Origin of the sequence: Sphingobium aquiterrae (assembly GCF_037154135.1) — a bacterium.
Taxonomy (GTDB): domain Bacteria; phylum Pseudomonadota; class Alphaproteobacteria; order Sphingomonadales; family Sphingomonadaceae; genus Sphingobium; species Sphingobium aquiterrae.
The window spans coordinates 111,432-331,334 of sequence record NZ_JBANFL010000002.1; the positions used below are offsets into that span (position 1 = coordinate 111,432).

At 66.2% G+C, this 219,903-nt stretch carries 233 protein-coding genes and 1 riboswitch (2 of these 234 running past the window's edge); of the genes, 121 read left to right on the forward strand and 112 right to left on the reverse strand.

The window, feature by feature from the left end; all coding sequences use genetic code 11:
* From WFP78_RS02725 to tgt, 8 genes are all read left to right on the forward strand, one after another.
* Window positions 1-86: the 3' portion of an exodeoxyribonuclease VII small subunit gene (locus WFP78_RS02725; RefSeq protein WP_336958413.1), read on the forward strand. The gene continues 169 nt to the left of window position 1, outside the view; 86 of the gene's 255 nt are visible here — the last part of the coding sequence; the start codon falls outside the window, past its left edge; it ends in the stop codon at window positions 84-86.
* Window positions 87-133: 47 nt separating this feature from the next.
* Complete coding sequence (locus WFP78_RS02730; protein WP_336958874.1) at window positions 134-1,015, forward strand: polyprenyl synthetase family protein; 882 nt, start codon at window positions 134-136, stop codon at window positions 1,013-1,015.
* Window positions 1,016-1,017: 2 nt separating this feature from the next.
* On the forward strand, window positions 1,018-1,536 hold the full coding sequence (gene coaD, locus WFP78_RS02735; RefSeq protein ID WP_336958415.1) for a pantetheine-phosphate adenylyltransferase: 519 nt from the start codon (window positions 1,018-1,020) through the stop codon (window positions 1,534-1,536).
* Between the two features lie 83 nt (window positions 1,537-1,619).
* Window positions 1,620-2,363 carry a peptidylprolyl isomerase gene (locus WFP78_RS02740; RefSeq protein ID WP_336958417.1) on the forward strand — a complete coding sequence of 248 codons (744 nt, stop codon included), beginning with the start codon at window positions 1,620-1,622 and terminating at the stop codon, window positions 2,361-2,363.
* 62 nt (window positions 2,364-2,425) lie between these two features.
* Complete coding sequence (gene queA, locus WFP78_RS02745; RefSeq protein ID WP_336958419.1) at window positions 2,426-3,466, forward strand: tRNA preQ1(34) S-adenosylmethionine ribosyltransferase-isomerase QueA; 1,041 nt, start codon at window positions 2,426-2,428, stop codon at window positions 3,464-3,466.
* Between the two features lie 47 nt (window positions 3,467-3,513).
* The gene (locus WFP78_RS02750; RefSeq protein WP_336958421.1) at window positions 3,514-4,470 is read left to right on the forward strand and encodes a bifunctional helix-turn-helix transcriptional regulator/GNAT family N-acetyltransferase; all 957 of its coding nucleotides are present in this window, start codon (window positions 3,514-3,516) and stop codon (window positions 4,468-4,470) included.
* Between the two features lie 68 nt (window positions 4,471-4,538).
* Window positions 4,539-6,524: a putative bifunctional diguanylate cyclase/phosphodiesterase gene (locus WFP78_RS02755; RefSeq protein WP_336958424.1), complete on the forward strand. Its 1,986-nt coding sequence runs from the start codon at window positions 4,539-4,541 to the stop codon at window positions 6,522-6,524.
* Between the two features lie 70 nt (window positions 6,525-6,594).
* On the forward strand, window positions 6,595-7,737 hold the full coding sequence (gene tgt / locus WFP78_RS02760) for a tRNA guanosine(34) transglycosylase Tgt (RefSeq protein WP_336958425.1): 1,143 nt from the start codon (window positions 6,595-6,597) through the stop codon (window positions 7,735-7,737).
* 26 nt (window positions 7,738-7,763) lie between these two features.
* On the opposite strand, the gene WFP78_RS02765 is transcribed toward tgt, so the two are convergent.
* Window positions 7,764-9,293 carry a sensor histidine kinase gene (locus WFP78_RS02765; protein ID WP_336958876.1) on the reverse strand — a complete coding sequence of 510 codons (1,530 nt, stop codon included), beginning with the start codon at window positions 9,291-9,293 and terminating at the stop codon, window positions 7,764-7,766.
* A gap of 86 nt (window positions 9,294-9,379) precedes the next feature.
* On the reverse strand, window positions 9,380-9,613 hold the full coding sequence (locus WFP78_RS02770) for a NepR family anti-sigma factor (RefSeq protein WP_336958427.1): 234 nt from the start codon (window positions 9,611-9,613) through the stop codon (window positions 9,380-9,382).
* Between the two features lie 348 nt (window positions 9,614-9,961).
* Here WFP78_RS02770 and WFP78_RS02775 point away from each other — a divergent pair, with 348 nt between their 5' ends.
* Both WFP78_RS02775 and WFP78_RS02780 read left to right on the forward strand, forming a co-directional pair.
* Window positions 9,962-10,756, forward strand: coding sequence for a response regulator (locus WFP78_RS02775; RefSeq protein WP_336958429.1), 795 nt, complete (start codon window positions 9,962-9,964; stop codon window positions 10,754-10,756).
* 425 nt (window positions 10,757-11,181) lie between these two features.
* Window positions 11,182-11,841, forward strand: coding sequence for a sigma-70 family RNA polymerase sigma factor (locus tag WFP78_RS02780; protein ID WP_336958431.1), 660 nt, complete (start codon window positions 11,182-11,184; stop codon window positions 11,839-11,841).
* Window positions 11,842-11,877: 36 nt separating this feature from the next.
* Here the strand turns inward: WFP78_RS02780 and WFP78_RS02785 are convergent, their stop codons facing one another.
* Window positions 11,878-12,078 carry a hypothetical protein gene (locus WFP78_RS02785; protein WP_336958433.1) on the reverse strand — a complete coding sequence of 67 codons (201 nt, stop codon included), beginning with the start codon at window positions 12,076-12,078 and terminating at the stop codon, window positions 11,878-11,880.
* 80 nt (window positions 12,079-12,158) lie between these two features.
* Here WFP78_RS02785 and WFP78_RS02790 point away from each other — a divergent pair, with 80 nt between their 5' ends.
* From WFP78_RS02790 to WFP78_RS02820, 7 genes are all read left to right on the forward strand, one after another.
* Entirely contained in the window at window positions 12,159-14,876 is a 2,718-nt protein-coding gene (locus WFP78_RS02790) for a bifunctional [glutamine synthetase] adenylyltransferase/[glutamine synthetase]-adenylyl-L-tyrosine phosphorylase (protein ID WP_336958435.1), read from the forward strand.
* A 64-nt stretch (window positions 14,877-14,940) separates the two neighbouring features.
* The gene (gene bcp, locus WFP78_RS02795) at window positions 14,941-15,408 is read left to right on the forward strand and encodes a thioredoxin-dependent thiol peroxidase (RefSeq protein WP_336958437.1); all 468 of its coding nucleotides are present in this window, start codon (window positions 14,941-14,943) and stop codon (window positions 15,406-15,408) included.
* Entirely contained in the window at window positions 15,401-16,207 is an 807-nt protein-coding gene (locus WFP78_RS02800) for a ferritin-like domain-containing protein (protein WP_419722897.1), read from the forward strand. Before bcp ends, WFP78_RS02800 begins: the two co-directional genes overlap by 8 nt.
* 105 nt (window positions 16,208-16,312) lie before the next feature.
* Entirely contained in the window at window positions 16,313-17,044 is a 732-nt protein-coding gene (locus WFP78_RS02805; protein WP_419722898.1) for a M23 family metallopeptidase, read from the forward strand.
* 173 nt (window positions 17,045-17,217) lie between these two features.
* On the forward strand, window positions 17,218-17,544 hold the full coding sequence (erpA, locus tag WFP78_RS02810) for an iron-sulfur cluster insertion protein ErpA (protein WP_336958443.1): 327 nt from the start codon (window positions 17,218-17,220) through the stop codon (window positions 17,542-17,544).
* 66 nt (window positions 17,545-17,610) lie between these two features.
* Window positions 17,611-18,381: an exodeoxyribonuclease III gene (gene xth, locus WFP78_RS02815; RefSeq protein ID WP_336958446.1), complete on the forward strand. Its 771-nt coding sequence runs from the start codon at window positions 17,611-17,613 to the stop codon at window positions 18,379-18,381.
* Window positions 18,382-18,459: 78 nt separating this feature from the next.
* Window positions 18,460-19,056 carry a DUF2239 family protein gene (locus tag WFP78_RS02820; RefSeq protein WP_336958448.1) on the forward strand — a complete coding sequence of 199 codons (597 nt, stop codon included), beginning with the start codon at window positions 18,460-18,462 and terminating at the stop codon, window positions 19,054-19,056.
* 32 nt (window positions 19,057-19,088) lie between these two features.
* On the opposite strand, the gene clpS is transcribed toward WFP78_RS02820, so the two are convergent.
* From clpS to WFP78_RS02835, 3 genes are all read right to left on the reverse strand, one after another.
* On the reverse strand, window positions 19,089-19,457 hold the full coding sequence (clpS, locus tag WFP78_RS02825; protein ID WP_419722899.1) for an ATP-dependent Clp protease adapter ClpS: 369 nt from the start codon (window positions 19,455-19,457) through the stop codon (window positions 19,089-19,091).
* Window positions 19,458-19,721: 264 nt separating this feature from the next.
* Window positions 19,722-20,669 (reverse strand): phasin family protein, encoded by a 948-nt coding sequence (locus WFP78_RS02830; protein ID WP_336958450.1) that lies wholly within the window; start codon window positions 20,667-20,669, stop codon window positions 19,722-19,724.
* Between the two features lie 68 nt (window positions 20,670-20,737).
* On the reverse strand, window positions 20,738-22,579 hold the full coding sequence (locus tag WFP78_RS02835) for a PHA/PHB synthase family protein (RefSeq protein ID WP_336958451.1): 1,842 nt from the start codon (window positions 22,577-22,579) through the stop codon (window positions 20,738-20,740).
* A 160-nt stretch (window positions 22,580-22,739) separates the two neighbouring features.
* Here WFP78_RS02835 and WFP78_RS02840 point away from each other — a divergent pair, with 160 nt between their 5' ends.
* The 6 genes from WFP78_RS02840 to WFP78_RS02865 all read left to right on the forward strand — a co-directional run bounded on the left by WFP78_RS02840 (window position 22,740) and on the right by WFP78_RS02865 (window position 27,554).
* On the forward strand, window positions 22,740-23,948 hold the full coding sequence (locus tag WFP78_RS02840; RefSeq protein WP_336958453.1) for an LL-diaminopimelate aminotransferase: 1,209 nt from the start codon (window positions 22,740-22,742) through the stop codon (window positions 23,946-23,948).
* 39 nt (window positions 23,949-23,987) lie between these two features.
* The gene (locus WFP78_RS02845; protein WP_336958880.1) at window positions 23,988-24,470 is read left to right on the forward strand and encodes a DUF2721 domain-containing protein; all 483 of its coding nucleotides are present in this window, start codon (window positions 23,988-23,990) and stop codon (window positions 24,468-24,470) included.
* Window positions 24,454-24,861: a DUF4345 domain-containing protein gene (locus WFP78_RS02850; RefSeq protein WP_336958455.1), complete on the forward strand. Its 408-nt coding sequence runs from the start codon at window positions 24,454-24,456 to the stop codon at window positions 24,859-24,861. The genes WFP78_RS02845 and WFP78_RS02850 overlap by 17 nt, the downstream gene beginning before the upstream one ends.
* Window positions 24,862-25,186: 325 nt before the next feature.
* Window positions 25,187-25,963: a sulfite exporter TauE/SafE family protein gene (locus tag WFP78_RS02855; RefSeq protein WP_336958457.1), complete on the forward strand. Its 777-nt coding sequence runs from the start codon at window positions 25,187-25,189 to the stop codon at window positions 25,961-25,963.
* A 222-nt stretch (window positions 25,964-26,185) separates the two neighbouring features.
* Window positions 26,186-26,356: a hypothetical protein gene (locus tag WFP78_RS02860; RefSeq protein ID WP_336958459.1), complete on the forward strand. Its 171-nt coding sequence runs from the start codon at window positions 26,186-26,188 to the stop codon at window positions 26,354-26,356.
* Window positions 26,357-26,387: 31 nt separating this feature from the next.
* On the forward strand, window positions 26,388-27,554 hold the full coding sequence (locus tag WFP78_RS02865; RefSeq protein WP_336958461.1) for an aminotransferase: 1,167 nt from the start codon (window positions 26,388-26,390) through the stop codon (window positions 27,552-27,554).
* Between the two features lie 40 nt (window positions 27,555-27,594).
* Here WFP78_RS02865 and WFP78_RS02870 read toward each other — a convergent pair whose 3' ends face one another.
* On the reverse strand, window positions 27,595-27,798 hold the full coding sequence (locus WFP78_RS02870; RefSeq protein ID WP_336958462.1) for a hypothetical protein: 204 nt from the start codon (window positions 27,796-27,798) through the stop codon (window positions 27,595-27,597).
* 166 nt (window positions 27,799-27,964) lie between these two features.
* Here WFP78_RS02870 and WFP78_RS02875 point away from each other — a divergent pair, with 166 nt between their 5' ends.
* From WFP78_RS02875 to WFP78_RS02905, 7 genes are all read left to right on the forward strand, one after another.
* Window positions 27,965-30,028, forward strand: coding sequence for a carbon starvation CstA family protein (locus WFP78_RS02875; RefSeq protein ID WP_336958464.1), 2,064 nt, complete (start codon window positions 27,965-27,967; stop codon window positions 30,026-30,028).
* Window positions 30,025-30,210, forward strand: a complete 186-nt coding sequence (locus tag WFP78_RS02880; RefSeq protein ID WP_336958465.1) for a YbdD/YjiX family protein — start codon at window positions 30,025-30,027, stop codon at window positions 30,208-30,210. Before WFP78_RS02875 ends, WFP78_RS02880 begins: the two co-directional genes overlap by 4 nt.
* A gap of 104 nt (window positions 30,211-30,314) precedes the next feature.
* Window positions 30,315-30,884 carry a peptidase S14 gene (locus WFP78_RS02885; RefSeq protein ID WP_336958466.1) on the forward strand — a complete coding sequence of 190 codons (570 nt, stop codon included), beginning with the start codon at window positions 30,315-30,317 and terminating at the stop codon, window positions 30,882-30,884.
* 33 nt (window positions 30,885-30,917) lie between these two features.
* The gene (locus WFP78_RS02890) at window positions 30,918-31,622 is read left to right on the forward strand and encodes an HAD family hydrolase (protein ID WP_336958468.1); all 705 of its coding nucleotides are present in this window, start codon (window positions 30,918-30,920) and stop codon (window positions 31,620-31,622) included.
* A gap of 68 nt (window positions 31,623-31,690) precedes the next feature.
* Window positions 31,691-35,047 carry a transglutaminase family protein gene (locus WFP78_RS02895; RefSeq protein WP_336958470.1) on the forward strand — a complete coding sequence of 1,119 codons (3,357 nt, stop codon included), beginning with the start codon at window positions 31,691-31,693 and terminating at the stop codon, window positions 35,045-35,047.
* Window positions 35,044-37,557: a circularly permuted type 2 ATP-grasp protein gene (locus tag WFP78_RS02900; protein ID WP_419722900.1), complete on the forward strand. Its 2,514-nt coding sequence runs from the start codon at window positions 35,044-35,046 to the stop codon at window positions 37,555-37,557. Before WFP78_RS02895 ends, WFP78_RS02900 begins: the two co-directional genes overlap by 4 nt.
* Window positions 37,554-38,435 carry a transglutaminase family protein gene (locus WFP78_RS02905; protein WP_336958472.1) on the forward strand — a complete coding sequence of 294 codons (882 nt, stop codon included), beginning with the start codon at window positions 37,554-37,556 and terminating at the stop codon, window positions 38,433-38,435. Before WFP78_RS02900 ends, WFP78_RS02905 begins: the two co-directional genes overlap by 4 nt.
* 61 nt (window positions 38,436-38,496) lie before the next feature.
* Here the strand turns inward: WFP78_RS02905 and WFP78_RS02910 are convergent, their stop codons facing one another.
* The 8 genes from WFP78_RS02910 to WFP78_RS02945 all read right to left on the reverse strand — a co-directional run bounded on the left by WFP78_RS02910 (window position 38,497) and on the right by WFP78_RS02945 (window position 45,572).
* Window positions 38,497-38,862: a peroxiredoxin gene (locus tag WFP78_RS02910; RefSeq protein WP_336958474.1), complete on the reverse strand. Its 366-nt coding sequence runs from the start codon at window positions 38,860-38,862 to the stop codon at window positions 38,497-38,499.
* Window positions 38,850-39,644: a HesA/MoeB/ThiF family protein gene (locus WFP78_RS02915; protein WP_336958476.1), complete on the reverse strand. Its 795-nt coding sequence runs from the start codon at window positions 39,642-39,644 to the stop codon at window positions 38,850-38,852. Before WFP78_RS02915 ends, WFP78_RS02910 begins: the two co-directional genes overlap by 13 nt.
* On the reverse strand, window positions 39,641-40,117 hold the full coding sequence (gene dut / locus WFP78_RS02920; protein WP_336958478.1) for a dUTP diphosphatase: 477 nt from the start codon (window positions 40,115-40,117) through the stop codon (window positions 39,641-39,643). The genes WFP78_RS02915 and dut overlap by 4 nt, the downstream gene beginning before the upstream one ends.
* A complete protein-coding gene (locus WFP78_RS02925; protein ID WP_336958480.1) occupies window positions 40,092-41,393 on the reverse strand; it encodes a bifunctional phosphopantothenoylcysteine decarboxylase/phosphopantothenate synthase in 1,302 nt (433 codons plus the stop codon). The genes dut and WFP78_RS02925 overlap by 26 nt, the downstream gene beginning before the upstream one ends.
* Before the next feature lie 12 nt (window positions 41,394-41,405).
* Entirely contained in the window at window positions 41,406-42,560 is a 1,155-nt protein-coding gene (locus WFP78_RS02930; RefSeq protein WP_336958482.1) for a hypothetical protein, read from the reverse strand.
* A gap of 84 nt (window positions 42,561-42,644) precedes the next feature.
* Window positions 42,645-44,186: a 2-polyprenylphenol 6-hydroxylase gene (ubiB, locus tag WFP78_RS02935; RefSeq protein ID WP_336958484.1), complete on the reverse strand. Its 1,542-nt coding sequence runs from the start codon at window positions 44,184-44,186 to the stop codon at window positions 42,645-42,647.
* Between the two features lie 10 nt (window positions 44,187-44,196).
* Window positions 44,197-44,928 carry a class I SAM-dependent methyltransferase gene (locus tag WFP78_RS02940; RefSeq protein ID WP_336958486.1) on the reverse strand — a complete coding sequence of 244 codons (732 nt, stop codon included), beginning with the start codon at window positions 44,926-44,928 and terminating at the stop codon, window positions 44,197-44,199.
* Between the two features lie 74 nt (window positions 44,929-45,002).
* Entirely contained in the window at window positions 45,003-45,572 is a 570-nt protein-coding gene (locus WFP78_RS02945) for a septal ring lytic transglycosylase RlpA family protein (RefSeq protein ID WP_336958489.1), read from the reverse strand.
* 117 nt (window positions 45,573-45,689) lie between these two features.
* On the opposite strand from WFP78_RS02945, the gene mutM reads away from it, so the two are divergent.
* The 4 genes from mutM to WFP78_RS02965 all read left to right on the forward strand — a co-directional run bounded on the left by mutM (window position 45,690) and on the right by WFP78_RS02965 (window position 49,718).
* Window positions 45,690-46,502 (forward strand): bifunctional DNA-formamidopyrimidine glycosylase/DNA-(apurinic or apyrimidinic site) lyase, encoded by an 813-nt coding sequence (gene mutM / locus WFP78_RS02950; protein ID WP_336958491.1) that lies wholly within the window; start codon window positions 45,690-45,692, stop codon window positions 46,500-46,502.
* Between the two features lie 157 nt (window positions 46,503-46,659).
* Window positions 46,660-46,923 carry a 30S ribosomal protein S20 gene (gene rpsT / locus WFP78_RS02955; protein ID WP_336958493.1) on the forward strand — a complete coding sequence of 88 codons (264 nt, stop codon included), beginning with the start codon at window positions 46,660-46,662 and terminating at the stop codon, window positions 46,921-46,923.
* A gap of 558 nt (window positions 46,924-47,481) precedes the next feature.
* Window positions 47,482-48,903, forward strand: a complete 1,422-nt coding sequence (dnaA, locus tag WFP78_RS02960; RefSeq protein WP_336958884.1) for a chromosomal replication initiator protein DnaA — start codon at window positions 47,482-47,484, stop codon at window positions 48,901-48,903.
* A 188-nt stretch (window positions 48,904-49,091) separates the two neighbouring features.
* Window positions 49,092-49,718 (forward strand): peptidylprolyl isomerase, encoded by a 627-nt coding sequence (locus tag WFP78_RS02965; protein ID WP_336958496.1) that lies wholly within the window; start codon window positions 49,092-49,094, stop codon window positions 49,716-49,718.
* 124 nt (window positions 49,719-49,842) lie between these two features.
* Here the strand turns inward: WFP78_RS02965 and WFP78_RS02970 are convergent, their stop codons facing one another.
* From WFP78_RS02970 to secB, 6 genes are all read right to left on the reverse strand, one after another.
* The gene (locus WFP78_RS02970; protein WP_336958498.1) at window positions 49,843-50,082 is read right to left on the reverse strand and encodes a hypothetical protein; all 240 of its coding nucleotides are present in this window, start codon (window positions 50,080-50,082) and stop codon (window positions 49,843-49,845) included.
* A gap of 203 nt (window positions 50,083-50,285) precedes the next feature.
* Window positions 50,286-51,515 carry a dicarboxylate/amino acid:cation symporter gene (locus WFP78_RS02975; RefSeq protein ID WP_336958499.1) on the reverse strand — a complete coding sequence of 410 codons (1,230 nt, stop codon included), beginning with the start codon at window positions 51,513-51,515 and terminating at the stop codon, window positions 50,286-50,288.
* A 250-nt stretch (window positions 51,516-51,765) separates the two neighbouring features.
* The gene (locus tag WFP78_RS02980; RefSeq protein WP_336958501.1) at window positions 51,766-52,440 is read right to left on the reverse strand and encodes a DUF4136 domain-containing protein; all 675 of its coding nucleotides are present in this window, start codon (window positions 52,438-52,440) and stop codon (window positions 51,766-51,768) included.
* A gap of 168 nt (window positions 52,441-52,608) precedes the next feature.
* Window positions 52,609-53,613, reverse strand: coding sequence for a tryptophan--tRNA ligase (gene trpS / locus WFP78_RS02985; protein WP_336958503.1), 1,005 nt, complete (start codon window positions 53,611-53,613; stop codon window positions 52,609-52,611).
* A gap of 11 nt (window positions 53,614-53,624) precedes the next feature.
* On the reverse strand, window positions 53,625-55,211 hold the full coding sequence (murJ, locus tag WFP78_RS02990; RefSeq protein ID WP_336958505.1) for a murein biosynthesis integral membrane protein MurJ: 1,587 nt from the start codon (window positions 55,209-55,211) through the stop codon (window positions 53,625-53,627).
* An 82-nt stretch (window positions 55,212-55,293) separates the two neighbouring features.
* Entirely contained in the window at window positions 55,294-55,791 is a 498-nt protein-coding gene (secB, locus tag WFP78_RS02995) for a protein-export chaperone SecB (protein WP_336958507.1), read from the reverse strand.
* 223 nt (window positions 55,792-56,014) lie between these two features.
* Between secB and WFP78_RS03000 the strand changes: the two genes are divergently transcribed.
* From WFP78_RS03000 to WFP78_RS03015, 4 genes are all read left to right on the forward strand, one after another.
* Window positions 56,015-56,671 carry a Tim44/TimA family putative adaptor protein gene (locus WFP78_RS03000; protein ID WP_336958509.1) on the forward strand — a complete coding sequence of 219 codons (657 nt, stop codon included), beginning with the start codon at window positions 56,015-56,017 and terminating at the stop codon, window positions 56,669-56,671.
* Complete coding sequence (mltA, locus tag WFP78_RS03005; RefSeq protein WP_336958511.1) at window positions 56,668-57,966, forward strand: murein transglycosylase A; 1,299 nt, start codon at window positions 56,668-56,670, stop codon at window positions 57,964-57,966. The genes WFP78_RS03000 and mltA overlap by 4 nt, the downstream gene beginning before the upstream one ends.
* The gene (locus WFP78_RS03010) at window positions 57,941-58,504 is read left to right on the forward strand and encodes a Smr/MutS family protein (protein ID WP_336958513.1); all 564 of its coding nucleotides are present in this window, start codon (window positions 57,941-57,943) and stop codon (window positions 58,502-58,504) included. Before mltA ends, WFP78_RS03010 begins: the two co-directional genes overlap by 26 nt.
* Window positions 58,505-58,613: 109 nt before the next feature.
* Complete coding sequence (locus tag WFP78_RS03015) at window positions 58,614-60,308, forward strand: putative bifunctional diguanylate cyclase/phosphodiesterase (RefSeq protein ID WP_336958515.1); 1,695 nt, start codon at window positions 58,614-58,616, stop codon at window positions 60,306-60,308.
* Here the strand turns inward: WFP78_RS03015 and dapE are convergent.
* Window positions 60,298-61,452, reverse strand: coding sequence for a succinyl-diaminopimelate desuccinylase (gene dapE / locus WFP78_RS03020; protein WP_336958517.1), 1,155 nt, complete (start codon window positions 61,450-61,452; stop codon window positions 60,298-60,300). The two genes, WFP78_RS03015 and dapE, sit on opposite strands and share 11 nt — an antisense overlap.
* A 49-nt stretch (window positions 61,453-61,501) precedes the next feature.
* Between dapE and WFP78_RS03025 the strand changes: the two genes are divergently transcribed.
* Complete coding sequence (locus WFP78_RS03025; protein ID WP_336958519.1) at window positions 61,502-61,960, forward strand: cupin domain-containing protein; 459 nt, start codon at window positions 61,502-61,504, stop codon at window positions 61,958-61,960.
* On the opposite strand, the gene WFP78_RS03030 is transcribed toward WFP78_RS03025, so the two are convergent.
* The 13 genes from WFP78_RS03030 to WFP78_RS03090 form a co-directional block, all read right to left on the reverse strand.
* A complete protein-coding gene (locus tag WFP78_RS03030) occupies window positions 61,948-62,622 on the reverse strand; it encodes a glutathione S-transferase family protein (protein WP_336958521.1) in 675 nt (224 codons plus the stop codon). The genes WFP78_RS03025 and WFP78_RS03030 overlap by 13 nt on opposite strands.
* 246 nt (window positions 62,623-62,868) lie before the next feature.
* Window positions 62,869-63,504 (reverse strand): ribosome biogenesis GTP-binding protein YihA/YsxC, encoded by a 636-nt coding sequence (gene yihA, locus WFP78_RS03035; protein WP_336958886.1) that lies wholly within the window; start codon window positions 63,502-63,504, stop codon window positions 62,869-62,871.
* 113 nt (window positions 63,505-63,617) lie between these two features.
* On the reverse strand, window positions 63,618-65,327 hold the full coding sequence (yidC, locus tag WFP78_RS03040) for a membrane protein insertase YidC (protein WP_336958525.1): 1,710 nt from the start codon (window positions 65,325-65,327) through the stop codon (window positions 63,618-63,620).
* A gap of 38 nt (window positions 65,328-65,365) precedes the next feature.
* Window positions 65,366-65,578 (reverse strand): membrane protein insertion efficiency factor YidD, encoded by a 213-nt coding sequence (gene yidD, locus WFP78_RS03045; RefSeq protein ID WP_336958527.1) that lies wholly within the window; start codon window positions 65,576-65,578, stop codon window positions 65,366-65,368.
* Complete coding sequence (gene rnpA, locus WFP78_RS03050; RefSeq protein ID WP_336958888.1) at window positions 65,575-65,958, reverse strand: ribonuclease P protein component; 384 nt, start codon at window positions 65,956-65,958, stop codon at window positions 65,575-65,577. Before rnpA ends, yidD begins: the two co-directional genes overlap by 4 nt.
* A gap of 32 nt (window positions 65,959-65,990) precedes the next feature.
* Window positions 65,991-66,125 carry a 50S ribosomal protein L34 gene (gene rpmH, locus WFP78_RS03055; RefSeq protein ID WP_275486223.1) on the reverse strand — a complete coding sequence of 45 codons (135 nt, stop codon included), beginning with the start codon at window positions 66,123-66,125 and terminating at the stop codon, window positions 65,991-65,993.
* Window positions 66,126-66,260: 135 nt separating this feature from the next.
* Entirely contained in the window at window positions 66,261-66,680 is a 420-nt protein-coding gene (locus WFP78_RS03060) for a GFA family protein (protein WP_336958528.1), read from the reverse strand.
* Window positions 66,677-67,126: an SRPBCC family protein gene (locus tag WFP78_RS03065; RefSeq protein WP_419722910.1), complete on the reverse strand. Its 450-nt coding sequence runs from the start codon at window positions 67,124-67,126 to the stop codon at window positions 66,677-66,679. The genes WFP78_RS03060 and WFP78_RS03065 overlap by 4 nt, the downstream gene beginning before the upstream one ends.
* A 54-nt stretch (window positions 67,127-67,180) precedes the next feature.
* Window positions 67,181-67,837: a glutathione S-transferase family protein gene (locus WFP78_RS03070; protein ID WP_336958532.1), complete on the reverse strand. Its 657-nt coding sequence runs from the start codon at window positions 67,835-67,837 to the stop codon at window positions 67,181-67,183.
* Window positions 67,830-68,330 carry a VOC family protein gene (locus WFP78_RS03075; protein ID WP_336958534.1) on the reverse strand — a complete coding sequence of 167 codons (501 nt, stop codon included), beginning with the start codon at window positions 68,328-68,330 and terminating at the stop codon, window positions 67,830-67,832. Before WFP78_RS03075 ends, WFP78_RS03070 begins: the two co-directional genes overlap by 8 nt.
* A 236-nt stretch (window positions 68,331-68,566) precedes the next feature.
* Window positions 68,567-69,349, reverse strand: coding sequence for a VOC family protein (locus tag WFP78_RS03080; protein ID WP_336958536.1), 783 nt, complete (start codon window positions 69,347-69,349; stop codon window positions 68,567-68,569).
* A 26-nt stretch (window positions 69,350-69,375) separates the two neighbouring features.
* Window positions 69,376-69,732, reverse strand: a complete 357-nt coding sequence (locus WFP78_RS03085) for a DUF1428 domain-containing protein (RefSeq protein ID WP_336958538.1) — start codon at window positions 69,730-69,732, stop codon at window positions 69,376-69,378.
* Between the two features lie 35 nt (window positions 69,733-69,767).
* A complete protein-coding gene (locus WFP78_RS03090) occupies window positions 69,768-70,190 on the reverse strand; it encodes a VOC family protein (protein WP_336958892.1) in 423 nt (140 codons plus the stop codon).
* Between the two features lie 159 nt (window positions 70,191-70,349).
* On the opposite strand from WFP78_RS03090, the gene WFP78_RS03095 reads away from it, so the two are divergent.
* Together WFP78_RS03095 and WFP78_RS03100 are read left to right on the forward strand one after the other, a co-directional pair.
* A complete protein-coding gene (locus tag WFP78_RS03095) occupies window positions 70,350-71,003 on the forward strand; it encodes a winged helix-turn-helix transcriptional regulator (protein WP_336958540.1) in 654 nt (217 codons plus the stop codon).
* Between the two features lie 37 nt (window positions 71,004-71,040).
* Window positions 71,041-72,549, forward strand: a complete 1,509-nt coding sequence (locus WFP78_RS03100; RefSeq protein ID WP_336958542.1) for a YifB family Mg chelatase-like AAA ATPase — start codon at window positions 71,041-71,043, stop codon at window positions 72,547-72,549.
* Window positions 72,550-72,736: 187 nt separating this feature from the next.
* Here WFP78_RS03100 and WFP78_RS03105 read toward each other — a convergent pair whose 3' ends face one another.
* Window positions 72,737-73,120 (reverse strand): PilZ domain-containing protein, encoded by a 384-nt coding sequence (locus tag WFP78_RS03105; protein ID WP_336958544.1) that lies wholly within the window; start codon window positions 73,118-73,120, stop codon window positions 72,737-72,739.
* Window positions 73,121-73,153: 33 nt separating this feature from the next.
* Window positions 73,154-73,561 carry a PDZ domain-containing protein gene (locus WFP78_RS03110; RefSeq protein WP_336958546.1) on the reverse strand — a complete coding sequence of 136 codons (408 nt, stop codon included), beginning with the start codon at window positions 73,559-73,561 and terminating at the stop codon, window positions 73,154-73,156.
* 211 nt (window positions 73,562-73,772) lie between these two features.
* Between WFP78_RS03110 and WFP78_RS03115 the strand changes: the two genes are divergently transcribed.
* From WFP78_RS03115 to WFP78_RS03145, 7 genes are all read left to right on the forward strand, one after another.
* The gene (locus WFP78_RS03115; protein WP_336958548.1) at window positions 73,773-77,150 is read left to right on the forward strand and encodes a trifunctional glycoside hydrolase family 18/polysaccharide deacetylase/glycosyltransferase family 2 protein; all 3,378 of its coding nucleotides are present in this window, start codon (window positions 73,773-73,775) and stop codon (window positions 77,148-77,150) included.
* Window positions 77,147-77,875: an AcvB/VirJ family lysyl-phosphatidylglycerol hydrolase gene (locus WFP78_RS03120; protein WP_336958550.1), complete on the forward strand. Its 729-nt coding sequence runs from the start codon at window positions 77,147-77,149 to the stop codon at window positions 77,873-77,875. Before WFP78_RS03115 ends, WFP78_RS03120 begins: the two co-directional genes overlap by 4 nt.
* Before the next feature lie 117 nt (window positions 77,876-77,992).
* Window positions 77,993-78,433 carry a DUF2147 domain-containing protein gene (locus tag WFP78_RS03125; protein ID WP_336958552.1) on the forward strand — a complete coding sequence of 147 codons (441 nt, stop codon included), beginning with the start codon at window positions 77,993-77,995 and terminating at the stop codon, window positions 78,431-78,433.
* A 31-nt stretch (window positions 78,434-78,464) separates the two neighbouring features.
* Window positions 78,465-81,089 (forward strand): bifunctional lysylphosphatidylglycerol flippase/synthetase MprF, encoded by a 2,625-nt coding sequence (gene mprF, locus WFP78_RS03130; RefSeq protein WP_336958554.1) that lies wholly within the window; start codon window positions 78,465-78,467, stop codon window positions 81,087-81,089.
* 74 nt (window positions 81,090-81,163) lie between these two features.
* Window positions 81,164-81,850 (forward strand): response regulator transcription factor, encoded by a 687-nt coding sequence (locus WFP78_RS03135; protein ID WP_336958557.1) that lies wholly within the window; start codon window positions 81,164-81,166, stop codon window positions 81,848-81,850.
* Between the two features lie 26 nt (window positions 81,851-81,876).
* Window positions 81,877-83,238, forward strand: coding sequence for a sensor histidine kinase (locus WFP78_RS03140; protein ID WP_336958894.1), 1,362 nt, complete (start codon window positions 81,877-81,879; stop codon window positions 83,236-83,238).
* A gap of 339 nt (window positions 83,239-83,577) precedes the next feature.
* The gene (locus WFP78_RS03145) at window positions 83,578-85,035 is read left to right on the forward strand and encodes an AcvB/VirJ family lysyl-phosphatidylglycerol hydrolase (RefSeq protein ID WP_336958559.1); all 1,458 of its coding nucleotides are present in this window, start codon (window positions 83,578-83,580) and stop codon (window positions 85,033-85,035) included.
* A gap of 42 nt (window positions 85,036-85,077) precedes the next feature.
* Here the strand turns inward: WFP78_RS03145 and WFP78_RS03150 are convergent, their stop codons facing one another.
* The 4 genes from WFP78_RS03150 to WFP78_RS03165 all read right to left on the reverse strand — a co-directional run bounded on the left by WFP78_RS03150 (window position 85,078) and on the right by WFP78_RS03165 (window position 86,149).
* Complete coding sequence (locus WFP78_RS03150; RefSeq protein WP_336958561.1) at window positions 85,078-85,245, reverse strand: hypothetical protein; 168 nt, start codon at window positions 85,243-85,245, stop codon at window positions 85,078-85,080.
* A 116-nt stretch (window positions 85,246-85,361) separates the two neighbouring features.
* Window positions 85,362-85,568: a cold-shock protein gene (locus WFP78_RS03155; RefSeq protein WP_336958562.1), complete on the reverse strand. Its 207-nt coding sequence runs from the start codon at window positions 85,566-85,568 to the stop codon at window positions 85,362-85,364.
* 120 nt (window positions 85,569-85,688) lie between these two features.
* Window positions 85,689-85,925, reverse strand: coding sequence for a hypothetical protein (locus WFP78_RS03160; RefSeq protein ID WP_275486031.1), 237 nt, complete (start codon window positions 85,923-85,925; stop codon window positions 85,689-85,691).
* The gene (locus WFP78_RS03165; protein WP_336958567.1) at window positions 85,922-86,149 is read right to left on the reverse strand and encodes a hypothetical protein; all 228 of its coding nucleotides are present in this window, start codon (window positions 86,147-86,149) and stop codon (window positions 85,922-85,924) included. The genes WFP78_RS03160 and WFP78_RS03165 overlap by 4 nt, the downstream gene beginning before the upstream one ends.
* Before the next feature lie 274 nt (window positions 86,150-86,423).
* Here WFP78_RS03165 and WFP78_RS03170 point away from each other — a divergent pair, with 274 nt between their 5' ends.
* Window positions 86,424-87,245: a shikimate 5-dehydrogenase gene (locus WFP78_RS03170; RefSeq protein ID WP_336958569.1), complete on the forward strand. Its 822-nt coding sequence runs from the start codon at window positions 86,424-86,426 to the stop codon at window positions 87,243-87,245.
* Between the two features lie 19 nt (window positions 87,246-87,264).
* Here WFP78_RS03170 and WFP78_RS03175 read toward each other — a convergent pair whose 3' ends face one another.
* Together WFP78_RS03175 and radC are read right to left on the reverse strand one after the other, a co-directional pair.
* A complete protein-coding gene (locus tag WFP78_RS03175) occupies window positions 87,265-87,567 on the reverse strand; it encodes a hypothetical protein (protein WP_336958571.1) in 303 nt (100 codons plus the stop codon).
* A gap of 121 nt (window positions 87,568-87,688) precedes the next feature.
* Window positions 87,689-88,402 carry a RadC family protein gene (gene radC, locus WFP78_RS03180; RefSeq protein WP_336958573.1) on the reverse strand — a complete coding sequence of 238 codons (714 nt, stop codon included), beginning with the start codon at window positions 88,400-88,402 and terminating at the stop codon, window positions 87,689-87,691.
* A 118-nt stretch (window positions 88,403-88,520) separates the two neighbouring features.
* Between radC and WFP78_RS03185 the strand changes: the two genes are divergently transcribed.
* From WFP78_RS03185 to WFP78_RS03235, 11 genes are all read left to right on the forward strand, one after another.
* Window positions 88,521-91,754: an intermembrane phospholipid transport protein YdbH family protein gene (locus tag WFP78_RS03185; protein WP_336958896.1), complete on the forward strand. Its 3,234-nt coding sequence runs from the start codon at window positions 88,521-88,523 to the stop codon at window positions 91,752-91,754.
* Entirely contained in the window at window positions 91,751-91,939 is a 189-nt protein-coding gene (locus WFP78_RS03190; protein WP_336958575.1) for a YnbE family lipoprotein, read from the forward strand. The genes WFP78_RS03185 and WFP78_RS03190 overlap by 4 nt, the downstream gene beginning before the upstream one ends.
* Entirely contained in the window at window positions 91,936-92,352 is a 417-nt protein-coding gene (locus WFP78_RS03195; protein ID WP_336958577.1) for a YdbL family probable chaperone protein, read from the forward strand. The genes WFP78_RS03190 and WFP78_RS03195 overlap by 4 nt, the downstream gene beginning before the upstream one ends.
* 183 nt (window positions 92,353-92,535) lie before the next feature.
* A complete protein-coding gene (locus WFP78_RS03200) occupies window positions 92,536-92,859 on the forward strand; it encodes an AtpZ/AtpI family protein (protein ID WP_336958579.1) in 324 nt (107 codons plus the stop codon).
* Window positions 92,860-92,900: 41 nt separating this feature from the next.
* On the forward strand, window positions 92,901-93,686 hold the full coding sequence (locus WFP78_RS03205) for a F0F1 ATP synthase subunit A (protein WP_336958581.1): 786 nt from the start codon (window positions 92,901-92,903) through the stop codon (window positions 93,684-93,686).
* A gap of 45 nt (window positions 93,687-93,731) precedes the next feature.
* Window positions 93,732-93,959: a F0F1 ATP synthase subunit C gene (locus WFP78_RS03210; RefSeq protein ID WP_006961951.1), complete on the forward strand. Its 228-nt coding sequence runs from the start codon at window positions 93,732-93,734 to the stop codon at window positions 93,957-93,959.
* 64 nt (window positions 93,960-94,023) lie between these two features.
* Window positions 94,024-94,518 (forward strand): F0F1 ATP synthase subunit B family protein, encoded by a 495-nt coding sequence (locus tag WFP78_RS03215; protein ID WP_336958583.1) that lies wholly within the window; start codon window positions 94,024-94,026, stop codon window positions 94,516-94,518.
* On the forward strand, window positions 94,511-95,122 hold the full coding sequence (locus tag WFP78_RS03220) for a F0F1 ATP synthase subunit B family protein (RefSeq protein ID WP_336958585.1): 612 nt from the start codon (window positions 94,511-94,513) through the stop codon (window positions 95,120-95,122). Before WFP78_RS03215 ends, WFP78_RS03220 begins: the two co-directional genes overlap by 8 nt.
* 112 nt (window positions 95,123-95,234) lie before the next feature.
* Complete coding sequence (locus WFP78_RS03225; protein WP_336958587.1) at window positions 95,235-95,534, forward strand: hypothetical protein; 300 nt, start codon at window positions 95,235-95,237, stop codon at window positions 95,532-95,534.
* Window positions 95,535-95,822: 288 nt separating this feature from the next.
* Entirely contained in the window at window positions 95,823-96,581 is a 759-nt protein-coding gene (locus WFP78_RS03230; RefSeq protein ID WP_336958589.1) for a hypothetical protein, read from the forward strand.
* Complete coding sequence (locus tag WFP78_RS03235; protein ID WP_336958591.1) at window positions 96,578-98,062, forward strand: cobyric acid synthase; 1,485 nt, start codon at window positions 96,578-96,580, stop codon at window positions 98,060-98,062. The genes WFP78_RS03230 and WFP78_RS03235 overlap by 4 nt, the downstream gene beginning before the upstream one ends.
* A gap of 14 nt (window positions 98,063-98,076) precedes the next feature.
* Here WFP78_RS03235 and WFP78_RS03240 read toward each other — a convergent pair whose 3' ends face one another.
* Together WFP78_RS03240 and WFP78_RS03245 are read right to left on the reverse strand one after the other, a co-directional pair.
* Window positions 98,077-98,850, reverse strand: coding sequence for an ABC transporter ATP-binding protein (locus WFP78_RS03240; protein ID WP_336958593.1), 774 nt, complete (start codon window positions 98,848-98,850; stop codon window positions 98,077-98,079).
* Complete coding sequence (locus WFP78_RS03245; protein ID WP_419722901.1) at window positions 98,844-99,869, reverse strand: FecCD family ABC transporter permease; 1,026 nt, start codon at window positions 99,867-99,869, stop codon at window positions 98,844-98,846. Before WFP78_RS03245 ends, WFP78_RS03240 begins: the two co-directional genes overlap by 7 nt.
* Window positions 99,870-99,937: 68 nt before the next feature.
* Here WFP78_RS03245 and WFP78_RS03250 point away from each other — a divergent pair, with 68 nt between their 5' ends.
* On the forward strand, window positions 99,938-100,813 hold the full coding sequence (locus WFP78_RS03250; protein ID WP_419722902.1) for an ABC transporter substrate-binding protein: 876 nt from the start codon (window positions 99,938-99,940) through the stop codon (window positions 100,811-100,813).
* Window positions 100,814-100,884: 71 nt separating this feature from the next.
* On the opposite strand, the gene WFP78_RS03255 is transcribed toward WFP78_RS03250, so the two are convergent.
* From WFP78_RS03255 to WFP78_RS03265, 3 genes are all read right to left on the reverse strand, one after another.
* Window positions 100,885-102,831, reverse strand: a complete 1,947-nt coding sequence (locus tag WFP78_RS03255; RefSeq protein ID WP_336958595.1) for a TonB-dependent receptor plug domain-containing protein — start codon at window positions 102,829-102,831, stop codon at window positions 100,885-100,887.
* Window positions 102,832-103,016: 185 nt separating this feature from the next.
* A riboswitch (cobalamin riboswitch) is annotated at window positions 103,017-103,260 on the reverse strand.
* Between the two features lie 157 nt (window positions 103,261-103,417).
* Window positions 103,418-103,870, reverse strand: coding sequence for a pseudoazurin (locus WFP78_RS03260; RefSeq protein ID WP_336958597.1), 453 nt, complete (start codon window positions 103,868-103,870; stop codon window positions 103,418-103,420).
* A 167-nt stretch (window positions 103,871-104,037) separates the two neighbouring features.
* Entirely contained in the window at window positions 104,038-104,589 is a 552-nt protein-coding gene (locus tag WFP78_RS03265) for a rhodanese-like domain-containing protein (protein ID WP_336958599.1), read from the reverse strand.
* 145 nt (window positions 104,590-104,734) lie between these two features.
* Here WFP78_RS03265 and WFP78_RS03270 point away from each other — a divergent pair, with 145 nt between their 5' ends.
* Window positions 104,735-105,526 (forward strand): quinoprotein dehydrogenase-associated SoxYZ-like carrier, encoded by a 792-nt coding sequence (locus tag WFP78_RS03270; RefSeq protein ID WP_336958902.1) that lies wholly within the window; start codon window positions 104,735-104,737, stop codon window positions 105,524-105,526.
* A 95-nt stretch (window positions 105,527-105,621) separates the two neighbouring features.
* Window positions 105,622-106,521, forward strand: coding sequence for a quinoprotein relay system zinc metallohydrolase 1 (locus WFP78_RS03275; RefSeq protein WP_336958904.1), 900 nt, complete (start codon window positions 105,622-105,624; stop codon window positions 106,519-106,521).
* An 88-nt stretch (window positions 106,522-106,609) separates the two neighbouring features.
* Here the strand turns inward: WFP78_RS03275 and WFP78_RS03280 are convergent, their stop codons facing one another.
* The 5 genes from WFP78_RS03280 to WFP78_RS03300 form a co-directional block, all read right to left on the reverse strand.
* Window positions 106,610-108,904 carry a TonB-dependent receptor gene (locus WFP78_RS03280; RefSeq protein WP_336958906.1) on the reverse strand — a complete coding sequence of 765 codons (2,295 nt, stop codon included), beginning with the start codon at window positions 108,902-108,904 and terminating at the stop codon, window positions 106,610-106,612.
* A gap of 271 nt (window positions 108,905-109,175) precedes the next feature.
* On the reverse strand, window positions 109,176-109,697 hold the full coding sequence (locus WFP78_RS03285; RefSeq protein WP_336958601.1) for a cytochrome b: 522 nt from the start codon (window positions 109,695-109,697) through the stop codon (window positions 109,176-109,178).
* A 105-nt stretch (window positions 109,698-109,802) separates the two neighbouring features.
* Entirely contained in the window at window positions 109,803-111,770 is a 1,968-nt protein-coding gene (locus tag WFP78_RS03290; protein WP_336958908.1) for a TonB-dependent receptor, read from the reverse strand.
* A 287-nt stretch (window positions 111,771-112,057) separates the two neighbouring features.
* Window positions 112,058-113,446, reverse strand: a complete 1,389-nt coding sequence (locus WFP78_RS03295; RefSeq protein ID WP_336958603.1) for a porin — start codon at window positions 113,444-113,446, stop codon at window positions 112,058-112,060.
* Window positions 113,447-113,569: 123 nt separating this feature from the next.
* Window positions 113,570-114,541: a PQQ-dependent catabolism-associated beta-propeller protein gene (locus WFP78_RS03300; protein ID WP_336958605.1), complete on the reverse strand. Its 972-nt coding sequence runs from the start codon at window positions 114,539-114,541 to the stop codon at window positions 113,570-113,572.
* Window positions 114,542-114,701: 160 nt separating this feature from the next.
* On the opposite strand from WFP78_RS03300, the gene pedF reads away from it, so the two are divergent.
* From pedF to WFP78_RS03320, 4 genes are all read left to right on the forward strand, one after another.
* A complete protein-coding gene (gene pedF / locus WFP78_RS03305) occupies window positions 114,702-115,127 on the forward strand; it encodes a cytochrome c-550 PedF (RefSeq protein WP_336958607.1) in 426 nt (141 codons plus the stop codon).
* A 22-nt stretch (window positions 115,128-115,149) separates the two neighbouring features.
* Window positions 115,150-115,995: a substrate-binding periplasmic protein gene (locus WFP78_RS03310; protein WP_419722911.1), complete on the forward strand. Its 846-nt coding sequence runs from the start codon at window positions 115,150-115,152 to the stop codon at window positions 115,993-115,995.
* 119 nt (window positions 115,996-116,114) lie between these two features.
* Window positions 116,115-117,866 carry a methanol/ethanol family PQQ-dependent dehydrogenase gene (locus WFP78_RS03315; RefSeq protein WP_336958611.1) on the forward strand — a complete coding sequence of 584 codons (1,752 nt, stop codon included), beginning with the start codon at window positions 116,115-116,117 and terminating at the stop codon, window positions 117,864-117,866.
* A 43-nt stretch (window positions 117,867-117,909) separates the two neighbouring features.
* On the forward strand, window positions 117,910-118,668 hold the full coding sequence (locus WFP78_RS03320) for a response regulator transcription factor (RefSeq protein WP_336958613.1): 759 nt from the start codon (window positions 117,910-117,912) through the stop codon (window positions 118,666-118,668).
* Window positions 118,669-118,860: 192 nt separating this feature from the next.
* Here WFP78_RS03320 and WFP78_RS03325 read toward each other — a convergent pair whose 3' ends face one another.
* Together WFP78_RS03325 and WFP78_RS03330 are read right to left on the reverse strand one after the other, a co-directional pair.
* Window positions 118,861-120,024 carry a pyridoxal phosphate-dependent aminotransferase gene (locus WFP78_RS03325; RefSeq protein WP_336958615.1) on the reverse strand — a complete coding sequence of 388 codons (1,164 nt, stop codon included), beginning with the start codon at window positions 120,022-120,024 and terminating at the stop codon, window positions 118,861-118,863.
* Window positions 120,025-120,196: 172 nt separating this feature from the next.
* Window positions 120,197-121,354 (reverse strand): pyridoxal phosphate-dependent aminotransferase, encoded by a 1,158-nt coding sequence (locus tag WFP78_RS03330; protein ID WP_336958617.1) that lies wholly within the window; start codon window positions 121,352-121,354, stop codon window positions 120,197-120,199.
* A gap of 22 nt (window positions 121,355-121,376) precedes the next feature.
* Here WFP78_RS03330 and WFP78_RS03335 point away from each other — a divergent pair, with 22 nt between their 5' ends.
* From WFP78_RS03335 to ftsH, 6 genes are all read left to right on the forward strand, one after another.
* Window positions 121,377-121,508 (forward strand): hypothetical protein, encoded by a 132-nt coding sequence (locus tag WFP78_RS03335; RefSeq protein ID WP_336958619.1) that lies wholly within the window; start codon window positions 121,377-121,379, stop codon window positions 121,506-121,508.
* Window positions 121,505-123,784, forward strand: coding sequence for a phosphoenolpyruvate--protein phosphotransferase (gene ptsP, locus WFP78_RS03340; RefSeq protein WP_336958621.1), 2,280 nt, complete (start codon window positions 121,505-121,507; stop codon window positions 123,782-123,784). The genes WFP78_RS03335 and ptsP overlap by 4 nt, the downstream gene beginning before the upstream one ends.
* A gap of 161 nt (window positions 123,785-123,945) precedes the next feature.
* Entirely contained in the window at window positions 123,946-124,872 is a 927-nt protein-coding gene (locus tag WFP78_RS03345; RefSeq protein ID WP_336958624.1) for a helix-turn-helix domain-containing protein, read from the forward strand.
* A gap of 155 nt (window positions 124,873-125,027) precedes the next feature.
* Window positions 125,028-125,969, forward strand: coding sequence for a tetratricopeptide repeat protein (locus tag WFP78_RS03350; RefSeq protein WP_336958626.1), 942 nt, complete (start codon window positions 125,028-125,030; stop codon window positions 125,967-125,969).
* Window positions 125,950-126,906 carry a tRNA lysidine(34) synthetase TilS gene (tilS, locus tag WFP78_RS03355; protein WP_419722903.1) on the forward strand — a complete coding sequence of 319 codons (957 nt, stop codon included), beginning with the start codon at window positions 125,950-125,952 and terminating at the stop codon, window positions 126,904-126,906. The genes WFP78_RS03350 and tilS overlap by 20 nt, the downstream gene beginning before the upstream one ends.
* 119 nt (window positions 126,907-127,025) lie before the next feature.
* Window positions 127,026-128,972: an ATP-dependent zinc metalloprotease FtsH gene (ftsH, locus tag WFP78_RS03360; protein ID WP_336958628.1), complete on the forward strand. Its 1,947-nt coding sequence runs from the start codon at window positions 127,026-127,028 to the stop codon at window positions 128,970-128,972.
* A gap of 243 nt (window positions 128,973-129,215) precedes the next feature.
* Here ftsH and WFP78_RS03365 read toward each other — a convergent pair whose 3' ends face one another.
* Window positions 129,216-129,593 carry a hypothetical protein gene (locus tag WFP78_RS03365; protein WP_336958630.1) on the reverse strand — a complete coding sequence of 126 codons (378 nt, stop codon included), beginning with the start codon at window positions 129,591-129,593 and terminating at the stop codon, window positions 129,216-129,218.
* Window positions 129,594-129,837: 244 nt separating this feature from the next.
* A complete protein-coding gene (gene rpoZ / locus WFP78_RS03370; protein ID WP_336958912.1) occupies window positions 129,838-130,182 on the reverse strand; it encodes a DNA-directed RNA polymerase subunit omega in 345 nt (114 codons plus the stop codon).
* A 154-nt stretch (window positions 130,183-130,336) separates the two neighbouring features.
* On the opposite strand from rpoZ, the gene WFP78_RS03375 reads away from it, so the two are divergent.
* Complete coding sequence (locus WFP78_RS03375) at window positions 130,337-131,572, forward strand: phospholipase D-like domain-containing protein (RefSeq protein WP_336958632.1); 1,236 nt, start codon at window positions 130,337-130,339, stop codon at window positions 131,570-131,572.
* Between the two features lie 126 nt (window positions 131,573-131,698).
* Here the strand turns inward: WFP78_RS03375 and WFP78_RS03380 are convergent, their stop codons facing one another.
* Together WFP78_RS03380 and WFP78_RS03385 are read right to left on the reverse strand one after the other, a co-directional pair.
* Complete coding sequence (locus WFP78_RS03380) at window positions 131,699-132,328, reverse strand: class I SAM-dependent methyltransferase (RefSeq protein ID WP_336958634.1); 630 nt, start codon at window positions 132,326-132,328, stop codon at window positions 131,699-131,701.
* Between the two features lie 219 nt (window positions 132,329-132,547).
* Window positions 132,548-134,845, reverse strand: a complete 2,298-nt coding sequence (locus tag WFP78_RS03385) for a CDC48 family AAA ATPase (protein ID WP_336958915.1) — start codon at window positions 134,843-134,845, stop codon at window positions 132,548-132,550.
* Between the two features lie 392 nt (window positions 134,846-135,237).
* On the opposite strand from WFP78_RS03385, the gene WFP78_RS03390 reads away from it, so the two are divergent.
* Both WFP78_RS03390 and WFP78_RS03395 read left to right on the forward strand, forming a co-directional pair.
* Window positions 135,238-136,107: a LysR substrate-binding domain-containing protein gene (locus tag WFP78_RS03390; RefSeq protein ID WP_336958636.1), complete on the forward strand. Its 870-nt coding sequence runs from the start codon at window positions 135,238-135,240 to the stop codon at window positions 136,105-136,107.
* A 69-nt stretch (window positions 136,108-136,176) separates the two neighbouring features.
* Window positions 136,177-137,331 carry a GGDEF domain-containing protein gene (locus tag WFP78_RS03395; protein ID WP_336958638.1) on the forward strand — a complete coding sequence of 385 codons (1,155 nt, stop codon included), beginning with the start codon at window positions 136,177-136,179 and terminating at the stop codon, window positions 137,329-137,331.
* Between the two features lie 210 nt (window positions 137,332-137,541).
* Here WFP78_RS03395 and WFP78_RS03400 read toward each other — a convergent pair whose 3' ends face one another.
* The 4 genes from WFP78_RS03400 to WFP78_RS03415 form a co-directional block, all read right to left on the reverse strand.
* On the reverse strand, window positions 137,542-138,213 hold the full coding sequence (locus WFP78_RS03400) for a glutathione S-transferase family protein (protein WP_336958640.1): 672 nt from the start codon (window positions 138,211-138,213) through the stop codon (window positions 137,542-137,544).
* 235 nt (window positions 138,214-138,448) lie between these two features.
* Entirely contained in the window at window positions 138,449-139,423 is a 975-nt protein-coding gene (gene glpX / locus WFP78_RS03405) for a class II fructose-bisphosphatase (protein ID WP_336958642.1), read from the reverse strand.
* 306 nt (window positions 139,424-139,729) lie between these two features.
* Window positions 139,730-141,040: a homoserine dehydrogenase gene (locus tag WFP78_RS03410; protein WP_336958643.1), complete on the reverse strand. Its 1,311-nt coding sequence runs from the start codon at window positions 141,038-141,040 to the stop codon at window positions 139,730-139,732.
* A 119-nt stretch (window positions 141,041-141,159) separates the two neighbouring features.
* The gene (locus tag WFP78_RS03415) at window positions 141,160-141,927 is read right to left on the reverse strand and encodes a hypothetical protein (RefSeq protein WP_336958645.1); all 768 of its coding nucleotides are present in this window, start codon (window positions 141,925-141,927) and stop codon (window positions 141,160-141,162) included.
* Here WFP78_RS03415 and WFP78_RS03420 point away from each other — a divergent pair.
* From WFP78_RS03420 to WFP78_RS03450, 7 genes are all read left to right on the forward strand, one after another.
* The gene (locus WFP78_RS03420) at window positions 141,926-142,087 is read left to right on the forward strand and encodes a hypothetical protein (RefSeq protein ID WP_336958647.1); all 162 of its coding nucleotides are present in this window, start codon (window positions 141,926-141,928) and stop codon (window positions 142,085-142,087) included. The genes WFP78_RS03415 and WFP78_RS03420 overlap by 2 nt on opposite strands.
* Before the next feature lie 200 nt (window positions 142,088-142,287).
* The gene (locus WFP78_RS03425; protein WP_336958649.1) at window positions 142,288-142,944 is read left to right on the forward strand and encodes an energy transducer TonB; all 657 of its coding nucleotides are present in this window, start codon (window positions 142,288-142,290) and stop codon (window positions 142,942-142,944) included.
* A gap of 78 nt (window positions 142,945-143,022) precedes the next feature.
* Window positions 143,023-143,784 carry a MotA/TolQ/ExbB proton channel family protein gene (locus tag WFP78_RS03430; RefSeq protein WP_336958650.1) on the forward strand — a complete coding sequence of 254 codons (762 nt, stop codon included), beginning with the start codon at window positions 143,023-143,025 and terminating at the stop codon, window positions 143,782-143,784.
* Between the two features lie 104 nt (window positions 143,785-143,888).
* Window positions 143,889-144,377 (forward strand): ExbD/TolR family protein, encoded by a 489-nt coding sequence (locus tag WFP78_RS03435; protein WP_336958652.1) that lies wholly within the window; start codon window positions 143,889-143,891, stop codon window positions 144,375-144,377.
* A gap of 117 nt (window positions 144,378-144,494) precedes the next feature.
* A complete protein-coding gene (locus WFP78_RS03440; RefSeq protein WP_336958654.1) occupies window positions 144,495-144,917 on the forward strand; it encodes an ExbD/TolR family protein in 423 nt (140 codons plus the stop codon).
* Between the two features lie 94 nt (window positions 144,918-145,011).
* Window positions 145,012-145,434, forward strand: a complete 423-nt coding sequence (locus WFP78_RS03445; protein WP_336958656.1) for an ExbD/TolR family protein — start codon at window positions 145,012-145,014, stop codon at window positions 145,432-145,434.
* 653 nt (window positions 145,435-146,087) lie between these two features.
* Window positions 146,088-146,423, forward strand: coding sequence for a PilZ domain-containing protein (locus WFP78_RS03450; RefSeq protein WP_336958658.1), 336 nt, complete (start codon window positions 146,088-146,090; stop codon window positions 146,421-146,423).
* Between the two features lie 751 nt (window positions 146,424-147,174).
* Here WFP78_RS03450 and WFP78_RS03455 read toward each other — a convergent pair.
* Complete coding sequence (locus WFP78_RS03455) at window positions 147,175-148,932, reverse strand: ABC transporter transmembrane domain-containing protein (RefSeq protein WP_336958917.1); 1,758 nt, start codon at window positions 148,930-148,932, stop codon at window positions 147,175-147,177.
* Between the two features lie 267 nt (window positions 148,933-149,199).
* Between WFP78_RS03455 and WFP78_RS03460 the strand changes: the two genes are divergently transcribed.
* Entirely contained in the window at window positions 149,200-150,426 is a 1,227-nt protein-coding gene (locus tag WFP78_RS03460; RefSeq protein WP_336958660.1) for a polyhydroxyalkanoate depolymerase, read from the forward strand.
* A gap of 489 nt (window positions 150,427-150,915) precedes the next feature.
* On the opposite strand, the gene WFP78_RS03465 is transcribed toward WFP78_RS03460, so the two are convergent.
* The 3 genes from WFP78_RS03465 to WFP78_RS03475 all read right to left on the reverse strand — a co-directional run bounded on the left by WFP78_RS03465 (window position 150,916) and on the right by WFP78_RS03475 (window position 155,066).
* On the reverse strand, window positions 150,916-152,223 hold the full coding sequence (locus WFP78_RS03465) for a class I SAM-dependent methyltransferase (RefSeq protein WP_336958662.1): 1,308 nt from the start codon (window positions 152,221-152,223) through the stop codon (window positions 150,916-150,918).
* A gap of 80 nt (window positions 152,224-152,303) precedes the next feature.
* The gene (locus WFP78_RS03470) at window positions 152,304-153,485 is read right to left on the reverse strand and encodes a mechanosensitive ion channel family protein (RefSeq protein WP_336958664.1); all 1,182 of its coding nucleotides are present in this window, start codon (window positions 153,483-153,485) and stop codon (window positions 152,304-152,306) included.
* A 228-nt stretch (window positions 153,486-153,713) separates the two neighbouring features.
* Window positions 153,714-155,066, reverse strand: coding sequence for a putative O-glycosylation ligase, exosortase A system-associated (locus tag WFP78_RS03475; RefSeq protein ID WP_336958666.1), 1,353 nt, complete (start codon window positions 155,064-155,066; stop codon window positions 153,714-153,716).
* A 255-nt stretch (window positions 155,067-155,321) separates the two neighbouring features.
* Between WFP78_RS03475 and WFP78_RS03480 the strand changes: the two genes are divergently transcribed.
* A complete protein-coding gene (locus WFP78_RS03480; protein ID WP_336958668.1) occupies window positions 155,322-156,545 on the forward strand; it encodes a TIGR04063 family PEP-CTERM/XrtA system glycosyltransferase in 1,224 nt (407 codons plus the stop codon).
* Between the two features lie 11 nt (window positions 156,546-156,556).
* Window positions 156,557-157,468, forward strand: coding sequence for a hypothetical protein (locus tag WFP78_RS03485; RefSeq protein WP_336958669.1), 912 nt, complete (start codon window positions 156,557-156,559; stop codon window positions 157,466-157,468).
* Window positions 157,469-157,499: 31 nt separating this feature from the next.
* On the opposite strand, the gene WFP78_RS03490 is transcribed toward WFP78_RS03485, so the two are convergent.
* The 26 genes from WFP78_RS03490 to WFP78_RS03615 all read right to left on the reverse strand — a co-directional run bounded on the left by WFP78_RS03490 (window position 157,500) and on the right by WFP78_RS03615 (window position 174,527).
* A complete protein-coding gene (locus WFP78_RS03490; RefSeq protein WP_336958671.1) occupies window positions 157,500-157,835 on the reverse strand; it encodes a hypothetical protein in 336 nt (111 codons plus the stop codon).
* Window positions 157,832-157,975 (reverse strand): hypothetical protein, encoded by a 144-nt coding sequence (locus WFP78_RS03495; protein WP_336958673.1) that lies wholly within the window; start codon window positions 157,973-157,975, stop codon window positions 157,832-157,834. The genes WFP78_RS03490 and WFP78_RS03495 overlap by 4 nt, the downstream gene beginning before the upstream one ends.
* A 349-nt stretch (window positions 157,976-158,324) precedes the next feature.
* The gene (locus tag WFP78_RS03500; RefSeq protein WP_336958919.1) at window positions 158,325-159,137 is read right to left on the reverse strand and encodes a DNA adenine methylase; all 813 of its coding nucleotides are present in this window, start codon (window positions 159,135-159,137) and stop codon (window positions 158,325-158,327) included.
* Between the two features lie 331 nt (window positions 159,138-159,468).
* A complete protein-coding gene (locus WFP78_RS03505) occupies window positions 159,469-160,680 on the reverse strand; it encodes a phage head morphogenesis protein (protein WP_336958675.1) in 1,212 nt (403 codons plus the stop codon).
* Window positions 160,673-160,999 (reverse strand): hypothetical protein, encoded by a 327-nt coding sequence (locus WFP78_RS03510; protein ID WP_336958677.1) that lies wholly within the window; start codon window positions 160,997-160,999, stop codon window positions 160,673-160,675. The genes WFP78_RS03505 and WFP78_RS03510 overlap by 8 nt, the downstream gene beginning before the upstream one ends.
* Window positions 160,999-163,098, reverse strand: coding sequence for a phage portal protein family protein (locus WFP78_RS03515; RefSeq protein WP_336958678.1), 2,100 nt, complete (start codon window positions 163,096-163,098; stop codon window positions 160,999-161,001). The genes WFP78_RS03510 and WFP78_RS03515 overlap by 1 nt, the downstream gene beginning before the upstream one ends.
* Window position 163,099: 1 nt before the next feature.
* Window positions 163,100-163,813, reverse strand: a complete 714-nt coding sequence (locus WFP78_RS03520) for a hypothetical protein (RefSeq protein WP_336958680.1) — start codon at window positions 163,811-163,813, stop codon at window positions 163,100-163,102.
* Entirely contained in the window at window positions 163,813-165,357 is a 1,545-nt protein-coding gene (locus WFP78_RS03525) for a terminase large subunit domain-containing protein (protein WP_336958682.1), read from the reverse strand. Before WFP78_RS03525 ends, WFP78_RS03520 begins: the two co-directional genes overlap by 1 nt.
* Entirely contained in the window at window positions 165,354-165,746 is a 393-nt protein-coding gene (locus WFP78_RS03530) for a hypothetical protein (RefSeq protein ID WP_336958684.1), read from the reverse strand. The genes WFP78_RS03525 and WFP78_RS03530 overlap by 4 nt, the downstream gene beginning before the upstream one ends.
* A complete protein-coding gene (locus WFP78_RS03535; protein ID WP_336958686.1) occupies window positions 165,746-166,279 on the reverse strand; it encodes a phage protein Gp27 family protein in 534 nt (177 codons plus the stop codon). Before WFP78_RS03535 ends, WFP78_RS03530 begins: the two co-directional genes overlap by 1 nt.
* 3 nt (window positions 166,280-166,282) lie before the next feature.
* Window positions 166,283-166,573 (reverse strand): hypothetical protein, encoded by a 291-nt coding sequence (locus WFP78_RS03540; RefSeq protein ID WP_336958688.1) that lies wholly within the window; start codon window positions 166,571-166,573, stop codon window positions 166,283-166,285.
* Entirely contained in the window at window positions 166,570-166,929 is a 360-nt protein-coding gene (locus WFP78_RS03545) for a DUF2730 family protein (RefSeq protein WP_336958689.1), read from the reverse strand. Before WFP78_RS03545 ends, WFP78_RS03540 begins: the two co-directional genes overlap by 4 nt.
* A 107-nt stretch (window positions 166,930-167,036) precedes the next feature.
* Window positions 167,037-167,543 carry a hypothetical protein gene (locus WFP78_RS03550; RefSeq protein WP_336958691.1) on the reverse strand — a complete coding sequence of 169 codons (507 nt, stop codon included), beginning with the start codon at window positions 167,541-167,543 and terminating at the stop codon, window positions 167,037-167,039.
* Window positions 167,543-168,247 (reverse strand): regulatory protein GemA, encoded by a 705-nt coding sequence (locus WFP78_RS03555; protein ID WP_336958693.1) that lies wholly within the window; start codon window positions 168,245-168,247, stop codon window positions 167,543-167,545. The genes WFP78_RS03550 and WFP78_RS03555 overlap by 1 nt, the downstream gene beginning before the upstream one ends.
* Window positions 168,240-168,521, reverse strand: a complete 282-nt coding sequence (locus tag WFP78_RS03560) for a LexA family protein (RefSeq protein WP_336958695.1) — start codon at window positions 168,519-168,521, stop codon at window positions 168,240-168,242. The genes WFP78_RS03555 and WFP78_RS03560 overlap by 8 nt, the downstream gene beginning before the upstream one ends.
* Window positions 168,518-168,793, reverse strand: coding sequence for a hypothetical protein (locus WFP78_RS03565; RefSeq protein WP_336958697.1), 276 nt, complete (start codon window positions 168,791-168,793; stop codon window positions 168,518-168,520). The genes WFP78_RS03560 and WFP78_RS03565 overlap by 4 nt, the downstream gene beginning before the upstream one ends.
* Window positions 168,790-169,053, reverse strand: a complete 264-nt coding sequence (locus WFP78_RS03570) for a hypothetical protein (protein WP_336958698.1) — start codon at window positions 169,051-169,053, stop codon at window positions 168,790-168,792. The genes WFP78_RS03565 and WFP78_RS03570 overlap by 4 nt, the downstream gene beginning before the upstream one ends.
* A complete protein-coding gene (locus WFP78_RS03575; RefSeq protein WP_336958700.1) occupies window positions 169,050-169,484 on the reverse strand; it encodes a hypothetical protein in 435 nt (144 codons plus the stop codon). The genes WFP78_RS03570 and WFP78_RS03575 overlap by 4 nt, the downstream gene beginning before the upstream one ends.
* Window positions 169,481-170,047, reverse strand: a complete 567-nt coding sequence (locus tag WFP78_RS03580) for a host-nuclease inhibitor Gam family protein (protein ID WP_336958702.1) — start codon at window positions 170,045-170,047, stop codon at window positions 169,481-169,483. Before WFP78_RS03580 ends, WFP78_RS03575 begins: the two co-directional genes overlap by 4 nt.
* Before the next feature lie 4 nt (window positions 170,048-170,051).
* Window positions 170,052-170,258, reverse strand: a complete 207-nt coding sequence (locus WFP78_RS03585) for a hypothetical protein (RefSeq protein WP_336958704.1) — start codon at window positions 170,256-170,258, stop codon at window positions 170,052-170,054.
* Entirely contained in the window at window positions 170,255-170,425 is a 171-nt protein-coding gene (locus WFP78_RS03590) for a hypothetical protein (protein WP_336958705.1), read from the reverse strand. The genes WFP78_RS03585 and WFP78_RS03590 overlap by 4 nt, the downstream gene beginning before the upstream one ends.
* Window positions 170,422-170,814: a hypothetical protein gene (locus WFP78_RS03595; RefSeq protein ID WP_336958707.1), complete on the reverse strand. Its 393-nt coding sequence runs from the start codon at window positions 170,812-170,814 to the stop codon at window positions 170,422-170,424. Before WFP78_RS03595 ends, WFP78_RS03590 begins: the two co-directional genes overlap by 4 nt.
* Window positions 170,804-171,538, reverse strand: coding sequence for a hypothetical protein (locus tag WFP78_RS03600; protein WP_336958710.1), 735 nt, complete (start codon window positions 171,536-171,538; stop codon window positions 170,804-170,806). The genes WFP78_RS03595 and WFP78_RS03600 overlap by 11 nt, the downstream gene beginning before the upstream one ends.
* Window positions 171,535-172,311, reverse strand: a complete 777-nt coding sequence (locus tag WFP78_RS03605; RefSeq protein WP_336958712.1) for an ATP-binding protein — start codon at window positions 172,309-172,311, stop codon at window positions 171,535-171,537. Before WFP78_RS03605 ends, WFP78_RS03600 begins: the two co-directional genes overlap by 4 nt.
* Window positions 172,312-172,360: 49 nt before the next feature.
* Window positions 172,361-174,178, reverse strand: a complete 1,818-nt coding sequence (locus tag WFP78_RS03610) for a Mu transposase C-terminal domain-containing protein (protein ID WP_336958713.1) — start codon at window positions 174,176-174,178, stop codon at window positions 172,361-172,363.
* Between the two features lie 103 nt (window positions 174,179-174,281).
* Window positions 174,282-174,527, reverse strand: coding sequence for a helix-turn-helix domain-containing protein (locus WFP78_RS03615; protein ID WP_336958715.1), 246 nt, complete (start codon window positions 174,525-174,527; stop codon window positions 174,282-174,284).
* An 86-nt stretch (window positions 174,528-174,613) separates the two neighbouring features.
* On the opposite strand from WFP78_RS03615, the gene WFP78_RS03620 reads away from it, so the two are divergent.
* The 4 genes from WFP78_RS03620 to WFP78_RS03635 all read left to right on the forward strand — a co-directional run bounded on the left by WFP78_RS03620 (window position 174,614) and on the right by WFP78_RS03635 (window position 176,930).
* On the forward strand, window positions 174,614-175,336 hold the full coding sequence (locus tag WFP78_RS03620; protein ID WP_336958717.1) for an XRE family transcriptional regulator: 723 nt from the start codon (window positions 174,614-174,616) through the stop codon (window positions 175,334-175,336).
* Window positions 175,337-175,790: 454 nt separating this feature from the next.
* Window positions 175,791-176,030: a hypothetical protein gene (locus WFP78_RS03625; protein ID WP_336958719.1), complete on the forward strand. Its 240-nt coding sequence runs from the start codon at window positions 175,791-175,793 to the stop codon at window positions 176,028-176,030.
* Window positions 176,030-176,278, forward strand: a complete 249-nt coding sequence (locus tag WFP78_RS03630; RefSeq protein WP_336958721.1) for a hypothetical protein — start codon at window positions 176,030-176,032, stop codon at window positions 176,276-176,278. The genes WFP78_RS03625 and WFP78_RS03630 overlap by 1 nt, the downstream gene beginning before the upstream one ends.
* 190 nt (window positions 176,279-176,468) lie before the next feature.
* Window positions 176,469-176,930 (forward strand): hypothetical protein, encoded by a 462-nt coding sequence (locus WFP78_RS03635; RefSeq protein ID WP_336958723.1) that lies wholly within the window; start codon window positions 176,469-176,471, stop codon window positions 176,928-176,930.
* A gap of 272 nt (window positions 176,931-177,202) precedes the next feature.
* Here WFP78_RS03635 and WFP78_RS03640 read toward each other — a convergent pair whose 3' ends face one another.
* From WFP78_RS03640 to WFP78_RS03660, 5 genes are all read right to left on the reverse strand, one after another.
* A complete protein-coding gene (locus WFP78_RS03640; protein ID WP_336958725.1) occupies window positions 177,203-177,865 on the reverse strand; it encodes a DUF2786 domain-containing protein in 663 nt (220 codons plus the stop codon).
* A complete protein-coding gene (locus tag WFP78_RS03645; protein WP_336958727.1) occupies window positions 177,862-178,089 on the reverse strand; it encodes a hypothetical protein in 228 nt (75 codons plus the stop codon). Before WFP78_RS03645 ends, WFP78_RS03640 begins: the two co-directional genes overlap by 4 nt.
* Entirely contained in the window at window positions 178,082-178,519 is a 438-nt protein-coding gene (locus tag WFP78_RS03650; protein ID WP_336958729.1) for a hypothetical protein, read from the reverse strand. The genes WFP78_RS03645 and WFP78_RS03650 overlap by 8 nt, the downstream gene beginning before the upstream one ends.
* Before the next feature lie 298 nt (window positions 178,520-178,817).
* Window positions 178,818-180,707, reverse strand: coding sequence for a fimbrial protein (locus WFP78_RS03655; RefSeq protein ID WP_336958731.1), 1,890 nt, complete (start codon window positions 180,705-180,707; stop codon window positions 178,818-178,820).
* The gene (locus WFP78_RS03660) at window positions 180,707-181,060 is read right to left on the reverse strand and encodes a hypothetical protein (RefSeq protein WP_336958733.1); all 354 of its coding nucleotides are present in this window, start codon (window positions 181,058-181,060) and stop codon (window positions 180,707-180,709) included. The genes WFP78_RS03655 and WFP78_RS03660 overlap by 1 nt, the downstream gene beginning before the upstream one ends.
* A gap of 61 nt (window positions 181,061-181,121) precedes the next feature.
* Between WFP78_RS03660 and WFP78_RS03665 the strand changes: the two genes are divergently transcribed.
* The 21 genes from WFP78_RS03665 to WFP78_RS03765 all read left to right on the forward strand — a co-directional run bounded on the left by WFP78_RS03665 (window position 181,122) and on the right by WFP78_RS03765 (window position 200,029).
* Window positions 181,122-182,075 carry a hypothetical protein gene (locus WFP78_RS03665; protein WP_336958735.1) on the forward strand — a complete coding sequence of 318 codons (954 nt, stop codon included), beginning with the start codon at window positions 181,122-181,124 and terminating at the stop codon, window positions 182,073-182,075.
* A gap of 36 nt (window positions 182,076-182,111) precedes the next feature.
* Window positions 182,112-182,447: a hypothetical protein gene (locus WFP78_RS03670; RefSeq protein ID WP_336958737.1), complete on the forward strand. Its 336-nt coding sequence runs from the start codon at window positions 182,112-182,114 to the stop codon at window positions 182,445-182,447.
* A gap of 95 nt (window positions 182,448-182,542) precedes the next feature.
* Window positions 182,543-183,481, forward strand: coding sequence for a major capsid protein (locus WFP78_RS03675; protein ID WP_336958739.1), 939 nt, complete (start codon window positions 182,543-182,545; stop codon window positions 183,479-183,481).
* Window positions 183,482-183,557: 76 nt separating this feature from the next.
* The gene (locus tag WFP78_RS03680) at window positions 183,558-184,103 is read left to right on the forward strand and encodes a hypothetical protein (RefSeq protein ID WP_336958741.1); all 546 of its coding nucleotides are present in this window, start codon (window positions 183,558-183,560) and stop codon (window positions 184,101-184,103) included.
* Window positions 184,103-184,336: a hypothetical protein gene (locus tag WFP78_RS03685; RefSeq protein WP_336958743.1), complete on the forward strand. Its 234-nt coding sequence runs from the start codon at window positions 184,103-184,105 to the stop codon at window positions 184,334-184,336. Before WFP78_RS03680 ends, WFP78_RS03685 begins: the two co-directional genes overlap by 1 nt.
* On the forward strand, window positions 184,333-185,064 hold the full coding sequence (locus tag WFP78_RS03690) for a DUF1320 domain-containing protein (protein WP_336958745.1): 732 nt from the start codon (window positions 184,333-184,335) through the stop codon (window positions 185,062-185,064). The genes WFP78_RS03685 and WFP78_RS03690 overlap by 4 nt, the downstream gene beginning before the upstream one ends.
* A complete protein-coding gene (locus tag WFP78_RS03695; protein WP_336958746.1) occupies window positions 185,064-185,573 on the forward strand; it encodes a phage virion morphogenesis family protein in 510 nt (169 codons plus the stop codon). Before WFP78_RS03690 ends, WFP78_RS03695 begins: the two co-directional genes overlap by 1 nt.
* Window positions 185,570-185,986 carry a phage tail terminator protein gene (locus WFP78_RS03700; RefSeq protein ID WP_336958749.1) on the forward strand — a complete coding sequence of 139 codons (417 nt, stop codon included), beginning with the start codon at window positions 185,570-185,572 and terminating at the stop codon, window positions 185,984-185,986. The genes WFP78_RS03695 and WFP78_RS03700 overlap by 4 nt, the downstream gene beginning before the upstream one ends.
* Entirely contained in the window at window positions 185,983-186,246 is a 264-nt protein-coding gene (locus WFP78_RS03705) for a hypothetical protein (RefSeq protein WP_336958750.1), read from the forward strand. Before WFP78_RS03700 ends, WFP78_RS03705 begins: the two co-directional genes overlap by 4 nt.
* The gene (locus tag WFP78_RS03710; protein WP_336958752.1) at window positions 186,239-187,174 is read left to right on the forward strand and encodes a phage tail tube protein; all 936 of its coding nucleotides are present in this window, start codon (window positions 186,239-186,241) and stop codon (window positions 187,172-187,174) included. Before WFP78_RS03705 ends, WFP78_RS03710 begins: the two co-directional genes overlap by 8 nt.
* Window positions 187,175-187,278: 104 nt before the next feature.
* Entirely contained in the window at window positions 187,279-187,671 is a 393-nt protein-coding gene (locus WFP78_RS03715; RefSeq protein ID WP_336958754.1) for a hypothetical protein, read from the forward strand.
* 62 nt (window positions 187,672-187,733) lie between these two features.
* Window positions 187,734-188,030, forward strand: coding sequence for a DUF1799 domain-containing protein (locus WFP78_RS03720; RefSeq protein ID WP_336958756.1), 297 nt, complete (start codon window positions 187,734-187,736; stop codon window positions 188,028-188,030).
* Window positions 188,027-191,248 carry a hypothetical protein gene (locus WFP78_RS03725; RefSeq protein ID WP_336958758.1) on the forward strand — a complete coding sequence of 1,074 codons (3,222 nt, stop codon included), beginning with the start codon at window positions 188,027-188,029 and terminating at the stop codon, window positions 191,246-191,248. The genes WFP78_RS03720 and WFP78_RS03725 overlap by 4 nt, the downstream gene beginning before the upstream one ends.
* Window positions 191,245-193,404: a gp53-like domain-containing protein gene (locus tag WFP78_RS03730; RefSeq protein ID WP_336958760.1), complete on the forward strand. Its 2,160-nt coding sequence runs from the start codon at window positions 191,245-191,247 to the stop codon at window positions 193,402-193,404. Before WFP78_RS03725 ends, WFP78_RS03730 begins: the two co-directional genes overlap by 4 nt.
* A gap of 3 nt (window positions 193,405-193,407) precedes the next feature.
* Window positions 193,408-195,981 carry a glycoside hydrolase family 5 protein gene (locus WFP78_RS03735; RefSeq protein ID WP_336958762.1) on the forward strand — a complete coding sequence of 858 codons (2,574 nt, stop codon included), beginning with the start codon at window positions 193,408-193,410 and terminating at the stop codon, window positions 195,979-195,981.
* The gene (locus WFP78_RS03740; RefSeq protein WP_336958764.1) at window positions 195,981-196,337 is read left to right on the forward strand and encodes a hypothetical protein; all 357 of its coding nucleotides are present in this window, start codon (window positions 195,981-195,983) and stop codon (window positions 196,335-196,337) included. Before WFP78_RS03735 ends, WFP78_RS03740 begins: the two co-directional genes overlap by 1 nt.
* Window positions 196,334-197,083: a hypothetical protein gene (locus WFP78_RS03745; protein WP_336958766.1), complete on the forward strand. Its 750-nt coding sequence runs from the start codon at window positions 196,334-196,336 to the stop codon at window positions 197,081-197,083. Before WFP78_RS03740 ends, WFP78_RS03745 begins: the two co-directional genes overlap by 4 nt.
* A gap of 57 nt (window positions 197,084-197,140) precedes the next feature.
* Window positions 197,141-197,680 (forward strand): glycoside hydrolase family protein, encoded by a 540-nt coding sequence (locus tag WFP78_RS03750; RefSeq protein ID WP_336958768.1) that lies wholly within the window; start codon window positions 197,141-197,143, stop codon window positions 197,678-197,680.
* Window positions 197,677-198,324 carry a hypothetical protein gene (locus tag WFP78_RS03755; RefSeq protein WP_336958770.1) on the forward strand — a complete coding sequence of 216 codons (648 nt, stop codon included), beginning with the start codon at window positions 197,677-197,679 and terminating at the stop codon, window positions 198,322-198,324. Before WFP78_RS03750 ends, WFP78_RS03755 begins: the two co-directional genes overlap by 4 nt.
* 255 nt (window positions 198,325-198,579) lie before the next feature.
* A complete protein-coding gene (locus WFP78_RS03760; protein WP_336958772.1) occupies window positions 198,580-199,278 on the forward strand; it encodes a S24 family peptidase in 699 nt (232 codons plus the stop codon).
* 61 nt (window positions 199,279-199,339) lie between these two features.
* Window positions 199,340-200,029, forward strand: coding sequence for an MBL fold metallo-hydrolase (locus tag WFP78_RS03765; protein ID WP_336958774.1), 690 nt, complete (start codon window positions 199,340-199,342; stop codon window positions 200,027-200,029).
* 8 nt (window positions 200,030-200,037) lie between these two features.
* Here WFP78_RS03765 and WFP78_RS03770 read toward each other — a convergent pair whose 3' ends face one another.
* Window positions 200,038-200,469, reverse strand: coding sequence for an MAPEG family protein (locus WFP78_RS03770; protein ID WP_336958776.1), 432 nt, complete (start codon window positions 200,467-200,469; stop codon window positions 200,038-200,040).
* A gap of 242 nt (window positions 200,470-200,711) precedes the next feature.
* On the opposite strand from WFP78_RS03770, the gene rpmF reads away from it, so the two are divergent.
* The 5 genes from rpmF (at window position 200,712) to WFP78_RS03795 (ending at window position 203,886) form a co-directional block, all read left to right on the forward strand.
* Window positions 200,712-200,891: a 50S ribosomal protein L32 gene (gene rpmF / locus WFP78_RS03775; RefSeq protein ID WP_336958778.1), complete on the forward strand. Its 180-nt coding sequence runs from the start codon at window positions 200,712-200,714 to the stop codon at window positions 200,889-200,891.
* 32 nt (window positions 200,892-200,923) lie between these two features.
* Entirely contained in the window at window positions 200,924-201,988 is a 1,065-nt protein-coding gene (gene plsX, locus WFP78_RS03780) for a phosphate acyltransferase PlsX (protein ID WP_336958780.1), read from the forward strand.
* Entirely contained in the window at window positions 201,985-202,965 is a 981-nt protein-coding gene (locus WFP78_RS03785) for a beta-ketoacyl-ACP synthase III (RefSeq protein WP_336958782.1), read from the forward strand. The genes plsX and WFP78_RS03785 overlap by 4 nt, the downstream gene beginning before the upstream one ends.
* A gap of 133 nt (window positions 202,966-203,098) precedes the next feature.
* Complete coding sequence (locus tag WFP78_RS03790) at window positions 203,099-203,395, forward strand: integration host factor subunit alpha (protein ID WP_336958785.1); 297 nt, start codon at window positions 203,099-203,101, stop codon at window positions 203,393-203,395.
* Window positions 203,396-203,484: 89 nt separating this feature from the next.
* Window positions 203,485-203,886: a MerR family transcriptional regulator gene (locus WFP78_RS03795; RefSeq protein WP_336958787.1), complete on the forward strand. Its 402-nt coding sequence runs from the start codon at window positions 203,485-203,487 to the stop codon at window positions 203,884-203,886.
* A 59-nt stretch (window positions 203,887-203,945) separates the two neighbouring features.
* On the opposite strand, the gene WFP78_RS03800 is transcribed toward WFP78_RS03795, so the two are convergent.
* From WFP78_RS03800 to WFP78_RS03810, 3 genes are all read right to left on the reverse strand, one after another.
* The gene (locus WFP78_RS03800) at window positions 203,946-204,485 is read right to left on the reverse strand and encodes a SixA phosphatase family protein (RefSeq protein WP_336958789.1); all 540 of its coding nucleotides are present in this window, start codon (window positions 204,483-204,485) and stop codon (window positions 203,946-203,948) included.
* On the reverse strand, window positions 204,482-207,241 hold the full coding sequence (locus tag WFP78_RS03805) for an ATP-dependent DNA helicase (RefSeq protein WP_419722904.1): 2,760 nt from the start codon (window positions 207,239-207,241) through the stop codon (window positions 204,482-204,484). The genes WFP78_RS03800 and WFP78_RS03805 overlap by 4 nt, the downstream gene beginning before the upstream one ends.
* Window positions 207,242-207,331: 90 nt before the next feature.
* Complete coding sequence (locus tag WFP78_RS03810) at window positions 207,332-207,715, reverse strand: PilZ domain-containing protein (RefSeq protein WP_336958793.1); 384 nt, start codon at window positions 207,713-207,715, stop codon at window positions 207,332-207,334.
* Between the two features lie 172 nt (window positions 207,716-207,887).
* On the opposite strand from WFP78_RS03810, the gene WFP78_RS03815 reads away from it, so the two are divergent.
* Window positions 207,888-209,486, forward strand: coding sequence for a lysine--tRNA ligase (locus WFP78_RS03815; protein ID WP_336958795.1), 1,599 nt, complete (start codon window positions 207,888-207,890; stop codon window positions 209,484-209,486).
* A 304-nt stretch (window positions 209,487-209,790) separates the two neighbouring features.
* Here the strand turns inward: WFP78_RS03815 and WFP78_RS03820 are convergent, their stop codons facing one another.
* The 3 genes from WFP78_RS03820 to WFP78_RS03830 form a co-directional block, all read right to left on the reverse strand.
* Window positions 209,791-210,261, reverse strand: a complete 471-nt coding sequence (locus WFP78_RS03820) for an RcnB family protein (protein ID WP_336958796.1) — start codon at window positions 210,259-210,261, stop codon at window positions 209,791-209,793.
* 229 nt (window positions 210,262-210,490) lie between these two features.
* Window positions 210,491-211,171 (reverse strand): prolyl hydroxylase family protein, encoded by a 681-nt coding sequence (locus tag WFP78_RS03825; RefSeq protein WP_419722912.1) that lies wholly within the window; start codon window positions 211,169-211,171, stop codon window positions 210,491-210,493.
* Between the two features lie 182 nt (window positions 211,172-211,353).
* Window positions 211,354-212,271 (reverse strand): RcnB family protein, encoded by a 918-nt coding sequence (locus WFP78_RS03830; protein WP_336958801.1) that lies wholly within the window; start codon window positions 212,269-212,271, stop codon window positions 211,354-211,356.
* 365 nt (window positions 212,272-212,636) lie between these two features.
* Here WFP78_RS03830 and WFP78_RS03835 point away from each other — a divergent pair, with 365 nt between their 5' ends.
* Window positions 212,637-213,656, forward strand: a complete 1,020-nt coding sequence (locus tag WFP78_RS03835) for a DUF2279 domain-containing protein (RefSeq protein ID WP_336958803.1) — start codon at window positions 212,637-212,639, stop codon at window positions 213,654-213,656.
* 16 nt (window positions 213,657-213,672) lie between these two features.
* Here WFP78_RS03835 and WFP78_RS03840 read toward each other — a convergent pair whose 3' ends face one another.
* Window positions 213,673-214,224 (reverse strand): (2Fe-2S)-binding protein, encoded by a 552-nt coding sequence (locus WFP78_RS03840; protein ID WP_336958805.1) that lies wholly within the window; start codon window positions 214,222-214,224, stop codon window positions 213,673-213,675.
* A 65-nt stretch (window positions 214,225-214,289) separates the two neighbouring features.
* Between WFP78_RS03840 and WFP78_RS03845 the strand changes: the two genes are divergently transcribed.
* Complete coding sequence (locus WFP78_RS03845; RefSeq protein WP_419722905.1) at window positions 214,290-215,129, forward strand: DODA-type extradiol aromatic ring-opening family dioxygenase; 840 nt, start codon at window positions 214,290-214,292, stop codon at window positions 215,127-215,129.
* 15 nt (window positions 215,130-215,144) lie between these two features.
* Here WFP78_RS03845 and WFP78_RS03850 read toward each other — a convergent pair whose 3' ends face one another.
* On the reverse strand, window positions 215,145-215,903 hold the full coding sequence (locus tag WFP78_RS03850; RefSeq protein ID WP_336958807.1) for a class II aldolase/adducin family protein: 759 nt from the start codon (window positions 215,901-215,903) through the stop codon (window positions 215,145-215,147).
* A 236-nt stretch (window positions 215,904-216,139) separates the two neighbouring features.
* Here WFP78_RS03850 and rpsU point away from each other — a divergent pair, with 236 nt between their 5' ends.
* Window positions 216,140-216,346 (forward strand): 30S ribosomal protein S21, encoded by a 207-nt coding sequence (gene rpsU, locus WFP78_RS03855; RefSeq protein WP_184069128.1) that lies wholly within the window; start codon window positions 216,140-216,142, stop codon window positions 216,344-216,346.
* Window positions 216,347-216,422: 76 nt separating this feature from the next.
* Window positions 216,423-216,947, forward strand: a complete 525-nt coding sequence (locus WFP78_RS03860; RefSeq protein ID WP_336958812.1) for an FKBP-type peptidyl-prolyl cis-trans isomerase — start codon at window positions 216,423-216,425, stop codon at window positions 216,945-216,947.
* Window positions 216,948-217,129: 182 nt separating this feature from the next.
* Here the strand turns inward: WFP78_RS03860 and WFP78_RS03865 are convergent, their stop codons facing one another.
* The 5 genes in view from WFP78_RS03865 to WFP78_RS03885 are tightly spaced (at most 58 nt apart) and all read right to left on the reverse strand, a layout consistent with a single transcriptional unit that may run on beyond the window.
* Window positions 217,130-217,465: a YnfA family protein gene (locus WFP78_RS03865; RefSeq protein ID WP_336958814.1), complete on the reverse strand. Its 336-nt coding sequence runs from the start codon at window positions 217,463-217,465 to the stop codon at window positions 217,130-217,132.
* A gap of 4 nt (window positions 217,466-217,469) precedes the next feature.
* On the reverse strand, window positions 217,470-218,540 hold the full coding sequence (locus WFP78_RS03870; RefSeq protein ID WP_336958816.1) for an AI-2E family transporter: 1,071 nt from the start codon (window positions 218,538-218,540) through the stop codon (window positions 217,470-217,472).
* Window positions 218,537-219,400, reverse strand: coding sequence for a signal peptidase I (lepB, locus tag WFP78_RS03875; protein WP_336958923.1), 864 nt, complete (start codon window positions 219,398-219,400; stop codon window positions 218,537-218,539). The genes WFP78_RS03870 and lepB overlap by 4 nt, the downstream gene beginning before the upstream one ends.
* 58 nt (window positions 219,401-219,458) lie before the next feature.
* Window positions 219,459-219,860 carry a holo-ACP synthase gene (acpS, locus tag WFP78_RS03880; protein ID WP_336958818.1) on the reverse strand — a complete coding sequence of 134 codons (402 nt, stop codon included), beginning with the start codon at window positions 219,858-219,860 and terminating at the stop codon, window positions 219,459-219,461.
* Between the two features lie 25 nt (window positions 219,861-219,885).
* Window positions 219,886-219,903, reverse strand: partial view of a pyridoxine 5'-phosphate synthase gene (locus tag WFP78_RS03885; protein ID WP_336958821.1) — the final stretch only. The gene runs 711 nt beyond the window's last position; the window shows 18 of its 729 coding nt (coding positions 712-729); its start codon lies beyond the right edge, outside the window; the stop codon is at window positions 219,886-219,888.

Consider the following 219,903-nt stretch of genomic DNA (forward strand, 5'->3'; position numbering starts at 1 on the left):
TGGCCGATGCCGAAGCCAAGATCCAGAAGCTGACGGTCGACGCGGGCGGTGCCGTTTCCGGCGCCCAGCCCTTCGGCGGCGGCTGAGTCGGCCCGGGCGGAGCGGGGGCAGGGTGGACAGCATCGACGCGCCGATGATCGCGCAGGCCGCCGCCGAAACGGCGCAGGCCATCGACGCGGCGTTCGATTCGCTGTTGTCCGTGCCGGACGATCCGCGCCGTACCCTGTATGATGCGATGCGCCATGCGACGATCGGCGGCGGCAAGCGGTTGCGCCCCTTGCTGGTGCGCGCGACCTGCGACCTGTTCAACATCGCGAACGAATCGGCGGTGCGCGTCGGCCTCGCGGTCGAGTGCATTCATGTCTATTCGCTGGTGCATGACGATCTGCCGGCGATGGACGATGACGATCTGCGCCGGGGCAAGCCGACGGTCCATGTCGCCTATGACGAGGCGACAGCGATCCTTGCCGGCGATTGCCTGCATGACCTGGCCTTCGAAATCCTGGCCGATCCCGTGGCGCATGAAGATCCGTTCGTGCGCTGCGAGCTGATTCGCGCGCTGGCGATCTCCAGCGGCCCGGCCGGCATGGCGGGCGGGCAGATGATGGACCTGGAGGCCGAAAGGGCGAGTTTCGACCTGCCCACCGTCACCCGGCTGCAACAGCTCAAGACCGGCGCGTTGATCGGCTTCTGCGTGGAAGCGGGCGCGATCATGGCGCGGTTGCCGGTGGAAGGGCGGACGGGCCTGCACGGCTATGCCCGCGACATCGGCCTCGCCTTCCAGATCGTGGACGACCTGATGGACGTGGAGGGGGATGCTGCCCGTGCCGGCAAGGCGCTGGGCAAGGATGCCGCGGCGGGCAAGGAAACCTTCGTGTCGCTGCTGGGCGCCCCGCGTGCCCGCGAACAGGCGCTGATGCTGGTCGCACAGGCCAAGGCGCATCTGCACGGCTTCGGGCCGGAGGCCGACCTGCTGCGCGCCATTGCCGACTATGTCGTTGAAAGGGACCGTTGAGGATGAGCGAGACGTATCAGCCCCGTGTCGGCGTGTATCCGGGCACATTCGACCCGGTCACGCTGGGGCATATGGATATCATCCGCCGGGGGGCGAAGCTGGTCGACCGGCTCGTCATCGGCGTGACCACCAACCCCAGCAAGTCGCCGATGTTCAGCCTGGAGGAACGGCTGGACATGGTGCGGCGCGAATGCGCGGACATCGACACCGAAATCCATGTCGTGGCCTTCGACGCGCTGCTGATGACCTTTGCCGAGCGCGAGGGGGCCAGCGTGATCATCCGCGGCCTGCGCGCGGTTGCCGACTTCGAATATGAATATCAGATGGCGGGCATGAACCAGCAGATCAACCAGAGCATCGAGACGGTGTTCCTGATGGCGGACGTCTCGCTGCAGCCCATCGCGTCGCGGCTGGTGAAGGAGATCGCGCTGTTCGGCGGGCCGATCCGCAAATTCGTGAGTGCCAAGGTTTGCGAGGATGTGATCGAGCGGGTAGAGCAGCTGGGACGAAAGGGCTCCTGATCCGCTCAGGGACCATTCATCCGCGTTGCCATAAGCGCGCGGGAGCCGGTTGCCCCGGGCAGGGGCTGGAGAGAAGTGACACGATGGCGTTTCCCAAGGGTTTGAAAAGTCTGGCGCTGGCGGTGATGCTGGCTGTTGGCGTGAACGCCACGCCCGCACTGGCGCAGGGCAAGGTGGACGAAGCGCACAAGGCGCAGGTGCAGCAGGCGGCGGAAGACGCGGCGAAGGTACTGAACGAGGCCGAGAAGAGCAAGATCCCCGATGCGGTCGTGCCGCAGGACCCGCAGAATATCTGGGATCTCGACCTGTCGACCGGCGGCCGTGTGCGCATCCAGCTGCGCCCCGATGTCGCGCCCGGCCATGTCGCCCGGATCAAGGAGCTGACGCGCCAGGGCTTCTACAACGGCCTGAAATTCCATCGCGTCATCGAAGGCTTCATGGCGCAGGGCGGCGATCCCAAGGGCGACGGCACCGGCGGATCGACGCTGCCCGACCTGAAGGCCGAATTCAACATGCTGCCGCATCTGCGCGGCACCGTGTCGATGGCGCGCGCCGCGAGCGAGGACAGCGCGAACAGCCAGTTCTTCATCGTGCTGCTGCCGCGCATGCAGCTCGACAAGAAATACACCGTCTTCGGCCGCGTGATCGAAGGCATGCAATATGTCGACGCCATCCCGCGCGGCGAGCCGCCCGCCAATCCCGCGACGATCGTCCAGGCGTCGATCGAATCGGATGGCAAGGCGCCGCCCGCCATGCTCGCGCCGCCGCCCGCCGTGCCGCCGACGCTGCCGGCCACGCCGGCGACCCTGCCGCCGCGCAAGCGCTGACGCACCGCCTTCCGGTCGCGCCTTCGGCAAGAAGGGCGACCGGTTGCAGGATGCCCGACCCCATGCGCGTTGATCTGTTCGATTTCGACCTGCCACCCGAGCGCATCGCCCTGCGCCCGGCCTCGCCACGCGATTCGGCGCGGCTGTTGCTGGTGGAAGGGAAAGGCGATGGGCAGGCGCCGATGGCCGACAGGGTCGTGACCGACCTGCCCGGCCTGCTGCGCGCGGGCGATTGCCTCGTCTTCAACGACACGCGTGTCATCCCGGCCCAGCTGGAGGGCATGCGCGGCGAGGCGCGTATTGGCGCCACCTTGCACAAGCGCCTTGGCCCGCGCGCCTGGCAGGCGTTCCTGCGCAACGCCAAGCGGGTGAAGGCCGGCGACCGGATCGACTTCGGCGCGGGCGTCACCGCTATCGCAGGGCCGCGCGACGAGGATGGCGGCGTGACGCTGGATTTCGAGGGCGAGGCGCCGGTCGAACTGTTGCTGGAGCGGGCGGGGCGCATGCCGTTGCCGCCCTATATCGCCAGCAAGCGCCCCGTCGATGCGCGCGACCGCGAGGATTACCAGACGCTGTTCGCGAAGGAGGATGGCGCCGTGGCCGCGCCCACCGCCGCGCTGCATTTCACGCCCGCGCTGATGCAGGCCATCGCCGCGGCGGGCATCGGCGTGGAAACGCTGACGCTGCATGTGGGGGCGGGCACTTTCCTGCCGGTCAAGGCAGAGGATACCCAGGACCATCGCATGCACGCCGAATGGGGCCGGATCGACGCGGAGACGGCCGCGCGCCTTAATGCGGTACGCGCGACCGGCGGGCGATTGATCGCGGTGGGCACCACCAGCCTGCGCACGCTGGAAAGCGCCGCACGGGATGATGGGGTGATAGAGCCCTTCGCGGCGGAAACCCGCATCTTCATCACGCCGGGCTACCGCTTCCGCGCGGTCGACGGCCTCGTCACCAATTTCCACCTCCCCCGCTCGACCCTGTTCATGCTGGTCAGCGCGCTGATGGGCCGCGACGTCATGCAGGCAGCCTATGCCCATGCGATCGCTGACGCCTATCGTTTCTACAGTTACGGGGATGCGTCGCTGCTGTTGCCGTGACATCCGATTAGTTGACATTGTCAGGCAATTGTCGTTAGCAGGCAGGCATGACCGATGCCGTCCTTGCGCTGCGTGCCTTCAACCGCTTCCACACCCGCTTCGTGGGCGCGTTGCAGCCGCGTTACATGGGCAGCGACATGGGGCTGACGGCCGCGCGCCTGCTGTATGAAATCGCGCAGGGCGACGGGGTGCTGGCCAGTGCGCTGCAGGAGCGGCTTGGGCTCGATTCGGGTTATGTCAGCCGGATGCTGCGCGATTTCGAGAAGCGTGGCTGGATCATGCGCGGGCGGGGTGAGGATGCGCGGCAACGGCCGATCGGCCTGACCGATGCGGGGCGCGCGGCATTCGCGGCGCTGGACGCGCGGACCCGCGCCGATGTGGAAGATGCCCTCGCGCCGCTTGGAGCCGACCAGCGCAAATGCCTGATCGAAGCGCTGGCGACGATCCGCTCCCTGCTTGGCGATCCGCCCCGGACATGGTCGATCCGCCCGTTCGCGCCCGGCGATCTCGGCATGCTGGCCGCCCGGCAAAGCCGCATCTATGCGGAGGGGCATGGCTGGGGCCGGCCGCTGGAACAGCTTGAATATCAGGTCGTTGCCGACTTCCTGCGCGATTTCACGCCGGCGCGCGAACAGTGCTGGATCGCGCAGGGCGAGGGGCGGATGCTCGGCTCCGTGCTGCTGACGGAAGATCGGGGCGCGGATGCCCATGCCCATGCGGACACCGCCCGGCTGCGGCTGCTCTATGTCGAGGCGGATGCGCGCGGGCTGGGCATCGGCCGGGCGCTTGTCGCCCAATGCATCGCCTTTGCGCGGGCGACGGGCTATGCGCGAGTCCTGTTGTGGACGCACAGCGTGCTGGAAAGTGCGCGGCGGATCTATGCCGGGGCCGGCTTTGTGCGCATCAGCGTGGACGTCCACGATCATTTCGGCGCGCCGGTGGAGGGGGAGACATGGTCGCTCGACCTTGCGGGCGTGCCCGCGGCCCCCGCGCTTGCCGTCTGATTTGCTTCGACATTTACGAAAAAACAACACTGCCATGTGCATCAGCGTGATGGGCCAATGGAGACCCCATGCAACTGCGCGAACTCTTCACCTCCTGGCAGGCCCGCCGCGCGGGCGCATCGGACCCTGACGCCGATGTCGGGCGCAGCCTGATCGAAACGCTGTACGCGTCTCCCCGGTCGCTGCTTGTCGGGGCGCTGGCGGGGTGTGGCATCGGCCTTGCCATCGCCAGAATCGCCCATGATCCGGTGATCGACCTGCTGGTCGTGCTGGTCTGCGTGGTGGCGCTCGTCCGGACGGGCCTGTCGATGTTTTTCTCCTGGCGGCGACCCCAGCGTCGCGTGCGGCCATCGCGCCGCTGGGAACGGGCCTATGAGCTGGGGGCCTGGCTTTATGCCGCATTGCTGGGGCTTCTGGCCTTTGCCGCCCTGTACCGCTCCGACATCGCGGTCCTGCACCTGCTGACGGTGGCGCTGGCCGTGGGGCATGCCGGGGCCGCCGCGGGGCGCAATGCCGGCCGGCTTCAGATCGCCATCGGCCAGAGCTGCCTGTTGCTGTGGCCGACGATCATCGGCCTGTGGCTGCATGGCGGCGAAGGCTATCGCGTGCTGGCCGTGGGGCTGGTGCTGATGGTCCTTGGGCTGGCGGAAGTCAGCATGACCACCCATTCCATCGTGCTCAAGGCCTTTCGCGAACAGCGGGAAAAGGGGCTGATGGCCGATCAATATGGCGTGCTCGCCCGCTTCGACAGCCTGACCGGGGTCGAGAACCGGATGGCGATGCAGGCGCGGCTCAACGCGCTGTTGGAGCAAAACGACAAGGTGCATGACGCGCTGGCGATCCTGTGGATGGACCTGGACCGTTTCAAGGAGATCAACGATTCGCTCGGCCATATCGTGGGCGATCGGCTGTTGCTGGCCGCGGCCGAACGGCTGAGCGCGGTGCTGGGGGAGGACGGCCATGTCTCCCGCTTCGGCGGCGATGAATTCGTGATCATCTGTCCGGGCGCCGGGCGCAACCAGGCGCAGGCCCATGCCAACCGCATCCTATCCGCCTTTGCCGACGGCTTCGACGTGGATGGCCATGCGCTCGCCGCGACCGCGTCCATCGGCATCGCCGTCGCCCCGCAGGATGGGCGCGATGGCGATGAAGTGCTGCAGCATGCCGATGTCGCGCTGTATGAAGCGAAGCGGCGCGGGCGCAACCGCGCGGCGAGCTTCACCTGGTCGATGAAGGAACGCTTCAGCCGCGATCATGAGCTGGAAAACGGCCTGCGCCGCGCCATCGACAATGGCGAGATGAGCGTCGTCTTCCAGCCGATCGTCGGGCTGGAAAGCGGCGAGATCATCTCCTGCGAGGCGTTGCTGCGCTGGCACCATCCAGTCATGGGCCAGATTTCGCCGGCCGAATTCATCGCGGTGGCCGAGAGCATCGGCATGATCGAGCCGATCACCGCATGGGTGGTGCGGGAAGCCTGCACCGCCGCCATGCAATGGCCCGACAGCGTGCGCGTTGCGGTGAACGTCTCGGCGGTGTCGTTGAAGTCCGGCGATCTGCCGTCGACGGTCATCGGCACGCTGCTGGAAACCGGCCTGCCCGCCCGTCGGCTGGAACTGGAAGTGACCGAATCGGTCTTCCTGGACCAGAGCGGCTATAGCAGCCGGATGCTAGACGACCTGCGCCGCATCGGCCTGCGCCTGGCGCTCGACGATTTCGGCACCGGCTATTCCTCGCTCAGCTATTTGCGCGCCCACCGCTTCGACACGATCAAGGTCGACCAGAGCTTCATGGCGGGCATCCGCGACAGCCGCGAGGACCAGGCGATCGTGCGCGCCATCGGATCGCTCGCCCGCGCGCTGGAGATGGAAACGGTGGCCGAGGGCATCGAGACTGTGAACCAGCTGCATTATGCCCGCGCGGCGGGCTTCACCAATGCCCAGGGCTTCCTGTTATGCAAGCCCCAGTCCCGCGCGACGATACAGGCGATGATGGAGAATGGCGCCGTTCTGGCGGACATGCCGGGCGCGCGGCGGCAGAGCCGTTACAGCGCCTGAGCGCAGGCAGGCGCGGCGCTCCTCCGGCACGCCCTTGTCCCTTCAATGATTCGCTCGTAGATCGCGCGCCATGAGCGCCACCCAGAATCCACCCCGTTTCGCCTTTTCCATTGCCGCCACCGATGGCAAGGCGCGCACCGGCACGATCGCCATGCAGCGCGGCGACATCCGCACCCCCGCCTTCATGCCCGTGGGCACCGCCGCCACGGTGAAGGCGATGCGCCCGGCGGAGGTGCGCGCGGCCGGCGCGGACATCATCCTGGGCAACACCTATCATCTGATGCTGCGCCCCGGCGCGGAGCGCGTCGCGCGGCTGGGCGGGCTGCATGGCTTCATGGGCTGGGAGCGCCCGATCCTGACCGACAGCGGCGGCTATCAGGTGATGAGCCTGTCCGCGCTCACGAAGATGAGCGAGGAGGGGGTCGCCTTCGCCAGCCATATCGACGGATCGCGCCACATGCTGACGCCGGAGCGCTCGATGGAGATCCAGCGCCTGCTGGACAGCGATATCGTGATGGCATTCGACGAATGCACGAAAAACGGTTGCACCCGTGACGAGGCCGCCAGGTCCATGGAACGGTCGATGCGCTGGGCGAAGCGGTCGCGCGATGGCTTCGACGCGGGCGGCGATCATGCGGAGCGCGCGGCCCTGTTCGGTATCCAGCAGGGGTCGTTGAACGAAGACCTGCGCCGCGTTTCGGCGGAAAAGCTGATCGACATCGGCTTTGACGGCTATGCCGTGGGCGGGCTTGCCGTGGGCGAGGGGCAGGAGGCGATGTTCGCGACGCTCGATTTCGCCCCCGACATGCTGCCGGCGGACCGCCCCCGCTATCTGATGGGCGTGGGCAAGCCCGACGACATCGTGGGCGCGGTGGCGCGCGGCATCGACATGTTCGATTGCGTGCTGCCCACCCGCTCGGGCCGCAATGGACAGGCCTTCACCTGGGCCGGGCCGCTCAACATCCGCAATGCCCGCTTTGCGGAGGATCAGGCGCCGATCGACGAGGCATGCGGGTGCCCGGTCTGCGCGACATGGAGCCGCGCCTATCTGCACCATCTGGTGAAGGCGGGGGAGATGCTGGGCGCGATGCTGATGACCCAGCATAACATCCATTTCTACCAGGCGCTGATGGCGGCCATGCGCGATGCGATCGCACAAGGCCGCTTTGCCGCCTTCGCTGCCGATTTCCGCGCGCGCTATCGCAAGGTCTGAGGCTCCCGGTCCCGACGGCTTTCGCCTCAGTCGCTGACGGGAATCTCGATGGTGTAGACGCCCTCTTTCTCGTCATGGTCGAGCGGCGCGCGCAATTGCCGCGCCAGCCCGGTCAGGACGCGGCCGAAGCGGCGATCCAGATGATCCTGCATCGCATCCGAAGGGCAGAGCGCGCGCGAACAGACGCTGAGCGTGGCCCGGCCGGCTGTGTGCGTGGCGCGCACGGCGATCCTGATGATGGCCGTCGGATCGATCAGCATCGCCAGTTCGACCAGTTCCGTGATGAGGAAGGCGATGGGGACGGCGACGTCCTGGCTGACATGCAGGTCGTCGCTGTCCACCTGGATCACGAAGCCGCTGGCCTCGCGCGGGCTGGTGGCGCGCAGGCTGGCGGACAGTTCGCTCACCAGCGCGCGGATGCCCACCCCCCGGGTCTGCTCAAGCTCGGCATAATGGTTGCGGTGGACGACGGACAGGGCATCGACCCGGCGCTGGATGGAGGCATAGGCGTCGATTGCTTCTGGCGCATGCGCCGACCGGGCGTGCAGGCTGATGAGGCTGGCGATGATCTGCAGGTTGTTCTTGACGCGGTGATGCACCTCCCGCGTCAGGCGGCGCTGCCGTTCCAGGCTCTGCGCCATCTCCTCCTCATGGGTGGCGACGTCTTCGCTGATTTCGCGAAAGGTCTCGCCCAGCGCGGCGATCTCGCGCGCGGGGGTGCGCATCTTCTTGAGCGGTTCCATGACCTCGCCGGGGTGATAGCCGGCGACCGCCCGGCGCAGTTCCACCAGTGGGCGGATGAGCAGGCGGTGGACGAAAACCCACACGATGGCGGCGGCCGCGAACCACATGAACAGCGGCAGGAGCAGCGACAGCGCGCGCGCCAGCGTGACCGGAGGATCGTGGACCATCATGGTGAGGACGATGTCGGTGGGCTCGATGCGGGCCGACACCTGGTTGGAGATGCGGCGCGCGAAGCGGTCGCCGGCGGTCATGGATCGCCCCTGTCCGGGGTCGGAAACGTCGATGCGGGCCTTGCCCTGCTGCAGCCAGATGCGCCTGTTGGGCACGGCCGCCACCGGATCGGTCAGGCTGTCGAGATAGGCGCGACTGTAAAAGGTCAGCGCGACCAGCCGGCCGTCATTGCTGGGCATCCGCATCATCAGCGTCTGCCCGCCGGGCAGCAGTTCCGCCATGGGGCCGGAGAAGCGCTGCGCGGCAATGGTCCGCATGTCCTTCTGCGGCGATCCGCACCAGCGGCGCCCCATCCGGTCATAGACGGCGAAGCGGGTGTCGCTGTTGGATCGCGCATGGAGGAAGGTTTCGGCACGCTTGCACAGGCCGGTGTCGGTCCGTCCGCTGGCCAGCGTGTTGACGGTCAGGCGGAGCGCCGCCTGGTCCGACAGCAGTTCCGACGACAGCTTGCGCGCGCTCTGGGTCGCGGCAACGCGCAGCAGCGCCATCTTCTCCAGGTCGGCGGTGCGGATGGCCTGCAGCGAGGCGAGAAAGGCAAGCAGCCCGAGCGGGAACAGGGCCAGCGTCAGGATGAAGAACATCTTGACGCCTGTCGAACCGGTAATGGTGGGGACTAGCCCCCTGACAGGGGTGTCGGCCTGGGACATCCTGTCTTTGGCCTTCTCATTCAGTCGAGCTTGCTCAGCAGGTCGAGCATTTCCGGCGGTATCGCTTCCTCGACGGTCTGTTGATAGGCCGAACGCAACACATTGCCGACATCGCCGTCCAGCCCCAGCCCGCCCGATCCCGGCTTGCCCGCTGCCTGTTGACCCGATCTCCGTTGGCGACCTGACGGATCGCCAGCGTTGCCCTTGCCTGCCGCCCTGGCCTGTTTGCCTGATCGCGTGTCAGAAGAAGCCAAGATGCGCCCCTTTGCCCGTCCATTCATTCGCCATAGCGCGCCAAATCACCAGAACGTCACTTTCCAACCGCATCACAGCGGACAGCGAAGGCCAATCACGCGTTCCGTCCACCATAAGGGCCGTTTCGTCGCAAGGGAAAAAGCGCTGCGACAAGGGTTCATGGCAAAAAACCGAACGGCTGTGAAACAAATCGCGGGCTTGTTGGTTCCCTCCAGACACGCATTTTTTCCCGGTTGTCCGCCGGGGTGGACGCGGCGGGGCGTGGGGGCTTGCCAAGCTGGCATGTGCTCCCCATCCTTGCCCTCCAGCAGCAGGCCGCCGAACAGGGCAGGGAGTAATTACAGATCATGTCGCTTGGACAGCAGCTTCACCCCCATCTTCCTTTCCTGCGCCGCTATGCCCGGGCCCTGACCGGCACGCAGGCGCATGGCGATGCCTATGTCCGCGCGACGCTGGAGGCGATCGTCGCGGCGCCGGACCAGTTTCCGCGCGACGTCGATCCAAGGCTGGGCCTGTACCGTACCTTCCACGTCATCTGGTCGTCCTCGCACCAGGAAGATGCGTCGGACGCCGGCGACGACGGCGCCCGCGCGGCGATCGCCCGTGCGCGCCTGGCGCGGATCACGCCGCTGTCGCGCCAGGCATTGCTGCTGACCGCGATGGAAGGCTTCACGCCCGAGGACAGCGCCTATCTGATGGGCCTTTCCAAGGATGATGTGGACGCCCTGCTGGCCGAGGCGCTTGGCGAGATCGAGCAACAGACCCGCGCCCGCGTGCTCATCATCGAGGACGAGCCGATCATCGCCATGGATATCGAGACGATCGTCCGCGACCTTGGCCATGACGTGACGGCCATCGCCGTCACCCGCGACGAGGCCGTGCGCGAGGCGATGGCGCAGCGGCCCGGCCTTGTCCTGGCGGACATCCAGCTGGCGGACGATTCCAGCGGCATCGACGCGGTGAAGGATATCCTGAGCGAATTCTCGGTGCCGGTGATCTTCATCACCGCCTTTCCCGAACGCCTGCTCACGGGCGAGCGGCCGGAGCCGACCTTCCTCATCACCAAGCCGTTCCAGCGCTCGACGGTGAAGGCCGCGATCGCGCAGGCGCTGTTCTTCGATCAGGCGACGGCGCCCGCCTGACCGGGGCGGGCGTTCCGGGCCGGTCATTTCGGGTCGGTCGTTATGAGCCGGCCGGGCGAAAATCCGTGCCCGGCGGAACCAGCCTTTCCCGCGGGCGTTATTGTTGCGTAACGACAGGGAGAAGGCCCTTGCCGCAAGAAAGATATATTGGCGAGGAGGATGTGCGTGCAGGATCTATGCCGCATATCGCGCGCCATGTCCTTGCGATGTCCATCGCTCTGGCGGTCATTGCCATGTCGCTGGTATATCGGGTCTTCTGACATTTCCGGTTTGGCAGGCTCCGCGCGGCCGAGGGGCGCAGACTTCATCGCGATGACAGGTTCAACCATTTTGGCTCACTCCGCGTTTCTTCGACCGATCGGGACACTGATGATCGGGACTTTGGCGATCAGGACAGTGGCCCGCCATGCGGCCGGAGCATCGACATGAGCCGGCAGCAGGACGACGACCGGCAGCAGGCGCATGGCGATGCGCCTGCCGAGGTGATCGCTGCGGAAGACCGGGAAGCCCTGTCCGATACGGACTTCAAGCGCGAGCTTGCCGCCGTCATTCCCCATCTGCGCGCCTTCGGGCGATCGTTATCGGGCAATCGGGATACGGCGGACGATCTGGTGCAGGAAACCCTGTTGAAGGCATGGGCGGCCCGCTCCCGATTCCAGGCCGGCACGAACATGCGCGCCTGGACCTTCATCATCCTGCGCAATCATTATCTCTCGCAGATGCGCCGCTCCCGCTTTCGCGGCGAGTGGGACGATCTGGCGGCGGAGCGGCTTCTGGCCGCGCCCGCGGGGCAGGACAAGCATGTCGAACTGGCGGACATGCAGCGCGCCCTGCTGCAATTGCCCCAGCCCCAGCGCGAGGCGCTGATCCTGGTGGGCGCGGGCGGCTTTGCCTATGAGGAGGCGGCCGAGATCTGCGGCGTCGCCGTCGGCACGATCAAGAGCCGGGTGGCGCGGGGCCGCGCGGCGCTGGAACATATGCTGGAAAGCGCCGACCTGCCCTCGCGCAGGACGCAGGAAACCACCGGGACCAGTGCGCTGGACGAGATCATGGACGATGTGAACCGGCTCAGCCAGGGGCATTAGGGCCTGCCGGGTGGCTGGTTCCCCTTGTCGCCGGCGTCAGAGCCGGTTCAGCCGATTCATCAGTGCCGCCATGTCGTCCGGCAGGCTGAGTGGGGACGTCTCATAGGCGCTGCGCAGGGCGCAGCCGACGCCCTCATGCGGCGTGGGGCTGGCGACGGTCACGAACTGCATGGCGCGCCCCGCAGCGCCATTTTGCGCATTGTCCTGTGCCGTCCGATTGTGCCTGAGCTCAGTCATGTTCTAAAGAACGGCCGCATGGCCCAAAAGTTTCTCTCATTACACCTGCGACGTGACGATGTTTGCGTGGGGTGCCGGGCATGACGGCTGACTGGACCGGGGGCCTCGCGCGGGCGGAGGCGCATGCGCCCTTTCTCAATCGGCTGATGACCCGGCATGCGGGCATCGCCGGCCTGCTGGCGGTTGGCGATGAGGCGGGGGCGCTGGCGCAGGCGCGCGCGGCGGGCGAGGGGGCGGCGAGCGTCGCGCAGGCGCTGCGCTGGCGCCGTGGTGCGCTGGCGCTGGTGACGGGGATCGCCGACCTTGCCGGCGCCTGGGACCTGGACCGGGTGACGACCTGCCTGTCCGATTTTGCCGACGAGGCGATCGAGGCCGCGCTCGCCGCCGCCTTTGCCGAGCGTTATCCCGGCGAGCCGGTGCGGGGGCTGGCGGTCATCGCGCTGGGCAAGCATGGCAGCCGCGAACTCAATTACAGTTCCGATATCGACCCGATCATCCTGTTCGATCCCCACACCCTGCCGCACAGCGCGCGCGAGGAGCCGGTGGATGCGGCGGTGCGGCTGACGCGGCGGATGAGCGAGCTGCTCTCCGCGCGCGATGGCGACGGCTATGTGTTCCGCGTCGACCTGCGCCTGCGACCCTCGCCCGAGGCGACGCCGGTGGCGCTGCCGGTGGACGCGGCGATCGGTTATTATGAATCGATGGCGCTGGGGTGGGAGCAGGCGGCCTTCATCCGTGGCCGCGCGGCGGCGGGCGATATCGCGCTGGGCCGCTATTTCCTGCAGGCGATCCGCCCCTTCATATGGCGCCGGAGCCTGGATTTCGGGGCGATCGACGCGATTGTCGACATCAGCCGCCGCATCCGCGATCACTATGCCAGCGGTCAGGCCTTCGGCCCCGGTTACGACCTGAAGCGCGGGCGCGGCGGCATCCGTGAGGTCGAATTCTTCGCGCAGGTGCATCAGCTGATCCATGGCGGGCGCAACCCGGCGCTGCGGCTGGGCGCGACGCGGCAGGCGCTGGCGGCGCTGGCGGTTGCCGGCATCGTCCCGCCCGAGGATGCCGCGCATCTGGACGACGCCTATGTGTTGCTGCGGACGATCGAGCACCGGCTGCAGATGGTGGAGGACCGGCAGACGCACGAGTTGCCCAAATTGCCCGAAAGCCTGACCAATGTCGCGCGGCTGCACGGGCTGGAGGATGGCGACGCGCTGCTCGCGCTGCTCAGGCTCGATGTCACATGGGTCGGTGCCAATTACGACAAGCTGGTGCGCGAGGATGCGGATGCGCGGTTGAGCCGCGATCCCGACATGCTGGCCGATCAGATCGCGGCCATGGGTTTTGCCGGGATCGAAGCGCCGATGGCCCGCATCGCCCATTGGCGCGACGGTTCCGTGCGTGCCCTGCGCAGCGCCGCGGCGCGCGAGGCGCTGGAGGCGCTGCTGCCCGGCCTGATGGCGGCGCTTGGCGCCGCGCCCGATCCCGCCACGGCGCTCAACCGCCTGACCGACATGATCGACCGGCTGCCGAGCGCGATCAACTTCTTCAAGCTGCTGGCCGCGCGCCCGGCGCTGGTCCAGCTGCTCGTCGAAATATTGAGCCATGCGCCGACCTTGGCCGATGCGCTCGCCCGGCGCACCGAATTGCTGGATGGCCTGATCGACGCCAGCGCCTTCGATCCGGTGCCTGACGTGCCGACGCTGGCCGCGCAGCTGGCGCAGCTGGAGGCGGGCGAGGATTATCAGGCGCTGTTGGACCGGGTGCGACGGCAGGTGGGCGACAAGCGCTTCGCGCTGGGCGCGCAGATCGTGCGCGGGCTTGCCGATCCGCTGGACGTGGCGCGCGGCTATTCGCGCCTGGCCGAAGCGGCGATCGAGGCGCTGGGGCAGGCGACGGTGACCGAATTCGAGAGCGCGCATGGCAAGGTGCCGGGTGGCGAGCTGGTCATCCTGGCGCTGGGGCGGCTGGGCGGCGGGGCGCTGACCCATGCGTCCGACCTCGATCTCATCTACCTGTTCACCGGCGATTTCGCGGCCGAGTCCGATGGCGCCCGCCCGCTGGGCGCGACCCAATATTTCAACCGGCTGGCGCAGCGGCTGACCAATGCGCTGTCGGTGCCGACCGCGTCCGGTCCGCTTTATGAGGTCGACACGCGGCTGCGCCCGTCGGGCAAGCAGGGGCTGCTGTGCGTCAGCCTGGACAGCTTCACCCGCTATCAGCGCGAGGAAGCCTGGGTGTGGGAGCATCTGGCGCTGACGCGGGCGCGGCCGGTCTTCGGATCGGCGCAGGCGCGCGCGGCGGTGGAAAAGATCGTCAGCGACACGCTGCACATGCCGCGCGACCTGGACCGGCTGACGCGCGACGCGGTGAAGATGCGCAGCGACATCGCCACCCACAAGCCGCCTGCCGGGCCGCTGGACGCGAAGCTGGTCAGCGGCGGTCTGGTCGACCTGGAATTCCTGATCCACGTCACCCAGTTCCGCAGCGGCAAGGGATTCTCTCCCCAGCTGGAAGAGGCGCTGGCCATGCTGATCGCGGCGGGCGCATTGCCGCCGGAGCTGATGGCCGCCCATGCCCTCATCTCCCGTCTGCTCATCGTCTCCCGGCTGGTATCGCCCAAATCCAATGAGCCGCCGGCGGCGACGCGGCCACTGGTCGCCCGTGCCTGCGACGTGCCCGATTGGGAGACGTTGCTCGCCCGCTATGACGCGGCGCGGGCCGATGTGGCGCGCGCGTGGCAGGCTGTGGTGACGGCGGCGGCACTGACGTCGGAAGGGGATGCGGACACGCCCCGGTGACGCCGCCGGCCTTGCGCCCTATGAGGACGTACCACCGCCGATTTTAACGCCAGGGAGACCCGATATGCTGAAGGAAGGCGATACCGCGCCCGCCACCGTGATGTTCCATGACAGCGAGGGGAAGCCCGCCAGCCTCGCCAATTATCGCGGCACGCCGCTGCTCCTCTATTTCTATCCCAAGGCGGACACGCCCGGCTGCACCAGCGAGGCGCAGGGGTTCACCGAGTTGGCCGAGGATTTCGCCGCCGCCAATGTGCCGGTGGTCGGCGTATCGAAGGACAAGCCGGCCAGGCTGAAGAAATTCGCCGAGAAATATGGCCTCAAGGTTGCGCTGGTCTCCGACGAGGAGGGGCTTTTGTGCGCGGCGTTCGGCACCTGGGTGCAGAAGAGCCTCTATGGCCGCGACTATATGGGGATCGAGCGGTCGACCTTCCTGATCGATGGCGAGGGCAGGATCGTGAAGGTCTGGCCCAAGGTGAAGGTGAAGGGCCATGCCGCCGACGCGCTGGCGGCGGTGCAGGCGCTTGGTTGAGGAAGGTGCGGTCGGCACTGTCGCCGCCGCCTGCCGCGCCGTCCTGCTGACCGCCGATCCGCGTGCCAAGGCGATGGCCGCGCGGTCGGCGGCACGGCGCTGGCGGCTGGGGCGGCTGCGCCATGGCTTCGATATGGCCATGCCCGATCGCCCGGCGCGGCCGACCCGCCCGGAACTGCTGCCGCCCAACCAGATGCCCCGGCGGGGCAAGGGCGGATCGCTGCGCGCCCGCATCGCCATGCTCCACGCGCTGGCGCATATCGAATATGTCGCGATCGATCTGGCCTTCGACCTGATCGGCCGGTTCGGCGCGCAGTTCGATCCCGCCTTCACCAGCGACTGGATGCGAGTGGGTGCCGACGAGGCGATGCATTTCGCGCTGCTCGACCGGCGGCTGCGGCAACTGGGCAGCCATTATGGCGCGCTCCCCGCGCATGATGGCCTGTGGGAAGCGGCGGAGGAAACCGCGCATGACGCCATGGCCCGGCTTGCCATCGTGCCGATGGTGCTGGAGGCGCGCGCGCTCGACATCACGCCCATGACCATTACCCGTTTCGAAGGCGCGGGCGACCTGGCGACGGCGAAGATGCTGGGGCGAATCATGCGGGACGAAATCCGCCATGTCGGCGCGGGGACAAGCTGGTTCGTCACGGCGGCGAACCGATTGGGCGTAAACCCGCCGGAAACTTACCAAATCCTTGTAAAACGCCATTTTCGAGGGCGGCTGAAACCGCCGTTCAACGACTCAGCGCGTCGACAAGCCGGTCTGACGCGGGATTACTATGTTGCGCTTGCGTGAACGGGCTGGATTTGCAGACATGCGGCGGGGGCAGCAAAAGCTGCAAAAAAACACGGGTCAACGGCACGCTGGAAAACCGGCGCGTCCGAATAAGTCGGGGTTCGCATGTCGCATCGCTTTATTGGCAACGATAATAAAAGCCGTTTGTTCCGCCTTTTTTCTTCCACCGCGAAAGCTCTTCTGGGTGCGGCGACGTTCGTAACCCTGTGTGCCGCGGCGCCGGCGAATGCGGCAAACACCGATGACGGCCCCTATGCCGACATCACCGAAGCCGACATGAACGCGATGGGCGCCTCCGACGCCGGGTTCCAGACCCTCTTTTCCAGCTGGAAGAAGATGGACGATGTGACCCGCGCCGCCGTCTACATCCCCTCCGGCCGCCCCGTCGACAAGCTGAGCCTGACCAGCAATTACGGCGTCCGCTCCGATCCCTTCAACGGCCGCGCCCGCATGCACAAGGGCATCGACATCCCCGGCCCCGTCGGCACGCCCATCTATGCGACCGCCGACGGCATCGTCGCCCGCTCCGGCTGGGTGAACGGCTATGGCAACATGGTGGAAATCACCCATGGCAACGGCATGGAAACGCGCTACGGCCATATGTCGAAGCTGATCGTGGAGCCCAACAGCCGCGTGCGCCGTGGCCAGATCATCGGCCTGATGGGATCGACCGGCCGTTCCACCGGCAGCCATCTGCATTATGAAGTCCGCGTCGATGGCGCGGCCATCAACCCGCTGCCCTTCGTGGCCGGCGCCGATTATATGGTCGCCATGAACACCAAGCCGCCGCTTGCGGTCGGTGGCCCGACCAGCCGCGAGGAGAAGGCGGCGAACTGATCCGCCCCTTTCTTACCCGACTTCCCCGACAAGATCGCCGATGGGCGGATGCAGCGCTGACCCGCGCTGTTGTCTTCGGTCGCGCAATGCTCCCCGGCTGCGTGGCTACCCCGATTGCCCCTTTCCAACAGCGTCCCTTGCCTGCACCCCATTGCCCCCCTATCTTGGCGTGCATGAGCGACATTGATCTCACCCCTTCCGCTGCTGCCCGTGTCGCGGCAATCGCGGCCCGGCAGGGCAAGCCCGCCATATTGCGCCTTGCCGTAGAGGGCGGTGGCTGTTCGGGCTTCCAATATCGCTTCGGGCTGGCCGATGCGCCGGAAGGCGACGACCTGTCGGTGGAGCGCGATGGCGTGACCCTGCTGGTCGATTCGGTCAGCCTCGATCTCGTCCGCGGGGCCAGCGTCGACTATGTCGAGGATCTGGGCGGCGCGGCCTTCAAGGTGACGAATCCCAATGCGACCGCCGGTTGCGGCTGCGGTTCCAGCTTCGCGGTCTGACCTGTCGGCGCGTGATCGGCGCACTCACCGCTTGACCTGCGCGTCGCTTTGGGCTCCCACAGCCCCATGCGTATCGCCACTTTCAACATCAACGGGATCAAGGCGCGCCTGCCGCGCCTGATCGAATGGCTGGACGAAACCCGGCCCGACGTCGCTTGCCTGCAGGAGATCAAGACATCCGACGAGACCTTTCCTGAGAAGGATATCGAGGCGGCCGGCTATGGCGCGATCTGGCATGGGCAAAAGGGCTTCAACGGCGTCGCCATCCTGGCGCGGGGGCAGGTGCCGGTAGAGGTCGCGCGCGGGCTTGCGGGCGAGCCGGAGGACGAACATAGCCGCTATCTGGAGGCGGAGGTGGATGGGGTGCGGATCGCCAGCATCTACCTGCCCAATGGCAATCCGCAGCCGGGCCCGAAATTCGACTACAAGCTGCGCTGGATGAAGCGGCTGCGCGACCGTGCGGCGCAGATCTGGGCGGAAGAGGTGCCGGCGGTGCTGGCCGGCGACTATAATGTCATCCCCCGCGATCGGGATATCTATTCGGTGAAGGCCATGGCCGACGATGCGCTGATGCAGCCGGAAAGCCGTGCCGCCTATCGCCGCTTGCTGGGCGATGGCTGGGCGGACGCCATCGCCACCCGGCATCCGGCGGGCGGGGTGTGGACCTATTGGGATTATCAGATGAATGCCTGGCCGCGCGATGCGGGCTTCCGCATCGACCATCTGCTGCTCAGCCCCGCCGCCGCCGACAGGCTGGTCGATGCGCAGGTCGACAAGGATTTTCGCGGGCGGGAAAAGGCCAGCGACCATGCCCCGGTCTGGGTGGAATTGCGTTAGCCATTCGCTTATATATTACCCGGATAATATTGACTCATTTTATCCGGGTAATATATGCCGTTCCGAAAGGAGCGCGACATGGAACGCACATTGACGGCCTTTGCCGCGGAAAGCTGGATCGGGACGGGCGACGAGGATGAGGTGCGCGCCGCGATCCTGGCCATGGGCGGCGATGCGCCGACGATCCTCATCTTCGACGATGCGACCGGGCGACAGGTGGACATCGCCCTGCGCGGTGTGGCCAGTGCGGCCAATGCTGGGATTAGCGACGGGTCCGGCGACTCCATCGGTGACAGGGCGCAGGTGCCGCAGTCCCGTGGACGGGGGCGGCCCCGGCTGGGCGTGCAGGCGCGTGAGGTGACATTGCTGCCCCGGCATTGGGACTGGCTTGCGACGCAACCGGGTGGCGCGTCGGTGACATTGCGCCGCCTGGTCGAGGCCGCGCGTCGGGAGGCATGTGCTACGCCGTCGCCGCGCGCTGCCATGGACGCGGCCTATCATTTCCTGACCGCGATGGCGGGCGACCGGCCGGGCTATGAAGCGGCGATCAGGGCGCTCTATGCGCGTGATGCGGCGGCGTTCGACGCGGCCTGCGCTTCATGGCCGTCGCCCATCCGCGCACATGGCGCCGCTTTGGCTGCCCCGGCATTTGCGGATGGAGAGGATGGTCGATGAGCGCGCGATCGGGCGCCCCGGCAGCCTGAACGTCAGGCTTTCTCCAGCGTGCATTGCAGCGGGTGCTGGTTCTGCCGGGCGAAGTCCATCACCTGGTTCACCTTCGTTTCGGCCACTTCATAGCTGAAGATGCCGCAGACGCCGACGCCGCGCTGGTGGACATGCAGCATCACGCGAGTCGCCTCTTCCATGTCCATGCGGAAGAAGCGCTGGAGCACATGGACGACGAATTCCATCGGCGTGTAATCGTCGTTCAGCATCAGCACCTTGTAGAGCGAGGGCTTCTTTGTCCGCGCGCGGGTGCGCGTGGCGATGCCGACGCCGGGACCGCCGGTGCCGTCTTCATCGTCCTTGCGCTCCGCCATGGACGCCGGGCGGGGGAGAAGCTGTGCCTTGTGCATGATGCTGGAGAATATGGCATATGTTCGCACGCACGCAAGGGGGGTGGGCGGCAGTTACCATGTTTGTCTGCGTCGATTTGATGCTGTCGTGCGGCGGCACGGCATGGATGTGCGGCCGAATCGGATCAGGACGGGCCAATGGCGGCCGGGCGCCGATCCCCGGCGATGCCGGAGGCCGCAAACATGAAAAGGGGCAGGCACGCATCCTGCGTGGCCGCCCCTTTTTCATTATTCCGGATCGGCGGGAAACCGCCAGTCCCGGCCTCAGGCGGCCAGCGACTTCACCTTGTCGGTGATGATCGACACGCGGTTGCTGATCGGCTGAACGACGTCACCGGCCAGCTTGATCATGGCTTCGCTGCTCTTGGCCGTTTCCTTGGCGAAGGCGTCGAAGCTGCTGGAGAACAGCTCGCTCTGCAGCTGGAAGAATTCGGCCGGCGTCTTGATGGAGGCGAAGCTCTTCATCGTCGCGGTGGCTTTTTCGAAATTCTTGCGGCTGTACTCGGCGGCGTCCTGGCCCAGCGCTTCCACGCCCTTGGCAGCGATCTTGCCCGATTCGACCATCGCTTCGACATTGCCCTTGGCAAGAGCGCCCAGCTCCTCAAGCGCCTTGGTCGACTTCTCGACGCTGGCCTTGGCCTTCTCGTTGATGTCGGCGAAGGCGGTTTCAAACTTGGCCTTGGTCTCTTCGGCAAACTTCTTGGTGGTTTCGATCACGTCGGTCATCTTCGATATTCCTTCTTCAACAGGAACCGCTGGAATGGTCTTCGGCGTGACCACGGGCGGGAGCTCAGGAGCAGCAGGGGCGACGGCCGCCGTCGCGACAGGCGTAACAGGGTCCGATGTCGGTTTTGAGACGATCGGAGCAGCCGGTGCCTCTGCCGGCGGTGCAGGAGAAGTCTGGGCGACAATGGGTTCTGCCGCGATTTCCGCCGGTGTTGCGGGGGCCGCCGGCGGCGTGGCCGGTATGGCCTTGGCGACCGGTGGTGCCGCGACCTTGGCAGCCTTTGGAGTCGGCGGCGCCTTTGTCGGGGCGGGCGCGATGCTGCTGCTGGCAGCGTCGAGAGCCTGGGCGGCCGTCAACATTGCCGGTGTCTTGCCGGGCGCTTTCGCGGCGGCACGGGGCGTTGCAGGTTTCGGGGTTTTAGGTGTGTCGGCCAATGGAACGACTCCTCTTGTTGCAGCGCACAATACCGAAAAGCCCAGCTTCATGCAAGGCTATTTATTGTGCAGTGCAGCATAAAACCGGAAAATCCGATCCAAAGCGGAATTACCCCTGTTTAATGGAGCCTTACATAGCGGCCCGGTGCATCCTCTATGGCCTTGCGCTTGCCCTTTCCGGGGCGGCGCGCGCCTTTCGCAACCACGGTGGTTGAATCGAGCGCGTGAATCCAGGCCAGCCAGTCGGGCCACCAGCTACCCTTGTTTTCGGTGGCCTGGGCGATGAATTCATCCAGCGTCGCGGCGGGGGCGTCCGAACACCAATAGCCATATTTGCCCGCCGCCGGCGGATTGACGACGCCGGCGATATGGCCAGACGCCGCCAGCAGGAAGCGCACGGGCCCCTTGAAATGCTCGGTGATCTTCCACACGCTTTCCATCGGCGCGATATGGTCCTCGCGCCCGGCCTGCACATAGCTGGGCGTGTGGACCAGGCGCAGGTCGAGCGGCGTTCCCCCGACGCTGAGCGCGCCGGGGATCACCAGCTTGTTGTCGCGATACAGGTCGCTCAGATAGGCCTTGTGCCAGGCGGCGGGCAGGTTGGTGGTGTCGCCATTCCAGTAGAGCAGGTCGAAGGGCGCATAATCCTTCCCCAGCAGATAATTGTTGACCACATAGTTCCAGATGAGGTCGCGGGCGCGCAGCAGGTTGAACGTCGCCGCCATGTAGCGCCCGTCGAGGAAGCCGGGGGTGGAAAGCTGGTCGATCAGCTTCAGCAGTTCGTCATCCACGAACAGGCTGAGATCGCCCGCCCTGGAGAAATCCACCTGCGCCACGAAGAAGGTCGCGCTCGCCACCTTGTGCGCCTCGCCCCGCGCGGCGAGCACGGCGAGCGTCGCCGCCAGCGTCGTTCCCGCCACGCAATAGCCGATGGTGTGTACGCTTTCGACACCCAGCAGGTCGCGCACCGTGTCGATCGCGTCCACCTGCCCGCGCAGGATATAATCGTCCCACGTCACATCCTTCATGCTGGCGTCGGCGGATTTCCATGAGACCATGAAGACGCTGATGCCCTGGTCCACCGCCCATTTAACGAGGCTCTTCTGCGGGGACAGGTCGAGGATGTAGAAGCGGTTGATCCATGGCGGGAAGATGATGAGCGGCGTCTTCAGCACATCCGGCGTCGTCGGTTCATAATGGATGAGTTGATAGAGCGGGGTTTCGTAGATCACCTTGCCCGGCGTCGCCGCGATGTTGCGGCCCAGCTCGAACTGGCTGGTGTCGGCCTGGGTCAGCTGGCCCTTTTCCAGATCGGCGAGCATGTTGCGCAGGCCGGTGAGCAGGTTCTCGCCCCCGGTCTCGATCGTCTTCTGCAGCACGGCGGGGTTGGTGAGCGGGAAATTGCTGGGCGAAAGCGCATCGACCAGCCCGCGCGTGGCGAAGCGGAGCTGCTCCTTCTGCTTGGGCGGCACGCCGTCCACCGCATCGGTCAGCCGCATGAGATAGTCGGCGGCGAGCAGATAGCTCTGCCGGATGAGGTCGAACAGCGGATGCTCCGTCCATGCCGGGTCGGCAAAGCGAGGATCGCCGCCGCGCTTTTTCGCCGGTGCCCCGTCCCGGGTCTTGTCCCCGGTCTTGTCCTGGGCGACGGGGGCTGGCGGATCGCGCAGCATGCCGCCGCCGTCAAGGAAGCGCTGCCACAGCGCCATCCCCTCCCCGGCGAACTCGCTCTGGATCGCGGCAATGGTTTCGACGTTGAACGGCAGCGGCACGGCCGGGCGCGCAGCGGCGGTTTCCGGCTCGGCCGTACCCCCGGTCAGGACCGGTGCGGCCCTGGCCATCGCCGTTGCCGCATGCTCCAGGATCAGCTGCTGCGCCTGACCGATGGTCAGCGTCCATTGCTGCATCTGTTCCAGCGAAGGGATCGCCGTGGCGGGTACAGGATGTTCGCGATCGGCCATGCCACTCTCCCTTCGCGCTTTCCGGCCCTGCGCGCGTTTCCGGCCCGTCGTGCTTTCTCTGGCAAGCGGCGCGGTCGGCGTATATAGCCGGTCGCGGCGCACCAGATTGCGCCAGCCTAGCAAGCCTCCAACGGAGACGGAACAAGGAAAGTCGCCGACAATGTCCGAAGAATTTTACCGCATCAAACGCCTTCCCCCCTATGTCATCGCCGAAGTCAACGCGATGCGGGCGGCGGCGCGCGCGGCGGGTGAGGACATCATCGACCTTGGCATGGGCAATCCCGATCTGCCGCCGCCCGATCATGTGATCGCCAAGCTGATCGAGGTGGCGTCGAAGCCCGACGCGCATGGCTATTCCGCGTCCAAGGGGATTCCCGGCCTCCGCAAGGCGCAGGCCAATTATTATGCCCGCCGATTCGGTGTGGATGTCGATCCCGATACGGAAGTCGTCGTGACCATGGGGTCGAAGGAAGGGCTCTCCAGTCTCGCCACCGCGATCACCGCGCCGGGCGACGTGGTGCTGGCGCCCAATCCCAGCTACCCGATCCACACCTTCGGCTTCATCATCGCGGGGGCGACCATCCGCTCCGTGCCGACCACGCCGGACGAGAATTACTGGCGCTCGCTCGACCGGGCGATGGCCTTTACGGTGCCGCGCCCGTCCGTGCTGGTGGTGGGCTATCCCAGCAATCCGACGGCGGAGACGGTGGACCTTGCCTTCTACGAACGGCTGGTCGCGTGGGCGAAGGAGAACAAGGTCTGGATATTGTCCGACCTTGCCTATTCCGAGCTGTATTATGACGGCAACCCGACGCCGTCCATCCTGCAGGTGCCCGGCGCCAAGGATGTCGCGATCGAGTTCACCTCGCTGTCGAAAACCTATTCGATGGCGGGCTGGCGCATCGGCTTCGCGGTCGGCAACAAACAGCTGATCGCCGCGCTGACCCGGGTGAAGAGCTATCTCGACTATGGCGCCTTCACGCCCATCCAGGCGGCGGCCTGCGCGGCGCTCAACGGGCCGCAGGACATCGTCCAGAAGAACCGCGAACTGTATCACAAGCGCCGCGATGTGCTGGTGGAGAGCTTCGGCCGCGCCGGGTGGGACATCCCCGCGCCGCGCGCCTCGATGTTCGCCTGGGCGCCGCTGCCGCCCGCGCTCAAGGACATGGGATCGCTCGAATTTTCCAAGCAGCTGCTCACCCAGGCCAAGGTCGCGGTGGCGCCCGGCGTAGGCTATGGCGAGGATGGCGAGGGCTATGTGCGCATCGCCATGGTGGAAAATGAGCAGCGGCTGCGGCAGGCGGCGCGCAATGTGAAGCGTTACCTGCAGTCCATGGGCGTCAATACCCCGGCCAAGGGCGCTGCATAAGCGCGACGGCAGCGCGGGGAGAGGGGCGTGAGCGCGACGATGGGGATCATCCAGCTGCCGCAGGTGGCGCATGTCGGGCAGACGATCCAGCTCGCGGTCGCGCCCGTGTTCATGCTTGCCGGCCTTGGTGCCTTCCTCAATGTCTGCGCCGGCCGGCTGGCGCGCGTCATCGACCGTGCCCGGGTGGTGGAGAAGGGCGTGCTCGCCTCCCGGGGACGCGAGCATGACCGGCTGGTCGAGGAAATCCGAGTGCTCGACAAACGCATGAGCGTGGTCAACGGCGCCATCTTCCTTTCGGTCGCGTCGGGTTGTGCCATCTGCCTCGTGGTCATCCTGCTGTTTTCGGCGGAGCTGTTCCGGGGGCATCTGGGCACGGCCATCGCCTTGCTCTTCATCATGGCGATGGTGCTGCAGGCGCTTGCCTTCGCCACCTTCATCCAGGAAATCCGGCTGGCCTCGCGCACCATCCATATCCGCAACGAAGTGCTGTATCACAAGGTCGAGGATGGGGACGAAGGCTGAAGCGCGGCTGCTGCAGGCGGTGGTGGCCATCGCCTGTCTGGTGCCGTTGCTGGCCGGGGGCATGGGGGTGCTGCGCGGGCCGGTCTGGCTGAAGGGCGTGGGCGCCCTGGGGCCGTTGCCGGCCGATCTCGACAGCCATTTCCGCTATATGAGCGGCATCTTCCTGGGGGTCGGCATCGCCTTTGCCAGCTGCATCCCGGATATCGCGCGCATGGGGCCGCGTTTCCGCCTGCTCGGCGTGCTGGTGGTGGCAGGCGGGCTCGCGCGGCTGCTGTCGCTGGTCGAGGTCGGCGCGCCGACGCCCGGCCATCGCTTCGGGCTGGTCATGGAACTGGGTGTCGTGCCGCTGCTGATGCTGTGGCAGGCGCGCGTGGCGCGCCGGGCGCGATAGCGGCATGCGCTGCCCTGGCGGCTCTGGCTCCCTTGCGGTCCATCGCAGCGATCCGGGCCGGAGCGCTGCGCATGGCCTGGCGCAAAGCCGGGATGGGGTAGCGTTGCTCGCGTATCTCTGCTTTGTTGCCCGTCATATTTTCTAAGGCGATCCGCATGCGGCGATCCGCTATGCGAGCGGCGGGGATGGATGCGAGCGCGGGAGAGCAGGCATGGCAATGACGAAAGACGGGGCCATGCACGGCATGGGGATGCCGGCCGCCCGGTCCCGGCGCGATCGGGTATAGCGCCCTGATGCCCACCCACTTCGCGAGCCTGTGGCCGCAATGACGATCCAGCCTCTTTATGCGGTCGCGGGCCTGTTTGTCGGCATGCTCGTCGGGCTGACGGGCGTGGGCGGCGGATCGCTGATGACGCCGCTGCTGGTGCTGATGTTCGGCTTCCATCCGTCGGTAGCCGTCGGCACCGACCTGCTCTACGCATCGGTGACGAAGAGCGTGGGCAGCCTGGTCCACGGCATGCGCGGATCGGTCGACTGGCGCATCGTCGGGCTGCTCGCCACGGGCAGCGTGCCGGCCGCCGCCCTGTGCCTCTGGATGCTGTCCAGCCTCGGCCATCCTGCCGCCGCCGCCGAAGCGCTGATCAAGACCGTATTGGGCGTGGTGCTGGTGCTGACGGCCATCGTGCTGTTGTTCCGCGATCGCCTGACGCGCTGGTCGCGCAGTCATGACAGCCACCGGAGCGAGGGCCTGACGACCGCGCTGACGGTCATCCTCGGCCTCGTCATCGGTGCGGCGGTGTCCCTCTCCTCCGTCGGTGCGGGCGCCATCGGGGCGACGGCGCTGATCTTCCTCTATCCCCGCCAGCCGCTGGGGCGGATCGTGGGCAGCGACATCGCCCATGCCGTGCCGCTGACCCTGATCGCGGGCGTCGGCCACTGGTTTCTCGGCTCTGTCGATGTCGGGTTGCTGCTGTCGCTGCTGGCCGGCTCGATCCCCGGGATCATCATCGGCAGCATGGCGTCTTCCCGCGTGGGGGATCACTGGTTGCGCCCGGCCCTTGCCGTCACGCTGGCGCTGGTGGGCACCTTGCTGCTGCTGTGATCGCCCGGATGGAGGGCGCCGTCATTGCAGGCGAAGGAAAAATGATGAGCCGCAAAGCAATGCTTGAGAGACATATCTCTACTTCGTCGGTAGATAGGATGTCGAGTTCACGCTCCGCGGCTTTTGAAGGATGTCAGCTTGCTCCGCGTCACCAACGGCTAAAGCGCACGGTACTGAAGCGACCACGCCAGGTTTCGTGTTTCCGCAATATTGGAGACGACGATGACCAACACCCGATTTTCCGCCCGTTCCCGCCGCCTGATCCGCGGTCGCGCGCCTGTGGTGCGCCCCGCCGCGGCGCTGCCGGTGCCGCATCCCTCCTGGTTCGGCCAGGCGGTGGACCCGGCCGAGCGGTTGGCCCCGGACCAGTTCTGGGCACGCCTGGGCCTCTGACCGGCGCGCGCGCCTGGACCGGGCGGCGCGCATGGTGAACCCCGTCTATGCCCGGATGGGGACCACCATCTTCGAGCAGATGTCCGGCCGTGCGCGCGCATCCGGTGCGATCAACCTGGGGCAGGGCTTTCCCGATGCGCCGGGCGATCGCGATGTGCTGGATGCTGCGGCGCGGGCGCTGACCGAGCGGTCGAACCAATATCCGCCCATGGCCGGCCTGCCGGAACTGCGCGCGGCGGTGGCGGCGCATTATCGCGATCACCAGGCGCTGGACCTGTCGCCCGACGAGGTGACGGTGACGTCCGGCGCGACCGAGGCGCTGGCCGCCGCGCTGTTCGCGCTGATCTCGCCGGGGGACGAGGTACTGCTGTTCCAGCCGCTCTACGACGCCTATCTGCCGTTGATCGCGCGGGCCGGCGGCACGGCGCGCCTGGTCCGGCTGGAGCCGCCGCACTGGCGGCTGACCGCCGATGCCCTCAATGCGGCCATCACGCCGCGCACGCGCCTTGTCGTGCTCAACAATCCTGTCAATCCCACCGGCACGGCGATGGACCGTGACGAGCTGGGCCTGCTCGCGGCCTTTTGCGTGGCGAACGATCTGGTCGCGATCTGCGACGAGGTGTGGGAGCACATGATCTATGACGGTGCGGTCCACCTCCCGCTGATGGGCTTTCCCGGCATGCGCGAGCGGACGGTGAAGATCGGGTCGGCGGGCAAGATCTTTTCGCTGACCGGCTGGAAGGTCGGCTGGATGTGCGCGGCGCCGGCGCTCTCGGGCGTGCTGGCGCGGGCGCATCAATTCCTCACCTTCACCACCCCGCCCAACCTGCAATGGGCGGTGGCGGAGGGGCTGGGCAAGCCCGACCAATGGTTTGTCGACATGCGCGCCGGTTATCAGCGCGGGCGGGACCGGCTGGCCGGGGGACTGGCCGAAAAGGGCTTCGCCGTCCTGCCGAGCCGGGCGACATGGTTCCTCAGCATCGACCTGCTGGCGAGCAGCATCATGATCGACGATGCGACCTTCTGCGACCGGGCGGTCGCGGAAGCCGGGGTCGCGGCGATTCCCATTTCCGCCTTCTTCGCCGAACGCCCGGTGACGCATCTGGTGCGGTTGTGCTTCGCCAAGGATCTGGCGGTGCTGGACGAAGCCGTCGCGCGGCTGGCCGGCTTTCGCGAGCGGTTGATCGGCGAGATGTAAAGGCCAGCGCGTGACGGGCTGGGCGCAAAGGGGCGGGGCGTCAGCCCTCCAGCAGGTCGAGATAGGCGACGACATCATTGTCGGTGGCTAGGAACAGCCCGTCCTGCACCGTTTCGGGCTGGGCGGCGGCCATCGCCAGGGCTTCGCTGAGCGGGCCATAGAATAATGTGGTGGCCGCGCCGCCGCCATCGGCATCGCTCAGATGATAGAGGCGCACGCTGACATCGCCTGATACGGTACGCATCGTCCTTCTCCTGATCTGCCGTCCGGGCGCCGCCTGTAACAGGCCGATGGCGGACAGGCCATCGGCTTCGACCAAAGCCGCAATGGCGTCCTGAACGGTAGCATCTTGCGCACGCGCGATGTAATCCTGCCTGCGTGAAAGCATAACAGAGGATCGCCAGCCCCTCATGACCCGTCATCTTCCCTGGATCGCCTTTGCCATTATCGGTGCCTTTGCCCTGTCCGTCGTCGCCACGGTGCGCGGCGAGGCGGTGAACGCGCTGTGGATCGTCGTCGCGGCGGTCAGCATCTTCCTGGTCGCCTATCGCTATTATGCGCTGTTCATCGCGCGGCAGGTGATGGGGCTGGACCCCTCGCGACCCACGCCCGCGATCCGGCGGGCCGACGGGCTCGACTATGTGGCGACCGACCGTACCGTCCTCTTCGGCCATCATTTCGCGGCCATTGCCGGTGCGGGACCGCTGGTGGGGCCGGTGCTGGCGGCGCAGATGGGCTATCTGCCCGGCACGCTGTGGATCATCGCCGGCGTGGTGCTGGCGGGCGCGGTGCAGGATTTCATGATCCTCTTCATCTCCATGCGCCGCGACGGCAAGTCGCTGGGCGAGCTGGTGCGGATGGAAATGGGGCAGGTGGCGGGCACCATCGCCTTGTTCGGCGCCTTCACGATCATGATCATCATCCTCGCGGTGCTGGCGCTGATCGTGGTGAAGGCGCTCGCCGAAAGCCCGTGGGGCATGTTCACCGTGGCGGCGACGGTGCCGCTCGCCATGCTGATGGGCGCCTATACACGCTGGATCAGGCCGGGCCGCATCGGCGAGGTCTCGCTGATCGGGCTGGTCGGCCTGCTCGCCGCCATCGTCTATGGCCAGGCGATTGCGGCCTCGCCCTTCTGGGGGCCGCTCTTCATCTTCACCCCGGTGCAGCTGTGCTGGATATTGATCGGCTATGGCGCCGTTGCATCGGTGCTGCCGGTGTGGCTGCTGCTCGCGCCGCGCGATTACCTGTCGACCTTCCTCAAGATCGGCGCGATCGCGGCGCTCGCCATCGGCATCGTCATCATGGCGCCGCCGCTCAAGATGCATGCGGTGACGCAGTTCGTCGGCGGCAATGGGCCGGTCTGGTCGGGCGCGCTCTTCCCCTTCCTGTTCATCACCATCGCCTGCGGATCGGTTTCGGGCTTCCACGCGCTCATCTCCAGCGGCACCACGCCCAAGCTGATCGCGAGCGAGGCCCATGCCCCCTTCATCGGTTATGGCGCGATGCTGATGGAGGCGTTCGTCGCCATCATGGCGCTGGTGGGGGCGAGCATCCTCGACCCCGGCATCTATTTCACCATGAACGCACCCGCCGCGATCATCGGCACGGATGCTGCGAGCGCCAGCGCGGCCGTGACCGCCATGGGCTTCCCGATCTCGCCCGACCTCATCACCCGGACGGCGAAGGATGTGGGCGAGCATACGATCATTTCCCGCGCGGGCGGCGCGCCGACGCTGGCCGTCGCGATGGCGGAAATCTTCAGCCATGTCGTCGGCGGCCCGGCGATGAAGGCCTTTTGGTATCATTTCGCCATCCTGTTCGAGGCGCTTTTCATCCTGACCGCCGTGGACGCGGGCACGCGCGCCGGACGCTTCATGCTGCAGGACCTGATCGCGCTGGCGGTGCCGTCCTTCAAGGAGACGAGCAGCCATGTGCCCGCCATCGTCGCCACGGCATTCACCGTCGCGGCCTGGGGCTTCTTCCTCTATCAGGGCGTCACCGATCCGCTGGGCGGGGTGAATACGCTGTGGCCGGTGTTCGGCATCTCCAACCAGATGCTGGCCGCCATCGCGCTGATGCTGGCGACCGCCGTGCTGTTCCGCATGAAGCGCGACCGCTTCGCCTGGGTGACGATGGTGCCGACCGCCTGGCTGCTCATCTGCACGCTGACGGCGGGCGCGATGAAGCTGCTCTCGGCCGATCCCAAGGTCGGCTTCCTCGCCCATGCCGCGAAATTCGCCGACGCGGCGGCGGCCGGCACGCTGCTGGCGCCCGCCAAGTCGATGGCGGAGATGCAGCGGATCATCTTCAACGACCGGGTGGATGCGGCGCTGTGCGGGCTGTTCCTGGCGGTGGTGCTCTCCATCCTGTTCTTCACCATCCGCACCTGCATCGCCGCGCGGGCCAGTGCGCAGCCCACGGCGCAGGAAATCCCGGCGCATGATGTCTCCGGGCGGATGGTCCCGGCCGAATGAGCGGGATCATCGCCACCCTGCGGCAGACCGCGCGGCTGATGGTCGGCCTGCCCGATTATGACGCCTATCTGCGCCATATGGCGGCGCATCATCCCGACCAGCCGGCCATGGACCGCACGCAGTTCTTCCGCGACCGGCAGGAGGCCCGCTACGGGGGCAAGAATGGCGGGCGCTGCTGCTAGGGGTATCGGCCGGCGCGCGCCTTTCCCCGGCAGGGCTGCAACCAAAGCGATCCGGGCTCGTTAGGGAAGGGTGCCTGCCCTCCCATGATCCCACGAGCCCCATCATGCCCTTCGCGACGCTGACCGCCGCCGATTTCGAGACGCCCGCCATCATGTTGAGCGGCCCGGTCGATTACAACATGTACCGGTTCTTCCGCAGCGCGCTCGGCGCCGCGCCCCAGCAGGGGCTCGTCATCGTGGAGCTTTCGACGCTGGGCGGCGATCCGGAGGTTGCGCGCATGATGGGCGAGGACATCCGTTTCCACAGCGACATCCGGCCCGACCGCCGCCTCGTCTTCCTGGGCAAGACCGCGATCTATTCGGCCGGCGCCACCTTCATGAGCTTCTTCGCCATCGAGAACCGCTATCTGACGCGCGGCACCCGGATGATGATCCATGAGCGGCTGATCGACAGGAACATGCATGTCGAAGGGCCGCTGACCAGCTGCATCGCCTCGCTGAAGGCCGCGATCAACGAGATTGAGGTGTCGATCGCGATCCAGAATGAAGGCTTCGCCAATCTGGTCGCCGGATCGCAGGTGACGCTGGACGAGGTGATCGCCCGCGCGCCGGAGAACTGGTATCTCGAAGCGCAGGAGGCGTTGAACCTGGGTTTGGTGGCGGCGGTCCTCTAGCGGGGCGCCTCGCACGCTGCTAGAGCATGCATCATGCCTATCAAACTGGTCTGCCTGGATGCAGACGACACGCTCTGGCACAATATGCGGCATTTCGATGAGGCCGAGCGGGCGCTGATTGCGCTGATTGCGCTGATGGAGCCTTTTGCCAGGGCCGGGGTGGATCGCGATGCACTGACGGCGGTGGAAACGCGCAATCTCCACATCTACGGCTATGGCGCCAAGAGCTTCACCCTGTCGATGATCGAGGCGGCCATCGAACTTTGTGGTGATGATTTGCCGATGGAGGCGATCAGCGGCATATTGGCGGCCGGGCGCACCCTGTTGCAGCACCCGGTCGAACTGTTGCCGGGGATCGAGGAGACGCTGGACCGGCTGGCGGATATCGCCCCGCTGGTGCTGGTGACGAAGGGCGAGCTGCTGCATCAGGAAGTGAAACTCGCCGCCTCAGGCCTTGGCGACCGCTTTTCCTCGATAGAGATCGTCAGCGACAAGAAGACCGAGACGTTCGAGCGGCTGTTCGCCCGCTTCGGCGTCGAGCCCGAACAGGCGGTGATGGCGGGTGATTCGATGCGGTCGGATGTCCTGCCGGCGCCGGCGGCGGGGGCCCATGCCGCCTTCATCCCCCAACCGTTGTCATGGTCGCACGAGGCCGCCGCCCATCCGCAGGCGCATCCCCGTTTCCGGCAGCTTGAAAGCCTTGCCGAACTGCCCGGCTGGATCGCGACGCTGCCTTGACGATGCGATCGGGGCGATGACGCATATTTATGTTGCATCGCAATAGTGGATGACGTTCTCTAGGCGGCATGTTGAAAGCGGGCCTGCATCACCTCACCTCCTATCATTATAGTCGGCCGATCAGGCTGGGGCCGCAGGTCATCCGCCTGCGCCCCGCGCCGCACAGCCGGACGAAGGTGCCCAATTACGCGCTGAAGATCCTGCCCGCCGGGCATTTCCTGAACTGGCAGCAGGACCCGCACGGCAACTGGCTCGCCCGCATCGTCTTTCCCGAGCCTGTCGATCATTTCTCGATCGAGGTCGACCTGCTCGCCGATCTCGACATCATCAACCCCTTCGACTTCTTCGTGGAGCCTTATGCGGAGGAGTACCCCTTCGCCTATGACGATCAGCTGAAGACCGATCTGGCCGCCTATTTCGACATCGAGCCGCAGGGGCCGCTGTTCGAAGGGCTGGTCGCCGACCATGCGCGCTTCCGGGGGCGGACGATCGATTTCCTGGTCGACGTCAATGCGAAGCTGCAGCAGCGCATCGGCTATGTGATCCGCATGGAAACGGGCGTGCAGACGCCCGAGGAGACGCTGGAGGTGGGCATCGGCTCCTGCCGGGACAGCGCCTGGCTGCTGGTGCAGCTGCTGCGCCGGCTGGGCTTTGCGGCGCGGTTCGTCTCCGGCTATTCGATCCAGCTGGTGGCCGATGTCGAGCCGGTCGAAGGGCCCAGGGGCGTGACCCAGGATGTGGTCGACCTCCACGCCTGGGCGGAGGCCTATGTGCCGGGCGCGGGCTGGGTGGCGCTGGACGCGACATCGGGCATGTTCGCGGGCGAGGGGCATATCCCGCTCTGCGCGACGCCGCATTATCGCTCGGCCGCGCCGATCACCGGCATGGCCGAACCCGCCGAGGTCGATTTCCGTTTCGAGATGAGCGTCTCGCGCATTGCCGAGGCGGTGCGCATCACCAAGCCCTTTACCGAGGATCGCTGGAGTGCGCTGATGGCGCTGGGCGAACAGGTGGATGCCGACCTTGTGGCGCAGGACGTGCGCCTGACGACCGGCGGCGAGCCGACCTTCGTCGCGGTGGAGGGCGGCGAGGAACCGGAATGGAATGGCGATGCCGTCGGACCCACCAAGGCGGGCTATGCCGATGCGCTGGTGCGCGACCTGCGCGATGTGTTCGCGCCCGGTGGCCTGCTGCATCATGGGCAGGGCAAATGGTATCCGGGCGAAAGCCTGCCGCGCTGGGCCTATGCGCTCTACTGGCGCGGGGATGGCGTGCCGGTATGGAGCGACGCCAGCCTGATCGCGCGGGAAGACGGCGCCGGCAAGCCGGACGCGACGCCGGAGATGGCGGCGGCGTTCCTGGCGGCGATGGCGCGGGGGCTGGAGCTGGAGCCCGAATTCGTCGCGCCGGTCTATGAGGATGCGTTGGCCTGGTCGGTCAAGGAGGCGGACCTGCCGGAAAATACCGATCCGACCGATCCCAAGATCGACGATCCCGAAGCACGCGCCCGCATGGTGCGCGCATTCGAACGCGGCCTCGCCAACCCCATCGGCTATGCGCTGCCGATCCAGCGCTGGCAGTCGCAGGTGACGGCGCCGCGCTGGCAGAGCGAGCGGTGGAAGCTGCGCCGGGGCAGGCTGTTTGCAGTGCCGGGCGATTCGGCATTGGGCTATCGCCTGCCGCTGGGATCGCTGCCCTATGTGCCGCCATCCGACTTCCCCTATATCCACGCCCGCGACACCAGCGAGCCGCGCGAGCCGCTGCCTGATTATCGCGCGCAGGCGCCGTTGGCGGCGCCCATGCGGGAGGAAGGCGCCGGGCGATTGCAGGTCGCCTCGCGCGGGACCGCCGCCGAAACCAGCGCGCAGGAACGGGTGGAGCAGGAGATCGGCGTCGACGGTGCGGTGCGCACGGCGCTGACGGTCGAGCCCAAAGGCCATTATCTCACCGTCTTCCTGCCGCCGCTGCGTGCGCTGGAGGATTATCTGGAGCTGATCGCGCAGATCGAGCGCGCCGCCGCCGCGATGCAGGTGCAGGTGCGGATCGAAGGCTATGCACCGCCGCCCGATCCGCGCCTGAAGGTGCTGAAGGTCACGCCCGACCCCGGCGTGGTCGAAGTGAACGTGCAGCCCGCCGCCAGCTGGGCCGAAACCGTCCAGATCACCGAGGAGCTGTATGCTATCGCCCGTAAGCGCGGGATGACGGCGGACAAGTTCATGGTGGACGGCCGCGCCATCGGCACCGGCGGGGGCAATCATCTGGTGCTGGGCGGGCCCAGCCTCAACGATTCGCCCTTCATCCGCCGGCCCGACCTGCTCAAGAGCTTCGTGCTCTATTGGCAGCGGCACCCCTCGCTCAGCTATCTCTTCTCCGGCCTGTTCATCGGCCCCACCAGCCAGGCGCCCCGCATCGACGAGGCGCGGCATGACGGCCTGTACGAGCTGGAGATCGCGCTCTCGCAGGTGCCCGCGCCCGATGAGGGCGAGATGCCGCCGCCGTGGCTGGTCGACCGGCTGTTCCGCAACCTGCTGGTCGACGTCACCGGCAACACCCATCGCACCGAGATCTGCATCGACAAGATGTTCTCGCCCGATGGCCCCACCGGCCGCCTGGGCCTGGTCGAGTTCCGCGGGTTCGAGATGCCGCCGGACGCGCAGATGAGCCTGGCGCAGCAGCTGATCCTGCGCGCGCTCACCGCCTGGTTCTGGCGCACGCCGCAAAAGGGCGGGCTGATCCGCTGGGGCACGACCCTGCACGACCGCTTCATGCTGCCGCATTTCGTGTGGACGGACTTCATGGACGTGCTCGCCGACCTGCGCGGCGCGGGCTATGATTTCGACCCCAACTGGTTCGAAGCGCAGCGGCAGTTCCGCTTCCCCACCCATGGCGCGGTGGATGCGGGTGGCGTGCATCTGGAGATCACCCATGCGCTGGAGCCCTGGCATGTGCTGGGCGAAACCGGCGCGATCGGTGGCACGGTGCGCTATGTCGACAGCTCGACCGAACGGCTGCAGGTGAAGGCGAGCGGGCTGGTCGCGGGCCGTCATGTCATCGCCTGCAACGGCCGCCGCGTGCCGATGACGCCCACCGGCGTTCCGGGCGAGGTGGTGGGCGGCGTGCGGTACAAGGCATGGGCGCCGGCCAACTGCCTGCACCCCCGCCTGCCCGCCAATGCGCCGCTGACCTTCGACGTGCTGGACCAGTGGAGCGGGCGTTCATTGGGTGGCTGCGTTTATCATGTCGCGCATCCGGGCGGACGCCATTATGATGACGTTCCGGTCAACAGCTATGAGGCCGAAGCGCGGCGCAAGGCCCGCTTCCAGGATCATGGCCATTCGCCGGGCGCGGCGGCGATTCCGCCGGAAGAATATCCGGGGGAATTTCCCATGACACTCGATCTGCGGCGCCCGGCCGCCCGCACATGATCCGCGATCCGGTGGCCGCCGGATGGCAGGCCGATGACCGGGCCCAGGATCAGGCCATGCCGATGCTGCGCCGCTATGAGGCGGAGGCGAATGCGGGCGACCTGATGCTGTCCGCCCCGCCGGACATGGCGACGCGCTGGCAGGACATGCTGGAAGCGCTGCTGGCGCATGGCGACGGCGATTTCGCGCCCCTGCAGGAGCGCGCCGCCCGGCAGGTGCTGGACCTTGGCATGGCCTTCCGCCTGGCCGGCGAGCCCGATGAGCGCGCCTGGCCGCTCAGCCCCGTGCCGCTGCTGATCGCGGCGGGCGAATGGCGGGTGATAGAGGCGGGCATGGCTCAGCGTGCCGAGCTGCTGGAACACATCCTCGCCGATGTCTATGGCCCGCAGCAACTGGTCGCCAATGGCAGCCTGCCCGCCGCGGTCGTGACCGGCAGCCGCAGCTGGTGGCGGCAGATGGAGCGCGTGAACCCGCCGGGCGGGCGCTACCTGCATTTCTACGCGGCCGACCTGGCGCGCGGACCCAATGGCGAATGGCGGGTGCTGGCCGATCATACGCGGGCGCCCACGGGGGCCGGCTATGCGCTGGAAAACCGGCTGGCGATGGCGCGCGTGACCGGCGACCTGCTGGGCCGGCTTTCGGCGCGGCGCCTGGCCCCCTTCTTCGCCGCCTTCCGCCACGGCCTTGCCCAATGCTGCACGCGCAGCGATCCGCGCATCGCGCTGCTCACGCCGGGCCGCTTCAACCAGAGCTATGCCGAACAGGCGCATCTGGCCCGCTATCTCGGCCTGCTGCTGGTCGAGGGCGAGGATCTGACCGTGCAGGACGACCGCCTCTATGTCCGCACGATCGAGGGGATCAAGCGGATCGATGCGATCTGGCGGCGGATGGACACCCGCTTCCTCGATCCGCTGACCTTCGATTCGCGCTCGCGCATCGGCGTGCCGGACCTGTTCGCCGCGATCGCCAAGGGCGGGCTGGTGGTCGCCAACTGGCCCGGCGCGGGCATCGCCGAATCGCCGGCCTTCGGCGCGTTCCTGCCCAGCCTGGCGGACGACCTGCTGGGCAGCGGCCTGATCCTGCCCAACATCGCGACATGGTGGTGCGGGCAACCGGCGGAGCGGGACATGGTGCTGGCCGGGCTCGACAATATGGCGATCGGTTCCGCCTATGCCGAGCCGGTGCCGGGACTGGAGGATGGCCGTGGGCATATCGGCGCGCGGCTGGACGATGCCCATCGCGCCGCACTGCTCGACGGGATGGCGCGCCGGCCGATGGACTATGTGGGGCAGGAGCTTGTCCAGCTTTCGACCACGCCCGCCATCGTCAATGGGGAGCTGGTGCCCCGGCCCTTCACCCTGCGCGTGTTCGTGACGCGGGACCAGAATGGCGAATGGCGGATCATGCCGGGCGGTTTCGCCCGCCTTGCCGGCCATGGCGACATCCGTGCCGTGCTGATGGGCGAGGGCGATATGGCGGCGGACGTGTGCATCGTCTCCGACACGCCGGAGGAGGTCGTGTCCCTGCTCGACGCTGCGTTTTCCCCGCCGATCCGCCGGGTCGCGGGCACGCTGCCCAGCAAGGCGGCGGACAATCTGTTCTGGCTGACCCGCTACCTGGAACGCGCGGAGATGACCCTGCGCATGGTGCGCGCGCTGCTGGGCGGCACGATCGAGGCGGATGGCGCCGCCGCGCTGGAGCATGAGACCATGACGCGTGTCGCCGGACTGCTCGCCGGCTGGGGCGCGGTTGAGCCCGAGGATGCGCAGAAGGGGATCACCGCGCTCTGCCGGGAGGCGATTGCCGACACCGCGCAGCCGGGCAGCGTCCACGCCCTGCTCGGGTCGGCGGCGACCGTCGGGCAAGGCATTCGCGAGCGGCTGGCGGCGGAATATTGGCGGCTGCTGTCGGCGCCGCTGGGGCGTGCCGAACATAGCCGCGCCGAGCCGCTGCTGGAGCATGTCGGCACGCTCATCAACCGGCTGTCGGCGCTCAGCGGTCTGGCCGCCGAGAATATGGTGCGCGGCCATGGCTGGCGCTTCCACGATCTGGGGCGGCGGATCGAGCGCGCGATCCACCTGTGCCGGTTGCTGACCGCCTTTGCCCATGATGGCGCGCGGTCGGACGACCTCAACGTCCTGCTCGACCTGACCGATTGCCAGATCAGCTATCGCATGCGCTATCTGTCGGGCCTGTCGCTCTACCCGATCCGAGACATGCTGGGGCTGGAACCGCAGAACCCGCGGTCGCTCGCCTTCCAGATCGAGCGGGTGGCCAGGCATCTGGCGGTGCTGCCCTCGCTGCGCAACGACGGGATGCCCGAAGCGCCGGTGCAGATCTGCAACGCCATCGTCGCCAGCCTTGCCGCGACATCCGCCGATCGGCTGGACGTGGCCGCCCTGGAAGCCATCGAGACGCGCCTGCTGGCCCTTTCGGATGCCATCGGCACGCGGTTTTTCCTGCAGGGGCGCGATGCGGAGCGTGCCGTCGGCATGACGCGGCTCGCATGATCTATCAGGTCGATCATCTGACCCGCGTGGATTATGACACGCCCGTCCGCGTCGCGCGGTTCAACCTGCGGCTGCAGCCGACGCCCTGGCCGGGCCAGCTGGTCAGCGACTACCGGCTGGATGTCGACCCGGCGGCATCGGACATCATGACGCGCGATGGCGCCTGGCCGGTCCATGTCGCGCGGGTGACGATAGACGGGCCGCTTTCGGCTTTGTCGGTGCGCAGCCGCTTCACCGTGCAGGTCGAGGATGCGATGCTGGACATGCCCGGCGACGGGCTGACCATATCGCAGGCGGCGCGGGCGGCGGTGGACTGGCGGGGGCTGGATGCGATGGCGCCGGCCAATTATCTGCACCGTTCGCCGCTGGTGCCGATCGCGACGGAGATCGGCGAGTGGGCGCGCGACATGCTGCGGCCCGATGCGCCGGTGCTGGATGCGGGGCTGACGCTGGCGCGCCGGATACAAGCCGAATTCCTCTACGATCCGGATGCGACCGAGGCCGATACCCCCGTGCGCCGCGCCTTTGCGATGCACCGGGGGGTCTGCCAGGATTTCACCCATGTGCTGATCGTCGCGCTGCGCTCCGTGGGGCTGCCGGCGGCCTATGTCAGCGGCTATCTGCGCACCCTGCCGCCGCCGGGCCAGCCGCGCCTTGTCGGCGTGGATGCCATGCATGCCTGGGTTGCGCTGTGGTGCGGGCCGCAGCGCGGCTGGGTGGGGCTGGACCCGACCAATGGCTGCATCACCGACACCGACCATATCTTCGTCGCCATGGGCCGGGATTATGGCGATGTGGCGCCGATCGACGGCGTGGTGGTGGGTGAGGGCGCGCAGCATCTGGCCACCAGTGTCGACGTGATGCCGATCGGCGAATGACGGGGGAGCGGGCTGGACCCGCCATGGAAAAGCGCTCTGCCGCGCTTTCTCAAACACACTCTCAGACGATGATGAGCCGGTCGTCCGGTTCCAGGCCCTGCAGGAAGGCGAGCGGGCCCGTGGCCGCGATGCGGGCATCGAGCGTTGCCAGGTCGAGCCCGGCAAGCGCCAACCCGCTCTGGCAGGCGAGCAGCGATACGCCCAGCGAGAGCGAATCCTCCAGCAGCCGCGCCAGGCCGGGGAGGCCGGCGGCGATATGGGTCGCATCCTGCGGCGCGGTGACGGGCGGGGCCAGCAGGCGCACCGCGTCCAGCTGGAGAAACAGCGTCGCCGGTCGCCCAAGCGCGACATGCGCGGCGGCCAGGGTCAGCGCGCCCCGGAACCGTTCGGCATCCGGGGTGAGCAGCGCGATCTTCAGGCCGGGCATGATTGCGGCGGGGTCTGCGCCGCGGCGCAGACCGGGCAGGCCGGGTCCTTGGGCAGGGTGAGCGTGCGGAAGCGCAGCGACAGCGCGTCGGCCAGCAGCAGCTTGCCCGCGCTCTCCTCGCCAAAGGGCACCAGCGCGCGGATCACTTCCAGCGCGGCAAGGCTGCCCATGATGCCGGTGAGCGCGCCCATCACCCCCTGATCGGCGCAGCTGGCGTCGGCGCGGCTGGGGTTGCCGCCCACGAAACAGCGATAGCAGGGCTTGTCCGCCTCCCATCCCCGGAACACGCCCAGCTGCCCGTCGAACTGCCCCACGGCGGCGGAGACGAGCGGGATGCGCAGCGCCGTCGCCATATCCGACACCGCAAGGCGGGTGGCGAAGCTGTCGCTGCCGTCCAGGATGACATCGGCGTCGCGCAGCAGCAGCGCGGCATTTGCCGCATCCAGCCGCTGGTTGATGGGGATGAGCTTCACGTCCGGGTTTAGCCGCGCGACCGCCGCCATCGCCGCCTCCCCCTTGGGCAGGCCGATATCGTCGCCGGTGAACAGCACCTGCCGCTGCAGGTTGGACAGCGCGACATGATCGTCGTCGATCACCCGCAAGGTGCCGACGCCCGCCGCCGCCAGATACTGGATCGCCGGGCTGCCGATGCCGCCCGCGCCGACGATGGCGACATGGGCGGACAGCAGCCGCATCTGCCCCGCGCCGCCGATCTCCTTCAGCACGATATGGCGCGCATAGCGCTCAAGCTGGGTATCGGTGAGCGGCGCTGGCGTGGTCATGGCGTGGCGGTGGCCGTGGCGATCCCGGTGGAGCCGAAGCCGCCTTCGCCGCGCACCGTCTCGTCCAGTTCATCGACCTCGGCGAAGCGGGCGACCTGGACGGGGGCGGCCACCAGCTGGGCGATCCGGTCGCCGCGCGCGATGGGGAAGGGCCTGTCGCCCAGGTTGATGAGCAGCACCTTCAACTCGCCGCGATAGTCCGCGTCGATGGTGCCCGGCGTGTTGGGCAGGGTGATGCCATGTTTGAGCGCCAGGCCGGACCGCGGGCGCACCTGCACCTCATAGCCTTCGGGGATAGCGATGGCGAAGCCGGTGGCGACGGGATAGCGGGTGCCGGGCGCCAGCGTCACATCCTCGGCCGACACCACGTCCATGCCCGCCGCATGCGCCGTCGCATAATGCGGCACGGGCAGGCCCTCGCCATGGGGCAGGCGCTTCAGGCGGATTTCAATGGGCGACAGGGGAGAGGGCATCGGCGACTTTCTCGATCAGGCGTTGGGCGACGGCGTGCTTGGGCAGTTCTTCCCAGCTTTCGATGCCGTTGGCGGTAACGATATGGACGCTGTTGGCGTCGCCACCCATCACGTCACCCGACACGTCATTGGCGACGATCCAGTCCGCGCCCTTCCTGGCGAGCTTCGCCTGGGCGTGGGCGGCGACCTTCTCGGTCTCGGCGGCAAAGCCGATCAGCAGGGCGGGGCGCTGTATGTGGTGGCCAAGGGTGGCAAGGATATCCGGGTTCTCGACAAGCGCGAGTGGCGCAGGCGCATCGCCCGATTTCTTGAGCTTCTGATCCGCCGGATCGGCGGTGCGCCAGTCGGCGACGGCGGCGACCATGATCGCGGCGTCCGCGGGCAGCGCGGCTTCGACGGCGACCAGCATCTCCCGCGCGGTTTCCACGTCGATCCGGGTGACGTGGGGCGGAGTGGGGAGGGTCACGGGGCCGGCGATCAGCGTCACGCGTGCGCCGGCCTGCGCGGCGGCGGCGGCAATGGCGAAACCCTGTTTGCCGGAGGATCGGTTGGCGATGTAGCGCACCGGGTCGATGGGCTCATGCGTGGGGCCGGCGGTGATGAGGATATGCTTGCCGGTGAGGGGGCCTTGGAATGCCCCCACCTCCGTTCGGGCTGAGCTTGTCGAAGCTCCGTTCTCGGCTTCGCAAGAAAAGGACTGCCCTTCGACAGGCTCGGGACAAACGGAGGGGGCGTCACCGCTTGCCAGCATGCGCGCGATCTCCGCGCCGATCGCCTCGGGCTCGGGCAAGCGCCCCTTGCCCCATTCGCCGCAGGCCATGTCGCCGCTATCCGGCTCCATGATCGCAACGCCATCGGCGCGCAGTTGCGCCAGGTTCCGCTGGGTGGCCTTGTGGTGCCACATGCGCACATTCATCGCGGGCACCGCCAACACCGGCTTGTCGGTGGCGAGCAGGATGGTGGTGGCAAGGTCGTCGGCGATGCCGTTTGCCATCTTTGCCAGGATGTTGGCGGTGGCAGGGGCAACGACGATCAAGTCGGCCTGCCGTGACAGCTGGATATGGCCGATCTCCCGCTCCGCCTTCAGGTCGAACAGGTCGTCATAGACATGATCCTCCGTCAGCACGCCCAGACTGAGCGGGGTCACGAACTGTTTCGCGCTTTCCGTCAGGACTGCCCGCACGGCAATGCCCTGGCGGCGCAGAACGCGCACCAGTTCGAGCGACTTGTAGGCGGCGATCCCGCCGGACAGGATGAGGAGAATGCGCTTGTCCATCGGGCGCCTGTCCTAGTCGGACGCGGGCGTCAGTGCAATGTCACGTCGTCGAGGCGCGCGGGCCGCAAGGGCAAGGTCGCGCAGCGCGGCGGGCACGAAGATCAGGCCGGTCAGCAAGAGCGGGTCGACCATCACCGCCCAGTAGAAATTGTCCGGCCGCCCGGCCAGCATCATCAACAGGGCAAAGCCCGACAGGAACAGGAAGGTGGCAAGGCCCGACGAATCGCGCCATGCCGCCCAGCCGAGCAGCGCCAATGGCACCGCCGCCGCCGCAAAGGGAGTGGGCAGATAGGTCAGCACCGTCGACATATGGACGGATGCGATGAAATAGGTCCAGCCGCCCATCGCCGCCCAGCCGGGCGAAGCCGGGTCGGCGGCGGTCGTGACCAGTGCCACCTGATGCGCATGCAGGGCGAGTGCGATGCCGAACAGGGCGATGGCGGCGATCCACCCCGTCGCTTCGGTCCGGCGGCGCTGATAAAGGGCGAGCGCGGCCATCAGCAGCAGGAAGGGCAGCGCCAGTTCGCGGATCAGCACCGCCAGCAGCGCGAGCAGCACGCTGGGCCACCAGAGCCGCGGGAAGCGTGCCGGGCGATGCACCGCAAGGGCCAGGGCAAGGAGCAGCGCCGCCCAGCTTTCATGGAAGACCGTGAGTGTCGGATTGCCGATCGTCACGCAGCCCAGCATGAGCAGCAGCGAGACGGGGGCGGCCATTTCCTGCCTTTTGAACGTGGGGCCGATGCGCTGCGTCCAGGCCAGGATCACCGCGCCGCACAGCAGGGCGAGCGTCATGCAGCCGATGAAATCCGGCATCGCCGCCAGCGCCATGGCAAGCGTGGGCAGGCGAAAGGCAACGAAGGGGCGCAGGGGATAATCCTGTGTCCGCAATTCCTGCGCGGCGGCGGCATAATAGCCCTTGCCCGCGCGGACATCGTCGATGATCGTCTGGTACAGATGGATGTCGCCCTGACCGGCGGCGTCGCGATCGATGGGGGCGCCCATGGGCTGAACCGCCACCACTACCGGGCGGCTGGGGCCTACCACGATCCAACTGGCGGCCGTGCCCCACAGGAACAGGGCCGCCAATATCGCCCATATGGCTTGCGCGGCGCGGCCGGGCATCGCGGCAAAGCGCGTCGGCTGGCGGAGCAGGTCGGGATAGCGCAAGGGACGGTTCCTCGTTGAAGCGAGCAACCGCCATAGCCGGGCGTGGTTAACAGGGGGTTTGCCCGGCCGGGCCGGGCCGGCGTTTCAGCCCAGCAGCGGCAGCAGGGCCATGGCACCGGCGCCTGCGGCCGCCGCGATCAGGCCCACGACCGCATATTTCCATCCCGTGCCGATGTGCATCAGCCTGACCTCGGGCAATGGCGGCGGTGGCGGGGCGCCGCCCTTTTCGGGGAAGGCGTCCTCGATCCGGCGGACCAGATCGGGCAGGCGCCGGAGCGTGCGCAGGTTCTGGATCAGGCTGTCGGCGATCGCGGCTTCCGGCCCCAGTTCGGTGCGCAGCCATTCCTTCACATAGGGGCCGCTGGTTTCCCACATGTTGATCGTGGGGTCGAGCGCGGTGGCCACGCCCTCCACCATCACCATCGTCTTCTGCAGCAGCAGCAGGTGCGGCTGGGTCTGCATGTCGAAATCGCGGGTGATGGCGAACAGGCCGTCCAGCATGCTGCCGACCGACAGTTCGCTGACCGGCTTGCCGCGCATCGGCTCGCCCACCGCGCGCAGGGCGGTCGCGAATTCGGCGACGTCATGATGGGCGGGCACATATTGCGCCTCGAAGTGGATTTCCGCGACGCGGCGGTAATTGCCGGTGATGAGGCCGTAGAGAATCTCCGCCAGCCACATGCGCGCGCGCCGGTCGATCCGCCCCATGATGCCGAAGTCGATGGCGACGATGTCGCCATTGGCCGTCACGAACAGATTGCCCTGATGCATGTCGGCATGGAAGAAGCCTTCCGCAATCGCCTGCCGCAGGAAGGCGTTGACGAGGCGGGCGGCGATGGCCGGAAGGTCGTGGCCCGCCGCGATCAGTGCGGCGCGGTCCGAAATCTTGATGCCGTCCACCCATTGCATCGTCATCACCCGGCCCGATGTCCGGTCCCAGTCGACGGCGGGGATGGTGTAGCCGGGCTCGGCCTGCATCGCCTCGGCCAGTTCGGATGCGGATGCCGCTTCACGCCGCAGATCGAGTTCGCGCGCCGTCCAGCGCTTGAGGTTGGCGATGACGAGCCGGGGGCGCAGCCGCGCCACTTCCCCGCCCAGCCGCTCGACATGGGCGGCGGCCCATTCATAGGTCTGGATGTCGCGCGCGAACTGATCGGCGACGCCGGGGCGCAGCACCTTCACGGCGACGTCGCGCCCGTCCGTCGTGACGGCGCGGTGGACCTGCGCGATGGAGGCGGCGCCCACCGGCACTTCATCGAAGCTGGCGTAGAGCGTTTCGAGCGGTCGGCCCAGGCCAGCCTCGATCTGCGCCCGGATCGCCGCAAAGGGCATGGGCGGCAGCGCGTCCTGCAGGCGCAGCAGGTCGTTCGCCGCTTCCTCGCCGACCAGATCGGGGCGGGTGGCGAGCGTCTGGCCCAGCTTGATCGCGGCGGGGCCGATGGCCTGGAACGCGTCGGCATAGCGCGGCTGTTTGGGCACGCGCGCGCCGAAGCGGGCAAGGCGCGTCAGGCGGCGGACGGGCGCGGGCGTCAGCGGATCGCGCTCGATCCCGCGCAATGCGCCATGGCGCGCGAGGATGCGCCCCCATTTGAGCAGGCGCCAGAGATGCGTGACATGGGCCGTCATCGGGGGTGGCTCAAATCTTCCAGCCGCTGTGGATCGCGACCAGGCCGCCCAATATCGGCTCCACCTTCACCTGCGCGAAGCCTGCGTCGCGGATCATGCCGGCGAATTTTTCCATCGGGGGAAAGCGGCGGATCGATTCGATCAGGTAACGATAGCTGTCCTCATCCTTCGCCAGCAGCTTGCCGATCTTGGGCACCAGCTTGTGGGAGTAGCTGTCATATACTTCGGCAAAGCCCGGCCAGGTGGTGGTCGAGAATTCCAGGCAGAAGAAGCGGCCGCCGAACTTCAGCGCACGGTGGGCTTCCCTCAGCGCCTTGTCGATATGGGTGACGTTGCGGATGCCAAAGGCGATGGTGTAGCCGTCGAACGTGCGATCGTCGAAGCTCAGCGTCTCGGCATTCTGCTCCGACCAGCTGAGGCCGGTGAGCCCGCGCTTTGCGGCGCGCTGCATGCCCACCGCCAGCATGTCCGGGTTGATGTCCGCCACGGTCACATGCGCACCCTTGGCGTGCAGGCGAAAGGCGATGTCGCCGGTGCCGCCGGCCATGTCGAGGAATGCCTCGCCCGGACGCGGCTTGATGCGGCGGACCAACTGGTCCTTCCACAGCCGATGCATCCCGCCGGACATCGCATCGTTCATCAGGTCGTAATTGCGCGCGACGCTGGAGAAGACCTCGCCGACCATGCCGGCCTTTTGCTCGGCATCGACGTCGCGATAGCCAAAGGACACTGTTTCGCTCATGCCGCCGGCTCTAGACGGACTTGCCGCGCCATTCCAGCGTTAAGCGGGAAAAATGGCGGCCGATGCCGCCGGCGCTAATGCCCCGATGCCGAGAGTTGCGCCCGCAGGTTCTGCAGCACCTCTGCCGGCACCGGCGGCAAGGCGCGCGCGGGCTTGCCCTTGCGCAGCCGTTCGCGGTCCTGCTCGGACGGTTCGATCCGGCGGACGCGCACCGGCGCCTGGCCGGCGGCCGTCATGCCAAGCTGCTGCGCCGCGCCGCGCGACAGGTCGATGATGCGCGGCCCCCGCACGAACGGTCCCCGGTCGTTGATCCGCACGATGATCCGCCGGCCGGTTTCGATCGACGTCACCTCGACATAGGTGGGCAGCGGCAATGTGGTATGCGCGGCGGTGATCCAGCCGGGGCGGAAGCGTTCGCCATTGGCGGTGCGGTTGCCCGATTCATGGCCGTACCAGCTCGCATAGCCCAGCATGTCATAGGCGGGATCGGCGGCGGGCACATAAGTGGCGCCGCGCACCGTATAGGCCTTGCCGATTTTGACGGGGGCGTCGCTCACCGGCCGGAAATTGCCGCCCGCACAGGCGGATAATGCCAAAGCGGCGGCCGCCGCGCTTCCCATCCGTGCCGTCCGAAATCGCTGCATGGCCGCCACCCTAGCCTCGGCGCGCGAAGGCATAAAGGCCCCATGGCAGTTTTCCGTGCCTGTTTTCCTTTGCGGGCGACCCTATCGCTTTGCCCGTTCGATCCCTAGATACCGATCATGCCTGAGCTTCCCGAAGTCGAGACCACGGTCGCCGGTCTGCGCAGCGTCATCGACGGCGACATATTGACGCTGGTCGAACCGCGCCGCGCCGACCTGCGCTGGCCGATCCCGCCCGACCTGCGCCAGCGGCTGACGGGCGCGCGGGTGACGGGGTTGTCGCGCCGGGCGAAATATGGGCTGATCGCGACCGACCGGGGCGACAGCATGATCTTTCACCTCGGCATGTCGGGCCGCTGGCGGGTGGACCCCGAAAGCATCGGGCCGCACGACCATCTGTTGATCGAGACGGCAGGGGGCCGGCGGCTGTCGCTCAACGACCCGCGCCGATTCGGTTCGCTCGATCTGGTGCGCACGGAGGCGTGGGCGGCGTTCGGCCCGTTCACGCGCATGGGGCCGGAGCCGCTGGGCCCGGATTTCAGCGCCGCCTCCCTGAAAACGGCGCTTGCCGGCAAGGCCGCGCCGATCAAGGCGGCATTGCTGGACCAGCGAATCGTCGCGGGGCTGGGCAATATCTATGTGTGCGAGGCGCTGAACATGGCGGGCATCGCCCCCACGCGGCCCAGCGGGAGCATCGGCGGACCGCGCCTCAAAAGGCTGGTCGAGGCGATTCGCACGGTGCTGGAGGCGGCGATCCTGGCGGGCGGGTCGACCTTGCGCGATTATGCCCGGCCCGATGGGGAACTGGGCTATTTTTCAAAGCAATGGCGGGTTTACGGGCGCGAGGGGGAGGCATGCCCCTGCGGCGCTATCGTGCGCCGTCGCGTTGACAGCGGCCGATCGACCTTCCATTGCGTCGCCTGTCAGCGATAAGGCCGCGCCGCCATGCGTGGAGCCGTGCGGGGAATGCCGGAGAAACCGGCATGCGCTTGGTTGACGATGGGGCGCCGTTGCGTTAATGGCGCCTCCTTCACGGGCCGCGGGCTGATTCCCGCGCCTTTACTTTTTCGCAGATGGTTCGAGGACAGGCATGGCAAATACGCCGCAGGCAAAGAAGCGCATCCGCCGCAACGCGCGCCGGGCAGAGATCAATGGCAGCCGTATCGGCCGCATCCGCACCCTGGTGAAGAAGGTGGAAACCGCCCTCGTCGCCGGTGACAAGGATGCCGCGACCGTCGCGCTTCAGGCCGTTCAGCCCGAGCTGGCCCGTGGCGTTGCCCGCGGCGTGCTGCACAAGAATACCGCGGCCCGCAAGTTCGGCCGCCTGACGAAGCGGGTTGGCGCGCTGGGCTGATCGCCCGCCGCGATTCGTTCTCGTAACGATTATGGAAGGCTCGCCGGAGATCCGGCGGGCCTTTTTTGTTGCGCCGCCGCATCGACCGCGGGACAAATGTCACGGGAGCGTCACTTTTCTGAAACCTGAGGATTTCCCGCGATTCGAGTGGGTATATTCAAAGTGGCTATAAATTTATCTATTGAAAACAAATAGATAGATGGAAGTCCAGCAATATTGCGGGGTTGCGGGAGTCAAACGGTTTATTTCAGAATTTTGACTTCGCTTGCCCTTGCCCGACTCTCGAACCCCTGTCTAAACCGATCCTCCGGGCTGCGAAGCGAGTCGGTTTCCGCAGTCATTGCATTGCTTGATAATCATCCAAACGAAGGTCGGGGGCGGCTTTTCGAACTGGTGCCTGCGTGCATGCGAGATGGGGTGTTTCAGAAAAAGCCGTAAGGCAAGAATGTGGAGTCTACGGACAGGATGACGGGTCAGGGCGATAACGGGTGGGGCGCCGGAAGCGACGTGATCGAGATTGCCCTCGACCAGGCGCAGGCCCGTGCTGTGCCCGCCGACCTGCCGCAGGCGCAGGCAGGATCGGACAGCGACGAGGATGGCGCGGAGCGACAGGCGCTGGAGGCGGCATGGACGCTTCTGCGTGCCGGGCTGCGCCGCGATGTCGGCGCCCGCATGTTCGACCAGTGGCTCAAGCCCGCGCGCCTCGGCAGCTATTGCGCCTATTCGCAGACGCTCGACATTCTGGTGTCGTCCGAATTTTCCGCCAATTTCGTCGCCGGCCAGTTCGGCGATCGCCTGCGCCTCGCCTGGCGGACCGCGCAGGCCGGTGTGCGCGACGTGCGCATCCTGTGCGCACCCGATGCCCAGGCGCCGCGTGCGCTGGCGCTGGCCGCCGCCACGACCGCCGCGGATGCCGCATTGATGGAACCGGCGCCCGTCGCGGCGCCCCGTCGCCCCGCGGGCGGTTTCCAGCCGCGTCACAGCTTCGACGAATTCGTGGTGGGGGAGAGCAACCAGCTCGCCTTTTCCGCCGCGCGTGCGATGGCGGAACGGGCGGAGCCGCGCTTCAACCCGCTGTTCGTCCATGGCAGCACGGGGCAGGGCAAGACGCATCTGCTGCATGCCATTGCCGGCGCCTATCTCGCCCATGCGCCGCATGCCGCCGTCATCTATATGTCGGCCGAAAAGTTCATGATGGAATTCGTCGCGGCCCTGCGGGCGAACGCGATGATGGATTTCAAGGCACGCTTGCGGAGCGCGCGGCTGCTGCTGATCGACGATATCCAGTTCATCGCCGGCAAGGGGCCGACGCAGGAGGAATTCCTGCACACGATCAACGAGTTGGTGGAAACCGGCGCGCGCATCGTCATCAGTGCCGACCGGCCGCCGCAGCAGCTGGACGGCGTCGACCCGCGCATCCTCTCGCGTCTGGCGGGCGGTCTTGTCGCGGATATCCAGCCCGCCGATCTCGACCTGCGCCTCGCGATCCTGGAGGCGAAGCGCGCGGTGGCGGGCGATCCGCCGGTGCCCGATGCGGTGGTGGACTTCCTGGCGCGCTCGATCCGCAGCAATGTCCGCGAGCTGGAAGGCGCGTTCAACAAGCTGCTGGCCTATGGCCAGCTGACCGAGCGCCGCATCGACCTGGAATTCGCGCAGGCGATGCTGGCCGATGCCGTGCGCGCCAATGCCCGCCGCATCACCGTGGACGAGATCCAGAAGGCCTGCGCCGCGCATTACCGGATCGAGCCCGCCGAAATGCGCTCCAAGCGGCGCGCGCGTGCCGTCGCCCGGCCGCGGCAGGTGGCGATGTACCTCGCCAAGAAGATGACGCCGCGCTCGCTCCCCGAAATCGGCCGCATCTTTGGCGGGCGCGATCATTCGACGGTGATCCACGCGGTGCGCACCATCGAGGAACTGCGGCAGACCAACCCGGATATCGACGCGGATATCCGCGCCCTCCAGCGCCGCCTCGAAAGCTGACTGCATTCCGCTGAGGCCGGGCTGCAGAGCGCGATTTTCTGTGCCTTCGGTGTTCGCATGCTTGAGCAGGCTGCGCGCGGGTTCTCGAAAATCACTCTTTTCGCCTCGGCCTGAGCGGAATGGGCGACGGTGGGGGTGGTGGCTTCAGGATGTTTCCTTCGGGGAGCGAATCGCTTTAGGTTGGGGGCATGAAGACCGCCCTGCTGATCGCCTTCGCCTTTTTCGCCGCGCTCATGCCCGCCGCCGCGCAGACCGTGCCGGATGCGCCGCCGGCGCCCGCGCCGCGCACCGTCATCGTGCGGCTGCAGACGGAGGCGGGCGATATCGACATCGCGGTGGAGGTGGAGCGCGCGCCGGTCACCGCCGGCAATTTCCTGCGCTATGTCGACCAGAAGCGGCTGGACGGCACCGGCTTCTACCGCGCCGTGGGCGACCGGGAGACGATGCGCTACGGCTTCATCCAGGGCGGGGCGCAGAACGACCCCAAGCGCATCCTGCCGCCGATCGCGCATGAGCCGACGACGAAGACGGGGCTGACGCATGGCGATGGCACCATCTCCATGGCGCGCTATGCGCCGGGGTCGGCCACGGCGGATTTCTTCATCACGCTGGGCGAGATGACATCGATGGACGCCAATCCCGCGCTGCCCGGCGACAATGCGGGCTTTGCCGCCTTCGGCCATGTGGTGGCGGGCATGGACGTGGTAAGGCACATCCTTGCCGCGCCGCTTTCGCCGACGCTGGGCGAGGGCGTGATGAAGGGGCAGATGCTGGCGCCGCAGATCAGGATATTGACGGCGCGGCGGGTGCCGTGACGACCGCCCCCTGAACGGGCACGGCGGCCGCCGCCACTGCCGGCGCGGGCATATCCGCCCGCTCTCTATCCTTGATTGGCCGCAATCCGATCTGCCGCGATGGCCGGTCGGGAATCACGCGCATTCAGCGGATTTCCGCTTCGTCCACGACCGGCCGGCTTTCGCGGGTGCCGCGCAGGCGGCTGTTCGGGTCGTCGGCTTCCGCGCTGATGATCACATGGTCCTCATGCACTTCGACAAGCGTGCCGGCAAAGGGCCACCCTTCCAGACTGCCGGTCACGCGATAGCTGACGACATCGCCGACCTTGAATGTCACTGGATCGAAGTTGAAATCGAATGGACAGATTTCGCCCATGCCCTGCATCTGGTGTCTCCCTCCCTGCCATGTTGCCGGCGTCTCATGTCACGGCGACGTGTGGCGCGGCTTTCGGCCGGCTTCTTGTTGTGGGGATTTCATGCCTGACCGGCAGCGATTTGGCCAGATGGATTCGCGCGCGATGGCGCTTGGCCCCGATTCGTGCCCGGACGCGCTCCGGATCGGTATACGCCGGATCGGGTCCCTTGCGCCTATGCCATGGCGCCGCGCTGGTCCACGATCCGGGTGACGGCCATGTCGGCGGTGACATTGCCGACGGTGCGGAAGATGTCCGGCACGGTTTCCACCGCCAGCAGCAGGGGTAGGGCCTCCACCGGCACGCCCATGGCAAGGCAGATGGGGCCGGTGGTGGTGAAGAAGGTGATCTGGCTGGGCAGGCCCACAGCCGCCAGGCTGACGATGGCGGCGACCGCGACACCGGCGACCAGCTGCATGGGGCCAAGGGGCACGCCGTTCAGCGCCGCCACGTAGAGCGCGATGCCGAGATTGGCGGGCGGACTGGTGATGCGGAACAGCGAGATGGCGAGCGGCAGCACGATCGACCGGGTCGCGGGCCGGACGGCAAGGGCATCGTCGCTCGCGCCGATCATCGCGGGCAGCGAGGCGATGGAGGATTGCGTCGAAAAGGCGATGATCTGCGCCGGGAGCGCGGCGCGGGCGAAGCGGCCCGGCGCGATCCGGCCAAAGAGCATGACGAGCGGATAGACGAGCAGCGTCACCACGATGCAGATGACGACGATGAAGGCGATATAATGGAGCAGCGCCCCTGCCGTCGCGAGGCCGGAGCGGCTGCCCGCGACCAGCGCCAGCGCGAAGACGCCGATCGGCCCCAGCCACAGCACCCAGCCGACCAGCACCAGCAGCGCATCGACCATGGCGCCGATCACCCCGACCAGCCTTTCGCTCGCCTCGCGCGCGATGCGGGTGACGGCAAAGCCGAAGACCAGCGCGAAGAGGACGACGGCGACCACCTGCCCTTCGGCCGCCGACTTGATGGGATTGGCGGGAATGAAGCCCAACAGCCAGTCGGCCGATGGGCGCACGTCCGCCACCTCGGCGATCGATCCGGTGCCGGCGAGCGCGCCGACGGCCCCAGCAGGCACCGGCCACCAGTGCAGCAGCGCCGTCCCCAGGACCGCGGCGATGCCCGCCGATCCTAGCAGCGCGCCCGCGAAGATCGCCAGGGTGCGCCCGGCAAGGCCGCTGGTGCGGGCGCTGTCCGCCGCGCTGGCGACGCCGGTGACGAGCAGGCCGAAGATCAGCGGGATAAGCGGCATCTGCAGGCCGTTGAGCCAGGCCTTGCCCACCGGCTGGGCGATGGAAACGACGCCGGGCTCCCATTGCGGGGCAAGCTCTGCCAGCAGCACGCCGCATGAGAGGCCCAGGACAAGGGCGATGAGAATCCTGACAGTCAGCGACACGCGATTTTCCCCCGATACGGTCAGCCATCCTCCGGCCGGCGGGGTTCGCCCCGTCTCGCCCCCTGGGGCACAGCCTATCGCGGTGGCGGGAAAAGGAAAGGCGTGCGGGCATGCCGATGGCCGGGCAGAGGGTGGCCGGGCAAAAGGTGGATGGAGCAAAAAGAAAGCCCGGCGACGGGTGTCGCCGGGCCATTTCAGGCGCGCTTGGGAGCCATCGCCTATGTCGTGCGCCGAAACCCGGCGCTGAGCCCTAGCGTTGCGGGGTCTTGGGCTCGGGCGCGAGGGTGATCTTGATATTCTCGCCCGACTGGCCGGGGAAGTCCACGAACATCGCGTCCACCAGATTGGGGATCAGGTAAGTGAGCTTGTTGCTGAGCGACTGGGCCTGGGCCTTGCCCTCGAACAGGCGCACGCCATCGGCCGCACGGTCGATCTTCATTTCCAGATCGCTGGTGTAGACGGTGTAGCTGGACACGTCGTTATAGCCGCCGAAGCCGGGCCCGAACAGGAACGGATCGTAGAAGCCATAGGCGAAGCGGCCGCCATAATAGCGGCGCGGGCCCCAGCCCCAGCCGGCGCCCCAGCCACTGCCCCAGGGATCGCCGACCCCGGTGCTGCGCACCTTTTCCCGGCCATTGTCGACATCATAGGCGATGCGCACGACCAGATCGGCCTTGGCGGGATCGTTGGAGGGCTGATAGCCGAACTTTGCCATCTGCGCGCCGACAAGGCCGGCATAATGCGAGAATTCCAGGCCGCCGGCGAGGCGCGGATCGTCCGCCACCACGGCAAAGCTCTGTCCGGCGGGGGCCGGCATCCGCTGGAAGCGGGCGACGTCCGCCTTGAAATTGGTTGCGCAACCCGACAGCGCGAGCAGCGCTGCCGCAGATGCCGCCACCAGACCCAATGCACGAAATTTGGTCATCTTTTCGGTCCTGTGGGCGCGCCCGGATGGAGGGGTGGGCGCGCAGTTATGCCTATCTGCGCCTGTCCATGGCAGAACGCAACTGAACATCGTTTGAACGCTGAGAGTTAACGACTCACCGCCGCCAGATGTTGCACAGGACTAGACGATATGGCGGGCAAAAACCCGTCAGCGCATCAAACCCATGGCGTCATAGGCCGCGCGCAGCGTTGGTTCCGCCGCTGCCGCCGCCTTGGCCGCGCCCTTGTCCAGCAAGGCGTCGAGCGCGGCTTCGTCGTCGCGCAGGGCCTCGAAGCGGGCGCGGATGGGGGACAGCGTCTCCACCAGTATTTCGCCCAGCGCCGGCTTGAACGCGCCAAAGCCCTGCCCGGCGAAGCGGGCGCAGACCGCGTCCTGGCTCTCGCCGGTCAGCGCGGAGAAAATGCCGACCAGATTCGCTGCCTCCGCCCGCCCGGCCAGCCCCTCGGCGGTTTCGGGCAGCGGCTCGGGATCGGTCTTGGCCTTGCGGACCTTCTGCATGATCGCGTCGTCGCTGTCGGTCAGGTTGATGCGGCTCATGTCCGACGGGTCGGACTTCGACATTTTCGACGTGCCGTCGCGCAGCGACATGATCCGCGCCGTTTCCTTGGGGATGATCGGCGCGGGCAGGGTGAACAGATCGACCCCGAAATCGGTGTTGAACTTGGTCGCGATGTCGCGCGACAGTTCCAGATGCTGCTTCTGGTCCTCGCCCACCGGCACATGCGTCGCCTGATAGAGCAGGATATCGGCCGCCTGCAGCACCGGATAGACGAACAGGCCCACGGAGGCGCCCTCGCGATCCTTGCCGGCCTTGTCCTTGAACTGGGTCATGCGGTTCAGCCAGCCGATGCGGGCGGTGCCGTTCAGCAGCCAGGCGAGTTCGGCATGGGCGGGCACGCGGGCCTGATTGAACAGCACCGAGCGATCCGGATTGATGCCCGCGGCGATGAGGGCCGCTGCCATTTCACGCACGTTGCGCAGGCGCTGCTCGCGGCCTTCATGCACGGTGATCGAATGCATGTCGGCAAGGAAGAAGAAGCATTGCGACGTGGCGTCCATCTCATCCTGCATCGCCACCCAGTTGCGGATCGCGCCCAGATAGTTGCCAAGGTGAAGGTTGCCGGTCGGCTGGATGCCGGAAAGAACGCGCATGATGCCTGTCTTCAATTCGCTCTGGGCGAGCGACGGAAGGCCGCCCGCAGTTCGGATATCGCATAGGCCCGAAAGGCCAGTGCCGCGCCCCCATAGACCAGACCGCCAAGGCCGCACAACAGGCCGAGCGCGATCACCCGTTCCACCAGTCCCTTGCCCATATGCGGATCGAGCAGCGGATTGAGGAACCACAGCGCGACGCCCATCACCGCGCTGGCCATGACGATGCGGATCGCCTTTTCGCGGAAACGCGCATCCATGCGCAGCTGATCGCGCTTGTGGAGCAGCCAGTAGAGCACCAGCACATTCACCCAGGCGGCAATGGCGGTGGAGACGGCCACGCCGACATGGCCCAATGGCCAGATGAGCAGCAGGTTGCCGACCAGATTGAACAGCATGGAGAAGACGGCGACGCGCACCGGCGTCTTCGTGTCCTGCCGCGCGTAGAAGCCGGGTGTCAGCACCTTGATCAGCACATAAGCGGGCACGCCCACGGCAAAGGCGGCGAGCGCGCCAGCGGCGCCGATAGTGTCATGCGCGGTGAAGGCACCATGCTGGAGCAGGCCGCGGATCAGCGGCGTCGCCGAGATGCAGAGCGCGACGGCGGCGGGGAGCGAGAGGAACAGCGCCAGTTCCATCGCCCGGTTCTGGGTATGGCTGGCGGCCTGCTCATTGCCCGATCCGATCTGGCGGGAGAGGGCGGGCAGGATCGCGGTGCCCACGCCGATGCCGATCAGGCCGAGCGGCAGCTGGTTCAGGCGGTCGGCATAATAGAGGTAGCTGACCGCGCCCTGCGGCAGGAAGCGCGCGGCGAGCGAGGTGGAGATCAGCAGGTTGAACTGGATCGCGCCCGCGCCCAGCGCCGCCGGGCCGATCAGCGCCAGCAGGCGCTTCACCTGCGGGGAAAGGCGGGGGATGCCGAGGCGCAGCACGACGCCGGCCTGACGGCACGACCATATCAGCCAGAGCAGCTGCGCCGCGCCGGAGATGGTGACGGCCACGGCCTGGGTATAGGCGGTCTCGATCGGCGTGGCCCCCCGGAAGAACAGCACCGCGCCGATCATGCAGATGTTGAGCAGCACGGGCGCCGCCGCATTCACCCAGAATCGGTCGAGGGAATTGAGGATGCCACCCAGCAGCGAGACGAGGCTGATCAGCGCCAGATAGGGGAAGGTGATGCGGGTGAGGTCAACGGCGAGCGCGAATTTCTGCGCCCCGCCATCGGGAAAGCCGCCGGTCATCGCCCAGACCACGGGGGCCGCCAGCGCCATCATCAGGCCGGTGAAGAGCAGCAGCACCGGGAAGAGCACGGACAGGACCTGCCCGGCAAAGGCGACCGCCGCCGCCTTGCCGCTGCCCGCCTGCGCCTTGTCCGCCTCCGCCATGGTGCGGTTGAACATCGGCACGAAGACGGCGGCAAAGGCGCCCTCGGCAAAGAGGGCGCGGAACAGGTTGGGCAGGCGCCAGGCGATCAGGAACGCGTCCGACGCCAGCCCCGCGCCCAGGAAGCGCGCGACCAGCATGTCGCGCACCATGCCCAGAATGCGGCTGACCAGCGTCAGCCCGCCGATGGTGCCGGTGGCCCTCAGCAGGCCCATGATATGCCCTCAGGCATGCGCAACTGTGTTTCGTTCCAGCCGCGCCCCATGGTCAGGCCCAACCCGATCAGGCCCGATCCGGTCAGGCATGCCCTGCCGGCGTGGCCTCTGCCTGCGCGCGGGCTTCCAGCTGCTGCATGTACAGGCCATGGAAATCCACCGGATCGAGCAGCAGCGGCGCAAAGCCGCCATCGCGCACCGCATCGGCCAGCACGCGGCGGGCGAAGGGGAAGAGCAGGCGCGGCGCTTCGGCGAAGAGGAAGGGCTGGGTCTGGTCCGCGGGCACGTTGCGCATGCCGAAGAGCGCGCCATAGACCAGTTCCACCGCAAAGGCGGTGCCGTTGGACGTGTTCGCCTTCACTTCCAGCTTCAGTGCGACCTCGTGCAGATCGTCGCCCAGCTGTTCGGAGGCGATGTTGAACTGCACGTCGATGGCCGGCGGCTCCTGCCACTGGTACACGGTCGGCGCGTTCGGGTTCTCGAACGACAGGTCCTTCACATATTGGGTGATGAGGCCGATCTGCGGGCTGGTGTCCGCACCGTTCGCCATGGGTTCGTTCGTGCCGGCTTCGTCCGCCATCAATATCGTCCTTGCTGTCCCTGTTCGCGGGCACCCTGACGGGCGACCGCATATCGAGCCGGGCGCTTAGCAGGGCGCGATGACGAGGGCAATGGCGCCTGCTGGACGACAATCGACCCGAAAACTGCGCTGGGATTGAACCTATAAGGGTTATGCGCATTTGAATCGGTACGAAAACATGCCTATGTTGGTCGCTTCAATTATCGCAAGGTTTTGCTCCGCCGTGTATGTGATCGCCATCCTCGCCCTGGTCGCCGGTTTTCTGGCGCTTCGGCTCTATTCGGTTCTGGGCAAGCGCACTGGCCATGAGCAGCAGCCTGCGCCCACCCAGGCTGACGATCGGCCGAAGGTGACGGTGCTGCAACCCAAGCCCGCAACCGACGTCATCGGCGATTCGCCGCGCATTGCCGATGGCCTGATTGCGCCGGGCGCCGAACAGGGCCTGCGCGCGCTGATCGCGGCCGATCGCCATTTCGACGTGCCGCAGTTCGTGGAAGGCGCGAAGTCGGCCTATCGCATGGTGCTGGAAGCCTTCTGGCGGGGCGACCGCGAGGAACTGGCCTATCTGTGCGATGCCGATGTGCTGGCCTCCTTCGACGAAGCGATCGCCGCACGCGAGGCGGAAGGCCATGTCCTTGAAAACAGGCTGGTTCGTATCGACAAGGCGCAGATTTACGCCGTGTCGCTGACCGGCCGCACCGCCAATGTCGAAATGCGGTTCGATGCCGATATCGCCGCCATCACCCGCGACAAGGATGGCACCGTCATCGCCGGGGCGCTGACCGATGCCGTGCCGACGCACGATATCTGGACCTTCAGCCGCGACATCCGCAGCGCCGATCCCAACTGGAAGCTCAGCGAGACCGACGAGGCGGCATGATCCTGCTGCCTGCCGGGCGCAGCGCCGGGATTCGGGCCAGGGTTCGGGCGGGCCTGCGCGCCGGTCCTGTCCTCCTGTTCGCGGCCCTGCTGTCCGCCTGTGCGGGCGGTGTGATCCCCCGCGGTACGCCGCCGCCGCAGGCCGCGCGCCCGGTGCCCGCGACGCCGCGCCCGGCTCTGCCGCCGACCGGCCCCGTTTCCCCGACTCCGGCCGCTACCGAATCGGCCGCCACCGCCGGACTGACGGCAGGGCCGCCGATTGCCGACCTGCTGCCTGACACCGAAAGGTCGCGCCTGGCCTTGCGGGCGTTCCGCCTGTCCTGCCCTTCGCTCCAGCAGCGGACCGACCAGAGCGGCCTGACGCGCGGCAGCGACTGGAACCAGGCGTGCAGCGCCGCGTCGAGCTGGCCCGAGGCCACCGCGACCGAATTTTTCGCCCGCTATTTCGAGGCGGTGCAGGTGGGCGAGGGCAAGGCGTTCGTCACCGGCTATTTCGAACCGGAAATCGCCGGATCGCGCACCCGCCAGCCGGGCTATGCGGTGCCGGTCTACGCGCGGCCCGCCGATCTGGTCGAAGTCGACCTGGGGCTGTTCAGCAACGACCTGAAGGGCAAGCGCATCAGGGGCAAGGTGGCGGGGGCCAGCTTCGTCCCCTATGACGAGCGGGCGCAGATCGTTTCGGGGTCGCTCGCCGGGCGCGGGCGGGAAATCGCCTGGGCGGCCGATCCGGTGGAGTTCTTCTTCCTGCAGGTGCAGGGCAGCGGCCGGCTGAAACTACCCGACGGCGGGGTGATGCGCATCGGCTATGACGGGCAGAACGGGCGCGACTATACCGGCATCGGCAAGCTGATGAAGGATCGCGGCCTGATCCAGGCCGGCTCCATGCAGGACATCATGCAATATCTGCGCGCGCACCCGGCCGAGGGCGCGCAGATCATGGACGAGAACAAGAGCTTCGTCTTCTTCCGCGAGTTGACCGGGGACGGCCCCATCGGCGCCATGGGCGTGCCGGTGACGGGCGAGGCGACGGTGGCCGCGGACCCGCGTTATATTCCGCTGGGCGGGCCGGTGCTGCTTTCGCTCGACCGGGCCGAGCCCAATGGCATCTGGATCGCGCAGGATACCGGCGGCGCGATCAAGGGCGCCAACCGCTTCGACAGCTTCTGGGGTGCGGGCAGCCGCGCGCGTGCCATCGCCGGCGGCATGTCGGCACGGGGCAGTGCATTGCTGCTGCTGCCCATCGGCACCTATGCACGGATCATGGCGACCAATGGCAGCCCGGCGCCTCAACCCTGAGGAGCGCGCCGCATGGGCGCTGATCGCCCGTACCGTCCGCCGTGCCCATAAGGATGAAGCGCGGGGCGCGTCGGCGGCGGCGGCCCCCGTCGACACGCCATCGCCGCCGGCCGCGCCCAAGCGCAAGGCATCTGCCGCGTTAACGACTTCAGCCCCCGCCCGCCCGGTGCCGCCGCCCCCGCGCCGCCCGGTCGAAACGCTGGATTCGACGTGGGAAAAGCAGATCCGCCGGGGCGCGCTGCAACCCGATATCGCTATCGACCTGCATGGCCACAGCCTGGCGGCGGCCCATGCGCGGCTCGATCAGGTGCTGGCCGAAGCGCGGCTGGCGGGCGCGCGGACGCTGCTGATCGTCACGGGAAAGGCGCGGAAGTTCGCGCAAAATGGCGATGGCCGGGGCCGGGGCGCGATCCGGGCGGAGATCGGCCACTGGCTGGAGGCCGGGCGTCATGCCGATGCCATTGCCAGCGTGCGCACCGCCCATCCCCGCCACGGCGGCGATGGCGCTATCTATGTGATATTGCGGCGCAAAAAATAACGCATTCCGGCCGGTGCGCTGAGAGTTTCTTAACCAATGTCCTTCAGAACTACAGCCTTGATCGACCGGTCGCTGCGCGTGGGTGGCAAGCGCAGGTTCAAGGGGGCTGATGCAGGGCGTCTCACTTCGAAGCAGGGCAGTTGCGTTCGCCGCCTCGGCAGGGGCGGTCGTCGTCATCCTGACATTGCTGCTGGGAAGCATGATCTATGGCGATGTCATGGATCTGGGTGGCGTGCTGATCGTCTCCATCCTGTGCGGGACGCTCAGCTGGGCGTCGACCAAGCACAGCATGTCGGGCATCGCCAACGCCGTCGATCAGGCGACCGAACGGCTGCTGCGCGCCGCCCATGGCGATCTGCAAGCCGATGTGCCGGCGGAGGTGGGCGCGTGCCTGCCCGACCTGGGCGTGGCGATGGAAAGCCTGTTCAGCCAGGTTCGCGCCAATCTGGAAAATGTGCAGATCCTGGCGATGTTCGATCCGGTCACGGGCCTGGCCAATCGCGTCAATTTCTGCCGGCAGGTCGACCGCCTGCTGCTGGAGCGGGACATGGCGAGCTTTGCCGCCCTGTTCTTCATCGATCTCGACAAGTTCAAGGCGGTGAACGACACGCTGGGCCATGCGGCGGGCGACCAGTTGCTGGCCCGCGTTGCCGGGCGGCTGCGCGAAGTCGTGATGGCGCAGGTCAGCGCCGGGACGGGCGACGCCGTGATCGGCCGCCTCGCCGGGGATGAGTTCACGATGTTCTTCCCCGATCTGCCGCACCACGACGCCGCGACCCGGATCGCGCGGGCAGTGCAGTTCGCCCTTGCCGAGCGATTCGACCTTGGCGGGCAGCAGATCGAGCTGGCGGCCTCCATCGGCGTCGCCTTCTATCCCGATCATGGCGAAAGCCTGGCCGCGCTGCTGCGTTCGGCCGACATCGCCATGTATCATGCCAAGAAGGAAGGCCGGGGCCGGGTCCAGCTATTCACCATCGATCTGGCGCGCGAAGCGGCGGGCAAGGCCGAGCTGGAACGCGAGCTGCGCATCGCGCTGGAGCGGGGCGAGTTCCTGCTCCAGTTCCAGCCGCAGGTCGATGTCGGACATGGCCATGCGGTCGCCGCCGAAGCGCTGATCCGCTGGGCGCATCCGGACCGCGACATGATCATGCCGGGCACCTTCGTCCCGCTCGCCGAACAGAATGGCGTGATCGTGGAGCTGGGCGACTGGGTGATGGATCAGGTGTGCGAAACCGCGGCGCGCTGGTATCGCGCCGGTCTTTCACAGCGCATCGCCATCAACATTTCCACCCGCGAGCTGTCGCAGGCGGATTTCTTCATGCGCCTGCGCCATTCGATGGCGCGGCACCAGACGCCGCCGCAGACCATCGAGCTGGAAATCACCGAATCGCTGGCGATGGAGATGGACGAGGGGCTGCTGGGCCAGCTTCGCGCCCTGCGCGACGATGGCGTGCTGATCGCCATCGACGATTTCGGCACCGGATATTCCAATCTGTCCCGGCTTAAGGACCTGCCCGTGGACCGGGTGAAGATCGACCGCAGCCTGGTGCGCGACATCGCGATATCGGCGGAGGCGCGCACGATCTGCAGCGCCGTCATCGGCCTTATCCAGGGCCTTGGGCTGGATGTCGTGATCGAGGGCGTGGAAAGCCAGGATCAGGTCGACCTGCTGCGCGTCATCGGCTGCACGGTGTTCCAGGGCTATCATCTGGCCCGTCCGACGGATGAGGCCGAATATCTGCGCCGCTTCGGGCTGGTGCCGCATGCGCTTGGCGCACAGCCGGGCATGGCCGTCAGCGGCTGAGCGCGCGGGTGACGATGTCCGCATAGATCGCGGTCAATATGTCCAGATCGGCGACCGCCACCGCTTCATCCAGCTTGTGCATGGTCGCGTTGAGCAGGCCGAATTCCACCACCGGGCAAAGCCGCGAGAGGAAGCGCGCGTCGGATGTGCCGCCGGTGGTCGAAAGCTCCGGCGTGATCCCGGTCGCGTCCCTGATCGCCGCCGCGATCATCGTGGAGAAATCGCCGGGCGGGGTCAGGAAGGGCTCGCCGCTGATCTTTGCTTCCACGCTGCCGCCCTCGGCCGCCGCCAATGCGGTGATCCGCTCGACCAGCGACGCGCCGCTGTGCCGGTCGTTGAAGCGGATGGAGATGCGCGCCTGCGCCTGCGCGGGAATGACATTGGTGGCGGTGTTGCCGACATGCAGGTCGGTGATCTCGATATTGCTGGGCTGGAACCAGTCGGTGCCCTCGTCCAGCAGTTCCGCGTCGATGGCCGACAGGATGCGCACCAGCCGGGGCACCGGATTGTCGGCCAGATGGGGATAGGCGACATGGCCCTGCATGCCCGCAACCGTGATCCACATATTGACCGAACCGCGCCGGCCGATCTTCACCATGTCCCCCAGCCGGCTGACCGATGTGGGCTCGCCGACAAGGCACAGGTCGGGCCGCACGCCGCGCGCCGCCATGCGTTCCATCAGCGCTACGGTGCCATGGACGGCGGCGCCTTCCTCGTCGCCGGTGATGAGCAGGCTGATCGTGCCGGGCGTTTCGGGCAGGCGGGAAAGGGCCGCGACGAAGCAGGCGATGGAGCCCTTCATGTCGACCGCGCCGCGCCCGTGGAGCAGGTCTCCGCGCAGCTCCGGCACGAAGGGATCGCCTGTCCAGCCGCTCCCCGGTGGCACCACGTCCAGATGCCCGGCAAAGGCGAAATGCGGCCCCGCGCCGGTCGACCGCACGGCCAGCAGGTTTTCGACCGGGCCGTCGGGCGCCTGGCCTTCCACGAAGCGTTCGACCGTAAAGCCCAGCGGCAGCAGCATCGCTTCCAGAGTATCGAACACCGCGCCGGTCGCGGGCGTGACGGACGGGCAGGCGATCAGCGCCCGCGCAAGGTCTACCGGGTTGGAATCCATGGGGTTGAAAGCGGCGCTGGTCACGGTCATGCCCACGCGTTAGCGAAAGCCATGGCCCTTTACCAGCGGGAGAAAATCCATGCCGAAGATCGATCTGGACGCCATCGCGCCGACCAATGCGACGGGCTATCCGGCCGAATATAAGGGCGTGGTGGCGGGGCGCTGGTATCGCCGGCTCGCGCCCGCAAGCGGCCTTGCCGATTTCGGCGCGAGCCATGTCACGCTGAAACCCGGCGCATGGTCATCGCAGCGGCACTGGCATGAGGAGGAGGACGAATTGCTGGTGATGATCGCGGGCGAGGCGATGCTGGTCGATGACGCGGGCCGCACGCCGCTGTTGCCCGGCGATGTCGCGGTTTTCCCCAAGGCGGATGGCAATGGCCACTGCGTCGTCAACGAGAGCGCGGCCGATTGCGTGTTCGTCGTGGTCGGCCAGAGCGCGAACGGCCCCTGCCATTATCCGGACATCGACCTGTGGGTGTCCCCCGCTCTGGGCTTTCGCCGCAAGGACGGCAGCGCTTTCGATCAGGAGAGCTGAGGCGGCACTTCGAACCGTTCGATCACCCAGTCTTCCGCCTGCGCCCCGCCGATCCATTCCTGCATCCACGGATGGGCGATGATCGCCTGCATATAGGCCTGGGCGAAGCGGGCGACGGGCAGCTGATAGGTGATGAAGCGGGTGACGACCGGCGCGAACATCACGTCCGCCGCGCTGAAATCCCCGAACAGGAAATCGCCCGCGCCGCCAAAACGGGCGCGGGCTTCCGCCCATAGCTGCATGATCCGCTCGATATCGTGCAGCACGGCCTGCGACGGCGGCACCGGCGGATAGATCTGGCGAATGTTCATGCTGTGCTCGCGGCGCAGCGCGGCGAAGCTGGAATGCATTTCCGCCGCCATGGATCGGGCCATGGCGCGTGCGGCGGGGTCCTGCGGCCAGAACAATGTGCCGCCGGTCTTTTCGTTGAGATATTCGATGATGGCGATGCTGTCCCACACGACGATATCCTCGCCATCCCACAGGATCGGCACCTTACCGGACGAGGGCGCGAATTCATCGCCCTCGCGCCGCTTTTCCCAGGCATCGTCATAGAGCGGGACGACGACCTCCTCGAACGGCAGGCCGGACAGCCTGCAGGCGAGCCAGCCGCGCAGCGACCAGCTGGAATAGGCCTTGTTGCCGATGAAGAGTTTCATCATTCCGGGCGCGTCCTTGCTCGTCATTCCGGCGATGGCCGGAAACCAGTGGGAAGGGCGCCGCCTGGCACCCTCGCCCCCCGGCTTTCGCCGGGGTGACGGATAAAGGCAATAGGCTTTGGCCGGAGTCGGTCCCCGCTGCGTCGGATCGCGGCCCGGAGCGATTTCACCTTGGGCGGAATCGCCCGCGCGCCCGGACAGCGCGGCATCGAAGAATCGGGAACGGTCCTGTGTGGACGGAAAACCGCTCTAACCCAGGCTTTCGATCACCGCCGCGCGCAGTTCCGGCAGGCCCATGCCCTTTTCGCTGGAGGTCGCGATGATCTCCGGATGGGCGGCGGGGCGCTTGCGGATTTCCTCCAGCGTGCGGGCCGTGACCGCCTCCAGCTCGCTCGCCTTGATCTTGTCCGCCTTGGTCATGACGATGCGATAGCTGACGGCGGCGTCATCCAGCATCTTCATGATGTCGCGGTCGACATCCTTGATGCCGTGGCGGCTGTCGATGAGGACGAGCGTGCGCTTGAGCACCGCGCGGCCGCGCAGATAGTCGTTCACCAGGAAGCGCCACTGGCGCACCATGTCCTTGGGCGCCTTGGCATAGCCATAGCCGGGCATGTCGACGAGGCGGAAGAGCAGCGGCTCGCCCACGTCGAAGAAGTTCAGCTCCTGCGTGCGGCCCGGCGTGTTCGACGTGCGGGCCAGGCTGTTGCGGTTGGTCAGCGCATTGAGCAGCGAGGATTTGCCGACATTGGACCGGCCCGCAAAGGCCACTTCCATCACCGTCGGATCGGGCAGGAATTTCAGCTCCGGCGCCGATTTCAGGAAGGCGATGGGGCCGGCGAAAATCTTTCGCGCGGCCTCTATCGGGTCTGGGGCATCTATCATGTTCGTCATCTTCAATTCCGTTCGCCCTGAGCCTGTCGAAGGGCTGTACTTCTCAAAAAAAGGACAGGGCTTCGACAAGCTCGGCCCGAACGGGTGGAAAACCTCCCGGTAGCTTATTTCGCCGCTGCCGGCTCCTTGAGCACCGGGTTGCTGCGATAGAGGAACGCCTGCTGCGCGATCGACAGCATGTTGTTGGTGATCCAGTAGACCAGCAGGCCCGCGGCAAAGGGCGCCATGATGAACATCATCATCCAGGGCATGATCGCGAAGATCTGCTTCTGGGTGTCGTCCATCGGCGTCGGGTTCAGCTTGAACTGCAGCCACATGGTGATGCCCAGCATGATCGCCAGCACGCCGATCGCCAGGAAGGCGGGCGGGTTGAAGTTCAGCAGGCCGAACAGGTTGAGCACATGCAGCGGATCGGGCGCGGACAAATCCTTGATCCACAGCACGAAGGGCTGGTGACGCATTTCGATGGTCAGCTGCAGCACCTTGTACAGCGCGAAGAAGATCGGGATCTGGATGAAGATGGGCAGGCAGCCGGCGAGGGGGTTCACCTTCTCGCGCTTGTACAGCTCCATCATCTCCTGCTGCAGCTTGGGCTTGTCGTCCTTGTACTTCTCCTGCAGCGCCTTCATCTTGGGCTGCACGGCGCGCATGGCGGCCATGGATTTGAACTGGCGCTGGGCGATGGGGAACATCAGGCCGCGCACGCACAGCGTCAGCAGGATGATGGCCAGCCCGAAATTGTGGACGACGGTGAACAGCCAGTGGAGCAGCGCGAAGATCGGCTGTTCGAACCAGTAGAACCAGCCCCAGTCGATCGCGCGGTCGAACAGCGGGATGCCGGCGGCCTGATAGGCCTGCAGCGTCTTCACTTCCTTGGCGCCCACGAACAGCCGGGTGGTCTGGCTGATCGCCTTGCCGGGCTGGAGCATGGCCGGGTTCAGGCTGAAATCGGCCTGATACTGCTTGTCGCCGGCGCCTTTGCGGAACTGGCCGTCAAAGCCTGCGCCCTGATCGGGGACCAGCGCGGACAGCCAATATTTGTCGGTGAAGCCAAGCCAGCCGCCGGTGGTGTTGAACGACTGGCTGGACGGCCCCTTGTCCAGATCCTTGTAGTTCACGTCATAATTGGCCGCGCCGCTGAATACGCCCATCGGGCCGATGTGGATCGTCCAGGTGTCGGGGTCCTTGGGGATGAAGCTGCGGTTCAGGAAGCCATAGGAGCGCACGCCGACAACGCCGGTGCCGGTGTTCGACACCTTCTGCGTCGCGGTGAACATATAATTCGCGTCGACCGCGAGGCGGATTTCGAACAGCTGCCCGCTGCCATTGTCCCAGCGCAGGGTGACGGGGGTGGTCGGCGTCAGCTTCGTGCCCTGCGCCGTCCACAGGGTGTTCGCGTCCGGCGCCTTCAGGCCCTCGCCCGACCAGCCGAAGCCGGCGAAATAGGCTTCCGCGGAACCCGCCGGCGAATAGAGGCGGATGGGCGGCGAATTCTTCGCGATAGTCTCGCGATAGGTGGGCAGCACGATATCGTCGATGCGCGCGCCCTTGAGGTTGATGGAGCCGACAAGGCGGGGCGTCTCGATCGGGATGCGCGGCGTTTCGCGCAGCACCACGGTGCGGTCGCGGCTGGCGGCGGCGCTGTCCGCAAGGGGATTTGCCGAGGGCGCGGCGACCGGCGTCGTCTTGCCACCCTGCACCCTCGTCGCCGGCGGATTGGCCGCCGGGAAGAAGTGATTGGCGACATAGGGCCAGCCGAACATGATGAGCGCCGTCAGCAATACGGCCAGAATGATATTCCGCTTGTCGTCCACGTTCAGGCTACTCCGCCGAAATCTTGTCTTGATGGGGGTCAGGGCACCGGGTCATAGCCCGATCCTCCCCATGGGTGGCATCGCATTAGCCGCTTCCCGGCCAGCCAGCTACCCTTGAGCGCGCCATATTTTTGGATGGCGCCGATGGCATAGGCCGAACAGCTGGGCGCATAGCGGCATGTGGGCGGCAGGATGCGGGACGGGCCGAGTTGCCAGCCCCGTGCAATGAAGATGAGGATGCGGCCGATCATCGCGCCGCGCCGTGACCCGGGCCGGTTCGATCCTGGCCATCCCGGTTCTGGCCATCCTGGTTTTGGGCAGTGAGCTTGCGCAGCGCCTTTTCCAGTTCGGCGCGCAGCAGGGCATAGTCGCGTTCCACCCCGCCGGCCCGGCCGATGAGGATATGGTCCGCGCCCGCTTGCCCGAGCGTCGGCAGCATTTCGCGCGCCAACGCACGAAAACGGCGCTTCATCCGGTTACGGACGACAGCGCCGCCAATCTTTTTCGTCACGGTGATGCCGATGCGCCGCAGCGGGTCGCCATCCTGCCGGTCGCGGACCAGCAGGACGAACCCGGGCATCGGTTGCCGCTTGCCACGGTTGGCGGCGAGAAAATCGGCCCGCTTCGCGATCGTCGCGACCGGACCGGCCTCCCCGGCTCCGCTCAGGCCGACAGGCTCTTGCGGCCGCGTGCGCGGCGCGCGCGCAGGATGTTGCGGCCACCCACGGTCGCCTGGCGGGCACGGAAACCGTGACGGCGCTTCCGAACCAGATTGCTCGGCTGAAAGGTGCGCTTCATCGTTCATTCCTCAGAACATAAAAAAGAATCGGGCATGACAAAAAAGGGCCACCAACACTGGCGGCCGCACGTCAGGGGGCGTCCGATAGGGAAAAGCGCCGCTTGAGTCAATCCATCGGCCAGCGGATTTGTGCGCTATTGCGGGGGCAGGCCGGCATATTGCGGCAGCGCGTCGGTGATCTGGTGCCAGGGCGCCTTCGATGCGACGAAGATGTGCATTTGCGGCGCGATGGAGGGCGAATCCGTCAGCGTGCCCATGGCGACATGCACAAAGTCGCCGTCCCGCACCACCGACCAGAGCAGCGATCCGCAAAGGCGGCAGTGGATGTTGTGATCCACCGCATCGCCATGGCGCAGGATATCGTCCTTGCCATGGGTGATGCGCAGCCGGTCGGCGCCGATGCCGGCAAAAGGCTTGCAGGCAGCGCCCGTCGTCCGGCGGCAATCCATGCAATGGCAGTTCATCGCATAGTCGAACGCGTCCTCGACCATATAGGCCACCGCGCCGCACAGGCACCGACCGGCCAGGCATCGACCAGCCAGCAGCAGCGTCACGCGCAGAGCGCCGCCAACTGGTCCGCGCAGATCGCCCAGCCGGTACTGAAGCCCATCTCCTCATGCCGCGCCCTCGCCTTCGCGCTCCAATGGCGGGCGGTGGCGGTGTAGCGCGTGCCCTCGCCCTCGGGCGCAAGGGTCACGATGGCGACCATGAACGGCCCCTGCGGCACCCATCCGGCGGTGAAGGCGTCGGTGAAGACGATGCGGGCATTCTCGACCACTTCCAGGAACACGCCCTCCATCGGCGGTGTCTCCTCGCCCTCGGGGCTGGTCATCGTCATCACCGACCGCCCGCCCGCCCGCGGCTCGCTGACGATGATGCTGCTGGTCCAGGGTCTGGGCGCGAACCATTCCTCCTGCCGGTCGAAATAGGTGCGGAAGACCTTTTCCGGCGGCGCGGCGATATAGCGGGTGATTGATAATTCATGGGCCTGCGCCGGGATGTCCGCCATCTTCCTCTCCTTGCGACGATGCTGGTGTTGCGATGCTGGTTTTTTTCAGTCCCGTTCCGGCGCGCCGGGCGGGAAGTAGGAGCGATAGGGCCGTGCCGCTTCGACGCAGCGCGCCACGGACGGGCGGGCGAGCAGGCGGGCGCGATAGGCCGAGAGGACCGGGCGGGCCTCGCCGATCTCCTGCACCCAGTCGGCATAGAAGAGCGACAGCGCCGCCGCGCAGTCGGCCAGCGTGAACATCTCGCCGCAGGCCCAGGTCCGCCCGGCCAGTCGCCCTTCCAGCCAGTCATAGATGGTGGCGAGCGCCGCTTTGGCCCTGCCGATCCGGGCGGTGTCCGGGTTGCCGGCGTCCAGCAGATATTCGATCACCACCGCCTGCATCGGCGTCATGACGTGATTGTCGAACAGCCGGTCCATGAAGCGCACGTCCAGCGCCGCATCGGCATCGTCGGGGATGAGGCGCGGCGCCTGCGGCAGCGTGCGGTCCAGATATTCGATGATGATCGAGGATTCAGGGAGCGTCCGCGCGCCGTCGATCAGCAGCGGGAACTTGCCCGGCGGCCAGTGCGACAGGAGTGTCGCCATCGTCTCCGGCTGGTGGGGGCCGGTCACGCGGAAGGCGAAATCCGCCTGTTTCTCGTAAAGTGCGATCAGCGCCTTCCACGTATAGGAGGAAAAGGGGTGGCCGATGAGTTCAAGCATCGGTTGCCACCCCCGCGGCGGCGGCTTCCAGCGCGGCGACGTCCAGCTTCTGCATGCTCATCATCGCGGTCATGGCACGGCCGACGGCCTGCGTGTCGCCCGATTTCATGATTGCGACCATGGCGTCCGGCACCAGTTGCCAGGACAGGCCATATTTGTCCTTCAGCCAGCCGCAGGGGCCGGGCGATCCGCCATCGCCGGTCAGCGCATCGAAATAGCGGTCCAGCTCCGCCTGGTCCGTGCAGGCGACGGACAGCGAGATCGCCTCGTCAAAGGTGAAATCGGGGCCGCCGTTCAGCGCCTGATAGCTTTGTCCGAACAGGGTGAATTCCACCAGCATCACGGTGCCGGCCGGAAAGAACATGGGGAAGGGCGAATCGGCCGGATAATGGCTGACGCTGTCGATCGATCCGTCGCCGAACAGCGAGACATAGAAATTGGCGGCCTCTTCCGCCTGGCCGTTGAACCAGAGGCAGGGGGATATTTTCGACATGGGTGATCCTCTCTTTTCCGGGAACCCTGTTTCTCGATGCCCGGCGGCGCTGCCGATGCCCGGGTCTCCTGATGTCTGCGCGCCGCGCCGCGGGGCCGATCGCCATTGCGTCCGTGCGGGCCTGCGAAGCATGGTGATCCGCGCGCCGATGCGCGAAAACCATGCCTTCCGGCGCCGTCCGGCGGCAATGACGACCGGCCCTGGCGGTGGCGAGACCCGGGGCCGGGGCCCGGCGATCAGGCCGTGCGCATGCCGACCAGCGCGAACATCGCGCCCTGCGGGTCAAGCGCATTGATGATCCACGCGCCGCCCGGCACTTCCGTCGGCGGCAGGATGACGGTGCCGCCATTGTCTGTGACCCGGCCGTGCGCGGCCTCGATATCGTCGACCACGAAATAATAGAGCCAGCCGGATGCGGGGGAATCGGGCGATGCCTTCATCATGCCGCCCGACATCATCTCCATGCCGGTCCCGCCGGTGGTGGAGAAAATCTGATATGTGCCCATCGGCCCCATGTCCAATGCATCGCCCTTCGTCCAGCCGAACTGGCCTTCATAGAAGGTCCAGGCCGCATCCGGATCGGCGCTGTGCAGCTCGTGCCAGCCGATGGAGCCGGGGGACATGGGCGGCAGCTCCGGCGCGGGATCGCCATCGCCGGTGAACAGGCAGATGCGCGCGCCCGCCGGATCGGCGATCACCGAGAAGTGGCCGACGCCGGGAATGGCTTGCGGCGCCAGATAGACGGTGGCGCCCGCCCCGGCGGCCGAATCGGTCGCCATGGCCACATCGTCGACGCCGATATAACCGACCCAGCCGGGCTTCACGTCCATGGCCGCGGCGCCCGGCGGCATCGCCATCAGCCCGCCCACCTGCCGTTCGCCCACGCGGACAAGGGTATATTGCATGTCCGGCATGCCGGAATCGACCGCGTTCCAGCCGATCACGGCCGTATAGAAGGCGGCGGCGGCGTCCACGTCGCTGGTCATCAGTTCGTACCAGACGAAATCGGATGTGCTCATCATATCTCTCCCTTGGGGATGGAGGTTCAGCCGTGATCGAGGATGGTGGCAAAGCCGCCATAGATCAGGCGTTCGCCGCTGAAGGGCATGTCGCCGGTGGGCTGCATGCGCTCGTCCTTCATCAGTTTTTCCCAGGCGGTGTCGCGCACCTCTTTCGAAGGCCATTCGATCCAGGAGAAGACCACGCTTTCCTCGCCGTCCTTGGCGATGACGGCGGTGTTGAAGTCGTTCACCTTGCCGGGCTTGATGTCGTCGCCCCAGCTCTCGACCACGCGGGTCGCGCCATATTCGATGAAGATCGGCGCAGCCTTGGCCGCCATCTCATAATAGGCTTCCTTGTTGCCGGTGGGCACCGGCACGACAAATCCATCCACATAGCTCATCGTCTCTCTCCTTAGATATTCCTTGGCGCGGCGGGTCAGCTCTCCAGGCTTTCCGGTGCGTGCGCTGCCATTGCGGCCTCCACGTCCATCCACGTCACTTCCCAGATATGGCCATCCGGGTCCTCGAAGCTGCGGCCGTACATGAAGCCATGATCCTGCATGGGATTGGGCTCGCCGGTGCCCGCCGCAATGGCCTTTTCCACGATCGCATCCACCGCCGCGCGGCTTTCCTGGCTCAGCGCCAGCAGGACCTGCGCCGTCACATGCGCGTCGGGAACGGCGCGCGGCGTGAACGAGGTGAAGCGTGCATGCGTCAGCAGCATGATGTGGATGGTCGGTGAAAAGGTCATCATCTGCGCCGACTCATCAGCGAAGTCGTCGTTCCTTACCGCGCCCACCGCTTCGTAGAAGGCGATGGAGGCGGGCAGGTCCGCCACGGGCAGGTTGACGAAGATCATCTGGTCCAAGGCTTTTCTCCTCATCTGTTGCGGTCGGTTCGCCCGACTCGACATTGACGAAACGTGCCACAGAAATTATAAAACACAACTATGAAGTCACAAAAAATAACTAACAAAGCAAAAACCGAGGAAAAGCGGCGTTTCCAGGATGCCTGCGGCATGGCGCACGGCCTTGAACTGCTCGGCGAGCGCTGGGCGCTGTTCGTCGTGCGAGAGCTTATGCTCGGGCCGCGTCGATTCAGTGACCTTCGCGCCGACCTGCCCGGATTAAGCGCCAATGTGCTGACCCAGCGGCTGGGCGAGTTGGAGGAACGCGGCGTCCTGATCCGTCGCAAGCTGCCGCCGCCGGCCTCCGTGCAGGTCTATGAGCTGACGCAATGGGGCTATGAGGCCGAACCCATCATCCAGACGCTGGGGCGCTGGGCCACGCGCTCGCCGGGGCATGATGCCACGATGCCGATCAGCGGCGTGTCGATCATGCTGTCCTTCCGCACGATGATCGACCTGTCGCGCATCGGCGATCTCGAAGCATCGCTCGGCTTCCGTTTCGGCGAGGACAGCTATCGGGGGCGGGTGGACGCCGGCGGCTTTACCGTCGCACGGGGCGACATCGCGGGCGCGGACATCGTCTTTGCCGGCTACCCCAATGCGCTGGCGGCCTTTGTCTATGGCGGCGTATCCTGTGTGGCGCTGGAAAAGGCCGGCCTGCTGTCCATTTCCGGGGATATGGAAAAGGCCGAGCGCTTCCGCACCCTGTTCCCGCTGCCGCCTAAGTTCGTCATCCCGGAAAAGGGCTCGACTCCCGCCGTCTAGCCCCGCATAGAGGGGGTGGGGAACAAATAGGGGCCAAATGGTAGCGACGGTTTCGACGGTGGCCTATCTGGGGCTGGAGGCGCGCGCCGTGGAGGTGCAGTGCCAGCTGGTCGCCGGCCTTCCCCATTTCATCGTCGTCGGCCTGCCCGACAAGGCGGTGGCCGAAAGCCGGGAGCGGGTGCGCAACGCCATTGCCGCCATCGGCCTGTCGCTGCCGCCCAAGCGCATCACCGTGAACCTCTCGCCCGCCGATCTGCCCAAGGAAGGATCGCATTTCGACCTGCCGATCGCGCTCGCCCTGCTGGGCGCGATGGGCGTGATCGATGCCGAGACGCTGGCGGGCTATGTGGTGGTGGGCGAACTGGGGCTGGACGGGCGCATCGCGTCTGTTCCGGGCGTGCTGCTCGCCGCGCTTCATGCCGGGCAGCGCGACCTTGGCCTCGTCTGCCCGGCGGCGCAGGGGGCGGAGGCGGCCTGGGCGGGCCATGTCGAGGTGGTCGGCGCGCCCGATCTCCTGTCCCTGCTCAACCATTTCAAGGGCCAGGCGCCCCTGCCGCTGCCGCGCCCCGGCGAGGTGGAAGCGCCCGTGCGCGGCGCCGACCTCAAGCAGGTGAAGGGGCAGGAGACCGCCAAGCGCGCGCTGGAGATCGCGGCGGCGGGCGGCCATAACCTGCTGATGATGGGGCCGCCGGGCGCGGGCAAGTCGCTGATGGCCAGTTGCCTGCCCGGCATCCTGCCGCCGCTCTCCCCCGCCGAGGCGCTGGAAACCAGCATGGTGGCGAGCGTCGCCGGCATGCTGGAGGGCGGGCGGATCAGCCGCGCCCGGCCCTTCCGTTCGCCGCATCACAGCGCGTCGATGGCGGCGCTGGTCGGCGGCGGGCTGAAGGTACGGCCGGGCGAGGTCAGCATGGCGCATCTGGGCGTGCTGTTCCTCGACGAGCTGCCGGAATTCCAGCGCGGCGTGCTCGATTCGCTGCGCCAGCCGCTGGAAACCGGCGAGGTCAGCGTGGCGCGGGCGAACGCGCATGTGACCTTCCCCGCGCGGGTGCAGCTGGTCGCGGCGATGAACCCGTGCCGTTGCGGCCATCTGGGCGACCCCGCGCTGGCATGCGCCCGCGCGCCGCGCTGTGCGGCGGATTATCAGGCCAAGCTCTCCGGGCCGCTGCTCGACCGGATCGACCTGCATGTGGAGGTGAATGCCGTCACCGCCGCCGATCTGGTGCTGCCCCCGCCCGCGGAAGGATCGGCCGAGGTCGCGGCGCGCGTGGCGGCGGCGCGCGACATCCAGACCGCGCGCTATGCCGGCACGCCCCCGCGCACCAATGCCGAAGTGGATGGGGAACAGCTGGAGGATGTGGCCGGCCCGGACGCGGCAGGCCGCGCCCTGCTGGCGCAAGCCGCCGCCGCGATGCGCCTGTCCGCGCGCGGCTATACGCGCGTTCTCAGGGTCGCGCGCACCATCGCCGATCTTTCCGGAGCAGAGGGCGTGGGCAAGGTGCATGTGGCCGAAGCGCTCAGCTATCGCAGGCGCGCGCCGGTGAATTGAGGGGCGGCGAGAAGCGGCTTTTTCCTTTTGTCGTCCTGGACGTGTTTCAGGAGCCATCCAGCCTTCTCAGCCGCCGTTTGTGGGGAGAAATGGATGCTGAAACACGTTCAGCATGACAGGGGAAGGAAGTGGGCCAACCACCCAACCCCGTCTGCCCGCACGGACGCCGCCCGCTATTCCATCCACATCAACGCCGACGAAATCCCGGCCGGTAGGTGTTTCTTTCCGGATCGAACCGGTCGTAGACCCGGAAGGGTTCCGGCTTGGCGTCAATCGTTTCGCGGTTGCCGAAATGGAGTTGGCCGGGGTCGATCTCCTGGTCCAGCCTGATCCCGGCAATATCGTTCCTCACCCAGCGTACCGTGCCCTGGACGCGGCCGATAGGCGGCAGGTCGATGGTGATGATTTCGCCCGCGCGCAATGGGACCGCCGGGCATTTGACCGCCAGTCCCTGACGCGACAGGTTGCGGACAAGCACCTGCCATGTCTGGCCCTCGCCCTTCGAAAGCTGTGCCTTGGCCAGCATCGCGACCCTTGGTTGCCGCTCGGATTTGTCTTCGCGCCCAGTCATTGCGATCATTCTTAGCAACTTTTCAGCGGCAGGTCAGTCCTTGAGCGGCGGCGCGTTCGCGATATCCACGAACAGGGGCTGGCCGCTGCGTTCGATGGCAAGGTGGAGCGCGGCGGCATGGTCCAGCCGCTCGCGGGCCTGGCGCAGCGTGTCGGCGGGGCTGCCGTTGATCCGCGCGATACGGTCGCCCACGCGCACCCCGGCGCGGCCGGCCAGGCCATTGTCGCGCAGCGAGGTGACGAGGATCGGTGCCGTGGCACCGGCCGCCATGATCTCGAACGTCATGCCCAGGCGCTGCGATGCTGCGCTGTGCCGCTCGCCATCGCCATGCAGGGCCAGCAGGATGGCGCCCGCGATCAGGCACAGCAGCAGCAGCGCGATGATCGCGGGGATGGCCCAGGGGGGCGCCGGTCGCCGGCGGGCAGGGGAAAGACGCGTCATGCTGCCCTGAATGCCGGTTGCGGCCTGACATGGTGCTGAAGGCTGGATGACAAAATCGTAATCCTCCGGTCAGCCGCCGGCGTGGTGCGCATGCCTATGAGGACAGTCGCCGGCCTGTTCATGCTCCACAGCCGGTCTTTCGGGTGGCGACCGTTGCTCCTCCAACGGTCGCCACTTTTCGCGCTTTGGCGAGGACAACAGGCGATTACCCATGCACAAGCCCGTCTTCTACGATGAGAGCGGCCGGCGGAAGCGCCGTGTCCAGCCCGCGATGTTCGCGCTGCTGCTGCTCGTGCTGGCCGCCGCCGTCGCCTTTGCCGTGACGATCATGGACGTGCCGACCCCGCGCGCGCTGGCGCTGAACATGGAGCGGCCGCAGCGGGAGGCGCTGTCGCAGCAGGTCGGCAGCATCGGGCATTTCCTGAGCAAGGATGTCCGCTCGGCGACGGAAAAGCTGCGCCGCTGGTTCCCTTCGCGTGTGTCGCGGCCACAGGCGCGGCCGGTCAACCTTGCCTTTTACGTGCCATGGGACGATGCGAGCCGCGCATCGCTGCGCCAGCATCTGGGCCAGATCGACATCGTGGCGCCGGCGCTGATCTCCGTCACCGGCCCGCAGCACCAGATGCAGGTCCGCCGCGATGCCGCGTTGAATGCCATCGTCCGCCATGGCGCGCACCGTCCATGGATATTGCCGGTCGTCCAGAATGTGCAGGACGGCAGCTGGGACGGCCGCGGCACCGCGGCGATGCTGGCGAGCCGGCCGGCGCGCGCCGCGTTCCTCGACCGGCTGGAGCCGACCCTTGCCGCGCTGCATGCGCGCGGCGTGATGTTCGATTTCGAAGCGTTGCCCGCATCGGCGCAGCGCGATTATGTGGCCTTCATGGCGCAGGCGTCGGCGCGCTTCCGTCCGCGCGGCTGGCTGGTCACGCTGACCGCGCCGGTCGATGATCCCAACTGGCGCCTGGGCGCGCTGGCGCGGGCCGCCGACCGGGTCGTGCTGATGGATTATGACCAGCATTTCATCGGCGACGTGCCGGGGCCGATCGCCGCCCAGCCCTGGTTCGTCGCACGGATGCGCGATGCCCTGCGCGCGGTGCCGGCGTCGAAGGCGATCGTCGCCATCGGCAATTATGGCTATGACTGGATCGAGGGGGAGGCCGCCAACCCGGTCTCGATCGAGGATGCATGGCTGACCGCGCATGATTCGCAGGCGCCCATCCGTTTCGATCCCGCCAGCGGCAATGCCAGTTTCGATTATGTCGAGGATGGCGCGACCCATCATGTCTGGATGCTGGATGCGGCGAGCGCATGGAACCAGATCCGCGCCGTCCGCAGCCAGGGCCTGGCCGGCATCGCGCTGTGGCGGCTGGGGTCCGAAGATCCCGGATTCTGGCCGGCGCTCGCCGCGAAGACCGCGACGCCGCCCAACGCCATCGGCCGCCTCACCAGCTTCAACTCCGTCGATATCGAGGGCAATGGCGAGATCCTGCATATCGACGATGTACCGACCATCGGCCGCCGCACCGTGCGGATGGACCATGGGTTGATTGTCGAGGAACGCTATCACGCGCTGCCCACGCCCTATGTCATCCGCCGCACGGGCTACAAGCCGGGGCTGGTCGCGCTGACCTTCGACGATGGGCCGGACGCGACATGGACGCCCAAGATCCTCGATATCCTGAAGACGGCGCATGTGCCCGCGACCTTCTTCGTCATCGGCGAGAATGCGATGACCCATCCGGGGCTGCTGCGTGAAATCGTGGCGCAGGGCAGCGAGATCGGCAGCCACAGCTACACCCATCCCAATCTGGCGCAGGTGTCGGAGGGCGGCACGCGGCTGGAACTCAACACGACCCAGCGGCTGGTGCAGGCCTATACCGGCCATGGCATGCGGCTGTTCCGCGCGCCCTATTTCGGCGATGCGGAGCCGACCACGGCCGACGAAATCGGCCCGGCGCTGCAGGCGCAGAATGCCGGTTATCTCAATGTCGGCCTGCATGTCGATCCGGGCGACTGGACGCGGCCGGGCGCCGACGCGATCGTGCAGCGCACGCTGCAACAGGTGGAGGCGGGCGATGCCGAGCGTTCGGGCCAGGTCGTGCTGCTCCACGACAGCGGCGGCGACCGGGCGCAGACGGTGGCGGCGCTGCCCCGGATCATCGCCGGCCTCAGGGCGCGCGGCTATCGCTTCGTGCCGGTATCGCAGCTCGCCGGCCTGACGCCCGCGCAGGTGATGCCGCCGGTGAAGGACGCCGATCTGGTGGCGGTGCGGATCGATGTCGGCATCTTCCTCATCCTCGCCGCCATCGCGGTTGCGCTCAAATGGATGTTCTTCGTCGTCATCCTGTTCGGCATGGCCCGCGCGGTGATGCTGGCGGCGCTCGCGCTGGGCAGCCGGTTGCGGCGCAATCGGGTGGTGCCGCCGCCGATCGACCCCGGGCTGTTCGTCTCCGTCATCATTCCCGCCTTCAACGAGGCGAAGGTGATCGAAACATCGGTGCGGCGCGTGCTGGAAAGCCAGGACGTCAGGCTGGAAGTGATCGTGGTGGACGATGGATCGACCGACAGCACCAGCGCCATCGTCCGGACCGCCTTTGCCGGCAATCCGCGCGTGCGGCTGCTGACCCTGGGCAATGGCGGCAAGGCGGCGGCGCTCAACCGGGCGCTGGAGCTGGCGAGCGCGCCCATCGTCGTCGCGCTGGATGCCGATACCCAGTTCGAGCCGCTCACCATCGCGCGTCTGGCCCGCTGGTTTGCCGATCCCGATGTCGGCGCGGTGGCGGGCAATGCGCTGGTCGGCAATCGGGTGAACCTCGTCACCCGCTGGCAGGCGGTGGAATATGTGACGGCGCAGAATCTGGAGCGGCGCGCGCTGGCCCGCTTCGATGCGATCACCGTCGTGCCCGGCGCGGTCGGCGCGTGGCGGCGCGCGGCGCTGGACGATGTCGGCGGCTATCCGCTCGACACGCTGGCGGAGGACCAGGACCTGACCATCGCCATCCAGCGCCAGGGCTGGAAGATCGCGCTGGACAGCGACGCCGTCGCCTGGACCGAGGCGCCCGAGAGCTTCCGTGCCCTGTCGAGGCAGCGCTTCCGCTGGGCCTATGGCACGCTGCAATGCCTATGGAAGCATCGCGGCGTGTGGAAGGACGGCAAGCCCGCCGGCCTCGCCTGGGTCGGCCTGCCGCAGGCGTGGCTCTATCAGTTCGGCTTCGCGCTGGTGTCGCCGATCATCGATCTGGCGCTGGTGGTCAGCGCCATCGATACGGTGGTCCGCATCCACCAGCATGGCTGGGCGCAGACGCAGAGCGATGTGCTGCGGATGGCGCTGTACTGGCTGGCGTTCACGGCGGTCGACGTCGCCTGCGGCTGGGTCGCCTACCGGCTGGAGCCGCGCGCGCCGCGCTACCCCGCGCTGCTGCTGGTCGCCCAGCGCTTCATCTATCGGCAGATCATGTACAGCGTGGTCATCCGCGCGGTGGTGACGGCGATCACCGGGCCATGGGTGGGCTGGGGCAAGCTGGAACGTTCCGGCCGCGTCGCGCAGCAGCCGTTGCCCGTGGGCATGATCGATCGGCGCGCGGCATGAGGACGATCCTACTCGCGCTGCTGACCGCCATCCTGCTGTTCTTCGCCTGGATCGGTTATCTGGGCGGCAGCCCCTTTGCCAATGTGCCCGCCACCGTCGCCGCGCAGGCCCCGCGGACCAATGTCGTCGCGGTGCTGTTTTCGGGCGACATGGGCTTTCATGTCGGCATGGGGCCGCAGATCGCGCGCCGCCTGTCGGACGAGGGCATCGCCGTCACCGGCGTCAACAGCCTCACCTATTTCCGCACGCGGCGCACGCCCAGGGAAGCGACCCAGCTGATCGAACAGGCGATGGCGCATGCGCTGGCCGGCCATCCGGGCGGCAGGGTGATCCTGATCGGCCAGTCCTTTGGCGCGGACATGCTGCAGGTGGGGCTTGCCGGGCTGGACCCGGCGCGGCGCGCGCAGGTCGCGATGGTGGCGCTGGTCGTGCCGGGCGCGACGGTGGAATATCGCGCCTCGCCGGGCGAGGTCTTCACCTTCCTGATGCATGAGGATGACGGCCTGCCCACGGGCCGGATGCTCGGCTGGGTGCCGACCCTGTGCATCTATGGCGTCGAGGAACCGGCGAGCCTGTGCCCGCTGCTGAAGGGACAGCGCAATGTCCAGCTGCTGGGCATGCCCGGCGGGCACCCGTTGCACCATGACCCGGACGCCGTGTTCGCCCAGCTGCGCCGGGCGATCGACAGGGCGCTGTCGGCCGCGCCCGGAGCCTTTGCCGGTTAGGTGCGCGGGCGGTTCGGCGCACACCGCCCCCAGCCCAACATTACCGATCGTTCAGAAGTTGCTCACCCTGCGGGCATCCGTGCCCTGTCATAGCGGTGGCGGAAGGGAGAGGTGCCGATGGCATGGATGCGAAACATGGTCCGGCTGGCCGGGGCGATGGCGCTTGGCATGATGGCGTGCGCGGCATCGGCGGGAACGGCCGAGGCCGCCCGCATGGGTGACAGCAGCCCCATCATCGGCACCTGGATCAATCCGCGCGGCACCGTGGCCGTGGAAACCCGCCCCTGTGGCGCCGCGCTGTGCGGCCGGGTGAGCTGGGCCAGCGCGCAGGCGCAGCAGGATGCCGCCGATGCGGGCGTGCGCCCGTTGATCGGCATCGAATTATTGCAGGATTTCCACCCCGCCGCTTCCGGCCGCTGGGAAGGGACCGTCTTCGTGCCCGACATGGGCCGGCGCTTTCAATCCATCATCGCGATGCAGGATGGCGGGCGGATGCGCGTGTCCGGCTGCATCCTGGGCGGGCTGTTCTGCAAGAGCCAGATCTGGCGCCGGATGTGAGAGGCCGGGTGTGAATATGTGGGGAAAGAGCATGTCGACGTTACGCACTCTCCTTCTGGCGCGGCGCCAGCAGATCGCGCTGGTCGCGATGCTGGCCGTGGCCGCGCTGGGCCTGTGGGCGCTGCGGCATCTGCTGGCCGAAGTACGCCTGAAGGATGTGCGCGCGGCCTTCCACGCCATCCCCTCGATCCGGATCGTGGCGGCGCTGGGCCTGACGGTGGCAAGCTATCTGGCGCTGACCCTGTACGATGTGGTCGCGCTGCGGGTGGTGGGGCGGCCGCTGCCCTGGCGGACGGCGGCGCTCGCTTCCTTCTGCAGCTATACGCTCAGCCATAATCTGGGGCTGTCGCTGCTGACCGGCGGATCGGCGCGCTATCGCATCTATGGCGCGGCGGGGCTGGACGGGGGCGATATCGCCCGGGTCATCGCCTCGGCCAGCCTTTCCTTCTGGGGCGGGGTGATCGCGCTGGCGGCGGTGATGATGCTGGTGCATCCGGTCGCGCTGACGATCGGCGCCGTCACCTTGCCGGTGGTCTGGCAGCGGCTGGCCGGCATCGCGCTCATCGCCCTTGGCGGCCTTGCCTTCGCGCTGGCCGGCAAGCGCCCGCGCGCGCTGCGGCTGATGGGCTGGCACCTGGCCCTGCCCAGCCGCGGGCAGGCGATCGCGCAGGTCGGGGTCGCCTGTTTCGATCTCGCCGCCGCCAGCGCCGCGCTCTACCTGCTGGTGCCCGGCGCCACGGTGGCGCTGTTTCCCGCCTTCTTCCTTGGCTATGCGCTGGCGATCATCATTGCGCTGATCAGCCATGTGCCGGGCGGTGTCGGCATTTTCGAAGCGGTGATGGTCGCCGCGCTGCCGCATGTCGACCGCACGGAGCTGATGGCGGCGCTGATCGCCTATCGCGCCATCTATTATCTGTTGCCGCTGCTCGCCGGCGTGCTGCTGATCGCGCTGCATGAAGGGCGCGCCTGGCACCGGCCGGTGGGCAAGGTGCTGGGCGGCATGCAGATATTGGCATCGGGCGTCGCGCCGATCATGCTGGCGGCGCTGGTCTCCGTCGGCGGCTTCGTGCTGCTGGTGTCGGGATCGCTGCCCGCCATTCCCTATCGCTTCCACGCGATCACCAGCATCGTGCCGCTGCCCTTTGTCGAGGCGTCGCATTTTGCCGCGAGCGCCGTGGGCGCGATGCTGCTGGTGCTCGCCTCCGGCCTCTATCGCCGGCTGGATGCCGCCTTCTGGATGACACGGCTGCTGCTGGTCGCCGGCGCCGGCTTCTCGCTGCTCAAGGGCCTGGATTATGAAGAGGCGACGGTGCTGCTGGCCATTGCCGCCATCCTGCAATGGACCCATCCGGCCTTCTATCGCCACACCAGCTTCAGCGCCGACGTGCTGACGCCCGGCTGGCTGGCGACGGTCGTGCTGGCCGTGGGGCTTTCGCTCTGGATCGGTTTCTTCGCCTACAAGCATGTCGATTATCAAAATGACCTGTGGTGGCAGTTCGGGCCGCATCACGATGCCTCCCGCTTCCTGCGCGCGGGGCTTGCGACGGCGGTGGTGGTGATCGGCGCGGCATTGTGGCGGATGCTGCGCCCCGCCGATCCCGCCGGGATCAAGCGGCCGGTGGTGACGGAGATCAGCGGCATTGCATTGGCGCTGGCCGATCGCAGCGACGCCTTCCTGTCGCTGACCGGCGACAAGCTGTTCCTCACCTCGCCATCGGGCCGGGCGTTCCTGATGTACCAGATCCAGGGGCATAGCTGGATCATGATGAGCGATCCGGTGGGCGACCGCAGCGAATGGCCGGACCTGCTGTGGCAATTGCGCGAGCGGGCCGACGCGGCGCAGGGGCGGGTGCTGCTGTACCAGATCAGCCTCGACACGCTGCCGCTTGCCGTCGACCTTGGCCTGGCCATCGTCAAATATGGCGACGAGGCGCGTGTCGACCTCGGCCGCTTCACCATGGACGGGCCGGACGCCAAGCCGCTGCGCTATGCCGAGCGCCGCGCGGCGCGCGAGGGCGCGACCTTCGAGATCGTGCCGGCCGCGCAGCTGCCCGCCGTCATGGAGGAATTGCGCGGCGTGTCCGACCGCTGGCTGGACGCCAAGGGCCATGGCGAAAAGGCGTTCAGCATCGGCCGGTTCGACACCGACTATCTGGCCCGGTTCGATTGCGCGGTGATCCGCTGCGAAGGGCGGATCATCGCCTTCGCCAATATCTGGGCGACGCAGAACCACAGCGAGCTTTCGGTCGATCTGATGCGGCACGATGCCGACATGCCCTATGGCACCATGGATTTCCTGTTCCTGCGGCTGATGCAGTGGGGGCGGGAACGGGGCTATCATTGGTTCACCCTTGGCCTTGCGCCGCTTTCGGGGCTGGAGGCGCGGCGGCTGGCGCCGATCTGGGTGAAGGCCGGGGCCTTCCTCTACCGCCATGGCGCCGCCTTTTACGGCTTCGAGGGGCTGCGCGCCTACAAGCAGAAATTCTCGCCCAACTGGGAGCCGCGTTTCATCGCCGGGCCGCACGGCTTTTCGATGGCGCGGGCACTGATGGACCTGCAGCGGCTGGTCTCCGGAAGCAAGGGCAGCGTCGCGGCGCAGACGCGCACGGGCGGCGGTGGCGGGCAGGGGCGGCCTTCATTGCGCCTGGTCGGATGATGCCGGGTACGGAGCCTTGCAATTTCATGCGTGTAGCCGACAATGCCGCCGATGATGCAGGCGCGGGAGTGGACATGAGCGGCAAGATTTTGCTGGTGGAAGACGATGCCACGACCGCCGACTATGTCGCGCGCGGCCTGACCGAGGAGGGTTTTGTCGTCGATCGCGCCGCCAATGGCCGCGACGGCTTGTTCATGGCGACCGAGGAGGCCCATGATGTCGTCATCCTCGACCGGATGCTGCCGGGCATGGACGGCATGGCGGTGCTGGGGGCGATGCGCGCGGCGGGCATCGAGACGCCGGTCATCATCCTGTCCGCGCTGGGCACCGCCGACGATCGCGTGGCCGGGCTGACCGGCGGGTCGGACGATTATCTGTCCAAACCCTTTGCCTTTGCAGAGCTGCTGGCGCGTGTCCGCCTGCAGCTGCGCCGGCGCGGCGGCGGTCCCGCGCAGACGACGAAACTGGCCTGTGGCGGGCTGGAAATGGACCTGCTTTCCCGCAAGGTGAAGCGGGACGGGCGCACCATCGACCTGCAGCCGCGCGAATTCCGCCTGCTGGAATATCTGCTGCGCCATCGCGAGCAGGTGGTGACGCGCACGATGCTGCTGGAGGGGGTGTGGGATTATCATTTCGACCCCGGCACCAACGTGATCGACGTGCATGTCAGCCGCCTGCGCAAGAAGGTGGACGAGCCGGGCGAGGCGCCGTTGATCCATACGGTGCGGGGCGCGGGCTACCGGCTCGGGCTTGAGGCCTGATCCTTGAGGGCCGAAACTTGAAAGGCGTGCGGCGCGCCCGCTCGGTGATCTGGCGCTTCGGCGCGCTGGTGTTCCTGTTCCAGCTGCTGGGCGCGGGGCTGGTGCTGGCGACCGTCCACCAGATCACCGGCCGCGCGCTGGAAGCGAACAGCCGCACCCTGACGCAGGAACTGCGCGGGGAACTGGCGGCCAGTTATCGCACCGGCGGCGCATCGGCGGCCCGCGCCCTGATCGCCGCCCGCCTTGCCGATGATGGCGACGCGCAATCGGTGATGCTGCTGGCGGATGCCTCCGGGCGTCCGCTCGCCGGCAATCTGGGCGCCTGGCCGCCGACCGTCGTGCCCGGCGATCCGTGGCGCGTCGTCAACCTCTATCGCATGGAAAGCGCCGCGCCCGAGCGCATGGGGCTGCTCGCCACGCGCCTGCCCGATGGATCGCGCCTGCTGACCGGCCATGTGGTGGAAAGCGACCTGCGCTTCGGCGGCATGATGGAGCAGGCGATGCTGAGCGCGCTGCTGCTGGCGCTGCCGCTGGCGGTCGTGGCCGCCTGGCTTTCCGCCCGGCTCATCCAGTCGCGGGTGCGCTCCATCGTGACCACCGCCGCCGCGATCGAGACTGGCGAGATGGACCGCCGCATTCCCGCCGACGGCAGCGGCGACGCGTTCGAGGATCTGGGCCGCTCGATCAATGCGATGCTGGACCGGATCATGGCGCTGGTCGGCGAGATGCGGCTGGTGACGGACGGGCTGGCGCATGACCTGCGCTCGCCGCTCACGCGCCTGAAGGCGGTGCTCGACCGCAGCCTGTCCGACGTGCGCGACGCCGATGCGCGGACCGCGCTGGGCCGCGCGCTGGAAGAGGTCGATATCCTGCTGTCCATGCTGACGACCGCGCTGCTCATCAGCCGGACGGAGGCGGGCATCGGCCGTGAGGGCTTTGTCGCGGTCGACATCGCCGCGATGCTGCGCGACCTGCAGGAAATGTACGGCGCGCTGGCGGACGAGCGCGATGTCGAGATCATCGTCGATGCGCCCGCAACCCTGCCGGCCCATGCCCATCGCGAACTCATCGTCCAGGCACTCGCCAACCTTATCGACAATGCGCTGAAATATGGCGGCGGGCATATCACATTGAGCGCCCGCGCACAGGAAGACGGGAGCGTGATGCTGGGCGTGGCGGATAATGGCCCGGGCATTCCCGTCGAACAGCGTGAGGAGGCGCTGCGCCGGTTCGGCCGGCTGGATGCGGCCCGTCACATGAGCGGGGCCGGCCTTGGCCTGTCGCTGGTGGCCGCGGTGGCGCGGCTGCATGGCGGCACATTGCGCCTGGGCGACAATGCGCCGGGCCTTGTCGCCTCGCTGACGATCGCCGGCCCTGACGAGGGGTGATGTTCGCCGTCAGCAGGCGGCCGATGTCCAAAGAGGGCTAAAGACACCGGCCGCTCGCTTGCAGGGGCCTGCGACAGGGCGGCGTCGCAAGGGTGATGGCCCCGCACAGCGGCTCGGCAAGGGGGGATTGAGCCGCTGCCCGCCTTCTCGCATCGGGGCGGTGACCCGGTGATGACCGCGGCATGACGAAAAGTTAATCTGATGCCGGCGGTTGCGCGGACCATTACGAAATCGTCACGCCGGGGTCATCGCATGGTCGTCCGCATCCGGGCAAAGAGGGGATCGTCGTGCATCATGGGCGTGCGCGATGGGGAGCGCGCGATGAGGATTGGCCGAAGGATGATCGCAGCCGGCGCCGCGGCATTGCTTGCGCTGACGGGCATCGCCTGTTCGCAGCTGCCCTTGACCAACGCTAGGGCCGATGACGAAGCGGCGGCGGCAGGCGAAAGCGCGGCCGGCCTGCCGCGCGAATTCACCTATCGGCTATCGCCGATGGGGCAGATCGCTGTGTACCGGCCGCAGGAGGCGCCCCGCGCGGTCATCTTGTTCCTTTCGGGCGATGCGGGATGGAACGGCGCCGCCGCACACATGGCGCGCACGCTGTCGGCGCAGGGCGCGGTGGTGGCGGGCATTTCGACGCCGGCCTTCCTGAAGGCGCTGGATGGCGGCCGGACCTGCATCAACCCCAATTACGGCCTCATCACCCTGTCGCGCGATTTGCAGCACCGGCTGCGCATGCCGATGTATCTGAAGCCCATCATCCTTGGCTATTCCTCCGGCGCGACGCTGGCTTATGCCTCGCTCGCCCAGGGGCCGAACGGATCATACAAGGCGGCGGTGTCCATGGGGTTCAGCCCCGACCTGCCGGGCAGGACCATCTGGTGCAAGTCCGGCAGCCTGCATGCGACGCGGATCGTCCGCCCCGCGCGCGGCTGGCTGTTCGCGCCCAGCCGCGCGCTGCCCTCGCCCTGGATCGTGCTGCAGGGGCAGAGCGACACGATCGTCAGCGCGCCCGCGGCGGGCGCCTTTGTGAAGCAGGTTCCCGGCGCGACCATCATCGCGCTGCCGGGCATGGACCATGGCTTCGTGCCCGAACAGGCATGGATGCAGCCGCTGATGGACGCCATCGGGCCGATGTTCGCCGCCCGCCCGGCGAGCTTCGCGCAGGATGCCTTGCCCGCCGACCTGCCGATCACCACCGTCACCGACGCCAGCGCGCGCGATACCGACATAATGGCCGTCCTTTATTCCGGCGATGGCGGCTGGGTCGGGCTGGACAAGGATGTCGCGGCGCAGCTGGCGCGCGCCGGGGTGCCGGTGGTCGGTATCGACAGCCTCTCCTATTTCTGGAGCGCCCGCACGCCGGCGGGCGCGGCCAATGATCTGGACGCCGTGCTGCGCGCCTATGCGCCGCGCTGGCACCGGCATCAGGTGCTGCTGCTCGGTTACAGCTTCGGCGCGGACGTGCTGCCGCATATCGTCGACAATCTCTCGCCCGATCTGCGGCCGATGGTGCGGCGCGTGTCGCTGCTGGGGCTCAGCCCGACCGCCGAATTCCAGTTCCATCTGGGGTCATGGCTGGACATGTCGTCCAGCGACGCGATGCCGACCGTGCCGGCGGTGATGCGCCTGGACGGCATGAGCGTGCAATGCGTGCGCGGAACCCAAGAGAACGACAGCGCCTGCCCCGGCATCCCGCGGGGGAAAGCGACGCAGATCGTCGTGCCGGGCGGTCATCATTTCAATCGCAACGCGCCGCTGCTTGCGAAGATCATCTTGAGTGGACTGAAGGTCTGACGGCTGCCGGCGCACGCGATCAGGCGCGGGCGGGGCGCAGGGTCAGGCGCGTCCGGCGCGTCCTGCCAGGGTGCGCTCCACCACGGCAGCGCGGGCTTCCCACGCCTGCAGGGAGCGCCGATATTTGTCGCGGACATTGTCCAGCGTGGCATCGTCCAGCAGCGCGCGCATCTTGTCGATCTGCAGCTTGCAGTTTTCCAGTTCGGTCATGGACCTTGGCTTTCGAGGTCGGGGGCTTTCGCGGTCGAAGCTTTCGCGGGCGGACGGGAAGAAAGGCTCCGGGGGGCCGCGCGTGAAACGCAGCGACGCCCCCGGTCAACCGGCCGTCAGGCCAGCTGGAGGTTGACGGCGGCCTGCTTGCCGCGCTTGTCAGGTGCCAGGTCGTAGGACACGCGCTGGTCGTTGCTCAGGGTACGCAGCCCGGCCTGCTCCACTGCGGAAATGTGGACGAAGGCATCGGCGCCGCCATCCTCGGGGGCGATGAAGCCATAGCCCTTGTCCGCATTGAAGAATTTTACTGTGCCGATCGGCATGAGACGTTCCTTTGGTAGTCTGCGCGCGCCATCAGGCCGCGGGCAGTGAAAGCGGGTCGAAAAGCGAATGTGACAAACGCGCCGCGACCCATCAGCGCGTTTGAAAGCGGGAAAATGCAATCAGCGATGCGGCGCCATGGGCGGCCGGGCGAGGTAGAGGCCAGAGCGCACGACCGCGCCGGTCAGCACCTTGTTGCCCATGCGGCTGCGAAAGGCGTCCGCATCGATCATGGTGCGCAGGACCACGCGCGCGCCGCCCGAAGGCAGGGCTTCCAGCGTGGAAATGGAGATATCATGCTTGGCGCACAGGGCTTCGACCGCTGCGGGGGTAGCATCGACGTTGACGGCGCGGCTCATGCAGCGGCGCTTTCGCCGGACCGTGCCGTGCCGAAAGGCGCGGGATCGAACGGCGTCGCCCGCCCTGGCTGCGGCGTGCGATAGGGCAGGCGGTGCGCGCGGATACGCTGCGCATAGCCGCGGGCAAGCCCGGCATGGGCGTGTCGGGCAGACTGGCAGCCCGTCTGCTGGGCGCGCAACAGCTCTTCCTGCTCGCGATGAAGAAGATAGTTGAGGTCTTCCATGGGAAGGCTCCGGCCTGGCAAGCGGGAGCGCGAAAAGTCTCTCGGTCACGGCGAACGCTTGCGGGCGGGTTTCGCGTGATGGCCTGCAGGTAGCAGGTTGGGGGCTCGATGTCGCGACAATTCGGGCGTAGTGTGGCCGGAGCGGGACGGTCGACACCCCTGGCCGGTCGGCCCGCCGCCCCGTCCATGGTGAAAAGGCGGGTGGCAAAGGCCGGCATGGGCGCTAGAGCTGTGCCCCGTCCAACCCCCCGCTTAATCAGGAGCACATGCAGGAATGAAGCCCCCCATCGGTCCCGACACCAGGCTGTGCATGTCGCTGGCCGCCCGGCCCGGCACCTTCGGCTCGCGGTTCCACAACTGCCTCTACGACGCGCTGGGGCTGGACTATGTCTACAAGGCATTCACGACGGTGGATCTGGCCGGTGCCATCCACGGCATCCGCGCCCTGAACATCCGGGGATGCGCGGTCTCCATGCCGTTCAAGGAGGATGTGATCCCCTTGCTGGACGAACTGCGCGATTCCGCCGCGGCGATCGACAGCGTCAATACCATCGTCAACGACGACGGCTTCCTGGCGGGCTACAATACCGATTACAGCGCGGTGCGTGCGCTGGTCGAGCCACTGTCGCTGGACCGGGACGTGCCGTTCCTGCTGCGCGGCAGCGGCGGCATGGCGAAGGCGGTCGGCGCGGCGCTGGTCGATTCGGGATTCCGCAACGGCACGGTCGTCGCCCGCAATGTCGACAGGGGCCGCGCGCTGGCGCACAGGTTGGAATGTGGCTGGGCCGCCGACGCGGAAGGGCTGGAGGCGCCCTTCCTCATCAATGTGACGCCGATCGGCATGGCGGGGCCGGACGCGGACGGCCTGCCGTTCGACCGGGCACAGATCGCCGCATGCGCACTGGCGTTCGATGTCGTCGCCAGGCCGGTGGAAACGCCCTTCCTGCGGGCCGCGCGGGCGGCGAACAGGCAGGTGCTGACCGGCGACGAAGTGGCGGTGCTGCAGGCGCTGGAGCAGTTCATCCTCTATACCGGCGTGCGGCCCCATCCGGGGCAGGTGCAGAAGGCCGCGGCCTTTGCGCGGGGAACGGCGTAGCGGGCGGAGCCCCGGCCTTTCACGAATGCGCCTGTCCCCTGCCGGCATGGGCGCTTTCGCATCTGGCGAGGCAGTTCCAGGCATGTGCGAAAACCAGCCCGAATAGGGCGCCCACGGCAAAGGTGATGACGACAAGCAGCGCCGCCGTGCCCATGGCAAAGGGCGCTATCGCATAGTCGAGCCGGACGAAATGCACCCTCAGGACGAAGTCCATGAACGCCTTCGCCACGCCAATGGCGACCAGCGTGGACCACAAGATATGGAACAGGCCGATTACGGTCCCGACGGACAGCGCGGCCCTTGCAGGATTGATGCGACGCATGCGCCTTTCCTCTCGCCGTGCATTATCGCACATGGAGCGTCCCTGCCGCCTTGCGTAATGTTACCTATTAAAGCGATCTGGCGGCGAAAAGGGGCGCTGGCTGCAGGGGGAGGGGCCCCGATCAGATCAGCCCTTGCGCCCGGAAACTGCTGTGCCCGGTCGCGCCGATGATGATGTGGTCGTGAACGACGATGCCCAGGCGCTTGCTCGCGTCTACGATGCTGCGGGTGATCTCTATGTCCGCGCGGCTGGGGGCAGGGTCGCCGGAGGGGTGGTTGTGGACCAGGATCAGGCTGGCGGAGCCCAGGTCGATCGCGCGGCGGATAACTTCGCGGGTGTAGATCGCGGCCTGGTCGATGGAGCCTTCGCTCATCACCTCGTCGCGAATCAGGCGATTGCCGCTGTTGAGGTGCAGCACGCGGACCCGCTCGATCGTCAGATGCGCCATGTCGGCGCGCAGATAGTCGAGCAGCGCCTGCCAGCTGCCGAGCACGGGCTGTTCGCTCACCGGCGCGCGCAGCAGCCGCAGCGCCGCCGCCTGCGCCACCTTGATCGCGGCGATGCTGGTTTCGCCCATGCCGGATACGCGTCCCAACGCCTGCCAGTCGGCGGTCAGCACCCCGCCAATGCCGCCAAACTCGCGGATCAGCGCCTTGGCCAGCGGTTTGGTGTCGCGGCGGGGGATGGCAAGGGCCAGCAGATATTCGATCAGTTCGTGATCGAGCAGCGCATCGCCGCCGCCATGCGCCAGCCGATGGCGCAGCCGTGCCCGGTGGCCGACACCATCGCCGGCCTTCTCGGCCTTGTCCGCCTGTTTTCCCATGTCCCCGCTCATGCTCCTGTCACGGCTATGCGCTGCTATCTGCGCGGGCAAGGATATTTCCACGCGCAAGGACGTTATGCATGCGTTACAGACGCATATGGCGATTGATGAGCCGGGGTTGTTCGCGCGCATGAAGGGTGAAGAAGGGCAAGGCCGTGCCCGTGGCGCGCGCATCGTGCGCTGGACGCTTGGCATCGTGGCTGTGCTGGCGCTGATGCTGCTCGCGCTGTGGACGCAGCGCGCGCCGATCGCGGAAAATTTCATCGCCCGTGAATTGACGACCATGGACGTGCGCGCGCGCTACGACCTGGCCGAGATCGGCGTGCGGACCCAGCGGATCGAGAATATCGTGCTCGGCGACCCCGCCCGCCCCGACCTGACGGCGCGCTGGGTGGAGGTGGATATCGCGCTGGCCGGCCTCAGCCCGCATGTGGCGGCGGTGCGCGCGGGCGGCGTGCGGCTTTACGGATCGTTCAAGGGTGGGCGGCTCTCCTTGGGGGAGCTGGACAAATTTCGTGATCCCACGTCCACCGCGCCCTTCAGCCTGCCCGACATCGCCTTCGCCCTGGAGGATGCGCGGATGCGGCTGGAGACCGATTATGGCCCGGTCGGCATCCGCATGGACGGTAGCGGCAATCCGCGCGCGCGCTTTGCGGGCAAGCTGGCGGCGGTGATGCCGGGCGCCGTCGCATCGGGCTGCGCCCTGACCGAGGGCACCGCCTATCTGGACGTCAGCATCAGCGGTGGCCGCCCGCGCATTGCCGGGCCGGTGCGCGGCGCGGCGCTGGGTTGCCCCGTGCGCGACATCGCGGTCGCGAAGCCGCAGCTGGGCCTTGACGTCACCCTGTCCCCCGGCCTGGATCGCTGGACGGGCAGGCTGGCGCTCGCGGGCAGCGGGGTACAGGCGGCGGGATCGGTGCTGGCGCGGCCGAGCGGGCGGATCAGCTTCGACGGCAGCCGGATGGCCACGCGCGGACAGGTGCGAATCGATGCGCAGGCGCTGTCGGCATACGGCGTGGCCGCGGAACGCTCGACGATCGACGGCGCCTGGTCGGTGGAATCGGGCGCCGGGCAGAAGAAGGACGGCACAAGAGCGCGCTTCGACGGCATGGTCTCGACGCGGACGGCGCATCTTGCCGGGCGCGATCCGCTTGGCGCCCTGCGCGCGGCGATGGCGGGCACGCCGGTCGCGCCGCTGGCGCTGCGGCTGGCCGATGCGGTGAAGGCGCTGGGCGAGGATAATCGGGTGCGCGCCCATGTCTCGCTGATCCAGGATGGCGTGGCCGGCCATGCGAGCGTGAAGAGCCTTGCGCTCGACAGCCGCAGCGGTGCGCGGGTGGCGCTGGGCAATGGCGGGCGCATCGACATGGGCTGGCCGAACGGCCGGCTGGCGCTGAGCGGCGGCATCACCATGGGCGGCGGCGGCTTGCCCCATGGCGCGCTGCGCCTTGCCCAGCGGCCGGGGGGCGGGCTTTCCGGTCAGCTGTTCCTCGATCCCTATGCGGCGGGCTCGGCGCGGCTGGCGGCGAGCCAGGTGCTGTTCAGGGCGATGCCCGATGGCGGCACCCGCTTCGCGACCCGGCTGTCGCTGGACGGGCCGCTGCCGGGCGGCGCGCTGCGCGGGCTCAGCCTGCCGCTGGAGGGCGTGCTCGGCCGGGATGGCGGCATCGCGATCAATCGCGGCTGCACGCCGCTGTCGCTCGCCAGCCTGGACTATGGCGGCTTCGCGCTGGGCAGGACGGCGCTGACGCTGTGCCCCGCGAGCGGGCAGGCGATGCTGGCCTATGGCCCGCGCGGCCTGTCGGGCGGCGGCGCGGTGCGCAATCTCGCGCTGCAGGGGCGCATGGGGCAGAGCCCGTTGCGGCTGGCGGCGGAATCGGCGGCCTTCACGCTTGCGACGCCCGGTTTCACCCTGGCCAATGCCGATCTTGCCATCGGTCCGGCCGATGCGCCCGTCCACCTGACCGCCGCGACGCTGGAAGGCACGGCGGACAAGGGCGGCCTTGCCGGGCGGATGACCGGCGTGGGCGGCAGGATCGGCACCGTGCCGCTCATCATCAGCAAGGGCAGCGGCGACTGGCGCTTTGCCGATGGCGCGCTGGGCGTGCGCGGGGCGATAACCTTATCCGATGCGGAGCAGGTTGACCGGTTCAATCCGCTCCATAGCGGCGACTTCGCCCTCGCCCTGCGGGACGGGCGCATTACCGCGCGGGGCACGCTGACGGAGCCCGGGCGCGGGGCGAAAATCATGCTGGCCGACATCGTGCATGACCTGGGGTCGGGCAAGGGACATGCCGACCTCGACGTGCCGGGCCTGACCTTCGGCCCCGGTCTCCAGCCCGAGGATGTCACGCATCTGGCGCTGGGCGTCGTCGCCAATGCGCATGGCACGGTGACGGGCCATGGCCAGATCCGCTGGACCGGCGACAGGGTAGAAAGCGACGGGCTGTTCAGCACCGACAAGATGGATCTTGCCGCCGCCTTCGGCCCGGTCACGGGATTGAGCGGGCAAATCCGCTTCACGGACCTGATCGGCCTTGTCACCGCGCCGGGGCAGGTGGTGCGCCTCGCCAGCGTCAACCCGGGCATAGAGGTGGCGGACGGCATCGTGCGCTACCGGCTGGAAGCGGGGCAGCATGTGCGGATCGAGGCCGGGGAATGGCCCTTTGCCGGTGGCCGGCTGCTGCTGCTGCCCACGGTCATGGATTTCAGCGCCGATACCGAGCGCTACCTGACCTTCCGGGTCATCGGCCTGGATGCCGGCGCGTTCATCAACACACTGGAGCTGAAGGATATTTCGGCGACCGGCACGTTCGACGGGCTGTTGCCGCTGATCTTCAACGCGCAGGGCGGGCGGATTGCCGGCGGCGTGCTGGCGGCGCGCCAGACGGGGCAGCCGCCGCTGATCCTGCCCGAAGGCGTGCTGCCGACGGTGCCCTGCGACCCGACGGTGCAATCGGGCACGCTGTCCTATGTCGGCGCCGTCTCCAACGAGCAGCTGGGCGCGATGGGGCGGCTGGCCTTCGACGCGCTGAAGAACCTGCAATATAAATGCCTTACCATCCTGATGGACGGCGCGCTGGATGGTGAGCTGGTCAGCAATGTCGTCTTCAACGGCGTCAATCGCGGCCAGATCGGTCCATTGCCCGCCAGCCTGGCCCGCAACTTCATCGGCTTGCCGTTCATCTTCAACATCCGCATTCAGGCGCCCTTCCGCGGCCTGCTGGGCACGGCGCAGTCGTTCATCGATCCCAGCGGCCTCATCCGCAACAGCCTGGGCGACCAATTCCAGGAGAAAATGCGCGAAGGGCTTGCGGTTCAGCCGCCCGAAAGCGAAACTCAATTATCCACGGAGCAGAAATGACACAAAGAATCCTGATCGCGCTCGGCGTTGCCGGCCTGTCCCTTGGAGGATGCATCCAGGTAAAGGCACCCGATCGCCCGATCGAGATCAACCTGAACGTCAAGGTGCAGCAGGAAGTGGTCGTGCGTCTGCAACGCGACGCGCAGACCCTGATCCAGAATAATCCGGAGTTGTTCCCGCAATGACACAGCCATTTTCTTACCGGGCCCTGATGCTTTCCGCCGTCGCGGGGGCCGTGCTGGTCTGCGCCGGTGTCGCATGGACCGGCCCGGCCAGCGCGCAATCGGGCGCCGTCGCCCAGGCGATGGCCGCCGGCACTGTCGGCGAGCAGGCCGACGGTTATCTGGGCGTCGCCGGTTCCGTCTCCGCCGATGTGAAGGCGGAGGTGGACGCGATCAACATCAAGCGCCGCGCCGCCTATACCGATCTCGCCAGCAAGCGCGGCGTCACCGTGTCGGACGTGGCCGCCGCCACCGGATGCCAGACGCTGTCTGGCCGGGTGAAGCAGGGGCAGGTCTATCGCATCGGCGCGGGCGCATGGCAGACCAAGGGCGCGGGGGCGATCGCCTTGCCCCCTTATTGCGCCACAGCGGGCTGATCTCCCTGCCAGCTGCCATGGGAGCCCGGTTTTCCGGGCGATTCCGCACATGTCATACCATAGTCCCAGCATGGTTGACTCAGGGGCCGGTGCTTTCTAAACGGGCCGCGCCTTGACGGGTGCAGCGTCAATCATTCATGGCTCCTTCATATGGTGTTTGCGCGCCCAATGATGGAGGGTGGGATGGCAGATGAGGTGCCCGGGCAGGACCCGGCGGGCGAAGACGCGCGAATTCCGTCTCTGGAAGAGCGGATCGCGCGGGCGGAGCGTGCCGAGGCGGTCAGAACCGGCACGACAGCGAAGGAAGACGGCGGCGAAAGCTACCGACTTGGCAATCGCGTTCTTGCCGAACTGATCGGTGGTCTTGTCGGTGGAGCGGTGATCGGCTGGGTTCTTGACCGGCTGATCGGCACTTCGCCCTGGCTCCTGCTGGTTTTCCTGGCGATGGGGATCGTCGTGGCTTTCAGGAACATCATCCGGATTTCGACGAAGCGTCCTGACCGCTAGGGCGCTTTTGTCATAGGGTTTTTGGTTTTTCAGGGGTGAACGTGGCACAGTCCGGCAAAATCGATCCGATGCACCAGTTTGCGATCGAACCGCTGTTCGGGACGGATCACCTGTCGCTGGGCGGGTTCAACATCGCCTTCACCAACAGCGCGCTCTACATGGTGCTCGCCGCCCTCGTCCTGTGGATCTTCATGCTTGGCGGCATGAAGCGCCAGATGGTGCCCGGCCGCTGGCAGGCTGCCGTGGAAAGCGTGACCGGCTTCATCGACAGCCTGCTGATGTCCAATGTGGGCAAGGGCGGCAAGAAATACGTGCCCTACGTCTTCTCGCTGTTCATGTTCATCCTGTTGGCCAACCTGCTGGGTCTGTTGCCGCTGGGCCTGTTCGGCGTGCATCCCTTCACCTTCACCAGCCATTTCACCGCGACCGGTGTGCTCGCCATCATGAGCTTCGCCATCGTGCTGATCGTCGGCTTCTGGAAGCATGGCTTCCACTTCTTCTCGCTGTTCGTGCCGCATGGCACGCCGCTGCCGATGATCCCGGTCATTTTCCCGATCGAGCTGATCTCCTTCATGGTGCGCCCGTTCAGCCTTGGCCTGCGACTGTTCGTCGCGATGACCGCCGGGCATGTGCTGCTGAAGGTGCTGGCCGGTTTCGTGATCAACAGTTCGAATGCGGGCGTCGGCTATGGCCTGACGGTCGGTTCCGCCAGCTTCATCCTGATGATCGGCATCAGCGCGCTCGAAATGCTCGTCGCCGTGATCCAGGCCTATGTGTTCGCGCTGCTGACCTCGGTCTACATCAACGACGCTGAAAATCTTCACTGAGATTCCTCAACATTTTAGCTAGAGTTTAGAAAAGGAGTTATCGATATGGACGCAGAAGCCGCAAAGCTGCTCGGTGCTGGCCTGGCCGCAATCGGTGCGGGCATCGCCGCCCTGGGTGTGGGCAACGTGTTCAGCGCATTCCTGGAAGGCGCGCTGCGCAATCCGGGTGCCGCCGACGGCCAGCAGGGCCGTCTGTTCATCGGCTTCGCGGCCGCCGAACTTCTGGGTCTGCTGGCGTTCGTCATCGCCATGATCCTGGTCTTCGTCGCCTGACGATCTGAACTGAAATGTCCGGGCGGCAACCCCGCCCGGACATTCTGATACCGGAACGGGTGCAATGCCTCAAATCGCGCAAATCGCCGAAACCTATGCATCCCAGATTTTCTGGCTGCTGTTGACCTTCGGTTTCGTCTTCTTCGTCATCGGCCTGGGCATGGTGCCCAAGGTCCAGGCGACCGTGGAAGCACGCGACGGCAAGATTTCCGGCGATCTGGATGCCGCCAAGGCCGCCTTCGCGCGCGCCGATGAGGCGGAAGCCGAATATCGCACCCGCGAAAACGCAAGCCGCGCCGAAGCGCAGGCGGTGATGGCAAAGGCGAAGGCAGAGGCGGCGAAAGCCTCCGAAGGCCAGGTGTCCGCCGCCGACGCCGTCATCGCGGAAAAGATCGCCGCGGCCGAAGCCCGGATCGCCGCCGCCAGCGCTGCCGCGCTTGCGGAGATCGAGACGGTCGCAACCGAGGCGGCACAGGATATGGTCGCGAAGATTTCCGGCCTCACGGCGCCGGCCGACGCGGCGCGCAATGCAGTAAAGGTGGCTTTGGCCCATGGCTGAGACGGTTGTGAGCAATGGCGGCGACGCCCCCCACCTGAAGCAGGCGATCCACGCCGAGGGTCTGGAGCCGGTCGGCACGGTCGCGCATGAGGGCGTTGCGCCGCATAGCGATCCCAAGGCGCTCGGCATGGATGCGACCGCCTGGGTCAGCCTGGCGATGGCGTTCTTCATCATCATCCTGCTGGTGAAGAAGGTGCCGGCGCTGATCGGCAAGGGGCTGGACGGCAAGATCGCCGCGATCCGCACCCAGTTGGACGAAGCCGCCAAGCTGCGGGCCGAGGCCGAGGTGCTGAAGGGCGAATATGAAAAGAAGCTGGCGGGTGCCGCCGGTGAAGTGGAGGCGATGCGCGCCCGTGCGAGCGAAGACGCCGCCGCGCTGATCGCCGATGCGAAGGACAATGCCGCCGCCCTCGTCGTCCGTCGCCAGAAGATGGCCGAGGACAAGATCGGTGCTGCCGAGCGCGCCGCCGTCGAGGCGATCCGTGCGAAGACGGTGAAGGCCGCGACCAATGCTGCTGCTGTGCTGATCGCGGAAGGGCATGATGCGAAGGCCGACAAGGCGCTGGTGGACAGCGCGATCAAGGGTCTCGGCCCGGTCGCGTGAGCTTTGGCCGATGGCCATGGGCGATCGGCCGATTCGGCAGGGCGTTCCGCTCTGCCGCTTTCCCCCCAGCGGCTTTCCCGGCGGATGGCCACCATGATCATGGCCGCCGATAATGGCTGACGCGCAATCCGGGTTCAATATCGGCTGGGAAATGCTGATGTTCGTCGGCATGCTGGCCAATCCCTTCCTGATCGCGGTGTCCGTGCTGGTCGGCTGGTTTTGCCGCCGCTGGTGGCAGCTCGCACTCGCGCCCGTCTGGTCCGCCGTGGTGACGCTGGTGCTGTGGCCGCTCGTGACGCGCGACAGCGCCGCGATGGACCCGTTTTCCCTGTCGCTGCTCCCGCGCATGATCCTGCCCGCGCTTCTGCTCGCGCTGATCGCTTCCGGGGTGAAGAGGCTGATCGCGCGATAGGGCATTTCCCTGCCAGGTCCATGCATCCGGCGACTCGGGACAATGCGGGCGGCAAGCGATATACAGGGCAGTTGCCGCGGGCCTCCCCAACACGGCGCATGGTGTTTTTGCGGATGACGAGGAACGGTAAGCGCAATGCCGCGCCGTCATTGATCCGATGCCATGCCCGACATTTCCCTCGCCTGCCGCATGTTCGCATGCGCAAATGGGGAACATTCGTCCAAAGACCCCTGCGCCTGCCCATCGACGGCTTGCGGCGGCGCAGCAGCCGTCCTAGGCATTTCGCCAATGTCGCCAGCCCCCTATCGCTCCTTCTCGCAGCCGGACCCGGCGCAGGCTCGACGGCGGACGATCGTGCTGACGCTCACGGTCCTGTTCCATCTGCTGCTGATCGTTCTGCTGCTGCGGCAGGGGCCGTTGGCGCCGCGCCAGGCCGATCCGCGCAACCCCGTCACCTTCACGATGCTGCCCGAGCCCAAGCCCGAGGGCGACCAGACACAGTCGAAGGAGCGCAAGAAGGCCGCCGCCGGCACGAATGCGCCCACGCCCACGAAGGAAGCGCCGCCGCCCACCGCGCCCACGCCGGCGCCGCAAAAGGATGAGCCGACCCCCAATTTCCTGACGCTCACCAGCAAGGATTTTGCCGCCGCCGACATCGGCAGCCTGCAGTCGCATCGCGGCGCCGGATCGGCGGGCGCGGGCAATGGCGGCAGTTCATCCACCTATGGTCCGGGCGAGGGGCCGGGCGGCGTGCAGCTGTTCGAGGCCGAATGGTATCGCAAGCCCACCAATGCGGAGCTGGCGGGCTATCTGCCCCATGATGCGCCGCGCAAGGGTTGGGGGCTCGTCGCCTGCAAGACGGTCGAAAATTACCATGTCGACAATTGCCAGGCGCTGGGCGAGGCGCCGCTGGGTTCCGGCTTTGCGCGCGCGATCCGGCAGGCCGCCTGGCAGTTCCTGGTGCGGCCGCCGCGGGTCGACGGCAAGCCGCAGGTCGGCTCCTGGGTCCGCATCCGCATCGACTATTCCGAAGGATTGGCGGAATGAGCGCTGCCACGGCTCGCCCGATACAGGGCGCGCTGATGCTGCAGGGCACCGGGTCCGATGTCGGCAAATCCGTGCTGGTCGCCGGGCTGTGCCGGGCATTGGCGAATCGCGGCCTGTCTGTCCTGCCGTTCAAGCCGCAGAATATGTCGAACAACGCCGCCGTGACGCAGGATGGTGGTGAAATCGGCCGGGCGCAGGCGCTGCAGGCGATCGCCGCGCGCGTGCCGCTGCATACGGACATGAACCCGGTGCTGCTGAAGCCGCAGGCCGATCACACATCGCAGCTGGTCGTCCATGGCCAGGTGCGCGGCACGCTGGGCGGCGCGAATTTCAAGGAAGCGCGACGCGGCCTGCTGCCGCAGGTGATGGAAAGCTATGCCCGGCTGCGCGCGCGCTGCGATATCGTGGTGGTCGAGGGGGCGGGATCGCCGGCGGAGATCAACCTGCGCGCGGGCGACATCGCGAATATGGGCTTTGCCCGCGCGGCGCAGGTGCCGGTGGTGCTGGTGGGCGACATCGACCGGGGCGGGGTGATCGCCGCCATCGTCGGCACCAGGGCGGTGATCGATCCCGACGATGCCGCGATGATCCACGGCTTCCTCATCAACAAGTTCCGGGGCACGCTGTCGCTCTTCATCGACGGTTATGAGGCGATTGTCGCGCGGTCGGGCTGGCGCGGCTATGGCGTGGTGCCATGGCTGCCCGCGACTGTGCGCCTGCCCAGCGAGGATGCCGTGGTGCTGGAAAAAAATGCCCCCCGCCATGACGGAGCGCTGCGCATCGCCTGCCCCATCCTGCCGCGCATCGCCAATTTCGACGATCTCGATCCGCTGAAGATCGAACCGGGCGTCGAGCTGCTGATGGTGCCGCCGGGCCAGCCCATTCCCGCCGATGCCGCGCTCATCATCCTGCCCGGATCGAAGGCGACCATCGCCGATCTTGCCGCCGTGCGCGCGCAGGGGTGGGATATCGACACCCTCGCGCATCATCGCCGGGGCGGGGCGATCCTTGGCCTGTGCGGCGGCTATCAGATGCTGGGGCGCCGGATCGCCGATCCGCATGGGATCGAAGGGCCGGCGGGCGCGGTGGCGGGGCTGGGCCTGCTGGACGTCGAGACCGTCCTGACGCCGGACAAGGCGCTGCGGCATGTCAGCGGCATGGCGCTGGGCGCGCCGCTGGACGGCTATGAAATGCATGTCGGGGAGACGACGGGCGCGGATATGGCCCGCCCCTTTGCCCGGCTGGACGATGGCCGGGCCGAGGGCGCAGTCAGCGCCGACGGGCTGGTGATGGGCACCTATCTCCACGGCCTGCTCGCGGACCCGGCCCAGCGGCGGGCGTTGCTTGCGCTCCTCGGGACCGAGGGCGGCGGGCGCGACTATCATGCATCGGTGGATGCGGCGCTGGACGAGATCGCCGCGGCGCTGGAGGCGCATGTCGATATCGACGGGCTCATCGCTCTTGCGCAGCGGGCCGCCTGAAGTCGGATACTAACCTAACAGCGCCGCACGGGCGTAATCACCGGCGCCGGGCCGCTGTTGTCGATCAGCACCTCGACGCCATAGACCTGGCGCAGCCGGTCGACGGTCAGCACGTCCATCGGCGCGCCGTCCGCCACCAGCCGCCCGCCGTCGATCAGCAGCAGCCGGTCGCAATAGCGCGCAGCCATGCTGAGGTCGTGAAGCACCGCCACCACCAGCGCGCCCTGCGCGGCCTCGCTTTGCAGCAGGGTCATGACCTCGATCTGATGGCCAAGGTCGAGCGCGGCGAGGGGTTCGTCCACCAGCAGCGCGGGCGCGCCGACGGCGAGGGCGCGGGCCATCATCACCCTTGCCCGCTCGCCGCCCGACAATTCGGTGGCGACGCGGTGGCGCAGCGCCAGCACATCGGCGCGGGCCATCGCATCCTCGATGGCGGCGAGATCGGCGGCGGACAGCCGCTGCATCGGCGCCATATGCGGCAGGCGGCCAAGCGCGACCAGACGTTCCACCGTCAGCGGCCAGTGCAGCGTCTGCCCCTGCGGCAGATAGGCGGTCTGGCGTGCCATCTGCCTGCGCGGCAGGCGGGCGACGGGAATGCCGTCGATGGCGATTTCTCCTCCGGCGAGCGGCAGCAGGCCCAGCATGGCGCGCATCAATGTGGACTTGCCCGCGCCATTGGGGCCGACGATGCCGATCAGCGCGCCGGGCGCCAGCGTCGCCTCCACATCCTGCACCGCGCGCCGACGGCCGAGCGAGACGGAGACCGAGGAGAGGGTGAACGTCACCATAGCCGCCGCGCCCGCATCAGATGGACAAGGAAGATGGGCACGCCCAGAAAGGCGGTGACGACACCCAGCTTCAGCTCGCTGGTCATGGGGATCAGACGCACGCCGATATCGGCCAGCACCAGCAGCACCGCGCCCGCCAGCGCAGAGGGGAGCAGCAGGGCCGAGGGCGATCGGTCGGTGAGCGGGCGGATCAGATGCGGTACGATCAGGCCGACGAAACCGATGGCGCCCGACACCGCCACCGCGCCGCCGACGCCGATCGCGACACCGAGCAGCAGGCGCAACTGGGTGCGGCGCAGGTCCACCCCCAGCGCCTGCGCGCCATCCTCCCCCAGGGTCAGCGCATCGAGCGCGCGGCCGTCCACCAGCAACAGCGCGCCGCCCACAAGGATGCAGGGCAGCGCCAGCCAGACATGATCGAAGGATCGGTTCTCCAGCGACCCCATCAGCCAGGTCATGATCTCCATCGCGGCAAAGGGATTGGGCGACAGGTTGAGCGCCAGGCTGATCCCCGCGCCCGAAAGCATGGCGATGGCGATGCCGGCGAGGATCAGCGTCAGCGGGCTTTCCGTCTCGCCGCCGCCCAGCGTGAACAGCAGGATGAGCGCGACCAGCCCGCCGGCGATGGCCATGGCGGGCAGGACCAGCGGATGCAGCGCCGCCAGCCCGAAATAGAGCGCGATCACCGCGCCCAGAGAAGAGGCATTGGCCGCGCCCAGCACGGAAGGTTCGGCAAGCGGATTGCGCAGATAGCCCTGCAGCGCCGCGCCGGAGAGACCCAGGATCGCGCCGACCGCAAGGCCCAGGATGGTGCGCGGCACCCGCAGGTCGAACAGGATGGCGGTCGCGGTCGCATCGCCATGGCCGGCGAGCGCGGCGATCAGCCGGCCGGGCGCGATCGGCACCGCGCCAAAGGCGAGGGAAGCAAGGCCGCTCAGGACCAGCAGCGCGGCGAGCGCGAAGATCAGCGTGGGTCGCCGTGGCGGGCACAGGCGCGGGCCGTTCCGGGGGGCGGTCATGGCCGCATGCCCCCATGGCCCGAGGCGGGCTTGCCTGATCCGCTATGTCGGTTAAGGACGGTGCCCATATGCGCCATGCCCGCCCCTTTGCCAGACCTCTTGCCCGTCTCGCCCTGTCCGGCGCGTTGCTGCTGGCCGGGGGCATGGCGCTTGCGGCTGCTCTGCCGGGGCGCGGGAAGGCGCCGGTGCGGCCGCAGCGCATCGTCTCGGTCAACCTGTGCGCCGATCAATATCTGCTGGAACTGGCCGATCCCGGGCAGATCGCCGGCGTCACCCGCAATGCGCCCGATCCGGAAATGTCCGCCGCCGCGGGCAAGACGCGGGGCATCCATATCATGCGTCAGTCGGCCGAGGAGGTGCTGGCGATCGACCCCGATCTGGTGATCGGCTTCATCGCCCGGCGTGGGCTGGGCGGGGCGATTGCGGACCGCGACTATCCTGTGCTGGAGCTGGACAGCGCCAATGATTACCCGGCCATCGTGCGCCAGATCCGCATCGTGGCGAAGGCGGTGGGCCATCCCGAGCGGGGCGAGGCGATGATCGCCCGGATGGATCGCGAATTGGCGGCGCTGCCAAGGGTCGGCGGCGGCAAGGTCGCGGCCTATTATCAGCGGCGCGGCTATATGACCGGCACGGGTACGCTGGTCGATGACCTGATGACGCGGGTGGGCCTGATCAATCTGGCGGGCAGGCTGGGCAAGCCGCCGTTGTCGCAACTGTCGCTGGAAGAGATGATCGCGGCCCGCCCCGACTATCTGGTCGTCGAGAGCGCGACCGACCGCGTGGCCGATCAGGGGACGGAGATGCTGCACCACCCGATCCTGAAGGACATTCCCCGCCTGCGCGTGCCGGAGGCGTGGACGGTGTGCGGCGGCCCGGCCTATGTCCGCGCCGCTCGCACCCTCACCGATCAGCTGCGCGCGATACGCCGCCCAAATCGCTGAGCGCATGAGGACGCGCGGCGGGGCACCGGCCGGGCGCCGCACGCCGCTCCGTCCCCCGCCGCCGGTCCGCATCAGAAGCCGACCTTCACGCCGCCATAGGCCGCGCGGCCGGCGGAGACATAGCTGAACACCTCTTCATAGCGCTCATCGGTCAGGTTCTCGACCCGGCCATAGATCGCGACGCCGGGCCGCAGCTTATATTCGGCGTTGATGTTCACCAGCGCATAATCCTTCAGCGCCATCCTGACCGGCACATAGCTGGGATCGATATAGGCATCGTCCTGCTGCCGGCCGTTGTAGCGCAGGGTGAGCGTGCCCGAAAAGCGCTCGTCGGTGCTGAACACGGTCGCGTTGAAGCTCGCCACATGCCCGGGCCGCCGCACCTCGACAACGCCATCCTCGCGGGCCTTGAGATAGGTGTAGGCTGCGTCGAGGCGCAGTTGCCTGATGGGCCGCGCGCTGGCGAAGACCTCCAGCCCATGCTGCTTCGATGTCGTCGTGCGGTTGCCTGGCGTCGCCACGAAATCCGGTGCGGGGTAGGTGGTGTAGATCTCATCCTTCAGCCGGCTGTCGAACCAGGTGGCGCCGATGGTCGCCGCGCCATCGCCCAGGCTCTGCTCGATGCCCGCTTCCCAGCCTTCGGACTTTTCCGGCTTCAGGTTCGGGTTGCCGATATAGCGGCCCGCATCATAGCTGAAGAGTTCGAAATAGCCGGGGTTCTTGACGCCCGTGCCATAGGCGGCGCGGATGCGCGTGCCGGTTTCGAAGCGATAGCTGCCCTGCACCCGCCATGTCGTCGTATCGGCGAAGCGGTTGTTGAAATCATGGCGGACAGAGGCGCCCAGCGCCAGCGCGTCGCCGGCGTTCAGCTCATATTGGCCGACCAGCCCGACATTGTCGGTATGCCGCTTGCCGCCGAAGGAGAAGGGGGAGGCGACGCTGTTCTGGAACTGCTCGCGCTCCACGTCGACGGCGGCGGTCAGCCTGTGGGACAGAGCTTCGTCGCCCAGCTTCAGGCTGCTGGTGAAGGAGCCCTTCAGCCGCTGGCCCTTGTCGCCATAATCGATGCCGAAGGGGGAGTAACCGGTGCGCTTCGTGTCGGCGATCTGGCCCGACAGGGTGCTGACCCAGCGCCCGTCGAGCGCGGTGAACTCGCCGCTCAGCAGGCCGTAAAAGGCGCGGTTCTTCACATGGACGCCGGGGCTGTCGATGACATAGCCGAAGGTCGGGCTGCTCGTGTCGATGTCCGTATTGTTGTTGTCCGCGTCGGTATAGCTATAGCGGGCGACGCCGGTCAGCTTGAAGCTGTCGGTGGGCGTCCAGATGAGCTTGCCGCTGGCGCCGATATTGTCCGACCCGGTATCGCGCTGGCCGCCGCGCGCCGTCGCATAGCCGTCCGTATGATAATAGGAGGCCGACAGCGCATAATCGAGCGTGCCCGATACGCCCGCCGCGCGCGCGCCGCCGCTGAAGGTGCCGAGGGAGCCGCCCTCCGCGCGCAGGCTGTAGCCGGGTGCTTCCGTGCCCGTAAGCGTCATATAATGGATAACGCCACCGATCGCATCCGACCCATAGAGCGAGGATTGCTGGCCGCGCAGCACCTCTATGCGCGCCTGCGGATCGGCGATCAGCGTGCCGAAATCATATTCGCCCTGATAGGGGTCCGCCACCTCGATGCCGTCGATCAGCACGAGGACGTGATTGCCCTCCGTGCCGCGGATGCGCACCTGCGTCAGGTTGCCGATGCCGCCGACGCGGTTGACCGCGACGCCCGGCACATCGCGCAGGATGTCGGAGACGATGCGGGTCTGGCGCTGGTCCAGCGTCGCGCTGTCCAGCACCGTCACGGACGCGCCGAGCCGGTCGACGGGCACGCCCTCGCCGGAGCGCGATGCGGTGACGACGATGGCTGCGCCATCCGCCGTGTCGAGGTCGCCCGGAACGGGCCGGGTCTGCGCATGGAGCGGCATCGCTGTGATCGCGGCCAGCGCGCAGGTGGAAAGGAAAAGGCTCTTCATCGTCATTGCCCCCGGCGCCTGAGCATGAAAGGCGGAGGCGTGCCGTTTGCCTTGAGCGAACGGTCGGCGCGTTGCGGGCGGACGGGCACCTTGTCGCCGCCGGCGTTGCGCCGATGCGGCCTCCACCGCATCGTTCGTCGCTCAGACGGAGAACACCGTGCCTCGACCATCCCCTGGACCCAGGCAAGAGCGACCAAGCGCCGGCAGGTCTCCTGGCTCGCGGGTCACGGCACGATGCACACCTTCCCATGCCGGCGCGCATCGGCGCCGGCCCAGTGGTCGCCCGTCATCCCCGAAGGGGCGCAGGACAAGTGCATCGCGCTCGCCGCTTACAGTTGCAGGGACAGCCGCGGATTTGGATGGCAAGCCACCCGCACCGCATTCCCTCTTAGGCCCCTTGGCAGGGGCACCGGCGCGATCAGTCGGGAAACGGGTGAAACCCGCTGCCCGCGGCGGGCCATAGGGCAAAGGACGGGCGCTGCCAATCCCGTGCCCGCCAAACGGAAGCAGGCCCGCATCGGGGGGATGCGGACCTGCGGCGATTTCAGCGCTGCGATGGGTGGGCGCTTGTTTGAGCTTTGAGTGCCTATTTGACCTTGGCGAGATAGGCCGTCATCCGCTTGGCGGCGAAGGGCGCCAGCTTCACGGCCTTGGCCGCTGCGATGTCCGCCGGGGTCGGCTTGCCGACCTGGACCAGCGCCACCATGCCCATGGAATAATGCGGCATGCACTTGATGCCGTAGAGGCCGGGCTTGGTGACGACCATCGACGCTTCCTTGTTCATCGCGCCCTTCATCGGCGTGGCGCCGGCGGGCAGCATGGTGGGAATGGTCTCTGCATTATGGCTGGGATTGGTGGGGTTGAAGACGATCCGGTCGCCGACCGCGGCCTTGATGAAAGACGGTTCGAACACCATCGCGCCCTCTGGGCCCTGGTTCTTCATGTGGACGACGATGTCCTTGGCCAGCGCCGGGGTGGCAGCCAGGGAAAAGGCGATGGCGAGGATGGGGGCAGCAAGGGCAGCCGAACGACGAAACATGGTCTTCTCTCCCGATTCGATTCCTGGTTACGACATTTTTCGTTACGATATTCTCTTGGGCGGCGACATGGACATCCGGCCATGCCTATGGCTGCTGGAGGGATGAAAGAACTGCCGGAAGGCGGCAATTGTCCTTTGGTGCAAGGCGGATAGAGGCGGGCGGCGATTCAGCGTTCGGGTATCGCGGGCGTCAGCGCAAGGCCCAGGTCGGCCCATCCGTCCGATCCCTCGGCCATCCACCAGACCCGGCTATAGCCCATGGCGCGCAGCCGCTTCGCCGCGTTCCAGCTCATCCAGCAATCGGCAAGGCAGAAGGTGACGATCATCCGGTCTCGCCGCCCGCGCGACAGGCGGGCGATGCCTTTGGCAAACCATGTCGCGATGTCCGGCGCGGGCACGCCGCGGCCGGCTTCGGGAAACCAGTGGGCGCCGGGGATGGTGGCGCGGGCGCGCGCCAGCCGCCAGCGTCCGTCCGCCTCGCGGTGGCCGCCTTCGGCCGGGGTGACATCGATGAACAACGCGTCCCTGTCCGGCCGCAGCATGGCGGCGGCGTTCGGCGCGATGCGGCCGACGCCGTCGGGCGGGCGGATGACGGGCGCGCGATAATGGGCGATGCGATAGCCGTCCGGGTCGAACAGCGGTTCGCCATCCTGCGCCTGCCCCGCCGTTGCCGCGCACAGCGACAGCAGTGTCGCTGCGATCCATGCCCATGCCCGCATCCTGTCCCCCTCCCTGCTGGCCGATGCTTCGGCCCAAGGTCCTATGCCAAGGTCCTATGCCAAGGTCCTATGGTAGCCGATCCTGCGCCGGTGTAGACCCGGCAATAGGGAGAAGGATGTGGCAAAAGGCCAACGCCTTGCATGGATGATCGCCATGGTCGCGGTACTGGGCGGTGCCATGCCCGCGCGTGCGGGCGCCCCTTATCCGGCCGATCCGCTGGGATCGCCGATGTGGCAGGCCCATGCCCGCACGCTCTTCGGCGACGATCCGGTGCGGTTCGATCCGCGCGTGCGGGTGCTCTATCCCGAGATTGCGGAGAACCAGCGCAGCTTTCCCGTCGCCATCGACGCGCGCGGCATCGCCGATGTGAAGCGCATCGTGCTGCTGGTCGACCTCAACCCCATTCCCATCGCGATAGATTACCGCCCCGTGGCGGCGGCGCCCTATGTCGCGACCCGGATCAAGCTGGACCAGCGCACGCCGGTGCGCGGCGCGGTGCAGCTCAGGAGCGGCGCATGGCTGGTGTCGGGCGGCTGGGTGGATGCGGCGGGCGGCGGTTGCTCGACCCCGCCGGTCAGCCGGGTCAAGGGCGACTGGGCGCAGCATCTGGGGGAGATCAGGGGCGAGGCATGGCCGGTGGGCGAAACGCAAAGCCGCCTGCGCGTCAGCTTTCGTCATCCGATGGATACGGGGCTGGTCGACAATATCGCCACCTATCATCTCGAAACCCTGCGCGTGGCCAATGCGGCGGGCAGGACGCTGGGCGACATGGAGATCTGGGCTGCGGTGGCGGAGGACCCGGCGCTCACGCTGATGCTGGACGCGGCGGCGGGGGAGAGCCTGACGGTCGATGCGCGCGACACCAATGGGCGGGACTATCATGCCGTGATCGGCGTGGCGAAGCAGTCGCCCGGCCTGCTGGCGGCGCAGCGCTGATGCCGACGCGCCGCCCGCTGCCCACGCGACGGCCAGTGCCCACACGACGGACGCTGCTGGGCGGCGGCATCGCGGCGGCGTTCGCCGCCGTCGCCATGCCCGGCAGGGTGCTGGCCGCGCAGGAATACAGCATTGCCCCGGTCAAGGTCGCCGATGGCATCTGGATGGTCCATGGCGCGGATGAACCGATCCTGCCGGCCAATGGCGGCGCCATTGCGAACATCGCGATCATCGACACGCCCGCCGGCACGCTGCTGTGCGATTGCGGGCCGTCCGTCCGCTATGCCCGCGCGCTCAGAGGCGTGGCGGAAGCGTTGACGGGGAAGCCGGTGATCCGCGTCTATGTGACGCATCTCCACCCCGATCATGGGCTTGGCATTGCCGCGTTCGATCCGGCGATCGTCGCGGCGCTGCCCGGCACCATCGCGGATATCGGCCGCGACGGGCGCGGTTTTTCCGATGCCATGTACCGCATGCTGAACGACTGGATGCGCGGCACGGACCTGGTGCTGCCGGGCCGGCGGATCGAGAGCGACGGCGAGGATTTCGGCGGACGGCGGCTGAAGCTGCTGGCGCTTTCCGGCCACAGCGCGGCCGACCTGGCGTTGCTGGATGAGCGCACCGGCCTGCTGATCGGCGGCGACCTTTTGTTCCATGATCGCGCGCCCAGCACGCCGACCGCCAATCTGGAGGCATGGCGCACGAGCCTTGCCACGCTCAGGGCATTGCCGCATCGGGGCGCCATTCCGGGGCATGGGCCGTTCGATCCCGACGGCGGGCAGGCGATCGCGCAGACGCTGGACTGGATCGACTGGCTGGAAGCGACGCTGAGCGAAGCGGTCCGTTCCGGGCTCGACATGGTGGAGGCGGGGAACCTGCCGATCCCCGATCGCTTCGCGCATATGGCAGCGGCGCGTTATGAGCTGCAGCGCAGCGTTTCCCACCTTTATCCGGGGCTGGAAGACCGGCTGCTGCCGCGCGTCGATCGGCCCTGAATATTCTGGCCCTGAACATTTCAGCCCTGAACATTTTGCAAAAGGGCGGCGCGGCCGGGTCGCTGCCCCCGGCCGCGCCGCAAGAGGATCAGAAACGCGCCTTCACGCCTGCATACCAGCGTCGGGGGGCCGCCGGGCCATAAGCGCGCGGGTTCGATGCGTCCGGCGCCTCCGCCAGGTCGATCTCGCCCACGTCGGAGAAGGTGCCGAAGGTCGCGAATTTCCGGTTGAAGGCGTTGCGCAGCTCGCCGAACAGGGTGACGCCGGGCAGGATATCGAAGCCCCCGCGCACATTGACCAGCAGATAGCCGGGCAGGCGCGGCGTATCATTGCCTTCGTCGCCGACCAGATACTGGCCGGTGCGCGCGATCAGGTCGCCGCCGATCGACCAGCCCCTTTTGCCGCCCAGGCTGCCCGCATAGTCGATGGCCAGCGTGGCGCTGTGGCGGGGGATGCCGGGCAGGCGGTCGCCGCGCGCGACGGCCACCGTGCCGTCATCCGACGCCTCCGGGTTCGCCGGGCTGGAGAGGGTCAGCGGGCTGCGATAGGTCGCATCGGTAAAGGCATAGCTGAGCGTGCCCGTCAGCCCGCCCTTCGACGCTTTCAGGCTGGCTTCCACGCCTTGCCGCCGCGTGCTGCCGATATTCTGGAACCAGGCGCGGCCCCGGATGGCCGAGGCGACATATTGGATGTCGTTGCGGTTGGTGGTGCGATAGCCCGACAGCAGCCATTCCAGCCGGACGCCGCCGACAACGCCCTGGCCGCCCGCGCCCGCTTCCCAGCTTTTGGCGACGACCTGCTTCAGCGGCGGATCGGCGACGAAGAAATTGGTGAGGCTGCACGGCGCATTTTCGTCTGCGCAGGACAGTTCGGCCGGCGTGGGCGCGCGATTGGTCTCCGCATAGCCGATGCGCAGATTGAGGCTCTTGCTGACGGCATAGTCCAGTTCGGCGCCGGGGTTCCAGCGGGCGAAGCGGTGGCGGCCGTTAAGCGCGGTGCCGATCTGGTCGTCCAGCGCGATGCGGGCATGATTGTAGCGCAGGCCCAGTTCCGCCGAGAGCCCTGGTGCGATGGGCAGCCGATCCTGGATGAACGCCCCCCAATAGCGCGTCTGGGCGACCAGCCCGACCGGGGCGATGGCGCCGTCCGGCTGCACGATGATATCGCCGAGCCCCTCGACACTGCGATCGTCGGTGAGCGCGCCCAGCTCGGTCGAGGTGTCGAAGCGGGTGCGGCTCGCATCATAGCTGAGGCCGATCGCGAGGTGATTGTCGCCGCCCAGCAGGGGGCGCTCGTCGATCAGCTGGACCAGCGCGCCCAGCGCCTTCGTCCGGGTGCGGCCGCGGTTGAGCACGCCATAGCCTTCGCCGTCCAGCGTATCGGAAATGGGCTGGCCGGCGGCGTTGGTGAGCACGGCCTGCGTCTCGCCCCCGCTCCCGCCGTCGTCATCGTCCCCGCCCACGCCCACGCCCTCAAGGCAGAGCAGCCCGGCGTCGTCCTCTTCCTCGCAGCCCTCGATATCGGCGGCATCGCCGTTCACCGTCCGCAGCGTCAGCGTCTGCGCATAGAGCGTGCCCTCGATCCGGGTGCTGTCCGACAGCGCGACCCAGGGGTGCAGGCTCACCCGACCATAGCGGCTGCGGCTGTTGTCCGGCCAGGTGAAGACGGCGCGGCGATCGGCGGCCAGCAGCTCGACGGGGGCGACGCCATTGCCGGTCAGGTCGGTATCCGCCCCCACCAGCTTCATGTGCAGGCCGCCGCCTTCGGTGTCGAAGCCAAGGTCCAGATAGCCGTTATAAAGGGTGGAGGGCGAATGCGCGCGCCAGCCATCGTCATGGCTGTACTGGAAGGCGGCGAAAGCGCTCAGCCCATCCTTCGCCCAGCCGCCGGCGATGCTGCCTTCGACAGAGCCGAAGCGGCCGCCGGTGATGCTGGCCTCCAGCCCCGGATCGCTGACGCCGGTCCTGGTTTCCAGCACGACCGCGCCGCCGAGCGCGTTGAGGCCGTAGACCGGGCTCGCATCCAGCAGGGAGAGCTTGGCGATGGCGGCTTCCGGGATCAGGTCGAACTGCACCGTGTCGCCGAAGGGCTGGTTGAAGCGCGCGCCATCCAGATAGACGGCCAGCCCCTGCGACTGCCCCTGCAGCGGCGAGGCGATGAAGCCGCGATAGACGAGATTGGGTTGCCAGGGATTGCCCTGCGCGTCCTGCAGGGTGACGCCGGCGATATTGCGGCTGAGCGCCGCGAGCAGATCGGGCGTGCCGGCGCGGGTGATGTCATGGCCGGACAGGGTCAACGCATCGTCGATGTCGACCGCGCCGCCCGGCGCGGTCACGATGATCGTGCGGTCCGGCGTGTCCAGTTCCCTATCGGGCATTGGCATATGCGGCCCGTCCGCATCCGGCATTTCGGCATTCGCCGCCGCATTCGCTGCTGTCGCATTCGCCATTGCCGCATGTGGCTGCGCCAGCGCGCCACTGGCCGACAGGCCGGCCATGGCCACGCCGGCGAGCAGCCGGTTCACCCGGACCATATCTCTCTCCCCATCAATTCTGTATACATACAGGCTATGGCTTGGGCTGCCATGCCTCCATTGGACCTTGGGATAAGACGGGGGGGATAAGACGGAGGGATAAGACGGGCGCGGGCCCCGCTCAGCCGAGCATGCGGCGCAGCACGCCATCCTTCAGGATGAAATGATGGCGCAGCGCCGCCGCGATGTGCAGCACCGCCAGCACGCCGAAGGCGATGCCCAGGATCTCATGCCCTTCGCCCGAAAGGCCGACGATGGCATCGCCCTTCGTCACCGCGAATTTGGGGATCGGGAACAGGCCGAACCAGTCGAGCGGGCGGGTGCCGGCCGACACCATGATCCATCCGGTCAGCGGCACCAGCAGCAGCAGGATGTAGAAGATCGCATGGGTGGCATGCGCCGCGCCCTTTTCCCACAGCGGCATTTCGGCCGGCAGCGTCGGCGCGCGATGCGTGAAGCGCCAGCCGATGCGGACGAGCGTGAGGAACAGGACGGTGATGCCCGCCGCCTTGTGCAGCGGCATGATCGGGATCGGCAGGCCCTCCATCGCATCATGGCCAAGCCCGCCGACGATGTTGAGGATCACCAGGATGCCGATGATCCAGTGAAGCCAGCGTGCGACGGTGGAATAGCGATCTGTCATCATGTCACTCCAGACGATATGTCACCCCAGACGATTCACGGCGAGATTATCCGCCATGGCCAGTGCCGCAAGCGGAAGTTTGTCGCAGTCTGTATCGCCATGTCGTCACCGCGCGAACGACACGCCGATCCACAAGGTGCGCGGCGTGCCCAGGTCCATCGACCCGGCGGCATTGCGCGTGACCACCGTTTCATCGAACAGATTCTCGCCCCGCGCCGTCACCGCTATGCCATGGCCGATGGGCAGGCGGGCAAAGGCATCGACCGTCAGTGCATCGGGCAGCACGTCGGTCTGCAGATCGTCCTCATATTGCTTGGCGACATAGCGCAGCGTCGCCGACAGCATCGGCCCCTGCTGCGGTTCCCAGGCGAGCGTCGCGCTGCCGGCATGGCGGGGGCTCTGCGAGGGGGTGAGGCCGTCAAATGCCTGCCCCGGTGCCTTCACCTCGCTATGGCTGTAGGCATAGGAGCCCGACAGCACGAAATCGCCGGCCCGCGCGCTGGCGGTCAGCTCCACGCCCTTGGCGACGATGGCGTCGACATTCTGCCGCATCCGGACATTGGTGCCGGTGGTGACGTTCGCGATCGCATCGTCCAGCCGGTTGTAGAAGAGCGTCGCGCCGAATGTGACGCCGGGCAGGGGGGCAAGGTCGATGCCGGCCTCCGCGCCCTTCAGCTTTTCCGGGGTCAGCGCGGCATTGGCGTTGGTCCTGACCGGGAAGACCACGAAGGGCCGGTACAGTTCGTTGAGCGTCGGCAGGCGGAAGCCGGTATAGCCCGCCGCGCGCAGTGCCACGGCCTTGCTCACATGCAGCAACGCGCCCGCCCGGCCGGAAAATTCCCAATCGCTGCGGTCGGCATAGCGTGTGTCGCCGGTGATCGCGCCGGCGGCATTGCGGATGGTGAAGAAGCCCTGGGTGATCGTCCAGCGGTCGGCGCGGGCGCCGCCGGTCAGCACCAGCGACCCCAATGTCCAGTCGTCTTCCGCGAACAGGCCGAGCGTGCTCTGGTTGCCGCCGGCATGGGTCCGCGTCGTCACCGGATTGGCGGCGATGTTCGCATTATAGGCGTCTTCATACATGTCGCCCGACGACAGCCGCAGGTCGCTGCCCAGGCGCAGCACATGCGCGTCGCCCACGGGCGGGCGCAGCTCGATCTTGCCGCCGATGCCGGTGGAGGGCGTGTTGCGCTGGTCCAGCGACGTGCGGAAGGTCGAGGAGCTGATGACGATATTGCTGAAATTGCGCGCCTGCACATAGGCGAGCGCATCCAGCTTCCATGGCCCGCGTGAGATCAGGCGGACGCTGGCGTCCTGCCCCTGGCTGTTGCTGTTCGCGCCGGCGAAGCGCAGCGTGCGGTCGTCGTTGAAGACGAGGCCGCGCACCTGCACCTCCATGTCGGGGGAAAGCGGCGCGACCGCGCGCAGGCCGACCGACCAGCCATCATAGGCGGCGGGCACGGTGGCGGCGTTGCGTTGCGAGGCGGGCGTGGTCTGGAAGCCGTCGCCCCGGTCCCAGCGGCCCGAAAGCGAAACATAGCCGCTGCCCAGATCGGGCGAGAGGCTGGCGGACAGTTCGGTCGAATCGCGGCTGCCGTAAAGGGCGCTGCCGGCAAAGGTCGGCAACTGGTCGCGCGTGGCGCTCGCCAGCTCGATCGTGCCGGCCACCGCGCCCGCGCCAAAGGCGCCGCTGCCGCCGCCGCGCGTTACCCGGATCATGGAGAGCCGGTCGGGCACCAGTGCGCTGAAGGGGATGTAGCCGAAGAACGGGTCCGCCATCGGCACGCCGTCCAGCAGCACCAGCGTCCGGCTGGAGGCATTGCCGCCCAGCGCCCGCAAGGTCGCGCCCTGCGCGGAAGGGTTGGCGGAGCGGCTGTCGGACCGGCGGAACTGCTGGAAGCCCGCGACATCGCCCAGCACCGTTTCGATCCGGCCCGAAGAACTGCTCTGCAGGCGCGTCTGGTCGATGATGGTGGAGCCATAGGCCGGCGTTCCGGGCGGCAGGGGCAGCCCTTCGCCCAGCACGAGGATGTCGTCGCCCGGCTTGCCTGTGGATGCCCCGCCATCCTGCGCCATGGCGGCGGGCGCGAGCAGGACAGTGTATATTGTAAGCGCAACGCACGATGCACCGCGAAGATGATTGCGATTCATGGTCTTTTTTCCTCCCCACCCCAGCGTCATAACGCAAGAGGCGATGTCCTGGTTAGGACACCGCCGCTCCTCCCGACATTCGCCTAAGGGAGAATAAAGCGTTTCAAAGCAAGTGGAATCACGCACCGGCTTGGAAATCGTATTCAGGCAAAAAAAGAAAAGAGTGGAGCAGCCGTTCCGACGCATCGGCGCGGCTGCTCCGGATCACCGGATCAGAAGAACAGGATCGCGCCGGCGGCCAGCGCGTCGGACGATGCCTGATTGCCGTTATGCGCTTCCGACTTGCTGTGGACATATTCGCCCAGCAGCGTCACCCAGCCGTTCAGGCCATAGCGAAGCTGCCCCACCCAGCTGCTGTTCTTGTCGACCAGCGTCGGATTGGCGAGCGCGTCGGCCGTGTTGGCATAGTCCAGATTGCTCTCGCCATAGCTGCCGCCCGCGGAGAATTTGCCGAACGTCGCCAGCCCCTGAAGGTAGAAGCCGTGGCTGTCGCGCTTGTTGCCCGCGCCATCGGTGTCGAACAGGTTGAGCACCGTGGTGCCAAGGCCCGATGCCGCATAATAGGTGCCCACGAGCGTCAGCGGCCCATAGGTCAGCTTGGCGCCGGTGTCGAAGCCGCTGCCGGTATAGTCCGGCCCGGCGATGACATTATGCTTCTGCGTCGTGCCGGCCAGCCAGAGACGCGCGCCCAGATCGCCGAACTTGCTGTCATAGACGAGCTTCGCCTGGAAGCCGGGCTGCTTGTTGGCTTCGTCCGGCCCGGTGATCGACGACAGCGGCTCGAAGATGCCGACGCTGGCCTGGAAGCCGCTGACATTCGGCGTGGAGTAGGTGATCTGCGGCTGGAAATCGGTGTAGATGTAACCGACGCCGATGCGGCCCAGCGTGGTGTTGGACGGCGCCACATTGCCCGAGGGCGTGCCCGAAGAGAGCAGGGTGATGTCGTTCAATATCTGCTCGGAGCCAAAGAGGCCGATGTCGCGGCCGATCTTCACCTCGCCAAAGCCCTTGCGGCCGAAGGTCAGGTAGGTCTGGCGGAAATCGATGCCGGCGGTCTGCAGCGCGCGGGGATTGCCGCCGCTGTTGGCGCCGCCGCCCACATAGCTGGCCGAGTTGATGCCCGGATACATGCCGAAATGGGCGCCGACGTCCCAGCCGCCCTGGCTGGTCATCGCCTCGATCTTGAGGAAGCCGGGCAGCAGGCCGTTGCGCACGGCGGAACTGTCGCCGCCGACTGTCGCGACGCCGCCGGTCACGACCTTGTTCGGGCCGGGCGTGTCGCCATTGTCATGCACGTAGAAACCGTTGACCGAGCCGGAGACCTTCAGCGTCACGTCGCCGATCTGCATGCCGACCCCGCTGTCGGCCACGCGGACCATGCGCTTGTCGTCCAGCGCGGATGCCGCGGCCTCGGCCGGTGGCGGGGGAGGGGCTGCCTCCTCCTGCTTCATCAGCTCGGCATATTCCTCGTCGGAGAGGATTCCCTTTTCGTGAAGCCGCTTCAGCAGCTGGCTGGTCGTGCCCGCCGCCATGGCCGGCGTTGCCCCCACGGCGAACATAAGCGCCATCGCTGCGCTCGCAAGGAGCACCTTTCTTGCCATAACATCCTCCCGTTTATGTGCCGGTCATTGGCCGACTGCGGGAGTGTGCGTGCTGGCGCGCGGGCCCGAAATTGCACTTTGGTTCTCGTTCCTTGGGCGTAAGACCCTGTATGGGCGACGCCGTCAGGGAACCGCGACGATCCCCCACGGGCCGGCGCCCACCGGCGCGGTTCCCGTCACCTTCGCGCTCGCAAGGTCGATGATGGAGACATTGTCCGAAAGGCCATTGGCGGCATAGGCCCTCGTTCCGTCGGCGCTGATCGCAAGGTGCCAGACGCGCTTGCCGACGGGCACATAGGCCCGCACCTTGCGCGTCGCGACATCGACCAGCGCGACATGGTCCGCCCGGCCCAGCGCGATCACGGCCGTCCTGCCGTCGGGCGTGAAGCGGATGCCGCAGGGCAGGATGCGATGATCGCCAACGCCCGGAATCGCGAAGTTCAGCGTCTGGATGACGGCGCGGGTCGTCGTGTCGACGATCTGGACGACCCCGCCCACCTCGGCCGAGACCCACAGTTCCTTGCCGTCGGCGGTGAACTCGACATGGCGCGGGCGCAGGTCGGTCTGCGTCGCGGCGACCATGCTCCTGGTCGAAAGGTCGATCCAGTTGACGACATTGTCCTCTTCCGATGTGACGACCACCCATTTGCCGTCCGGGCTCTGCGCCACGCCCTCGGGCTCCTTGCCGACATCGACCTGGAAGGCGACGGTGCGGGTCGCAATGTCGATGGCGGTCAGCGCGGCATTGTCTTCATTGGCGACGAACAGCGTCGCGCCATCGCGGGAGAGGAAGAATTGTTCCGGGTCTTCGCCCGAGGGCAGTTCCGCCACGATCTTCCCTGTCGTCCGCTCGATCACCTGTACGCTATGGTCGGTGCTGGCGCACAGATAGATGTAGCGCCCGTCCTTCGACACGGTGATGCCGCGCGGACGCCCGCCCACCGGCCAGGTCGCGACCGGGGCCATGCTCGCGGCGTCGATGACGGTGATGGAGTTGCCGCGCTCGTTCGAGACATAGAGCGTTTCGGCATGGGCCACGGCGGATATGACCGGAACGCAGGAGAGGGCCAGCCCGGCCGCGATTGTCAATCTCATATCCTCATCCTGTCCTGGCGGCTTGCGTTCTTACGATTATGCCTTGGTCTAAAGCGGCTCGCGTAACTCAGGGATAGTACCAATGGCCAATGGGGCACGTCTTTGTCGTGGCTTAGGCTCGACCTCACAGGGGCAAGCATAGCCGGGTGAGGATGGATTTATGAATATCGGACGGATTGCGTTGATCGGGGCCGCGATAACGGCGGCGGCGACCGGCGCCGGCGCCCTGATGGCGCATGGCAATGTGACGCCCCAGGCGGTCGACACCAGCATGCTGCCTGACATTGGCGAAGCCTGGCTTCAGAAGAATCCCTATACGGGCAATGCCAAGGCGATCACGGTGGGCGAGTCGGCCTATGGCCAGAACTGTGCCCGCTGCCACGGGCTGGAAGCGGAGAGCGGCGGCATCGCGCCCGACCTGCGCTATCTGGAACTGGGCGAATCGGGCGACCAGTGGTTCATCGAGCGTTTCCAGCATGGCTCCGCGCATGACGGGAAAGTCTATATGCCCCCCTTCGGCGAGGTGCTGGGGCAGAAGGCCGGCTGGGCGATTCGCGCCTGGCTCGAAACCAAGCATCAGGAATAGGCCGGTGTTAAGCCGTCGGGCGATGCTCGCAGGCATGGGGGCGGTGGCGGCGTCGGGATTGTTCCCGGCGCTGGCCGATGCCGCGCCGCTGGCGAAGGTGAAGGCGCTGGGGGTGCTGCGGGTCGCGGTCTACAAGGACAACCGGCCATGGTCCTGGGACCGGGGCGGGACTTTGGGGGGGATCGATGTCGATCTCGCCCGCGCGCTCGCCGCGAAACTGGGCGTGAAGGCGGATGTCGCGCAGATCGTCGCCGATGAAAGCGTGGACGACGACCTGCGCAATGCGGTGTGGAAGGGCGGCCTGCTGGGCTTCATGCCCGCCGACATCATGCTGCATGTCCCCTTCGACCGGACCTTTGCCGCGCGCAACGATCAGGTGGCGATCGTCGCGCCCTATTATCGCGAGAGCTTCCAGTTCGCCTGCCGCAAGGGCACGGCCGATTGCGAGGCGCCGCCGACCCAGTGGCGCGGGCACAGGCTGGCGGCGGAGCTGGACAGCATTCCCGACATCTACCTGCTGGGGTCATTCGGCGGCATCCTGGCCAAGGACGTGACCCATTATCTGACCGGGGCCGAGGCGGTGGAGGCGGTGACCGGGGGCAAGGCCGATGCCGTGCTCGCCAGCCGCGCCCAGATCGAGGCGGTGCTGCACGATGGCGGCGCAGGTGCGCAGGTCGACCGGCGCAGGATGCCGCTGCCGGCCTTCACCTCGCCTGGCTGGGACATCGGCATGGCGGTGAAGGAGAACAGCCGTTCACTGGGCGATGCGGTGGAGGAGATCCTGGCCGGCATGACCGCTTCGGGAGAGATGAAGGCGCTCTTCGCGGCGCATGGCGTCACCTATGCGCCACCGCTTGCGGCGAACTGAAACAACCGGCGTGCTCCGGGCCTGATGGGGGCGACCCAAGGTCCAATTGTTCGCACGCCACGACATCATAGGCTGACGGCATCGGGCGCGCAGTCGCCTGCAACAAGGGAGGATGACAGATGAAAGGACGTATCATGCGTTCGCTCGCCGGCGCGGCGATGCTCACGCTGGCGGTCGCCGGGGCGCCACTGCTCGCGCAGGGCGGTGCCGCCGGCCCGAACGACGCGGACCTGATGAACGACGCGGCTTCGCCCGGCGACGTGCTCACCTATGGCATGGGCCCGCAGGCGCAGCGCTTCAGCACGCTCAATGCCATCAACGCCGATACGGTGTCGAAGCTGGTGCCGGCCTTCGCTGCATCGCTGGGTGGCGAAAAGCAGCGCGGCCAGGAAGCGCAGCCTATCGTCTATGACGGCACCATCTACGTCACCGGCAGCTATTCGCGCGTCTTCGCCTTCGATGCCCGCACGGGGGAGGAGAAATGGCAATATGACGCGCGCCTGCCCGAAGGCATCATGCCCTGCTGCGACGTCGTCAACCGCGGCGCCGCCATCTATGGCGACAAGATCATCTTCGCGACGCTGGACGCGCGCCTGGTGGCGCTCAACCGGCACACCGGCAAGGTCATCTGGAACAAGCAGATCGCCGATTATCAGGCGGGCTATTCGGCGACCGCCGCGCCCATGGTGGTCAAGGGCAAGGTGATCTACGGCAATTCGGGCGGCGAATTCGGCATCGTCGGCGCGGTCGAGGCGCGCGACGTGAACACCGGCGAGCTGATATGGCGCCGTCCCACGATCGAGGGGCATATGGGCACCCTCAACGGCAAGGACAACGGCACCACCGGCAAGACCAACGCCACCTGGACCGGCGACCTGTGGAAGACCGGCGGCGGCGCGACCTGGCTGGGCGGCACCTATGATCCGGAAACCAACCTGCTCTTCTTCGGCACCGGCAACCCGGCGCCCTGGAACAGCCATCTGCGCCCGGGCGACAATCTCTATACCAGCTCGACGCTCGCCATCGATCCCGACACCGGCGTCATCAAATGGCATTATCAGACGACCCCGCATGACGGCTGGGATTTCGACGGGGTCAACGAATTCATCCCCTTCGACGCCACGATCAACGGCAAGCCGATGAAGCTGGGCGCGAAGGCGGACCGCAACGGCTTTTTCTTCGTGCTCGACCGCACCAACGGCAAGTTCATCAGCGCCAACCGCTTCGTCATGCAGACGACCTGGGCGACGGGCTATGACAAGAACGGCAAGCCCAATGTGATTCCCGCCGGCCGGCCCGGCGCGCCGACCACGGAAAAGGGCACCAGCGTCTTCTCCTCGCCCAGCTTCCTGGGTGGCAAGAACTGGATGCCGATGGCCTACAGCAAGGATACGGGCTTCTTCTACATCCCGTCCAACGACTGGGGCATGGACATCTGGAACGAGCCCATCGCCTACAAGAAGGGCGCGGCCTATCTGGGCGCGGGCTTCACGATCAAGCCGATCGCGGAGGATCATATCGGCGCGCTGCGGGCGATGGACCCCAAGACCGGCAAGATCATGTGGGAATACAAGAACAAGGCGCCGCTGTGGGGCGGCGTGCTGACGACGGCCGGCAACCTGGTCTTCACCGGCACGCCCGAAGGCTTTTTGAAGGCCTTCGACGCGAAGACCGGCAAGGAGCTGTGGAAGTTCCAGACCGGCTCGGGCGTGGTCGGCTCGCCCGTCACCTGGGAGCAGGATGGCGAGCAATATGTCGCCGTCATGTCCGGCTGGGGCGGCGCGGTGCCGCTGTGGGGCGGCGAAGTTGCCAAGTCGTTCAAGGATATCAACCAGGGCGGCTCGCTCTGGGTGTTCAAGCTTCCCAAATAAGGGCCGCCGGACAAGGACGGCCAGACAAGAGCGGAGAAGGCAGATGATCGTCATGGGGCGCGGAAACTATCAGGTGCGGCTTGCCGCGCCCCCGATTATGGCCGATCATCCTCGCCGGGGGCAGGTTATGCAGGATATCATGGGCGCAGAGGCGGCGATCGAGCGGGTGCTCATCATCGACGACCATCCACTGGTCCGCGACGGGTTGCGCAGCGTCATCGCTGTCAGCTTCGACGGCTGCGAGGTGCTGGAGGCGGCGACGCTGGACGAGGCGCTGGGCACGCTGGAAAAGCAGAGCAATTTCGACCTCATCCTGCTCGACCTCAACATTCCCGACGTGAAGCGGCTGGATGGCCTGCGCCTGCTGCGCGCGCGCTATCCCATCCTGCCGGTGGTGATGGTGTCGGGTGCGCTCGACCGGCAGGTGGTGCAGGAAGCGCTGGCCGCCGGCGCCGCCGGCTTCATCCCCAAGTCGATGAAACGCAGCGCCATCGTGGAGGCGCTGCACCGGATCATATCGGGCGAGATCTATCTGCCCGAGGTGATCGGCGAAGCGCCTCCATCCTCGATGGAGGACAGCGACATTCTGATGCGGATCGACAGCCTGACGCCGCAGCAGAAGACGGTGCTGGGCCATCTGGTGAACGGCCGGCTCAACAAGCAGATCGCGCACGACCTCAATGTGTCGATGACCACCGTGAAGGCGCATGTCTCCGCCATTCTGCAGAAGATGGGCGTGTTCAGCCGCACCCAGGCGGTGATCAAGGCGAACCGCGTGCATTTCACCGGCGAGCGGCATTAGAGCATTCTGAAGTCGGCTGGAACAGCCGGCGGCTCGCAGAATACGGAAAACAAAAGACAATCGGGGCGGTGAACGATTTAATCCGATCGTTCACCGCTCTAGCAGCTACATCTTCACGGAATGAAAAAAGGAGGACGAAGCGCGCTGCCGCCTCGTCCCCCTTGCCGTGCCGGGGCACGGTTGTTCTGTCCGTCAGGCCATCAGGATCTTGTCGAGCGCGACGCAGAATGCCTTCATGTCGTCGGAGGAACCCACGGTGACGCGCGAGACATTGGGCCAGATCGGCCAGGACCGGCCGATCTGCACCTTCTGGGCCATGAATGCCTGCTGCACGGCCTTGGCGGGCTTGCCCCAGTCGATCATGAACATATTGGCCTGGCTACCGGGAAGATAGGCGACCTTGCGCTTCTTGAGATAGGCATAGGTTTCCTCGCGCACCGCGATCATCTCGGCGCGGCGGGCCTTGATGAGGGCGGCCTGGGTATAGGCGGCATTGCCGCAGGCCACCGCCGTCATCGGCAGCGTGCCCGTCACCTGCATGCCGTCATAGCGCATCATCCGCTTGTGCAGATCGGGGTGCGCCATGGTGAGGCCAAGGCGCATGCCGGCCATGCCGAACAGCTTGGAGAAGGTGCGCATGACGATCACGTCGTTGCGCTTGGCGGCGAGATAGGCGGCGGTCGGCGCTTCGGAGAAGTGGATATAGGCTTCGTCCACCAGCAGCACGGAGTCGGCGGGCTTGTTCGCCAGCAGCCATTCGATGTCGCTGAGCGGCGTCACCGTGCCGGTCGGGTTGTTGGGCGTGCAGATATAATAGAGGCCGGCATTGGGGTTCGCCGCCAGCATCGCCTTCACGTCCGCGCCCATGCCCGGCTTCATCGGCACCTTGGCAAGCGGCGCGCCCAGCCAGTCGGCAGCGCGCCAGGCCGATTCGAAGGTCGGATCGGCCGTGACCAGCCCCTTTTGCGGCGAACAGAAGGTGATGACGGAGCGCACCAGCGGATCGCCCGAACCGGGCCAGGGCAGGATATGGTCTTCCGGCACATTCTCGACCATGGCGACGGTCTTGAGCAGCTGGCCGCGATAGTCGTCCGCATCGTAGCGGTTGCCGATGGCCGCCATCTTCGCGGCAGCCTCGACGCCGACGGCAAAGGGGCCGGTCCAGCATTCATTGGCGCCGATCTGCACCGCGCCGGCAACCCCGCGCGCCGCCTGGGACTGGCCAAAGGCGGTGCCGATCGTGGAATGGATGGCCGCGCCGGCGCCCAGCAGGGCGGCGACCCGGCCCAGCTGCCGCCGGGAATAGCCACGGTCCATCAGGTCTTCGGCGGCGTCCTTTTCCATCATCAAGCTCATGGTGTCGTTCCCCCTGTGCGCGTGCCCCTGTGCGTGCGCGTGACATGCTCACCCGATAGAACGAACAAGCGCCTAATTTCCGCCGTGTCCCGCATCCCGCCAAAAGCAGAGCGCCCGGACGGCGGGTGCCGTCCGGGCGCGCATGCCCCGGATCATGGGTCCGGAAAGGCGATCAGGCCTTGTATGTCTTCGCCACGGCGACGCAGAATTTCTGCATGTCTTCGGCGGAACCGACGGTCACGCGGGAGACATTGGGCCAGATCGGCCAGTTACGGCCGATCTGCACCTTCTCGGCGAGCAGGGCGGCCTGCATCTCCTTGGCGGGCTTGCCCCAGTCGACCATGAACATATTGCCCTGGCTGCCGGGCAGCACCTTGATGCCCTGCTTCTTCAGCCAGGCGATGGTGTTTTCGCGGTTTGCGATCATTTCCGCCCGGCGCGTCTTGATGTCGCCCGCCTGGGCAACGGCGACGGCGCCGCAGGCGACGGACGTCATCGGCAGCATGCCGGACACCTGCCCGCCGTCATAGCGCATCATCTTCTTCATCAGCTCGGGGTTGGCGAAGCTGAGGCCAAGGCGCATGCCGGCCATGCCGAACAGCTTGGAGAAGGTGCGCAGCACGATCACATCGTCGCGCGTGGCGGCCAGCGAGGCTGCGTTCTTGGTCTCGCTCCAGTGGATATAGGCTTCGTCGACCAGCAGGATCGCGTCCTTCGGCTTGTTTTCGGCCAGCCAGACAATGTCCTCGATCGGCGTCAGCGTGCCGGTGGGGTTGTTGGGCGAGCAGATGTAATAGACGCCGGCATTGGGGTCCGCGGCCAGCATCGCCTTCACGTCATGGCGATAGTCGGCGGTCAGCGGCACCTTCGTCACCTTGGCACCGACCCAGGCGCCGGTGCGCCAGATGGCTTCATAGGTGGGATCGGCGGTCACGATGCCGCGCGCGGGCGACGCGAAGCTGACGGCGGTGCGGTTGAGCGGATCGCTCGACCCAGGCCATGCGGTGATGCGGTCGGCCGGGATGCCTTCGACGGCGGCGACGGCGTCGAACAGCTTCTGATGCTCATTGTCGGGCTCGTACCAATTGCCCCTGGCGACGATGTCGGTCGCGGCCTTCGCTGCGATCGGGAAGGGGCCGGTCCAGCATTCATTGGCGCCGATGCGCGCCGCGCCGGCCACGGCCTTTGCCGCCTGCTGCGCCGATGCCTCGGTGAAGCGGGCCGCCATCGCGCCGGCGCCCAGCAACGCCGCGACCCGGGCAAGCTGCCGGCGGGAATAGCCCCTGTCGAGCAGGTCTTCGCGTGCCTCGGCCGTCATTTCGATCGTCATGTGCCTTCCCCTTGAATGGTGCATGTCGGGCAAAGCCCCGACTCTCGGTGTCTATTCAGCAGCAATAACGGTCGAGGCGCAATATTCCGCCATCGCCGATATAAAGTTCGTGATTGGAATGGACGGCAGCTTTCTGTTAGCGGTGCGGATATGATCAGCCCTCCCGTCATCGCCGCACGCAAGATCCTGAGCCGCCTGCACGAGCTGATGGCTTCGCGCTTCGCCGCGCAGCAAAAGCTGAACAAGGTAGTGGAGATCATCGGCGAGGAACTGTCGAGCGAGGTGTGCTCCATCTATCTGTTGCGCGAAGGCGTGCTGGAGCTGTTCGCGACGCGCGGCCTGAAGCAGGAGGCGGTGCATGTCGCCCGCCTCGCCATGGGCCAGGGGCTGGTCGGCACGATCGCCGCCAATGTCGAGACGCTGAACCTGGATGAGGCGGCGGCCCATCCCGATTTCGCCTATCTGCCCGAAACCGGCGAGGAATTGTTCCACAGCTTTGCCGGCGTGCCCATCGTGCGGCGCGAGCATGCCGTGGGCGTGCTGTGCGTGCAGCATGTCGACCCGCGCCGCTATGAAGAGATCGAGATCGAGGCGCTGCAGACGGTGGCGATGGTCCTTTCCGAACTGATCGCCAATGCCGGCCTGGTCGACGAGGCGCCGGGCGAGGGGCGGGTGCAGGACACCGGCTCCAACATCCTGACCGGCCTTCAGCTGGTGATGGGCATGGCGCGCGGCCATGTCGTCTTCCACCAGCCGCGCATCACCGTCGAGCATACCGTGGCCGAGGATGTGGAGGCCGAGCGCCAGCGGGTCATCTCCGCCTTCACCAAGATGCGCGAGCAGATCGACCGGATGGCGGGCGCGGCCGACTTCGGCGGCGATGGCGAGCATCAGGAGGTGCTCGAAACCTACAAGATGTTCGCCTATGACGAAGGCTGGACCCGGCGGATCAACGAGGCCATCGACAGCGGCCTGACCGCGGAGGCGGCGATCGAGCGGGTGCAGCAACGCACCCGCATGCGCATGCGCCAGATTTCCGACCCGCTGCTGCAGGACCGGATGCACGATCTGGAGGATCTCTCCAACCGGCTGCTGCGCATCGTGTCCGGCCAGCTGGGCACGGCGGCGCAACTGGGCCTGCGGCAGGACGCCATATTGGTGGCGCGCAACCTGGGGCCGGCGGAGCTGCTGGAATATGACCGCCGCCGCCTGAAGGGCGTGATCCTGGAGGAAGGGTCGCTCACCGCGCATGTCACCATCGTCGCGCGGGCCATGGGCGTGCCGGTGCTGGGCCGTGTGCGCGACATCCGCCATCGGGTGAACGAGGGCGACCTTGTCCTCATGGACGTGAACGAGAACCGGCTGTTCGTCCGCCCGACGCTCGACATGGACGAGGCGTTCGAGAACAAGCTCAGCCTCACCGCCAAGCGCCGCGCCGCCTTTGCCGCCGCGCGCGACCTGCCGCCGGTGACGAAGGACGGCACGCGCATCGAGCTGATGGTGAATGCCGGCCTGCGCGACGATGCCGCTGCGCTCGACGTGACCGGCGCGGACGGCATCGGCCTGTTCCGCACCGAATTCCAGTTCCTCGTTTCCGCCACCCTGCCGCAGCGCGAGCGCCAGCAGCGCCTGTACAAGGATGTGCTGGATGCGGCCGGCGACCGCCCGGTCATCTTCCGCACCGTCGATATCGGCGGCGACAAGGCCCTGCCCTATATGCGCACGGGCGACGACGACGGCAGCGTGGAGGACAATCCGGCGATGGGCTGGCGCGCGTTGCGCCTGGCGCTGGAGCGGGACGCGCTGATGAAGGCGCAGGCCCGCGCCCTGCTGGAAGCGGCGGCGGGCCGGACGCTCTACGTCATGTTCCCGCTGATTTCCGAACCCTGGGAATATGAAGCGGCGAAGGCGCTGATCGAGCGCCAGCGGGAATGGCTGATGAAACAGCGCAAGAAGGTGCCCAACGCCGTGCGCTATGGGGCGATGCTGGAAGTGCCGGCGCTGGCCGAGGTGCTCGACATCCTGCTGCCCATGGTCGATTTCCTGTCGGTGGGCACGAACGACCTCACCCAGTTCCTGTTCGCGGCCGACCGCGCGCATCCCAAGCTGGCGGAGCGCTATGACTGGCTGAGCGTCGCCATCCTGCGCTTCCTCTCGCGTATTGCCCGTACCTGCGCCGAATATGATGTGCCGGTGGGCGTGTGCGGCGAAATGGGCGGGCGCACGCTGGAGGCGATGGCGCTATTGGGGCTGGGGTTCCGCCGCCTGTCCATCACCCCGGCGTCGATCGGCCCGGTGAAGGCGATGATCCGGTCGCTGGACCTGTCGGCGCTGAGTGCCGAGATACCGGCCGTGCTTTCCGGCGCGGCGGGGAACCCGCGTGCCTTCCTCACCCAATGGGCCGTAAAGCAAGGGGTGGAAACGAGCTAGGACCGGTCGACCGCAAATCCTCCATCCGGGCCAGCGCGGCGTTGACAGACCGGCGCGGCGGATGAGAGACAGCCATGTCAGAAACGGGCGCCAATACGCGCAGATCAAAAGAAGAATGGGTCGTCATGCAGGAATCCGACGGGGCCGGGATGGAACAGGGCATGCTGAACATCGATCAGCCCGGCGATATGCTGCGTCGCGCGCGCGAAGCGCAGGGGCTTTCGCTGCAGGAAGTGGCGACGCGGACCCGCGTGCCGGTGCGCCAGCTGGAGATGATCGAGCGCAATGATTTCGCCGGGCTTCCGGGCCTGCCCTATGCGGTCGGCTTCGCGCGGGCCTATGCGCGGGCCATCGGCAGTGACGAAGTGGCGATCGCCGCCGGCGTGCGGGAGGCGCTGGGCGGCACCGACATGCAGGCCGGCCGCTACCAGGCCTTCGAACCGGCGGACCCCGCGCGCGTGCCGCCGCGCTACATTGCCTGGACGGCCTTTGCCATCGCGCTGGTTCTGGCGGTCGCCTATGGCATATGGCGCACGCAGGTCTTCACGCCGCCGTCCGACGAGCAGATCGCAGCGGCCCGCCAGGCGTCCGTCGCCCCGGCGCATACCGCCAATGGCGCCGCGGCCCGGCCCGCGCCCACCGAAGGCCCGGTCGTCCTGACCGCGCTGGATGCCGTGTGGCTGCGCATCTACGACCAGACGGGCGAGCGCCTGCTGGAAAAGGAAATGGCCAAGGGGGAAAGCTTCACCGTGCCGGCCAATGCCGACAATCCGATGATCCTGACCGGGCGCCCGGATGCGCTGGCGGTGACGGTCGGCGGCCGGCCCGTGCCGCCGCTGGGCCCGCCGGAACGGACGATTGCGGACATGCCGATCAGCGCCGCCGCGCTGCTGGCCCGTGCCGCACCGGCCTCTGCGGGAACGGCAGTTCCCGCGACGGCTCCCGCCGCGTCCACGCCCACGCCGCGCCCGACCACCGGTGCCGCGCGCCCCGCCGCCGCGCCGCCGGCATCCTCGCCGCCCGCAACGGCCGGTGCGACCGGGCAGGGGCCGGCGGGCGACGCCGCGCCTGCCGATCCGCAGGGCTGATCTTTCCGGCCATGCCCTGTTCAGCTGTGTTCTGCACAGCGTCATGATGAACGCGCTGTAGCGATCATCAGCGATCATCAGCGATCATCCCCGGCTTTACGCCATGGCCTGATCGCTTATGGTGAATCCGACTTTGAGAAGAATGGGAAGAGTCCATGCGTAACGCGATCCTGTCCGCAATCGCCCCGTCCGCGCTGATGGCCTCCGCGCTGATGGCGCTGGCGCCGGCGGCCCATGCCCAGAACGCGCCGATCGAAACCCGTGTCGACCGCATCGAAAAGGAACTGCGCGCCGTGCAGCGCAAGGTCTTCCCCGCCGGCACCCCGGTGGAGGCGGAGATCACCCGCGCGCCGGTGACGAGCGTGCCGGGCGCGCCCTCCTCTTCGCCGGTGTCCGACCTGATCTCGCGCGTCGATGCGCTGGAGCAGCAGCTGGCGACGCTCACCGGCCAGACCGAGCAGAACAGCTACAAGCTGAAGCAGCTTGAGGATGCCTTTGCGAAATACAAGGCGGAGACGGACGCGAAGCTGACCCCCGACGTCGCGCCGCCTGCCGCCGTGCCGACCCTGTCGACGCCCGCCGCCGGCGCCACGCCCCGGCCTGCGGGCGGCAGGCCGGCGGCGGCTGTCACGCCCGCTGCAAGTCCCGCCGCCAGCGACGCGCGCAAGACTGCCGTGGCGGCGATCGAGCGGCCGTCCACCGGGGACGATGCGGCGGACGCCTATAGCTATGGCTATCGCCTGTGGGGCGCGAAATTCTACCCCGAGGCGCAGGTGCAGCTGAAGGCCGCGGTGGCCAAGTTCGGATCGACCTCCGTCGGCAGCCGCTCGCAGAACCTGCTCGGTCGCGCCTATCTGGACGATGGCAAGCCGGCGCTCGCCTCGGTCGAATTCTATGAAAATTATTCCAAGCGGCCCAAGGGCGATCGCGCAGCCGACAGCCTTGCCTGGCTGGGCGAGGCGCTGATCCAGCTCAAGAAGCCGGCCGATGCGTGCAAGGTCTATGCGGAGCTGGACCAGGTCTATGGCGCGGGCCTTGCGGCCAATCTGCGCACGATGATGGAAAAGGGCAGGGTTCGTGCCAAATGCGGCGCCTGACGCCGCCGATCGTTTCCTGAACGATGTCGCCCGGCTGATCGACAATGCCTCCACCGCGCGCTTCGGCATCGCGGTTTCCGGCGGGCCGGACAGCATGGCGCTGTTGCTGCTGGCCGCCGGCGCCTTTCCAGGCCGGGTGGCGGCGGCGACCGTCGACCATGGCCTGCGTCCCGACTCCGCCGACGAAGCGGCGATGGTGGCGCGCTGGTGCGCCACCCATGGCATTGCGCACGCGACCCTGCATCCGCCCGTGCCGATCACCGGCAATCTCCAGTCGGCCGCTCGCACTGCGCGCTATGCGTTGCTGCAGCAATGGCGCGACGCACAGGGGCTGGACTGGCTGATGACGGCGCATCATGCCGACGACCAGCTGGAAACCCTGCTGATGCGGCTCAACCGGGGATCGGGCGTGGGTGGCCTTGCCGGGGTGCGGGCGCGGTCGGGTCATGTGCTGCGGCCGCTGCTGGGCTGGCGCCGCGCAGAATTGCGCGCGGTGGCGGAGGCGGCGGACATGCCCTTCGTCCTCGACCCCAGCAATGCCGATCCGCGATTCGTTCGTGCCGCCTTGCGTGCGCGGCTGGCGGCGGCGGACTGGCTCGATCCGCTGGCCGCCGCGCGCAGTGCCGCCGCGCTGGCGGAGGCGGAGGCAGCGCTCGCCTGGATGGCGGCGGACATTGCCGGGCGCGCCATCGCGCAGGCGGGAGAAGAATGGACGCTTGCCGTGCCGGATATGGCTGCCCTGCCGCGCGAATTGCGCCGCCGCGTCCTGCTCCATCTACTCGCCGCCGCCGATCCCGTCGCGTTCCCGCCGCGTGGCGACGCGCTGGATCATGCGCTGGCGCAGGCCGAGGCGGGCGGTCAGGCGAGCCTGGGGGATTGGCTGCTTGCGGGCGGCCATCGCTGGCGCCTGCGCCGCGCGCCGCCGCGCCGGGCGTGAAAAGGCCATCATTCACCCCCCGGCAACCTCTTCCGGGCTAAATGGATGCAACAGGGCGGCCGGGTCGATATTGCCATTTGGCCGTCGCGCCCTATCTTGGGTGGCGAAAGTGAGCAGGCATGAACGACGATAAGGAACCGCAGGGCAACCCCTGGATGAAGAGCGCGATGATCTGGGCAGGCGTGATTATCGCGCTGCTGCTGTTCGTCTCCCTCTTTGACCGGCCATCCGCGTCGAGCGTGGGGGCGCCCATCGCCTATTCCGATTTCCGGCAGAAAGTGCAGGACGGGCAGGTCAAGGAAGTGACCGTCGCGCCAGACAGGATCAGCGGCACGCTCGCCAATGATTCGCGCTTCCAGACGGTGCCGGTCAGCGATCCGGGCCTCACGACCCTGCTGGACGACTATAATGTCAAATATAGCGGCAAGCCGGAGGACACGCCGGCCTTTTGGCAGATTCTGCTCTATCAATCGCTGCCCTTCCTGCTGATCCTGGGTATCGCCTTCTTCGTGCTGCGCCAGATGCAGAAGGGCGGCGGCTCGGGCGCCATGGGCTTTGGCAAGTCCAAGGCGAAGCTGCTGACCGAAAAGCATGGCCGCGTCACCTTTCAGGATGTCGCGGGCATCGACGAGGCGCGCGAGGAGCTGGAGGAGATCGTCGAGTTCCTGAAGGACCCCACCAAATTCGCGCGTCTGGGCGGCAAGATCCCTAAGGGCGCGTTGCTGGTCGGTTCGCCCGGCACCGGCAAGACGCTGCTCGCCCGCGCCATTGCGGGTGAGGCGGGCGTGCCCTTCTTCACCATTTCGGGGTCCGACTTTGTCGAGATGTTCGTCGGTGTCGGCGCGTCCCGTGTCCGCGACATGTTCGAGCAGGCGAAGAAGAACGCGCCCTGCATCGTCTTCATCGACGAGATCGACGCGGTCGGCCGCCATCGTGGTGCCGGCCTGGGCAATGGCAATGATGAGCGCGAGCAGACGCTGAACCAGCTGCTGGTCGAGATGGACGGTTTCGAGGCCAATGAAGGCATCATCATCGTCGCGGCGACCAACCGCCCCGACGTGCTCGATCCCGCGCTGCTGCGTCCGGGCCGCTTCGACCGTCAGGTCGTGGTGCCTCGCCCGGACATCGAGGGCCGAGAGAAGATTTTGGCCGTGCACATGAAGAAGGTGCCGCTGGCGCCGGACGTCAACCCACGCACCATCGCGCGCGGAACGCCGGGCTTCTCGGGCGCCGATCTCGCCAATCTCGTCAACGAGGCTGCGCTGACCGCTGCCCGCCGTGGCAAGCGCCTGGTCGCCATGGATGAGTTCGAGGCCGCGAAGGACAAGGTCATGATGGGCGCGGAACGCCGCTCCATGGTGATGACCGAGGACGAGAAGAAGATGACCGCCTATCATGAGGCCGGCCATGCCATCGTCGCGGTCCATGAGCCTGCGTCGGACCCGATCCACAAGGCCACCATCATCCCGCGCGGTCGCGCGCTGGGCATGGTGATGCGCCTGCCGGAGCGGGACAGCTACAGCTACCATCGCGACAAGATGCACGCGAACCTGGCCGTCTCCATGGGTGGCCGCGTCGCCGAGGAAATCATCTTCGGCTATGACAAGGTGTCGAGCGGCGCATCGGGGGATATCCAGTACGCGACCAAGCTCGCGCGCGACATGGTCACGCAATGGGGCATGTCGGACAAGCTGGGGCCGCTGCAATATGAAGAGCAGCAGGGCGAGACCTTCCTGGGCTATTCGCAGAGCCAGCGCACCCATATGTCGGATGAGACCGCGAAGCTGATCGACAAGGAAATCCGCGGCATCGTGGATCAGGGCTATGCCCGCGCCAACGCACTGCTGCGCGGCCATGAGGACCAGCTCCACCTGCTCGCCAACGCGCTGCTGGAATATGAGACGCTCTCGGGCGACGAGATCAAGACCCTGCTCGACAAGGGCGAGATCACCCGCGACGACGGCACGACCATCAAGCCGTCCAGCATGCCTGCCGCCGGCACCGCTATCCCCAAGACGCGCCGCCGCAAGGGGCCGTTCGGTGATCCCACGCCGCTGGGGGTGTGATCGCGGGCTTGCGGTTTTATTGACTGATATTTCCGCGGCCTGTCTTGAAAGAGGCGGGCCGCGATGCTTTTGGGATGTGCTGAGAGGAATGGCTTACAATTAATCGTAGTCATTCAATATAAAACTGGTATTCGAAGTAGTAAGGGTTTGTTCAAATCTATTTGTGATAAAGCTGAGGCTTGAAATATTCTGATTGGTATAGTTCCGAACTTGTTACGGTAAGTGATGGTTTCATCATAACGCCTAAATTATTTCTTTGCCTTCGAATGCGCGGCTCGCATTGATAACTACCATACCGAGTTGGTCCAGCCGCTTCCAGGCGCCCTCAAGCTCGTTGAGCGTAAGCGTACGCGCAGTGTCGCTACCTTTGCGTGGTTTGCGCTTCAAAATATATTCCTCGTCGGGCCCAATTGCCTCCCAGAAGCCATGCACTATATCGTTGCGGAGTTGATGAAGTAGGATGTGCGCACTGAGCACTTCATGAAGATATGGTGTAGCCGCATGGTCCGTGCCAAGAGCATTAAGCGTCTTGCGGATTTCGTCTGCATAGTCTGAAATCTGGCTATCCAGCAACTGATCACGCAGCTTGCTATAATCAACCTGCCGGATACGCGCGAGCATGTCGGCTAGCATTCGTTCATGCTTAGCCCACGTCATCACAAACTGTCCGACATAGTAGGGTATCGCTATTATTCGCACTTGCGCTTTGGACAGGCCGGGTATTAGTCCCATTAATAACCGCTCAGTGATAATATTCGTCTCCCAGTACGTGATTGCCCAGACATGGAAAAGGCCCGGCTATTCCTCTTGCGGGAACCGCCGGGCCTTGTCCTGCCCTCTCCTCTAACTTTTCTATGCGGCTTTTTTAGCCGTCATAGTCTCCGCCGATATTCTGGTTGCGCGGCGGCGCTGCGGCGGTGAGGCGCAGCGCCTCTGCCGACTGGGCAATGGAACCGATTTCGTCCGGCGTGTCGTCGTCGTCGATCTGCACCTTCTGCAGCGTTCCGATGACAGCATCATGAAGCTCGGCGGGCGTCACCGTTTCTTCGGCGATTTCGCGCAGCGCGACGACCGGGTTCTTGTCGCGGTCGCGATCGACGGTCAGTTCGGCGCCACCGGAAATCTCACGCGCACGCTGAGCGGCCAGCAGGACAAGATCGAAACGATTAGTGACCTTGTCGACGCAATCTTCGACGGTAACGCGGGCCATCTGGGCTCCTGAAACTGAATTTTGGCTTGGAAAGGCCGATTGCCTAGCAGCGCCATGCGCCAGAGTCAATGAAAACGCGCCTTTCATGGGGCGGCCGCGCCGGGCATCGCGCTCCCCTATGGCCAGCGACATCGAAACCCGGCATGGAAGGCTGATGAGCGACGCAGGCGCCGAGCGGAGAGAGCAGGCCGACGAGGAGATCGTCTGCACCATAGCGGGCAACCGGCTGCGCGTGATCGAGCAGGGGCCGGCATTGCTGGACGCGCTCGTTACGCTGATCGACGGCGCGCAGCACAGCCTCAAGATCTTCTACTATATCTTCGAAAGCGATCGCAGCGGCCGACGGGTGCTGGCGCGCATGATCCGGGCGCTGCGGCGCGGCGTCACCGTGACCTTGATGATCGACGCCTTTGGCAGCAGCGGGGCGGAGGAGGGGTTCTTCAACAGCTTCGTGGGCGCGGGCGGCCGTTTCGGGCTGTTCGGCGCGCGGCGGTCCACCCGTTACCTCATCCGCAATCACCAGAAGATCGCGCTGGCGGACGACATGCGGCTGATGATCGGCGGCTTCAACGTGGGCGACGCCTATTTCGGCCTGCCGGAGGAGGATTGCTGGGACGATCTGGGCCTGCTGATCGAAGGGCCGCAGGTGGCGCCGATGGTGCGCTGGTACGGGCAGCTGTGGCACTGGGTCTCCTCCCGCAAGCAGCGCTTCGGCACCTTGCGCGCGATGGTGCGGCACTGGCGCCGGGCGGGCGCGCGGCAGGTGGACGACGGCGTGTTCCGCTGGCTGATCGGCGGCCCGACGCGGCTGCTCAGCCCCTGGGCGCAGGTGGTGAAGCATGATCTGGAGCGCGCCCGCCGGCTGGATATGATCGAAGCCTATTTCTCGCCGGGGCAGGGGATGCTGAAGCGCATCGGCGCCATCGCTGCGCGGGCGCAGGAATCCGGCGTGCCGGGATCGGGCGGGGGCGTGCGGCTGATGATGCCCGCCAAGTCGGACAATGGCGCCACGGTGAGCGCCGCGCGGCTGCTCTACGGACCGCTGCTCAAGCGCGGCGTCGACATCTTCGAATATCAGCCGTGCAAGCTGCACATGAAACTGATCGTGGTCGACGATGCCGTCTATGTCGGATCGGCCAATTTCGACATGCGCAGCCTGTTCCTCAACCTGGAAGTGATGCTGCGGGTGGAGGATGCGGGCTTCGCGCGCCGCATGACCGCCTTTGTCGACCGGCATATCGCGCAAAGCCGGCAGATCACGCCGGAGGTGCAGCGGCGACGGCGCGGCCCGCTGACGCTGCTCAAATGGTGGATCAGCTATCTGCTGGTGGGCGTGCTGGACTATACCGTCACCCGCCGGCTGAACTTCCGCTACCGGCGCGAGGATTAGAGCGCGCTGCGTTACATTTGATGCGGGGCGCGCGCTCTCATTCTTTGTTGTCGCATCGGTTTTTGCGCAAAACCGGTTCCCACTTTTGCGCACGATGCTCTCAACATCTGGCGCCTTCACCGCGCGTCAGGCGGCCTGCGCCAGCGCATCCTCGCGATAGGCCCAGAACAGGCGGCAGGGGGGGATGTTGAGCCATTCGATGCCGCGCTCGACCCGGCCGAAATGCCGTTCCAGCAGGGTGCTGACCCGCCGTGAATATTGGTAGACGAGGAAGGAGCCGCCGGGCCGCAGGGCAAGGCGCGTTTCGGCCATGATCGCTTCGTCCACGCCCTCCGGCAGGGTGGAGAAGGGCAGGCCGGACAGGATATAGTCGGCCTCGCGGAAACCATGGTCGGCGATGATGCTGCGCACATCGGCGGCCGATCCATGGACGGCGCGGAACCGCCGGTCTGTAATCTCTCCGTTCAGATGCTTGATGAAGCCGGCATTGGTGTCGATCGCGATCAGCATCGCGTCCGGCCCCATCATCTCCAGGATCGGGCGGGTGAAGGTGCCCAGCCCCGGGCCATATTCCACGAACAGCCTGGTGCCCTGCCAGTGGACCGGCGCCAGCATCGCCTCGACCAGCGCGGGGGAGGACGGGATGATCGACCCGATCATCGCGGGGTGCCTGGCGAATTCCCGGAAGAATGTGGACCAGGTCTTTACCGGCTTCAGCATGCGGGCAATCGCCCCCGATGTGCGGGGCTTCGTCATCGAATGAGCAGCCATTCTGGTCCTGTCCGATCGTTGTCTTGGGGCCGTCGCAAAATTGCAGCAAAGTTGCAAGCGGCGTCATGATCAACGCGCCAGCAGCGTGCCGGTTCACTGTGCCGCGATCCGCCGCAGCGGGCGCACATGCAAAGCGGCGCCCGGCCATGCTGGCGGGCGCCGCTCCTGTCTTTCATCGCACCGTGATCCTGGAGCCGATCGGGCTTAGCCATCCTTCTCCTTGCGGCCGGGCAACATGCCCGGCGTGACGAAGCCGATCGGGTCGACCTGCATCGCCTTCTGCTTCAGCGTGTTCTGCATCGCCTCATATTCGCGCTCCATCTCCGGCGTCACGGAAGCGCGGGTGTCGGCCAGCGCCGCCTCGAAATGGCTGGCGTCGACCGTCTCGACCGAAAGCGACTGGCGCAGCGCGAACAGGCCCGCCCGGCGGACGAGGTCTTCCAGATCCGCGCCCGTGAACCGCTCCGTGCGTTCGGCAAGGCTGTCGAGGTCGACATCCCCGGCGATCGGCATCTTGGCCGTATGGATGCCAAGGATGCGTCGCCGCCCGGCCTCGTCGGGCACCGGCACATAGATCAGCTCGTCGAAGCGGCCGGGCCGCAGCAGCGCCGGATCGACCAGCGTCGGCCGGTTGGTCGCGCCGATCACCACCACGGACTGCAGCTCTTCCAGCCCGTCCATCTCGGCCAGGATGGTGTTCACCACCCGCTCCGTCACCTGCGGCTCGCCAAGGCCGTTGCCGCGCGCGGGCACCAGGCTGTCCAGCTCGTCGATGAAGATGACGGTGGGCGCCACCTGTCGCGCGCGGCTGAACAGCTTGGCGATCTGCTGCTCGCTTTCGCCATACCATTTGGAAAGCAGGTCGCTGGACTTGGTCGCGATGAAGTTCGCCTGTGCCTCCCGCGCGACGGCCTTTGCCAGCAGCGTCTTGCCGGTGCCGGGCGGGCCGTAGAGCAGGAAGCCTTTGGCCGGGCGGATGCCCAGCCGCCGGAAGGCGTCCGGGTTCTTCAGCGGCAATTCCACGCCCTCCTTCAGGCGCATCTGTGCGTCGTCCAGCCCGCCAATATCGTCCCAGCCGATATTGGGCGCCTGCACCATCACCTCGCGCATGGCCGAAGGCTGCACGCGCTTGATGGCGGAGAGGAAATCCTCCCGCGTCACGCTCAGTTCGTCCAGCACCTCCGGCGGGATCGTGCCTTCCTCCAGGTTGAGGCGCGGCATGAAGCGGCGCACCGCCTCGATCGCCGCCTCCCGCGCCAGCGCGGCCAGGTCCGCGCCCACGAAGCCATAGGTCGTGCGCGCCAGTTCGGAGAGGTCCACCTTGTCGCCCAGCGGCATGCCGCGGGTGTGGATGCCCAGGATTTCGCGCCGTCCGCGCTCGTCCGGCACGCCCACCACGATTTCCCGGTCGAACCGGCCGGGGCGACGCAGCGCCTCGTCGATCGCCTCGGGCCGGTTGGTCGCGGCGATGACGACAAGGTTGGTACGGGGCTCCAGCCCGTCCATCAGGGTCAGCAGCTGGGCGACCAGCCGCTTCTCCGTCTCGCCCGTCACCTGTCCGCGCTTCGGCGCGATCGAATCGATCTCGTCGATGAACAGGATGGAGGGCGCCGCCTTGGTTGCCGCCTCGAAAATCTCGCGCAGCTGCTTTTCGGACTCGCCATAGGCAGAGCCCATGATCTCCGGACCGTTGATCAGGAAGAATTCGGCATCGCTTTCATTGGCGACCGCGCGGGCAAGCCGCGTCTTGCCCGTGCCCGGCGGGCCATGCAGCAACACGCCGCGCGGCGGATCGACGCCCAGCCGCTGGAACAGCTCGGGATAGCGCAGCGGCAGCTCCACCATCTCGCGCAGCTGGTCGATCGTCTCGGCCATGCCGCCGACATCGTCATAGGTGACGTCGGCGCGCCGCGATTCGCGCGGTTCCTGATATTCGGGGCGCAGCTCGACCTCGGTCTCCGCGTCGATGGCCACGATGCCCTTGGGCACGGTGGCGACGACCACCAGCCGGATTTCCTGCAGCGCATAGGCGGGGGCGGCCAGCATCTGGCGCAGCTGCGGGGGCAGGTCGCCGCGATCCACCTGCTGCTGGCCGGCGGTCGCCACCACGTCCCCGGCGGTCAGCGGGCGCTGGAAGAAGCTGCGCTTCAGGGCTTCGGGATTGCCCTGAAGCCGCAGATTATGCTGGGCAGGGGCAAAGACGACGCGCTGGGCCGCGCGCGGCTCGATCTTGCGGATCTGCACGAAATCGCCGGAGCCGACGCCGGCATTGGCGCGCTGCAGACCGTCGAGGCGCAGCACTTCGAGCCCTTCGTCCTCCTTATAGGGACGAACGACACGCGCGGGCGTGCCGCGCTTGCCGACGATCTCGATGGCATCGCCTTCGGTCAGGCCAAGTTCGGCCATCGCGCTCAGCGACAGCCGGGCAAGGCCCTGTCCTGCATCCTCGGGCCGTGCGTTGGCCACTTGAATCCTGCGTCCGGTCGCTTCCTGATCGGCCATCGCCATTCCCGCTCCTTTGCTCGCGTCCATGCGTCGCTAAGCCACAGATAGGGAGCCGTCGGGCGCGCGGGAAGGGGGGTAAAATGGCCCGTTGGAGACATGATGAGTCACGCCACGGAAATATGTGCGCCTTCGCAGGCGCAAAAAAGGGGCCGATCAAATGACCGGCCCTTGAAAGTTTATAGGAGAGGATGCCTGAAAGGCGTATCCTATGTGCATTGCAGCGGTTTCTTTCGCAAGTGCGAAATGTTTCAAGCAGGTTGCAAAATTTGCATCTTGCGAAACGATTGGATTTCTGTCTTCCTCTGACCAAGGATGCGGAGGCATGGACGGTCACAGGCTGCCATTTCTTTTGGTGCAATGCGGCAGCAACTGGCCCGGATAAGAAGTAAATGAGACGGTTGCCACCCCTCACGGCCCTGGAGGCCTTTGTTCAAGTCGCACGACTCGGCTCGGTGAAGGCCGCTGCGGAGGAGCTGGCCCTGTCCACGCCCGCGCTCAGCCGCCGCGTCCAGGCGCTGGAACGCTTCATCGGCAAGGCGCTGTTCGATCGCAAGCACCAGGCGATGGAAATCAATTTCGACGGGCAACGCCTGCTGGACGATATCGCGCCGGCGCTCGATGCCATGTCCCGCGCGCTGGAGAATATCCGGGGCGATGCCAATCATATGCGGCTGCGGCTGGCCGTGCTGCCGCTGTTCGCCAGCCAGCGGCTGTTCCCGCGCCTGGGCGAATTGCGCAAGGCGCATCCCACGCTGCATCTGGATATCGACACGACGCCCTATGCCGTCGCGCGGCTGGGCGAGGGGCTGGACGCCGCCATCGTGCTGAGCAAGGATATCGACCCCAATCTCTACGCGCATGAACTGGATCGGGACGAAGTCTATCTGATCGCCAACCACCAGCTGGCCGAAGCGATCACCGAGCCGGCCAAGATCGCCAACCACACCATCCTTGTGCATCGGGAGATGTCGGCCAGCTTCGACGCGTGGAAGGACGCCGTCGGCCTGCCCGATCTGGAGCCCGCGGCGATCGACAATTATGATTCCGGGCCGTTGATGCTGGAGGCCGCCGCGCAGGGACTGGGTGTCGCCGTGATGCATGCCAGCCACCTGACCGAAGCGCGCGATCCGCGGCTGGTGCGGCTGTTCGACCAGCATGTCGAAAGCCCCTATCGCTACTATTTTGTGTGTCGTCCCAGGGCCTTGCAGAGCCGGCCGGTGCGCATCTTCCACGACTGGCTGATCCTGGCCGACATCTGACCGTTTCGGGCGTGATGATTATTTTCATCCTAACCTAAATCGGCCCCGGCCCAGGCCGTTTTCTGGGGCATGGACGCACAGAGACATATCGCGGAAACGCCCATGGGGCTGACCAACCGCATCGCACGCTGGGCCGGTCTGCGTAACAGCGCCGGTTCAGCCGAGGATACCGCTTCCGCCCGGACGCAGGATGCGCGTGGCGCCTTCAGCCGGGAGGTCGACCGGCGTCGCATGCGTTATGACGAAATCGGATCGTTCATGATGGCGCATGATCTGGACCTGACGCCGCTGAACTTCGGCTTTGCCCATGATTATATCACCGGCAACGATCACCGGATCGAGGCGGCGGTGCAGGCGGTGCTGCTGCAGCGTGGCAAGATCACCAATGGCTGGGTGGAAAAGATCGTCGCGGAACGGCATGCCGGTGAGGTGACGGCGGAATCGCTGGCCGAAATGCTCGACAAGGTCGAGGCGAATCTGGGCGAGTTCACCAGCCTGATCGACGAATCGCGCAGCCATGCCAAGGATTATGGCGCCGCCCTGCAGGAGCAGGTCCGCGACCTGGACGGCAATCATGCGGCCCAGCCGGTGCTGGCCAAGCTGGTCGCGCTGACCCGGTCCATGGTGGAGAAGACCCGGCAGGTGGAAGCGCAGATGCGCGACAACCAGAAGCAGACCAAGACGCTGCAGCAAAGCCTGGAAACGGCCCGCCGCGCGGCCGAGCATGATCATCTGACGGGCCTGCCCAACCGCCGCGCCTTCGAAGCGCGCATGGCCGAGGAGGTGGCGGCCGTGCAGGCGACCGGCGAGCCGCTGAGCGTCGCCTTTTGCGACATCGATCATTTCAAGCTGGTCAACGATACCCATGGCCATGACACCGGCGACCGGGTGCTCAAGTTCGTGGGCAGCCTACTGTCGAAGGTGTCGGGCGAAAAATGCCATGTCGCGCGCCATGGCGGCGAGGAGTTCGTCATGCTCTTTCGCGGCAAGACGGCGGCGCAGGCCAGCGAGATGGTGAATGCGGCGCGGGAGGATCTTTCGACGCGCAGCCTGGTCAACCGCGCCAATGGCGAGCGGATGGAGCGCGTCACCTTCTCCGGCGGGGTCGCCGATGTCCTGGCCTATGACGATCCGCGCGCGGCGCTGAAGGCTGCGGACAGGGCGCTCTATCTTGCCAAGGAACATGGCCGCAACCGCGTCTACATCGCGGCCGAAACCAACTGAGGGTGCCGGGCCGGGCCTTCCCGGCTCAGCGCGGGAACCGGTTTTCACTGAGCTGAACCGCATTGCGGGCCGGGGGTACAGCGCCCCGGTCCGCGGAGAAGGGGCTGGCCCGACGGCACCGGGTCGGCCCCTTCAAGAATCCGGCCTGCCTTGCGCAGCATTGCGTGCAGCATCGTCCGTCGGCGGCCCGCATGGCCCGCGGGTCTGCCCTCAGAAATCGGGCTTTTCATAATGGGTCGGCGGCACCACGATTTCCATCCGCTCCGACAGCAGCGGGCGGAAAGACGGGCGCGATTTGAAGCCGGCATACCAGCGTTTCACCGTCTCATGCCCGGTCCAGTCGACCCCGCCCAGATAATCGGCGACGGAAAGATGCGCCGCCGCCGTGATGTCGGCCAGGCTCAGCGTGCCGCCCGCCATCCAGCTGCGATGGTCGAGCAGATAGTCCATATAGTCCATATGGGTATTGGCGCGCTTCATCGCCTCGCGCAGGATGCCCGCGTCGGGCGCCATGCGGTGGACGATCCGTTTTTTCATCCGTTCGTTGAGCAACGGCCCCACGACGTCGCCATAGAAGATCTGGTCGAACCAGGCGATGAGGCGACGGACCTCGGCACGGCCGGCGGCCGTCCCCGCGATCAGCGGCACCCGCTCGGTCGTTTCCTCGAAATATTCGCAGATCGCCTGGCTGTCGATCAGGGTGATGCCCTTCTCTTCCTCCACCATCACCGGGGTCGTCCCGGCGGGGTTGAGGTCGAGGAATTCGTCCCGCATCAGCCAGGGCGATTCGCGCACCAGATCATAGCCCACCCCCTTTTCGCCCAGCAGCAGGCGGACTTTGCGGGAAAAGGGGCACAGCGGAAATTGATAAAGCTGCCACATGACTGTGCCTGTTAGGCCAGCCGGGCGTGCGGGGAAAGCGCGATGGTTGCCGGAAACGACATTTCGTCACCGCCGGCCATGGCAGAAGCAGAGCCGGGGCAGGGCCGGGCGCCGCATATGGCATGGCGCAACCGGGCCAATCCCTTGCGCCGCAATGGACGCAAAAAAAGGGGGCGACCCAGCGACCGTCCCCCTTTTTTGTCATGGTCTTGTCGTCATTGCCCTGACGGCACTCTTATTTCTCGGTGCGATGCTCGCCCTTGACCCAGCGGACCGTGCCGGAGCTGGCGCGCATCACGACGCTTTCGGTCGTCATCTTGCCGCCGGGCAGGCGCTTGACGCCGGCGAGCAGCGATCCGTCGGTCACGCCCGTCGCGGCGAAGATGCAGTCGCCGATCGCCAGTTCCTTGAGGTCATAGACCTTGTCCAGATCGGTGATGCCCCACTTTTTGGCGCGGGCCTTTTCATCGTCGTTGCGGAACAGCAGCCGGCCCTTGAACTGGCCGCCGACGCAGCGCAGCGCGGCGCAGGCCAGCACGCCTTCCGGCGCGCCGCCCGAACCCATGTAGATGTCGATGGTGGTTTCGGGATTGGTGGTCGCGATCACGCCGGCCACGTCGCCGTCCGGGATCAGCATGATGCCGCAGCCGATGGCGCGCAGCTCGCTGATCAGCTTTTCATGCCGCGGGCGATCCAGCACGCAGACGATGAGTTCGCCCGGCTCGACACCCTTGGCCTTGGCGACGGCTTCCACATTGTCCCGCACCGACTTGTTGAGATCGATGATGCCCTCGGGATAGCCGGGGCCGACGGCCAGCTTGTCCATATAGACGTCCGGCGCGTTCAGCAGGCCGCCTTCCTCGGAGATGGCGAGCACGGCCAGCGCATTCGGCCCGGCCTTGGCGGTGATGGTGGTGCCTTCCAGCGGATCGAGCGCGATGTCGATCTTGGGGCCCTTGCCGATCGCGTTGCCGACCTTCTCGCCGATATAGAGCATCGGCGCCTCGTCGCGCTCGCCTTCTCCGATCACGACGGTGCCGTCCATGTAGAGATCGTTGAAGGCGATGCGCATGGCTTCGACCGCCGCTGCGTCCGCCGCCTTTTCGTCCCCCCGGCCGATCAGCTTCGATGCGGCGATGGCCGCAGCCTCGGTCACACGGACCATTTCCAGCACCAGGACACGGTCAAGGATCGAACTCGGCTGCACCATAAGGGAATCCTCACTGACTAAAACTGCGTTTGCGATAAGCGGTCCCCCCCCGCTTGTCGAGGCGGGGCAGGCTCCGAAAGGGATTTTTCCGCTGCGACGCAATATGTTTGCGACGGCGACCGTTGCGGGGGCGGGGATCGAGGGGTGGAAACGACGACAAGGGTGGGAAGGCCGGCACCTTCATTGGCCCGTCGCGCAAGCCGTGCATGGCTTTTCGGCCTGGGCGCGGTGATGCTACAGGCTATCGCCACGGGCAAGGGACGCGACGGACCTCCGTCGCGTTGGCCTGTCGGTCGAGCCAGCCTGTCAGTCGAGGATGTGCATCACCATCGGCGTTTCCAGCAGGCTGTCGGAGCCGGCAAGGCGCGCCAGCGTCTCGACCACGCAGCGCTCTTCGCCGGCATGGGTGACGATCGCCACCAGCACGCCATCGGCCTGATTGGCCCCGCGCTGGATCATGCTCTCGATCGAAACGCCCGCATCGCGCGTGGCCGCGGCGATTTCCGCCAGCACGCCGGGGCGATCCTGCACGCGGAAGCGCAGATAGGTGCGGCCCGTCCGCCGCCCGGCATCGGCCGGGTTCTTGGGCGAAAGCGCTTCCACCGCCATGGCGAAGGCATCGCCATATTCGTCGCGCGCCACGTCGATCAGGTCGGCGACCACGGCCGAGGCCGTGGGGCCTGCGCCGGCGCCGCGCCCCTGGAAGAACAGGCGGCCGACATAATTGCCTTCCGCCACCACCGCGTTCAGCGAGCCGTCGACATGGGCAAGCGGGTGGTCGAGCGGCACCAGCATCGGATGCACGCGCTGGAACAGGCCGTCCGGCCCATTCTCCGCCATGCCGACCAGCCGCACGCGATAGCCCAGCGCCGCGGCCTCCGCGATGTCGGCGGCGATCACATGGCGAATGCCGGTCACGGCGACGGCGGGAAAATCGATCTGCGTGCCGAAGGACAGGCTGGAAAGGATCGACAGCTTGTGAGCGGCGTCGATGCCGTCGATGTCGAAGCTCGGATCGGCCTCGGCATAGCCCAGGTCTTGCGCCTCCTTCAGCACCTCCTCGAAGCCGCGCTTCTCCTTCTCCATGGTGGAGAGGATGTAGTTGCAGGTGCCGTTGAGGATGCCATAGACCCGGCTGATCTCGTTCGCGGCCGCGCCCTCGCGCAGCCCCTTGATTACCGGGATGCCGCCGGCGACCGCTGCTTCATATTTGAGCGCGACACCGGACCCCTGGGCGATCTGCGCCAGCGCCATGCCGTGATGCGCGAGCATCGCCTTGTTGGCCGTGACGAACGGCTTGCCCGCCGAAAGGCACTGGCGGGCGAGGGTCAGGGCCGGCCCGTCCGCGCCGCCGATCAGCTCGACAATGGCGTCCACATCGTCGCGCCCGGCAAGGCTGGCCATGTCGTCCACCCATTCATAGGGGGACAGGTCGACGCCACGGTCCTTCGTCCGGTCGCGCGCCGATATGGCGACCACCTGGATCGGGCGGCCGGCACGCCGGCTGATCAGTGCGCCGTTGGTTTCGAGCAGCCGGATCACGCCGCCGCCGACCGTTCCCAGCCCGACGATCGCAATTCTCAGCGGCCCTGCACCATTGGCCCGCACATCAGTCATGTCAGCTCCTGCGCCCTTTTATGTCGCTGCGGCTGATAGACGCCCCCCCCGGCTTTTCCAAGGGGGCGATTGAACAGGCCGGATCGCAGACGTCCGGCGCCAGGAGATGAGGCGCGGGCTCAGGCCGGCCCCGTTCGCGTGCGCCCGCACGGGCCAAGGCCTTTGAGGACCAGCTGATAGTCCGCGCGGGCCTGCTCGGCATCGGCAACGGCCAATGTCCGCACCGACCGGGCGGGCAGGGCCGCGGGCAGGCCGCAGGCCAGCCGATACCACAGCAGACTGTTGGGTTTTGGCGTAGCCGCCGCCTCATCCACGATTTCGCCAAGCGCCACGGCCCATTGCGCTTCGGCGCCGGGGCGGCGGACGATGGAGAGCGACACGGGCTGGCCATTGTCGGTCTTGAGGAAGATCTGCGTCTCGCCCTCGCCCGCGATCGTGCCCGCGACATGGAAGGCATCGCCGATGTCGGTGATCCGCGGGGGAGGGGATGCGCCAAGCGCCTCCGCGGCGATCGCCTTCACCTGCGCCTCCGTCCCCGGCGTCCAGCCGATCTGTGCATCGGGTGCGGTCAGCTGAACCTCGCCGGGGCGGCCGGTCGTGCGCGCGAACAGCAAAATCTGCTGCCGCTTGAGCTTGGGCGTCTTGCCCCGCGAATCCAGGGGGACGTCGTACAGGTAGGAAATTTCGGGGGTGATTCCCCCCTCGCCGCGAATCAGATTCGTCACCTGCGCCTTCAAATATGCCCTTCGATGGCCCGGTTTGACCCCCTGGGACTGCTCCGGCTTGAGGAAAATGACGTCCGTCACAATCGCTTTTGCAACCAACGGAGCATCCGTCGCAAAGTCGGCCAGATCGGCATAGGACAGGGGTGTTGTTACCGGTCTCATGCTGCTCGCCGCGATGGCGGAAACGCCGGAAAACGGGGCGTTCGCGGCAAAAATGAGGCAGGTCGAACACAGGGTTTTGAAAAAAGTGATGGCGGAAGTCTGCATCATGTTCGTTCTGTCCATAACGATCGTGGCGATCATGCCACAGGCAAGAAAATAAGGGTTGTTTTATGCACGTCGGGTTTACCAGCGATAAAGCGTTTGCGTCCCGCGATTGCCCGCGATAGGAATTGCCCCGATAGCAAACAAGCGGACCTGGGCCAAAAGATGAACGGGGAACTCCCCCCGCTCACCTGTTGGCTTCTGTTTGCTAGTGGTCGTACCAAATTATGAAGCCGAGTTAAGGAGTGTCGTTGCTGAATGGCCTATGCTGACCACTCACAATCGTCGAGTCGCACAGTCTCGATCATTATCGTCGCCCTGATTCACGCGGTTCTCGGCTATGCTTTCGTCACCGGCCTTGGCATGAAATATGTCAAAAAGGCGGCGGAACAGCTGAACGTTGTCGACGTGAAGGAAGAGCCACCGCCACCGGACGAGGAGCCACCGCCGCCGCCGCCCGAAAAGCAGATTGAGCCGCCACCGGTTGTTGCTCCTCCGCCGATCGTGCAGACGCCGTCGCCGGCTCCGCCGATCCAGACCGTGCGTACGCCGCCTCCGGTGTATGTGCCCACACCGGTCGCCGCACCCCCGCCGCCACCGCCGCCTGCTGCTCCTGTGATCAGCAAGGCCGCAGGGCCCAGGGGCGACGCTTCCCGCTGGTTCTCGTCTGACGACTATCCTGCATCGGCGCTCCGTGCCGAAGCGCAGGGCACCACCGGCATGGCATTCGATATTGATGCCGGCGGGCGCGTGACAAATTGTCGTGTCACCCAGTCGAGCGGTAACGCCGACCTTGATGATACGGCATGTCGTCTGATGATGCGTCGCGGTCGGTTCTCGCCCGCGCTCGACCAGGGCGGCAGCCCCATCGCCTCCACCGGCACCCGCCGCGTGACCTGGCGCCTGCCGCAGTAATCATAGAGCTTATCGGGGGCGGACGGCCTGGCTACCGCCCCCCTCTTCATTGAATCCATTGAGAGGGAAGTCACAAAAATGTTGATTGAGATCGCAGCCGCCGCTGCCCCCAAGGCGGCAAACCCCTATGGCCTGCTTGAGGCGCTCCAGCAGGGCGGCGTCATCGCCTGGACCGTGTTCATCATCCTCTGCACGATGTCGGTCGGCACCTTCTTCATCCTGTTCACCAAGCTGATCGAACAGCAGAAGGTGATCAACCAGTCGAAGAAGATCCGTGCGACCTTCTGGCGCGCGCCTTCGTTGAAGGAAGGTTCGGCCAAGCTGGAGAAGAACTCGGCCTACAAGCAGCTGGTCGACGACGGCATCTCCGCGCAGGAACAGCATGGCAAGCTGACCGATCCGGTCGAAGCGCATGACTGGCTGCACGGCTCGCTCGCACGCTCGGAAGCGGCGATCAACTCGAAGCTGGGCGGTGGTCTGGCCTTCCTCGCGACCGTTGGTGCGACCTCGCCGTTCATCGGTCTGTTCGGTACGGTTATCGGTATCTACCGCGCGCTCATCAAGATCGGCGCTGCCGGTCAGGCCTCGATCGACGCGGTCGCCGGCCCTGTCGGTGAAGCGCTGATCATGACCGCGCTGGGTCTGGCCGTGGCCGTTCCCGCCGTGCTTGCCTACAACTTCCTGCAGCGTCGCAACAAGTCGATCGCCGAGGGCCTTGCCGCCTTCTCGACCGACCTGCTGGGCTATCTGGTGTCGAACGGCGCCGTGAAGCCGACGATCGTGGCTGCTGCTCCCGCTCCGGCGGCAAAGCCTGCCACCCCGGCGGCGACCAAGGCCTGATCCAACCGGGTTCATCCGGCCGGCGTCCAATGGAGCGCCGGCCGGACATTCCGGGGCCGGCCCAAGAGAAGCCGGTCGTGACAGACAAGTTAGGATACTGATTTATGGCAATGAGCGTTGGCTCCGACGGCGGTGACGAAAAGCCGATGTCCGACATCAACACGACGCCGCTCGTCGACGTCATGCTGGTGCTGCTCATCATCTTTCTCATCGCGATCCCGGTGGTCGTCCAGACGATCGACCTTCAACTTCCCAAGGTGGCGTTCGAGCCGACCACGACCAAGCCCGAAAACGTCTCCCTCTCGGTGACTTCCTCTCCGGATGGCGGCTGCGCGGTTTACTGGAACCTGACCAAGGTCAATTCCGAAGACCTGCTCAACCGCGCCGTCGCCAAGCTTGAGGCCGATGTGAAGAAAGCGGGCGGCGTTGAGAATATGACGGTTGAAGATCTGCCTGAAGTGCATATCCGGGGTGATATCAACACGCCCTGGCGTTGCATCGGCGGCACGATCTACACCATGCAGCGTGCGGGTTTCCCGAAGGTCGGCTTCATTTCCGAGCCTGAGCCGGGCTCGACCACCCAGCGCCTGTAAAGGCAACGGGAACAATATTGGAGGCGGCGGGTACGACCCTCGTTGGAACTGCCGCCCCGATTGCCTTGAACACAATATGACCGGGCAGCCCGGTCCATAATCAGGAGTGCCAAAGTCATGGCCATGAGTGCCGGCAGCGACGATGGTGAGCCGATGATGGACATGAACACGACGCCGTTGATCGACGTCATGCTTGTGCTCCTCATCATGTTCATCATTACCATCCCGATCCAGACCCACGCGGTGAAGATCGACCTTCCGCAGAACCAACAGACCGACTCGCCAATGGTCGATACCGTGAAGAACAAGGTGACGATCGATCCGTCGGGCACCATTGCCTGGAACGGAGCGTCGATCGATCTGCTGACCTTGCGTCAATATCTGGCCCAGTCGCTGCGCTTGCCGGTGGAGCCGGAACTGCAGTTCCAGCCCGATGCGCAGGCCCGCTATGTGGTGGTCGATCAGGTGCTGGCGGAGATCAAGCGTTCGGGCGCCACGAAGCTGGGCTTCGTCGGTAACGAACAGTACGGCACCTTCTAGGTTTGATTTTCGAAAGGGCCGGCCGCATGGTGCCATTGGGCGCCATGCGGCCGGCTTTATTTATATATGATGGGTTATATGGAGTGCTGAAATCATGGCCATGAGTGCCGGCAGCGACGATGGCGAGCCGATGATGGACATGAACACGACGCCGTTGATCGACGTCATGCTCGTGCTCCTCATCATGTTCATCATCACCATTCCCATTCAGACCCATGCGGTGAAGATCGACCTGCCGCAAAATGCGCCTTCGACCCCCGATGTGGTCGATCCGGTGAAGAACAAGGTGACGATCGATCCGTCGGGCACCATCGCCTGGAACGGTGCGCCGATCGACCTGCTGACCCTGCGCCAATATCTGGCCCAGTCGCTGCAGCTGGCGGTCGAACCGGAACTGCAGTTCCAGCCCGATGCGCAGGCCCGCTATGTGGTGGTCGATCAGGTGCTGGCGGAGATCAAGCGCTCGGGCGCCACGAAGCTGGGCTTCGTCGGTAACGAACAGTACGGCACCTTCTAGGGCGCCGGCACTGCGCCTATGCGCGCCTGTGAAATGGTGCAGCGGCGCGCGTGACTCGTTTCTATCCCCGTGCTCCCGCTATTGTTGAGTAGCCAGTGTTCCGGTGCGCGAGCATCTCGACCTGAACGAAAATGGCGAGAATGCATCGCGCTTGATCGGGCGCTCGCCCTGCGTCCCTGCGCCTTGTTCGTTTGCCCGGAAAACCGGAACTCATGTTTCTGCGCGGTGGCTTGGTTCATCGTCCCGCCAGATGCGTCCCATCCCCGGATGCGCCCACCAAACGACTCGGGATCACATTTCAGGTCGCGGCATCCCATGTGAGGAAGTACGCGCCATCGCAGTTTGAGTGCGTAGAACGGCGGGATCTGCATCCGTTGGGACAGGCTCGTGCGGCAAGGGCTTCAATGGAGCGGTTTGCGATCCGATGGCATTGGAGCAACTGCTCCAAGCTTCTGATGTGTCACATTTTTCGAGCCGTCAGATGAGTACGTCTGGCTGGAAAATGCTCCGGCGGCGCTTTTCCCATGCGGCCGTTCGTCCTGTGCTCATTCACCCTCTGACTGGCCGCGCGCCAGCGGCCATGCCGATTTGATTAAGCAGTTCGTTAGCATTTATCATTAGATTTGGCCGTTGAACGAGCGGTGCAGCGAAACATGGGCGCGGAAAGACTGATCTGTAAAAGCGGCAAGGGGCGGGAGTTGGACCGTCACGATGTGCTGATCGGCGTGAAGTTGCGCCGTGCCGGGGAAACCTGGTTCTCCAGTCGTATCGCCGATCTTTCCCTCAGCGGCTTCCGCCTGCAGAGCTTCGTGAAGCTGGAGCAGGACATGGAATTATGGATCATGCTGCCCGGCTTTGAAGGGCGCAGGGCGACGGTGCTGTGGGCCCGAAATCATGAAGCAGGCTGCGTCTTCGAGCGGCCCCTGCACCCGGCAATCTTCGATCATATCATCCGGACGGCCCGCAACAGCGCCCATAGCATCAACTAGAGGCGATCCACATCCGGTTCAGGTGGAGCGGAGAAGGCTGATTTTCGGGCATCGGAGCGCAGCGCATTTCCAATATGTGAGCACCGCAGCGGAGAGTGTGAAACAAGGCATATGACTCGTTTCAACGCTTTGCAGGCTCGCATGGGTTGAATGGCGATCGATCTTGGAGCGGCTTCCGGCCCGACAGTGTCGGATCAACCGCTCCATGGCTAGGTCGACCGCTTTGTCTTGATCAACGGTCGATCCCGATCGTCCGGGAATCGCTCCAGATCATGATCTCCTCCAATCGCATCGAACCGTCTATTCCAGTCCATGTGATGTGCCGCGATTACCGGGGCATCGGATACCGGTTTTGCCGGGCGCCGTTTCCATCCGGTTGGCCATCGCTCCAGAGCCGGCCACCATCGTGCCCAAGCGGGCCTGCCATTGGCCCTTCCATGCGCCGCTGCTCAACAACATGACGACGGTGCTCGCCGGTGCGTGAGCATCATGGCGTCGATCGACTGTCGCCTGCCACTCCCTTTCCACCTGAACGGCATGGCGACCGGTGCCGGGTCGTCATGAAGGGCTGGCATTCCCATGGATCGCCTACCCGGCGGCGATAGCGATGCCTCGTGTCAGTCCTGCACAATGGCCATAAGCATCCGGATAGCGCGGCATCTGACGGGCCACGAGTGTCCTCGCCGCAAGACAAGGCGCCGCAGGGCTGCACCCCAAGGATGATCGAGAGGTGCGATCCCGTCGCCGCCGATCAGCCCGCTGCGGCGGCGCTGACCGGATAATCCTGGAACTGCAGCTGCGAGAGTCGGGCATAGAGGCCGCCTGCCGCGCTCAGGGAAGCATGGTCGCCCTGTTCCACGATGCGGCCCTCGTCCATCACGATAATCCGATCGGCCTTGCGGATCGTCGCCAGCCTGTGCGCGATGACGATGGTCGTGCGCCCGGCCATCAGCCGTTCCAGTGCATCCTGCACCAGCCGTTCCGATTCGGCGTCCAGCGCTGAGGTCGCCTCGTCCAGCAGCAGGATCGGCGCATCGCGCAGCAAGGCGCGGGCGATGGCCATGCGCTGGCGCTGGCCGCCGGAGAGGCGCGCGCCGCCTTCGCCCATGAACGTGTCGAGTCCATCAGGCAATGCACGCAGGAAGCTCTCGGCATTGGCCGCCCGCGCCGCCGCCCACAGCGCCTCGTCGGGGGCATCCCATTTGCCATAGCGCAGATTGTCGCGCGCCGATGCGGCGAAGATCACGCTGTCCTGCGGCACCATCGCCATCATCGCGCGAACGTCGGCGGGGTCCGCGTCGGTCAGGGCGACGCCGTTCAGCCGCACCGCACCGCCCTGCGGATCGTAGAAGCGTTCCGCCAGCTGGATGAGCGTCGACTTGCCCGCGCCCGAGGGGCCGACAATGGCCACGGTTTCGCCGGGGGCGATGGTTAGTGAAAAATCGTCCAGCGCCAGCGTATCCGGTCGGGTGGGGTAGCTGAAGCGGACATGGTCGAAGGCCAGCTCCGCCTTGCCGTCATGCGGAATGGGCACGGCATGGGCGGGCGGCGCGATGTCGCCCTTCGCGGTCATCAGCTCGCCCAGCCGCGCGGCCGCGCCCGATCCGCGGAGCAGGTCGCCCCAGGTTTCCGACAGGGCGCCAAAGGCCCCGGCGACGAGCCCGCCGGTCAGGGTGAAGGCCGCGATCGTGCCGCCGGTCAGGCGCCCGGTGGCCACGTCCAGCGCGCCCTGCCACATGACCAGCGTGATCGACCCGAAAATCAGGGTGATGACCACCGCCGTCATGATGGCGCGGGTGAGGATGCGGCGGCGCGCAGCGGCAAAGCCATTCTCCACCGCCCCGCCGAAACGCTCCGATTCGCGCGCTTCCTGCCCGAAACCCTGCACGATCTTCATCGCGCCCAGCACTTCGGCGGCCATGCTGCCGATGTCGGCCAGCCGATCCTGACTGGTGCGGGAGAGGGCCCGTACCCGCCGGCCGATGATCAGCATGGGCAGCAGCACCAGCGGGATGCCGAGCAGCAGCAGCGCGGCTAGCCCCGGCGCCAGCATGAACAGATAGACGATGCCGCCGATCCCGGTCGCCATGTTGCGCAGCGCCACCGACACGCTGGTGCCCACCACCTGTTCGACGATGGCGGTATCGGCGGTCAGCCGCGACGCGATTTCGGAGGGCCGGTTTTCCTCGAAGAAGCGGGGCGGCATGCGCATCAGGTTGCGGTGGACCGCGGTGCGGATGTCCGCCACCACGCGCTCCCCCAGCCATGAAACGAAATAATAGCGCAGCGACGATGCCATCGCGAGCACGACCACGATCAGCATCAGATATTCGAACCAGCGGCTGATGTCGGCGCTGTTGCCACTGGCAAAGCCGCGGTCGATCACCAGCTTGAAACCGCTGGGAATGGCCAGCGTCGCCGCCGAAGCCACGATCAGCGCCAGCAGCGCGCCGGCCACGCGCCCGCGATAGCGCAGGGCATGGCGCCAGAGCAGTTTCAGGCTGCCCATCTGCCGCCTGTCCCCGCGCTGCTGCGCCCTGCCGCCCCGGCGCCCGTCCGGCGCCGCCTCATCCTGCCTTGCGGCGCCCGTTTCTGCCATCTGCGGCGCTTAGCAGCGCGGCTGCGCAACCTCAATCAGGATCATCCACATGATATGTTGGAATTGGGACGGCGAAGGGCTATATCCTATGACAATATTCAGTGCTTTCACGTGTTGAAGATCGATGCGCTGTTATGACGTAACCATGGTCGCATAACGCGCACAGGACGATTGAAAATGTTGTACCACGCCTATGAATTTCAGCGGAATCTCCTTGCGGGCGTGAGCGCCATGGCAGATATCGGCGTGGAACTGCTCAGCAATCCGACCAATCCATTCGCCTATTTCGGTGGCGGGCCGATCTTGGCCTCGGCCCTGGATGTGTTTGCCCATGCGTCCGCGCCGCGCGGCAAGCCCGCCTTCGACCTTCCCGTGACCATGATCGATGGCCAGGAAGCCAAGGTCACCGAAGTGATCGAAGCGCGGCGGCCCTTCGGGCAGCTCGTGCATTTCACCCGGGAAGGGCGCAAGACCGGGGACGACCCCAGGCTGCTGATCTGCGCGCCGATGTCCGGCCATTTCGCCACGCTGCTGCGCGGCACCGTGGAGCGGCTGCTGCCGGGCCACGACATCTGGATCACGGACTGGCGCGACGCGCGCAACGTGCCGTTGGAAGACGGCCGCTTCGACCTGGACGACTATATCGACTATCTGGTCGGCTGGCTGGAGCATATCGGCCCCGGCGCGCATATGCTGGCGGTGTGCCAGCCTTCCGTGCCCGCTTATGCGGCGGCTGCGTTGATGGCCGCGGACGGCAATCCGGCGCGCCCGCGCACGCTGACCATGATGGGCGGGCCGATCGACACGCGGCAGGGGCCGACCGTCGTCAACGACCTCGCCACCCAGCGTCCGCTCTCCTGGTTCGAGCAGAATGTCGTCGCCGCCGTGCCCTTTCCCTATGCCGGTGCCGGCCGAAAGGTCTATCCCGGCTTCATGCAGCTGGCCGGGTTCATGACCATGAACCTTGGCAACCACATGCTCAGCCATTGGGAGATGTTCAAGCATCTGGTCGAGGGCGATGAGGAAAGCGCCGAGGCGACCAAGGATTTCTACGAGGAATATCGCTCGGTCTGCGACATGTCGGCGGAATTCTACCTGCAGACCGTGGCGGAAGTGTTCCAGAAGCACAGCCTGCCCAAGGGCGAATTCAGCCATCGCGGTCGGCTGGTCGATCCCTCGGCGATCACCGATATCGGCCTGCTGGCGGTGGAAGGCGAGCGGGACGATATTTCTGGCATCGGCCAGACCATGGCGGCGCTGATCATCGCGGACAAGCTGCCGGCGGCGCATAAGAAATATTATCTCGCCAAGGGCGTGGGCCATTATGGCATCTTCAACGGCAGCAAATGGCGCGGCAATATCGCGCCCGTGCTGGAAGAGTGGATTCGCGCGCATAACGGGTAAGAGGGCGGCGGGGCGCCGGATACATATCGCCCGCGCCTTCAGGGCCGATCGACATTCAGCTTCGCGCGGTACCGTAACCCATTGGAAAACGTCATGCTGAACCTGTTTCAGCATCCATTCCTCCTCCCGCGCCGTAAGGCGAGGAAGGCACCATGGATACTGCAACAGGTTCGGGATGACGGATGGGATGTTGTGCCCAGCGGCGCTGCGCCGGCCGCTGCGGTTTGATCTGACCCGCTCGGGCAGAGCCTTCAACGCCTGTCCTGTGCTTGGTGAGCGCGCGCCGGCACCGTTCTTTTCGAAAAGAAGAGCCATGGACCGCCGCGCCCGGAGCCGAACCTCGCCCCGGTTCGGGCGCGAATAGCGGCAGGTGATCAACATCTGTCGCACGGGGCTGTGGAGCGGTTTGCGCCGACACGGCGCCGCCGCCGATTCTTCGATGCCGCCATGTCCGAACCGTCTGGCGATTCCGCCCGACGCAACGTTGTCCTAAACGTCCGGGCGGCTCGCGATCTGCGCGGCGAGTTCCAGCGCGCGCGCCGGGGGGACGGCGCCGGTCAGCGCCAGCGCCAGGTCGCCTTCTTCCCAATAGGCGACATTGTCCTGGCTGCGCCGTTCGACCAGCGGCTCGCCTTCCGCCGGGGTTTCCGCCTTGCCCACCAGCAGCGACACAGGCTCTGCCTGCGCCGTGGTGAGGGACAGGGCGACCGCCGGGCTGCCCTCGGTCGGATAGAGCTGAACGTCGCGCACGCGCCATCCGGCGGGCAGGCGGGGCACGTCGATGCCCGTCGAGCGGCGGATTTCCACGCTGTCGAGATGCGGGCTTTCCAGCTGCGATGCCATCGCCTCGCGCAACAGGCCGGTGCGGTGGGATGCCACCGCTTCATCGACAAAGCTGGAGGCGCTGGCCGGCGCAGGAAATTCGCCCAGGGCGCCACGGGCGATCCAGCCGGTCGCCACCAGCGCCGCGATGCCGGCGGCGCGTAGCGCGAACCGCGCGGATCGCTTGTTGTCGTTGGCGGCGATGGCATGGGCCGGGCGCGTACCGCCGGCCAGCCGCTTGATGCCGACCAGCGTTCCCTTGGTGCCGTCCTGCACCAGGGTGAAGTCGATATCCGGCCAGCGCTTGCGCCATGCGCGGGCGACCAGCCGCTCGCCGGGGCGCGCCGCATCGTCCAGCAGGATCACGCCACCGGGCGTCAGGCGCGAAAACAGGCTGTCGGCCGCGCCCCGCACCAGCGGATGCACCGACCAGGGCGGGCCGTCGATGACGATCATGTCGATCCGCTCGGGCAGCGCGCCGATGTCGTACCAGCGGCCGGGCCAGCCATCGATCTTTGCCTCCAGCGGCGCGTGGCGCAGGTCGACCGACAGGTCGTTGTCGGCCAGCCACAAGCGGGTCGCCTCGACAAAACCGCCATGCTGGTCGAAGCTGGTCAGCTGCCCGCCGCCATGCAGCGCCAGCGCCCGCGCCGCGACCAGCGTGGAGGCGCCAGCGCCCAGTTCCACCACGGCGGACGGGCGCAGCTGCTCGATCCGGTCGACGATATGCTTGAGGAAGCCGGTATCGGCCTTCCAGCTGCCCAGATGGGGCAGGGCGTCATGCGCCAGCCCCAGCCGGTCCAGCAGCGCCCGCTTCTGCGCCCTGGTGCCGCCCGACAGGCTGCGCAGCAGCCATGGCCAGCCGATCGCGCCGAAGGCCATGCGCCATGCCGTGTCGCTGATCCGCTGGCCCAGCGGCTCGTCCGTCCGCGCTTCGGAAAGCGAAAACAGGCCGGTCAGTTCGCGCGAGGTCACGTGCTTGGGTTCCTTCGTCTGTCGGCCATGGGCGAGGGTCTATGGATTTCAGCGCGCCGTGGAAAGGGGCGGAATGCGGATCATTCCCCCGTGGCCTTCGATTCGGCGCGTTTCGGCGTGGCGGAGGTGGTGGAATAGGGCATGACCATCCTGCCGTCCGGCGCGGCGGTAAAGGTGGTCTGCGTGGGATAGGCAAAGGCGATGCCTGCCTCGCTGAAGGCCCTCAACACCGCGAGCGCGACCTTGTGCCGGGTCATGAAATAATCCTGCCGGTCGGGGTCGGGCACGTCGAAGGCCAGCTCATAATCGAGCGAGCTTTGGCCAAAGGCGGTCATGCCGGCATGGACGAAGGTCACGCCCTGCGCCTCCACCACTTCCTGCAACAGGGCGGGGATGCGTTCGGCGACGTCCGCCGGCGTCTGGTAGATGACGCCCAGCGCAAAGGTGACGCGCCGCTGCACCAGCGTCTGCAGGCTGGTGATCTCCTTCTGCAGCAGATTGGCGTTGGAGATGATCTTGCGCTCGCCCGTCAGCGCGCGCAGCCGCGTGCTTTTGAGGCCGATGCGCTCCACCCGCGCGGTGGTGGCGTCATAGCTGATGATCTCGCCCCGGCGGAACGGCTTGTCGAAGATGATGGAGAGGGCAGCGAACAGGTCGGAGAAAATGCCCTGCGCGGCAAGGCCGATGGCGATGCCCCCGATGCCCAGGCCCGCGACCAGGCCGGTCACGTTCACGCCCAGATTGTCCAGCACCACGATCAGCGCGATGGCGAACACCGCGAACGTCACCAGCACCCGGATGATGCCCATGGCGTTGGCCAGCGTCTCGCCCTGGCCATCCTCGCCTGTGCGGCGCTCGATCAGCCCCAGGATGATCTCCCGCGCCCAGATCGCCGCCTGGAACGCCGCCGCGATGACGAACAGGAAGCTGACGGTGCCAAGCAGCGGTGTGGGCGGATTGGCATAGCCGGCGACCAGCCGCGCGGATGCCATCACCATGAAGAAATGCGTGGTGCGGGCGACGGCCCCGCCGATGACGGCGGTCAGGCCGAGCGGTTCGCCGGGCTTCCCCTTCAGCCGCATGCCGAGCTGGCGCGCCGCCGCCAGCAGCAGATAGATGAAGACGCCCGCGGCGGCCGCCAGCAGGATCTGCGTGGAATGGACGGTGAGCCAGTTCACCGTCGTCTCGATCATGTCGCGAAACGAAATGGGCTTCACCCTGACGTCCAGCCCGCTCAGCACGTCTTTCTTGTCGGCAGCCATTGTGATCCTTCTTGCAGTGTCAGGCGGCGGCAGGCGGGGTCTCCCCCCGGCCGCTGATGGAGAAGGGCGATCGGCCCGCACCCATGGTTGAGACAGGTAGCGGGTTACGCGCGGCAGGCGAAGCCCCCCGCACCATAATCTCTGCCTGTCCCCGGCATGGGCGCGATCCCCGTCGCCATGTGCCGGAAGAACCCCCTTCCGCGCCGGGTGTTCCGCCGATGCCTGCCTTTACGCGGCGGACGCGCGCTGCGCCATGAAGGGCGCGATCCCTTCGGCTCGGCGCTTGCGGGTGAGATAGGTGTCGAGCCCGATTTGCAGCGCCATCAGCATGAAGACGAAGGGCTGATAGGCGATGCCGACGAACAGCGCGCCGACCAGATAGACCAGGTGCCCCTGCTGTAACGCCGTCGCCAGCGGCGCTATCCATGCATGGTCGGGTCGCGCATCCTTGCGGTAATGGCGCCTGATCCATTCGGTGCGGGCCAGCGAAATGCCATGGATCAGCGCCCAGAGCAGGAAGCCGGGATAGCCCTGTTCCCCCAGCATCTCGAAATAGGCGCTGTGGAAGGCGCGGCCCTTGTCGACGATGGTTTCGGTTTCCATCCGCGTGCCGCCGCCGTCGGTGACGGACTTCACCGCCTCATAGCGGAAGCTGTTGCCGAGATAAGCGTCGAAACCGCCGCCCGTGGGCTTGGCCTTCACATAGTCCAGCGTCCAGTTCCACACGGCGATGCGGGTGGAGGCGCTTTCGTCCGACTGGTGGTTCTGGATGGTCTCCATCCGCTGGGTGAAGCTCGTGGGCAGGAAGGGGATGGCCGCCAGCCCCGCCAGCACGATCAGCGACCCATAGAGGATGCGCCGCTTCATGTGCAGGATGGACAGCCCTGCGAGCAGCAGGATACAGATGAGCCCGGTGCGCGCCTGCGTGCCGATGGGGATCAGCAGGCAGGCAAAGCACAGCGCCCAGGCGAACAGCGTTACCCGCCGCTCGGGCGGAAAGATCGTGCCATGGTTCGCCAGCCACAGGATCAGCGGGATGATCGCGACCGACACCATGGAGATGGTCGACCCTTCATAGAGGCCGGTATTGTCGTCGATCATCAGGTTGAGCACGCCATAGCCGCCGCCCGACAGGATCGTCTTGATCCCGCCGGTGACGATGATGGAGCTGGCGCACAGGATCATCACCAGCGCCAGCGCCTCGATCCGCAACCTGGTGCGCAGGGTGAGCGGCAGGAAGACCGCGAAGATCATCGCCCGCCAGACCCAGTTCCACTTCGACGCCGCGTTGACGGGGAAATCCGCATGGGCCGTGGTCCATGCGCACCAGGCCATCAGGATCAGCATCAGCAGCTGTCGCACGGAAAAGCGGCTGTTGCTCTTGTCGTCCAGCAACAGCCATCCGCCTGCCGCCGCGGCAAAGGCGATGGCCGAAATCGGGATGCTGTTCAGCAGAATATAGGACAGGCGCTGGGGCGATACGATGTCGATATAGGCATAGACCAGCACGAACAGGAAAGACCGCCGCAACCCCATGGCGAAGAAGGCGCCCAGAAAGGCCATGAAGAACAGGTCACGCATCGCCGTCCTCCCGGTCGAGGTCCGGGCGGGAGAGCAGCCGCCAGAAGACGATCAGCACGAGCACATGGCTCAGCAGCAGGGAAAAGCCGTCGATCATCCGTCCTGCTGGCCTCCTTTCCCGCCCACGCCCGTCCGCACGCCGGATAGGGCCTGCCCATGCCCATTCGCGCAGCGGATAGAATCTACCCAAGGACGCGGCTTAACCGATCGGGGTTGACGCGGCGTTAATCCTTTTGCGGCAGAGATAGGCCCGTCATGACGCGGGTTCTGCACATCCTCGATCACAGCCTGCCGCTCCACAGCGGCTATACCTTCCGCACGCGTGCGATCCTTCGGGCGCAGTTGGCGCAGGGATGGGAGGTGCGCGGGCTCACCGGCCGGCGGCATCTGGCGAAGGGACCGGCGGTCGAGACGATCGACGGCCTCACCTTCCACCGCACGCCGGGCGCATTGAGCGCCGGCAGCGGCGTGCTGCGCGAGTGGAAGGAAATCGGCGCCATGGCCGACGCCATCGAAGCGCTGGTGCGCGACTGGCGGCCCGACATCATCCATGCCCATTCGCCGGTGCTCAACGCCGTTGCCGCGCAGCGTGTCGCGCGCCGCCATGGCATCCCGGTGATATACGAGATTCGCGCCTTCTGGGAAGATGCCGCCGTCGGCAACGGCACCGGCACGGAAGGCAGCGCCCGCTATTGGCTGACCCGCCAGCTGGAAAGCCATGCCGTGCGCGCGGCCAATGCAGTGGCGGTGATCTGCGAAGGGCTGAAGGGCGATCTGGTCGCGCGCGGCATCGACGCGGACAAGATCGTCGTGTCGCCCAATGGCGTCGACATGGAGATGTTCGGCACACCGCTGCCGCCCGACACCGCGCTCGCCCGCTTCCTGGGGCTGGGCGACGCGGAGATCATCGGCTTCATCGGCAGCTTCTACGATTATGAGGGGCTGGACGACCTGATCGCCGCCATGCCCGCGCTGGTGGCGATGCGCCCCACGGCCAAATTGCTGCTGGTCGGCGGCGGCCCGTGCGATTCGGCGCTGCGGGCGCAGGCGGCGGCGTCTCCAGTCGCCGATCATATCGTCTTCGCCGGACGCGTGCCGCATGGCGAGGTGGAGAAATATTACAGCCTGATCGACATCCTCGCCTATCCGCGCAAGGCGATGCGCCTCACCGATCTGGTGACGCCGCTGAAGCCGCTGGAGGCGATGGCGCAGGGCCGGCTGGTCGCGGCATCCTCCGTCGGCGGCCATCGCGAACTGATCGCGCATGGGGTGACGGGCACGCTGTTCCCGCCGGACGATCCGCAGGCCATTGCCGATGCGCTTGCCGGGCTGCTCGCCGATCGCGGCGGCTGGGATGCGCGCCGCGCCATCGCCCGCGCCTTTGTCGAGGCGGAACGCAACTGGGCGTCGAACATCCTGCGCTATGCCCCCGTCTATGCGCGCCTGCTGCAGGGCGATCGCCGGGCGCGCGCGGCATGAGGACGCGGCGGATGCACAAGCGGCTGAGCGCCACGCATCTGATGGCCGGGCTTGCCGGCATCGGCGGCGCGATAGCCGCCGCGACCGTGCCGGTCGGCATCATCGAACATGGCATGGCGTTGACCGGCCTTGCGGACATGCTGCCGGCCGCCGCGCCGCCCTATGGGCTGACCGCGCGGCTGCTTCTTGCCGGCGTGGCCGGCGGCGTGGCGATGGGGGTGGCGCTGGTCACGGTGCAGCCCGGCCATGCGAACGGATCGAACAAGGGGAGTGGAACCATGGGATTTGCTTTTTCGAAGCTCACCGGCCTTGGTCGCCGGCGGCATGTGGACGATGGCGTGCCCAGCCTGCGCCGGCAGGATGCGCACCCCGATGCGCCTGCGCGTCAGCCGATCTTCGCGGTGCGCGATCTTGGCCTGGTCGATCTGGTCGGCAAGGCGCCATCGCCTGTGACCCAGGATCGGCCGGACGACGTGACGGAACCCGTCGCGCCCACCCCGCAGGCCGATCTGCCCGACATGGCGACACAGGATTATCGGATGCCGCAGGCGCCCGAGCCTTTGGACGACGCCGCCCTGGTCCGGGAAGCGGCCGTCGCGGCGGCTGCCGTGATCCGGCGGCCCGCGCCGCAACTGGTCTCCAGCCCGCGCCCGATGGGGCGCCCCTCGCTTGAGGGGCTGTCCGTTACCGAACTGGCCGACCGATTCGAACGCGGCCTCAGCCTGCGGGCCGCCAGCACGCCCGTCCCCATGCCCGCGCCCCGTGCCGATCCCGTGCCGGTCGCACCCGCCCGCCCGGTGGTGCTTGCCCATATCCCGCCCGCGCCGCCGGTGCCGGTCAAGGACAGCGTCGACGCCGATGTGGATGAAGCGTTGCGGGCGGCGCTCGGCACGCTGCAGAAGATGACGGCGCGCGCCCGCTAGGACGGATCGCCCGCACCCGTCCACCGCCGCCCTACCAGTCTTCGATCGTCAGGGCCGATAATTCCAGCATCGCCCAGGGCGTGCCGTCCTCCTCATAGCCCAGCGATCGCTCGTCCACCGCGATGTCGGCGACGATATGCCCCGGGATGCGGAACTCCGCCTCCGGCAGCGCCTCGGCCATGTCCGCCGCGCGCCGGTGTGCGTCCGTGCCGCACAGGCGCAGGGACAGCAGGTGCCGTGCGCCCTGGAAGGTGATGCTGGCCCATGGTTCGCTGCGCGCCTGCGCGATACTGGCGTCCGCGCCCGCCATGGCGAGCAGGGCGTGCAGCAACCGGCTGTGGGGGTTGCGCCTGATCGCCATCATCATCGGCCCGCCCCCTCGCGCTGTGTGGCGATATAATGCCGGACCCGGCGGATCATCCGCTCGCCCGGCTCCCGCCCGTTGCGCATGTCGAGCACGAGTCGCGGGTCGCGCACCGCGTTCCGCCCGAAGCGCGTGGCGGGCATGCCGGTTTCCTTCAGAAAGCCCTCGATGTGCCGCGCTATTAATTATACAGTTCGAATATGCGGGATATGCGGGGCTGCTGCCGGGACGTATCGGGATAGAACTCCCCAAAAATGGGCGTTTTCGCGGGTTTCGACGGGCGGCGTCGTGGCGGATGAGTTATTTTCGCAAATCGCGTTGAAAGTGGGCTGAAGAGGCCATTCACCAGCCAAAAAATGGCGGTTTTCCGTGGCCACTTTACACTTCTTTTCACTACCACTTTACACTTCCCGAAAAATGGCGGTTTTCTGCGGCTTTCGCCCCCCGCGCCGAAGCGCAAAAGGGGCGAAATCTGGAAACCGAACTGTAAACTCAACCGTCAACTGATCGGGCACTCGAAATGATCAGTTCTTGGACCCGTTGGGCGGCGTGATTTCCGGGCAACGAATAGGTCGTCGGGACGCTCTCAATAGCGAAGTCGCCGAAGATGTCGCGGACCTCAGAACGGTCATTCAGGCTCAGCAGAAAGCGGCCCTTCAGGGAGGCCAGTTGGGTCGCCATCTGAGCGAATTCATCGCGCGAGAAGAGCGCCTTCCCATAGTCTCCTTCGCTGCCAAAATATGGGGGGTCGAGGTAGAACAGCGTGCCGGGACGATCATAGCGACTAAGGAAGTCGGACCAGTGAAGTCGCTCGATCGTCACTGGCGCTATGCGTTCGTGGATCGCTTCCAGCATCGGTCCGAGTCGCGTCACGTCGAAGCGAGCCCTGTTGGTGGGGGAGACGCCAAATGAACGACCGGCGACCTTGCCGCCGAAAGCGAGACGCTGGAGATACAGGAACCGGGCCGACCTCTGCAGGTCGGTGAGCGTGCTGGGGTCTTGCGCCAGCAGCTTCTCGAAGCCGGCCCGTGACGACACCTGAAACCGTATCATCTCCAGGAAGGCGATATAGTGATGCTGAAGCACGCGGAAGAAGGTTGAAACGTCCTCCGACCAGTCATTGATTACCTCCGTTTGGGGGCGGGCATCCCGGCGGAAGAAGACGCCGCCCATGCCCACGAACACTTCAGCATAAGTACGATGGGGTATCGTCGCGATCCGGGAAATGATGCGCTTTGCCAGGTTGCGCTTGCCGCCAATATAAGGGGCGACGGGATGCACCGGATCGACGGGCTGTAAGAAGATTTCAGGGGTGTTGCAGGGCGCATTCAGCGTCCGTGTACGAGGGCTCGACTCTGTCACATTGTTCTCTATACGTTCCAACTGTCCGGGACCGGACGGCGGGATGGGTCTGGCTATGGCCGGCCAGGACGTGACGGGTCGAGACCGTCGGCTTGGGGCGTTGGCGCGCCCCATCCCCCGCCTTTCGGCGGGAAATTGAATAATGACGCCCGAAGCGCTATGAAGGTGAAGCGATGCGCGCGACACGGTGAACCTTGCGGCCGTAGCACGCTGCCCAACGGGGCAACGGAGCGCCATGCGGGGGATGCAAGTCCCCGCCGCGCATCGCATTTCCCTACCGCCGATCAACGATGATCTCCGTATCCTTCAGCAGGCGGCGGAGGGAGCGCTCATTCTGCTGTCGGACGCTTTGCACGAAGAGGCCGTTGCCGCTGGCGGTGCGCTTCAACACCGCTACCGTCCAGAGGCCATCACCCGACCGCGCGAAGATCAGCACGTTGTCACCGTCCCGCGCAATGATGTCGGCGCGCTGGGGAAGGTCGGGAAGCTCGCGATAGATCGCCGTGGGCAGGTCGGCGCGCTTGATGATCTGCTTGGCCAGCGTCTCGTCCGAGATGACTGCGACGCGGGCCGTCGCGCCGATCGCCCCACGCATATCGTCGCCCAGCACCATGACTGGGAAGGATGGTTGAGGAACAGATAGGAACTGCTCGAATGCAGGGCTGTCGATCAACTCCCGCAAGGTGGCCTGGGCGGCGTCGATCAGCCCTGCATCGGCTGCCTGGGTGATGGAGTTGCTGACCTTGTCCGCAAGCGCGTGAAGATGTGCCGTGCCGGGATTGTATCCGAAGCCGGGATCGATACCGGCGGGCACAGTGATCGGATCGGTGGCGCCGGCCGGGTAGAAAATGCGCGGCGGTCCGTCCGGTATCTGATCGTCGGGTGTGACAGTCCAGCCCATGCGCCGCATGCGGCGCTCGCTGACCTGTTCGAAGCCACATTTGCACTGCCAGCCATTGGGCGGAAAATGCGTCTGCCACCATGGATGGTCGACCGGCAGGATGACGCCATACCACTCCTTATGGAGCCGACGCTTATGTTCCGACGTTGACGGCACATAGCGGAGATAGGGAAATTCGTTCTTCTGGCGCTGGATGCGTGCCCAGTGTCCGGCCGCAAGGCTCATGCGGACGTTGGTATTGTAGATGTTGCGCAGGCGGCGGTCGCCCACCAGCACGGTAGCGTCAGTACCGGTCAACTCGCGATTGCGGACAGCGCCCCACCATCCGGCCTTCTGAAGGTCGGGCAGGATACCCGATTTCCATTCCTCATAGGTGCCGCCATTGGCCAGCATGTCGCCGATCGACGTCTGGAGGGTGCGGAGCAGATCGAGGCGAGCGACCTTGGCGGCGGTGAAGGCGACGGCATGATTATCATGCATCATCTCCGACCAACGGACGGTCGGCCGCAGTTCGCCACGCTGCTGGAAGGCGCGGACGACGTCAGTCGGTTCAAGGAAGATGGAATAGCCGAGGTTGTCAGCCATCCTCAGACCCGTTGGGGCTATGAGGCACGCCTAGCAGGGTCAGGCACATTGAAGAATGACCCGTTTGCCCCGCTTGCTTCATGATGTGCATGATCAAGCTGTCGACATTGTTTCCAGCACGCAGCGCCACATAGGCGCGGTCAAGCTGCCCGCCGTGTTCAGGAACGAAATGGACCGTGGTTCCACTCTCTCCAGGTGCCCATTCGACCCCGGCCAGAAAGGATAAACCAGCCTCGTTGCACCGCTTGGACAATGCGAGAAGTGCTGGCGCGATTTCATCGTCGTAGAACTTCTCGCGCTCCTCCTGCGTCATAAGCATCAGCGCAGCTCCTCATTGCCGGCATCCTGAGATGCGGATTTCAGCTGGATGGCGAAGCCGGCGCGCTCCAAGGCCTGCTTGAGTGGGGTCTCGTCCATGGTGCCCAGGGCATCAGCAAGGATGGCGCGCGCGGAGATCTCGCTGTCCGCAGACATCAGGCGGTCTAAGATCGTGCCGGTCATGGCATCGGCGACGCGATAGCCGTCCTCGGCGATCATGCGATCGACGATGCTATCGGCATCGTCATGGCCATCACCTTCCGCGAAGCTCGCGGGCTTCGCCTCGGCGATCGTCTCGTGCCAGCCATCCTGGATGGCTTCGAAGGTCTCCGGCCCGAAGACAAGGCGGCCCTGATAGGGCTGGATCGCGGCAAGATCGAGGTCGGCCCCCTCATAGGTGAGGGTGATATGGGGTATGTAGCTGCGATAGTCCCAGCTTGCGCCGGCCTCCACCATTTCTCGGTGACGCCATTGCAGATCGGGGGACTGGAAGAGCAGCGCGATCGCGCCCTCGCTGCCGAGTTGCTCGACAAGACGCGGACCGCCCGGTCCTACGATCAACTCGCCATAGTTGGAGCCGAACTGGCCCATGGCAAACCAGTTCACCGGCCGCTTCGAATAGGTGACGGTGGTGTGCAGTTCCTCGGCGGGCATGGTGGACGTAAAGCCCTGCTCCCGCGCCCAATCCAGTACCTCGCTGGCATTCAGCAGCGGACGGAAGACATAGAGCGGCCGGGGATCGTCGGCGGCGAAGCTGACAGCCCGCCTTGTGGGTGCCGTCCCTTCCTCTGTCGCCTTGGCCGGATCGACGGCTGGGGCAGGATCGTTGGCGGGATCGGGCGGGGATTTGGAGTTGGCTGGGGTTGGCGCGGTGGGCATCGATCCCGAAGGCGCGTCCTTGTCATCTCGGCGCACATAGCCCTCGCCATATGTCTCCTTGAAGCTATCAACCGTGCGGACCCATCCCGCTCGCTCGTGGATGGCGTCGGTCTCCGCCTGCGCCTTCAGGTCGGCCTCTTCCTCGACAACGCGGCGCACGATCGGCGCGGCAACATCGGTGCCGAAATTCCAGTCCGTCCACCAGCGCGCGGGGCCTTGGGTGAAGCTGTCGGTCAGCAGATCCGCGTCGGACTTGATAACCTCCAGCTTCACATCGGCATGGACCTCGCCCTGAGACCGGCTGGAGCCATTGTCCGTGGTCATCGTCTGCGACAGGATGACCTTGGCGATCGCGGCGTCCATATAGGCGCACAGTTCACGGTAATCGCCGACGCCGGAGCGGGCAGCGCTGAGCAGTTCCACCGCCATGCCCTCGGGCACGACGAAGCCGCTATCGGTGGCGATCGCCTGCAGCGCGCCAAGAAGGCTGCGAATGTCGTTATCCGTTGCGCCGCGCGGATATGTGCCCTTCGCCGTCGGCATGCCGAACTTGTCCAGGAAGATATTCCAGAACCGCATGCCATTGCGCTTGAACAGCACCGGCCAGTAGAGCCAGTGGGCCAGCCCCATGCCATAGGGTTCGTCGTCATCCGGCCCGCCCACGGAATGGACCCAGAATTTCTGGGGCGGCAGGATTTCGCCCCGCATGTTCGACGGGGTGAGCATCCGCAACTGGTCTTCGTCGTCGAAACGGAAGCGACGGGCGTTGCGCACCTTGGCGTTGGCGAAATCGAATAGCGCCGGGCCGCTCTCCCAGAACATTTCCGCCACGGCGTAGCCGTAGAAGCTGCCGTAGAGCATCTTGCGCGTGATCCGGTCCCACCCGATGCGCTTGATTGTCGCGTTCATGCCCTCAGCAGCGGCCTCGGCGCGCGGATCATCGTCGTCACCGGGGATGACCTCCCAGTCACGAGAGACCACGGCGCCGATGCGCTGTTGCATGCAGCTGAAGACCTGATCGTCGCGCAGCACCTCATTATAGGCGCCCCAATCGACCGAGGTACGGAGCAGCGGGTCGCGGGCTTCGCGCAGTCCGCGCACCCATGGCTGGGTAATGTCGCGCCCGTCGCGCGTGGACGCGATTTCCGTCGTCAGGATGGCGGGCGGGGAGGCCGTCGATCGGCGTGTGCCGGCGCTATAGGGTTTGGGCAGGCGAGCCATGTCAGATCACCAGATCCAGATCGGATGCGGCTTCCATGCCATAAGCCTGCCGCTGACGGGCTTCCCAACTGGCTTCGCCAGTGGCGGTGTATTCGACACCCATGATCTCGCAGATCCGGCGATAGAGCCCGCCTGTCACCGCATCCGATAATGTCACCATCTGGGCAACACCGGCTTTTCGTCCGGCCTGGACGTCAGCGAGCAGCGCCATGAATGCATTTCCCGGTTTTTTGGGCAGGGCGGAGATGACGACGACGCGGGCGCCGTAGGCGGTGGCAGCCAGAGCTGGCGCGATCAGGTGAGACAGGTTGGGCACCCATGCCGCATCGTCGATCACGATCGGGCCGTTGGCCGTGCGCAGCAAGGATGGCATCGGCGGGACCGCGTAAATGATGCCGCCACCCGGAAACTGCACCATCCAGCATTGGACCGAAGGTTCGTCGCCCTCTCCGATGGATACAGGTTCAACAGCGAGCCGGGCGCCATGGTTCATCTCGGCGAGCACACAGCATTCCATTAGGAATACCCGTCCCCTCGCAAGAGTGTTCACATAAAAATATGTGTTCGCCAGCGTCGAGACGACGGTGTCGACCGCATCGCAGGCGAAGGGATAGGTGGCGCCGATGCGACGCGCATGGGCAAGCACCAGAAGATTGCTGGCGCGGCTCTGCAGGACCGCGTCGAGTTGATAGGGCAGCAGTCGATAGTCGTTCATCAGAAACCAATCCCTTGATGTGCCCGGCCGACCGTGCCGAAGCCGATGTTTCGGATGGTCATTTCCGGGGCTGTGATGCGGGTGATGCCGGTGGTGTGGACTTCCATCGGCCCGAAATCCTCGTCTGCGGCCGAGACCAGGTGCATGAGGGCGATCGCGTTATCGCCGTGGCGCTGGCCCTTGGCGCCGTCCGCCTTGGACATGACGGAGCGGTCGGGGATCTTGGGAACGCCCTTGACCAGCTTGACCATCCGCAGATCTTCCAGCGTCCCTTCGTCGGCCGGGATGATGAGCGTGCGGTCCTCGATGCCGGCCTTGAGCTTGGGCATGAAGGCAAGATAGGTCTTGTCGCTGGCCTGGACGGCTTCGATGCGGTCGAAGCCCCAGCGCTGCTGGGCGAACTCGGCCAGCGACGAGCCGTTGCCGCGTGCGTCCATCTTTCCTGCACAGAAATTGGGCATCCGTGCGATCAGCCAGTTGAGGACGAACTCCTGCTCGCGGAACGGCACATTCCGCATTTCCAGGATGAAGCGGCAGATCAGCCGGGTGTTGTCGTCATGCTGGCCGACCGCGATCGGCGAGACGTCGCCCGTGCGCGCGAAGTCCTGGCCGAAGAAGCTGCGGCGGTTCGGCGCGAATTCCCTGATCCAGGGCCGCACCTCTTCTTCCAGAAACTCCCGCACGAAATCCTGACGGAACTCGTCGCTCTTCAGTTCGAAGCCGGCCGGGCATGTCAGGCGGATCACAGGCAGATCGGCCGACATGGCTTGTTTGATCACTGCGCGGGAGAGATAGGTGCCAGAACCCATGGACGGCACCACGTCCAGCTCTTCCTCGGCGGCGGTGCCGTAGCGCTTGCGCAGGGAGGCTTCCCAGGCCCTCTCACCCTCTGGTGTCCATTCGACGCCCGTTCGCAGGCAGATACGCTTGTAGAGGCCGTCCGCCAGGGCATCGACGAGGGTAAGGCGCATGACATGCCCTTCCTTCTTGCCGGCCCGGATATCCTCGACCAGTTCGTTGAAGGGGTTGTCCGCGCCGTCATGCGTCGAGATGACCACCACGTGGCTGCCCCACATGGTCAAGGCCATTGCGGCCTTCAGAAGTTCGTCCAGGGCGTCATGGAAGGCCGCTTCGTCGATAAGCACCTTGCCCTGCATACCGCGCAGGCTGCGGGGCTTGGACGACAGGGCGATGATGGCCTTGCCCGAGGGGAAGTCGATGCGGAGCGCCTTGACGCCCTTTTCGGACCCGTCGTCGAACAGGAATTCGGAGGCGTCGCTGGCAACCTCGTCGAACGCCTTGGCAAAATCGGCGCAATAGCCGATGAACTCCCGCGTCATGTCGAGATTATAGGCGATGTAATAGACGTTTTCGGGCCGGACGGCGGGCGCGGCGGTCAGCACCGCATCGGCGGCAAAGCCATAAGTGATGCCGGTGCGCCGCGACTTCTCGATAACGAGCAGCATGTGCTCGGCCGACAGCGCGATCGCGGACGCCTGATATTTCAGCAGAACCTTCAGGTCATCAATGGCACTGGTCGTCATGGGCGGCCTCGCCGCGCTTCGCGCCGTTCCTTGCGGCGGGCTTCGTGATTGACCGGATCGGTCCACAGCGCATCGCCGGCTGCGATGGTATCCAACCAGGCACAAAGTTCCGGCATCCCTGAAACGCCGTCGAGCGTCACCAGCTCGATATTGGGCATGTCCTTGTGCGGGGCTGGTGGCCTGCGATGGTTGGACACGCGCACGAGCCAGCGCCGGCCGGACTTGTCGGCCATCCAGACATAACGGGATGAAGAGCCCCGGCTGTGGCTGGACCGGATCGACAGGACGCCGATACCGCGCCGCTTCGCTTCGCGCGCAACGTCGATCGCGGTCATCAGGATTTGACAGGGGGTGGCGTGTCCGGCTCCGGCGACGATGCGCAGCATCATCAGTCGAGCCCCAGAATTCGGCGCTTGACGATGTCGATCGTGGCTTCGCTGGCGCCGGCCGAGCGCGCGGCGTTCTCCGCAATCGACGCCGCCTTGCGCATGGCTTCCTTCGCGGCTTCCTCGCGGATTTTTGCGTCGCGATCGGCATCGGTCTTAGCGGCCAACACGATGTCCTTCACGGACCGGGCGAGATAGGACAGTTCCTGCGCGCCGATCTCGTCATCGTCACTGCGGGACATGGCGGCGCGGGCAGCGATGCTGGTGATCAGCTGGATCAGCAGCTTGCCCTGGCTGTTGTCGCTGGCGCCAAATTCGCGTCCGAACGCTTCGGCCACGGACATCATGTCACGCTGCCGTGCCGCGAACTGTGCATAGTGCTTGGAGTATCGGCCGACGGCGGAACGGCTGACATCCTCGCCCAGCGAATGCAACATATCGACAATCTTATCGATGGTCACACCGCGCTTGATCGCAGCGTCTACTTCAAGGCGAATGGCGGGGTCGAGCTGGTCGATGGAGGAGCGGCGGGCCAAGGGTCAGTCCCCCGTCTTGTGGCGCCAGACACCATCGATAACGAGCCGCCCTTCGGCAGCATCGCGCCCATCCTTCAGGATACGGCCGACCTTGTAGGGGCCGAGGCCGGAAACCTCTATCAACCCTTGCTCGGCGAGCCAGTCCATCTGATCGGCGACGTCCCGGCGGGCGACGCGGTGATCCAATTCGTTGAGCAGGATGGAGATATAGTCGTCATTCTGCTCGCCACCGACGTCATTCAGCAGGTCGAGGATGGCGCGACGAATGAGAGGAACGATGGCGGGATGGATCATTTCGCCAGCCCGCGATCAATAATGATCTGCAGCAGATCATTTGCGGTGTTGAGGCGATCGCGCAGGCCGCTGCATTGCTGCTCGACGCCGCTCATCCGCCCCGAGATTTTGGCCATCTGCTCCAGCAGGTCGACGCGCGTCGGCGGGTCGTCCAGATCGGCGGCGATATTATCCAGCCTGGTGGTGCATTTGATCTGCTCTTCGTCGATCGCGTCGACCTTCGTGACGAGGCGGTCGAAATCTTCCTTCGTGGGGAATTTCGTGCGCAGCCAGAGAAAGCCTGCGGTCAGGATGAGGGGGGTGATGGTCGTGGCGATAGGCCACAAATCGTTGATGATGCCGAACCAAGCGGGCATGGATTACCCCCGCTTCCGGCTATGCTGATGGACGGACAAGATGCACCCCGATGGCAGTTCAATAGGGGTGCAAATTGATTGTGCTGGCGCCCGCTATCAGGAGTGTTTCAGTGGACTCCCTCAGCTTCGCAGCTGTCGTCGGCGAACATATCGAGCTGGCGAGGATCGTGTTTTGCCCTGGGCAGGGACACGGGACGCGTATCCACTCCCTCGTCCGTCTGATTGACGAGCTTCGACATGAGGCTGCGGTTACATCGCACGATCGCAGCGCCTTCGCTTACCGTTATTTTTCGTTGTCGCACAAGAGCGACGATGCCGGCGCGTCGCGCGCGATAGAGTGCTGCGTTTCCGGTAGGCATCGGGAATTTTTCCCGGCCGTAAACATGGCTGATGATCGCGGCCTTCTCCGGGCCGATCAGTTCGCGAAGGACATTTCTGGTCGGATCGACCGAAATATAAATCGTCTGGCCACCGAACTCCTCGCATATCTGCAATACCGCATAGGCGCCGATATGATCCGCCATTTCCCACATGGCTGGCGACCAGCCCTTGCCGGGCTTCACATCAGCGGGGATCGGCAAATCCTCCAATCTGTAGGAGGGGCGGCGTTTCATCAGCTTTCGCCTTTGCCCATAGCACGGCGATGCTTCCGGCCGAGCAGGCGGATGCCGGCGTCCAGCTCGGCCGTCGTCCAGTAATGATGGTTGGGCACGAGGCGCAGCGCGCTGCGCAGATAGTCGACATAGCTGCCGAACATCATGCCTTTCGCCTTCAGCTTGCGCTCTAGGGCTTCCAGCACGGCGAAGCGATCATAATGCGTCGGGTCCAGGTCGGGTGCATGCGCTGCATAGTCGGCCTCCTGCTCCGGCGTGTGCCAGGACACGCCTTCGCGCGCGGCCCAGCTTTTAAGCGCCTCGATCACCGATGCTGCCTTGCGATGGTCCAGGAAGTTGAGGGCGCTGATGCCGGTCTGGCGCTGGACGAAGCTGCTGATCGGCCGCTCGCCCGGATCGTCTATGGCGCCGAGCCAGTAAAGGCTCCACCACAGCGCCTTGATCTTGCCGAGATGGGCGCGGTGGCCCATCGGCCCCTTCCAGTCCCGGTTGAGATGGTCGAGCAGCTTGCCCAGCTCGCCGATCGACATGTCGCTCATGCTGGCCTTCTTGATCTGCTCGGCCTGGATATCCTTGCGGGCATCGTCGTCGATCCCAAGACGCCTGCACGCCGCGCGCACCGCGCGCATCAGCTTCATCCGGCTGATGTCAGCGTTGGTCGCCTTGCGGGCGCGCTCGGCATGGGTGGGTGCCGTCTTAGCCACGGATGGTCTCCCGGCGCTGGAGTTCGGCCTTCAGGTCGCCGAGCGGCACGGCGGACAGGTCCAGGGCGCGCGCAGGGGCATAGGCGCGGTCCCGGCCGGGCAGGCGCACGAGGTGGCCGCGATCGACCAGCTTGCACAGGTGCTGATAGACGCTGCCCTTCGATCGGGGGCTGTAGCCGAGGAGCGTGCATAGCTCGGCAAAGGTCGGTGCGATGTTATGCGCGCTATGGTAGGCCAGGAATGCGTCCAGCGTCTTCTTCATGGCGGGCGTCATTTGTCGTCTCCGTAGAAAGGGAGGCCGAGAGGAGGCGCTGGCAGGGCACGGCATGTTCCGTCCGTGAGCGCCAATAGAGTGGCCTTGGGTTCAGGCTTGGGCTTGGGCGGATGCTTCGCCTCATGGAGCTGGCCAAGAATGCGCTCCAGGGCGAAGCGATCCGTCACCTCGATCTCGACGCGGATGACGGTGCCCTTAGCGCTGGAGGCGGTAGCGTAGGATTTGACCTTCGCCTCCCCGCGATCCCAGTAGAGCATGACAAAGTCGCTCACTGGAGGGTCGGTCCGACATTGGCGGCGATGTCGTCGGCATTGGCCACAAAGACCATATCGGCGAACATGCCCGCGACATGGTCGATCATGTCGCCTTGCAGGCAGACCGTGAGGCCATCGCCGCCGTCGGTGATACTGATGTAGATGCTGCCATCTTTGGCGGCGAAGCTGATCCCGCTGGCATCCACGCTTCCCAAAGCGCCGCCGACCGGCAGAGTCACCCCCTTCGCGCGAACGAAATGACCTTTGGCTTCACTCATAGTGAATTCTCCTGGATAGAGACGTGTGCTGCCCAGCCTTTGGAGACCAGCTCCGAGAGGAAGGTTGAGAGCGGGACATGGAGGCGCCGCGCCTCGACCTCGATCGCGTTGGCGATTGGGCCGTGGTCAGCATGCAGGGTACGAATGGGAAGGAACGGTGCCGGGCCGACCTGATCCACCGTTGGCCGGCCTTCCCGCAGGCGATCCGGGCGCCGGATGGCCATAGGCGCTTCGCCCGACCCCGGTCGGGCATTGAAGCCTTTTCCCTCCATGAAAGCACGCACACGTGCCGCGCGATGGTTGCCCACCCGGATTTTCTCCGAACGGTATGCACGGACGAAGCTGTAATCGTTGACCGCAGCCTTCCCGAATTCGGTGGAACTCATCCCGGTCTCACGCAGGAAAGCGTCGATCTCGGCAAGCAGTGTCATTCCGCTGCCTCCTCGACATCGACCACCTCGGGGCTGGCGTCCTTCTTCGGCGCGGTATCGATGAAGAATTCCTCCTTCTGCTCGCGCCGCGCGCCGAGCCACAGGAGCAGCTGGCCCAGCTCATCACCGGCGCCGATCGCGCGGATGCAGGCTTGCTTGTCGAGTTTGAGCTTGATGCTGAGCAGGCCATCGGCGCCGATATCGCCCAGATCTTCGATCAGCTGCTCGGCCGTGATGCCGTCGTGCTTCAGGGCCGGTGTCGTCTTGCGTTCGCCGATGATGCAGCCGCACAGTTCGATCGACTTGCGCTTGCCTTCCGTCAGCTCGGGCGCGGCGACGCCCCACCATGCCCGGAGCTGGCGGAACCATGCCTTCAGGTCGACGTCGAGCGGCGTGATCGTCTCGTCCCGCGCCGTCTCGATCTTCGCGATAGCCGTGGCGGCGTCTGATCTGACCATGTCGATGACATCGGCGAAGTCGCGATATTTGGCGATCAGGGCCGTGGCCTCTTCGATCGTCTGCGGTGCCTGCTGCTTGGGTGCCTTACGGCGTGAAACGGCCATGAAACTATCCTTCCGTGGTGGTGATGGTGGGGAGCTGGGGTGAAATGAGCGGGATCGCCGTCGCGCAGCTGGCGCACTCGGCGGTCAGCCGGCCGACGTGCCACGCGCTGCCGCCGCAGCCGGGGCAGTGGTTGCTTTCCTGCTGGCGGTAGAGGACGACATATCCACGCTCGGCCTGGATCGCCCGGTAGTCGGTGCGGGGCGCCGTCATGGGAGCAATCCCAGGACAAGGGTGGCGAGCAGGATCAGCGCGGGCAGCGCGATCGCCGCCTGCCGAAGGGCAAGGCCGATTTCCGGTTCGCCGGGGACGAGATGATCGGGCTCGGCAAACCAGCGGCGTGCAAACTGCATCGTCGCGGTGATGGTGGCGCGGATCATGGCCGCCCTCCATCGCTATTGTTCGGGCATGCCGGGCAGGCCCGGTCATGCTCATGATGGGCAGGATTGCGGGGCGGCGTCTTGCGACGGCGGGCACGGATGCAGCTGGAGAGCGGGATCGCGCCGTAGATCGGGCAATGGACATCCTCGCCGCCAAAGACGCGCCGGACCTTCATCTCCGCCTCGCGCATGTCGCCGGGGTAACGGTTGTTGATCAGGCGCGAGACATAGGCCGATGAGGCGTCGAGCCGCTCGCCGGCGATACGCTGATTGGTGGCGTCGCAGGCGGTGGCGAGCAACCGGACCCATGCCGGCATGTCGGTGCCCCATCCTGCGACGGCGCGTTCAAGGTTCGTGGCAAGACTGGCCGAAACAGGGTTAAGCGTCATGGTTAACGCTCCCGGTCAAAAAAATGTCGGCCCGAGGCATGACCGAAAACGGCCGCTTCCAATTCTGGTCGTAGAGCGCCGTCGTCGTGCGGGCGTTCGACCGCCGCATCATTTGCGGATAGAGCGGGCCACTGTTGCGGCAGAGCCGCCAGCTCGGCACGTCCGCCCAGACCGGCGCAAGATAGCCCGCAGTCACCAGCAGCCGCACATAGCGGGCCGCAAAGTCGCGCTTCACTTCGGCCGCCATCACGAGCTGCGCCAAATCGAAGGTGCGCAGCACGCGCATCGCCGTCCAGAGACGCTTGTGACCCGCCGACTGGCGCTTGATCGTCGTGACGTAGTAATGCACCCGCCTGGTCCTCATGATTTCGGGTTCGGGTCTGGGCTGGATCGCTGCCCGCTTCGGCCTGGGCGCGGCCGCCGCCCGTTTCGGTCTGGGCGGGCGCGGCGCCCTGGGTTCGGTAAGCCGCGCGTTGACGACGGTCCTGCCGAGAGTCGTCGGCGCATAATGTTCGTGCCCGGCCCGATGTCCGGCCTTGACCACCGTTCGTTCGAGCAGACCACGCCGCTCCCAGCTGCGCAGAAGCATGTACGCAGTGGACAAACGGATATTCAGGTCGAGCACGAGCCGTCCGAATGCCACGGGGCGCTCGGCGAGGCGCAGCATGTCCCAAAGCCGGGACGCCTCGTTTCCGACGCTGTCGGCAAGGTCGACGGACATCATGCCGCGTCCTTCATGCGCCGGACGGGAAGGTCGCCGGTGGCGATCGGCCGTGTGGCCCACCAGTTGGCATCGATGCCGTCCATGCCGTCGACCAGGGCGGCCTGTTCGGCGATGGTCAGGTTGGTGACGATCCGGCGCGTCACGCCCCGGCAGCGATCCTGGAACAGCTTGACCAGATCGTCGGCGATCTGGACCCGTGTGCAATAATGGTCGGCGAGGCGGCGGGCATCCTGCAGGCTGGCGGGCTGCGCGGCCGTGGCCGAGCGGATACGGTTGTCGAACCGCTCCCATTCCTTCAGCTTGGACGGCATCCCCTCTTCGCCGATCATCATGATGCCGACCGACGTGTGATCATGAATATCGCGGATGATCTCGACCGACTGCTTTTTGACCAGGTGATCCATCTCGTCGATGATCAGTGGCCGGGGCGCATAGTTGAGATGGTCGATGATCTGGCGAAGGATGCGGGGCGATGTGCGCTCCAGCCTGGTGACGCCCAGCTCTTCCGCGATCGCTTCGAGGATCGACCGCTGCGTCCAGATCGATTGCGCGGAGATGTAGACCGCATCGGTGCGGGCGGCGGTGAAGGCCGCCGCGACCGTTTTGCCATAGCCGGAAAAGCCATAGAACAGGGCAAGCCGGGGCTGATGCTGGGGCACGTCCTGCACATCCATCAGCGTGCGCAGCGCCAGTGACATATTGGTGAGTTGCGCCTGACCTGTCCGGGTGCGGTCGCCGAGCGGCAGTCGGGGTTCGGTGTTAAGGTCGCTCATATGTCCTCCTGATCCTGAAGACGGGTTGCAAAGGGTGTTCAGCGGGCCGTCACGCGGCCCCTGATCGACGGTGATGGGTGGGTGCCGCGGGTGCGCCGAAGTGGCCGGCGATCATCTTCTCCGCCTTGTATTCCGAGGATTGGGCGTAGAGCCGGGCACGGCGCAGGGCGTCGGCCTCGACCCGTTCGCCACGCGTGGCGGCGGCGATCACGGCATCGGCTTCCGCCACCTTCTGTTCGATCGTCCGTTCGGTGCGGGGCACAGGCGCGCTGCGCACCATCGCATCGTCCAGCTGTGCCTGCGTTGGCATCTGCGGCTGCGGCGCATTCCTGATGCTCTCGATCGTCGGCGTGCTGGCGGCACGGGTCGGCATCGGCAGGTGCGCGATCTTGCCCGCCCGTTCCGCCTCTTCGCGGAGCAGCGCGTCCCGCGCCTTGTCGATCGAGAATTTGCGTTGCTTGTCGCGCAGTTCCGCCTTGGCATTGGCCATGTGCGCATTCATCTGGCGCCGCGCGGCGAGGGCGAATTGCTGCTCGCTCATGCCCGAGCGCTCGAAGTTGACCGCCGTATCGACATAGCGGCCGTCCGCATCGAATATGAACAGGGCGCCCAGATCGTCCTCGTCGCGGCGGACCATCACTTCCTTGCCCATGTGGGCGACCAGCGCGGGCGACCAGTAGCGGCCATTCTTCCAGCGGATGCCGCGCTTGGTGACGGACTTCGGCCCGACATAGGCGGAGAGCGCGATCTTCAGCGCATCCTCGGAAGGCGCCCTGCGCGCCGGCTGCGGCGAACTCTGCCACTTCTCCATGGGGGAGCATTGCAGCGTGCTGTGGGTGCGCTGGTGATATTCGCCGTCGATCCAGGCATCGACGATCGCCTGCAGTTCGATGCTCGTGATATGCGGCACCACGATGGCGCGGCCTGTTTCCTTCTTCGCCTTCGCGCGCAGCTTCTGCGCATCCGCGACATTGTGGCCGATGAAGCCCTTGAGCAGGGAGGCGCGCTCCCGGTTGAAGGTGCCGAACAGGCGCTCGACGAAGGGCTTGTCTTCCGGGTGGCCCGGTAGGCACGGGTCCAGCTCGATATCAAGCAGGTCCAGCGCGGAGCCGACCGAGGCGTTGATAAAGCCCGAGCCGTTGTCGACCTTCAGCCGGGCAGGCATCACGCCCCACGCCCGGATCGTATCGATCAGGATGCGGCGCACCGACTGCGCGCTCTCGCTCTCGACCACCTGATAGCGAGCGCGGCGGCTCCAGCGGTCGATAATGCCCAGGATCGCCTTACGGCCATCCTTGCACATCACGTCCGCCTTGGTGGTGTCGATCTCCCAGACCTCATGGGCATAGGAAACGGTCGCATCCATCCGGCCGAGCGCCATGCGATAGCTGCTCTTGAAGCGATCGGGATCGCGGGTGGCGGTGTAGAGCACCTCCCGATCGCGTTCGAGCTTGGCGATGAAGACCTCAAGCGTCCGCCGGGAAGCTGGCACCGGCAGGCCGAGCCCTTTCAACAGCTTTTCAACGTTGCGAGCGCTCGTGCGTTGGCTTGCCAGAATAGCGTCAACAGCATCCACTACGTCCGGGTTGAGGCTGAAGAAGTCGAAGCCGGCCGGTCGGCCGCGCGGACGCTTTGCGGCGTCCAGGGCATTGCCGGTCCGTGCAAGGAAGTCAGAGCGCGCTTCGGCCGGCAGTCTGAGGACTGAATAGGCTCGCCCGCCGCCGCGCGCCTCACGGGCGACAAACGGCCAATTTTCTTGTGCGGCGCGCTTGATCACACCCGCCTTGCTCGTCGGCAGGCCGGCGAGGCGCAGATCGGCGATCTCCTGCGCACTCAGATATGATGTTGCGCCTCCCTGATCGGTCATCGCGAGGCACCCCGCGACTGTCCCATTTTGACTCGATTGACCAGAGCCGCATTAGGAACGTATAGGAAACAGGACAGGGCGAGTCCTGCATGGTAGATGACACTCATGCGGCCGCTCTCCCACGGGAGAAGCCCATTCTTTCGCCGTCCGCCTTGTAGCGGGTCGGCCATATCTTGCTGGGGTGGACGTTGAGGAAATCAGCAATGATCAGCTCGCAACGCGCCGACACACGGGCCTGCAGCGCCAGTGACAATGCTTGGGTTGAGATGCCTTCCCGCCGTGCCAGTTCGGCAAGGGAACTGCCCTTCTTGCGGATGGCCGCCTTAATGTCTTCCGGATGCCAATCCATCGATCTTCCCAACATCAGTTTGATGTTGAAATGTCTATTTGAACATCATGTGAGTTGTCAACATCAAAATGATGTTTGGATGTGCTGTGCCTGAAAGCATGTCTCTGGACCTTGTGCGTCGCATCGTTGCGGCGCTCGGAACCCACAAGGAGGCGGCAGAAAAGACCGGCATTCCTTACGCGACCCTGCAGCGCGTGCTGAGCGGCAGCAGCCCGCTTACGCATGAGAGGTTATCCAAGATCGCCTTGGCCACTGGACTGAGCATGGAGCAGATGGCGACCCTTCAAGGGGCGGTCGCCGGAACTATGAGCCCGGAGCAATTGGCAGTGGCGCGGGGCGCTATCGGCCATCTCGATAAGATGAGACCAAAGCAGGCGGCTGAATTGCAGTTGGTGCCGCTCTACGACATTGCCGTTTCGGCAGGGCATGGGGTGGCGGCCATAGAGGCAGGGCAATCCGTCGAGTCGCTGGGTTTTCCGGAAGGGTGGCTTCGACGGCAGTTCCGTAACACGCGCCAGCTGCGGATTTTCAATGTGCGTGGCGACAGCATGATCCCTGCCATGGCGGACGGCGATCTGGTCATGGTCGATACGAGCAACAAGGATCGCGTCGATGGTGTGTTCGTCCTCCGCCTGGACGATCAGTTGTTGGTCAAACGGCTGTTCTTCCCGAGTGAACGACGGGTGCTCATGACGAGCGACAACAAGGATTATGAGCGGCAGGATCGCGTGATAGACTTGGCCGATGAAGCGAAGCAATCAGCCTTTGGATTGATCGGCCGCGTCGTGTGGGTCGGTAAAGCGCTATAGATGCCTATTCCGGCCATGTTTGATCTTTGGGCGGTGTCGCCTCTGACCCGTGAACGCATTGAGATAGCGTCGGCGCTCTGGCCGCGAATACAACGGCAAAAGCGTGAATTCCCGTACCTGAGATATGAACGGATTGTTTGCCTGCATCAGTCGTGCGAAGCGAGGCAAGGAGTGATCCTTGCGGTAGATGATGCATGGTGGCTTAGACATTACCCGCCCAATGCTGCAAAATGCGGGTGCGGTACGAGGCAGGTTAGTGATCGTGCAATGCGTCGTAATGGCTGGGAATTGATGCCGCCGCCTAACATGGAAGAGCGCGCGCTATTTGACCCAGGATACGACATCCATTGGGGTATCGTTTTTCCGATGCCAGATCCCGGCCTAGCCTTCTAGAGAATGTTCTCTATTTGTTCTATACGTCCTCCACCACCCGAGTCGTGATGGAGGATGAGCAATGCGTCATTTCGACCCCAATCAATGCACCGAAACCAAGCCGCCTTTCGGCCTTTGGCTGCTGGCCCAGATCAAGCGTGATGATGAGATCGGCATGCTGGCGCGGTGCATGCGGCTGGATGCAGAGTTTCCGTTCCACGGCGGTGTCCAGGACGTGTCGAAACGTCTGCAGGCGCTGGCGGCCGACCCGGAAATGCACCTCGCCCTGGAAGAGGCTGAGTTAGACTGGGCAGCGATCTGATGCGCAAGGTTTCTCGCGACGATCTGCGCATGGAGCTGAACATCGTCCTGATGACGATGCCCGGCTATCTCAAAACCCATATCCGCAAGATTGCCGGGCGCGATCTTTCCACCGAAAGGATCGTCGATATGCTTGTCGATCGGTTGGACAATGAAGGCAGCATGGTCGTCAGGACGGATATAATCGGCTTCAGCCACGATCAGCGCCCCGGCAAATGGGGCGTGGATGAGCCTGCGCCCGCGACATGAAGCGGGAGGACGTAATTCTCTACGTAGAGGCTGTGCTCCTGGGCGGTGTCATCCTGATCGGCCTGGGGCAGAGCATCTGGTCATGGTTCAGCTGACCAGATAGATCGTTACGGCTATCCAACATATTGCCAGCGGCTTATAGCGACCGGCGCGGGTGCATTGCGATGCCTGCGAATCTACAGGGGGTAGAATGAAAATCCATATTGCTTCCGTCATGGCCATGGTGGCCATGTCGTTGTCTGCGCCTGCCTATGCTGGCACGCTTCCCGCCAACACTCTGGTCGTCGTGACGCCCACGGCCGAAATCACGTCCAAGGTCGTGCGTGAGGGGGATGCCGTGGCATTCCAGGTCGTGAATGACGTCGTGGAAAACGGGGCTGTGATCGTCCCGCGCGGCACGCCGGTGAAGGGCACGGTCACATGGCGGACCGGCAAGGGCATCGTGGGGAAATCGGCGAAGTTCGAAGTGACGTTCAACTCAGTGAGCCTTAAGGGGCGTGACTGGCCGTTGAAGGGAACGATACGCCAGGAAGGACGCGGGAACACGGCCGGTGCCCTCCTGGGGTCAATGATCATCACGGGTCGGTCGGCCATCATGACACCAGGGCAATTGGTCAATTGCTTTACGGCGCAGGATATCGTCGTCGAATAAGAATAGCCTTACCGGCCCGACATCATCGTGGGGCCGGTAAGCTAGGCATAAGATTCTGAATTGACATAATTATTGCACTTGCGAAATGATAGTTAATGGCCATCATGTTAACGCGACCACGGCGGGATCGCGGGATTAGCCATAGGTGATCACGGTCATCGCCCAATGGGGATAAGGCGCTGGCTGCTATCTGTTTCCACTTCTGGGCGCAGTGGACTCCCCGACCTCAGTTGCCGGCCGTGGTCGCACCCTCGACTTGAGATGAATATGCGCTAGGTGGTCAGCACCGGCCTTGAAGCCGCCGCGCCCATGGGCTTGTTCAACTCTGCGCCACGTCCGCTTGCAACGCCGCTGAAATAGTCGTTCCCGGCGGTGCGGCTATCCACGCGCCCGGCATCGCGTGTCTCCACCGGCACGGTCCTGAAGCGCCCGGTGACATAATCCTGCAGCGCCTGGTCGTGATGCTCATGCGGATTGAGGGCGCTGATCTTGCGGCGGACGGTGCTTGCCCAGCCTTCGCAGAAGAGATCGGCCCGCGCCGTCTTCCTGCCCGGCCGGACACGCTTGAGCCGGGTGCGGGTATATTCCGTCCTGGCGCGCTTCAACTGGCGATGCAGTACCGCGAAGGCATAGGCGGCCAGTTCGGCCGATGGCGCCCGGCCGATGAACAGGAATTTCCCGGAGTGCAGGATCACTTCGCAGGGGATGGCCCTGGTTACGGCATCGAGCAGGATGCCTTCCCAGTTTGGCGGCCTGTGCGCGCCATTACCACGTGCGGTCGCTTTATCGAAAGCCACGTCGCCCTGGTCGATGCCATATTCGCGCATCAGCGCCTGCGCCTTGGCGAGCGCGGCGGCAGCCTCATGCTCATTGGCGCTTTTCGCCAGGGCGAGGCATTTCCTGATCTTGTTCAGGATCGCCTTGCGATCGGTCATGTCGTCGCTCCCAGGGGAAGGCCGAACTGCGCGGGCTGTGCCGGCGCGGGGGCCATCCCCCGCCGCGCGCGCTCGTCGTTGAAGTAGAAGAGCGCCCAATCCGGGCGCACGCGGTAGCGCCGGCCTTCCGCGATATGATCGAACCCGGCCAGATCGATATCAGGCCGGGCGATCAGTGCGGCGATGTAGCCGGTGAGGCCGCAAAGCCCCCGCCGGTCAGCCATGGCCGTGGTCCAGGAAGGCGCTGGTCAACAGGATGGCGCAGTAGCGTGGCCCGTTCTGGGGCTTCAGCACCTCGACCGGCCCGCGCTCGAATTCGGGGAAATGGGTGGCGAAGCGGCCGGCCGCCGATCGCGGGCCGATGGCGATGCGATACTGCCCGCCCGGTTTGCCCCTGGCGATGAACGTGCCGCCCTTGTCGACCTGCAGGGCCATCTTGCCGGCATCGTTCTCACTGCCCAGCAACAGGCGGATGGGGTGTTCCGGTTCGACCATGCCCAGCTGCTGCGCCAGCGTGGCACCGATCGCGATCAGGATATAGCCGCCGTCATTATGACCCTTCTTGGTGACGGGGCGCCAGCTGACGCGCATGCCATCATCACGCACCTTGGCCTTGCCAGCGGGGCCGACCCGCTCAATGTTGTTCCAAGCCATTTTCGTTTGCCTCTTGCTCTGATCGGGCAAGGTGGCCACCATGGCCTCCGCCCGTGCAAAAGGCGTACCGGACCCCGCAAATGGGGGGGGGTGTGCGCCAGTGGACAGTGTGTCCGCTGATCGTCATCGGCCATGCTGGCGCCGCACAGTGGTGAGGCGATTTTAAGGCCCATAGAGCGTGTTCAGGGTTTGCCCGCGCCCTTGGGTCATAAAACGCCATCGACCCACACGGGCAAGATGCCCCGCGCAAATTTCGGGCGGATCAAGGCCGGACGTTCGCCACCTTGTGCCGCCCTCGCTATATTTCGCGCAACAGTCCGGTGTTTGGCTCACGCCACAGCAGAACAGCATAGTCCCGGCCCAACTGCGTTGCCGCGGCCTTGAACCGGAATTTCCCGCCGGTGGCCAGCGACTGGTCTACCAGCTTGCTCGCTCCGTTGTCCTGGATGCGAACAAATGCACGGCCATTGGCAGGGATGGAGGTAATGTCGGTCACGTTCGTGCTGACGGTGTTGTTGAACACATAATGGACGCCGTTGTAATAAGCAGGCGCCGTGGCGGCCAGATTGTCAGAGATTGTGATCTCTTCGGCATCTTCGCTGTTGTAGACGCCCCATGTCCCGTCGGCAGCCTCGCTGACTATGCGATAATGGTTTTGTCCATTGGTGGGCACGCGGACCTGAGACTTGAAGCCGGCCGCCTGATAGGCTGTTGCCGCCGCCGTCGCCGTTACTGCGCCGCCAGTCCAGGTAACGGCTGCAGAGCCATTGGTTAGAGTGCCGGGCCGTGAAGAGCCGTCGCTGAACCGGAGCGTGTAGGTGGCGGTCGCTCCTGACCAATTTGCGGTCAGGGTGCCCGCCGTCGCCGCCACAAGCGCGGCAGTGAACGTGATGGGAGTGCCATAGCCGCGCGAGGATGTGCCATTGACCGAGCAACCCTTGCAGCCGTCGTTCATATAGACTGCATGGCGCTTGCTTGTGCTGGTATCTGCCAGGGTCACATGAACGCCGGTGCAGTCTGTCAGCGTCACGGCATCATACGTGCCTACCGGTAATGCGCCTGAGCCTAGAAGTTGGGTGTTGGCCCGCAACGACGTGACGATCGCTACGCCCGTCGTGCATCCCGTGGCAGTGAAGCTCTGCTGTGATGTATCGAGCGCCGTCACCTGGACATTGAAGCCGTCGACGTCGATGAGACGAACGGCCGTGCCACCCTTGTTTATCTGCGCAGGATTTCCTGCCGTCGTATCTGCAAGACGAGCAGTCTGAAAGGCAAGCCCCGCGGCGATATTGACTCCCGTATTTCGACCGCCGAAACCCCGACCGCAGACGATGATTCCATCGGCGGTGACGTTGCTGTTTTCCGTTAACGCGACACGCGCCTCAAATGAGTGGAAGCCAATTGCAGTAAGGGCATTGCCGCTCAAACGAAGCTGACCGCTGGCAAAAATGACTGTCCCCACAGTCATAAAGCCATCGCAGTCTTCCGCCCACATGCCGTAGCGACAGGATCCCGTCGTCTCGGTATTCATCAACTGGATGTCGCCATATGGAAAGCGGGACATGTCCGTCGCGGGATCGAACTTTCCGAGCCAATTGGTGTTGCCATGGTCCATGTCGGACATGATGACACGCTTGGTCCATTGCACCTTACCTGCAGGGCCTTCGCCAGCATAAACGATGGCGTTGATATTATAGCCCTTGCACTTTTCAATGCGGCAATCGAACACTCCGGTAACATCAATGCCATTGCGCGTCGAAGTCGTGCCACGCCCAGACGATGCTCCCGCCTTGTCCCGGAACATGATTTTCGAAAATTTTGTGCGAAGCACCGGGTCGTTATCACCAACTCTAGCCCGGGGGACAAACGCGCTGACGCCGGTGAACGCTGCGCGGATCCACACAACGGATCCATCCTTGCTGCGCCCTTCAAACTCCTGATTGTCATAATAGGTGATCGGCTGGGAGAGCAGGATTTCATCTGGCAGGAAGAAGGTGACACCGGCCGGATGAAGTGCCGGCGTGTAGGCATCGACGATAGCCTGGAGTCTCGCGGAGCTATCAACGGTGCTGCTGTTCACAACGCCCAGAATCGCCGGATAAACGATGCTGGGCCTGCGCGCGTCGAGCTTGGAGCTGAACAGGTCTTCCGAAAGCGCGAGTGCGCGCGCGGCATTGTCACGGGCCATTATTGCGACATCCGATAATTGATGGTGCCTGAGGTGAACGCGGTGCATTCAAGGCGGTAGATAACGCCGGCTTCTGGTTCGTCGTCAGAGAAGGTTCGGGGGGTGGTGGCCTGATAGATCTCCACCGGCCATTTGGTCAGCCACGTTGTTCCGCCATCAAAGCTGCGCTTGAGCGCCACGGTGCCGACGAAGGTTCCCCAGATTGAAATATTGAAATCCCGTTGGGTGGCGGGGTCGAAGATCGCGCTCTGCCCAATGGCGTTGAACGTGCCAGCAACTGTTTCTGTGGGCATGAAGCCTCCGGGGTTGAAATGCGTTTGAATGCCTGCCACCCATGGCCAGCGCCGCGTCATCGACTGACCGTCCACCCGCGCACCCCCAAAGGCCCATACGCCGCCGATTACTCCGGCCGGCATGGATCAGACGCCGCCCACCATCCGCATTTTCCGGCCCGGCACGTTCACCTCGAACGAAGGCACGGTCGTGTCGCTCAGCGATGCCGATCTGGCCGCGACTGCCGCCGCCTATGACCCGTCGGCCGATCCGGCGCCGCTCGTCATCGGTCATCCCGCCCTGGACGATCCCGCCTATGGCTGGGTGAAGGGCCTGACGGTCGATGGCGGTGAACTGGTGGCCGTGCCCGACCGCGTCGAGCCGGCATTCGCCGAAGCCGTGCGCGAAGGGCGCTACGCCAAGGTTTCCGCCCGTTTCTATCCCCCGGCCCACCCCGGCAATCCCAAGCCCGGCACATGGTATCTCAAGCATGTCGGCTTCCTGGGCGCCCACGCTCCCGGCGTGAAGGGTCTGGGCACCGTGTCGTTTGCCGAGGGCGGCGACGCGGGAACCATCACCATCGATTTCACCAAACCCGAGGAAAAATCAGTGAAAGAACAGACCGATCTGGCCAGCTTCGCCGCGCGCGAGGTTGAACTGGCGCGCCGTGAAGAGGTGCTCAAGGCTGGGGAGAAGGCCATCGCCGACAAGGCAAAGGCCGATGCCCATGCCTCCAATGTCAGCTTTGCCGAGGGCCTCGTGAAGGCCGTGACGCTGGCGCCCAAGGGCAAGGCGCTTGTCGTCGGCCTGCTCGACCATCTGGATGCGACCGCCGTCGTTTCCTTCGGTGAGGCCGGCGACCTTACGCCCAACACCGCGCTGCGCCAGCTGCTGGAAGGGGGCGAGCCGCTGGTGTCCCTCGGCGAATTCGGCGCCAAGCCGAAGGAGGATGCGAAGGTGTTCGCCAGCTTCGCCGCGCCGGCCGGGTACGAGGTCAGCGAGGCCCAGGCCGATCTCTACGCCCGCGCCAAGGCGATCCAGGCCGAAAACCCCGACCTTGAATGGATGGCGGCGGTCCGCCGCGCCCAGGGCTGATCCCGCTTTCTCCTCGCCACAGACAGGACCATTTCCATGCAATCTTCCCCCGCTTTCAAGATGACGGCCGTTGCTTCGGCCGCAGTTCTCGCCGCCCGCTTCGTGGGCATGTTCACCGGCGCGCATTGTGCAGCCGGCGCCAAGGCGCAGGGCATCGCCAACTATCCCGCCGCTGTGGATGAAGCGTTCGCCGTCACGGTGCTCGGCACCGAGGTGGTCGAGAGCGGCGGCGCCTATGCCGCTGGTGTTGCCCTCAAATCCGATGCCACAGGCCGGGCGATCGCGCAGGCCGGGGCGGGTGAAATCGTGGCCTGGTCCAGGACCGCCGTCGCGGCGGCCGGTGTGATGAACGAGGTGCTGCTGGCGCTCTGACGCGCCGGTGCCCTGCCCAGGGAGGCGGCCTGACTGCAACAGGCGGCGCAACGGCCTCCCCCAGCCTTTCCGACTTTTGACCCAAGGAACATCCTATGACCGGAACCCAGCCCAGCCTTGCGCAGGTGCGCATCGTTGACCCCATCCTTTCCGACCATGCACGCGGTTACAGCAATGCCGACATGGTCGGCGGCGTCCTGTTTCCCACCGTCGACATGCCGACCCGTGGCGCGAAGCGGATCGAATTCGGCCGCGACGCCTTTCGCCGCCGCCAGACCCGCCGCGCGCCCGGCACGCCGATCGCGCGCATGACCGTGGGCAACGAGGGCAAGCCCGTGATGCTCCACCAGGAAGCGCTGCAGGCCGTCACCCCGACGGAATATCAGGAAGATGCTCGGATCACGCCCGGCCTCGATCTCCAGCGGGAGAGCGTCGACGTGGTGCTGGCTGTCATTGCCCTGGAAAGGGAAATTCAGCAGGCCAACGTCGCGCGGAATGCGGCGGCCTATTCGGCAAGCAACAAGGAAGCGCTCACCGTCGATGACAAGTGGAATGACCCGGACAGCGATCCGCTGACCCAGGTCAATGATGCGAGCGAGGTGATCCGCAAGCGGACAGGCCGCAAGCCCAACACCTTGCTTTTGCCCGGCGGGGTGGGGGCTGCCTTGAAAGTTCATCCGAAGATCCTGGATCATTTCAAGTACACCACCAGCGCCAGCGTCACCATGGAGATGCTGCGCGCCTATTTCGATCTGCCCACGGTCGTCTCGGGCGACGCGATCTACGATGTCGACGATGCGACCAGCGTCGACGTCTGGGGCAATGACGTGATCCTGGCCTATGTCCCGCCCGCCGGTCAGCGCAACATGCGCTTGCCCAGCTATGGCTACACCTACCAGCTGCGCGGCCACCCGGCTGTCGGTCAGGTCGAGTGGGACAAGGACGTCCTGTCCCATACCAACAACGTCATCGACGAATTCTCGGCTGAACTGGTCGGCGCCGACGCCGGCTTCCTGTTCCAGGGCGCAATCTGATCCTGCGCCTGGACGGCGGGAGGCGCTGCCCTGTGCCTCCCGCCGCACTTCCCCTCTTCCACTGAAAGGCCAGCGCATGCCGAACTACAAAGTCCTGACGTCGATCCGTGGCCTGTTGCCACGCAAGCGGCGCCTCCCGGTTGGCGTGATTATCGCCGTCGACGAATATCGCGTGCTCGATCTGATCGATATCGCCGCGCTCGAACTGACGACGGCGCCGGCCGACATCGTGATCGACGGCGAAGGCGCGGGTGTGAGCCCGATGGCCAGCATCGTGGCGATGGTCGATGACGGCGTGGTCTCTGCCGAAGATCGCGCCGCTGTGCGCGAGGCGCTGGCTGATTACGGCGCGATCGTTTTCTTTCCCGATGAAATGGTGCTTGCAGAAGAGGGTGCGCCTCCCGAAGGCTGTGTCCTCGCTACCGACCGGGAAGCATTGGTCGCCGCCCTTCAGGCGCTGCCCGTGCTGGCCCTCGCTGACTCCGCCGCGCCTGTCGCCCATTTTGCGCAGTCGGATGGTCAGGTCATAGAGGCGCTGCAGGCCAATGCGGAGGCCACAATCACGCTTCCTGCAGAACCGACACCCACCGCGAAGAAGCGGCCGGCGAAGGTGTCGGCGTGATGATGGCAGTGCTCTGGATCGCAGCGGGCGTGATGCCGCTCGCGCTTATGCTCATGGTCGGCGGACTGCTGTTCGCTGCCGGAGTGCTCGTCGCCGTCGACCCGGCATCGCCGCGCTTATGTTGGGCAGGCTGGGCCTTCAAGCTCGGCTTCGGGTTGTTCTGCCTGTCGCTGGTGCTGATCGAGGTGGCGGCCGTCGCTTCCTTCATCGACATTTCCAGGGGTGTTGCATGAGCCTTTCAACGCTCCTGAAACAGCCCGCCGAAGTGCTGCATCAGGCGATGGAATTCAGCGGCCTGTTGACGATCACGGCGCTGCTGTCGATCGACGTGCAGGCGCGCGGGCTGGTGCCGGCCGCGCCCGCCCTGGTCGTGGAGGGCAGCATCTTTGCGGATGCCCTTACGCTTGTCCTTTCGGGGGGCGGCGATGGTGAGAGCTATCTGGTGACAGTGCGGGTCGAGGACGCCGCTGGCCAGGAAGTGGAGAGCGAGCTGGAGGTGGCCGTCATCGATGCGGCCTGGACCATGCCGGACGGGGGCGCTCCCTATCTCACCATCGTCGAATTCGTGAAGCATTTCGGCCTGCCCGAGACGATCCGCATGACCGATCCGAGCGGCACCGGCCGCATCGATCGCGATTACCTGGTCTCCGCCCTGGTGGCGGCGCAGGCGACGGTAGAGCTGCACCTGTCCGGCCGTTATGCCTTGCCGCTGCCTCAGCCCGTGCCCCAGTCCATCAAGACGTTCATCGCCGATCTGGCCCGCCCCAGGCTCTACCCCAATGGTGCGCCGGATGGTGTGGGCGACCAGGCCAAGGCAGCGCAGCGGATGCTGGAGCGCATCCAGTCCGGTGCGATGAAGCTGCCGGCCGAGGAAGTGCCGGTCAGCGTCGTCAGCGATACGCCGGTGCTGATCTCCCCCGGCGTGCGTGCCTATCCCGATAATCTGCGGGGCTATTGCTGATGGCCGGCGGGCTCGACATCACGATCAGCCTTGGCGACGAGCTGGAGCGCGCGCTGGGGCGAGCGATCGAAAAGGGCGACGATCTTACGCGGCCCATGGCGGCGATCGCCGAAGCGCTGGAAGTTGGCGCGCATCAGCATTTTGAGACCGAGAGCGATCCCATGGGCGTGCCGTGGAAGCCGCGCCGCGACAATAGTGATCCTGGCCGCAAGATTCTGTCGCTATCGAGGGCGCTAGAGCAGGCGATTGTGCGGGAATTTGGCCGTGACTTTGCTCAGGTCGGCGTCCTGCGCACGGCCGGTCCGGCCCGCTATGCCCGCATCCATAATGAGGGCGGCACCATCCGGCCGAAGCACAAAAAGGCATTGTCCTTTGCTGGCCGCCTCGTCGCGAAGGTGGTGATGCCCAAGCGCCAGTATCTGGGCTGGGGCAATTTCGAGCGCGAAGAGACGATCGACATCCTGACCGACCATCTGCGTCATCTGTTCGACGAAGGCGCGGCGGCATGATCGCGATCGGACCCATTGTCGAGCGCCTGCAGGCGGCCGGCTGCAAGTCGGTCGAAGGCGTGGTGGAGTTTGCCGACCGCACGATCGAGCCCCGCGCTCTGCCCGCCCATTTCGTCGTGCCGACCAATGAGAGCGCGGCGCCGAACCGGATGACGGGCGTGGTCGATCAGAAGATCACCGTCGGTTTCACGATCATGCTGGCGATCGCGGCCGGCCGTAGCACCGGCGCCATCAGCGAGGCTCTGAAGACCGAGGGCGACAGGATCAAGGCGGCGATCGTGGGGTGGAAGCATCCCGGCGCCACCGGGCCGACCGAATATGCAGGCGGGCAGTTGGTGTCCACCGACGCACGGGTAATCGCATGGGCCTTCCGGTTCACCTGTTCCTACCACCTCAGAAAGGAAACGCAATGAGCGGCGACGCTCCCGAGAAAAGTCAGGCTCAGCCGACCGCGCCGCGCCCCGTCGACGCCATGGGCCGCGAGCTGGACCAATGGGGCCTGCCGCTCAACGGCCCGGCCCGCGCCCGCGCGCTCGCCGCGCTGCAGAAGCCCGATCCGAACATCGTGCCCGAAGCCTGGGCGGAAAAGGCATCGTCGGGCGTGAAGCCAGGCGTGGTGAAGGCGGCCCGCGCTGTGGTGCTGGGTATCGAAACGGAGAAGAATGATGGTTGATGCCGTCAAGGTCGTCCTGGCCAAGAAGGAAGCCACCTATGGCACGGACAGCGCACCGGGCGCCGCCAATGCGGTGCTGACCCGCAACTATTCGGGCAAGCCGGTCGATGTGGACCGGCTCGATCGCAATCTCGACCAGCGCATCTATGGCGCGCTCGCCAGTGTGCCGAGCAACGAACGCCGGCCCATATCCTATGAGGTCGAGATGGCGGGTTCCGGCGATGCCGGCACGGCGCCCGCCTGGATGGAGCTGCTGGAAGCCTGCGGTCTGGCAGCGGCGACGCTGACGGCCGACACGGATGCCGTCCAGCAGTTCGCACTGCCCAGCGCCACGCCCAGCTCGCTGACCCAGCATGATTATGTCGGCGACCAGCGGCGCAAGGGCGTGGGCTATGTCGGCAGTTTCACGGTCGATTTCACGGCCGGCGCCTACCCCTTTTTCAGCTTCAGCTGGCTTGGCCTGGTCCCGGCGGCCACGCCGTTCGACAAGAGCGCTCCGCCGGTGACGGACCTGTCCCGCTGGATCGAGCCGGTCGAGGTCAACGACGTCAACACCGAGTTTCTGTTGGACGGCTTCGTGCCCCGCGTGCGCAGTTGGCGCGGCGATGCCGGCGTCACCACCGCCGTTCGCAGCCTGATCGGCTCCCGCTATGTCCGGCGCGGCAACCATGCCTTCACATCGACCGCCGTGATCGAAGCGCCCGACATCGCGACCAAGGATTATATCCAGCGGCTGCGCGTCGGGTCGGTGGTGGAATGGGAAATGACCCATGGCCTGGTTGCCGGCAACATCATCGAACTGGCCACGCCGAAGGTCCAGATCACGGACATCACGGAGAGCGAAGAGGATGACATCCTCATGTGGACGATCGCCATGACCCACACGGTCGAGGGCGGATCGCCCGACCTCATCATCACCGCGAGATAAAGGGCCGAGAGCCGCTGATCGGGGTCCGACCCATCAGCGGCGAGCCTGCATCAGGGGCGGCCGGTCGCGACGCGGTCGCCCCACCTTTCACGAAGGATCAGAGCATGTTCAAGGTAGTGGCCCAGCAGCGCGCATGGTGGCCCATCACATTCGCCGGCGTTACCGAGGAAGGGGTGGTTGTCGAAAACAGGTTCGACGTGCGTTTCACCATCCTGGACGAAGACGAAAATGACGCCTTCATGGCCGACGCCGCTTCGCTGCTCGGCAACAACGTCCCGGAGAAATGGAAGGGCAAGCCCTCGACCCATGTGATGGCCGAGTTCGTCCAGCGGATCGCCTGCGATTGGCGCGGTGTGGCGGAAGAGAATGACGATCCCATCAAGTTCACCGAGGAAAACCTGCGCCGGGTGATGCGCGTGCCCAACGCCTTCAAGGGCGTGATGGCGGGCTATGTCGCTTGCCGTTCCGGCCGCGCCGAGGCCCGCGCGGGAAACTGAGGGCCGCTGCCCGTGCCTGGGCGACAGGGCGCGGCGGCGGAACCGTAAGGGCAGATGACAATATGACGCAGGCAGCGAACATGCCGGCATGGTTGGAGCGCCGGCTTGCCGGGGAAGACACCAGCGCCCAGGTCGAACTGCCTGCCTCCGATGCGCCATCGGTCGCCCTGTTCCTTGCCTTGGGCACGCAATGGCGCCGCCATGGCATGACCGGCATGCGCCTCGGCATCGACTATACGGCGATCGAGCCCACGGCCCGCCTGCACGATATCGCCACTTCCCCGGCGATCATGGCCGACATCCGCCTGATGGAAGGTGCGGCGCTTGACGCCTTCGCTGAGCGGGAGCGCCGCCGGTGAGTGATCTTGTTGTTGGCGTCCGGCTCAATGCCGATGGTTCCGGCCTCGTTGGACAGCTTCGCCTCACCAAGGTGGAAATGGACCAGCTGCGTGCATCCGAGAAGGGCACAGCTGATGCAGCGCGGGATCTTGGCGCTGCAACCAAAGCGGCGGGTGATGCCCAGGCCCGCGCTGCCGGGCAAGCCCGGCAGGCCGCGCAGGCGTCGGATGGCGTCACGCGCAACCTCGGTTTGCAGCGCGCCGGTTGGCAGTCGGTCGGCTTCCAGATGCAGGATGTCTTTGCATCCTATGCCAGTGGCACGCGCGCCACCGTCATCTTCGCGCAGCAGTCGGGCCAGCTGGTGTCAGCTCTAGCGATGGTGGCTCAGTCGTCCGAGGGCAGCAAAGGCAAGTTCGCCGCGTTTGCGGGCTTCATGGGCGGGCCATGGGGCATCGCGATCGGCGTGGCCGTCTCGCTGATTGGTGCCTTGTCTTCGTCATTGCTGAAATCGGGCGACGATGCGGAGACGGCGGCAGGCAAGGTGGACCGCTTTACGCGATCACTCAACAATCTTGCCGCTGCCCAGGGCAAGGTCACGGCAATCGACCTCGGGAACGCAGAGGTGCGACTGCGGCAGCTTCAGGGGCGCCGCAATGTGCTTTCGGAAGAGATCTCCGGGAGCACGGGCACGCGGGCCACTCAACAGCGTCGTATCGCGCTGGAGGCCGAGCGTGACAAGGTCGATAGCCAGATCGTCGATGCGACCGGGCTTGTCGAAGCGGGACGCATGCGTTTGCGTAACCAGCAACGGCTTGACCGGGATAAACCCCAGAAAGACAATAGTGCTGCCAAGGCCGCGAAGGAAACCGAGCGTCTCGCTGTCTTCGGAGAGCGCGCGGAAGATGCCATCGCGCGGCTGAACGATCAGTTCAACATTGCCCCTCGCGATATCGACAAGGCTCGGCAGGCCACCGGCCAGCTTGATGACATCATTCGCGACATCAACAAGAAGCTGACCGAAGGCAAGGGCCTGACCGCCGAACAGCGCAAGCAGTTCGAAGCGCTGAAGGTTTCCGCTGCGGCCGTGAAGCCGCTGATCCAGGACAGCCTCGTCCGCCCCATCCGCGATATGCTGGACGATCAGCAGCGCCAGATCGACCTGGGCAAGCTGCAGCTGCAGGGGCGGCAGGCCGAGGCACAGGCGCTGCAGCTTACCTGGTCGCTCATGGACAAGATGGGCGTCGAGAGCGAGGCGCAGCTGGCTACGGAGCTGGCGAAGCGCGGCGTCACCGGTGATCAGGTCCGTCAGCTCTATGACAATCTGGGCGTCATGCGGCAGCAGACCCGCGAGATGCAGCGCCAGCAGGCCGTGCAGGACGCTTATCTGCATGGCCTTGGCGACATGCGCGAGAATATCCGCCTGACCCTTGCGGATCTGCGCCGCGATGGTCCGAAGGCCGTGGGCGATTTCTTCAAGCGGTCGATGGACGTGGCGGATAACCTGTTCGCCGACATCGTCACCGAAAAGCTGTTCGGCGGGCTCTTCCGTGATCTGCAGGATCAGGTGACGGGTGCCAACAAGGTGTCGAAGGCCGGCGACAAGATTGCCAGCGCCGTCGATGACGCCGCCAGCCATGTCGAAAAGTTCGGCGATGCCGTTGCGCAGGCCGTGACGGCGATCACCGGCAAGGCGGGTGTCGGGACGGCGGCGCCGGCCGGAAGCCTCGCTACTGGCCTGAGTGATGGCATAGGTGCCATGGACGCCAACGCGATTATCGCGAAGCTCGGGAAATTCGATCCCGTCAGCGACAGCCCGGCCAATGGCGGGATCAGCGGGACGCTCGGCAATGCCGACGGCCCCGACATCGTCGTCACCGGTCGGAAGAAGGGTGCGTTCCAGACCGGCTTTGAAGGGATGATCGACGAACTGAAGGGCGGGCTCAAGAAAGTCTTCACCGATATCTTCGGTGAAAAGGGCTTGTTTGACGCCAGCCTGGGCAAGACGCTGGGCCGCGCCTTTGCCGGTGCGCAGATCGGCTCTGCTGTGGGCAAGGGCGTGACGGATGCGATCGGCGTCAAGGGCAGCTCGACCGGCGGCGCGATCGGCGGGGCCATCGGCTCGATGATCCCCCAACTCGGGCCGTTTGGCCCTCTGCTGGGCGGCATAGCAGGATCGCTCGTGGGCGGCCTGTTCAAGACGACGAAGACCGGCGCCGCGAACATCACCAGCGTGGACGGCGCCGCGACGGTGAGCGGCAATAGCTCCGGCTTCAAGGCCAATGCTTCGGGCGCCGCGTCCTCGATCCAGGACGGACTTTCCGCCATCGCGGAACAGCTGGGCGGATCGGTCGGCGGGTTCAACGTCACCATCGGCCAGCGCCACGGGGACTGGCGCGTGCGTACCGGTGCCGGCTCGCTCAAGGTGGCCAAGGGCGCGAAGGAATTCGACGACGATCAGGCTGGCGCCATCGCTTACGGCATGCAGCTTGCCATCACACAGGGGGCCGTCACCGGCCTTTCAGACGCCCTTCAACAGGCGATCAGGTCCAACAGCGATATCAACAAGGCGCTGGCCGAAGCCCTGAAGGTGCAGGAAGTGGAAACGCTCCTGGGCGGCGTCGGCGCCGAGCTGCAGCAGCAGATGAAGGCGTTCGAAACGCAGGCCAAGGAACGGCTGCGCATCGCGACGACCTATGGCTTCGACATTGTCGAGATTGAAAAACGCAACGCGGAAGATCGGGCCAAGCTGCTCGATGATATCCTCGCGTCGCGGGTCGGTTCGCTCCAGCAGCTGCTCGACGATGTGAAATATGGTGACTTGTTCGAAGGTTCGACCGCCGATCAGCGCGCGGCACTGACCACGGAAATCGCCAAGGCACGGGCCGATGCCGAGGCGGGCGTGGACGGCGCGGCCGATACGCTCGCGGAACTGCTGCGCAGACGCCTTGACGTCACGCTGCAGGGCTATGGCACGGCGGGCGGTGAATATGCCGCCGATCGCGCCGATGCGGTCAGCGCGGCCGAGTCTGTGATCGCCGCCGAGAATGCGCGCATCAAGTCTGCCCAGGATGCAGTGACGGCAACCAACACGAAGCTCGATACCGCGAACCAGATCGCCAATGAGCAGACGAACCTGCTGGTCGAGATGAATGCCAAGCTGGCAGCCCTGCTGGGCTCGGGCGTCGATCTGTCGGCGATCGCGCAACTCGACCTCTCGCTTGTCGGTCGCTCGGCATGAGCCGGATCGTCACCGTCCTGGCGCATCCGCGCAATCCCGTGACCGGCGCGATCGTGCCGGTCCGGCTTGCCGGTGGCGCTGGGGGCATTCCCTATTATTTCGATGACGAGCACTGGCAGGCAGGCATCCTGCAGGAGCCGCGCTTCAGTGCCCAGCTGGGTTTTGACCAGTCGGGCTGGACACGCGGCGTCATTCCCACCGCCACCGCCATTTCCTTCATGCCCGGCCGGACATCGGTGCTCGACCAGCTTGCTGGGCTGTTCTGGCCGGGTGCTGCGCTGGTGGTCGAGCGCCGCGTTCCCAGTGCCGCGCCCGTGCGCCGGCTGACGGGGGCGGTTGCCGATGCGACGATCAGCGACGGCGTGCTGGTCATGCAAGTCGCCGATCTGTCGGCCAAGCTCTCCACGCCGTTCATCACCGGCTATTTCACCGGCGAGGGCGGCATCGAGGGCGCGTCCACCGCTGCCGGGCGGATCAAGCGTCGCAGCTTCGGCCGGGTGTTCGACATTGAGGGGCGCATTCTCGATCCGGCGACCAATGTCTATGAATTCGGTGATCCGGCTTTTCCGCTACAGGGCTGCGTTGCGCTTCGCGACAAGGGCCGGGGCGGTGCACTTGGTATCCTGGGATGGCAGGGCAGCATCGCCGCGACGCTGGCCGCGCTGAAGGCATCGGTCCCGGTCGCAGGCGGCGGCGTCTTCGCCCCGTCGATCGCCTGCGCGAAATGGTGGACCAAGCCCGCTGGCCCGCTCTGCGCGGACCTGCTCGGAGAAATCGGCACGGGCTATGTCGATACGGCACCTGCGATCGCCGCCGCCGTCCTTGCCGCTAAGACCGGGCCAGTCATCACCAATCTCGCGGCGGCGAGCACCGACCAGCCAGCGCCGGCCGGTCTGCATTTCGGGACCGACAGTGAGACGACGGCCGGTGCACTGGACAGGCTGCTCGGCGGCGTATCCCTGCTCTGGCGGCTGTTGCCCGATGGTACGGTCGATCTTTTGCCCTGGTCGTTCACGGGCGATGCAGAGGCGTTGAACCTCCTCTTTCTCAGCCGTGACCGCACGTTGGCGCCCACGGGCACGCGCCGTGTGATCTATCGGCGCAACGAGCGCGAGCATGGCGATGGCGATATCGCTGCGGATCTGTCGGCCAGTGATGTGGTCTATGAGGATGGAACGACAGCCGAGGCGCTGAAGCCCGCCGAGCCGGCGGCGACCAGTGGAGCGCCCGAGAACACATATGTCGCTGGACGGCTCGCGCAGTTGGTCAATTCGCTCACCGACATCAATGCCGTCAACATCATCGAGCAGGCGTTGCGACAGGATGACGCGCAGAGAGTGCTCGACGCGCGGACATTCGTCGACGGGCAGCCGGTGAACACCGTGTTCGTCACCTTCCGCAACGAACAGGTGGCGGCGAACAGCGCGCTCGCCAGCACGTTGGCATTGCTCGGCGCCAAGACGCCGGACGGCACCGGGTGGGTGCTGGACCTGGCGACTGTGCAGATCGGCGGCGGACAGACGATCGCGCAGAAGTTCACGGAGATCGGGGCGGCCGATGCTTCAAACTCCGCCAGCGTAAGCGCCCTGCAGGAAGTCGTGCTGGGCCCCACCGGGCAGGAGGCCCGCGCCCTCGTCAAGGCACGTGTCAATGACAATGTCGCCACGCTGGTTGTCGGCGCGACGGGCAGCGAATCAGTTATCGGGTTTCAGGCCGACAACACGGTCATCATGTCGGCCGATGGCGAGACCGTGCTGGCCACGTTCGGCGAGGACGCGGACGGGGCCTATATCCCAAATCTGCGCGTGGACCGGATCTCCATCGGCGCGATGGACCCTGAATTCACAAGCCTTCAGGGATCGTCGGCGAGCCAAGGCTCGCAAGAGTTGCCCGGCGGAATCATAATGAAATGGGGTGAGTTCCGCGCCATCATCAATAATGAAACGCAGCTGTCCATCGTCTTTGACGAACCGTTCCCGAACGCGTGTCAATCCTTCGTGCCAACGGGGTTCATCGACGTATTTTCGGCCTATCGCGATCTGTGGCCCCAAAATGTCGGCCCGAAAACCCGTTTCGGTGTGACAGTCGGCACCCAGTCTTCAACCAGCAACGACCACCGACTTGATGGGTTTGACTGGATCGCATTCGGGAAATGAGCAATGCCAACGATATCTGAACTTCTCGATCAGGTTTCCGCGCTTCTGGGGCGGCGCGACCTGTCCCTGCAGGAGTTGCAGGCGTGGATGACCGGCACCGCCGACGGCGGGCCGGACAGCGATGGCCGATATCCCATGTCGCTGAGCGACGGCACGCCGCTGCTCTTCCGCTGCCCCGCGTCCATGGAAGACATCGTTGACGAGTTCGCCGAACTGGTGGTTGCTGCTGTGCCCTTTACCTATTCGCCTACTCACCGGCAGAAGCGGGTGCGGGCTGACTTTTCCGGCACCGTCACCCTGCCGGCCGACGCCGATGTCGGCAACTGGTTCATCCTGGTGCAGGGCACGGCAGCGCCCGTGTCCTTCGCGCCGGCCGCCGGTGCCAGCCTGCACAGCGCGGACGAGTCGACGTCGACGGGCGGCGCATGGAGCGTGGTCATGCTGATGGTGGCGCGCAACGCGGACGGTGCAAGCGCGGAGTGGGTGCTGAGCGGCAAGACCGGCCCCGTCTGGCCCGAACGGCTGGAGTGGGACGGGGTGACGCGCTTCACCCATGGACCCGGCGCCAACTGGTCGGAGATCGGCTTCGACCGCTACCGGCCCTGGGTCAATCCCGCCACCGCAATTGCGCTGTGGGACAATTTCGTCACCTGGACCGACGCGACCGGCAAGAACCGCTGGCAGCGTGCCGCGGAGGCGGAGATGGACGTCATTCGGGTCATGATCGACCCGCAGAAGTTCCTCGAAACTGACGGGTCCGACGCGGCGCTGGCACCGTGGCTTACCGTCATCGGCCATGTGGTCGACAGCGTGCTGGCCCACAACATGAAGATCATCATCTGCATGACGCCCGCCACTGGCGGCGACCAGGGTAGCCTGGGCGAGAATACGCTGCGCTGGGCCTATGCCAATCAAGACCCTCTTTGGGACAAGGCGGTCAAGGTCTGGACCGCCGTCGACAAATTGCTCAACGCCTATGAGTCCGGGGAGGCGGCCCTTGAACTCTGGAACGAGAGCGAGGAATATCCGAGCGGCACGCCCGCCAATGACGTCTATATTCATCTGATCTCGGCGCTTCATAAAGCCATGCGCAAGATCGTCGGCCCCCGCATCAAGCACATCATCGGCTCGCCCTTCTACGCGAGCCATGTCGGCTTCACCGGGTCCTACTCGCAGTCCGGGCTGCCGGACGCGGGGTTCAAGGCCAACCTCTTCGGCAAGCATGTCGGCTATGCCTGCCACGCCGCCTATTATCCTAACATCTTCACGCATCAGGGCCTTTACGGGAACGACTATCAGTTCATCCACCGCATGGCGTTCCCGGCCGACCCGGCCGTCAAGGATGCGACGATCGCAGCCTATCAGGCGGATGCGGCGGCGGCGGGGGTGAGCAGCGGCAAGATCGCCCAGGTGACGAACGACCTCAACCTGTATTTCACGCAGAACAATGCCAGCTCCGGATATGATGGCACCAAGCCGTTCACGACGACGTCGACCATGAACTATGTCTGGGGCAACCCGGACCCGAATGCCGCCTATGTGCCGGCGTACCGCAACTATGGCGAGCACATCCACCTGTGGATGTACATGGAGGGCGTGTCCGGCGAGGACATGCACTGCACCGAGATCGGCTGGCACCGGGACTATGATGACATAGGCGACAACATCGGCGCAGACACGGACTCCGCAGCCCGCCATGGGTCTCTGGTCCGCAAATATGCCGAGGCGCGGCGCATGAACGGGCTCGTGCTCTGGGCGGACGAGACCAAGCACTTCTCGGTCAACGAGAACATCGCGGCGCCCGGCGCAGAGCCGGACTATTCGGGCCAGATACAGCCGCAGATCGCCGTAGCAGTGGGGCTGCGGAGCAACTGGACGCCGTCGGTGCTGGGCGCGCGCCTGGACCAGTATCTGGACCCGCTGGACGCATCGACTGTGACCTATTCGACCGGCCGGAAGGTCGCACAGCTTGCCGATAAGAGCGGCAACGCGCGCCACGAGATGCAGGCGGACCCCGACCTGCAGATGACCTTCGACAATGGATATCTGATCCAGCGGGACCAGCAATGGATGGCCAGCAGCCTGAGCGCCTCCGACCAGACGCAGTGGCTGTTCCAGGTGATCTATGTCGAGCAGTTCGGGGCGGAGGATTTGCGCACCGTCGTCGGCGCCAGCGGTGACGGCGGGCGGCTGCTCGTCCTCTCGTCCGCAGGCACCCGCGAGGTCTTCACGCTGCAGCAGAACAGCGGTTACGTCAGCGGACCCAATGTGACGATGCCCATACCGGCCGGTCGGCCCGTGCTGCTGGGCGTGCAGTATCATGCCGGCGTGGAGCAGACGTTCGGCGTCTACCATGTCTATCACCTCAACATGCAGGCCAGCGCGGCATTGTTCCCGGAGAATGTGTCCTTCGGCAGCGGACTGACCAGCACAACTGGCTTCTCGGGCGATGGTGCATATCCCCATCCGTTCGTCGGGGGGTTCGGAGGCCGTATCGCCGGCCATGGCGACCTGTCGGACGATGATATCCAGGAGATCAAGCGGTTCCTGATGGCGCGCCATGGGATCGCCGAGTGATGGCGGTCGACGCGATCACGGTGGATTGGCTGCGCTCTGCCGGCCTGGTCAAGGCAGCCACGGCCGCCGCAATCGTCGACGCATGGGGCGATCTTGCCGTTACCAGCGAGATCATTTCCCCGCTGGCGCTGGAGGCCGATGCGGCCAGCGAGGCAGACAGGCAGATCAGTTTTCTCGGGCATCCGCTGCCCGTGGAGAAGGTCTCGGTCGACGGCCTGCGCGTCGATCTGGTCGGGCGGCCGGTCGTCGGTTCAGCTGCTGGCTATGCTGCCGGACAGGTGTTTTTTGTTATTGGAGCCGAGGAGGCTTCCGACGTCGACCGTACTACCCTGACCGTTCTCAGGGTGCTGGCATGAGCGGCGTCCTGATCGTCAATCCGCTGGCCCATGCAGTAGCGCCGGCCGCCCCTGGCACCGGCGGCGCCAACCTGCTGACACCTGACCCGAACGAGGCGTGGCTGGCGCCGGCCGTTGGCGTTGCCTCGATCGATATCGATCTTGGCCAAGAACAGCTGGTCGACAGCATCTTTCTCGGCTTCACCAATGCGACCGCTGCGGCGCACTGGAGCATCAGCACCGCTACTGCGCCCGGCGAAGGGCTGGTCGAACGCCATGCCGGCAGCCTGCGCGCCGCTGACAGCATCGGGCCGCGCCACCACGCATTTGTGCGCCTGCCCGTGCCTGTCGCTTCGCGCTATTTCCGCATCACGACGACCCAATCCGACGCCGAGGCGCTTTACGCCGGCATCGTGGTGGTGGGCCTTGCCTTCGAGAAGTATCGCGAATTCGGCGGGGGACGGACACCGATCGATACGAGCGCCCGGCAAGACCTGATCGGCGGCGGTTTCGGCATTGGCGAGGGTGTGACGAAGGCGCAGTTCGACTGGAGCTTTGTCGATCTCTCCGATGCCGAACTGCAAAGACTATGGGCGATCAAGATGGATCGCGGTCTGCGCAAGCCCGTCCTCGTCGTGGAAGACGCAGACTTGACGATCGGCCAGAACGAGGCGATCCACTATGGTCTCTTCGCCCGCTTCCAGGCGTATGAACGGCAAGACCCGGCGCAGACGCGCTGGGCGGGCTCGATCCTCCAATGGGTATGATGGGGGTGCGCGGGTGGACGGTGCGCATGTCGCCATCGCCATGCCACGCCGTCACCCATGGCAAGCAGCAAGATCAAGGCGGGCACCGCACTGGCGGGCATCATGGGGATTGCGGCGACAGGTGCGCTGCTGGGCGACCTGACCCGGTGGGAAGGCAAGCGAAACGTCGGCTATCTCGACATCGCCAAAATTCCGACTGCCTGCATGGGCGATACGCAGAATGTGGTGGTCGGCAAATTCTACAGTGATGCCGAATGTCAGGAGCGCCTTGAGCGTCAGGCTCTTTCTCATGTTGAAGATGTTTTGCTGATCGCTCCCGGCCTGCGCCAGCATCCGCAGGTGCTGCGCGCGGCCGGGAGCATGACCTATAATATCGGCGCGCCCAAGTTCAGCGGGTCGACGGCCAGCACGCGGTTCAGGGCCGGCGACCTGCTCGGCGGCTGCCTTGCCATCGGCCCCTATTTCGTGGTGCTCCGCAAGGACGGCACAGAGGTTGTCACCTCGGGCTTCATCAACGTGAACAAGCAGCCGATCCAGGGCCTGATCGACCGCCGCACCTATGAGATGACGGTGTGCCTCCGGGGGCTGGTCAAGTGAGCCTGCCCCCGTTCGGGCTCATGCTGGAGTTTGTGCTTGGCCTCGTCGGCGACCTGGTCGGCAATGTCCTGGACCTGATCCGGCGATACCCCTGGCAGGCGCTGGCCATCGTTCTGCTGATGGTGGCGTTTGTCCAGCACCGGCAGATCGGGCGGGCCACCGATCGCGCGGATCGGGAGCACGTCCTTGCCCTTCAATGGCGCTCGGACTTCCGGTCTCAGCGGGAGGAGATGCGCAAGTTTGTGGGACTTGTCCGCGCCGCCCGCGTCGCCGCCGCGCGCGCCGATCAACTGAACAATGAGCGCGTGACGCGGGAAACTGCCGCGCGCATCGAGGAGGTGAAAAGTGACTATCAGGATGATCTTGCTGTTGCCCTTGATGCTGTCGATCGCCGCCTGCACGACAGCATCAGACAGGCGGGTGGAGGTGGCGCCGGCAGTGGTCGCGCAGCAGCGCAACTGCCCATCATTTCCGACATGCCCGAAGGGGCTTTGCGACCCGGTGAAGCAGCCATCATTTCAGCAGCCGACGCCCGCCTCTGTATCGCCAACACGGTGAGGCTGGAGCAGCTCATCAGGGCATGGAACGGGGTGGCGGGAGTGGACGTGAACGGGGCCAGTGAAGGGCCGCTTCAGACGCCTTGAAGGCTACTTAATGTCGCGTACTTAATGTCGCGACTTTTGGGCGCGCTACACTCTTTCGGCCTATTTATTTTCGCGCATTTATTTTCGCTAATTTTTTTCGCGCTACACTCGATTGTCCGAAGCAGGTGCATGGATGCCGTTCTCCTTCCAGTGAAGCTGCAGCGAACGACTTTTTGTTCGCTATTTGTTCCAAGGAGAGGGGTGATAAGAATTTTCCTACTTGTCTAGGAAAATTCCTACGCTACAGAGAAGAATATGAAGGAAGGCGATCTTTCGGTGCGGGAGACGCTGGCGGCGCTGATCGCGGCGCGCGGCGACCATTATGGCGCCCTGTCCCGGCTGCTCGGGCGCAACCCGGCCTATATCCAGCAGTTCATCAAGCGCGGCACCCCCCGCAAGCTCGACGAGGCGGACCGTCGCACGCTGGCCGTCTATTTCGGCGTGGACGAAGTGCTGCTCGGCGCGCCGGGGAAAGGGGCTTCCACGCCGTCGGGGCAGGGCCAGAACAAAGGCGAGAACAGGGGTCGCGGCCAGCCGGCGGTCGTCACCATCCCGCGCATGGATCTGGGCGCATCGGCAGGCGCGGGTTCGCTGGACGATCGCGAGCAGGTGACGGGGCTGGTGGGCTTTGACGAGGCATGGCTGCGCGCCATGGGCGTGCGCCGCGAATCGCTGTCGATCATCCGCGTCGACGGCGAATCGATGGCCCCTACGCTGTGCGACGGCGACGAGATCATGGTGGACAGCGCCGACGCCGCCTCCCGCCTGCGCGCCGGCATTTATGTGCTGCGTTTCCAGGATGTGCTGATGGTGAAGCGAATCGCGCCGGGGCCGGGGCAGGGATTGCTCTCCATCCTCAGCGACAATCCGCATTTCCAAAGCTGGACGGATGTCGACCCCGCGCAGATCGTCCTGCTCGGCCGGGTGATCTGGACCGGGCGGCGCCTGCGCTGAAGCCCGTGCGGAACCGCGTGCGGGGCTTGCGTGCAGCCCTGTGCTTCGCCACATCCGGGGCATGACCGATTCCGCCGCTCCCGATGCTCCCGTGCCGCCGCTGCGCGCCACGCTGATCCCCGTCACCCCGCTCCAGCAGAACTGCACCCTGTTCTGGTGTACGCAAACGGGGAAGGGCGCCTTTGTCGATCCGGGCGGCGACCTGCCCCGGCTGAAGGCGGCGGCGGCCCAGCATGGCGTGGAGATCGAGAAGATCCTCGTCACCCATGGCCATATCGACCATTGCGGGGAAGCGGGCACGCTGGCGAAGGAACTGGGCGTGCCGATCGAGGGGCCGCATGAAGCCGACCGCTTCTGGATTGCGCGGCTGGAGGATGACGGCCGCAAATATGGCATCACCGGCAAGCCCTTCGAGCCTGATCGCTGGCTGCACGATGGCGATAGCGTGACGGTGGGCAATCTGACGCTGGACGTCATCCATTGCCCCGGCCACACGCCCGGCCATGTCGTCTTCCACCATGCGCCCTCGAAACTCGCGATCGTGGGCGACGTGCTGTTCCAGGGCTCCATTGGCCGCACCGACTTCCCGCTCGGCAATCACCAGGATCTGATCGACGCGATCACCGGCAAGCTCTGGCCGCTGGGGGGCGAGACGGCCTTTGTCCCCGGCCACGGCCCGATGAGCAATTTCGCGCATGAGCGGCGCTCCAACCCCTTCGTGTCGGACCGCGCGCTGGGTGCCGCCGGATAAGGAAGGCGTCAGGCCCGCGCCGCCAGCGAAGGCGGAGCGGGGATGGCGCGGGTGCCGCTGTAGCTGGCATAGAGCGCGGCGATCGCCAGCGCGAGCATGACCAGCATCGTCACCATGATGCCGCCCGCCCGCGCCCAATGGGGCTTGGCCGCGTCCATGCCGAAGGCGTGCGCCACGCGCGCCAGGATGTAGACGAGCGCGATGCCCCACAGCCAGTCCTGGCTGCCCAGCGCCATTTCGACGAGCCCGCACAGGATGAGGACGAAGGGCGTATATTCGATGAAGTTCGCCTGCGCCCGCATCCGCCGCATCAGCGGCGCGCTGCCGCCGTCGCCGTGCAGCACCTTTTCCTGCATGCGCAGGCGGCTTACCCGCATACCAAGCCAGATGTTGAACAGCGCGGCGGCGGCAGCGAAAGTCAGTGTGATCGGCAGCAGCATGATATATGTCTCTCCCCGTCCATGTCCGCGGGCGGCATGGCGCTTCGGCAATATGGCGTATCGACAATGGCGCTGGCCGGCACGGGCGGCAAGGAATAGCTTGCACCTCAATCAAAAAACGCTATAGGCGCTTGGCTTCGCGATTGTCCGGCCGCACGGATTTGCGGCCCTTTGGCCGTCATCTCCTTTGGCGTTTCGGCCTGTCGTTCTGACATTTTTGCAATACGGAAACAGGTGCCGACATGGCTGTCCCAAAGAGGAAAACATCCCCGTCCAAGCGTGGCATGCGCCGCGCGCATGATTCGCTGAAGGTCGAGGCATTCCAGGAATGCTCGAACTGCGGTGAACTGAAGCGTCCGCACAATCTGTGCCCCTCCTGCGGCCATTATAATGGCCGCGAGATCGTTGCCGTCGGGGCCTGAGCACGTCTAATCGTCTCCGAGAGGGGGGTCAGGTGAGCAGGGAGCCGCGGATCGCAATCGACGCGATGGGCGGCGATGAAGGCGTGCGTGTCATGCTGGCTGGCGTTGCCTTGGCACGTCGGCGGCATGAAGGGCTGCGCTTCACGCTGTTCGGCGATTCGGCGCAGATCAATGCTGCGCTGGACAACCACCCCAATCTGCGTGCGGCTTCGCACGTCGTGCATACGGACGAGGTCGTCGCCGCGACCGATAAGCCCAGCGTCGCCATCCGCAAGAAGACCAGCTCCATGAGCCGCGCCATCCAGGCGGTGAAGGCCGGGGAGGCTGGCGCTGCCGTGTCCGCCGGCAATACCGGCGCGCTGATGGCGATGGCGAAACTCGCCCTGCGCACCATGCCTGGCATCGAGCGCCCCGCGCTTGCCGCGCTGCTGCCGACGCTGGGCGACAATGATGTCGTCATGCTGGACCTGGGCGCCAATACTGAGTGCGATTCGCGTAATCTCGTCCAGTTCGCCGTGATGGGCGCGGCCTATGCCCGCATCGCGCTGGACCTTGAGCGGCCGCGCGTCCGCCTGCTCAACATCGGCACCGAAGAGATGAAGGGCACGGACGAGATTCGTGACGCCGCCGCCATCCTGCGTGCCGCGCCGGAACTGCCGATGCAGTTCGACGGCTTCACCGAAGGCGACAAGATCAACACGGGCGAAGCCGACGTCGTCGTGACGGAGGGCTTTGCCGGCAATATCGCGCTGAAGACGGCGGAGGGCACCGCGCGGTTCGTCACCGACCTGCTGCGCAACGCCTTCACCAGCTCGATCCGCTCGAAGATCGGCTTCCTCATCTCGAAGCCTGCGATGTTCCTGCTGAAGCACCACCTCGATCCCAACAACCATAATGGCGCGGTCTTCCTGGGCCTCAACGGCGTGGTGGTGAAAAGCCATGGCAGCGCCAATGCGAAGGGCGTGGCCAATGCCGTGCATGTCGCCGCCCGGCTGCTGGAAGAAGACATCACCCGGCGGATCGCCGCCGACATGGCCAATATCCCTGCGTTGGCAAAGCCCGCGCGATCCATCAGCGCGGAGCAGCCTGTAAAATGATTCGTCGTTCCGTTCTGCTCGGCACGGGCTCCGCCCTGCCTGTGCGCGCCGTTTCCAATGCCGAACTGGCGGAGCGGGTCGACACCAGCGACGAATGGATCGTGGAGCGCACGGGCATCCGCAATCGCTACATCGCCGGCGAAGGCGAGACGACGGCATCGCTCGCAACGGCGGCATGCCGCGCCGCGCTGGCCTCCGCCGGCGTCGATGCGTCGGAAGTCGACCTGATCGTGCTGGCTACCGCCACGCCGGACCAGACCTTTCCCGCCAGCGCGACGCTGGTGCAGGCGGCGCTGGGCATCAACGACGGTGTCGCCTTCGACGTGGCCGCCGTCTGCTCGGGCTTCCTCTATGCGCTGACGGTCGCCGACAACATGATCCGGGGCGGTGCCGCCAGCAAGGCGCTGGTGATCGGCGCGGAAACCTTCAGCCGCATCCTCGACTGGGAAGATCGCGCGACCTGCGTGCTCTTCGGCGACGGCGCCGGCGCCGTCCTGCTGGGCGCGGAAGACAGCGAGGACAGCGATCCGCACAGCGCGCGCGGCATCCTCGCCAGCCGCCTCCATGCCGATGGGCGCCACAATGAACTGCTCTATGTCGATGGCGGCCCGTCCACCACCGGCACGGTCGGCAAGGTGCGCATGCGCGGCAAGGAAGTCTTCCGCCACGCCGTCGTCAACCTGGCGTCGGTCATGACGGAGACGCTGGCCGCCGCCGGGCTGGAGCCCAAGGATGTCGACTGGGTCGTGCCGCACCAGGCCAATGCCCGCATATTGGATGCGACCGCGCGCAAGCTCGGCTTGCCGCCGGAGAAGGTCGTCGTCACGGTGGATCGCCACGCCAACACCTCCGCCGCCTCCGTGCCGCTGGCGCTCGACGTCGCGTCGCGCGATGGCCGGATCAAGCGCGGCGACCTGGTGGTGCTGGAAGCGATGGGCGGCGGCTTCACCTGGGGCGCGAGTGTTCTGCGCGTCTGATTCTGGGACAATGGCCGGCTAAACCTCCGATTTCGTGTGATTCGCTTGCGAATCGACGCCAAATGGCACAAACCTTTCCTTTGCTGCTGGCACCTGGCGGTAAATGTGGGGCGGGTGTATTCTTGGGGGCTGAATGTCGGGTAACGGAACGTTGACGCGGGCGGATATCGCCGACTCTCTCAATCGCAATGTGGGATTGTCACGGGCTGAATCTGCCGCGATCGTGGAGTCGATCCTGGAACGGATCACCGAAGCGCTGGAGCGCGGCGAAAATGTGAAGATCTCGAGTTTCGGGACTTTCGTGCTGCGTGACAAGGCCCAGCGTATCGGCCGCAATCCCAAGACCGGGATAGAGGTGCCGATCGAGCCGCGCCGCGTGCTCACCTTCCGCGCCAGCCAGTCGATGCGGGAACGCGTGGCCCGCGCCTGACACGGGCAACCGGAAATGGGACTCGGCTCGCCGTTTCGGCATGTGGCCGTGGTTGACCTGCGCGCCCGGATGAGTGCAACATCATTGTCATGAAGAAGGCGGAGGGGGCATTCCTGACGATCGGCGAGCTTGCCGACGAACTTGGGCTGCCCCAACATATCCTGCGTTACTGGGAAACCCGCTTTCCGCAGCTCCGGCCGCTCCAGCGATCGGGCAACCGGCGCTATTACCGGCCGGCCGATGTCGACCTTGCGCGACGCATCAACCATCTGCTGAATGTCGAAGGCTTCACCGTTCGCGGCGCGCGCAAGGCGCTGGTGGATGGCGGCGCGAACGGCACTTCCCCGCCCAGAGCCGTGCGTCCTGCCGTCGCCACCATGACCGTGGCCGTGCCGCTGCCGGCAATGGAGAATGCCGCGGCCCGGAACGACGATCTCATCCGCCGCCTGGAAGCCATCCGCGCCGATCTTGTCGCGGTGCTGGGGGAATAGCCGCAAGGCAGGGCTGGCGATGTGGGTGGCTGCCGTGGACCGGCGTCACAGCGCGCCTGTCAGTGTTCGGGCCCCAGTGTCGGGTCCAGATCGCGGGGGCGGATGAAGCTTACCAGCGAGATCGGTGCGCGTTCGATATCGTGCCAATGCGCGATCGGCGCTTCCAGCACGGCGATGCTGGCCGTGGGGAATTTCAGCTCCACCGATTCGCGCAGCGGGCTGGCGCCATCGTCCGGCACCAGCGTCAGGATCAGGTCTTCCAGCCCCGGATTATGGCCGACCATCAGCGCATTTTCGGCGCTGTCGGGAATGTCGCGGATCACGTCCGTCAGCGTGCCGGCGGAGGCAAGGTAGATGCGCCTATCCCATTGCGGCTCCAGCGACTGGCCATAGCCTTCCAGGAAACCGTCGATCGTGTCGATCACGCGGACGGCGGGGGACGCGACCAGATGGTCGAACAGCATCTTCTGCGACCTGGCGAACTGACCCATCAGGATCGCGGCGCGACGGCCCCGGCGGTTCAGCGGCCGGTCGAAATCGCGCGCCACGGGATCGTCCCAACCCGATTTTGCATGTCTGAGCAGGGTCAGCCGCTTCATTCTTCTTCAGCCCTTGGTCCGGTCGATGCACCCGCCTGATGCACGAAAGCATCGCCCCCGCCAAGGGGCTCGCGCATGGCTTCCGCACTTACGGAAATGATCGCTTCGTCCAGCGTGACGCGGCGGATCGGCACACCTGGCGGGAAGGCGCCGAGCAACCGGCTGGGCATGGCGGAAGAGAGGATGACGAAGCTGCCCCGGTCGTCCGCGCGGCGGATCAGGCGGCCGAATGCCTGCGCCATGCGGGCCCGGATCAGCCGGTCGTCATAGGCGCCGCCGCCGCCTGCCAGCCGTCGCGCGGCGTGCAGCACGGTGGGCTTGGGCCATGGCACGCCCTCCATCACCACCAGCCGCAGCGAATCGCCGGGCACGTCCACCCCGTCGCGTAGCGCATCGGTGCCGAGCAGCGAGGCGCGCGGGTCGTCGCGGAAGATGTCGACCAGCGTACCGGTGTCCATCGGGTCCACATGCTGCGCAAAAAGCGGCAGGCCCGCGCGCGCCAGCCGGTCGGCGATCCGGGCATGGACGGCGCGCAGCCGGCGGATCGCGGTGAACAGCCCCAGCGCGCCGCCGCCCGCCGCCTCGACCAGCCGGGCATAGGCGCCCGACAGCGCAGCAATATCGCCCCGCTTGATGTCGGTGACGATCAGCACCTGCGCCTGGCTGGCATAGTCGAAGGGGCTCGACGCCTCGAACCGTGCCGCCGGGCGCGTCAGGTGCCGCGCGCCCGTGCGGGCCTCTGCCGTGTCCCAGTCGCCGCCGCCGCGCAGCGTGGCAGAGGTGACGATGACGCCATGGGCCGGCTTCATCACCGCTTGCGCCAGCGGTCGGGTCGGGTCCAGCCAGTGGCGGTGCAGGCCGATATCATATTCCCGGCCCTCGACCCGGTCGACCGCCATCCAGTCGACGAAATCCGGGTCGGCCGGGCCGCCGATGCGGGAGAGCAGCGCCAGCCACGCGCTCACCAGGTCGCGCCGCCAGCCGAGCGAGGCGATGGCGCCCTCGATCCGCGCGCGCGCCGCGCCGTCCATCCAGTCCGGCGCGTCCTCGATCACCGCCTCCAGCCGGCGCGTCAGATGGGTGAGCGGGCGCAGCAGCGCGTCCAGCGCCTCGGCTGCCGCCTGCGCCGCATCGACCAATGGCCCGTCGGGTTCGGCCAGTTCGGTCTCAAGGCCATAGCCGGCCTCCGCCCCGTCCTTGCCGCTCTCGGCCGCACGCGCGAACACGGTGCCGCGCACGGCGGCCAGCAGCGCCTCGACCGGGCCGAAGGGCTCGCCTGCCTGCACCCGCTTCATCCACTCGTCGCCCGGCAGCGCCTGTGCGGCATGGCGTGCCGCCTCGATCGCGCTGCCGCCCTCCGTATCATAGCTCGCGACATCGGAGAGCCGCGCCGAGAGCCCCCGCCGCCGCCCCCGCGATCCACCTTCCGGGCCGATGACCCAGCGGCGCAACTCGATCGCCTCCTGCCCGGTGAGCGCGGCGGAAAAGGTCGAATCGGCGGCATCGAACAGATGATGCCCCTCGTCGAAGATGATCCGGCTGGTGCCCGCGCCGGTCTCGCGCCCGCGCGCCGCGTTCACCATCACCAGCGCATGGTTGGCGATGACGATATCGGCATCGGCGGAGGCGCGCGCCGCCCGCTCGATGAAGCATTTGCGATAATGCGGGCAGCCGGCATAGATGCACTCGCCGCGCCGGTCGGTGAGCGCGGTGGAGCCGTTGCGGCGGAACAGCGTTGGCAGCCATCCGGGCAGGTCGCCGCCCACCATATCACCATCGCGCGTATAGGCGGCCCAGCGCGCGGCCAGATGTGCCAGCACCGCCGCCCGACCGGAAAAGCCGCCCTGCAGCGCATCCTCCAGGTTGAGCAGGCAGAGGTAGTTTTCGCGCCCCTTGCGCACCACCACGCGCTGCGCGCGCATGACTGGATCGGGGAAGATCCGCGCGGTTTCGCGGTCGAGCTGGCGCTGCAGCGCCTTGGTATAGGTGGAAATCCACACCGTCCCGCCGGCCTCCGCCGCCCAGAGCGAGGCCGGGGCGAGATAGCCCAGCGTCTTGCCGATGCCGGTGCCCGCTTCGGCCAGCAGCATATTGGGTTCGTCACGGGCGCGGCGCGGGGCGAAATTCTCGGCGGCGGCGCTCGCATAGGCATGCTGGCCGGGGCGGGCTTCGGCGCCTTGCCCGGTCAGGCGATTGAGTTGCTCTGCAACCTGCTGCTCGTTGAGCGTGATCGTGCGCGGGGCGGGGCGGGGCGCGCTTTCCTCCCATTCGGGCAGGCGGCTGAACAGCCAGCGTTCGGCCTCGCGCGGCTGGGCGATGCGCTTCACGATCAGCGGCGCCCAGGTCCAGCGCAGGCGGTGCAGGCTCTGCGCCGCCGTCCACGCCCCCTCGCGCTCCTGCCAGTCGGGGCTGCCCAGCCGGTCGAGCAGCGTGGCCGCCGCCGTCTGGTAGAGCGCCGGAATATCCGCTTCCCGCTCCGGCACGGGCAGGTCCAGCGCTTGCGCCAGCCCTTTGGCCGTGGGCACCAGGAAGTGCGCCGGATGGACGAAGGCCCATAGCTCCAGCAGGTCGAGTCCGTTGAGGTCGGGATAGCCCAGGCGCTGTCCCGCGAGCGGCGCATTGAGCAGGATGACCGGCGTGTCGGCGGCCCAGGCGACCGCCTGCCCCTTGGCGACGGCGCGCGTTTCCCCGTTGCCGTCGCGCAGCCAGATGCCGCCATGGCTGGCGTGGAGCGCGGGCAGATCGGCAGGTGTCATCACCTCACCGTCTTAGGGATGTGGGAACAAAGGGGAAACCCTTTTGCGTGGAAATCCGCGTGTGTATGTGAACCGGCGCGTGCCGGCCGGTCAGTTGCTCCGGCGGCCAAAGCCGCGCGGTGCCGGGGCCAGGGCTGCGGCGCTGGCGGGGCGCATGGGCATGGCCGACGCGCGCATGGCGGTTTGTGCGGGCACGACCTGCGCCATTTCCAGCGCCTGGGCCAGCGGGCTGCCTTCGATGCCGAAGGGAAAGAACACGCCCATGCGGTCCACCTCCGCCCAGCGGACGATGCCGAAGACATCATGCCCGTCCACGTCGATCTGGAAGCGGGTGCCCTCGGCCAGCGCCGCGCCTTCGATCTTCGCGCCGAATTCGTTGAGGTCGGTGATCGTCGCCGGTAGCGAATCGAGAACCGTCGTTACGGTGATGGCGATATCGACGGTGGTCCGCTCGCGCCTGCGCTGAATCGTCATGGTCCTGATCCCTGTCCTTCCTCGTTACGATATTGACATGACAGGGTTAACAGAGCGGTAACTGCGCGGCAGTGTTACGCTGATTTTGCCCGATATCGGCAAAAGGGCTTAAACAGCGGGCGATGTGCCGCTAAGGGCGTGCCTTCTCCTGAAAAGCGACAAGCGAACCGCCATGACCGATACCCCCTCCCTGCGCGATGCCGCGCTCGCCTCCAAGGCCTGGCCCTATGAGGAAGCGCGCAAGCTGCTGAAGCGCTATCCGCAGATCGCGAGCGGTGGCGCGCCGGAGAAAGGCCATGTGCTGTTCGAGACCGGCTATGGTCCCTCGGGCCTGCCGCATATCGGCACCTTCAACGAAGTGCTGCGCACGACGATGGTGCGCAATGCCTTCCACGCATTGTCCGACGTGCCCACCCGCCTGATCGCCTTTTCGGACGATATGGACGGCTTGCGCAAGGTGCCGGACAATGTGCCCAACGGCGCGATGCTGGCCGAACATCTGGGCAAGCCGCTGACCCAGGTGCCCGATCCGTTCGGGAAATATGAGAGCTTCGCGCATCACAACAACGCGATATTGCGCGATTTCCTCGACCGTTTCGGTTTCGACTATGAGTTCGTGTCGGCGACCGAGCGTTATCGCGCCGGCGCGTTCGACGACACGCTGCGCCTCGTCCTGCGCCATTATCAGGACATCATGGACATCATGCTGCCCACGCTCCGCAAGGAGCGGCAGGCGACCTATTCGCCGGTGCTGCCGATCAGTCCGAAGAGCGGCATCGTGCTGCAGGTGCCGGTCGAGGTGGTGGATGCCGATGCCGGGCTCGTCCGCTTCGTGGATGAAGGCGAGACCATCGAACAGTCCATCCTGTCGGGCGGCGCCAAGCTGCAGTGGAAGGTCGACTGGGCGATGCGCTGGGTCGCGCTGGGCGTGGATTATGAGATGGCGGGCAAGGACCTGATCGATTCGGTCACGCAAAGCTCCCGCATCTGCCGTGCGCTGGGCGGCCGCCCGCCCGAGGGCTTCAATTACGAGATGTTCCTGGACGAAAAGGGCGAGAAGATCTCCAAGTCCAAGGGCAATGGCCTGACCTTGGAACAGTGGCTGACCTATGGCCCGCAGGAAAGCCTCGCCTTCTACGCCTATCGCGAGCCCAAGAAGGCCAAGCAGCTGCACATGGGCGTCATCCCGCGCGCGGTGGACGAATATTGGCAGTTCCGGGGCAATTATCCGGCACAGGCCGTCGAGCAGAAGCTGGGCAACCCCGTCCACCACATCCATGACGGCGGGCTGCCCGATGGCAAGCTGCCCGTCACCTTCGGCCTGTTGCTGAATCTGGTGGGCGTGATGGGCGATGCCACTCGCGATCAGGTGTGGGGTTATCTGCGCAACTATGTCGTGGATGCTTCGCCCGAGGCGCATCCCGAGCTGGATGCGCTGATCGGCCACGCCCTTGCCTATCACCGCGATTTCGTGGCGCCGACGCTCAAGCGCCGCGCGCCGACGGAAAGCGAAGCGGCGGCGCTGCGCCGGCTGGACGCGGAACTGGCGGCGCTGCCCGTCGATGCGAGCGCCGAGGATATCCAGAATATCGTCTATGCCATCGGCAAGGACGAGGCTTTCGGCTTTGCCGAACTGCGCGACTGGTTCAAGGCGCTCTACCAGACCCTGCTGGGCGCCGATCAGGGGCCGCGCATGGGTAGCTTCATCGCGCTCTACGGGATCGGGAACAGCCGCCGTCTGATCGCCGAGGCGCTGGCCGCGGCGGCCTGACAGGCGGGGCCTCGTCGCTGGCGCCAGGCCGTGCGGCGAAGGCGCCGGAACGCCGGGCAATCGGGGAACCGTAAGCCCCCGAATGCGTTGGCGATGATGGTCCATCCCCTTTCGGACTGATGATGCGCCCACGGGCAATCATCGGCCGCGCCGTGCTGGCAACGGCCGGCGCGGCCACGGGGCCGGCATGACTGCGGGCCAGCGTAACCATGGGGATAGTGCGATAGAAGACGGCCCCGGAGCCTTTCCCGCTCCGGGGCCGTTTCCATGTCCGCTGTCGGCGCCGATGGCGGCGCCGGGCGGCTTACCAGAAGAAGCTGCGGTAGACCCTCACCACCACGCCGCTGCGCACATTCACCAGCAGCACGTCGTCATAGTGCCGGATATAGCGCAGGTTGTTGCCGGGCGCGGGCAGGCGATAGCGCGGATAGTCGGTGATATAGTAGCGCGAGCCATAATAGGCCGGGCGCAGGCGGGCGCCGGCATTCCATGCCTGATAGCGGAAGGGCGCGCGCCAGTTGCCGCGTGCATAGACCGTCCGGTGGCCCTGGCGATAATCGCGCCAGTCCTCGCGACGTTCCTGCTTTGCGTCGCGGACGTCGCGGCGTTCCTCGCGCACGTCGCGACGGTCGCCATAGCGCTTTGCGTCGCGCAGTTCGCGCTGTTCCTGGCGGACGTCGCGGTTATCGCGCCGCAGTTCGCCCGCAGACTGGGCCATGGCCGCGGCCGGAAAGGCGGTGGCGGCGAGCAGAGCCAGGGTGATGATCTTACGCATAATCTGTCTCCAGTTACCAATTGGGGGCCGTGCGGTTCTTGTCGAACGGCCAATGTCCCTGTCGAAATGTCCTTGTCGAACGGTTGCTCCATCGGGGCTGCCCGTGCCGACAACGCCCTTATGTCGCTTTGGTTCTGAACGGCGGGGGAATGGCGCAGTCAGCTTCGCGACAGGGTTGTCGTAAAGTGTAACAGTCGCGCAGACAGGCCGGCGGCGGGTTCCGCCCGGATCAGGGGGTCCAGGGGCGCTCGCGGAACCATTTGGTGACGACATATTTCGTGCCCGCCACCACCGGCCGCGCGGCGTGCAGGCTGAAGCGGTTTGGCGCGCCCTCGCGGTCCAGATTGTTCCAGACGAGGATCATCCCCTCCCGCGGGGGCACCATGAACTCGCTTTGCAGGAAATGGGTCTCGCCGCCTTCCTCCACGGTGTTGAGGTAGATCATCGCCGTCCAGCAACGCTGCCCGCCGCTCTTGCGCATCGCCGGCCAATAGTCGGCAGTCACCGGGAAATAGTCGCAATGGGGGCGATATTCCTGGCTCGCTTCATAGCGCTGGCCCTGAAGGGTTTCGCCATTGGCGGCGTCGACGCCCAGCATCGCGACGATCCGCGCGGTGATGCCCTCCACCACCGGGTCCCAGGGGCTGAGGTTGCAGCTGCTGCTGGTGCGATATTCGGGATTGGAGCTGCCCGAGAACAGGGTGGAGGGTTTTGCGCCCGCATCGATCTGCGCTCGCAGCACGGCGCATTCCTGCGGGCTCAGAAAGGCATGGCGGCCATAGATGTCGAGATGGGGCGCGTCGATCCGGCTGACCATCGGATTGCCCTCAAGCCGCTTGCGCACGCCATGGCCGATGGCTGCGCGATGGGCGGAAGCGACGCCGCCGTCGTCGGGATAGTCAGTCTGCATCATGGCGCTTTCCCTGCCAAAGCGGCTGGCGCGGAGCAATGCAAAATAGTCTGGCCAAGGAAACCCGGCCAAAGGAACCCGGCCAAAGGAATTCGGTCAAAGGAACCCGGAGTGTCGCCACCCCGGGTCCAGTCGTTCCTGAAGGCCAGTCCAGGAAGCCGATGTCGAATGCCGCGTGCCGCTTACCAGAAGAAGTCGCGGATCACGTCGACGACATAGCCGTCGCGAATGTCCACCAGCAGCGCATCGTCATAATAGCGGACCCAGCGCAGCGTGCCATAGGCCGGCGGCAGGCGGTACTGCCATGGATCGTCCAGCCAGTAGCTGTTCGCATAGAGCAGGCTGTTCAGGTACACGCCGATCGAGAAGGAGCGATAGCCATAGCTCCAGCCCCGCGGCGCATAATAGCGGCCCGGCCGATAGACATTGCCGTAGCGCGAGCGATAGCTGCGCCAGTCGTAGCGGCGGTCGTTGCGCCAGCCATTGTCCCAGCGCCGCTGGTCGGACCAGCGCTGTGCGGAATCGATGCGGCGGCCATCGTTGCGCCAGGCGCCGCGATCGTCGCGCCGGTCGTTGCTCCAGCCCTGCCGATCGTTCTGGCGGCTGTTCTGGCGATCGTCCCTGCGATTGTCCTGCCAGTTGCGGCGGTCGTCCTGGCGGTCATTGCGCCAATCCTGCCGGGTGTCCCGGCGATCGCCCTGCCAGTTGCCGCGGTTCTGGTCGCGGCCGTTCTGCTGCTGCTGGACCGGAGCCTGCTGGGTCCATTGAGTCTGGCCGCGATCGCGCCAGTTGCCTTCGGCGCGCGGCGCGGCGGGGCGGGGGGCCTGCATCTGCGGTTGCGGTTGCGCCTGTGGCCGTTGGGCCTGGGCCTGCGGCTGGGGACGGTCGCTCCGCTGTTGCTGCTGGGCGCTCCACTGTTCCCGCCAGCTCTGCCGCTGCTGTCCGCCATCGGGGCGCTGTCCGCGTGCTTCGCCGCCGCCACGGTCCTGCCGGCCATTGCCATCATTGCCCCGCTCCCAGCGCTGGGCCTGCACGGCGGGCGCAACGGCACCGATGGCCGTCGCTGCCAGCAACCCTGCAATAATGATCTTCCTCATCATCGTCTTCGTCCTCGATCGGCGCCGCTCCGGCGCCTTGTGCCCCTGTATTGCCGCAATCGCCATGAGCCGAGGCTGAACCTGGCTGACAGCATTGGGAAAGGAAAGGGCGACGGATTGGCGGCGGGGGCCGCCGTCTTGCGAAGATGACAGTTTTGTTTCGGTCGATTGCCAGTTCGCGCCTGTCCAGTTTGCGCCCGTCCAGTCCGGGCCTGTCGACGCGCGTTTGCTTCCGTTTGTCTCGGAAATGTCATATTCTGTCTCTTCGCCTGTTTGCCAGGCGCTCATTGTCGGTGAACGATGTGGAAATGCGGGCCTTTTCCAGAGCATCCTTTCCATCATGTCTCCGCCGATCCATGCCACTCCTGTTGATCTCAAGCGGTCTGGTCTCCCCGCCGCTTGCCGCTGAAACCCTTGCCGTGGTGAGCGACGACAGCATCGATGTGGAGGAACGGGAGGAAGCGCCGGCCGGGGCGCTTGCCGTCTCGCCGGGCGACCTGCAGGCGATCGACGCGTCGCTGGGTGTCCGCGGGAAGCTGCCATTTGCCGAATCGACGGCGCCGGTGCCGGAGGCTGTTCTTTACGGCCCGCCCGCGCCCGGCAGGGCCGATCCGGCGCCGCACGACCGGCGGCCCTCCTTCGGGACACAGTTCGATGCCGTGAAATGGGAGGTCGGCGGCGTCTTTGCCTATATGACCGTTTCCCAGCTGATCGTGACCAAGGAGACGACCTCCTTCCATTTCCAGGACGAAGGCTGGTTCGGCAGGAACACCACCAATCTGGGCGTGGACAAGCTGACCCATGCCTTCAACGCCTATGTCATCACCGAATATCTCCAGTCGCGCATCCAGAAGCGGACCGGCGGCGGGGAGGGGACGGGCGCGCTGACCGCCGCGCTGCTGTCCTCCGGCCTCATGATCTACAGCGAGCTATATGACGCGCATAAGGTGTCGAGCGGCTTTTCGCCGCAGGACGTGATCTTCAACACCGCCGGCGCGGCGCTTTCGGCGCTCAGGCAATCGGTGCCGGGGCTGGAGGACAAGCTGGATTTCCGCCTGCTGCTGATGCCCAATGCGGACATCTACACCTTCAAGGGTAAGCGGCATTATGCGCAGCAGCGCTACATGCTCGCGCTGCGCCCCTCGGGTTTTGGCGCCCTGCGCAACAGTCCGCTGCGCTTCGTGGAGTTCCACGCCGGCTATTATGGCGAGAACTTCACCAATGCGGACCGCGCGGCGGGGCTTGAGCCCAGGCGGCACCTGTTCTTCGGCGTCGGGATCGATTTCAAGGAACTGTTCTTCAAGCGCTCACGCTCGACGGCGGGGGGAATCGCGAAGGCCGGGCTCACCTATTTCCAGATTCCTTATACGGCCGTGCATCTGCATTGACGCGGCGTGCCGCCGGTCAGGGCCTTGCGGCGGGCCCCGGCGACAGGGCGGGGATGTCGCGGGCGGCATCGGCCGGGGCGATGCCCGGTGGCGGCGCGGCGGCAATCTGTTCCTCGCCGCGCAGGATGCGGGCGGCGCGCTTCACCGCCGCGCGGATGCGGGGATAGGTGCCGCAACGGCAGATGTTGGTGATCGCCTTGTCGATCTCCGCGTCGGCCGGATCGCGGTTCTTCCGCAGCAGCACCGAAGCCGCCATGATCATGCCCGGCTGGCAGAAACCGCATTGCGGCAGGTTCTCCGCGACCCAGGCCTGCTGCACGGGATGGCTGCGATCGGGCGACAGGGCTTCGATCGTGGTGACGAAGCGCCCCTCCGCCTGGGCGATGGTGATCATGCAGCTGCGCACGGCCTCCCCGTCGATATCGACGGTGCATGCGCCGCAATCGCCTGTGCCGCAGCCATATTTCGTGCCGGTCAGGTTGGAGGCGTCGCGCAGCGCCCACAGCAGCGGCGTGTCAGGGTCCATGCGGTAATGGACGGGGCGATCATTGACGGTGAAGTTCGTCATGCGGTGGCTGTAGCCCAGCGCGCGGCGCGGCGGAACCCTGCGTTTCCAACGACGCGATTGAGATCATGCGGCACAGCCGCCATGTCGACGGCATGACGAAACTCCCCAGTCTTTTCATCCCCCATGGCGGTGGCCCCTGCTTCTTCATGAACCCGGCGGCGCCCGATACGCCCAGCAGCGACCCGATGTGGCAGCCGATGCAGGATTATCTGGCCGGCATCGTTGCCTCCCTGCCCGAGCGGCCACGTGCGATCCTGCTGGTCTCCGGGCATTGGGAAATGCCGGACTTCACCGTGCATGTCGGCGAACATCCCGGCCTGCTGTTCGACTATCATGGCTTTCCGCCGCATACTTATGCGCTGCGCTGGGATGCGCCGGGCGCGCCGGATGTCGCTGCCCGCGCCGCCGGTCTGCTGGAGGCCGCCGGCTTCCCCACCGGGCGGGAAGCCGTGCGCGGCTGGGATCATGGCGTCTTCATCCCGATGAAGGTCGCGGTGCCCGGCGCGGACATTCCCCTCGCCCAGCTTTCGCTGCGGCGCGATCTCGACCCTGCAGACCATATCCGCGCGGGCCGCGCCCTGGCGCCGCTGCGGGACGAGGGCGTGCTGATCGTCGGCTCCGGCATGAGCTTCCATAATCTGCGTGAGCGTGGCCCGCATGTCGTTGCCCCGTCGGCGGCATGGGACGATGCGTTGACGGCGGCCGTGACGGACCCCGATCTCGCGCGCCGTGCGGACCGGGTGGTGCGCTGGGCGGCATTGCCCCATGCGCGCTACGCCCATCCCCGCGAGGAGCATCTACTGCCGCTGATGGTGGCGCTGGGCGCCGGCGACGACGATGCCGCCGTGCGGGAGCATCGCAGCGTGGTGATGGGCTGGACGGTCTCGGGCTATCGCTTCGGTTGATTCGGCTGGGCGCCCCTAGTCCCGCCAGCTTCGGTCTTCCGCATCGAGCAGGCGGACGAGCGCGGCGAAATCGGGTGCGCCCGGCCCGCCGGGCAGCTGCACGCCGGAAAGATCGCGCTGGTGGACGGCAATCACCTCGGGCGGGATTTCGACCGGGGTGCCCGCGGCGCCGGTGGCGACCTGAATCTCGCAGGCGCGCTGCAGCATCCAGTGCATCAGAAATGCCTTGGGCAGGGTCTCGGCCATCACCAGCAGGCCGTGGTTGCGCAGGATCATGATGCGATGCCCGCCCAGATTCCCGATCAGCCGGCTGCCTTCCTCCGCGCGGATCGTGACCCCCTCGAAATCATGATAGGCGATTCGCCCGGCAAAGGCGGCGGCGTAGAAATTTGTCGGCATCAGCCCCTCGCGCGTGGCCGACACCGCCATGCCGGCGGTCGTATGGGTATGGATGATGCAGTGCGCGTCCCGCACATGCCGGTGGAACAGGCTGTGCTGCGTGAAGCCCGCCGGATTGATGGGGTAGGGCGATCCGTCGAGGACATTGCCGTCGATATCGACCTTGACCAGGTTGGAAGCGCGGACTTCCCGATAATGCAGGCCGAACGGGTTGATAAGGAAGGCATTGTCCTCCCCCGGCACCCGCAGGGTGATGTGGTTGTAGATGAGTTCGGACCAGCCCAGCCGGTCGAAAATGCGGTAGCAGGCGGCAAGCTGCTGCCGTGCCTCCCGTTCGGCGTCGGTCATCGTCCGCGCATGCAGGGCCGTTGCCATGGCGTCTCTCCCATTTCTGTTTATGGTGCCCTTATCGGCCAGTCCGGACAGGGTGTCGAGCCGGGCCGCATGGCTTTGCTCTTGAAATTCGCCGACTCTGCTGATACTGGCCCTGCCACGCGGCGCAGGCTCTGTCTGCGGCGACCCCTATTTATTGTTTTTCGGCCGGTGTGTCGGGTGGTAGTTTTGCCCGGCCCAATCGACCGTCGATTACGGAATTGGAGCAAGACCGGCTTATGCAAATCATCGTTCGCGACAACAATGTCGACCAGGCCCTGCGCGCGCTCAAGAAGAAGCTGCAGCGTGAAGGCGTGTATCGCGAGATGAAGCTGCGCCGTCATTACGAGAAGCCGTCGGAAAAGCGTGCGCGCGAAAAGGCCGCCGCCATTCGCCGCGCCCGCAAGCTGGAGCGCAAGCGCGCCGAGCGTGACGGCGTTCGGTAAAAACCGACGCATGCCGGGGCGTCCCGATCGCCCCGGTCATCTCTTTTCTTCCGTCTCCATATAAGGCGCAACGCCCATGTCGACCACGGCTGTCCCCCTTCGTCCTATCGCCAAGGGTTCGCTGACCCGACTCTGGGTTGGTATCGCGGCCGTGGCGCTGGCGGCGGGCGGCCTTGCCTGGGCCGGCGTCGATCATATCGACGCGCTGGGCTTCGAGATCGTGAAGGAAGGCACGGGCGCGAGCCCGACCAAGGACGATGTCGTCCTGCTCTCCTATGTCGGCAAGCTGGAAGACGGCAAGGTGTTCGACCAGAGCGAGCAGGCCGCCCTTCCCGTCGACGGACTGGTGCCCGGCTTCTCCGAAGCGCTGCTTCGGATGAAGAAGGGCGGCAGCTATCATGTGTCGATCCCGCCGCGCCTTGGCTATGGTGACAAGGCGACCGGCCCGATCCCGGCCAATTCGACGCTGGAATTCGACATCAAGCTGCTCGACTTCAAGTCGAAGGCGGAGATCGAGGCGATGCAGCGCCAGATGCAGATGATGGGTGGCCCCGCCGGCCTGGGCGCCCCAGGCGGCGGCGCCCAGGCACCCGCCAACTGATCGTAACGGCCCGACCGGCTGGGCCCCGTGGGCCGTCGGATTCGGCTGAGATCGATCCGGATTTGATGGGATCGGCATTTCTCCGTTCAGGCTGAGCCTGCTCAGAGCCTGCCCCGGACCTGATCCGGGGGGGCGAACGGGGACAGTTGCCGCACGATGCCCCAAAAGACCGTCCGCCCCGATCAGCGCGGCCCGGCGATGATCACCAGCGCGCCGGCAAGGCATAAGGCCCCGCCGATCATATCCCATCTGTCCGGCCGCAGATGCTCCGCCGCCCACATCCAGCCGATTGCGCTCAGGATATAGATGCCGCCATAGGCCGCATAGGCGCGCCCGGCCGCCGGGCTGTCGACCCGCGTCAGCAGCCAGGCGAAGAGGACAAGGCTGGCGGTGCCGGGGACCAGCCACAGCATCGACCGGCCCATGCGCATCCACGCCCAGAAGGCGAAGCAGCCCGCAATCTCGCACAGCGCGGCCGCCAGATAGAAGACCAGCGAAAGCCCGGCGCCGCCGCCCAACGGTTCAGCGTTCCGTCGGGATCGTGGAGGAGGGTGCTTTCGCCCTGGATCGTTCCTCCAGATAGACCTTGATCATCGCCACGATCGGATCGGCCAGGAACAGCCCCATGATGCCGAACAGCGCCCCGAACAGGATCTGCGCGCCCAGCACCAGGGCGGGCGCCAGATCGGTCGCGCGCTTGGCGACCATCGGCACGATCAGATAGCCGTCGACGATCTGCACCGCCAGATAGACGCCGACGGCATAGAGCCCGACATCCGTCCCGCCGGAAAAGCCGACGAGGATGATGAGCACGCCCGAGATGATCGACCCGATATTGGGCAGGAAGGCGAAGATGCCGGTCAGCACGCCCAGCAGCGCCGCCATCGGCACGCCGCCGGCCCACAGCAGCAGCCATGTGCCGATGCCTTCCACCGCCATGCCCACCAGTCGCCCGGCCATCAGCCGGCGCAGCGTCCAGCCCATCTTGTCGGCGACGGCGTAGAAGCTGTCGCGTCTTTCCATCGGCAGCATCCACGCGACACCGCGCTCGTATAGCTTGGGCTCGATGGCTATGAAGATGGCGAGCACCAGCATCATCACGCCGCTCGTCACCGCGCCGACCGCGGTGCTGACGGCCGCCGTCACCCGGCCGAGCGAACTCAGCGCCTGGCTGCCCAGCGTCTTGAAATCCTCCGGCGTCGTCGTGATGCCCAGCTGCTGCGCCCAGCCGCCGATGCGGGCGACCTGCGTCTCCACGATCTCCCGCATCGCCTGCGCCTGCTCGGCAAGGTTCGATCCGGTGAGATAGATCGTCCATGCCATGAACAGCACGGCGGCGATCAGCACGATGGTCAGGCGCCAGCCCCGGCTGATCGGGAGCACCCGGCCCAGCAGGCGGGCGCCGCCGTCCATCATCGTGGTCAGCACCAGCGCGCCGAGGATCAGCATGATCGGCTGGACCAGCAGCACGACCAGGGCGATCGCGAGGCCCAGGCCCAGCCACACGCCGGCGCGCTGCAGTTCCTGCCTTACCAGTGGGCTGCGCACCTCTGACGGGCCGGGGGCCTCGACATGGGCGTCGGCCTCGCTCATTGCGCGGCGGCATCCGTCGCCGGGTGCAGGCTGCTGCCGGCGCGGCCGCCGCGCAACGCTTCGAACCAGCTCAGCGGATTGAGCGAGGCCGTGCCGTCCAGCGAGAAGGTGATGAATTCCGCCCGGCCGCCGATCGCTTCCCACGGCACCGCCCCGCCAAGGCCGTTGGCGGCCAGCGAGGCGCGGCTGTCGGCGCTGTTGTCGCGATTGTCGCCCATCAGGAAGACGTGATTGGGCTGCACCCGGATGGGGCCGTACCAGTCCAGCTCGCTGGGCCCGATGTCGATGATGGTGTAGCTCTTGCCGTTGGGCAGGGTCTCGCGCTTCACCGGCAGCTCGCACCAGCTCTTGCCGTCGCGGTCGCGGATGAGCGCGCCGGGGAACTGCTCGGGCGGGCAGGGGGCATTGGCGTCGACGGGGATGCGCAGCGGCGCCATCGTCCGCTGCGGCACGGGCACGCCGTTCAGCACGATCTGCCCCGCGCGCACTTCGATCACGTCGCCGGGCAGGCCGATGACCCGCTTGATATAATCCTCCCGCTTGTTGGCGGGGGAAGCGATGACGATGTCGCCGCGCCGGGGCAGGCTGCCCAACAGCCGGCCGGAGATGAAGGGCAGCATGTGGAAGCTGGGCGACACATAGGACCAGCCATAGGGATATTTGCTCACCACCAGCCGATCGCCCTTCAGCAGCACGGGCATCATCGATTCGGACGGGATGTAGAATGGCTTGGCCACGAAGCTGTGGAACGCCAGCACCGCCAGGATGAGGACGAAGATGCTGCGTATCTCCCCCCACCAGTCGACCTGCGTCTTTGCGGCTTCGGGGTCCTGAACTGCCGGGCTTTCGTTGCTGTCCATCTGCGCTGTCGTCATATGTCCTCGGAAAAGCCCGTGCCGGTCGGTGCGTGGCACACCCTTATTGGGGCAAGGCCTCGATAATTACAAATGCCTGTGCCCATGGATGATCGTCCGTGAGCGTCAGGTGAATGACGGGCCTGTGGCCTGCCGGAACCAGCGCCTGCAACCGCGCCAGCGCGCCGCCCGCCAGATGGAGGGTGGGGGCGCCGGACGGGCTGTTGACGACGCCGATATCCTTCATGAACACCCCGGCGCGAAATCCGGTCCCGATGGCTTTTGAAAAGGCTTCCTTGGCGGCGAAGCGCTTGGCCAGCGTGCCTGCCTTGGTGAAGGGGCGTCGCGCAGCCTTCGTGCGCTCGACATCGGTGAAGCAGCGCTGCTCGAAGCGCTCGCCGAACCGGTCGAGCGAATTCTGGATACGCTCGATATTGCAGAGGTCGGAGCCAAGGCCGACGATCATCGCCGCGCCTTTCGTCCGTGGCGGTTCACCGTGCCGAATCCAT

Excerpts from the sequence above, each read along its gene's own strand:
- WFP78_RS02730 (WP_336958874.1), top strand. The coding sequence starts at position 134 with ATGATCGCGCAGGCCGCCGCCGAAACGGCGCAGGCCATCGACGCGGCG.
- coaD (WP_336958415.1), top strand. The coding sequence starts at position 1,018 with ATGAGCGAGACGTATCAGCCCCGTGTCGGCGTGTATCCGGGCACATTC.
- WFP78_RS02740 (WP_336958417.1), top strand. The coding sequence starts at position 1,620 with ATGGCGTTTCCCAAGGGTTTGAAAAGTCTGGCGCTGGCGGTGATGCTG.
- queA (WP_336958419.1), top strand. The coding sequence starts at position 2,426 with ATGCGCGTTGATCTGTTCGATTTCGACCTGCCACCCGAGCGCATCGCC.
- WFP78_RS02750 (WP_336958421.1), top strand. The coding sequence starts at position 3,514 with ATGACCGATGCCGTCCTTGCGCTGCGTGCCTTCAACCGCTTCCACACC.
- WFP78_RS02755 (WP_336958424.1), top strand. The coding sequence starts at position 4,539 with ATGCAACTGCGCGAACTCTTCACCTCCTGGCAGGCCCGCCGCGCGGGC.
- tgt (WP_336958425.1), top strand. The coding sequence starts at position 6,595 with ATGAGCGCCACCCAGAATCCACCCCGTTTCGCCTTTTCCATTGCCGCC.
- WFP78_RS02765 (WP_336958876.1), bottom strand. The coding sequence starts at position 9,293 with ATGTTCTTCATCCTGACGCTGGCCCTGTTCCCGCTCGGGCTGCTTGCC.
- WFP78_RS02775 (WP_336958429.1), top strand. The coding sequence starts at position 9,962 with ATGTCGCTTGGACAGCAGCTTCACCCCCATCTTCCTTTCCTGCGCCGC.
- WFP78_RS02780 (WP_336958431.1), top strand. The coding sequence starts at position 11,182 with ATGAGCCGGCAGCAGGACGACGACCGGCAGCAGGCGCATGGCGATGCG.
- WFP78_RS02785 (WP_336958433.1), bottom strand. The coding sequence starts at position 12,078 with ATGACTGAGCTCAGGCACAATCGGACGGCACAGGACAATGCGCAAAAT.
- WFP78_RS02790 (WP_336958435.1), top strand. The coding sequence starts at position 12,159 with ATGACGGCTGACTGGACCGGGGGCCTCGCGCGGGCGGAGGCGCATGCG.
- bcp (WP_336958437.1), top strand. The coding sequence starts at position 14,941 with ATGCTGAAGGAAGGCGATACCGCGCCCGCCACCGTGATGTTCCATGAC.
- WFP78_RS02805 (WP_419722898.1), top strand. The coding sequence starts at position 16,313 with ATGTCGCATCGCTTTATTGGCAACGATAATAAAAGCCGTTTGTTCCGC.
- erpA (WP_336958443.1), top strand. The coding sequence starts at position 17,218 with ATGAGCGACATTGATCTCACCCCTTCCGCTGCTGCCCGTGTCGCGGCA.
- xth (WP_336958446.1), top strand. The coding sequence starts at position 17,611 with ATGCGTATCGCCACTTTCAACATCAACGGGATCAAGGCGCGCCTGCCG.
- WFP78_RS02820 (WP_336958448.1), top strand. The coding sequence starts at position 18,460 with ATGGAACGCACATTGACGGCCTTTGCCGCGGAAAGCTGGATCGGGACG.
- clpS (WP_419722899.1), bottom strand. The coding sequence starts at position 19,457 with ATGCACAAGGCACAGCTTCTCCCCCGCCCGGCGTCCATGGCGGAGCGC.
- WFP78_RS02830 (WP_336958450.1), bottom strand. The coding sequence starts at position 20,669 with ATGAAGCTGGGCTTTTCGGTATTGTGCGCTGCAACAAGAGGAGTCGTT.
- WFP78_RS02835 (WP_336958451.1), bottom strand. The coding sequence starts at position 22,579 with ATGGCCGATCGCGAACATCCTGTACCCGCCACGGCGATCCCTTCGCTG.
- WFP78_RS02840 (WP_336958453.1), top strand. The coding sequence starts at position 22,740 with ATGTCCGAAGAATTTTACCGCATCAAACGCCTTCCCCCCTATGTCATC.
- WFP78_RS02845 (WP_336958880.1), top strand. The coding sequence starts at position 23,988 with ATGGGGATCATCCAGCTGCCGCAGGTGGCGCATGTCGGGCAGACGATC.
- WFP78_RS02850 (WP_336958455.1), top strand. The coding sequence starts at position 24,454 with ATGGGGACGAAGGCTGAAGCGCGGCTGCTGCAGGCGGTGGTGGCCATC.
- WFP78_RS02855 (WP_336958457.1), top strand. The coding sequence starts at position 25,187 with ATGACGATCCAGCCTCTTTATGCGGTCGCGGGCCTGTTTGTCGGCATG.
- WFP78_RS02860 (WP_336958459.1), top strand. The coding sequence starts at position 26,186 with ATGACCAACACCCGATTTTCCGCCCGTTCCCGCCGCCTGATCCGCGGT.
- WFP78_RS02865 (WP_336958461.1), top strand. The coding sequence starts at position 26,388 with ATGGTGAACCCCGTCTATGCCCGGATGGGGACCACCATCTTCGAGCAG.
- WFP78_RS02870 (WP_336958462.1), bottom strand. The coding sequence starts at position 27,798 with ATGCGTACCGTATCAGGCGATGTCAGCGTGCGCCTCTATCATCTGAGC.
- WFP78_RS02875 (WP_336958464.1), top strand. The coding sequence starts at position 27,965 with ATGACCCGTCATCTTCCCTGGATCGCCTTTGCCATTATCGGTGCCTTT.
- WFP78_RS02880 (WP_336958465.1), top strand. The coding sequence starts at position 30,025 with ATGAGCGGGATCATCGCCACCCTGCGGCAGACCGCGCGGCTGATGGTC.
- WFP78_RS02885 (WP_336958466.1), top strand. The coding sequence starts at position 30,315 with ATGCCCTTCGCGACGCTGACCGCCGCCGATTTCGAGACGCCCGCCATC.
- WFP78_RS02890 (WP_336958468.1), top strand. The coding sequence starts at position 30,918 with ATGCCTATCAAACTGGTCTGCCTGGATGCAGACGACACGCTCTGGCAC.
- WFP78_RS02895 (WP_336958470.1), top strand. The coding sequence starts at position 31,691 with ATGTTGAAAGCGGGCCTGCATCACCTCACCTCCTATCATTATAGTCGG.
- WFP78_RS02900 (WP_419722900.1), top strand. The coding sequence starts at position 35,044 with ATGATCCGCGATCCGGTGGCCGCCGGATGGCAGGCCGATGACCGGGCC.
- WFP78_RS02905 (WP_336958472.1), top strand. The coding sequence starts at position 37,554 with ATGATCTATCAGGTCGATCATCTGACCCGCGTGGATTATGACACGCCC.
- WFP78_RS02910 (WP_336958474.1), bottom strand. The coding sequence starts at position 38,862 with ATGCCCGGCCTGAAGATCGCGCTGCTCACCCCGGATGCCGAACGGTTC.
- WFP78_RS02915 (WP_336958476.1), bottom strand. The coding sequence starts at position 39,644 with ATGACCACGCCAGCGCCGCTCACCGATACCCAGCTTGAGCGCTATGCG.
- dut (WP_336958478.1), bottom strand. The coding sequence starts at position 40,117 with ATGCCCTCTCCCCTGTCGCCCATTGAAATCCGCCTGAAGCGCCTGCCC.
- WFP78_RS02925 (WP_336958480.1), bottom strand. The coding sequence starts at position 41,393 with ATGGACAAGCGCATTCTCCTCATCCTGTCCGGCGGGATCGCCGCCTAC.
- ubiB (WP_336958484.1), bottom strand. The coding sequence starts at position 44,186 with ATGACGGCCCATGTCACGCATCTCTGGCGCCTGCTCAAATGGGGGCGC.
- WFP78_RS02940 (WP_336958486.1), bottom strand. The coding sequence starts at position 44,928 with ATGAGCGAAACAGTGTCCTTTGGCTATCGCGACGTCGATGCCGAGCAA.
- WFP78_RS02945 (WP_336958489.1), bottom strand. The coding sequence starts at position 45,572 with ATGCAGCGATTTCGGACGGCACGGATGGGAAGCGCGGCGGCCGCCGCT.
- mutM (WP_336958491.1), top strand. The coding sequence starts at position 45,690 with ATGCCTGAGCTTCCCGAAGTCGAGACCACGGTCGCCGGTCTGCGCAGC.
- rpsT (WP_336958493.1), top strand. The coding sequence starts at position 46,660 with ATGGCAAATACGCCGCAGGCAAAGAAGCGCATCCGCCGCAACGCGCGC.
- WFP78_RS02965 (WP_336958496.1), top strand. The coding sequence starts at position 49,092 with ATGAAGACCGCCCTGCTGATCGCCTTCGCCTTTTTCGCCGCGCTCATG.
- WFP78_RS02970 (WP_336958498.1), bottom strand. The coding sequence starts at position 50,082 with ATGCAGGGCATGGGCGAAATCTGTCCATTCGATTTCAACTTCGATCCA.
- WFP78_RS02980 (WP_336958501.1), bottom strand. The coding sequence starts at position 52,440 with ATGACCAAATTTCGTGCATTGGGTCTGGTGGCGGCATCTGCGGCAGCG.
- trpS (WP_336958503.1), bottom strand. The coding sequence starts at position 53,613 with ATGCGCGTTCTTTCCGGCATCCAGCCGACCGGCAACCTTCACCTTGGC.
- murJ (WP_336958505.1), bottom strand. The coding sequence starts at position 55,211 with ATGGGCCTGCTGAGGGCCACCGGCACCATCGGCGGGCTGACGCTGGTC.
- secB (WP_336958507.1), bottom strand. The coding sequence starts at position 55,791 with ATGGCGGACGAAGCCGGCACGAACGAACCCATGGCGAACGGTGCGGAC.
- mltA (WP_336958511.1), top strand. The coding sequence starts at position 56,668 with ATGATCCTGCTGCCTGCCGGGCGCAGCGCCGGGATTCGGGCCAGGGTT.
- WFP78_RS03010 (WP_336958513.1), top strand. The coding sequence starts at position 57,941 with ATGGCAGCCCGGCGCCTCAACCCTGAGGAGCGCGCCGCATGGGCGCTG.
- WFP78_RS03015 (WP_336958515.1), top strand. The coding sequence starts at position 58,614 with ATGCAGGGCGTCTCACTTCGAAGCAGGGCAGTTGCGTTCGCCGCCTCG.
- dapE (WP_336958517.1), bottom strand. The coding sequence starts at position 61,452 with ATGACCGTGACCAGCGCCGCTTTCAACCCCATGGATTCCAACCCGGTA.
- WFP78_RS03025 (WP_336958519.1), top strand. The coding sequence starts at position 61,502 with ATGCCGAAGATCGATCTGGACGCCATCGCGCCGACCAATGCGACGGGC.
- WFP78_RS03030 (WP_336958521.1), bottom strand. The coding sequence starts at position 62,622 with ATGATGAAACTCTTCATCGGCAACAAGGCCTATTCCAGCTGGTCGCTG.
- yihA (WP_336958886.1), bottom strand. The coding sequence starts at position 63,504 with ATGATAGATGCCCCAGACCCGATAGAGGCCGCGCGAAAGATTTTCGCC.
- yidD (WP_336958527.1), bottom strand. The coding sequence starts at position 65,578 with ATGATCGGCCGCATCCTCATCTTCATTGCACGGGGCTGGCAACTCGGC.
- rpmH (WP_275486223.1), bottom strand. The coding sequence starts at position 66,125 with ATGAAGCGCACCTTTCAGCCGAGCAATCTGGTTCGGAAGCGCCGTCAC.
- WFP78_RS03070 (WP_336958532.1), bottom strand. The coding sequence starts at position 67,837 with ATGCTTGAACTCATCGGCCACCCCTTTTCCTCCTATACGTGGAAGGCG.
- WFP78_RS03075 (WP_336958534.1), bottom strand. The coding sequence starts at position 68,330 with ATGTCGAAAATATCCCCCTGCCTCTGGTTCAACGGCCAGGCGGAAGAG.
- WFP78_RS03080 (WP_336958536.1), bottom strand. The coding sequence starts at position 69,349 with ATGAGCACATCCGATTTCGTCTGGTACGAACTGATGACCAGCGACGTG.
- WFP78_RS03085 (WP_336958538.1), bottom strand. The coding sequence starts at position 69,732 with ATGAGCTATGTGGATGGATTTGTCGTGCCGGTGCCCACCGGCAACAAG.
- WFP78_RS03090 (WP_336958892.1), bottom strand. The coding sequence starts at position 70,190 with ATGATCTTCGTCAACCTGCCCGTGGCGGACCTGCCCGCCTCCATCGCC.
- WFP78_RS03095 (WP_336958540.1), top strand. The coding sequence starts at position 70,350 with ATGGCGCACGGCCTTGAACTGCTCGGCGAGCGCTGGGCGCTGTTCGTC.
- WFP78_RS03100 (WP_336958542.1), top strand. The coding sequence starts at position 71,041 with ATGGTAGCGACGGTTTCGACGGTGGCCTATCTGGGGCTGGAGGCGCGC.
- WFP78_RS03105 (WP_336958544.1), bottom strand. The coding sequence starts at position 73,120 with ATGACTGGGCGCGAAGACAAATCCGAGCGGCAACCAAGGGTCGCGATG.
- WFP78_RS03110 (WP_336958546.1), bottom strand. The coding sequence starts at position 73,561 with ATGACGCGTCTTTCCCCTGCCCGCCGGCGACCGGCGCCCCCCTGGGCC.
- WFP78_RS03115 (WP_336958548.1), top strand. The coding sequence starts at position 73,773 with ATGCACAAGCCCGTCTTCTACGATGAGAGCGGCCGGCGGAAGCGCCGT.
- WFP78_RS03120 (WP_336958550.1), top strand. The coding sequence starts at position 77,147 with ATGAGGACGATCCTACTCGCGCTGCTGACCGCCATCCTGCTGTTCTTC.
- WFP78_RS03125 (WP_336958552.1), top strand. The coding sequence starts at position 77,993 with ATGGCATGGATGCGAAACATGGTCCGGCTGGCCGGGGCGATGGCGCTT.
- mprF (WP_336958554.1), top strand. The coding sequence starts at position 78,465 with ATGTCGACGTTACGCACTCTCCTTCTGGCGCGGCGCCAGCAGATCGCG.
- WFP78_RS03135 (WP_336958557.1), top strand. The coding sequence starts at position 81,164 with ATGAGCGGCAAGATTTTGCTGGTGGAAGACGATGCCACGACCGCCGAC.
- WFP78_RS03145 (WP_336958559.1), top strand. The coding sequence starts at position 83,578 with ATGATCGCAGCCGGCGCCGCGGCATTGCTTGCGCTGACGGGCATCGCC.
- WFP78_RS03150 (WP_336958561.1), bottom strand. The coding sequence starts at position 85,245 with ATGACCGAACTGGAAAACTGCAAGCTGCAGATCGACAAGATGCGCGCG.
- WFP78_RS03155 (WP_336958562.1), bottom strand. The coding sequence starts at position 85,568 with ATGCCGATCGGCACAGTAAAATTCTTCAATGCGGACAAGGGCTATGGC.
- WFP78_RS03160 (WP_275486031.1), bottom strand. The coding sequence starts at position 85,925 with ATGAGCCGCGCCGTCAACGTCGATGCTACCCCCGCAGCGGTCGAAGCC.
- WFP78_RS03165 (WP_336958567.1), bottom strand. The coding sequence starts at position 86,149 with ATGGAAGACCTCAACTATCTTCTTCATCGCGAGCAGGAAGAGCTGTTG.
- WFP78_RS03170 (WP_336958569.1), top strand. The coding sequence starts at position 86,424 with ATGAAGCCCCCCATCGGTCCCGACACCAGGCTGTGCATGTCGCTGGCC.
- WFP78_RS03175 (WP_336958571.1), bottom strand. The coding sequence starts at position 87,567 with ATGCGTCGCATCAATCCTGCAAGGGCCGCGCTGTCCGTCGGGACCGTA.
- radC (WP_336958573.1), bottom strand. The coding sequence starts at position 88,402 with ATGAGCGGGGACATGGGAAAACAGGCGGACAAGGCCGAGAAGGCCGGC.
- WFP78_RS03185 (WP_336958896.1), top strand. The coding sequence starts at position 88,521 with ATGAAGGGTGAAGAAGGGCAAGGCCGTGCCCGTGGCGCGCGCATCGTG.
- WFP78_RS03190 (WP_336958575.1), top strand. The coding sequence starts at position 91,751 with ATGACACAAAGAATCCTGATCGCGCTCGGCGTTGCCGGCCTGTCCCTT.
- WFP78_RS03195 (WP_336958577.1), top strand. The coding sequence starts at position 91,936 with ATGACACAGCCATTTTCTTACCGGGCCCTGATGCTTTCCGCCGTCGCG.
- WFP78_RS03200 (WP_336958579.1), top strand. The coding sequence starts at position 92,536 with ATGGCAGATGAGGTGCCCGGGCAGGACCCGGCGGGCGAAGACGCGCGA.
- WFP78_RS03210 (WP_006961951.1), top strand. The coding sequence starts at position 93,732 with ATGGACGCAGAAGCCGCAAAGCTGCTCGGTGCTGGCCTGGCCGCAATC.
- WFP78_RS03215 (WP_336958583.1), top strand. The coding sequence starts at position 94,024 with ATGCCTCAAATCGCGCAAATCGCCGAAACCTATGCATCCCAGATTTTC.
- WFP78_RS03220 (WP_336958585.1), top strand. The coding sequence starts at position 94,511 with ATGGCTGAGACGGTTGTGAGCAATGGCGGCGACGCCCCCCACCTGAAG.
- WFP78_RS03225 (WP_336958587.1), top strand. The coding sequence starts at position 95,235 with ATGGCTGACGCGCAATCCGGGTTCAATATCGGCTGGGAAATGCTGATG.
- WFP78_RS03230 (WP_336958589.1), top strand. The coding sequence starts at position 95,823 with ATGTCGCCAGCCCCCTATCGCTCCTTCTCGCAGCCGGACCCGGCGCAG.
- WFP78_RS03235 (WP_336958591.1), top strand. The coding sequence starts at position 96,578 with ATGAGCGCTGCCACGGCTCGCCCGATACAGGGCGCGCTGATGCTGCAG.
- WFP78_RS03240 (WP_336958593.1), bottom strand. The coding sequence starts at position 98,850 with ATGGTGACGTTCACCCTCTCCTCGGTCTCCGTCTCGCTCGGCCGTCGG.
- WFP78_RS03245 (WP_419722901.1), bottom strand. The coding sequence starts at position 99,869 with ATGACCGCCCCCCGGAACGGCCCGCGCCTGTGCCCGCCACGGCGACCC.
- WFP78_RS03250 (WP_419722902.1), top strand. The coding sequence starts at position 99,938 with ATGCGCCATGCCCGCCCCTTTGCCAGACCTCTTGCCCGTCTCGCCCTG.
- WFP78_RS03255 (WP_336958595.1), bottom strand. The coding sequence starts at position 102,831 with ATGAAGAGCCTTTTCCTTTCCACCTGCGCGCTGGCCGCGATCACAGCG.
- WFP78_RS03260 (WP_336958597.1), bottom strand. The coding sequence starts at position 103,870 with ATGTTTCGTCGTTCGGCTGCCCTTGCTGCCCCCATCCTCGCCATCGCC.
- WFP78_RS03265 (WP_336958599.1), bottom strand. The coding sequence starts at position 104,589 with ATGCGGGCATGGGCATGGATCGCAGCGACACTGCTGTCGCTGTGCGCG.
- WFP78_RS03270 (WP_336958902.1), top strand. The coding sequence starts at position 104,735 with ATGATCGCCATGGTCGCGGTACTGGGCGGTGCCATGCCCGCGCGTGCG.
- WFP78_RS03275 (WP_336958904.1), top strand. The coding sequence starts at position 105,622 with ATGCCCGGCAGGGTGCTGGCCGCGCAGGAATACAGCATTGCCCCGGTC.
- WFP78_RS03280 (WP_336958906.1), bottom strand. The coding sequence starts at position 108,904 with ATGCCAATGCCCGATAGGGAACTGGACACGCCGGACCGCACGATCATC.
- WFP78_RS03285 (WP_336958601.1), bottom strand. The coding sequence starts at position 109,697 with ATGACAGATCGCTATTCCACCGTCGCACGCTGGCTTCACTGGATCATC.
- WFP78_RS03290 (WP_336958908.1), bottom strand. The coding sequence starts at position 111,770 with ATGGCGCAGGATGGCGGGGCATCCACAGGCAAGCCGGGCGACGACATC.
- WFP78_RS03295 (WP_336958603.1), bottom strand. The coding sequence starts at position 113,446 with ATGGCAAGAAAGGTGCTCCTTGCGAGCGCAGCGATGGCGCTTATGTTC.
- WFP78_RS03300 (WP_336958605.1), bottom strand. The coding sequence starts at position 114,541 with ATGAGATTGACAATCGCGGCCGGGCTGGCCCTCTCCTGCGTTCCGGTC.
- pedF (WP_336958607.1), top strand. The coding sequence starts at position 114,702 with ATGAATATCGGACGGATTGCGTTGATCGGGGCCGCGATAACGGCGGCG.
- WFP78_RS03310 (WP_419722911.1), top strand. The coding sequence starts at position 115,150 with ATGCTCGCAGGCATGGGGGCGGTGGCGGCGTCGGGATTGTTCCCGGCG.
- WFP78_RS03315 (WP_336958611.1), top strand. The coding sequence starts at position 116,115 with ATGAAAGGACGTATCATGCGTTCGCTCGCCGGCGCGGCGATGCTCACG.
- WFP78_RS03320 (WP_336958613.1), top strand. The coding sequence starts at position 117,910 with ATGATCGTCATGGGGCGCGGAAACTATCAGGTGCGGCTTGCCGCGCCC.
- WFP78_RS03325 (WP_336958615.1), bottom strand. The coding sequence starts at position 120,024 with ATGAGCTTGATGATGGAAAAGGACGCCGCCGAAGACCTGATGGACCGT.
- WFP78_RS03330 (WP_336958617.1), bottom strand. The coding sequence starts at position 121,354 with ATGACGATCGAAATGACGGCCGAGGCACGCGAAGACCTGCTCGACAGG.
- WFP78_RS03335 (WP_336958619.1), top strand. The coding sequence starts at position 121,377 with ATGTCGGGCAAAGCCCCGACTCTCGGTGTCTATTCAGCAGCAATAACG.
- ptsP (WP_336958621.1), top strand. The coding sequence starts at position 121,505 with ATGATCAGCCCTCCCGTCATCGCCGCACGCAAGATCCTGAGCCGCCTG.
- WFP78_RS03345 (WP_336958624.1), top strand. The coding sequence starts at position 123,946 with ATGCTGAACATCGATCAGCCCGGCGATATGCTGCGTCGCGCGCGCGAA.
- WFP78_RS03350 (WP_336958626.1), top strand. The coding sequence starts at position 125,028 with ATGCGTAACGCGATCCTGTCCGCAATCGCCCCGTCCGCGCTGATGGCC.
- ftsH (WP_336958628.1), top strand. The coding sequence starts at position 127,026 with ATGAACGACGATAAGGAACCGCAGGGCAACCCCTGGATGAAGAGCGCG.
- WFP78_RS03365 (WP_336958630.1), bottom strand. The coding sequence starts at position 129,593 with ATGCTCGCGCGTATCCGGCAGGTTGATTATAGCAAGCTGCGTGATCAG.
- rpoZ (WP_336958912.1), bottom strand. The coding sequence starts at position 130,182 with ATGGCCCGCGTTACCGTCGAAGATTGCGTCGACAAGGTCACTAATCGT.
- WFP78_RS03375 (WP_336958632.1), top strand. The coding sequence starts at position 130,337 with ATGAGCGACGCAGGCGCCGAGCGGAGAGAGCAGGCCGACGAGGAGATC.
- WFP78_RS03380 (WP_336958634.1), bottom strand. The coding sequence starts at position 132,328 with ATGACGAAGCCCCGCACATCGGGGGCGATTGCCCGCATGCTGAAGCCG.
- WFP78_RS03385 (WP_336958915.1), bottom strand. The coding sequence starts at position 134,845 with ATGGCCGATCAGGAAGCGACCGGACGCAGGATTCAAGTGGCCAACGCA.
- WFP78_RS03390 (WP_336958636.1), top strand. The coding sequence starts at position 135,238 with ATGAGACGGTTGCCACCCCTCACGGCCCTGGAGGCCTTTGTTCAAGTC.
- WFP78_RS03395 (WP_336958638.1), top strand. The coding sequence starts at position 136,177 with ATGGACGCACAGAGACATATCGCGGAAACGCCCATGGGGCTGACCAAC.
- WFP78_RS03400 (WP_336958640.1), bottom strand. The coding sequence starts at position 138,213 with ATGTGGCAGCTTTATCAATTTCCGCTGTGCCCCTTTTCCCGCAAAGTC.
- glpX (WP_336958642.1), bottom strand. The coding sequence starts at position 139,423 with ATGGTGCAGCCGAGTTCGATCCTTGACCGTGTCCTGGTGCTGGAAATG.
- WFP78_RS03410 (WP_336958643.1), bottom strand. The coding sequence starts at position 141,040 with ATGACTGATGTGCGGGCCAATGGTGCAGGGCCGCTGAGAATTGCGATC.
- WFP78_RS03420 (WP_336958647.1), top strand. The coding sequence starts at position 141,926 with ATGCTGCTCGCCGCGATGGCGGAAACGCCGGAAAACGGGGCGTTCGCG.
- WFP78_RS03415 (WP_336958645.1), bottom strand. The coding sequence starts at position 141,927 with ATGAGACCGGTAACAACACCCCTGTCCTATGCCGATCTGGCCGACTTT.
- WFP78_RS03425 (WP_336958649.1), top strand. The coding sequence starts at position 142,288 with ATGGCCTATGCTGACCACTCACAATCGTCGAGTCGCACAGTCTCGATC.
- WFP78_RS03430 (WP_336958650.1), top strand. The coding sequence starts at position 143,023 with ATGTTGATTGAGATCGCAGCCGCCGCTGCCCCCAAGGCGGCAAACCCC.
- WFP78_RS03435 (WP_336958652.1), top strand. The coding sequence starts at position 143,889 with ATGGCAATGAGCGTTGGCTCCGACGGCGGTGACGAAAAGCCGATGTCC.
- WFP78_RS03440 (WP_336958654.1), top strand. The coding sequence starts at position 144,495 with ATGGCCATGAGTGCCGGCAGCGACGATGGTGAGCCGATGATGGACATG.
- WFP78_RS03445 (WP_336958656.1), top strand. The coding sequence starts at position 145,012 with ATGGCCATGAGTGCCGGCAGCGACGATGGCGAGCCGATGATGGACATG.
- WFP78_RS03450 (WP_336958658.1), top strand. The coding sequence starts at position 146,088 with ATGGGCGCGGAAAGACTGATCTGTAAAAGCGGCAAGGGGCGGGAGTTG.
- WFP78_RS03455 (WP_336958917.1), bottom strand. The coding sequence starts at position 148,932 with ATGGGCAGCCTGAAACTGCTCTGGCGCCATGCCCTGCGCTATCGCGGG.
- WFP78_RS03460 (WP_336958660.1), top strand. The coding sequence starts at position 149,200 with ATGTTGTACCACGCCTATGAATTTCAGCGGAATCTCCTTGCGGGCGTG.
- WFP78_RS03470 (WP_336958664.1), bottom strand. The coding sequence starts at position 153,485 with ATGGCTGCCGACAAGAAAGACGTGCTGAGCGGGCTGGACGTCAGGGTG.
- WFP78_RS03475 (WP_336958666.1), bottom strand. The coding sequence starts at position 155,066 with ATGCGTGACCTGTTCTTCATGGCCTTTCTGGGCGCCTTCTTCGCCATG.
- WFP78_RS03480 (WP_336958668.1), top strand. The coding sequence starts at position 155,322 with ATGACGCGGGTTCTGCACATCCTCGATCACAGCCTGCCGCTCCACAGC.
- WFP78_RS03485 (WP_336958669.1), top strand. The coding sequence starts at position 156,557 with ATGCACAAGCGGCTGAGCGCCACGCATCTGATGGCCGGGCTTGCCGGC.
- WFP78_RS03490 (WP_336958671.1), bottom strand. The coding sequence starts at position 157,835 with ATGATGATGGCGATCAGGCGCAACCCCCACAGCCGGTTGCTGCACGCC.
- WFP78_RS03495 (WP_336958673.1), bottom strand. The coding sequence starts at position 157,975 with ATGCCCGCCACGCGCTTCGGGCGGAACGCGGTGCGCGACCCGCGACTC.
- WFP78_RS03505 (WP_336958675.1), bottom strand. The coding sequence starts at position 160,680 with ATGGCTGACAACCTCGGCTATTCCATCTTCCTTGAACCGACTGACGTC.
- WFP78_RS03510 (WP_336958677.1), bottom strand. The coding sequence starts at position 160,999 with ATGCTTATGACGCAGGAGGAGCGCGAGAAGTTCTACGACGATGAAATC.
- WFP78_RS03515 (WP_336958678.1), bottom strand. The coding sequence starts at position 163,098 with ATGGCTCGCCTGCCCAAACCCTATAGCGCCGGCACACGCCGATCGACG.
- WFP78_RS03520 (WP_336958680.1), bottom strand. The coding sequence starts at position 163,813 with ATGAACGACTATCGACTGCTGCCCTATCAACTCGACGCGGTCCTGCAG.
- WFP78_RS03525 (WP_336958682.1), bottom strand. The coding sequence starts at position 165,357 with ATGACGACCAGTGCCATTGATGACCTGAAGGTTCTGCTGAAATATCAG.
- WFP78_RS03530 (WP_336958684.1), bottom strand. The coding sequence starts at position 165,746 with ATGATGCTGCGCATCGTCGCCGGAGCCGGACACGCCACCCCCTGTCAA.
- WFP78_RS03540 (WP_336958688.1), bottom strand. The coding sequence starts at position 166,573 with ATGATCCATCCCGCCATCGTTCCTCTCATTCGTCGCGCCATCCTCGAC.
- WFP78_RS03545 (WP_336958689.1), bottom strand. The coding sequence starts at position 166,929 with ATGCCCGCTTGGTTCGGCATCATCAACGATTTGTGGCCTATCGCCACG.
- WFP78_RS03550 (WP_336958691.1), bottom strand. The coding sequence starts at position 167,543 with ATGAAACGCCGCCCCTCCTACAGATTGGAGGATTTGCCGATCCCCGCT.
- WFP78_RS03560 (WP_336958695.1), bottom strand. The coding sequence starts at position 168,521 with ATGACGCCCGCCATGAAGAAGACGCTGGACGCATTCCTGGCCTACCAT.
- WFP78_RS03570 (WP_336958698.1), bottom strand. The coding sequence starts at position 169,053 with ATGAGTGAAGCCAAAGGTCATTTCGTTCGCGCGAAGGGGGTGACTCTG.
- WFP78_RS03575 (WP_336958700.1), bottom strand. The coding sequence starts at position 169,484 with ATGACACTGCTTGCCGAGATCGACGCTTTCCTGCGTGAGACCGGGATG.
- WFP78_RS03580 (WP_336958702.1), bottom strand. The coding sequence starts at position 170,047 with ATGGCCGTTTCACGCCGTAAGGCACCCAAGCAGCAGGCACCGCAGACG.
- WFP78_RS03585 (WP_336958704.1), bottom strand. The coding sequence starts at position 170,258 with ATGACGGCGCCCCGCACCGACTACCGGGCGATCCAGGCCGAGCGTGGA.
- WFP78_RS03590 (WP_336958705.1), bottom strand. The coding sequence starts at position 170,425 with ATGATCCGCGCCACCATCACCGCGACGATGCAGTTTGCACGCCGCTGG.
- WFP78_RS03595 (WP_336958707.1), bottom strand. The coding sequence starts at position 170,814 with ATGACGCTTAACCCTGTTTCGGCCAGTCTTGCCACGAACCTTGAACGC.
- WFP78_RS03600 (WP_336958710.1), bottom strand. The coding sequence starts at position 171,538 with ATGATGTCCGTCGACCTTGCCGACAGCGTCGGAAACGAGGCGTCCCGG.
- WFP78_RS03605 (WP_336958712.1), bottom strand. The coding sequence starts at position 172,311 with ATGAGCGACCTTAACACCGAACCCCGACTGCCGCTCGGCGACCGCACC.
- WFP78_RS03610 (WP_336958713.1), bottom strand. The coding sequence starts at position 174,178 with ATGACCGATCAGGGAGGCGCAACATCATATCTGAGTGCGCAGGAGATC.
- WFP78_RS03615 (WP_336958715.1), bottom strand. The coding sequence starts at position 174,527 with ATGGATTGGCATCCGGAAGACATTAAGGCGGCCATCCGCAAGAAGGGC.
- WFP78_RS03625 (WP_336958719.1), top strand. The coding sequence starts at position 175,791 with ATGCGTCATTTCGACCCCAATCAATGCACCGAAACCAAGCCGCCTTTC.
- WFP78_RS03630 (WP_336958721.1), top strand. The coding sequence starts at position 176,030 with ATGCGCAAGGTTTCTCGCGACGATCTGCGCATGGAGCTGAACATCGTC.
- WFP78_RS03635 (WP_336958723.1), top strand. The coding sequence starts at position 176,469 with ATGAAAATCCATATTGCTTCCGTCATGGCCATGGTGGCCATGTCGTTG.
- WFP78_RS03640 (WP_336958725.1), bottom strand. The coding sequence starts at position 177,865 with ATGACCGATCGCAAGGCGATCCTGAACAAGATCAGGAAATGCCTCGCC.
- WFP78_RS03645 (WP_336958727.1), bottom strand. The coding sequence starts at position 178,089 with ATGGCTGACCGGCGGGGGCTTTGCGGCCTCACCGGCTACATCGCCGCA.
- WFP78_RS03650 (WP_336958729.1), bottom strand. The coding sequence starts at position 178,519 with ATGGCTTGGAACAACATTGAGCGGGTCGGCCCCGCTGGCAAGGCCAAG.
- WFP78_RS03655 (WP_336958731.1), bottom strand. The coding sequence starts at position 180,707 with ATGGCCCGTGACAATGCCGCGCGCGCACTCGCGCTTTCGGAAGACCTG.
- WFP78_RS03660 (WP_336958733.1), bottom strand. The coding sequence starts at position 181,060 with ATGACGCGGCGCTGGCCATGGGTGGCAGGCATTCAAACGCATTTCAAC.
- WFP78_RS03665 (WP_336958735.1), top strand. The coding sequence starts at position 181,122 with ATGGATCAGACGCCGCCCACCATCCGCATTTTCCGGCCCGGCACGTTC.
- WFP78_RS03670 (WP_336958737.1), top strand. The coding sequence starts at position 182,112 with ATGCAATCTTCCCCCGCTTTCAAGATGACGGCCGTTGCTTCGGCCGCA.
- WFP78_RS03675 (WP_336958739.1), top strand. The coding sequence starts at position 182,543 with ATGACCGGAACCCAGCCCAGCCTTGCGCAGGTGCGCATCGTTGACCCC.
- WFP78_RS03680 (WP_336958741.1), top strand. The coding sequence starts at position 183,558 with ATGCCGAACTACAAAGTCCTGACGTCGATCCGTGGCCTGTTGCCACGC.
- WFP78_RS03685 (WP_336958743.1), top strand. The coding sequence starts at position 184,103 with ATGATGGCAGTGCTCTGGATCGCAGCGGGCGTGATGCCGCTCGCGCTT.
- WFP78_RS03690 (WP_336958745.1), top strand. The coding sequence starts at position 184,333 with ATGAGCCTTTCAACGCTCCTGAAACAGCCCGCCGAAGTGCTGCATCAG.
- WFP78_RS03695 (WP_336958746.1), top strand. The coding sequence starts at position 185,064 with ATGGCCGGCGGGCTCGACATCACGATCAGCCTTGGCGACGAGCTGGAG.
- WFP78_RS03700 (WP_336958749.1), top strand. The coding sequence starts at position 185,570 with ATGATCGCGATCGGACCCATTGTCGAGCGCCTGCAGGCGGCCGGCTGC.
- WFP78_RS03705 (WP_336958750.1), top strand. The coding sequence starts at position 185,983 with ATGAGCGGCGACGCTCCCGAGAAAAGTCAGGCTCAGCCGACCGCGCCG.
- WFP78_RS03710 (WP_336958752.1), top strand. The coding sequence starts at position 186,239 with ATGGTTGATGCCGTCAAGGTCGTCCTGGCCAAGAAGGAAGCCACCTAT.
- WFP78_RS03715 (WP_336958754.1), top strand. The coding sequence starts at position 187,279 with ATGTTCAAGGTAGTGGCCCAGCAGCGCGCATGGTGGCCCATCACATTC.
- WFP78_RS03720 (WP_336958756.1), top strand. The coding sequence starts at position 187,734 with ATGACGCAGGCAGCGAACATGCCGGCATGGTTGGAGCGCCGGCTTGCC.
- WFP78_RS03730 (WP_336958760.1), top strand. The coding sequence starts at position 191,245 with ATGAGCCGGATCGTCACCGTCCTGGCGCATCCGCGCAATCCCGTGACC.
- WFP78_RS03735 (WP_336958762.1), top strand. The coding sequence starts at position 193,408 with ATGCCAACGATATCTGAACTTCTCGATCAGGTTTCCGCGCTTCTGGGG.
- WFP78_RS03740 (WP_336958764.1), top strand. The coding sequence starts at position 195,981 with ATGGCGGTCGACGCGATCACGGTGGATTGGCTGCGCTCTGCCGGCCTG.
- WFP78_RS03745 (WP_336958766.1), top strand. The coding sequence starts at position 196,334 with ATGAGCGGCGTCCTGATCGTCAATCCGCTGGCCCATGCAGTAGCGCCG.
- WFP78_RS03750 (WP_336958768.1), top strand. The coding sequence starts at position 197,141 with ATGGCAAGCAGCAAGATCAAGGCGGGCACCGCACTGGCGGGCATCATG.
- WFP78_RS03760 (WP_336958772.1), top strand. The coding sequence starts at position 198,580 with ATGAAGGAAGGCGATCTTTCGGTGCGGGAGACGCTGGCGGCGCTGATC.
- WFP78_RS03765 (WP_336958774.1), top strand. The coding sequence starts at position 199,340 with ATGACCGATTCCGCCGCTCCCGATGCTCCCGTGCCGCCGCTGCGCGCC.
- WFP78_RS03770 (WP_336958776.1), bottom strand. The coding sequence starts at position 200,469 with ATGCTGCTGCCGATCACACTGACTTTCGCTGCCGCCGCCGCGCTGTTC.
- rpmF (WP_336958778.1), top strand. The coding sequence starts at position 200,712 with ATGGCTGTCCCAAAGAGGAAAACATCCCCGTCCAAGCGTGGCATGCGC.
- WFP78_RS03785 (WP_336958782.1), top strand. The coding sequence starts at position 201,985 with ATGATTCGTCGTTCCGTTCTGCTCGGCACGGGCTCCGCCCTGCCTGTG.
- WFP78_RS03790 (WP_336958785.1), top strand. The coding sequence starts at position 203,099 with ATGTCGGGTAACGGAACGTTGACGCGGGCGGATATCGCCGACTCTCTC.
- WFP78_RS03795 (WP_336958787.1), top strand. The coding sequence starts at position 203,485 with ATGAAGAAGGCGGAGGGGGCATTCCTGACGATCGGCGAGCTTGCCGAC.
- WFP78_RS03800 (WP_336958789.1), bottom strand. The coding sequence starts at position 204,485 with ATGAAGCGGCTGACCCTGCTCAGACATGCAAAATCGGGTTGGGACGAT.
- WFP78_RS03805 (WP_419722904.1), bottom strand. The coding sequence starts at position 207,241 with ATGACACCTGCCGATCTGCCCGCGCTCCACGCCAGCCATGGCGGCATC.
- WFP78_RS03810 (WP_336958793.1), bottom strand. The coding sequence starts at position 207,715 with ATGACGATTCAGCGCAGGCGCGAGCGGACCACCGTCGATATCGCCATC.
- WFP78_RS03815 (WP_336958795.1), top strand. The coding sequence starts at position 207,888 with ATGACCGATACCCCCTCCCTGCGCGATGCCGCGCTCGCCTCCAAGGCC.
- WFP78_RS03820 (WP_336958796.1), bottom strand. The coding sequence starts at position 210,261 with ATGCGTAAGATCATCACCCTGGCTCTGCTCGCCGCCACCGCCTTTCCG.
- WFP78_RS03825 (WP_419722912.1), bottom strand. The coding sequence starts at position 211,171 with ATGCAGACTGACTATCCCGACGACGGCGGCGTCGCTTCCGCCCATCGC.
- WFP78_RS03830 (WP_336958801.1), bottom strand. The coding sequence starts at position 212,271 with ATGATGAGGAAGATCATTATTGCAGGGTTGCTGGCAGCGACGGCCATC.
- WFP78_RS03840 (WP_336958805.1), bottom strand. The coding sequence starts at position 214,224 with ATGACGAACTTCACCGTCAATGATCGCCCCGTCCATTACCGCATGGAC.
- WFP78_RS03845 (WP_419722905.1), top strand. The coding sequence starts at position 214,290 with ATGCGGCACAGCCGCCATGTCGACGGCATGACGAAACTCCCCAGTCTT.
- WFP78_RS03850 (WP_336958807.1), bottom strand. The coding sequence starts at position 215,903 with ATGGCAACGGCCCTGCATGCGCGGACGATGACCGACGCCGAACGGGAG.
- rpsU (WP_184069128.1), top strand. The coding sequence starts at position 216,140 with ATGCAAATCATCGTTCGCGACAACAATGTCGACCAGGCCCTGCGCGCG.
- WFP78_RS03860 (WP_336958812.1), top strand. The coding sequence starts at position 216,423 with ATGTCGACCACGGCTGTCCCCCTTCGTCCTATCGCCAAGGGTTCGCTG.
- WFP78_RS03870 (WP_336958816.1), bottom strand. The coding sequence starts at position 218,540 with ATGAGCGAGGCCGACGCCCATGTCGAGGCCCCCGGCCCGTCAGAGGTG.
- lepB (WP_336958923.1), bottom strand. The coding sequence starts at position 219,400 with ATGGACAGCAACGAAAGCCCGGCAGTTCAGGACCCCGAAGCCGCAAAG.
- acpS (WP_336958818.1), bottom strand. The coding sequence starts at position 219,860 with ATGATCGTCGGCCTTGGCTCCGACCTCTGCAATATCGAGCGTATCCAG.